This window comes from Rickettsiella endosymbiont of Miltochrista miniata, assembly GCF_964031245.1.
Classification (GTDB): domain Bacteria; phylum Pseudomonadota; class Gammaproteobacteria; order Diplorickettsiales; family Diplorickettsiaceae; genus Aquirickettsiella.
This window is the reverse complement of sequence record NZ_OZ035017.1, coordinates 519,045-749,730: the sequence shown is the minus strand read 5'-3', so window position 1 is coordinate 749,730 and position 230,686 is coordinate 519,045. Positions and strand designations below refer to the sequence as shown.

206 protein-coding genes, 5 tRNA genes, 4 other RNA genes and 1 pseudogene (2 of these 216 only partly in view) are annotated in these 230,686 nt (G+C 37.8%); 84 read left to right on the top strand and 132 right to left on the bottom strand.

Annotated elements, in window-relative coordinates:
* Positions 1-1,779: the 3' portion of an Rne/Rng family ribonuclease gene (locus AAHH40_RS03425; protein WP_342220719.1), read on the top strand. Its footprint begins 612 nt before the window's first position; only the last 1,779 of its 2,391 coding nucleotides appear in the window; its start codon lies beyond the left edge, outside the window; the stop codon is at positions 1,777-1,779.
* 92 nt (positions 1,780-1,871) lie between these two features.
* Here AAHH40_RS03425 and AAHH40_RS03420 read toward each other — a convergent pair whose 3' ends face one another.
* Positions 1,872-3,104, bottom strand: coding sequence for an ankyrin repeat domain-containing protein (locus AAHH40_RS03420; protein WP_342220718.1), 1,233 nt, complete (start codon positions 3,102-3,104; stop codon positions 1,872-1,874).
* A gap of 187 nt (positions 3,105-3,291) precedes the next feature.
* Between AAHH40_RS03420 and AAHH40_RS03415 the strand changes: the two genes are divergently transcribed.
* Both AAHH40_RS03415 and AAHH40_RS03410 read left to right on the top strand, forming a co-directional pair.
* The gene (locus AAHH40_RS03415) at positions 3,292-4,242 is read left to right on the top strand and encodes a hypothetical protein (protein ID WP_342220717.1); all 951 of its coding nucleotides are present in this window, start codon (positions 3,292-3,294) and stop codon (positions 4,240-4,242) included.
* A 104-nt stretch (positions 4,243-4,346) separates the two neighbouring features.
* Positions 4,347-5,165, top strand: a complete 819-nt coding sequence (locus AAHH40_RS03410; RefSeq protein WP_342220716.1) for a M15 family metallopeptidase — start codon at positions 4,347-4,349, stop codon at positions 5,163-5,165.
* A gap of 199 nt (positions 5,166-5,364) precedes the next feature.
* Here the strand turns inward: AAHH40_RS03410 and AAHH40_RS03405 are convergent, their stop codons facing one another.
* Positions 5,365-6,126 carry an HAD family acid phosphatase gene (locus tag AAHH40_RS03405; protein WP_342220715.1) on the bottom strand — a complete coding sequence of 254 codons (762 nt, stop codon included), beginning with the start codon at positions 6,124-6,126 and terminating at the stop codon, positions 5,365-5,367.
* A 298-nt stretch (positions 6,127-6,424) separates the two neighbouring features.
* Between AAHH40_RS03405 and AAHH40_RS03400 the strand changes: the two genes are divergently transcribed.
* Complete coding sequence (locus AAHH40_RS03400) at positions 6,425-8,815, top strand: hypothetical protein (RefSeq protein WP_342220714.1); 2,391 nt, start codon at positions 6,425-6,427, stop codon at positions 8,813-8,815.
* A 50-nt stretch (positions 8,816-8,865) separates the two neighbouring features.
* On the opposite strand, the gene AAHH40_RS03395 is transcribed toward AAHH40_RS03400, so the two are convergent.
* From AAHH40_RS03395 to AAHH40_RS03380, 4 genes are all read right to left on the bottom strand, one after another.
* A complete protein-coding gene (locus AAHH40_RS03395) occupies positions 8,866-12,855 on the bottom strand; it encodes a pentapeptide repeat-containing protein (protein WP_342220713.1) in 3,990 nt (1,329 codons plus the stop codon).
* 244 nt (positions 12,856-13,099) lie between these two features.
* Positions 13,100-13,175: transfer RNA gene (locus tag AAHH40_RS03390), tRNA-Ala, on the bottom strand.
* Between the two features lie 65 nt (positions 13,176-13,240).
* On the bottom strand, positions 13,241-14,611 hold the full coding sequence (gene gltX, locus AAHH40_RS03385) for a glutamate--tRNA ligase (protein ID WP_342220712.1): 1,371 nt from the start codon (positions 14,609-14,611) through the stop codon (positions 13,241-13,243).
* 24 nt (positions 14,612-14,635) lie between these two features.
* Positions 14,636-15,262 (bottom strand): L-threonylcarbamoyladenylate synthase, encoded by a 627-nt coding sequence (locus AAHH40_RS03380; RefSeq protein WP_342220711.1) that lies wholly within the window; start codon positions 15,260-15,262, stop codon positions 14,636-14,638.
* Between the two features lie 197 nt (positions 15,263-15,459).
* On the opposite strand from AAHH40_RS03380, the gene AAHH40_RS03375 reads away from it, so the two are divergent.
* Positions 15,460-15,999 carry a septation protein A gene (locus tag AAHH40_RS03375; protein WP_342220710.1) on the top strand — a complete coding sequence of 180 codons (540 nt, stop codon included), beginning with the start codon at positions 15,460-15,462 and terminating at the stop codon, positions 15,997-15,999.
* Entirely contained in the window at positions 15,996-16,262 is a 267-nt protein-coding gene (locus tag AAHH40_RS03370) for a BolA family protein (RefSeq protein ID WP_342220709.1), read from the top strand. Before AAHH40_RS03375 ends, AAHH40_RS03370 begins: the two co-directional genes overlap by 4 nt.
* Before the next feature lie 131 nt (positions 16,263-16,393).
* Here AAHH40_RS03370 and AAHH40_RS03365 read toward each other — a convergent pair whose 3' ends face one another.
* The 16 genes from AAHH40_RS03365 to AAHH40_RS03290 form a co-directional block, all read right to left on the bottom strand.
* A complete protein-coding gene (locus tag AAHH40_RS03365; protein ID WP_342220708.1) occupies positions 16,394-19,417 on the bottom strand; it encodes a type IV secretion protein IcmB in 3,024 nt (1,007 codons plus the stop codon).
* A 10-nt stretch (positions 19,418-19,427) separates the two neighbouring features.
* Positions 19,428-20,030: a type IVB secretion system protein IcmJDotN gene (gene icmJ, locus AAHH40_RS03360; protein WP_342220707.1), complete on the bottom strand. Its 603-nt coding sequence runs from the start codon at positions 20,028-20,030 to the stop codon at positions 19,428-19,430.
* A gap of 3 nt (positions 20,031-20,033) precedes the next feature.
* Positions 20,034-20,447: a type IV secretion protein IcmD gene (locus tag AAHH40_RS03355; RefSeq protein ID WP_342220706.1), complete on the bottom strand. Its 414-nt coding sequence runs from the start codon at positions 20,445-20,447 to the stop codon at positions 20,034-20,036.
* A gap of 263 nt (positions 20,448-20,710) precedes the next feature.
* Positions 20,711-21,145, bottom strand: coding sequence for a type IV secretion protein IcmD (locus AAHH40_RS03350; RefSeq protein ID WP_425287969.1), 435 nt, complete (start codon positions 21,143-21,145; stop codon positions 20,711-20,713).
* Between the two features lie 44 nt (positions 21,146-21,189).
* Positions 21,190-21,810, bottom strand: a complete 621-nt coding sequence (locus AAHH40_RS03345) for a hypothetical protein (RefSeq protein ID WP_342220705.1) — start codon at positions 21,808-21,810, stop codon at positions 21,190-21,192.
* Positions 21,811-21,815: 5 nt separating this feature from the next.
* The gene (locus tag AAHH40_RS03340) at positions 21,816-22,535 is read right to left on the bottom strand and encodes a hypothetical protein (protein WP_342220704.1); all 720 of its coding nucleotides are present in this window, start codon (positions 22,533-22,535) and stop codon (positions 21,816-21,818) included.
* Positions 22,536-22,572: 37 nt separating this feature from the next.
* The gene (locus AAHH40_RS03335; protein ID WP_342220703.1) at positions 22,573-24,933 is read right to left on the bottom strand and encodes a TrbI/VirB10 family protein; all 2,361 of its coding nucleotides are present in this window, start codon (positions 24,931-24,933) and stop codon (positions 22,573-22,575) included.
* An 8-nt stretch (positions 24,934-24,941) separates the two neighbouring features.
* Positions 24,942-25,892 (bottom strand): DotH/IcmK family type IV secretion protein, encoded by a 951-nt coding sequence (locus AAHH40_RS03330; RefSeq protein ID WP_342220702.1) that lies wholly within the window; start codon positions 25,890-25,892, stop codon positions 24,942-24,944.
* Positions 25,893-25,897: 5 nt separating this feature from the next.
* Positions 25,898-26,536, bottom strand: a complete 639-nt coding sequence (locus AAHH40_RS03325; protein ID WP_342220701.1) for a type IVB secretion system apparatus protein IcmL/DotI — start codon at positions 26,534-26,536, stop codon at positions 25,898-25,900.
* 28 nt (positions 26,537-26,564) lie between these two features.
* The gene (locus AAHH40_RS03320; RefSeq protein WP_342220700.1) at positions 26,565-26,792 is read right to left on the bottom strand and encodes a type IV secretion protein IcmL; all 228 of its coding nucleotides are present in this window, start codon (positions 26,790-26,792) and stop codon (positions 26,565-26,567) included.
* Between the two features lie 155 nt (positions 26,793-26,947).
* Positions 26,948-27,469 carry an OmpA family protein gene (locus tag AAHH40_RS03315; RefSeq protein ID WP_342220699.1) on the bottom strand — a complete coding sequence of 174 codons (522 nt, stop codon included), beginning with the start codon at positions 27,467-27,469 and terminating at the stop codon, positions 26,948-26,950.
* Between the two features lie 12 nt (positions 27,470-27,481).
* A complete protein-coding gene (locus AAHH40_RS03310) occupies positions 27,482-29,839 on the bottom strand; it encodes a TraM recognition domain-containing protein (protein WP_425287976.1) in 2,358 nt (785 codons plus the stop codon).
* A gap of 143 nt (positions 29,840-29,982) precedes the next feature.
* Positions 29,983-31,110 carry a type IVB secretion system coupling complex protein DotM/IcmP gene (icmP, locus tag AAHH40_RS03305; RefSeq protein WP_342220697.1) on the bottom strand — a complete coding sequence of 376 codons (1,128 nt, stop codon included), beginning with the start codon at positions 31,108-31,110 and terminating at the stop codon, positions 29,983-29,985.
* A gap of 63 nt (positions 31,111-31,173) precedes the next feature.
* Positions 31,174-31,743 carry a Dot/Icm secretion system protein IcmQ gene (gene icmQ, locus AAHH40_RS03300; protein ID WP_342220696.1) on the bottom strand — a complete coding sequence of 190 codons (570 nt, stop codon included), beginning with the start codon at positions 31,741-31,743 and terminating at the stop codon, positions 31,174-31,176.
* Positions 31,744-31,762: 19 nt separating this feature from the next.
* On the bottom strand, positions 31,763-31,981 hold the full coding sequence (locus AAHH40_RS03295) for a hypothetical protein (RefSeq protein WP_342220695.1): 219 nt from the start codon (positions 31,979-31,981) through the stop codon (positions 31,763-31,765).
* Between the two features lie 53 nt (positions 31,982-32,034).
* Positions 32,035-33,216 (bottom strand): class I SAM-dependent methyltransferase, encoded by a 1,182-nt coding sequence (locus AAHH40_RS03290; RefSeq protein ID WP_342220694.1) that lies wholly within the window; start codon positions 33,214-33,216, stop codon positions 32,035-32,037.
* A 24-nt stretch (positions 33,217-33,240) separates the two neighbouring features.
* Between AAHH40_RS03290 and AAHH40_RS03285 the strand changes: the two genes are divergently transcribed.
* Positions 33,241-33,996, top strand: coding sequence for a pteridine reductase (locus tag AAHH40_RS03285; protein WP_342220693.1), 756 nt, complete (start codon positions 33,241-33,243; stop codon positions 33,994-33,996).
* A 42-nt stretch (positions 33,997-34,038) separates the two neighbouring features.
* A complete protein-coding gene (locus AAHH40_RS03280) occupies positions 34,039-34,386 on the top strand; it encodes a hypothetical protein (protein WP_342220692.1) in 348 nt (115 codons plus the stop codon).
* 197 nt (positions 34,387-34,583) lie between these two features.
* On the opposite strand, the gene ssrS (AAHH40_RS07670) is transcribed toward AAHH40_RS03280, so the two are convergent.
* Positions 34,584-34,745: non-coding RNA, 6S RNA (ssrS, locus tag AAHH40_RS07670), on the bottom strand.
* Positions 34,746-34,864: 119 nt separating this feature from the next.
* On the opposite strand from ssrS (AAHH40_RS07670), the gene AAHH40_RS03275 reads away from it, so the two are divergent.
* The 6 genes from AAHH40_RS03275 (at position 34,865) to sufU (ending at position 40,757) form a co-directional block, all read left to right on the top strand.
* The gene (locus AAHH40_RS03275) at positions 34,865-35,329 is read left to right on the top strand and encodes an SUF system Fe-S cluster assembly regulator (protein WP_342220691.1); all 465 of its coding nucleotides are present in this window, start codon (positions 34,865-34,867) and stop codon (positions 35,327-35,329) included.
* Positions 35,326-36,768: a Fe-S cluster assembly protein SufB gene (sufB, locus tag AAHH40_RS03270; protein WP_342220690.1), complete on the top strand. Its 1,443-nt coding sequence runs from the start codon at positions 35,326-35,328 to the stop codon at positions 36,766-36,768. Before AAHH40_RS03275 ends, sufB begins: the two co-directional genes overlap by 4 nt.
* A gap of 198 nt (positions 36,769-36,966) precedes the next feature.
* Positions 36,967-37,722 carry a Fe-S cluster assembly ATPase SufC gene (gene sufC / locus AAHH40_RS03265; protein WP_342220689.1) on the top strand — a complete coding sequence of 252 codons (756 nt, stop codon included), beginning with the start codon at positions 36,967-36,969 and terminating at the stop codon, positions 37,720-37,722.
* A 3-nt stretch (positions 37,723-37,725) separates the two neighbouring features.
* Positions 37,726-39,060, top strand: a complete 1,335-nt coding sequence (sufD, locus tag AAHH40_RS03260) for a Fe-S cluster assembly protein SufD (protein ID WP_342220688.1) — start codon at positions 37,726-37,728, stop codon at positions 39,058-39,060.
* A complete protein-coding gene (locus AAHH40_RS03255) occupies positions 39,047-40,294 on the top strand; it encodes a cysteine desulfurase (protein WP_342220687.1) in 1,248 nt (415 codons plus the stop codon). The genes sufD and AAHH40_RS03255 overlap by 14 nt, the downstream gene beginning before the upstream one ends.
* A gap of 1 nt (position 40,295) precedes the next feature.
* On the top strand, positions 40,296-40,757 hold the full coding sequence (sufU, locus tag AAHH40_RS03250) for a Fe-S cluster assembly sulfur transfer protein SufU (protein ID WP_342220686.1): 462 nt from the start codon (positions 40,296-40,298) through the stop codon (positions 40,755-40,757).
* Between the two features lie 16 nt (positions 40,758-40,773).
* On the opposite strand, the gene AAHH40_RS03245 is transcribed toward sufU, so the two are convergent.
* On the bottom strand, positions 40,774-42,948 hold the full coding sequence (locus tag AAHH40_RS03245; protein WP_342220685.1) for a hypothetical protein: 2,175 nt from the start codon (positions 42,946-42,948) through the stop codon (positions 40,774-40,776).
* Positions 42,949-43,138: 190 nt separating this feature from the next.
* Between AAHH40_RS03245 and AAHH40_RS03240 the strand changes: the two genes are divergently transcribed.
* Both AAHH40_RS03240 and AAHH40_RS03235 read left to right on the top strand, forming a co-directional pair.
* Positions 43,139-43,474, top strand: coding sequence for an SUF system Fe-S cluster assembly protein (locus tag AAHH40_RS03240; protein ID WP_342220791.1), 336 nt, complete (start codon positions 43,139-43,141; stop codon positions 43,472-43,474).
* A 16-nt stretch (positions 43,475-43,490) separates the two neighbouring features.
* Positions 43,491-43,805, top strand: a complete 315-nt coding sequence (locus AAHH40_RS03235; protein ID WP_342220684.1) for a Rieske (2Fe-2S) protein — start codon at positions 43,491-43,493, stop codon at positions 43,803-43,805.
* A 251-nt stretch (positions 43,806-44,056) separates the two neighbouring features.
* On the opposite strand, the gene AAHH40_RS03230 is transcribed toward AAHH40_RS03235, so the two are convergent.
* The 4 genes from AAHH40_RS03230 to AAHH40_RS03215 form a co-directional block, all read right to left on the bottom strand.
* Positions 44,057-44,896 (bottom strand): DoxX family protein, encoded by an 840-nt coding sequence (locus AAHH40_RS03230; protein ID WP_342220683.1) that lies wholly within the window; start codon positions 44,894-44,896, stop codon positions 44,057-44,059.
* A gap of 181 nt (positions 44,897-45,077) precedes the next feature.
* A complete protein-coding gene (gene gshB, locus AAHH40_RS03225; RefSeq protein ID WP_342220682.1) occupies positions 45,078-46,022 on the bottom strand; it encodes a glutathione synthase in 945 nt (314 codons plus the stop codon).
* A gap of 3 nt (positions 46,023-46,025) precedes the next feature.
* Positions 46,026-47,336, bottom strand: coding sequence for a glutamate--cysteine ligase (gshA, locus tag AAHH40_RS03220; RefSeq protein ID WP_342220681.1), 1,311 nt, complete (start codon positions 47,334-47,336; stop codon positions 46,026-46,028).
* 151 nt (positions 47,337-47,487) lie between these two features.
* Complete coding sequence (locus tag AAHH40_RS03215) at positions 47,488-48,486, bottom strand: ankyrin repeat domain-containing protein (protein WP_342220680.1); 999 nt, start codon at positions 48,484-48,486, stop codon at positions 47,488-47,490.
* A gap of 239 nt (positions 48,487-48,725) precedes the next feature.
* Here AAHH40_RS03215 and AAHH40_RS03210 point away from each other — a divergent pair, with 239 nt between their 5' ends.
* Positions 48,726-50,690: an APC family permease gene (locus AAHH40_RS03210; protein ID WP_342220679.1), complete on the top strand. Its 1,965-nt coding sequence runs from the start codon at positions 48,726-48,728 to the stop codon at positions 50,688-50,690.
* Position 50,691: 1 nt separating this feature from the next.
* The gene (locus AAHH40_RS03205; protein WP_342220678.1) at positions 50,692-51,150 is read left to right on the top strand and encodes a DUF721 domain-containing protein; all 459 of its coding nucleotides are present in this window, start codon (positions 50,692-50,694) and stop codon (positions 51,148-51,150) included.
* Between the two features lie 151 nt (positions 51,151-51,301).
* Here the strand turns inward: AAHH40_RS03205 and AAHH40_RS03200 are convergent, their stop codons facing one another.
* The 6 genes from AAHH40_RS03200 to AAHH40_RS03175 form a co-directional block, all read right to left on the bottom strand.
* A complete protein-coding gene (locus AAHH40_RS03200) occupies positions 51,302-51,946 on the bottom strand; it encodes a hydrolase (RefSeq protein WP_342220677.1) in 645 nt (214 codons plus the stop codon).
* Between the two features lie 76 nt (positions 51,947-52,022).
* Positions 52,023-52,898, bottom strand: coding sequence for a GTPase Era (era, locus tag AAHH40_RS03195; protein WP_342220676.1), 876 nt, complete (start codon positions 52,896-52,898; stop codon positions 52,023-52,025).
* Positions 52,899-52,913: 15 nt separating this feature from the next.
* Positions 52,914-53,603, bottom strand: a complete 690-nt coding sequence (gene rnc / locus AAHH40_RS03190; RefSeq protein WP_342220675.1) for a ribonuclease III — start codon at positions 53,601-53,603, stop codon at positions 52,914-52,916.
* Positions 53,604-53,626: 23 nt separating this feature from the next.
* Positions 53,627-54,403, bottom strand: coding sequence for a signal peptidase I (gene lepB, locus AAHH40_RS03185; protein ID WP_342220790.1), 777 nt, complete (start codon positions 54,401-54,403; stop codon positions 53,627-53,629).
* 24 nt (positions 54,404-54,427) lie between these two features.
* On the bottom strand, positions 54,428-56,221 hold the full coding sequence (lepA, locus tag AAHH40_RS03180) for a translation elongation factor 4 (protein ID WP_342220674.1): 1,794 nt from the start codon (positions 56,219-56,221) through the stop codon (positions 54,428-54,430).
* Positions 56,222-56,401: 180 nt separating this feature from the next.
* The gene (locus AAHH40_RS03175; RefSeq protein WP_342220673.1) at positions 56,402-57,073 is read right to left on the bottom strand and encodes an alpha/beta hydrolase; all 672 of its coding nucleotides are present in this window, start codon (positions 57,071-57,073) and stop codon (positions 56,402-56,404) included.
* Between the two features lie 220 nt (positions 57,074-57,293).
* Here AAHH40_RS03175 and lptM point away from each other — a divergent pair, with 220 nt between their 5' ends.
* From lptM to dapF, 3 genes are all read left to right on the top strand, one after another.
* Entirely contained in the window at positions 57,294-57,395 is a 102-nt protein-coding gene (gene lptM / locus AAHH40_RS07665) for an LPS translocon maturation chaperone LptM (RefSeq protein ID WP_425287975.1), read from the top strand.
* Complete coding sequence (lysA, locus tag AAHH40_RS03170; RefSeq protein WP_342220672.1) at positions 57,395-58,645, top strand: diaminopimelate decarboxylase; 1,251 nt, start codon at positions 57,395-57,397, stop codon at positions 58,643-58,645. Before lptM ends, lysA begins: the two co-directional genes overlap by 1 nt.
* A gap of 215 nt (positions 58,646-58,860) precedes the next feature.
* Entirely contained in the window at positions 58,861-59,694 is an 834-nt protein-coding gene (gene dapF, locus AAHH40_RS03165; protein ID WP_342220671.1) for a diaminopimelate epimerase, read from the top strand.
* Between the two features lie 69 nt (positions 59,695-59,763).
* Here the strand turns inward: dapF and fumC are convergent, their stop codons facing one another.
* From fumC to rnpB, 11 genes are all read right to left on the bottom strand, one after another.
* Positions 59,764-61,161 carry a class II fumarate hydratase gene (gene fumC / locus AAHH40_RS03160; protein ID WP_342220670.1) on the bottom strand — a complete coding sequence of 466 codons (1,398 nt, stop codon included), beginning with the start codon at positions 61,159-61,161 and terminating at the stop codon, positions 59,764-59,766.
* Positions 61,162-61,200: 39 nt separating this feature from the next.
* On the bottom strand, positions 61,201-62,181 hold the full coding sequence (gene epmB / locus AAHH40_RS03155) for an EF-P beta-lysylation protein EpmB (protein ID WP_342220669.1): 981 nt from the start codon (positions 62,179-62,181) through the stop codon (positions 61,201-61,203).
* A gap of 23 nt (positions 62,182-62,204) precedes the next feature.
* Positions 62,205-64,037 carry an inverse autotransporter beta domain-containing protein gene (locus AAHH40_RS03150; RefSeq protein WP_342220668.1) on the bottom strand — a complete coding sequence of 611 codons (1,833 nt, stop codon included), beginning with the start codon at positions 64,035-64,037 and terminating at the stop codon, positions 62,205-62,207.
* Positions 64,038-64,077: 40 nt separating this feature from the next.
* Positions 64,078-65,856: a hypothetical protein gene (locus AAHH40_RS03145; RefSeq protein WP_342220667.1), complete on the bottom strand. Its 1,779-nt coding sequence runs from the start codon at positions 65,854-65,856 to the stop codon at positions 64,078-64,080.
* An 85-nt stretch (positions 65,857-65,941) separates the two neighbouring features.
* On the bottom strand, positions 65,942-67,729 hold the full coding sequence (locus tag AAHH40_RS03140; RefSeq protein WP_342220666.1) for an inverse autotransporter beta domain-containing protein: 1,788 nt from the start codon (positions 67,727-67,729) through the stop codon (positions 65,942-65,944).
* Between the two features lie 58 nt (positions 67,730-67,787).
* Positions 67,788-68,030: a hypothetical protein gene (locus AAHH40_RS03135; protein WP_342220665.1), complete on the bottom strand. Its 243-nt coding sequence runs from the start codon at positions 68,028-68,030 to the stop codon at positions 67,788-67,790.
* A 76-nt stretch (positions 68,031-68,106) separates the two neighbouring features.
* Positions 68,107-69,795, bottom strand: coding sequence for a peptidoglycan D,D-transpeptidase FtsI family protein (locus tag AAHH40_RS03130; protein ID WP_425287974.1), 1,689 nt, complete (start codon positions 69,793-69,795; stop codon positions 68,107-68,109).
* A gap of 97 nt (positions 69,796-69,892) precedes the next feature.
* Complete coding sequence (gene ftsL / locus AAHH40_RS03125) at positions 69,893-70,234, bottom strand: cell division protein FtsL (RefSeq protein WP_342220663.1); 342 nt, start codon at positions 70,232-70,234, stop codon at positions 69,893-69,895.
* Positions 70,231-71,166 carry a 16S rRNA (cytosine(1402)-N(4))-methyltransferase RsmH gene (gene rsmH, locus AAHH40_RS03120; protein WP_342220662.1) on the bottom strand — a complete coding sequence of 312 codons (936 nt, stop codon included), beginning with the start codon at positions 71,164-71,166 and terminating at the stop codon, positions 70,231-70,233. The genes ftsL and rsmH overlap by 4 nt, the downstream gene beginning before the upstream one ends.
* 10 nt (positions 71,167-71,176) lie before the next feature.
* Positions 71,177-71,632 (bottom strand): division/cell wall cluster transcriptional repressor MraZ, encoded by a 456-nt coding sequence (mraZ, locus tag AAHH40_RS03115; RefSeq protein ID WP_342220661.1) that lies wholly within the window; start codon positions 71,630-71,632, stop codon positions 71,177-71,179.
* Positions 71,633-71,815: 183 nt separating this feature from the next.
* Positions 71,816-72,176: RNase P RNA component class A (rnpB, locus tag AAHH40_RS03110), an RNA gene on the bottom strand.
* A 298-nt stretch (positions 72,177-72,474) separates the two neighbouring features.
* Here rnpB and AAHH40_RS03105 point away from each other — a divergent pair.
* The 3 genes from AAHH40_RS03105 to AAHH40_RS03095 all read left to right on the top strand — a co-directional run bounded on the left by AAHH40_RS03105 (position 72,475) and on the right by AAHH40_RS03095 (position 74,164).
* The gene (locus AAHH40_RS03105) at positions 72,475-73,599 is read left to right on the top strand and encodes an anhydro-N-acetylmuramic acid kinase (RefSeq protein WP_342220660.1); all 1,125 of its coding nucleotides are present in this window, start codon (positions 72,475-72,477) and stop codon (positions 73,597-73,599) included.
* A gap of 69 nt (positions 73,600-73,668) precedes the next feature.
* The gene (locus AAHH40_RS03100; protein ID WP_342220659.1) at positions 73,669-73,896 is read left to right on the top strand and encodes a TA system antitoxin ParD family protein; all 228 of its coding nucleotides are present in this window, start codon (positions 73,669-73,671) and stop codon (positions 73,894-73,896) included.
* Complete coding sequence (locus AAHH40_RS03095; RefSeq protein WP_342220658.1) at positions 73,889-74,164, top strand: type II toxin-antitoxin system RelE/ParE family toxin; 276 nt, start codon at positions 73,889-73,891, stop codon at positions 74,162-74,164. Before AAHH40_RS03100 ends, AAHH40_RS03095 begins: the two co-directional genes overlap by 8 nt.
* A gap of 12 nt (positions 74,165-74,176) precedes the next feature.
* Here the strand turns inward: AAHH40_RS03095 and erpA are convergent, their stop codons facing one another.
* The 6 genes from erpA to AAHH40_RS03065 all read right to left on the bottom strand — a co-directional run bounded on the left by erpA (position 74,177) and on the right by AAHH40_RS03065 (position 77,587).
* Positions 74,177-74,536: an iron-sulfur cluster insertion protein ErpA gene (erpA, locus tag AAHH40_RS03090; RefSeq protein ID WP_342220789.1), complete on the bottom strand. Its 360-nt coding sequence runs from the start codon at positions 74,534-74,536 to the stop codon at positions 74,177-74,179.
* Between the two features lie 148 nt (positions 74,537-74,684).
* Positions 74,685-75,110, bottom strand: coding sequence for a protein YgfX (locus tag AAHH40_RS03085; protein ID WP_342220657.1), 426 nt, complete (start codon positions 75,108-75,110; stop codon positions 74,685-74,687).
* The gene (locus AAHH40_RS03080) at positions 75,100-75,351 is read right to left on the bottom strand and encodes a succinate dehydrogenase assembly factor 2 (protein ID WP_342220656.1); all 252 of its coding nucleotides are present in this window, start codon (positions 75,349-75,351) and stop codon (positions 75,100-75,102) included. Before AAHH40_RS03080 ends, AAHH40_RS03085 begins: the two co-directional genes overlap by 11 nt.
* 29 nt (positions 75,352-75,380) lie before the next feature.
* A complete protein-coding gene (locus tag AAHH40_RS03075) occupies positions 75,381-75,926 on the bottom strand; it encodes a hypothetical protein (RefSeq protein WP_342220655.1) in 546 nt (181 codons plus the stop codon).
* Between the two features lie 41 nt (positions 75,927-75,967).
* Positions 75,968-76,372 (bottom strand): cytochrome c maturation protein CcmE, encoded by a 405-nt coding sequence (gene ccmE, locus AAHH40_RS03070; protein WP_342220654.1) that lies wholly within the window; start codon positions 76,370-76,372, stop codon positions 75,968-75,970.
* 150 nt (positions 76,373-76,522) lie between these two features.
* Positions 76,523-77,587 (bottom strand): GMP reductase, encoded by a 1,065-nt coding sequence (locus AAHH40_RS03065; RefSeq protein WP_342220653.1) that lies wholly within the window; start codon positions 77,585-77,587, stop codon positions 76,523-76,525.
* Between the two features lie 85 nt (positions 77,588-77,672).
* Between AAHH40_RS03065 and polA the strand changes: the two genes are divergently transcribed.
* From polA to AAHH40_RS03020, 9 genes are all read left to right on the top strand, one after another.
* A complete protein-coding gene (gene polA, locus AAHH40_RS03060; protein WP_342220652.1) occupies positions 77,673-80,372 on the top strand; it encodes a DNA polymerase I in 2,700 nt (899 codons plus the stop codon).
* A 322-nt stretch (positions 80,373-80,694) separates the two neighbouring features.
* The gene (gene hfq, locus AAHH40_RS03055) at positions 80,695-80,976 is read left to right on the top strand and encodes an RNA chaperone Hfq (RefSeq protein WP_342220651.1); all 282 of its coding nucleotides are present in this window, start codon (positions 80,695-80,697) and stop codon (positions 80,974-80,976) included.
* On the top strand, positions 80,969-82,153 hold the full coding sequence (gene hflX, locus AAHH40_RS03050; RefSeq protein ID WP_342220650.1) for a ribosome rescue GTPase HflX: 1,185 nt from the start codon (positions 80,969-80,971) through the stop codon (positions 82,151-82,153). The genes hfq and hflX overlap by 8 nt, the downstream gene beginning before the upstream one ends.
* A gap of 193 nt (positions 82,154-82,346) precedes the next feature.
* The gene (hflK, locus tag AAHH40_RS03045) at positions 82,347-83,534 is read left to right on the top strand and encodes an FtsH protease activity modulator HflK (protein ID WP_342220649.1); all 1,188 of its coding nucleotides are present in this window, start codon (positions 82,347-82,349) and stop codon (positions 83,532-83,534) included.
* Entirely contained in the window at positions 83,531-84,457 is a 927-nt protein-coding gene (locus tag AAHH40_RS03040; protein WP_342220648.1) for a protease modulator HflC, read from the top strand. Before hflK ends, AAHH40_RS03040 begins: the two co-directional genes overlap by 4 nt.
* A gap of 5 nt (positions 84,458-84,462) precedes the next feature.
* A complete protein-coding gene (locus AAHH40_RS03035; RefSeq protein WP_342220647.1) occupies positions 84,463-85,749 on the top strand; it encodes an adenylosuccinate synthase in 1,287 nt (428 codons plus the stop codon).
* Positions 85,750-85,819: 70 nt separating this feature from the next.
* On the top strand, positions 85,820-87,820 hold the full coding sequence (locus AAHH40_RS03030; RefSeq protein WP_342220646.1) for a hypothetical protein: 2,001 nt from the start codon (positions 85,820-85,822) through the stop codon (positions 87,818-87,820).
* Between the two features lie 55 nt (positions 87,821-87,875).
* A complete protein-coding gene (locus AAHH40_RS03025) occupies positions 87,876-88,670 on the top strand; it encodes a class I SAM-dependent methyltransferase (protein ID WP_342220645.1) in 795 nt (264 codons plus the stop codon).
* 12 nt (positions 88,671-88,682) lie between these two features.
* Positions 88,683-89,585 (top strand): class I SAM-dependent methyltransferase, encoded by a 903-nt coding sequence (locus tag AAHH40_RS03020; RefSeq protein ID WP_342220644.1) that lies wholly within the window; start codon positions 88,683-88,685, stop codon positions 89,583-89,585.
* 13 nt (positions 89,586-89,598) lie between these two features.
* On the opposite strand, the gene AAHH40_RS03015 is transcribed toward AAHH40_RS03020, so the two are convergent.
* The 12 genes from AAHH40_RS03015 to AAHH40_RS02960 all read right to left on the bottom strand — a co-directional run bounded on the left by AAHH40_RS03015 (position 89,599) and on the right by AAHH40_RS02960 (position 100,853).
* Positions 89,599-90,537, bottom strand: a complete 939-nt coding sequence (locus AAHH40_RS03015; protein ID WP_342220643.1) for a transketolase family protein — start codon at positions 90,535-90,537, stop codon at positions 89,599-89,601.
* Positions 90,534-91,313, bottom strand: a complete 780-nt coding sequence (locus tag AAHH40_RS03010) for a transketolase (RefSeq protein WP_342220642.1) — start codon at positions 91,311-91,313, stop codon at positions 90,534-90,536. The genes AAHH40_RS03015 and AAHH40_RS03010 overlap by 4 nt, the downstream gene beginning before the upstream one ends.
* Positions 91,314-91,328: 15 nt before the next feature.
* Positions 91,329-92,384, bottom strand: a complete 1,056-nt coding sequence (locus AAHH40_RS03005) for an NAD(P)-dependent oxidoreductase (RefSeq protein WP_342220641.1) — start codon at positions 92,382-92,384, stop codon at positions 91,329-91,331.
* A gap of 15 nt (positions 92,385-92,399) precedes the next feature.
* Positions 92,400-93,377, bottom strand: a complete 978-nt coding sequence (locus AAHH40_RS03000; RefSeq protein WP_342220640.1) for a glycosyltransferase family 2 protein — start codon at positions 93,375-93,377, stop codon at positions 92,400-92,402.
* Positions 93,378-93,446: 69 nt separating this feature from the next.
* Positions 93,447-93,857, bottom strand: a complete 411-nt coding sequence (locus AAHH40_RS02995; protein WP_342220639.1) for a GtrA family protein — start codon at positions 93,855-93,857, stop codon at positions 93,447-93,449.
* A gap of 16 nt (positions 93,858-93,873) precedes the next feature.
* Complete coding sequence (rfbG, locus tag AAHH40_RS02990) at positions 93,874-94,926, bottom strand: CDP-glucose 4,6-dehydratase (protein ID WP_342220638.1); 1,053 nt, start codon at positions 94,924-94,926, stop codon at positions 93,874-93,876.
* Positions 94,927-94,940: 14 nt separating this feature from the next.
* A complete protein-coding gene (rfbF, locus tag AAHH40_RS02985) occupies positions 94,941-95,747 on the bottom strand; it encodes a glucose-1-phosphate cytidylyltransferase (protein ID WP_342220637.1) in 807 nt (268 codons plus the stop codon).
* 53 nt (positions 95,748-95,800) lie between these two features.
* Positions 95,801-97,591 (bottom strand): glycosyltransferase family 87 protein, encoded by a 1,791-nt coding sequence (locus AAHH40_RS02980; RefSeq protein WP_342220636.1) that lies wholly within the window; start codon positions 97,589-97,591, stop codon positions 95,801-95,803.
* Positions 97,592-97,793: 202 nt separating this feature from the next.
* Positions 97,794-98,798, bottom strand: a complete 1,005-nt coding sequence (gene rfbB / locus AAHH40_RS02975) for a dTDP-glucose 4,6-dehydratase (protein ID WP_342220635.1) — start codon at positions 98,796-98,798, stop codon at positions 97,794-97,796.
* Positions 98,795-99,667, bottom strand: a complete 873-nt coding sequence (rfbD, locus tag AAHH40_RS02970; RefSeq protein ID WP_342220634.1) for a dTDP-4-dehydrorhamnose reductase — start codon at positions 99,665-99,667, stop codon at positions 98,795-98,797. The genes rfbB and rfbD overlap by 4 nt, the downstream gene beginning before the upstream one ends.
* Before the next feature lie 83 nt (positions 99,668-99,750).
* Entirely contained in the window at positions 99,751-99,930 is a 180-nt protein-coding gene (locus tag AAHH40_RS02965) for a hypothetical protein (protein WP_342220633.1), read from the bottom strand.
* A 41-nt stretch (positions 99,931-99,971) separates the two neighbouring features.
* A complete protein-coding gene (locus AAHH40_RS02960) occupies positions 99,972-100,853 on the bottom strand; it encodes a glycosyltransferase family 2 protein (protein WP_342220632.1) in 882 nt (293 codons plus the stop codon).
* A gap of 110 nt (positions 100,854-100,963) precedes the next feature.
* Here AAHH40_RS02960 and rfbA point away from each other — a divergent pair, with 110 nt between their 5' ends.
* Both rfbA and rfbC read left to right on the top strand, forming a co-directional pair.
* Positions 100,964-101,836: a glucose-1-phosphate thymidylyltransferase RfbA gene (gene rfbA / locus AAHH40_RS02955; protein ID WP_342220631.1), complete on the top strand. Its 873-nt coding sequence runs from the start codon at positions 100,964-100,966 to the stop codon at positions 101,834-101,836.
* A complete protein-coding gene (gene rfbC / locus AAHH40_RS02950; RefSeq protein WP_342220630.1) occupies positions 101,833-102,381 on the top strand; it encodes a dTDP-4-dehydrorhamnose 3,5-epimerase in 549 nt (182 codons plus the stop codon). Before rfbA ends, rfbC begins: the two co-directional genes overlap by 4 nt.
* Here the strand turns inward: rfbC and AAHH40_RS02945 are convergent.
* Positions 102,373-103,179: a glycosyltransferase gene (locus tag AAHH40_RS02945; RefSeq protein ID WP_342220629.1), complete on the bottom strand. Its 807-nt coding sequence runs from the start codon at positions 103,177-103,179 to the stop codon at positions 102,373-102,375. The two genes, rfbC and AAHH40_RS02945, sit on opposite strands and share 9 nt — an antisense overlap.
* Positions 103,180-103,198: 19 nt before the next feature.
* Positions 103,199-104,338: a glycosyltransferase gene (locus AAHH40_RS02940; RefSeq protein WP_342220628.1), complete on the bottom strand. Its 1,140-nt coding sequence runs from the start codon at positions 104,336-104,338 to the stop codon at positions 103,199-103,201.
* Between the two features lie 250 nt (positions 104,339-104,588).
* Between AAHH40_RS02940 and AAHH40_RS02935 the strand changes: the two genes are divergently transcribed.
* On the top strand, positions 104,589-106,076 hold the full coding sequence (locus AAHH40_RS02935; protein WP_342220627.1) for a mannose-1-phosphate guanylyltransferase/mannose-6-phosphate isomerase: 1,488 nt from the start codon (positions 104,589-104,591) through the stop codon (positions 106,074-106,076).
* Positions 106,077-106,127: 51 nt separating this feature from the next.
* Entirely contained in the window at positions 106,128-106,856 is a 729-nt protein-coding gene (locus tag AAHH40_RS02930) for a class I SAM-dependent methyltransferase (protein ID WP_342220626.1), read from the top strand.
* Here the strand turns inward: AAHH40_RS02930 and AAHH40_RS02925 are convergent.
* Positions 106,842-107,993, bottom strand: coding sequence for a glycosyltransferase family 1 protein (locus AAHH40_RS02925; protein ID WP_342220625.1), 1,152 nt, complete (start codon positions 107,991-107,993; stop codon positions 106,842-106,844). The two genes, AAHH40_RS02930 and AAHH40_RS02925, sit on opposite strands and share 15 nt — an antisense overlap.
* A 122-nt stretch (positions 107,994-108,115) precedes the next feature.
* Between AAHH40_RS02925 and AAHH40_RS02920 the strand changes: the two genes are divergently transcribed.
* The 4 genes from AAHH40_RS02920 (at position 108,116) to AAHH40_RS02905 (ending at position 113,966) form a co-directional block, all read left to right on the top strand.
* Positions 108,116-109,087: a GDP-mannose 4,6-dehydratase gene (locus tag AAHH40_RS02920; protein ID WP_342220624.1), complete on the top strand. Its 972-nt coding sequence runs from the start codon at positions 108,116-108,118 to the stop codon at positions 109,085-109,087.
* A 384-nt stretch (positions 109,088-109,471) separates the two neighbouring features.
* On the top strand, positions 109,472-111,886 hold the full coding sequence (locus AAHH40_RS02915) for a glycosyltransferase family 4 protein (protein ID WP_342220623.1): 2,415 nt from the start codon (positions 109,472-109,474) through the stop codon (positions 111,884-111,886).
* Entirely contained in the window at positions 111,883-113,121 is a 1,239-nt protein-coding gene (locus tag AAHH40_RS02910; protein WP_342220622.1) for a class I SAM-dependent methyltransferase, read from the top strand. The genes AAHH40_RS02915 and AAHH40_RS02910 overlap by 4 nt, the downstream gene beginning before the upstream one ends.
* A gap of 26 nt (positions 113,122-113,147) precedes the next feature.
* Positions 113,148-113,966 (top strand): FkbM family methyltransferase, encoded by an 819-nt coding sequence (locus tag AAHH40_RS02905; RefSeq protein ID WP_342220621.1) that lies wholly within the window; start codon positions 113,148-113,150, stop codon positions 113,964-113,966.
* 57 nt (positions 113,967-114,023) lie between these two features.
* On the opposite strand, the gene AAHH40_RS02900 is transcribed toward AAHH40_RS02905, so the two are convergent.
* The gene (locus AAHH40_RS02900) at positions 114,024-114,767 is read right to left on the bottom strand and encodes an ABC transporter ATP-binding protein (RefSeq protein ID WP_342220620.1); all 744 of its coding nucleotides are present in this window, start codon (positions 114,765-114,767) and stop codon (positions 114,024-114,026) included.
* Between the two features lie 13 nt (positions 114,768-114,780).
* The gene (locus AAHH40_RS02895; RefSeq protein ID WP_342220619.1) at positions 114,781-115,590 is read right to left on the bottom strand and encodes an ABC transporter permease; all 810 of its coding nucleotides are present in this window, start codon (positions 115,588-115,590) and stop codon (positions 114,781-114,783) included.
* 192 nt (positions 115,591-115,782) lie between these two features.
* Between AAHH40_RS02895 and AAHH40_RS02890 the strand changes: the two genes are divergently transcribed.
* Positions 115,783-116,673: a class I SAM-dependent methyltransferase gene (locus AAHH40_RS02890; protein WP_342220618.1), complete on the top strand. Its 891-nt coding sequence runs from the start codon at positions 115,783-115,785 to the stop codon at positions 116,671-116,673.
* Positions 116,674-116,684: 11 nt separating this feature from the next.
* On the opposite strand, the gene AAHH40_RS02885 is transcribed toward AAHH40_RS02890, so the two are convergent.
* Genes AAHH40_RS02885 through AAHH40_RS02875 form a run of 3 tightly spaced genes read right to left on the bottom strand, consistent with a single transcriptional unit; the run spans position 116,685 to position 119,958 of the window.
* Positions 116,685-118,355, bottom strand: coding sequence for a CTP synthase (locus AAHH40_RS02885; protein WP_342220617.1), 1,671 nt, complete (start codon positions 118,353-118,355; stop codon positions 116,685-116,687).
* Positions 118,356-119,138, bottom strand: a complete 783-nt coding sequence (locus AAHH40_RS02880) for a DNA-binding domain-containing protein (RefSeq protein WP_342220616.1) — start codon at positions 119,136-119,138, stop codon at positions 118,356-118,358.
* The gene (locus AAHH40_RS02875; protein WP_342220615.1) at positions 119,122-119,958 is read right to left on the bottom strand and encodes a DUF692 domain-containing protein; all 837 of its coding nucleotides are present in this window, start codon (positions 119,956-119,958) and stop codon (positions 119,122-119,124) included. The genes AAHH40_RS02880 and AAHH40_RS02875 overlap by 17 nt, the downstream gene beginning before the upstream one ends.
* 210 nt (positions 119,959-120,168) lie before the next feature.
* Between AAHH40_RS02875 and AAHH40_RS02870 the strand changes: the two genes are divergently transcribed.
* Positions 120,169-120,360 carry a hypothetical protein gene (locus AAHH40_RS02870; RefSeq protein WP_342220614.1) on the top strand — a complete coding sequence of 64 codons (192 nt, stop codon included), beginning with the start codon at positions 120,169-120,171 and terminating at the stop codon, positions 120,358-120,360.
* A gap of 150 nt (positions 120,361-120,510) precedes the next feature.
* Here AAHH40_RS02870 and AAHH40_RS02865 read toward each other — a convergent pair whose 3' ends face one another.
* From AAHH40_RS02865 to AAHH40_RS02785, 17 genes are all read right to left on the bottom strand, one after another.
* The gene (locus tag AAHH40_RS02865; protein ID WP_342220613.1) at positions 120,511-121,557 is read right to left on the bottom strand and encodes an MraY family glycosyltransferase; all 1,047 of its coding nucleotides are present in this window, start codon (positions 121,555-121,557) and stop codon (positions 120,511-120,513) included.
* 18 nt (positions 121,558-121,575) lie between these two features.
* Entirely contained in the window at positions 121,576-122,289 is a 714-nt protein-coding gene (locus AAHH40_RS02860; RefSeq protein WP_342220612.1) for a transaldolase, read from the bottom strand.
* A 64-nt stretch (positions 122,290-122,353) separates the two neighbouring features.
* On the bottom strand, positions 122,354-122,950 hold the full coding sequence (locus AAHH40_RS02855; protein WP_342220611.1) for an SIS domain-containing protein: 597 nt from the start codon (positions 122,948-122,950) through the stop codon (positions 122,354-122,356).
* 30 nt (positions 122,951-122,980) lie between these two features.
* Positions 122,981-123,724, bottom strand: a complete 744-nt coding sequence (locus AAHH40_RS02850) for a class I SAM-dependent methyltransferase (RefSeq protein WP_342220610.1) — start codon at positions 123,722-123,724, stop codon at positions 122,981-122,983.
* A 208-nt stretch (positions 123,725-123,932) separates the two neighbouring features.
* On the bottom strand, positions 123,933-124,625 hold the full coding sequence (locus tag AAHH40_RS02845) for a sugar phosphate nucleotidyltransferase (RefSeq protein ID WP_342220609.1): 693 nt from the start codon (positions 124,623-124,625) through the stop codon (positions 123,933-123,935).
* Position 124,626: 1 nt separating this feature from the next.
* Entirely contained in the window at positions 124,627-125,610 is a 984-nt protein-coding gene (locus AAHH40_RS02840) for a hypothetical protein (RefSeq protein WP_342220608.1), read from the bottom strand.
* On the bottom strand, positions 125,594-126,583 hold the full coding sequence (locus AAHH40_RS02835) for a Gfo/Idh/MocA family oxidoreductase (protein WP_342220607.1): 990 nt from the start codon (positions 126,581-126,583) through the stop codon (positions 125,594-125,596). Before AAHH40_RS02835 ends, AAHH40_RS02840 begins: the two co-directional genes overlap by 17 nt.
* Before the next feature lies 1 nt (position 126,584).
* Positions 126,585-127,448 carry an SDR family oxidoreductase gene (locus AAHH40_RS02830; RefSeq protein ID WP_342220606.1) on the bottom strand — a complete coding sequence of 288 codons (864 nt, stop codon included), beginning with the start codon at positions 127,446-127,448 and terminating at the stop codon, positions 126,585-126,587.
* A complete protein-coding gene (locus AAHH40_RS02825; RefSeq protein WP_342220605.1) occupies positions 127,432-128,754 on the bottom strand; it encodes a nucleotide sugar dehydrogenase in 1,323 nt (440 codons plus the stop codon). Before AAHH40_RS02825 ends, AAHH40_RS02830 begins: the two co-directional genes overlap by 17 nt.
* Complete coding sequence (locus AAHH40_RS02820; protein WP_342220604.1) at positions 128,751-129,710, bottom strand: NAD-dependent epimerase/dehydratase family protein; 960 nt, start codon at positions 129,708-129,710, stop codon at positions 128,751-128,753. Before AAHH40_RS02820 ends, AAHH40_RS02825 begins: the two co-directional genes overlap by 4 nt.
* 99 nt (positions 129,711-129,809) lie before the next feature.
* Positions 129,810-131,942, bottom strand: coding sequence for a DUF6311 domain-containing protein (locus AAHH40_RS02815; RefSeq protein ID WP_342220603.1), 2,133 nt, complete (start codon positions 131,940-131,942; stop codon positions 129,810-129,812).
* Positions 131,943-132,053: 111 nt separating this feature from the next.
* A complete protein-coding gene (locus tag AAHH40_RS02810) occupies positions 132,054-133,043 on the bottom strand; it encodes a glycosyltransferase family 2 protein (protein ID WP_342220602.1) in 990 nt (329 codons plus the stop codon).
* Between the two features lie 77 nt (positions 133,044-133,120).
* Complete coding sequence (locus tag AAHH40_RS02805; protein ID WP_342220601.1) at positions 133,121-135,280, bottom strand: DUF6311 domain-containing protein; 2,160 nt, start codon at positions 135,278-135,280, stop codon at positions 133,121-133,123.
* A 38-nt stretch (positions 135,281-135,318) separates the two neighbouring features.
* Entirely contained in the window at positions 135,319-137,067 is a 1,749-nt protein-coding gene (gene msbA / locus AAHH40_RS02800) for a lipid A export permease/ATP-binding protein MsbA (protein ID WP_342220600.1), read from the bottom strand.
* A 12-nt stretch (positions 137,068-137,079) separates the two neighbouring features.
* The gene (tldD, locus tag AAHH40_RS02795; RefSeq protein WP_425287973.1) at positions 137,080-138,525 is read right to left on the bottom strand and encodes a metalloprotease TldD; all 1,446 of its coding nucleotides are present in this window, start codon (positions 138,523-138,525) and stop codon (positions 137,080-137,082) included.
* A 62-nt stretch (positions 138,526-138,587) separates the two neighbouring features.
* Entirely contained in the window at positions 138,588-139,415 is an 828-nt protein-coding gene (locus AAHH40_RS02790; RefSeq protein ID WP_342220598.1) for a hypothetical protein, read from the bottom strand.
* A gap of 104 nt (positions 139,416-139,519) precedes the next feature.
* Complete coding sequence (locus tag AAHH40_RS02785; protein ID WP_342220597.1) at positions 139,520-142,543, bottom strand: YhdP family protein; 3,024 nt, start codon at positions 142,541-142,543, stop codon at positions 139,520-139,522.
* 78 nt (positions 142,544-142,621) lie between these two features.
* Here AAHH40_RS02785 and AAHH40_RS02780 point away from each other — a divergent pair, with 78 nt between their 5' ends.
* Positions 142,622-143,437 carry a glycosyltransferase family 2 protein gene (locus tag AAHH40_RS02780; RefSeq protein ID WP_342220596.1) on the top strand — a complete coding sequence of 272 codons (816 nt, stop codon included), beginning with the start codon at positions 142,622-142,624 and terminating at the stop codon, positions 143,435-143,437.
* Positions 143,438-143,443: 6 nt separating this feature from the next.
* Here the strand turns inward: AAHH40_RS02780 and AAHH40_RS02775 are convergent, their stop codons facing one another.
* From AAHH40_RS02775 to AAHH40_RS02735, 9 genes are all read right to left on the bottom strand, one after another.
* A complete protein-coding gene (locus AAHH40_RS02775; protein WP_342220595.1) occupies positions 143,444-144,676 on the bottom strand; it encodes an O-antigen ligase family protein in 1,233 nt (410 codons plus the stop codon).
* Entirely contained in the window at positions 144,666-145,481 is an 816-nt protein-coding gene (locus AAHH40_RS02770) for a glycosyltransferase family 2 protein (RefSeq protein WP_342220594.1), read from the bottom strand. Before AAHH40_RS02770 ends, AAHH40_RS02775 begins: the two co-directional genes overlap by 11 nt.
* A 133-nt stretch (positions 145,482-145,614) precedes the next feature.
* Complete coding sequence (locus tag AAHH40_RS02765) at positions 145,615-146,706, bottom strand: glycosyltransferase family 9 protein (protein WP_342220593.1); 1,092 nt, start codon at positions 146,704-146,706, stop codon at positions 145,615-145,617.
* Positions 146,707-146,851: 145 nt separating this feature from the next.
* Positions 146,852-147,058: a hypothetical protein gene (locus AAHH40_RS02760; RefSeq protein ID WP_342220592.1), complete on the bottom strand. Its 207-nt coding sequence runs from the start codon at positions 147,056-147,058 to the stop codon at positions 146,852-146,854.
* Position 147,059: 1 nt separating this feature from the next.
* Positions 147,060-147,308 carry a hypothetical protein gene (locus tag AAHH40_RS02755; RefSeq protein ID WP_342220591.1) on the bottom strand — a complete coding sequence of 83 codons (249 nt, stop codon included), beginning with the start codon at positions 147,306-147,308 and terminating at the stop codon, positions 147,060-147,062.
* A gap of 500 nt (positions 147,309-147,808) precedes the next feature.
* Positions 147,809-149,026, bottom strand: a complete 1,218-nt coding sequence (locus AAHH40_RS02750; RefSeq protein WP_342220590.1) for an N-acetylmuramoyl-L-alanine amidase — start codon at positions 149,024-149,026, stop codon at positions 147,809-147,811.
* A gap of 87 nt (positions 149,027-149,113) precedes the next feature.
* Positions 149,114-149,599: a rod shape-determining protein MreD gene (gene mreD / locus AAHH40_RS02745; protein ID WP_342220589.1), complete on the bottom strand. Its 486-nt coding sequence runs from the start codon at positions 149,597-149,599 to the stop codon at positions 149,114-149,116.
* Positions 149,600-149,608: 9 nt separating this feature from the next.
* Positions 149,609-150,406: a rod shape-determining protein MreC gene (mreC, locus tag AAHH40_RS02740; protein ID WP_342220588.1), complete on the bottom strand. Its 798-nt coding sequence runs from the start codon at positions 150,404-150,406 to the stop codon at positions 149,609-149,611.
* Between the two features lie 96 nt (positions 150,407-150,502).
* Complete coding sequence (locus AAHH40_RS02735; protein ID WP_342220587.1) at positions 150,503-151,543, bottom strand: rod shape-determining protein; 1,041 nt, start codon at positions 151,541-151,543, stop codon at positions 150,503-150,505.
* A 192-nt stretch (positions 151,544-151,735) separates the two neighbouring features.
* Between AAHH40_RS02735 and gatC the strand changes: the two genes are divergently transcribed.
* The 8 genes from gatC to AAHH40_RS02695 all read left to right on the top strand — a co-directional run bounded on the left by gatC (position 151,736) and on the right by AAHH40_RS02695 (position 160,175).
* Positions 151,736-152,023 carry an Asp-tRNA(Asn)/Glu-tRNA(Gln) amidotransferase subunit GatC gene (gatC, locus tag AAHH40_RS02730; RefSeq protein ID WP_342220586.1) on the top strand — a complete coding sequence of 96 codons (288 nt, stop codon included), beginning with the start codon at positions 151,736-151,738 and terminating at the stop codon, positions 152,021-152,023.
* A gap of 17 nt (positions 152,024-152,040) precedes the next feature.
* Entirely contained in the window at positions 152,041-153,498 is a 1,458-nt protein-coding gene (gene gatA, locus AAHH40_RS02725) for an Asp-tRNA(Asn)/Glu-tRNA(Gln) amidotransferase subunit GatA (protein ID WP_342220585.1), read from the top strand.
* Complete coding sequence (gene gatB / locus AAHH40_RS02720) at positions 153,495-154,991, top strand: Asp-tRNA(Asn)/Glu-tRNA(Gln) amidotransferase subunit GatB (protein WP_342220584.1); 1,497 nt, start codon at positions 153,495-153,497, stop codon at positions 154,989-154,991. The genes gatA and gatB overlap by 4 nt, the downstream gene beginning before the upstream one ends.
* 131 nt (positions 154,992-155,122) lie before the next feature.
* A complete protein-coding gene (gene miaB / locus AAHH40_RS02715; RefSeq protein WP_342220583.1) occupies positions 155,123-156,451 on the top strand; it encodes a tRNA (N6-isopentenyl adenosine(37)-C2)-methylthiotransferase MiaB in 1,329 nt (442 codons plus the stop codon).
* A complete protein-coding gene (locus tag AAHH40_RS02710) occupies positions 156,448-157,428 on the top strand; it encodes a PhoH family protein (RefSeq protein ID WP_342220582.1) in 981 nt (326 codons plus the stop codon). The genes miaB and AAHH40_RS02710 overlap by 4 nt, the downstream gene beginning before the upstream one ends.
* Entirely contained in the window at positions 157,394-157,867 is a 474-nt protein-coding gene (gene ybeY / locus AAHH40_RS02705) for an rRNA maturation RNase YbeY (RefSeq protein WP_342220581.1), read from the top strand. Before AAHH40_RS02710 ends, ybeY begins: the two co-directional genes overlap by 35 nt.
* Positions 157,848-158,705, top strand: a complete 858-nt coding sequence (locus AAHH40_RS02700) for an HlyC/CorC family transporter (protein WP_342220580.1) — start codon at positions 157,848-157,850, stop codon at positions 158,703-158,705. The genes ybeY and AAHH40_RS02700 overlap by 20 nt, the downstream gene beginning before the upstream one ends.
* A gap of 24 nt (positions 158,706-158,729) precedes the next feature.
* On the top strand, positions 158,730-160,175 hold the full coding sequence (locus AAHH40_RS02695; protein WP_342220579.1) for an NAD-dependent succinate-semialdehyde dehydrogenase: 1,446 nt from the start codon (positions 158,730-158,732) through the stop codon (positions 160,173-160,175).
* A gap of 7 nt (positions 160,176-160,182) precedes the next feature.
* On the opposite strand, the gene AAHH40_RS02690 is transcribed toward AAHH40_RS02695, so the two are convergent.
* Complete coding sequence (locus AAHH40_RS02690; RefSeq protein WP_342220578.1) at positions 160,183-161,103, bottom strand: hypothetical protein; 921 nt, start codon at positions 161,101-161,103, stop codon at positions 160,183-160,185.
* A 130-nt stretch (positions 161,104-161,233) separates the two neighbouring features.
* Positions 161,234-161,689 (bottom strand): dUTP diphosphatase, encoded by a 456-nt coding sequence (gene dut / locus AAHH40_RS02685; RefSeq protein WP_342220577.1) that lies wholly within the window; start codon positions 161,687-161,689, stop codon positions 161,234-161,236.
* 171 nt (positions 161,690-161,860) lie between these two features.
* On the opposite strand from dut, the gene AAHH40_RS02680 reads away from it, so the two are divergent.
* The 6 genes from AAHH40_RS02680 (at position 161,861) to AAHH40_RS02655 (ending at position 170,938) form a co-directional block, all read left to right on the top strand.
* On the top strand, positions 161,861-162,100 hold the full coding sequence (locus tag AAHH40_RS02680) for a glycine zipper 2TM domain-containing protein (RefSeq protein ID WP_342220576.1): 240 nt from the start codon (positions 161,861-161,863) through the stop codon (positions 162,098-162,100).
* A 167-nt stretch (positions 162,101-162,267) separates the two neighbouring features.
* A complete protein-coding gene (gene smc / locus AAHH40_RS02675) occupies positions 162,268-165,801 on the top strand; it encodes a chromosome segregation protein SMC (RefSeq protein ID WP_342220575.1) in 3,534 nt (1,177 codons plus the stop codon).
* Positions 165,802-165,917: 116 nt separating this feature from the next.
* Positions 165,918-166,568, top strand: coding sequence for a cell division protein ZipA C-terminal FtsZ-binding domain-containing protein (locus tag AAHH40_RS02670; RefSeq protein WP_342220574.1), 651 nt, complete (start codon positions 165,918-165,920; stop codon positions 166,566-166,568).
* Positions 166,561-168,597, top strand: coding sequence for an NAD-dependent DNA ligase LigA (ligA, locus tag AAHH40_RS02665; protein WP_342220573.1), 2,037 nt, complete (start codon positions 166,561-166,563; stop codon positions 168,595-168,597). Before AAHH40_RS02670 ends, ligA begins: the two co-directional genes overlap by 8 nt.
* A 254-nt stretch (positions 168,598-168,851) precedes the next feature.
* Positions 168,852-169,523 (top strand): response regulator transcription factor, encoded by a 672-nt coding sequence (locus tag AAHH40_RS02660; protein ID WP_342220572.1) that lies wholly within the window; start codon positions 168,852-168,854, stop codon positions 169,521-169,523.
* Complete coding sequence (locus AAHH40_RS02655) at positions 169,523-170,938, top strand: ATP-binding protein (RefSeq protein ID WP_342220571.1); 1,416 nt, start codon at positions 169,523-169,525, stop codon at positions 170,936-170,938. The genes AAHH40_RS02660 and AAHH40_RS02655 overlap by 1 nt, the downstream gene beginning before the upstream one ends.
* Before the next feature lie 20 nt (positions 170,939-170,958).
* On the opposite strand, the gene AAHH40_RS02650 is transcribed toward AAHH40_RS02655, so the two are convergent.
* Together AAHH40_RS02650 and AAHH40_RS02645 are read right to left on the bottom strand one after the other, a co-directional pair.
* Positions 170,959-172,533: a hypothetical protein gene (locus AAHH40_RS02650; RefSeq protein ID WP_342220570.1), complete on the bottom strand. Its 1,575-nt coding sequence runs from the start codon at positions 172,531-172,533 to the stop codon at positions 170,959-170,961.
* A gap of 109 nt (positions 172,534-172,642) precedes the next feature.
* Complete coding sequence (locus AAHH40_RS02645) at positions 172,643-174,304, bottom strand: AMP-binding protein (RefSeq protein WP_342220569.1); 1,662 nt, start codon at positions 174,302-174,304, stop codon at positions 172,643-172,645.
* Positions 174,305-174,560: 256 nt separating this feature from the next.
* Here AAHH40_RS02645 and minC point away from each other — a divergent pair, with 256 nt between their 5' ends.
* The gene (gene minC, locus AAHH40_RS02640; RefSeq protein WP_342220568.1) at positions 174,561-175,277 is read left to right on the top strand and encodes a septum site-determining protein MinC; all 717 of its coding nucleotides are present in this window, start codon (positions 174,561-174,563) and stop codon (positions 175,275-175,277) included.
* On the opposite strand, the gene AAHH40_RS02635 is transcribed toward minC, so the two are convergent.
* Both AAHH40_RS02635 and AAHH40_RS02630 read right to left on the bottom strand, forming a co-directional pair.
* Positions 175,274-176,494, bottom strand: a complete 1,221-nt coding sequence (locus tag AAHH40_RS02635; RefSeq protein ID WP_342220567.1) for a hybrid sensor histidine kinase/response regulator — start codon at positions 176,492-176,494, stop codon at positions 175,274-175,276. The two genes, minC and AAHH40_RS02635, sit on opposite strands and share 4 nt — an antisense overlap.
* Positions 176,495-176,540: 46 nt before the next feature.
* Positions 176,541-178,128, bottom strand: a pseudogene (locus AAHH40_RS02630) (peptide chain release factor 3).
* 165 nt (positions 178,129-178,293) lie between these two features.
* Between AAHH40_RS02630 and AAHH40_RS02625 the strand changes: the two are divergent.
* The 6 genes from AAHH40_RS02625 to recR all read left to right on the top strand — a co-directional run bounded on the left by AAHH40_RS02625 (position 178,294) and on the right by recR (position 181,271).
* Positions 178,294-178,383 (top strand) — tRNA-Ser (locus AAHH40_RS02625).
* Between the two features lie 10 nt (positions 178,384-178,393).
* Positions 178,394-178,490: signal recognition particle sRNA small type (gene ffs / locus AAHH40_RS02620), an RNA gene on the top strand.
* 43 nt (positions 178,491-178,533) lie between these two features.
* Entirely contained in the window at positions 178,534-179,658 is a 1,125-nt protein-coding gene (gene dnaX, locus AAHH40_RS02615; RefSeq protein WP_342220566.1) for a DNA polymerase III subunit gamma/tau, read from the top strand.
* Positions 179,659-179,707: 49 nt separating this feature from the next.
* Positions 179,708-180,112 carry a DNA polymerase III subunit gamma/tau C-terminal domain-containing protein gene (locus AAHH40_RS02610; RefSeq protein WP_342220788.1) on the top strand — a complete coding sequence of 135 codons (405 nt, stop codon included), beginning with the start codon at positions 179,708-179,710 and terminating at the stop codon, positions 180,110-180,112.
* Between the two features lie 189 nt (positions 180,113-180,301).
* A complete protein-coding gene (locus AAHH40_RS02605) occupies positions 180,302-180,637 on the top strand; it encodes a YbaB/EbfC family nucleoid-associated protein (protein ID WP_342220565.1) in 336 nt (111 codons plus the stop codon).
* A 34-nt stretch (positions 180,638-180,671) separates the two neighbouring features.
* Entirely contained in the window at positions 180,672-181,271 is a 600-nt protein-coding gene (gene recR, locus AAHH40_RS02600; RefSeq protein WP_342220564.1) for a recombination mediator RecR, read from the top strand.
* 14 nt (positions 181,272-181,285) lie between these two features.
* Here recR and AAHH40_RS02595 read toward each other — a convergent pair whose 3' ends face one another.
* The 7 genes from AAHH40_RS02595 to uvrB form a co-directional block, all read right to left on the bottom strand.
* Complete coding sequence (locus tag AAHH40_RS02595) at positions 181,286-182,125, bottom strand: hypothetical protein (protein WP_342220563.1); 840 nt, start codon at positions 182,123-182,125, stop codon at positions 181,286-181,288.
* Between the two features lie 152 nt (positions 182,126-182,277).
* On the bottom strand, positions 182,278-182,634 hold the full coding sequence (rplT, locus tag AAHH40_RS02590) for a 50S ribosomal protein L20 (RefSeq protein WP_342220562.1): 357 nt from the start codon (positions 182,632-182,634) through the stop codon (positions 182,278-182,280).
* Between the two features lie 35 nt (positions 182,635-182,669).
* Positions 182,670-182,864 carry a 50S ribosomal protein L35 gene (gene rpmI / locus AAHH40_RS02585; protein WP_342220561.1) on the bottom strand — a complete coding sequence of 65 codons (195 nt, stop codon included), beginning with the start codon at positions 182,862-182,864 and terminating at the stop codon, positions 182,670-182,672.
* Positions 182,865-182,907: 43 nt separating this feature from the next.
* Positions 182,908-183,474, bottom strand: a complete 567-nt coding sequence (gene infC, locus AAHH40_RS02580) for a translation initiation factor IF-3 (RefSeq protein WP_425287972.1) — start codon at positions 183,472-183,474, stop codon at positions 182,908-182,910.
* A 20-nt stretch (positions 183,475-183,494) separates the two neighbouring features.
* A complete protein-coding gene (gene thrS / locus AAHH40_RS02575; RefSeq protein WP_342220560.1) occupies positions 183,495-185,423 on the bottom strand; it encodes a threonine--tRNA ligase in 1,929 nt (642 codons plus the stop codon).
* A gap of 16 nt (positions 185,424-185,439) precedes the next feature.
* Positions 185,440-185,514 (bottom strand) — tRNA-Val (locus AAHH40_RS02570).
* Positions 185,515-185,630: 116 nt separating this feature from the next.
* Positions 185,631-187,640, bottom strand: coding sequence for an excinuclease ABC subunit UvrB (uvrB, locus tag AAHH40_RS02565; RefSeq protein WP_342220559.1), 2,010 nt, complete (start codon positions 187,638-187,640; stop codon positions 185,631-185,633).
* A 244-nt stretch (positions 187,641-187,884) separates the two neighbouring features.
* Between uvrB and AAHH40_RS02560 the strand changes: the two genes are divergently transcribed.
* The gene (locus AAHH40_RS02560) at positions 187,885-189,078 is read left to right on the top strand and encodes a pyridoxal phosphate-dependent aminotransferase (RefSeq protein WP_342220558.1); all 1,194 of its coding nucleotides are present in this window, start codon (positions 187,885-187,887) and stop codon (positions 189,076-189,078) included.
* Here AAHH40_RS02560 and AAHH40_RS02555 read toward each other — a convergent pair.
* Both AAHH40_RS02555 and rpmE read right to left on the bottom strand, forming a co-directional pair.
* Entirely contained in the window at positions 189,061-190,374 is a 1,314-nt protein-coding gene (locus AAHH40_RS02555; RefSeq protein WP_342220557.1) for an MFS transporter, read from the bottom strand. The genes AAHH40_RS02560 and AAHH40_RS02555 overlap by 18 nt on opposite strands.
* 97 nt (positions 190,375-190,471) lie before the next feature.
* Positions 190,472-190,723, bottom strand: coding sequence for a 50S ribosomal protein L31 (gene rpmE / locus AAHH40_RS02550; protein ID WP_342220786.1), 252 nt, complete (start codon positions 190,721-190,723; stop codon positions 190,472-190,474).
* Positions 190,724-190,952: 229 nt separating this feature from the next.
* On the opposite strand from rpmE, the gene AAHH40_RS02545 reads away from it, so the two are divergent.
* From AAHH40_RS02545 to AAHH40_RS02535, 3 genes are all read left to right on the top strand, one after another.
* Complete coding sequence (locus tag AAHH40_RS02545) at positions 190,953-191,549, top strand: acyloxyacyl hydrolase (protein WP_342220556.1); 597 nt, start codon at positions 190,953-190,955, stop codon at positions 191,547-191,549.
* A gap of 237 nt (positions 191,550-191,786) precedes the next feature.
* Complete coding sequence (gene parC / locus AAHH40_RS02540; RefSeq protein WP_342220555.1) at positions 191,787-194,048, top strand: DNA topoisomerase IV subunit A; 2,262 nt, start codon at positions 191,787-191,789, stop codon at positions 194,046-194,048.
* 20 nt (positions 194,049-194,068) lie between these two features.
* Complete coding sequence (locus tag AAHH40_RS02535; protein WP_342220554.1) at positions 194,069-194,992, top strand: DMT family transporter; 924 nt, start codon at positions 194,069-194,071, stop codon at positions 194,990-194,992.
* A 157-nt stretch (positions 194,993-195,149) separates the two neighbouring features.
* Here the strand turns inward: AAHH40_RS02535 and dsbD are convergent, their stop codons facing one another.
* Complete coding sequence (gene dsbD / locus AAHH40_RS02530; RefSeq protein WP_342220553.1) at positions 195,150-196,814, bottom strand: protein-disulfide reductase DsbD; 1,665 nt, start codon at positions 196,812-196,814, stop codon at positions 195,150-195,152.
* A gap of 252 nt (positions 196,815-197,066) precedes the next feature.
* Here dsbD and fis point away from each other — a divergent pair, with 252 nt between their 5' ends.
* The 6 genes from fis (at position 197,067) to AAHH40_RS02500 (ending at position 204,266) form a co-directional block, all read left to right on the top strand.
* The gene (fis, locus tag AAHH40_RS02525) at positions 197,067-197,354 is read left to right on the top strand and encodes a DNA-binding transcriptional regulator Fis (protein WP_084028721.1); all 288 of its coding nucleotides are present in this window, start codon (positions 197,067-197,069) and stop codon (positions 197,352-197,354) included.
* A 64-nt stretch (positions 197,355-197,418) separates the two neighbouring features.
* Positions 197,419-199,290 (top strand): DUF3413 domain-containing protein, encoded by a 1,872-nt coding sequence (locus AAHH40_RS02520; RefSeq protein ID WP_342220552.1) that lies wholly within the window; start codon positions 197,419-197,421, stop codon positions 199,288-199,290.
* Positions 199,291-199,498: 208 nt separating this feature from the next.
* Positions 199,499-199,575 (top strand) — tRNA-Met (locus tag AAHH40_RS02515).
* Positions 199,576-199,767: 192 nt separating this feature from the next.
* A complete protein-coding gene (locus AAHH40_RS02510) occupies positions 199,768-202,047 on the top strand; it encodes an HAD family hydrolase (RefSeq protein WP_342220551.1) in 2,280 nt (759 codons plus the stop codon).
* Complete coding sequence (gene galE / locus AAHH40_RS02505) at positions 202,044-203,036, top strand: UDP-glucose 4-epimerase GalE (RefSeq protein ID WP_342220550.1); 993 nt, start codon at positions 202,044-202,046, stop codon at positions 203,034-203,036. Before AAHH40_RS02510 ends, galE begins: the two co-directional genes overlap by 4 nt.
* Before the next feature lie 3 nt (positions 203,037-203,039).
* A complete protein-coding gene (locus AAHH40_RS02500) occupies positions 203,040-204,266 on the top strand; it encodes a hypothetical protein (protein ID WP_342220549.1) in 1,227 nt (408 codons plus the stop codon).
* On the opposite strand, the gene AAHH40_RS02495 is transcribed toward AAHH40_RS02500, so the two are convergent.
* The 3 genes from AAHH40_RS02495 to gmhB form a co-directional block, all read right to left on the bottom strand.
* Positions 204,211-205,332, bottom strand: a complete 1,122-nt coding sequence (locus AAHH40_RS02495; RefSeq protein WP_342220548.1) for a glycosyltransferase family 4 protein — start codon at positions 205,330-205,332, stop codon at positions 204,211-204,213. The two genes, AAHH40_RS02500 and AAHH40_RS02495, sit on opposite strands and share 56 nt — an antisense overlap.
* A gap of 115 nt (positions 205,333-205,447) precedes the next feature.
* Entirely contained in the window at positions 205,448-206,836 is a 1,389-nt protein-coding gene (gene radA, locus AAHH40_RS02490) for a DNA repair protein RadA (RefSeq protein ID WP_342220547.1), read from the bottom strand.
* A complete protein-coding gene (gene gmhB / locus AAHH40_RS02485) occupies positions 206,829-207,392 on the bottom strand; it encodes a D-glycero-beta-D-manno-heptose 1,7-bisphosphate 7-phosphatase (RefSeq protein ID WP_342220546.1) in 564 nt (187 codons plus the stop codon). Before gmhB ends, radA begins: the two co-directional genes overlap by 8 nt.
* 86 nt (positions 207,393-207,478) lie before the next feature.
* Between gmhB and AAHH40_RS02480 the strand changes: the two genes are divergently transcribed.
* Positions 207,479-207,928, top strand: a complete 450-nt coding sequence (locus AAHH40_RS02480; RefSeq protein WP_342220545.1) for a hypothetical protein — start codon at positions 207,479-207,481, stop codon at positions 207,926-207,928.
* On the opposite strand, the gene AAHH40_RS02475 is transcribed toward AAHH40_RS02480, so the two are convergent.
* Genes AAHH40_RS02475 through AAHH40_RS02455 form a run of 5 tightly spaced genes read right to left on the bottom strand, consistent with a single transcriptional unit; the run spans position 207,925 to position 213,991 of the window.
* Entirely contained in the window at positions 207,925-209,136 is a 1,212-nt protein-coding gene (locus AAHH40_RS02475; protein ID WP_342220544.1) for a UbiH/UbiF/VisC/COQ6 family ubiquinone biosynthesis hydroxylase, read from the bottom strand. The genes AAHH40_RS02480 and AAHH40_RS02475 overlap by 4 nt on opposite strands.
* Positions 209,133-210,833: an NAD-dependent malic enzyme gene (locus AAHH40_RS02470; protein WP_342220543.1), complete on the bottom strand. Its 1,701-nt coding sequence runs from the start codon at positions 210,831-210,833 to the stop codon at positions 209,133-209,135. The genes AAHH40_RS02475 and AAHH40_RS02470 overlap by 4 nt, the downstream gene beginning before the upstream one ends.
* A 1-nt stretch (position 210,834) precedes the next feature.
* Positions 210,835-212,091, bottom strand: a complete 1,257-nt coding sequence (locus AAHH40_RS02465; protein WP_342220542.1) for an FAD-dependent monooxygenase — start codon at positions 212,089-212,091, stop codon at positions 210,835-210,837.
* Positions 212,088-213,389 (bottom strand): aminopeptidase P N-terminal domain-containing protein, encoded by a 1,302-nt coding sequence (locus tag AAHH40_RS02460; RefSeq protein WP_342220541.1) that lies wholly within the window; start codon positions 213,387-213,389, stop codon positions 212,088-212,090. The genes AAHH40_RS02465 and AAHH40_RS02460 overlap by 4 nt, the downstream gene beginning before the upstream one ends.
* A gap of 23 nt (positions 213,390-213,412) precedes the next feature.
* Positions 213,413-213,991, bottom strand: a complete 579-nt coding sequence (locus tag AAHH40_RS02455) for a UPF0149 family protein (protein ID WP_342220540.1) — start codon at positions 213,989-213,991, stop codon at positions 213,413-213,415.
* 216 nt (positions 213,992-214,207) lie between these two features.
* Between AAHH40_RS02455 and ssrS (AAHH40_RS02450) the strand changes: the two genes are divergently transcribed.
* Positions 214,208-214,374, top strand: a non-coding RNA gene (gene ssrS, locus AAHH40_RS02450) — 6S RNA.
* A gap of 19 nt (positions 214,375-214,393) precedes the next feature.
* Positions 214,394-214,975: a 5-formyltetrahydrofolate cyclo-ligase gene (locus tag AAHH40_RS02445; RefSeq protein WP_342220539.1), complete on the top strand. Its 582-nt coding sequence runs from the start codon at positions 214,394-214,396 to the stop codon at positions 214,973-214,975.
* A gap of 9 nt (positions 214,976-214,984) precedes the next feature.
* Here AAHH40_RS02445 and dacB read toward each other — a convergent pair whose 3' ends face one another.
* The 8 genes from dacB to rpsF form a co-directional block, all read right to left on the bottom strand.
* Entirely contained in the window at positions 214,985-216,451 is a 1,467-nt protein-coding gene (dacB, locus tag AAHH40_RS02440; protein ID WP_342220538.1) for a D-alanyl-D-alanine carboxypeptidase/D-alanyl-D-alanine endopeptidase, read from the bottom strand.
* A 135-nt stretch (positions 216,452-216,586) separates the two neighbouring features.
* A complete protein-coding gene (locus AAHH40_RS02435) occupies positions 216,587-216,994 on the bottom strand; it encodes a hypothetical protein (RefSeq protein WP_342220537.1) in 408 nt (135 codons plus the stop codon).
* The gene (alr, locus tag AAHH40_RS02430) at positions 216,972-218,078 is read right to left on the bottom strand and encodes an alanine racemase (RefSeq protein ID WP_342220536.1); all 1,107 of its coding nucleotides are present in this window, start codon (positions 218,076-218,078) and stop codon (positions 216,972-216,974) included. The genes AAHH40_RS02435 and alr overlap by 23 nt, the downstream gene beginning before the upstream one ends.
* Positions 218,075-219,439 carry a replicative DNA helicase gene (dnaB, locus tag AAHH40_RS02425; RefSeq protein ID WP_342220535.1) on the bottom strand — a complete coding sequence of 455 codons (1,365 nt, stop codon included), beginning with the start codon at positions 219,437-219,439 and terminating at the stop codon, positions 218,075-218,077. Before dnaB ends, alr begins: the two co-directional genes overlap by 4 nt.
* A 193-nt stretch (positions 219,440-219,632) precedes the next feature.
* Entirely contained in the window at positions 219,633-220,085 is a 453-nt protein-coding gene (gene rplI, locus AAHH40_RS02420; RefSeq protein ID WP_342220534.1) for a 50S ribosomal protein L9, read from the bottom strand.
* A 25-nt stretch (positions 220,086-220,110) separates the two neighbouring features.
* Positions 220,111-221,025 (bottom strand): DUF2232 domain-containing protein, encoded by a 915-nt coding sequence (locus tag AAHH40_RS02415; protein ID WP_342220533.1) that lies wholly within the window; start codon positions 221,023-221,025, stop codon positions 220,111-220,113.
* A 22-nt stretch (positions 221,026-221,047) separates the two neighbouring features.
* The gene (gene rpsR / locus AAHH40_RS02410) at positions 221,048-221,284 is read right to left on the bottom strand and encodes a 30S ribosomal protein S18 (protein ID WP_342146957.1); all 237 of its coding nucleotides are present in this window, start codon (positions 221,282-221,284) and stop codon (positions 221,048-221,050) included.
* A 55-nt stretch (positions 221,285-221,339) separates the two neighbouring features.
* Entirely contained in the window at positions 221,340-221,726 is a 387-nt protein-coding gene (gene rpsF / locus AAHH40_RS02405; RefSeq protein ID WP_342220785.1) for a 30S ribosomal protein S6, read from the bottom strand.
* A 207-nt stretch (positions 221,727-221,933) separates the two neighbouring features.
* Between rpsF and AAHH40_RS02400 the strand changes: the two genes are divergently transcribed.
* The 3 genes from AAHH40_RS02400 to AAHH40_RS02390 all read left to right on the top strand — a co-directional run bounded on the left by AAHH40_RS02400 (position 221,934) and on the right by AAHH40_RS02390 (position 224,755).
* Complete coding sequence (locus AAHH40_RS02400) at positions 221,934-222,902, top strand: polyprenyl synthetase family protein (protein ID WP_342220532.1); 969 nt, start codon at positions 221,934-221,936, stop codon at positions 222,900-222,902.
* Between the two features lie 170 nt (positions 222,903-223,072).
* Positions 223,073-224,608: a hypothetical protein gene (locus AAHH40_RS02395; RefSeq protein WP_342220531.1), complete on the top strand. Its 1,536-nt coding sequence runs from the start codon at positions 223,073-223,075 to the stop codon at positions 224,606-224,608.
* A gap of 70 nt (positions 224,609-224,678) precedes the next feature.
* Positions 224,679-224,755, top strand: a tRNA-Pro gene (locus AAHH40_RS02390).
* A 53-nt stretch (positions 224,756-224,808) separates the two neighbouring features.
* On the opposite strand, the gene AAHH40_RS02385 is transcribed toward AAHH40_RS02390, so the two are convergent.
* From AAHH40_RS02385 to AAHH40_RS02375, 3 genes are read right to left on the bottom strand one after another with little or no spacing between them, the layout of a single operon-like run.
* Positions 224,809-224,967, bottom strand: a complete 159-nt coding sequence (locus tag AAHH40_RS02385) for an integrase (protein ID WP_342220530.1) — start codon at positions 224,965-224,967, stop codon at positions 224,809-224,811.
* Between the two features lie 34 nt (positions 224,968-225,001).
* Positions 225,002-226,522, bottom strand: a complete 1,521-nt coding sequence (locus tag AAHH40_RS02380; RefSeq protein ID WP_342220529.1) for a hypothetical protein — start codon at positions 226,520-226,522, stop codon at positions 225,002-225,004.
* A 17-nt stretch (positions 226,523-226,539) separates the two neighbouring features.
* Positions 226,540-228,630 (bottom strand): hypothetical protein, encoded by a 2,091-nt coding sequence (locus AAHH40_RS02375; protein ID WP_342220528.1) that lies wholly within the window; start codon positions 228,628-228,630, stop codon positions 226,540-226,542.
* A gap of 438 nt (positions 228,631-229,068) precedes the next feature.
* Here AAHH40_RS02375 and AAHH40_RS02370 point away from each other — a divergent pair, with 438 nt between their 5' ends.
* The 3 genes from AAHH40_RS02370 to AAHH40_RS02360 all read left to right on the top strand — a co-directional run.
* Positions 229,069-229,497 carry a hypothetical protein gene (locus AAHH40_RS02370; RefSeq protein ID WP_342220527.1) on the top strand — a complete coding sequence of 143 codons (429 nt, stop codon included), beginning with the start codon at positions 229,069-229,071 and terminating at the stop codon, positions 229,495-229,497.
* Positions 229,498-229,502: 5 nt separating this feature from the next.
* Entirely contained in the window at positions 229,503-229,985 is a 483-nt protein-coding gene (locus AAHH40_RS02365) for a hypothetical protein (RefSeq protein WP_342220526.1), read from the top strand.
* 307 nt (positions 229,986-230,292) lie between these two features.
* A protein-coding gene (locus AAHH40_RS02360; protein ID WP_342220525.1) for a S24 family peptidase crosses the window boundary here: on the top strand, positions 230,293-230,686 show its 5' portion. It continues 269 nt past the right edge of the window; 394 of the gene's 663 nt are visible here — the first part of the coding sequence; it begins with the start codon at positions 230,293-230,295; its stop codon lies beyond the right edge, outside the window.

The window sequence follows — 230,686 nt, the reverse complement described above, 5'->3', positions numbered from 1 at the left end:
CCGTTCCTCATTTTTCAAGAAGGCGATCTGATCAGACGTTCGATACGTGATTATTTAAGACGCGATATTGACGAAATAATTATTGATGATAAAACCATCTACGAAGAAATTAAACATTATATCGAGCAAATTCGACCTGATTTTGTCTCCCGAATTACGCTGTATCAAAATACTATCCCCTTATTTATGTATTTTGATATTGAAGAAGCGGTTGAATCTGCGTTTAAGCGCAAAATAGAACTTCCATCAGGGGCCACCATCGTTATCGATCGCACCGAAGCCCTAGTTTCCATTGATATTAACTCAGGCCGTTCTACCAAAAATGAAGATATTGAAGAAACCGCTGTTGCCACCAATCTAGAAGCCGCTAAAGAAATTGCCCATCAATTACGCGTACGTGATTTGGGCGGCTTAATTGTCATTGATTTTATCGATATGAATTCAGAAGACAATCAACGCAAAGTTGAAAATTGTTTACGTTTAGCCACTAAAAAAGATCGCGCACGTATACAAATTGGTCGAATTTCTGCGTTTGGATTATTAGAAATGTCGCGACAACGCCTGCGTCATTCCTTAGGAAAGGCCAATGAAACATTATGTTCACGATGTAATGGTGAAGGCACGATACGAACCATCGAATCATTAACCCTATCTCTATTGCGCGCAATAGAAAAAGAAGCGTTAAAGAAATCTACTCAACAAATACGTGTCGAGATACCCGTCGATATGGCTACTTATCTCATTAATGAAAAACGTAAAGCCATACAGCAAATTGAGCAACGTTATAAAACAAATTTATTATTAATACCTAATCCGTACTGGCAATCTCCACAATATAAAATTACCGGTCTAGGCAAAAACAATAATCTACAGGCCAGCGAAAAAGCCAGCTATCAAATGTTAGATAAATCTTGCCTAGAATCACCACTACCCTATAGCTCACCTACCGTTAAACCTATAGAAATTCCGGCTGTTAAACCGCTAGCTTTTGCGATTAACAAAAATAAAGCTAAAACCCAATTAGGTCTGCTAAGTCGATTGCTGGGTATGTTAAAAGATCTGGGTAAAACTAAAACCGAGCTCACTAAAAAACCGCTGAAAAAAGAGCTATCGACCACTCCTTTGCCGCATCATCCTAACGATGCTCCGCACAGACACCCCTCAGAACGTCGCTATGCGAAACCAAATCGTAATAACCGACTACGCAATCACCGCCGTGATGATAGACGTGATAAAGATGGAGAAAGCGGCGGCAGCGAAACGGGTGGTGGACAGCAGCACCACCATAATGGCGGTAAGCAATCACAGCATCGTTATAATAAACATCATCAGCAACGTTATGAATCACAACCACATCAACAACAAAACTCGCCACATAATAATAAACCTATCGCTGCCCCTGTTAGCGCAACTACAGAAAGAAAGCCATTGCCTAATAAAAGGAAACATATTGAAAGAACGGTAATAAAGCACGAAAATAAATTAAACCCTCAACCGCATCGAGAAGAAAATGCGACGCATCGATCTGCGCTAAATACCTCAGCAAAAAAAGTCGTTATTCCGCAAACTATGGAAAAACCTGCACCGAGGATAGAAAAAAAACCCATCGCTGACGCTGTAGCTAACCCAGCTAACGCAAACGCTAGCAACAATACTCCATCTACTAATGCGAACAATCCAACTTCACAGCGTCGCAATACGCGACGTTATGGTGGTGAACCCAAATTACGTCATCGTACCTATAGTCATTATGAACAGGATCAAAAAACCAAAAATTAATCCTTTTAATAGCATCAAGCTATTCATCTAGCCTACTTGCCCTCGATATCGACTATCGGGGGTCCTCTCGGCCACCAATAACATTAAGGAGATCAATTAGGTTTAGGTAGATGAGTTATTTCATTGGCTGCAGATGAGCTGTTAGATTTATAATATACTTTAAAAAAAACGGATGGGTTAGTGGCAATATGGCAGACTTGAATGTCTTTAGTCGGTAAGTATGGAATAAGATTTACAAAAATATTTTTACTTATACTTGTTTTCTCACTCATGCCTTTTAAGGCTCCCTCGACAGCTAAATTTCTAATCAATCCATTTTCTAAACCAGATTTTAAGCGTTTTTCATAATAAAGAAATTCTGCGCAATCATTTATTTTTAATTCTACTGCGGAGACTATATTTTCATTACGGCACATAGCAGCTAATTTTTCTGTATTTCTTTCCTTAATGAAATCAGCCAATGAATAATTGGTTTCAGGAATTTTGTCATTAAGTGTACTAGCTATTTTTTGACAATCATCCCAAAATTTTGCTAACTGTAAATTTTCCAACAAACTTGGCTTGGATAGCAATGGGTTTTCCAATAAGCTAGGTTCAATCAGCAGTTTACATACTTCTATTATTTTAATTCGATCTTTTTCTTGTATTATTTCTGTTGATACTAAATTTAGTTTTTTAAGTATCAGATCTAATGCAGTTTCACCCTCTTTATTTCTTGTTGTACAGGGTACATTTGCATCTAGCAGCTGGCGCATTACCTCAAATCTCTTTTTATCCACAAGGCAACTAACATCCCCCGCTTGCAGTGCACGATGTAAGGGGGTGTTATCATTGTTATCTTTGAAGTGGAGTGTAGCTCCTTTCTTTAAAAGGATAGTAATTATTTCTGATGAACTATATCGCGCAGCAAGATTCAGTAAACCATGCTTGTCTGTTATTTCATTAAAAGTGCGGATATCTTTTAAAAGCAAAATAACATTTTTAGGTCTGTTGTTTATAACTGCGATATCTAATGCAGTTTGATCAGCATCCACTAGCATGTTAGGTTTTGCGTCTTTGGCTAAAAGTTGCTTTAATATTTTAGGTTCTTGAAATAATACTGCATAGTAAAGGACTGTTTTATTTTCTATATCGACTGTATCAAGTTCTATTTCTTGGTTTAAAAGATTAAAAATGTCCGCAAAAGTATCATTTAACTCCCGAAATAACTCAGCTACGATAGGTTCCGATGATGCTTGATGATCCCAAAGTCCTTTTTCATAAGCAAATGCTTCATGTAATTTTTCTAATAATTGTTGCGTAGGAGACAGAGTTGGAGTCGGCATAAAATATTCTTATTATTAAATGAAATCATCATTAGTAAATAATAATCCAACATCCATGTCAAACCATAAACAGGAATATGGATGTATATAAACCCATCATAATTACTTAATAATTAGATCGTATAATTAATATAAATAGGTAAAAAAATTTATTTTTTGTTGAATTCTAATTATTAAGGAGATACGTATGGCTCTACTCAATTTCCATGCATGGTTACTTGCACCCGCGCAAAAAAATAAAACCCCCGAAGAATTAGCCCAGTTATTTATCGAATCAGGACCCGATCTAACTAACGATCAAGATAAAACACTCCTGCATTACACCGCAGATGAAGCGTTTAAACCCAACTACGAATTTCGCTTAGCACTCCTCAAATTACTGTTTGAACAAAAACTAGATACCAATGCCATTGATAGCTTTGGCAGAACAGCGTTGCATGATTTTGCAGAAACATGGGATACATCATGGTTTTTCCTATCGTTTGATCCCATCGCTGAACTATTTTTCAAACATGGCGCACAATTTAGTATTAAAGATAATGAAGGTAAAACGCCACTTGATTTAGCTCTACAACGTGAGAATGCAGATAATTTTTTAATCAAAAATATTCTTAAATTTATGTTGTTAGAACAGCCCAATCTTACTCAGCCTAGTTCTATTGATAGTCATGAAAGATTACCAGAATATTGGAATATCTATAAAAATAATATTGCTAAACTGCAAGAGCAGAAAATTCCTGGTACTGAATGTACCTTGTATGATATCTGCCGCTCAAACAATCCAACTCAATTAGCTAAGCAATATTACTTTCAGCATGAACAAATACGAAACTTTGATTTCGAAGAGATAAAAAATAAATTCTATGAATATAGTGATCGATTATTGGTTAATTTAAAATCTCTACAGTGGGAGATCATCAAAATAGCTAACTACGAAGCAGGATTGATCGATGTAGCTACTTCATTAAATTTAAACACGGATATTGCCGAAGGAATATTTAAATATTTATCACCTAAAGAATGTCAGAAAATGCACGTAGCCGTTAATCCATATGCTCTGTTTAGATACAAACCTGAATTAACTGAACCATCTAGCTCCCAAGAAAAAACTACTAAATCTAATTGTTGCATTTTATAATTAAGAAGCATTGATTTATTAGTCAATCTGTGAGCAAGAGAAACGACTAAAAACTTGCTCACAAATTTTAGTACGAACGGTATATGACAACAAAGGAATGAATTATGAAGTCAAAAAAAATATTAAAAATAGTATGTACACTGATTTTATCTAACGCACTCAGCTTTCCTAGTGTGGCCGGCATCAAGCCGATAAGCCCCGAACAATGTGAGAAAATGAAAACGCAGGGAGTGATCACCGATAAAAACCCCGTGCCCTGCGAACGTTTAAGAACGGTAAGTTTTCCACTCATCAATTTTGCAGGTGGCGAAGATAAAGGCCAAGTAGTGGTGCTCGACGTTGTGGCAGAACGTACACAAATCATTTTTAATACGCTCTACAAGCAAAAATTTCCGATTAACAAAGCATTATTGATGGAAACATATAACGGCGATGATAATGCTTCGATGAACGATAATAATACCTCTGCTTTCAATGGTCGACCGATAACGGGCGGATCGGATTGGTCTTTACATGCCTATGGCGTCGCTATTGATATTAATCCGCTACAAAACCCCTATATAAGCTTTGATGAGCAAGGACATGTTGGTATTTTACCTGCGCTGGCAGACAAACAGTCTATCAATCGTTTAAATTACCGACCTAAAAAAGATTTTCGAGCTGGTATGGCTGAGGAAGCCATTGACATCTTTGCTGAAAATGGTTTTATTAGTTGGGGTGGCTATTGGAATTATCCGATTGATTATCAACATTTCGAAGTAGGTAGCAGGAAATTTGTCCAGCAGCTCATCAACTTATCACCTTGCAAAGCACAGCGTGTCTTTAATCAATACGCCAAATCCTATGCGGATTGTATGGCGAAAAGTTCAGTCTGCCCTCATGCAGCTGCACGTGCTGCTTGTGTCGCAAAGATTATACAATAATACCTAAGCAAATAATGACAGCGCAGCAACTCGCAAAACTGCACTAAAAATTTTTTCACGATGATCTGGCTAAGTAAGTGACTGAACTCGATCTAAAAGATGTCGACCATTCCACCGGCGGTGGCGAGATAGCGCGTTATATAGGGCGACATGGGACAAACGGATTTACTTGCATTCTTTAAACAATAAAGATGACAATCTAACGAGATGGATTAGCTTGCCAACTTCCATATAAAGGATTCGGTAAAATAAAATAACTGTGACCAAAATTAGCGTATTGTTGTGTATCGTCCGGCAGTGCATAAGCTGTCGCTTGTTTAAAGCGCGGAAAATCTTGGATGTTATCGCCAAAATAAGCAATCACTTGATGCGGCGGTAATTTATTAGACCATACCATTTCATTCGCATCGTAACAACCATGTATGACTGCATTAAAGCGCGGATTTTTATCGGATGGATGTTGTGATTTTTTATTATTCGCTAAAATAACTTGATCAAACGAAACCTGTTGTTGTTTTAAATTCTGAATAGTGGCCTCGAGCGCAGTAATTCCAGATTGATCGATGTAGGAACCATCGCGATTAGAAATTAAACTCACATAACCGCCTAATTGATGAACCAACTGTGTAAACGCAACCACACCCGGTAATGCCTGCGATTTTTGCGGTATTGTCACAAAATGCGAAAAATCTGCCGGATTTGCAACTAAATTGCCACATTGATAGAAATACCAGGAGTTATCCAAGGTTGTTTCATCAATATCTAACACCACTCCCCAAGTTTTGGCTTTAGGATGATACTGTTGTACCCATTGTTTGATATAAGCAGATCCAATGTTATATACCTGCCGATAACTGGCTTTTTTTTTCCGCGGAATCGCGATACCATTTGATCGATTGCTGGATGGTATCATTTTTTTGTGTTGTGGGTGCACACACAATAACAAACCGATTATTAGCAAAAGCGGCGCTGCTCAAAAAAGACAATAGTACAGTGATAATCAAGAACATTTTTTTCATGGGTTTTTGCTCATCTTCAAATCGACAATATCTTATGCGATCTCTGCTAAAAAGACTTAACATACTTATAATTTATTTCTGCATAAAAATCCATGTCTAATTCGTACATTCGGTTAAATTGAAAAGTACAAATTTTTCACATAATATAATTGGAATGTTTCTATTGACGACGAACATTTAAGTATACCATTGGTATTTTTATATTTTTCAAATCACTTATAATAAAAAAGGACAGAAAATATGCCTAGAAGTAAAAAAAGAACAACCGCATTACCGCACGGAATGAACGCACTAGAGGCTGTACAAAATTCTGATAAAACCTCGCTTAAAACATGGAAAATTTATGCGGCACAATCTGCCTTTACTCTTTTGTATGAAATATCTGATATACATAACTTTGATCTTCGTGTTCTAAAAAACCTTTTTGAAAAATATAATGAATCCGCAGAAGGGATTGAAATAAATAAAGAAATTGAGGTTATTCATCAAAATACCATCTCTAATCCTGAATTCAAAAACTTGTTAGATAATGTTTCTGATCTTGATAATCAAGATATTCAAAAAATAGCAGCGATTCTAAAACTAGAATCGCTGTTATGTAATTTAAAACAAAAAAAATATGCTTTCGGATTAAATATTGCTCAAGAAATTTTCGTATTAATGAATGCTTTTCTTTCTTATTATCCTGAAAATGAACGCAATAGTTGGAATCTAGCCAGCCTGTTAAAATCATGCGAGAAAATACATGGATTGTATTTTCATGTTTTAAACCAAATAGTATCCATAGACAACGCCTTACCATTGTTTACGCATATGCAAACTATTTATTTATGCACCATGATGATGTGGATTAGTAACACCGAGTCTGAGTTAAAGTTTAAATTAATAAGGCATGCGTTTAGCGCTTTAAACGAATGTAAACTTTTACCTAATTTGATCCGCACTGTGTTTGAAAATGCTTTATCTGGCAAAACAGGTTTTATTGAAAGTGAGGATGAGGCAATTTTAATGTTGCCCAGCCCATTAAACATGATTGATATTTTATCTAATGACGATAACCCAAATCACCTATCAAATAAGCTAAAAGAAAAATTCTTACTATTACGGAATGTACCTTTACATCTATCCTTCACAATGGAATTTATCTATTTTTTAGATAAAATTTTAGATTTTGCAAGAGATCAAGCCACACCTCTAGAAAGAACCATCCTACTTGAAAATGCTAAGCCTTATCATTACATACTTAATTCCTTAAATGAAATTTATTGTGACAATGAAAAATGGCCATTACTTGTGGGCAATAATCCCTCTTTTATAATAATAATTTGTAGCAAACTAGTAGAGTTAATGAATAAATGGGCCTTAGCTATCCAAAAAAACCAAAATGACAACACGGTATCAATACGAACCTCTAAAAAGCTTATAAAAGAAAATGAGATAAAACAAATACAAGAAGAACAAAAGTTAGTCGCTAAATTAGCTGAATTACAAAAACAAAAAAATAAAAAAACTGCTAAAGAATTTTATGAAAAACAATTAAAACAAGCTGAAGAAGAACGAAGCTTAAAAGAAAAACAAACTGAGAGAGTAGAAATTCCGCTTTCTGCTTTAGATAAAGCACAAGTAGATATTTCTATTCTATTAAATCAGTCAGAAAATTATACACAAAAAAAAGAAACCGCTCTATTAAAGCTCTGTAGAATTTTTGCTAGTGAAAATAATTCATCCGAAATTATCTTATATGAAAATTTTTATGAAAAAATTAAATCACATGACGATAACTTAAAAAATGCTAAAACACTTTATGATATTTTAATGCTATACATTAGTGTATTCGATTATTCTTTAATCGAATTAAAAAATAATCTGGCTAGCTACAAAAAAAGCTATGGCCAATTGATAAATGATATGAAAGATAAATATGCTAGAAGAGATGAACTAGGGGGGATAATACGCTTTAGTCACCATGACCGCCAGCAGAATCAGACAATCAACGTATCATTACCGGATATTTTATCACATATCATCCACATTAAAGATAATTCTAGCCTTATATTAATAATCCTAAAGACTATCGAATATTTAAAAAGTAAAATAGAAGAAAATTGTCATTATCAAAAATGGGACGATACTGCAAATTTCAGAAAAGTAGAATATGATAAAATTTATCAGCAAGTAGCAATCAATCTAAACCAACTTGAAGAATGTAGAACTAACAAAAAAAACGCCTATCAATCGGGACTCTTGTTCAGCAATCCAAACAAAAAGCCTTCTACTAAACAAAAAGAAAAAGAAGCTTCTGAAAATTTAAATGCAACCATCATTGCTTTTCATGAGATAAAGGAGAAAATAGCTGAATTTTCAGGAATAGGCGCTCCAATTTTATTATCACGAGAAAATCAAGCTCGTAAATTAGAAATAGAAAAAGAGCATATTACCAGTAATAAAGTAAGAATACCTATACAACGCCACATGGGGGCATGCCGAGTCAGTCAAAGTGCCGACAATTTATTCACGTTACATCCGCATTTTTTTAGCCTGCAAGTTAAGGAAAAGAGTATTCTTGAAACTAACAATACCGATGATCACCTCGCTATAATGACAACGATGCTAAGAAGAATGAGCCTTTAACTTGCATAATTAAAGGGGCGCACATTAGCCCCCTCTTTCTTCTCATGTGTCTATCTTAAATTAAAACCCTGCGCTTTTATTTCTATTCTTTCCATACGAGGCTCTTTATAAATCTTAGCTTGTATTTTTTCGCTTTGTCTTTCTATTTTTTGATAGTTTGTTGTTGTTGTGGAAGAGTGTGCAGGTTGGTATTTTCCTCGATTAGCCAGCTTAACCAATACATGCACGGCAAATAAATTACTCGATACGTCGATGGGCGCTGACACTCGAGATATCGCTGGCTGTTTCGTATGAGATCCGCTGTATTGATGAGTGATAGGCTGTTTTATGGAACTTTCAGCGTTAAACGGCTGTTTATAATTTTTATCCATTAACATGGGAGCCATCCGAAGCGGAGCAGATAGCGTCGGTCTTTTGTGTGATGCAGAAAAAAATTGTCGGCTATTTTTCGATTGAGTATTACGAGCAAGCACTTGCTCAAAGCTTGGTTTTTTAGTCGTTTTTTCTGATATCTCGCCTCTTTTATGTATATGATGATCATATTTTATAGATTTGCTACTGGGAGGAGTCATGTGGATTGGTTTTTCGGTAAATGGTTGACGCTCGGCGTAGCTTGAAGCTAGTTTAGGTTGCAATATCGATATATCTTTCTTAGGTTTATTTTTATCTGTTTTAGGTGCATGTTTTACTTTCATTTGATCATACTTATCGTAAAAGTCATACGCCCTCTCCCGTACACTCTTCGCACTTGAATGTTTACCGGTGTTGCTGCCACTCAATTGGTAATCCTCACGCTTGCTAGATTCCGCCTCTGCCGGCAAATTAATGGAACGACGATATCGACTATAACAAATCCGGCTTGGCTGTCCCCATGGCCATACTCGCGGGCCAACAGCATAGGACATGGGAGGTAAATCTTTGTAGATAGCCGCATATAAGTCTTCTTTATGCTGGAGTAATGCATTGCTCCAAGTTTCCGTTGCATTAAAGATTTTTGCTCGCTCTGCTCGGAGAATTATCTTTTTGTTAATAAACTCCAGTGAGCAAGTGATCGCTTTAGAAGATTCTTGATAAAAGTTATGTAACACAACATTGCAAAGTCTATTTATTTCTAAAAGCGGACTGAATGCATTAGTCAATACCAGATCATCTCCATTACGAAAAAAAGAATGCTGATCGATAGTTCTGGGTATTAAAATAGCGGTATTTGCTTCTATCTTTTTAGTCATTACGAAATAAGTAGCCTCATCGGTCGCATTAAGTTGTAAAGGAAAAGGCTGCAAGTGCATGTTAAAACCACGACCGACTATTTTTGTAGGTGCCGTATTGGAAATAATCTGCAGATTTTTATAGGCACGATCAATCAATGCATCTTGCAAGCGAATAGAAATGACTGGGATATCTTGTTGATTAGACATTAACATCGTATGCTTAAGTATCAAATCGTTCCTTTCAGTCGATACTGCAACCTGTAGCGTTGTATTAAAGCCTTGTTTAATTTGCTGAGCTAAGTTTCGAAAATCTAAAATACTATGCGCCGCTTGATGACGCGCAGTCAGAACCACGTCGGGTAAAGGGAACTGCGTAATATTTAATTTATAAGTCCCTGAATTGATCATAATGTTTTTTTCATCACCATTAGCAAACAGATGACTTTTATAAACGAGATCGTTCTGCATGGCTTCCTGTTTCTTATACCCTATCGTGATCAGCTCACGCGTTGCATGGTTAGCGATGACCAAAGTTATATTAAGACGGTGTGCTGCATCAACATAGGTCTGGATAATATTTGCTACCGACTGATTACTTTTAGCATAACCAAGCCTATTTTTTTTATCATCAAGCATCAATTTCATACCATCTTTGAAATGAAGAACGGTCTTATTGGGCAAAATTGATGTTAAATTTCGAGTGAAATTTTCTATCGGTTTAGCAAAAATAGATGGGTTAATGAGATTGACAACTGTGTGGCGTATGACGTCCCTGTCCACTAAGGTGAGATTAAAGCAGCTGGTTTGGCAAGGCTTGAAAATTTCAAGATAACGCTCCGAAAGTTGTGAATATTGCGTCGTATTGAGAATGCCACGCAGCCAACTCATTTGCTGTTCGTTAAAACTGAAGCCTGGTTTTAAGTGATAGGAGAATATAAATTGTGTTGCTGAAGGCCATTTATAGATAGAAATACTTTGAATTATACCCAGCACTGCTCTTATTTCATTGGATAGAAAATCAAAGCTTATAGTATAGCGAGGGTGGGGAGCGATTTGATCTAAAGCTTGAAAAGAAATCGTATTTAAATTCAGAAGTGTCGTGTTAAATGAAAATTGTAGTCTATTCGCTTGGTCACTATCTATTACCGATCTAAGTGTGTTGAGTAATTCGATACTGGAAAAATCAGCGGCAGGAATAGAAACGCTATCCGCATGCACGGGATCATTGCTTAATTGCCGTGCATTCATCTCTAGGTTTTGCATCGGTTTTAACAGTAAAGGCGCTAGCTTCTCATAATGGATTAGGCTACGTACCTTAGCTTGATCAGTTGCTGGGCCAGAAATATTAAGCGTATCGACTAGCTGCAACCATAATGATTGCATGGGTGGGTCCTGCTCGCTAAGACTCCAAAGAAACTCCCTGCTACTCACAACAATTTGCTTTACATCGCAGGTATCACGGTATCTGAAAGCATAGTTCTCAATAGCTTCCCAGGAAATTTCGCAATTAAAAGGAGGACTCCTATGAGCCGGTAAGGGCAAGCATCGTTCGGCTAAATCTTCTCCGCGACTTTTTTGCGACTCAGAACTAATAATCGGATATTTTTCCTGATTAGCTCTTTTTAGATTCTCCCATTCAAAAAATCTAGAAACAATAAAAAAATTGTCGACCCCATTGAGGAGTACACCTTGTAAATGAGCGCCTTGTAAATTCATTCGGGTTATATTGGCGCCTTCCAGATCAACCTCCTCTAGATTAGCCCCTCTAAAGTTAGCGTCAGCCAAATTAGCGTACTTTAAGGAGGCGCCTTTTAAAATTGCTCTCGATAAATCAGCGTGTTGTAAATTGCTCGCATCTAAATTTGCTTTTGTTAAATTAGCACCGGCGAATATACTGCCTTGACAATCTGCGGTATTTAATTGGGCGCCCGATAAATTAGCGTTTTCAAGCTTTGCTCCTACTAAGTTACTGTTATTGAGTTTGGCATAGCGTAAATCGCTATCCATCAATACTGCTTCCTGTAACCTAGCATGGTTTAGCGTAGCATTGCGTAAGTTAACATGCATTAAATAAGCACCTTCTAAATTTGCAGCGCTAAGGTCACAATTGCTTAAGTCTGCTTGAGTCAAAATAGCCTCAAATAACTCAGCATGCTGAAGTACGCTCCACATGAAAGTTGTCTTAGAAAGATCGGCTTGTACTAAATACGCACCTGTGAGGTTTATATTCAGGAAAAAGCTATGGGTTAAATTAACGCGTGTAAAATCAGCTTCGCTGAAGTCTCCATAGTGAAAACTAGAATTTATTAAATTTGCTGCTTTGAATTTCGCTTTACTGCCTTGTGCGAAACCAAGCGAGGTGTTAAATAAGTCTGCGCCAGAAAAATCTGTTTGTACTAAACTAGTGCCATTTAAGTTAACATTTGATAAATTTGCGAATTTTAACCTAGCTCGAGTAAAATTTGAGCCAGAAAAATCTAAATGACTTAATTGTACGCCTGCTAAATCTGCTTCGGAAAAATCTAAATGGCTAAATACTGAAGGAAAATCATCGGACTTATTATTTTTCATCGAAATTTCAGTATCAATTTGTGCAAAATTGACCGTAGTAAGGTTCCATCCTTTAAAGTCTTTTAATTTCAAATCGACCAAAAATTTTTTAAACAATTGTGCTGCTATCTCAGGCTCTGGCTCGGGAAATGACAAGGTAGAGACTATTCCATTTGAGATTGCATGATAGGTTCGCGGAGGATTATCTTGTAAATAGTTTTGAAGTTCATCGATACTATTTAAATTTAATTGTATTGCTGTACGATTAAAATTTTTCATAAAATGCTCCTTGTTATTAATAATAAATCCTGTAACTTGATTTTAGTTTACAACTATTTTTCTATTTAGAATTTCTAATATAATCCTAGTTAGGATTAAAAGTATACTATATATTTTTAAAATTAAATTTATTTTATTTAAAAAATATATATAAAAAAATGAAATTTAAATAATCTTAGCATGAGGCGAAAGCCTGCACGGAAATTTTCGGGGAAGTATGAAAGATATAGAGGTATTGATTAATTGGTGGAGCTAAGCGGGATCGAACCGCTGACCTCTTACATGCCATGCAAGCGCTCTCCCAGCTGAGCTATAGCCCCGTGCCGAGCATTTTACCGCAGCACAAAATGCTGTCAACTACGGATTGCATGCTACCTAAACAAGTTCAATCTAGCACACGTTTCAACCTGGCTAAAACTTCTGCTTTTCCTAACACGCGTAATGTCGCATTAATCGGCGGTGATACATTCGAGCCGGTCATGACATAACGTAAAGGTTGAGCCACTTTACCCAATTTTAAAGAAAGTTCAGTAGCAGTTTCGATTAATGCATGATGTATCGATTCGTCCGTCCAAACACTTAGCATCTGCAATCGATCCTGCAAAACTCTTAATATACCCACTATGTCTTCTGAAATAGCTTGTTTATCCAAGCTAGGTGCTAAATAAAAGTAATTACTTTTCTCGGCCATCTCAGTTAATGTTTTGACTCGTTCACGCTGCAAAAGTACCACGTCAATTAAGTCTGGCCCTTTTTGTGTGTAAATATTTAACCGTTGGAATTCTTTAGCTAATAACTGAGCAATTTGTTTTGCGTCATCGCTTTTTAAATAATGTTGATTTAACCAAATGAGTTTATCGGGATTAATCGCTGCCGGTGCTTTATTTAAATGCGTCAAGTCAAAATAATCTATCATTTCTGAACGGGAGAAAATTTCTTGATCGCCATGCGACCAACCTAATTTAACCAAGTAATTTAAAACGGCGTCGGCTAAATAACCTTGATCCCGATATTCTAAAATATTGGCCGCACCGGTTCTTTTAGAAAGCTTTTTACCATCACTACCTAGGATCATTGGTAAATGCGCATATACCGGCAAATGTGCGCCTAATGCTAATAATATATTGATTTGCCTGGGTGTATTATTCAAATGATCATCGCCACGGATCACATGCGTAATATGCATATCATTATCATCGACGACTACGGTAAAGTTATAGGTCGGTGAACCATCGCTACGCGCAATAATGAGATCATCTAATTCACTATTTTGAAAAACAACTAGCCCGTGCACTTGATCGTCGACAACTACTTCCCCGCTTAAAGGATTACGAAAGCGCACCACATAACTTTGATTGGGCAATATCGATGTTCTATCCCGACAATAACCGTCATAGCGGGGTTTTTGATGTTCGGCAAGTTGCTTTTCGCGTAATTCAGCTAAACGTTCTTTAGAACAATAGCAACGATAAGCCTTACCTTCATTTAGCAATTGTTCTAAGATTTCTTGGTAACGGGCTAAACGTTGACTTTGAAAGATCGGACCCTCGTCATAATCCAAACCTAACCATTCTAAGCCTTGCAAAATAACATCCGTTGCTGCTGCGGTCGATCGTTCGGTGTCAGTATCTTCTATACGCAAAATAAATTGGCCTTGCTGTTTTTTTGCGTATAACCAAGCATACAGCGCTGTTCTGACACCGCCGATATGCAAGTAACCGGTAGGACTGGGTGCGAAACGAGTACGAACTTTCATAAATAACCTTTATTTTTTATATACTCAAATAGATTGAAAAGGTTTAACGTCCCCTTTCCCGCAACGAATAATTTCTGGTGTATTGGTGGATAAATCAACGACTGTCGTCGGCTCTAAGCCGCAAAAACCTCCATCTATAACTAAATCTATACGCTTCCCTAAAATATCGCAGATGGCTTCAGGTTCTAGCAAAGGTAAATCCGAATCGGGCAAAATCAACGTAGTACTCACTAAGGGTTGATCGATCATCTCCAATAGCGCATGCACAATTTTATTATCAGGAATTCTGATACCGATGGTTTTACGTTTAGCATTGACTAAATAACGTGGGACATGTGAAGTGACGGGTAATAAAAAGGTGTAAGGACCCGGCGTATTAGCTTTTATAAGACGAAAAATAGGATTTTCTAATTGGGCAAACAGCGCCATTTCCGAAATATCGCGACATAGCAAAGTCAAGCAATGTTGGTCTTTTAACTGTCGTATCTGTCTAATCCGTTGTATGCCTTTTTTATTACCCAATTGACAACCTAAGGCATAAGCCGAGTCCGTCGGATAAACAATAACCCCTTCTTTCATCAACATATTCGCCGCTTGCCGTATTAAATGCAGCTGCGGATTTTCCGGATGGATCTTGAGAAACTGGCTCACATTACTAACCCTATTTCTAAACAACTCATACTGTTATATATACTCTTCGTACTTGAATTTTTGTCTGTGTTGCCGCTCAACTCGCAATCCTCATGTATGTATAATACACTCCGGTTGCTCATTTTCGCGGCGCCTTGACAAAAACCCAATTACTGTGAGTATACTAAGGGGTATCGAGTCTTTACTACTTTCATTCAATGCGCTTACTCGTCGATTTTCTGCCTATAGTTGTCTTTTTTATTGCTTATAAGCTTTTTGGCATCTATGTAGCAACCGCGGCTGCTATTATTATCAGTTTACTACAAGTAATCATCTACTGGATTAAACACCGTACGGTACCTAGTATACAACTTATTAGCTTAGTCCTCATCCTCTTCTTTGGGGGTGGCACGCTGTTATTGCATAATGAATTATTTATAAAATGGAAACCCACCGCCCTTTACTGGTTGCTCGCTTGCGGCGCATTGGTGACTCAATATTTTGGCAAAAAACCTTTAATTCAGCATCTGTTAGAAACTAATATTGTCCTACCCGCACACCTGTGGTCATCTTTAAATAGAAATTGGATCATCTTTTTCACCTTAATGGGTGGAATTAATTTATGGGTCGCTTATACTTTTGATACCAATACTTGGGTAAATTTTAAGTTATTTGGACTGTTGGGAATTACATTTATATTTATACTCGTGCAAGCTATTTATTTAGCGCGCTATATTCGATCCGATGAAAAAACATGAAAAATAATTTTGCACTCGATACCGCCGCTACGATTCAGAAAAAACTCTATCAGTCACTCGCGCCGACATTTTTAGAAGTCATTGATGAGGGTGATCAACATATAGGTCATGCAGAAGAAGGCGCGGGTCATTTTGCCGTACGGGTCTCCTCGCCCTTATTTAAAAATAAACCTTTGGTTGAATCCCATCGGCTTATTTATGCTGCGCTTGGAGATACGATGGGTAATGAAATTCATGCCTTAAGAATAGAAATCATTCCATAGATATTATTAACGCCCATTTATGTCATTGCGAGCACCGTAGGTGCGTGGCAATCCATGGATGGCCACGCTCATTCCATTCGCTCGCCATGACGATGGTTATTAAGCTTCTAACTTATAACATCGATCCGTATTTAACTAACCGTCTGTGACGATAACTCTGGATCCTTGCGATAATTAACTAAAATTTCCTCAGCAATTTGTTCAATGATTCCTAAGCTAGAATCTTCTGTAATGACGCCATGCTCTTCTTTTATGCCGGCTAACCGTCTTTCTACCAGTTTTTTAATACTACCGTTTGGAAATAGGCGCGCTAATACGCGTCGCGCTTCTACCGGTCCTAGTTGATGATACAGTCGGTTACGTAAACTCACATCTTCTACGGTGGTACTAAACGCCCATAATTCGATAGGGCCTAAGGTTAAGGTCAACAATTGCGTATTCATACCTGTTTTCGTAGCAAATTGCGCAAGAAAGGTCGCACCGCCTTCACGTGGACCGTGCACACGCGTGCGCAATGCAACTTTAGCGGTGGGTGATAAACCGAAGGTTTCTACGGATTTTTCCACTGCTTGCGCAGGACCTGCATCCATAATATAAATCGAGGTAGCGAACTCAACCATCACTTCATCAAAATCATCTAAGGATTGAGAGAGTAACGCAATTTGAACATTCCACTTTCGACCTTCACGCATATCCACGATCACTTGATCGCGAACTGCTTTTGCTTTTGAGGTACGATGAAATTCATCAAATACAATACGTTTAGGATCTTCACGCAACTCGGCAATACGTTGTTTGTGATAATCACGATATTGGCTAGCAATATCACTTAAGTTTTCTTCACTCAAATAATAGTGTCGCGCAAGTACATAACGTGCCAACATATACATGACAGCGGTTTGTCTATCAGAAGCATCGCCACCGCTTTTTGCGACTTCATCTAAATCTAATGAGACTATTCTAGCTTCGCCCAAATCAAAACGCGTCACGCGCGATAGAATCGGATATTCGCGTATGGCGCCAGAAATCATACGTGCAAATGCATTAATTAAACTTTCGCCGGTCGGCGCGGTAATCTTTCCATACAGATCTTCAATGATAGGTGTACGACAAATGGCAGCTGCATCAGCGAGCAAAGGCATGGCATAGCGTTGTGCCAACATCGCTTCATGTGGAAATCCAGAAATAAATAAGGCGTCGGTGACTTCCCACCAAGTGGTACGCTGATCAGGAATAAAACCCATTTCCTCTAAAATTCCATCAACCAAAGGTTCAATACCCGCTGTGTAAGGATAAGGCATGCCTTCATCGGATAGATTTTTATAAAGCTCGTCGATGACCAAACCGGCCATATCGGAAATACCATCGTAAGGTTTCACCGCACCTAACGGCGTGGTTAATAATGTTAAAAAATTAACTAAAAAACTACGTTCTTGTGGTGTCGGGTAACGACAACCCAATTGCGTATCAAATGGATTAATCGAATAATCCGCTGTCATGCGCAAACGGTGATACGCCACCCAATGCCGATTCGCTATCGGTAACGCCTCTCGCAATAAAGAAATTAAACCACTGCTTGAAGGTCCAATATCAATAATCGCAATACGGGGTAAACGTTGTAAACCACCTGCTAAACACAGCGCTAAATTTAACGTATTGGATAATACCGATTTTCCTGAACCTGGACGTGCGTAAATCAGATCGATCCAGGTGGTCTGTTCGCTAGAACCCGGTTGAAATGGCCACGGTTTACCATCAGGACTACGAAATAATTGGGCACCGGTTTTCCAGGGCGATGCCGGTCGCGTAATCGGTAACATATAAACGACCTGCGAAAAAGGCAGTATCGTCGGTGTCGCAACACTTTCTGCTGAAATACCTAACAGCGTTGAAGCGAGACCGCCAAATGGATCGCCGGAAACTTCAGAGACATCACAAGAACCCCAGCCTTCGATGGCTTTCGCCAACTCTGCTGCGCGTGTGCGTAATAAACCTATTTGCCCCTCGGGCGCCCAAGTACATGCCGCTACACGCAATCTCACCACGGCATCATCAGTATTAATAGAGACGTATTGTAATAAATTATTCGCATCACTTAGTAAGCGATTTTGTGCCGATGAGAAACTCAAGATAGAAGCCAATACCGATCGTAATTTAATAGAACGTAAACCATCACTTTCTATAAAAAATGAGATGCGCCATGGAATTCTTGCGGATAAAGTACGTTGTAGTAAGGAGTTAAAGGTTTTTATTTCTTTCGGCAACAGATCAATAAAAACACAAGAATAAATTTTATCGCCAAAGCGCACGGTTCTTAAATCTAAATTCTCGGCATCACGTGGTAGCACTTGGCGCGCCAGTGAAGGCCATAACACATCGGAGATGGTATTGCGCGAGCGATCATATTCTTTCAACGAAATTTTATCGCCGGGCAATGCCGCGCGCCAATTTTTATCGGTAAAAGCAGGATCAGCCACCGAACGTATCGCATGCAAAGCATCATGTACTTCTAATAAATTGGCAGCAATATTTAAATCCGCCAAATCATGGCGTATCGAACGAATAAATGCATCGTGTGTATCGCGTAAATCAGGAATAGCCGCAATGACATTTTGTGTCAATGTAGAAGGAGGAATTTTTTTTTCGCGAATAAATTTTAGTTTATCTTTGGTTGAACGCTGATATTGTTCGGTGGTTAAGCTCGCAGGACGCGTCCAACAAACAAAATAAACACTTTCAGAGGCACAATGTTTCGCCAGAAAATTAGTTCGCTCTGCAAATAAATCACTTAAATCTAAATTTAAACGTTGACTGGTTTGTTTGCCTGGCTCTAAAATTTCTTTTAATAGTTCGGGAACCGCCTGTCTATCATATTGAAATACCACTTGCAGCGCATGACCTGAACGTGAAAGTGCGGTTTGCAAGGTCTGCGTTAATCCTTCGTGCAATCGCTGAAATTCAGTCGTTCCTATGAGTTGCGTCACGCCTACAATCTGGATGACTGAAATAAGTGAGCCATCATGGGCAACAAGTACGCTAGGACTATCGGCGGTTTCTAAATCGCAATAGGATTCCACCGTCTGCTTAAGTGAGGTACTCAACCAGGCCAGGAAGGAATCTATTCCATCTAAAAATGAATCTAGAAATTTAGCCATTGCCATTTTTTTATTGTAATTGTAAAAGTGTTGTTATCGAACGTGACCAATCTGTACTTTGATACCTAAATCCTGCGCGTGAAGGTAATAAACGTATAGCGCTAAAAATTTTTTTATCTAGCAAACCTTTACTTTCAGATTCTATGATAAGCTGACCGAAAATTGAGGGTTCCTGCATTTGCGAACCCCACTCATCTTCAAGAACCTGAGTACGTAACTTTAAATTTCGATACGTATTTTGTGCAGTCTCTTTATATTTGGTTTCATTATTCATCGCTGTAAACAATAAGTGACAAAAACCATTCAAATGATTTTGTGATACTTCAGGCAAATAAATTAAATTGCCTCCGCCATAGGTTTCGACTGATTCTAAAAAAAAGCATTGTGTACATAAACTACATGCTGTCACTAAATTAGATAGCTTATTGTTATGGTAATTTTGATCCAAGTTAATAACTTCTTGATGTTTTTTTGATTCTAAGCCACAAAATTGACAGGTAAATTTGTCTCGTTGCCAAATTTTTTGACTAAATTCCTCAAAGCGCCGATCCAACTTACGTTGCATAAACAGGCGCCAGCCATGAGGATTTACATTTAACTTAATAGGATACATCGTTTAAAGACCCGGCAATCCAGTTGTACCATGAATTCCAGCTGCGCCACTGGTCCCGCCAAAAATCGTGTAACCGGCAATAATAAATATATGCGGTAAAAAAATTAACGCTGATCCAACAAATAATAGAGCGATAGGCGTTCCTATCGGAATTTGCGTAGGGTTATCTTTATGTGCTTTAAACTTCAGCATCGAGGCCATCGCAAAACCGATCCCTGCCATATACGCGCCGGCAGTAATCAGTTTTGCTAAACCCTCAAAGGATTCGGTAATCTTTAAGGCCATCTGACCCAATGTCAACACCTCTTCGGCTTTACTCATCGCTGCATAAGCTAAAGTACTAATCATCACTGTTAGTAATGACATTAAGCGCTGGGCACTTAATGTTTTAACCAAAACCTTTTTTTTATTTTTCATGCATTTTTTAATCCTTAGATCGTTCCTCTATTCAGGAGAATAGCATAAAAAAATCACCCGTCATGGCGAACGAATATCTAGATTGCCGCGCGCTACGCGCTCGCAATGACGATTAATATTTTACGCGCTCGCAATGACGAGGATGAACCTTTAGCATGACCCATTTCGAAGCAATAAATCAATAAACTCCTACTAGATAAAAAATAAGTTAAGGGTGTTTATGTATAAACACCCTAACTCACACACAGGCTTCTAAGAAGGTTTTATCCACCACCTACTCCTGGAAGACCTGTCGTACCAGTGACACCACCTGCTCCAGTCGTTGAACCAAAAATCGTGTAACCGGCAATTTTGAATATATTCGGTAAGAATATCAATGCGGCACCAATGAACAGTAACGCTATGGGTGTTCCTATCGGGATTTGCGTAGGATTATCTTTATGCGCTTTAAATTTCAGCATCGAAGCCATACAAAAACCAATACCTGCCATATAAGCACCGGCAGTAATCAACTTAGCAAGTTGATTAAAAGAGCCAGTAATTGTGCTAGCCACATTACCCAAAGTAGGATCGTTTGATGTAGGATCCGCTGCTAGGGCAGCACTCGTATAAAAATAGGCACTCATCCATAGGGGTAATTGACCTAAACTAGATACAATGCGATGTATCAGCCTAGTATTCAGCAATTTATTTTTCATTTATTCACTCCAACCATTTAAGTTTCTACTATGCATTTTCTGACTCACATACCAAAACTGGCTTTCAATATTTCTTTTGTACCTTCGATATTAATCGCTAAAAGACCGGCGACTATATGCGTAACGGCTTTACCCATGCTACTCCTCCCGTTGGGATTTGATACATGGGTGAGGCTTACCCAGCCTTTTATGAACGAGATAGTACCTATTAATTGGACAAAGAGCAAAACTGCATGTGAGGCTAATAGCGTCGAAAGATTATGTACCTGGCCATAACCCATCGGATCGGTCACGTCGGTCGTTGCAAACGTCGATAACATCATGCTTTTAAAGGCAGTCGGCGCATATAGCAGGGCCGTACCCGCAAAAAACACCATCATTGTGGCTTTAAAGTTGGTTTGTACCGACATCATGGTTCGCAAATCGCCATATACCTTTAATTGATAGACCCCTCGAAAAATAAAGGCGATACCCATCAAATAAGCTAAGGCGGTAATCAGACGGTAAATATTAGGAAATTGATCCGTCATCGTTAGCAACATATGTTCAACAGAAGCATATTTGGCACTATCACCACATCCGCTGAGCAACAAACAAGACAGCAGGAAAAGAATATTCCTCCATTGTTTCTTCAGTAAAATTTTATTGCTGTCAAATAAACGCATATTAATTATCTATCATCTGGGTTGTAACCAATAATGGCCCCTGAACTTAAAGTAATCGTTCCCTGATTAGGATCTATCGCTGTTATATCACCATAACCTGCTAATTTATCTCCCATTCCTAAAGTCAGTGTCGAACCATCCTGTAAGGTTAGCCACACACGACCTGGAATGATCGCACGCACATAATATATTGGTTTAGGTGCTGACTTTTTCCTTTCGCTTAGTTTAGTTGCTTTTTTTTGCTGTTTTTGCAAAAAAGCTTCTTGTTGCGACCGTAACAGTTGAGTTTGGTCATTCATATCGGCCAGTCGCGAATTAAGATCAGTTAAAGTCGATTTAATATCGCTGAGATCCGAATCAAAAGCTTGCAAATGGGATTGTAATTCGCGTTGTTCTTGCTCTAGATGATTAAAACGATTATCCAGCGCCATATTAGCTTGCACGGCGGCTGGGATTACCGGTATAGCGGGTTTTTGTGCATTCGCGACAACGGGTGGTTTAGGTGTAGCATGCATTTTATGGATTAATGTACCTACTAATTTATAAATACCCAAACTTGCAAAAATAATGAATACAATTAAAAAAATATGATGACGTTGCGTCTTTTCTAGAATAGCAGACGCGGGATCGGGGCTATTCGCTGCGCCAGAAAAGTGCGATGCTGATTCTGTTGTTGAATCCTGAAGCTTGTATTCTTCATCAGAATTATAGTTTTTATTATCCATTATCCCCTCACTGTATAAAATATTTTAAGTATAAAAATTAACTCGTCGGTAATGCCGCTAAATCGGAAAGAAATAATATCCCCATCGGTGTGCCTGAAAAAACTTTTACTGTCGGCGGCGTATTGAATATGTTTCTCAATACGGATGAATATTGCAGACCGACTTGACCTAAACCGACAAAAATTCTATCGCGCGGGGATAAATTATTTTTTGCAGGTTGATCCGGTGTTGGCGAAGGGAATAGCGAAAAATTATAATTTGGCGCCGAATTGATAAAAGATTGTCCATATCCTTGTATGAAAGCGGAAGCAAATAAAGTCCCGTAACGTAACCAATAATGATTATTGGTATCGCTAGATAAAGCAGTACGTGCGGTATTCTCATCAATAGCAACGGTATTAATTGCCACACTTTCGGATAATTTTGGCAGTGTTAAGGTATTGAATGAAAGTAAAACCTTTTGACCTTGATTGCTTAAGGTACCCATTAACCGCGCACCTTTAAATTTGCCTTGTACAATCTCAGCAAGTACTGGGCCAGGCTCATCACTATTTACCGCGGTTAATAATACCGCGTATATAATCGTTCCCGCTTTTACGGCAGGGGCTCTGGCGCCTGCTGGAGATCCAGACAATGCGCCACCTAAACCAGCCCCGACACGATTTAACTCCGGATTTCCTGCGACATATTGCTGATTGGGCGAAACCCAAGCCGCAAACAATTGACTGGCTTGTGTACTCATCGAGCCCTGCATTTGTTGCTGTAACTGATCGGCCTTTTGAGCAGAAATCTGTTGCGCTTGTCTATCTAAAATGGCCTGTAACTCTGGATTAGGTTTGTTCGCAGCATCTGGAATTAAACTAACCGCTGCATTGGTCGTTGACACATTATTATCGTTCGTCGATAAAGCAGCACTCGTATTTCTGTGTGGCGGCGTAATACTGCCGATAGGATCCCCTTGCGCATCGCGAACCATTCCATCCGCACCTAATCTTCCTAGTGCCTTACCCTGTGCATCTCTAACGATACCATCGCTACCTACGGTTCCAACTAAGTGGCCTAGTTTGTCATACACGGGTGTGCCGGGCGCGGTTGCACCGAGTTCCCCAATAATCTCATCATGTAATCCCCGTACCAGACCATCACTATCTAACTTACCGATCACTTTTCCTTGTGCATTGCGTACTTCACCATCGCTATCCAGTGTTCCTAATAATTTACCTTGGTGGTCATAAACGGGTGTGCCTGGAATAGCATGTCTTTTTTCATGTGTTCCCTTTAAATAAGCATGACCGATAATTTTTCCGGCTGAATTACGCACCACACCATTGGCATCGACTTCACCGATAACATTTCCTGCGGCATCTCTCAACTTCCCATCGGCACCGATCGTGCCCAACAAGTGACCTTCGGAATCATAAACCGGGGCGCCGGTCATATTGACACCGGTTTTTCCGATAACATCGCCCTCAGCATTACGAACTGTGCCATCCGCATCGACTTCACCAATAACATGACCGCTGGTATCTCTTAGCTTGCCATCGGCATCTACCGTACCGATCAGATGACCGTTTTTATCATAGGCCGGGATAACAATGCTAGCCTTGGGAACCACCACTTTTCCAATGACTGCCCCTTTTAGATTACGTACGATGCCGTCAGGACCCACGATACCAATAACGCGACCTTTTGCATCCCGCACTTTTCCGTCTCGACCTACCGTACCTATTAAACGACCCGCCACATCATAGACTGCATCACCCATCGCAGGAACTGCAGCACTACCGATAACGGTTCCATCTTCTGATCGGACTAAACCATCAGGTCCTACTTGGCCAATAATTTGTCCATTACTATCTCTTACTTTGCCATCAACGCCCAGATGGCCAATCACTTTTCCTTGCGTATCATAGATTAAGGTTCCGGACTTCAATTGGCTGGGCTGTAGCGAGGATATAGGCGCCAGTGTCGACTGTACGCCGGCACACGCCATATATTTTGCACACGCATCACAAGGTGTACAGCCGTTATTCATCGCTTGACAAGGCGAACTTCCATTAACACCCTGTCCCTTTAGATTAAACTGATTGGTATCCAATAAGGTCGGAATAGAACTGGTACCGGTTTTTTCAGCTATAGAAGCTTGTTCCAGATTTTGTTGTGCTTGCAAACGTTGATAGTCGGCAGACGGCGATTGTTCTAAACCACCAGGGACAGATTGGATATTAGTTGGAGATCCTTTTAATTGGATTGACGACTCTTCGACGGGTGCTTTTTTAGAAAGATGGATGAAACCATATAGAAAACCAAATAAAAGTATGCAGCCGGTTACTATAATAATGCTACGCGTACGAATATTTTTAAATAAACGAGTAATATTTTGTAATTGAAGTTTCATAAAATTATTTAAAACCCTTCAACTTTTAATTGGATAGACTGTCCGTCTTCAAAACCCAAAATTAGGGGTGTTTTAGGCATTTCATATGCCTTCATACCATCTGGACTCGACATGGTTGCAATCCAAGCGGGTGAAATTAAGGTTAAACGTGTACGTAAATAAAGATGATCGCCCACTAACCAAGCTTGAGCGAGGCCACCTGAAATTTTTAATACGGTATTTCCCGCTGGCGGAACACCTTCTAAAATATTTAATAAGGCGGGATCGGCACTTTGCGGTAAATTTCTACCTAAGAGGGCTTTTGCATTGGGCCCATTACCTGGGATACGTAAATCAATTCGATAATCTACCGCTTTTTGACCGGAAATCAGTGTCACCATCACCGGCGTTTCTAAACCGCGTAGTTGTATAGCAAGATTTCCAACGTTATATAATGAGGTCGCTTGTATCATCAACAGATTACTTTTTTTATCCCATTGAATATTAAAAGCTTGTGGATTACCGATATCATAATTGTCGACTGGCCAGGGTTGACCGGTCGAATCAAGAAATGCCAATGTCGTCACATAACCTTCGGCTAAGCGAATAACCGTTGGTGTTGCGCCGGGTTCTAATTTCACATATTGCGATGAAATAGTGGGACGGGGTGGTGTACCCGGTGTAGTGGCAGCGGCTGCTTGGGTCTGGTTGAATAGTTCTCTTAAACGTTTTATTTGCTCAGCTGACATCGGTAGCATGGTTTGCGCCATCGATCCAAAAGCGGCTTTATTCAATGATTGAATGGAAACTGAATCTTTACTATCGGCAGTGGTCTCAGCTGAATTGCTAGAGGCAGTAGAGTCCTGTTTGCTTGAGTTTTCTGCAGCCATCGACACGGCCGAAATATTGACTAATACGATTAACACTAAAAAATTAAAAATAGTGCGTAACATTGTTTTTTGGACAGTTAAAAAATACATACCTGTTAACCGGTTATACCCCCGCCTCCTGATACAATAAATTGTGCAATACCGATACCACGTGGCGATGTTAAGGTCGAAACCCGAACAATCAACATCGTGACTGTCACTGCTTGTTGAGAAAACTGACTGGCACTTTGAAAAGTAATCAGCATCGGAATTTGCACTTTCCAGGTATAACGATCCGCTAATAGGCCTTGCTCCAATATAACTGGAACACCTGTCGCTACCGCAGAAACAATTAATTTTTTGCTGATCACCGCTTGCAAATTATTCGAGCTTTTAATCGCCGAAAAAAACATTTGTTTTCCTTCTGGCGTAAAATAATCGGCGGCTTGTTGTAGCGCTTGTCGATAATTAACAAAGTTATAACTATAAGCTGCTGTCGCCGCGGTATTAGACCATTCCAATACTGCAGCATTACTTAAATTCGGTTGTGGAAAAGGCACCAAAGGAACGATACGACCATCATTACTGCTGGCAAAATAACGTGGCGCAGGTGGGTGTGCAACGATATAAAATAGGGCGCCAGCCAAAATTAACATAACGAAAAAACTAAACATTAAAGCGGCGACAACTTTTCTATAATTATCCCGATAAAATTCGTTACGTAATTTAACGACTTGTAAGGCATCTTCTTTCATGGTCATCTCAATTTTTAAATTATTTTTATTAATTACGTATGGTGCTAGGGAAATCTGATGAAACTAAACGTGTTAACTTTCCGCTTTGAGAACTTGCATAAAAATCAGGTGTAGGTATAAAAATAGCTAAGTAAATATCGAGCGCGCTTAGCAGAAAAATAATAAATAAAGTAAGCAAGAGCGCAGTACAAACTCGGTTGTAATTATCCCGATAAAACCCTTTACGCGATTTAAGCAACTCAATTCGGTTCCCCACAGTGACCCTCTTTTTGTCAAATTTGGCCTTATTTCAACGAACTATAACCCAATATCTGGCGAAAAAGCTAGTTTTAAATACACTATTTAATTTCCCCAAAAAAAGGATTTTTATGATTGTTTATCGATTCATTTCCTAAATTTTATTGAGCCTCCTCACTCACTATCTTCCGGGAGTAAATGCCGAGTTCTTATCTCAGTTGATAAGATTTGTGGTTGATCTCCGTCAAATCTCACCCCTCGTTCCTCGCTTTGATCCTGTCTATCCCAAGCTCTAGCGACGATAATTCGTGTATTTAAGCCATGGTCTAATAGATAGTCTTCGATAACTAAGGCCTGTTGCTTTGCTAAATCTGAAGTTTCCTGTTGTAAATCGGGTGTGGGGGTGAACGTCATTATATCAATACCGAAATTTTTCCGCTGATTGAGCAAAGTCACAAGCAGGCTCAATGTAGGATAAGAGCTGACTTTTAATCTAGCAGTCCCATTAACAAAGAAATGTGAATTAGGAAGAATTAATCGCAATTCGTCCCCCACTTCCAATCTACGCACACCACCCTTGCTAATTGCAGTTAACAAATTCGCCTGTTGCTCGGCTGGGCTAAGCGGTTTTTTGGGTGTGCTCGCACAGGCGGTAAGCAATAAAAAAATAAATAATACAAAAATTCGGTTTTTCATAAATTAACCTGTCTAGGCATCTGATTTTTTCTCATTGGTTTCTCGTTCTTTTTTAATAGCTGTCAGCAGTTTATTCACCTCTTTAGCCATTTCTGTGCCTGGCAAAATATGATTCAGCGCAGGGGGGTAATGAGTTGCTAACGCCATATCCTGAACAATTTCAGTGGCAATACTATTGGCGTGTTTTTCAAATTTACCAGACACTTTTTCTATCACGGCAACTTGTTTTTGCGTTGCAACACGTTTTAAAAATGCCGCGTTAAATTGCTCTGGATTATCTACCATCATCAGACTCGTTAATTGCGGTGTCGCGGTTAAGGGAGTGAATACGTTCAACTCATTTACGGGTAATGATACCTCTTCTTCTATGATACTTTCTTCTCTACTGCTCTCTGTAATAGGTTCATCTAATGCTAATAAGGCGGGCATGGCAGCAGCGATAGGATTGAGATCAGAATGCTCAGATAAGGTTTGCGCCAATGTAGTAATAATGGCCGATTCATCGAGTTTATTGAGTGAAAACTGTTCTTTCTCAGTCACTAGTCGAAAATTTTGCAGGCGTGATTGCAGATCTAACAAATAACGATTAGTCGGTAAACCCACTTTCAAAAATTGATTAAGTCGCATGCGTGCCACCGGTCGTGGATTTGCATAAAATAATCGCGCACGAATAATCTTGGATTTAAATAAAATGTGCGCTTCACCTTCACGTTGTTCTTTTAAATCGAGTAAATCGATACGTGCTCGTTTCTCCGAAGAAGCACTGCGTGTATCCGCATAATTATTCATCACACTTTCAGCACGCGTTTGAAAAGCATCTACTTTAGTGACCCAAGCTTCACCTGCACTTTTTGAAAAGAAATCCCAGGTTTCTAGCGGATCTTCCAATTTCATACAAAGTTTAATATTACAGTTTGCTCCTATCGATGCCGCTTCTTCTTTGGAAGCTTTTTGAAAGGCGGGTAAATCTTGTCCGGCAAAAACAATGGAAAACCCTAAAGACCGTGCTTGCGCGGGAACCACTGCAAATCCGGGAACAGCGTAATAACCATATTCATCCAATACGCATAAATAAGGGGTTAAAGAATTGGTGGGTTTACGTTCAATAATATCGCGGTAATCTCCTTCTACTTCCTCACCTAAACCCGCGGCTAACATGGCCTTTAAGGAAGCAATAATCACTTTACCTAGATTGGATAATTCGTCAGGTGATTTTTCAAACGCGGGCAATAACACCAAAAGTATACGACGATTTAAAACCACGTCCTTTAAATCAACTTCTGCCAAATTGGTTCGTAAAATATGACCATAGGTATCCGCTAAGGAACCAAATACACGGGTTAACTGCATGGTAATAAACCCATGCTGTTCTAATACTTGTGAGACTTGTTTACCTTTTTTTGATTTGTCATAACCCGGCAAGTTAATAAGGTAATTGGTAATCGGTTCTAGTACAACTTCAGGCACATCCATTAAGCTCAAAGGTTCTTGGCCATCGCGTGGAAATATTTTATCAATAACAATATTTTCTACGCGTGTTAACTCAAAATAATTACGCACAACGTTAACGTCTAATAAAATTCCACCTTGATCACGGATATAAACCAAGAGTTTCATTAACGCTTCAACGAAGACTATCGCTCTCCCTTTCCACATATCACCATCGGGTGTATTACTACTACTATCCATCAAACTGACCACGAGCTGCGATAACATACTCGAAGAACCATTCGCAAAGGGATTCATGGTATTCGACAAGCGTTTTTCTTGTGGTCCGACAATATCACGCGCACCGGTCATAAAATTGACGACCAAAATATCATCTTCACGTCCCATCGAACGCGCCATAGAAAAAACTTTAGCAAATAAACTGTTATCCCCTTTTCCGTCTACATAAATAAAGCCACTGCCCTGCACCAATGCATTAAACGCCAACGATATTAACGCTTCGGTTTTACCACTGCCGGTAGAGCCGAAGATTAAACAGTGCGTTCGCATATCATCGTTGCTAAACCATAATTCTTCACCACTCGATATTTCGTTACCAAACAAACAAATACCACGTGCTTTTTGTGGTTTATTACTTCCGGCTTTTAAATCGTTATGATCTAATTTATGCGAACGTTGTGGCATCCGAAACGGTAAACTGGTTTTACGTGTATATGCATAAAAAAATGACAGGACTCCGAGTAGAAAAATAATATCGGCAATGGTAGGAATAATAAATGCGCCTGCAGCAAAACCGACTAATAAAATAGTCACTGCAGAAGGATTTTTGAAGAAGTCGACAAAACGCTGCGATAGCGTACGCGTATCTCGTAATAACTTACGCGGATCTTGTTCGTGTTTTTGTTCTAAACCACGTGCTATAGCTACCATACCGTAATCAACTCTCAGCTTTATTAATAACCCGTCATGGCGAGCTCACGAAGTGAGCGTGGCCATCCATTCACAGTTTACGTATCTTCTAGATTGCCGCGCGCTACGCGCTCGCAATGACGATAATATACTTCTCACCCTTCTTCCGCATCAGGAATATAAAGTATGTCTTTAATCGCGGCTTCTAAACCATTAACCGCTTCATCTACCATAGGAACCATGAGTCTTCTGCCCATTGCCCTCTCAACATTCCAGTGAGCAAAGGGACCGCTTACTTCTGCAAAAGAGGTTTGACGACCCACCGAATTTAACATAAACCACAATAATCTATCCGTCGGTTTAAGCCATAAAAAATCCGCCGTCGCTAAAACCCCTTCTTTTCTTGCTAAGACTAACATCGAGGCCATTACCGTTAAAACATAGGCATGACTCTGCATCACGCGTTGGACTAATTTATTATTTTTATGTTTTTCTAATAAGGCATCAACCCCTGAAAAATCCAGTCGTCCCTTTGTCGTCGATTCGGCAATTTGTAATAATAATTTCAATGCGCCATCGCGATCGCGGTTGGCTCTTGCAGCAAACACGGCAAATAAAGCCTTAGTCGCTGGCTTTAAATAATGGATACCTTGCCAATACTCCCCACATTGCATGACGAAAACGTGATGTGCCGCCTCTCTTTTTATAGTCACCGTTCTTTGATTATGAATTTTTGCAGTCATCGTCATGGAAGGAATGATTTTTTCTTCCTGTAATAATTGATATTTTTTAGCAAATTGCATCGGTGATAGCGCCATCGCCCAAGGCCCTTTATCAATATCTTCCTTGACTAAATCAAGCTTAATGACCGGCGAAATTTGTGGCCAATTTTTCCGTTCTGCCTCTGCGAGCGTGCCCATGTTATAAAACTTTTTAAATTGTAAATTAATATGGCTAAAATAAATAATTAACGCTAATACGACGAGGATCACCATAATCGGATAACGTAAATAACTACCGATTTCATGGCTAATATCTAATAATTGTGGAAAGACTACTTGTGCGGGAATTAAATGATGGATACTCGCTGGAAGCTGCGCCATGGAAGGCAAGACGAATGAAATTAAACGCGATTCCCAGAATTTAATCTGTAGGGCAAAGGCAACGATTTGTGTGTGAAAAAAGGCCCAAAGCAACCATCCTAAAAGAAAGATACATAAAATGATCCACAATGGAGCAAGTGAATTATCTCCGGATTGCTGTTGTTGTGCTGGAGCGGCCATAATTGTTATTTATTTTTTATACTCTTCGCACTTGAGTTGCTGGAGTATGTTTTTTTATTCGAATCAAGTTTCTTTTACTAAAAAATTTCTAACTAATTTATATTGTCCCGTCGCATGTACTAAGCGAACGATATTCTTCAGCTGTATCGCCGCTTCTGATAAGCTAATTAACTTACGCCCCTCGCGATCGGTACGGCCGCCTAGGTCCTCGTCGGCCAGAATCGCATCGCTAGGCACATTTACTATAACGTACGCATGATTTAAATTTCTATCGTTTAAACGAATCGCTGCACGGACATCCGTTTCATTGTAATAAATCGGTCGTCCCATGGTATAATTAACTAATGAAACGACAACTTCTTGCCATTTATTCATATTGCTGCCTTGGGATTGATAAAGCGCAATATACACCTCTGTGTTTTCAAAACTATTAGCGGCTAGCAAATCATTCGCGATTTGCCCATGATGTTGGTCTAAACCGACTTTAGTGACAAAGTCATCGCGTATCTCTTCTAGTTTTTTCTTAATCCCTTTTAAAAATAAATTGTTTTGCCATGGACCCGCTGCTATTCCTTCATCTAATATTTTCTTTATTTCTAAAGCGACTTGAATTTCTTGCTCAGTCTGAAGCATAAATTAAGTCTCAAGAAAATTAACCACAGTGAAAAGTTTGAGTAGACCCGCAAACAGTCACTGTTTGGATTTCATTCCGCATAGAGTTTATACAATCAGTTGCAATAGCTAAATTGGGATTTTGTATTTTCTCAGAAACGTTAATAATCCGACGATTTAAATAGCGTAAGTTTTCTAAAGTCGTTTCTATTACTTCAGTAAAATCGTTATCAACATTTTTACGGTTAGAAAAAATCATAGTCAACTTGATCCTTATTATGTGTTACCAATTTTTAATTCAATAAACCCAGCCTACAAACGAGTCCGTTTATCGTATAACTTAAATCCATTTAATGGGGAAAACTCACAGTTTCGGGTCAAGCCCATCACTTTTATAAGCTCTCCCATTTCACTCGGTGACGTTAATAAATGCACCTGTCGATTGACATCCATCGAGGATATCTCATCATAACATTTTTCTATTAGAGGTAACAAATCATTGTTAAGTAAGAAAGCGGCTTGTGAGGTGTAGCCAGACACCTTTAGGCCTGATTGCAGCGCCGCTCGTGCCAGGCCGCTAAAATCCACCGAAGCCGTAATATCCTGTAGACCTACTAAACTTAAGGGGTCAGCATGAGCACGATGCTGGTAGTAGCACAACAGCGTACCATTCATTCTATCGGGATGATAATATTCTTGCGCGGGGAAACCATAATCAATAATTAACACTAACCCTTGCTCTAAGGCTTGATTCAGCTTGCTTACCCAATCAGTAAGCCCCGTAGATACTTCAGACTGATAGTCCTTTGCTCCTGGAAAATAGGCCGTTTGCAACTGGCTTAATTGACTTATGAGCAAGCTATCAATAGGAGTCAGATGATACTTAAAATGATCCTTTTCAACACCGACACGCACCTCCTGTATACTATCTTTAGTCCAAAGGAACTGATGCACGGGCAAGGCATCCACTACTTCATTAGCTAGAATTACGCCTTTAATAGGCATAGCTGGCCAATCCTCTAACCATTGTATTAAAGGAAATAAATGAGGCATGTGCTGCTGCAATCGTTGTTGTTGACGTTGTCTGAGTGTGGGACTGATTTCAAAAATTTTATAGGTCCTAGGCAAACTCTGCTCTTTTTCCAAAAACAACAATAAATCGATGGCCAATTGACCCGTACCCGCTCCTATTTCCAAAATATCAGACTGACCTAAGCTTGCGAAAACTTGCTGACACTGTCGGCCGATGCAACGAGCAAATAGAGGGGAAATCTCAGGTGCGGTAGTAAAATCACCGGCTTTACCAAATTTATCCAAAGCGGCGGTATAATATCCCAGCTCTGGCTCGTATAATGCCAACTGCATAAATCGTGCAAAGCTGATAGAGGCCGATGCCTGATGACGTATTTCTTCGCGAATCAATTGACACAATTGCTCACTCTGGGCTTGCAGCGGTGTAGTCGGAACAGGTAAGCCTAGCGGTATTTTTATCATTGTTACATTATTTAAGGTAAAACAATGTCAGATTCTAAAGCAAACAGTAAGGTAGTGCTAATAACCGGGGCTGGAAAACGCGTCGGAGCCGCAATTGCCCGACATTGTCATCAGCAAGGCATGCGTTTGGCGATACACTATCGAGAATCCGCCCAGCAAGCTTCTGACCTATGTGCGCGCTTTAACCAACAACGACAAGATTCAGCTATTGCGCTGGGTGCCGATTTACGCGATACCGTCAAGCTAGAGGGTCTCATCGAACAAGTCATCCGCCAATGGGGCCAACTTGATGTCTTAATCAATAATGCGTCTAGCTTTTATCCCGTACCTTTCGCCAAGCTAACGCCTAGCGTATGGGAAGATGTCATGGCGAGCAATTTAAAGGCGCCATTCTTTTTATCACAAAGCGCAGCCCCGTATCTCAAACAGCAAAAAGGGTGCATTATCAATCTCGTCGATATTCAAGCCCAACGCCCGCTAAAAAATTATTCAGTCTATTGTGTTGCCAAAGCCGGATTAGTGATGCTCACCAAGAGTTTAGCCAAAGAATTAGGGCCCGACATTCGCGTCAATGCCATTGCGCCGGGTATTGTATTGTGGCCAGAGGATGAAACTGAATTTAATCAAGCTTTACGTGAAAAAATCGTCGCGCGCAACGCTTTGAAACGTGCCGGAACACCACAAGACGTTGCTAATACCGCCGTTTTCTTGATTAACCATGCAGATTTTATCACTGGTCAAATTATTGCAGTCGATGGCGGTCGCTCGCTTGGTTATTAATCGAATAACTAGAAATTTGTGAATGTCTTTGTTGAATGTATTATGGGAAAGCAACATGTATTTAACAGACTTTTCTTTCACCATACCTTGGCTCATTTCTACTCTCTCACCTGTTATCATAATATAATATTAGCAATATTAAGGTATAATAAAACAAAAACAAAAATACAGGATGTTGTGTTGTTAAGGCTCGAAAGATCAATTGATTTAAAGGCTCTAAAGGAAGATTTTAGAAAAATAGGAATTAATTTTATTACAGCAGGTGTTGTAGGTGTATTTATTAACCATTATGTAGGCATAGATTTTTGGACCATGTCCTTAACTTCTGCAGCATTAACAACCACAGGTATAATATCTTTATATTTAGGATTGAGGAAAAATAAACAATGAAAATTTTTTTATCCTTCTTGCCAATTATTATAGCCGCTTTAGCTATAGGAATTGGTGCACTATTAATTATTAACGATGAAATTAGGCAATCAAAATCCGTTAAATAGCCGAGTGATCATTTGGTACATGAGCAACGAAAAAAGCGATTCAACGCAGAAATTAAGCAAAAGACGAAGGTTTTAAGAAACAAAATAGAAAAAAGTCCCGTCAGTGTCTTAATCTACTTGAAAGCGACAATGCTACGATGGCGATTTGTGATGCACTTTAGGCTTCCTACTTAAAGTAGGCATGCACACCATGCATCAAGACTATCTCCAACCTTTTAGGATCAAACTTCAAGCGCAATCCAACGGAACTTTCATAGTCAAGTGTAGCCTTTAATCCCGATAATGCAAATTAAGCCTGAAGCTTGTTTTTGGCAGAGAATAGGACTAAAATGGTCCCATTTCAGATGGATATAATAAAAAATTAATTTTATATGTTAAGGCTCAGCAAACTAACCGATTATGCCGTGGTCATCATGGCGTATTTATCACAGCACCCTGGACTTGCCATTAATGCTAAACACATTGCCGAGCATACTGGCATCTCTTTGCCAACCACTAGCAAATTGCTGAAACGCTTAAGTCATGAAGGTCTTTTGCAGGCTAATCGGGGCATCAAAGGCGGCTACCAACTCGCCTATCCGGCGGCGGATATTTCACTGGGAACCGTGATTCAAACGCTAGAAGGCCCAATAGCCCTTACCGAATGTAGCCATAATATACGAACCTGTGGCTTAGAAAAACAGTGTACGATTCGAGATAACTGGCGTAGGATTAGTGCCTTTATTCAATCAACCTTCATGCAGATTAGCTTGGCGGATCTCATACAACCACTTAAGTTAAGTCAGTTAGAAACGATAGAAAACCCTCTTCATGTACTGCCTGAGAACAACCCATGACCCAAATGGCTTTAAACAAATTATTACAACAAGATTATCAACATGGCTTCGTCAGTGACATCGCATCGGATACTTTGCCCTGCGGCCTGAATGAGGACGTTATTCGTCATATTTCAGCAAAAAAAAATGAACCCGAATTTTTATTAGCTTGGCGTCTAAAAGCCTATCGCCATTGGTTAACGTTAACCGAACCGCACTGGGCCGATTATATGCACTATCCTGCTATCGACTACCAAGCAATTAGCTATTATTCAGCACCCAAAATAAAAAAACAGCTAAATAGTTTAGATGAAGTCGATCCGGAGTTATTACGTACTTATGATAAATTAGGTATTTCGCTTAGAGAACAAGAGCGCTTATCCAATGTTGCGGTAGATGCGGTGTTTGACAGTATTTCTGTCGCTACTACGTTTAAAGAAAAATTGCATACGATGGGTATTTTATTCTGCTCTTTTTCTGAAGCAGTACAAGAATATCCAGAACTGATCAAGAAATACTTGGGGTCGGTCGTCCCCTATACCGACAATTTTTATGCCTGCTTAAATGCCGCGGTGTTTACCGATGGATCTTTTTGCTATATCCCACCAGGTACACGCTGTCCGATGGAGTTATCCACCTATTTCCGGATTAATGCAGCAAATACCGGTCAGTTTGAACGCACCTTAATCATCGCTGATGAAGGAAGTTATGTCAGTTATTTAGAAGGATGTACCGCGCCACAACGAGACGAAAATCAATTACATGCCGCTGTGGTTGAGTTGATAGCCTTAGATCATGCACAGATTAAATATTCGACGGTGCAAAACTGGTATCCTGGCGATAAAGACGGCAAAGGTGGAATTTATAATTTTGTGACTAAGCGCGGTCACTGTCGTGGTGTGCAATCAAAAATCTCTTGGACACAAGTCGAAACTGGTTCAGCCATTACTTGGAAATATCCGAGTGTTATTTTGCAAGGTGATGCTTCTGTCGGTGAGTTTTACTCTGTGGCTTTGACCAACCATAAACAACAAGCCGATACCGGAACTAAGATGATACATATCGGTAAAAATACTAAAAGCACGATTTTATCGAAAGGCATTAGTGCCGGCCACGGTCAAAACAGTTATCGTGGTTTAGTCAAAATAGCAGAAACCGCTGACAATGCGCGTAATTATACACAATGCGATTCACTCTTGATTGGCGGTGACTGCAAAGCACACACCTTCCCTAGCATTGAAGTTAAAAATCAAAGCGCACAAATAGAACACGAAGCCTCTGCTTCGAAAATTAGTGAAGATCAACTTTTTTATTGTTTACAGCGCGGCCTAGATAGCGAAGAAGCACTATCATTGATCGTGAATGGTTTTTGTAAAGCGGTATTTAAAGAATTACCCATGGAATTTGCTGTCGAAGCACAGAAATTACTGGGTCTTAGCTTAGAAGGTAGTATCGGATAATTAATTACTCATTTTATGCACAGTAAAAAATATAGGAAATCCGTCATAGCGAGGCCGAAACGCAGTTGCGGCCGTGGCTATCCAGAGATTGCCACGCACCTACGGTGCTCGCAATGACGGTTAATTTTGTGCTCGCAATGACAACTAATATTTTATTTGCAGTGTGCTGAATATATTCATTTAAAAACGAAGAAAAATATGTTAACTATTAAAAATTTACACGCAGAAGTCGATAACAAAAAAATATTACGCGGGATTAACCTAGACATAAAACCCGGCGAAATACATGCAATCATGGGACCTAATGGTTCAGGTAAAAGTACCTTAGCGAATATTTTAGCCGGCCGTGATAACTACACAATCACGCAGGGCGAAGTCGACTATTTAGGCGAAGATTTAACTACGCTGTCACCTGAGCTACGCGCACGTGCCGGATTATTTTTAGCGTTTCAATATCCCGTCGAAATTCCAGGCGTCAGTAATGTTTACTTATTGAAAGCTTCTTTAAATGCTATCCGTAAAGCGCGCGGTGAAACTGAACTTGATGCCATGGATTTTTTAAAACTGATTAAAGAAAAACTAAAATTTGTCGAAATGGATCAAGACTTTCTATATCGATCGGTCAACACAGGTTTTTCTGGCGGCGAGAAAAAACGCAATGAAATATTGCAAATGGCACTATTAGAACCAAAATTAGCCATTTTAGATGAAACTGACTCTGGTTTAGATATTGACGCCTTAAAAATAATTGCGCAAGGTGTCAATCATCTGCGTTCGCCACAACGCGCTATGGTACTTATTACGCACTATCAACGTTTACTCGATTACATTAAACCTGATCATGTACATATACTCGCGGCTGGAAAAATTATTCGTTCAGGTGATTTTTCTTTAGCACAAACCTTAGAAAAAGAAGGTTATACCACTATTTTACAAGAAGCATCGTTGGTGTAAAACATGTTAAATAATAAAAAAAACCATGATGTTAACGCGATAGACCATTATGTTCGCGAATACCAACGCGTTGAAAAAGAGTTAGTCGGTCACGGACAAAAATATTTAAGCCAAATGCGACTGGATGCGTTAGAGCAATTTTCCACACTCGGCTTTCCTAGTCAAAAACACTCGGATTGGAAATACACTTCTTTAACAACCTTACGTCAAACTCCTTATTTTTTAGGTGCGAATATACCACGCAATGCTGTTACAGCAACGATGTTGGATCCATCTCGCGCTGATTATCGATTAGTATTTGTGAATGGTTTTTTTGCCGCACATCTATCATCAATTGCGGTGTTAACGGATAACAGCAAGATAACGAATTTAAGCACGATGCTGGAACAACATCCCGAACAATTAAAAGCGACTTGGAAACCTAACGAAGTAGTAGAAAAAAATAGTTTCACGCATCTAAACACTGCCTTTTTTCAGGATGGCGCCTATATTTATTTAGCTGCTAACACACGTTTAAACTCACCCATAGAAATTTTGTTTATTAATACCGATGCAACACCTCATCGTTTTATTCCGCTACGTAATATCATTATTGCTGCAGAGAATAGCCAAGCGATTATCATCGAAAAATATATCGATATGACGCCAGAAAATAACGCTAATTATTTTCTGAATACCGTAACGGAATGTCGTTTAGCTGCAGACAGTCATATTCAACATTACAAAACCATCACCGAGAGCAAACAAGCACAGCATGTTGACCATCTTTGTGTGACACAACAAAAAAATAGCCAATTTTCTGCCTATTCATTGGCTTTAGGCGGCATTTTAATTCGTAGCGATGTCACGGTTAAATTATTAGCGCCGCATGCACATTGTCAATTAAAAGGTTTGTATTGTACTTCAGACCGACAGCAAATCGACCAGGTTACGCAGATCGATCATGTTAGTCCGCAGACCAGCAGTGAAGAATTTTACAAAGGGATTATTGATGGTCGGGCACGTGCTACATTTAATGGTAAACTAATAGTTCGCGAAGGAGCTATCCTATCTAAAGCCAAACAACTGAATAAAAATCTATTATTGTCAGCCCATGCTGAAGTTAATAGTAAACCACAGCTTGAAATATTTACCGATGATATTCAATGTACGCACGGTGCGAGTATTGGCCAACTCGATAAAGATGCCTTATTTTATTTACGTGCGCGCGGATTAACAGCAACAGAAGCCACTGATTTACTCGTTAAAGCCTTTATCCAAGACATCATCGAACAAATGCCGTTGTTTAACGATGTTACTTTACCTAGCTTAATTAAAAACACGTATGAAAACGTTTGACGTAAAAAAAATAAGAGCTGATTTTCCTATTTTACAACAAAAAATAAGAGATAAGCCTTTAGTTTATCTCGATAATGCCGCGAGCACTCAAAAGCCCAATGCGGTTATCGAACGTCTACAGCATTTTTATACTCATGAAAATAGCAACGTGCATCGCGGTATCCACACTTTAAGTGAATTAGCCACTGAAGAATTTGAAAAAAGCCGCGAAAAAATTCAACAGTTTATTCATGCAAAATCTTTTGCAGAGATTATTTTTGTCCGTGGCACAACGGAAGCCATTAATTTAGTCGCACAAACCTATGGTTTAAGCCAGATCAAAGCAGACGATGAAATTATTATTTCGCATATGGAACATCATGCTAACATCGTGCCTTGGCAAATACTCTGCGCACAAACCGGTGCCAAACTCAAAGTTATTCCGATTAATGACGCCGGTGAGTTGATCCTAGAAGAATACCAACGTTTACTCAATCCAAAAACTAAGCTTGTCGCTATTTGTCATATTTCAAATACTTTAGGAAGCATTAATCCGATTAAACAAATCATCGATAGTGCACATGCGAATAGTCCAGAAACCAAAGTGTTAATCGATGGCGCACAGGCGGTAGCGCATCAAAAAGTTGATGTGCAAGCGTTAGACTGCGATTTTTATACTTTTTCCGGTCACAAATTATTTGCGCCGACGGGTATTGGAGTTTTATATGGTAAGCAGGGATTATTAGCGGCCATGCCACCTTATCAAGGTGGCGGTAGTATGATCACCGAAGTGACATTAGAAAAAAGTTATTACCGGGAACCGCCGTATAAATTTGAAGCCGGCACACCGCATATTGCCGGTGCTATTGGCCTGGGGACGGCCATAGACTATCTTAATCAATTAGATTTTAACGCCATGCAAAAGCATGAACAGCAGTTACTCGATTATGCAACGGCGAGCTTACAAACAATACCGGAGTTGCATTTGATAGGTACCGCTAAACAAAAAACAGCTATTTTGAATTTTACGGTCAGCGACTCACGTGGTATGCGTATCCATGGGCATGATATCAGTGACGTTTTGAATACTGAGGTCGGTGTTGCCGTGCGCGCCGGTCAACATTGCACCATGCCGCTCATGCAACGCTTTAATGTCGATTCTACGGTGCGCGCCTCGTTAGCGTTCTATAATAATAAAGAAGATATTGATGCCTTAATCAGCGGCTTACACACTTTAAAACAATTGTTCAAATAAAATGATGTCAGATTTACGTGAATTATACCAAGAAATGATCCTAGATCACGGGCGTAACCCGCGTCATCATCATGCGCTGCCGCTTTCGAATCGGCAAGCCCATGGTTACAATCAATTCTGCGGCGATCGCTTAACGGTCTTTCTTAAAATAGAACAAGATAAGATTACCTCTATCAGTTTCCAAGGTTCAGGTTGTGCCATTTCTATAGCATCTGCTTCATTGATGTCAGAAATATTAACCGGTAAAACACTTAGCGAAGCCGAAACACTATTTGAAACCTTTCACCAATTGTTAACCAGTGAAGCCATTGCAACCCCCGAACAGTTACACGATCTCGAAAAATTAACCGTTTTTTCCGGCGTTAAAGCTTATCCAGCGCGCGTCAAATGTGCCACGTTGGCATGGCATACCTTACTCGCTGCCTTAAAACAGAACAGTGAATTGGTTTCTACCGAAAAATAAACGTTCCTCTTCTATACTAACAAGCAACTGGACTACCATTTAACATACAGACATTAGTACCCGTCAACGTTATGGGCCCACCCCCCACAAAGCTTATTAAAGAAGAAGGATCACCGGAAACATCGATGTCTATTCCGTTTAAAGTAATTGTGCCAGTGCCGCCAGTAGCTAACCCAATAGCTTGGTCTGCATTATCAGTGGCTACTATCACGTTTACATTATTACCCGTTACTGGAGCATTTTCCGCATCTATTCCAATAAGTGCCCCAGTCCCCTGTATATTAACTAAACTTGATTCAATTAAATTAACCGTACCTCCAGTGACTTCGAGTCCATAAGAACCATTACCACCTGTGACATTAATGGCGCTATTAGTGATATTGAGGTTTCCGGTTCCTTCATTAATAAGTCCAATCGTATCGTCTGCACCCACCACATTAATAGAACTAGCATCAAAGATGACATCACCGCTGGCACCTGCTGTATTTCCAAATCCTGCAACCATATCTTGACCACTTGCATTCACATTAATTGAACTACCTCCACTAAAATTGACATCCGAACTACCTTCATGAACATAACCCAATGAGCCGGGGGAATTCGAATTCAGATTAATTGAACTACCTCCACCAAAGTTGACAGCACCACTCCCTTGATCAAAGTAACCAACCGAGTCCGAACCACTCACATTCACATTAATCGAGCTTGCATTAGTAAAATTAATAGGGCCACTACTGCTTGAAATAAAACCAAACGAGTTAGCCCCGCCATTAACATCGATCATACTCGCATTCGTAGTCAAGCTCGTAGAACCTGAAGCATTCACTCCAACAGAAGAAGCGAAAACCGTACTGTCGTTTAAATCAGCTTGCGTATTGCCTGACAAAGCTAAACCTGTAGCAAAAGGCGTTGCCGTACTTCCAATCTGACTGCCATTAATCAAAACATTGCCTCCTGAAGCACTGATGCCTGCTCCTGTTGCCGTACTTGCTGTCGGTTCAAGAGTAATATCTGTTAGCGTATTATTACCTGCTAGAATAAATCCTCCGCGAAAGGTAGAAGGCGGAGTTCCTGGAGTGGGGGCGATGCTTTGACCTGTTCTGATTGTGACAGGATTTGTTCCTCCAACAACATCTAAAGCTGAATAAACTCCTCCACCAAAAAACATCCTCGTGTTCGGAAGTAAAGTTTCTAAGGTTTGCGTACCTTGGTTGGTGAGATCCGTTGGACCACAAGGATTCTCAAAAGTACAATTGGCAAGTGTTAAATTCATTCCACCATTATTAGGTGTACCTGTTGGACTAAAAAAAGCGTCATCATCTCTACTAGCAGGTACTATCTGACCCATTAGTTGGGTATTCTTTTGACTAGGTATCGCCGAACCATGTCCTAATTCAGCTAAATAGCGTTCGACTGGATCGGTGATTCGTTCTTCTATGCTGGGATCACTACGATGTACATGCGTACCACCCAATTCGACACCTAAGCCTAAGGCACCCACGCTGCGACGTAAGTTATCGTAAGTATAACTAGCAAAAACTTTAATATTTTGATCAACCCAATATTCTAAGCCAACCCCTCCTCCTAAAACATTATTTGTTTGTGCAGGGCTAAAAAAATAACTGCCAACATAAGCTTTTAAAGGCGTTCTAGGAAAGAGTTGATAACCCAACTTCACATCGACACCATCACCTGCATGTTGCGTTACATCAAATAGGTTAAATAATTCAGAATGTCCATTAAACTCATCAAACGTTAAAAAACTTGAAACGGTTTTATTGCGATCACCTCCGACGAGATACCCATTTAAGTGCGCGTCCCAGCGAGAACCTAAGGCTTCTATCCCTGGATTAACAACCCATAAACGCGCATTATTATCAATTCGACTATATCCCCCAAATAGATAACCACCCAATATCGCCGAGTTATTTTTAACCCATCGATACCCTACTCCCAAATCGGCATAGCCTTGTGAATCACTTCCATAAGCTAATGCAGGATCGATATAAAAATTATGACTAGCATCTCCTTTTAAAGGCAGCATTAAATCAGCCTGGCCTACAAGATAGTCAGTACTGCCGTAACCATCTGCCGAAAAACGAGCAGGCAACGAAGCAGAGGCTTCTGCTATCGAGCTTAAACATAAGCTAGCAGTAAAAATTACTAATAAATATTTGACTATCCTTTTCATTTATTTTTCCCTTTCCCAAAATGGGAAATAATGAGCTCTTAAACAAAATAAGGTATAATTTATTATTATTCACTTTAGCATTTAAAAAGATATTTAGTAGTAAATACTAATAAAATTGCCCCATACTTGCTATTATGAACAAAATTAATTTACTCTCTATTCTACTAAGCAAAATAAATAATTCATGATAATGTTCGCCTATCCCCTTACTGAAGAATCTATTCAACAACTAACGAATGCTATTATTGAAGCACTCAAAGGCATCTATGACCCAGAAATTCCGGTTAATATTTATGATTTAGGTCTTATTTATCAAATTTCTATTAATCCGCAAGGCATGGTAAAGATTGAAATGACCTTAACATCGCCAGGTTGTCCGGTAGCACAAACGTTTCCCGGCACGGTGGAGAGCGTGATCAATAATGTCGCGGGTGTCTGCGAAACGCAGGTAGAATTAGTATGGGATCCGCCTTGGACCAGCGAAAACATGTCTGAAGCGGCTAAATTACATTTAGGGATGTTGTAAATTCCGGAGAGAGAAAGTGGCAAATTGGGTTGATGTCATCGATGCTGCAAGTTTTCCGGTGGGTAGCTATCAAGTATTTGATTGGAATGGCTTATCCTTATTGGTTTTCAATCTTAATGGCGAATTTTATGCCATGAGAAATCTCTGCACGCATGAAGATCAATCACTGGAAGGCGGCGAGATAGAAGGAGAAGAAATTATTTGTCCTTGGCATGGCGCTGGTTTTTGTATTAAAACGGGCTCTGCAACCCGTGCGCCCGCTTTCACAGGCGTTAAAACCTTTCCCGCTCGTTTAATAGACGGCAAAGTCCAAGTCGCTATTGATGAATAAACTTTAATTTAAAATGTTAAGTTTTTTAACTCTGGCTCTGGTGTAGAATTATCTATTTCTGCCCTTCCATTAAAAAGATCCGGATCATTTGTAAAAATGACTCGTACATTTAACTAGGATGATCTGTCTAAGCAAACCGTTTAATTTTTGAACCGATGCTGCTGGGCCAATCCTATAAACGTGTTCAAAAGCTTTTACACATATTTTTACACAGGTTTACCACAGAAACTGTGTATAGTGTGTATCTAAGATCATATTTTCCCATCGGATTCCATCACACCCATTAATCGTTTTAACCAAACAGGTAAATTAAAATTTTTATCTAAAACTCCATCGATAGAAAATTCATCCGCCCCTAATACGATATAACTCAAAATAAATACACTCCACATCACTGGATATTCCCAACCACCGCCGGGTAATGCCCAAATAAAACCTTTTAAAAAGTGATGGCCGATAATCGTGGCAACAATTAAATACACCGCGGTGCCGATCGCTCCCACTCGCGTTAACAACCCTAAGCCTAAAGAAATAACACCGGCTAATTCGCATAAACCTGAAAATCGCACAAAAAAAGTCGGATCCACTACATTTAAGTGCATGAAAGCGGTGACATCCGCTTGAAAGGGAACGCGTCCAGCAAATAGTTTTTCTGTACAATGGGCAATCAAATCAAAGCCTATGTAAAGCCGGATAAAACTCAGATGCCACTCATAAGCAGACATTTCAAACATTTCTTGAGGTTTACGCTGCAAAATAATCGGTCTTTTTTTAACATCATGATAGGCAATATAAAGAAATAAAATCACTAAACACAATAAACTAATAATCGCAGGGATCATCGGCACAAAACATTTATGTAGACCTAGAATGCGTAATACCGATAAAACACTAAATGTTGCAAGTAAAAAAGGGATGCAAATATAACGATACATCAGACACAGCGCGATAATGCCCAATAAACTTAATAGGACAATAAAAAAAGTAGGATTAGCAGGAATACTATGATACGAGAAAGCGAGAATAATTAAGCTTAGAAACATTCCTAGGAGTGCGATGGCAACCAACGATGAGTATGCTTGCTTGAACATAAAAACTCCAAAAAAGACTATAATCTAATTCACATATCCTTCATGGCGAGCGAAACGTTAGTGAGCGTGGCCATCCATGATTGCCACGCACCTACGGTGCTCGCAATGACGAAAAATATTTTAGGTGCTCGCAATGACGAAAAATATTTTACGTGCTCGCAATGACCGAATAGATATTGCACTATGTCTTAGGAAAAATTGCATCGATGAATTGCGCACCGATATTAAGCTGACATTGTGCATCGATTTCACGCACACCGGTAGGACTGGTAATATTAATTTCGGTCAAATAATCGCCAATGACATCTAAACCAACAAATAACAAACCTTTTTCTCTTAAAATTGGCGCAACTTGTTGGCAAATCCAAACATCGCGTTCGCTTAATTTAACGGCTTTACCTATCCCGCCTACGGCCAAATTAGCACGCGTTTCACCGGGTGCTGCGAACCGTGCCAACGCATAAGGAATAGGTTCGCCATTGATCATAAGAATACGTTTATCTCCTGCGCGCACTTCGGGAATATAGCGCTGTACCATCATATAAGATTGATTGTTGGCGGTTAAAGTTTCTAAAATGACGTTGGTATTCGAATCATCGGCACGCAATCGAAACACGGATTGACCGCCCATACCATCCAGTGGTTTAGCAATGATATCTTGGTGTTGCAACAAAAATTCTTGCGCAGCATGGATACTGGATGTCACTAAACTGGGAGGACAACACTGTGGGAAATTTAAGGTAAACAATTTCTCGTTAAAATCACGCAAACTTTGTGGATGATTGGCGATTAATACGCCTTGTTGTCCAGCTTTGTCCAACAATTGGGTCGCATAAATGTACTGCATATCAATCGGTGGATCCTTACGCATCAATATCACCGATAAACTATCTAACGCTAGCATGCTTTCTTTGCCAAACTCAAACCAATGTTTTACATCATTTTTTACTTGCAAACTGCGCATGCGTGCATAAGGTTTTTCGTTGACCAAAAAAAGATCCTGAATTTCCATATAAAAAATCGGCCAATGACGTTGCTGAGCTGCGAGCAATAGAGCCAATGTAGTGTCTTTTTTAGGATTAATCCCAGCTATGGGATCCATAATCACGCCAAGTGGCTTAAGCATGGTTTACTCCGCTTTCTTTAAAACTTCGGCTTGTTCGCGTGCCGCGGCTAATAAAGCCAATCGTGCTATCACACCATACACATAAAACCGATTCGCGCATTTTCCCTTTTGTTGTCCGGTATTGTCTGGAATATTACACGCTTGCACAAAAGGTAAAGGTTCAAATTGCATACCCGGTGTATTCAGATTATCGCTAACACCGCGACCGGTGTGCACACGATAAAAACCTCCGACTACATATTGTCCGAGCATATACACCACAGGTTCAGCAACGGCATTATTCCACGTTTCGAAGGTGTAAACGCCTTCTTGAATGATCACTTTATCGATCGGTCGACTCCCTTTGGAAACCATCATATCACTGCGTTTTTTGCGATTAAGTTGTTGAATTTCTTCGGGTTCGTGAATGGATAGCACACCCATTCCGTAAGTACCTGCATCGGCTTTAATAACCACATAGGGTTTTTCTTTAATATGATATTGCTGATATTTTTTTTGTGTTTCTTGTAATATTTGTTGGCTTTTTTCTAGCATGCAGGCTTCACCTTCACGCTGCATAAAATCGACACCGGTACAACTTGAAAAATAGGGGGTAATCAACCAAGGATCTAAATTCAATAATTGAGAAAATTCTTTAGTCACCTGCTCATAGTGACGAAAGTGATTCGACTTTAAACGACTATGCCAGCCCAAGTTTACATTAGGTAAAATAGCTTGCTTTATTCCTTGCAACACATCGGGAATACCCGTCGCTAGATCGTTATTTAATAAGATAAAACAAGGCAAAAAATCATTGACTTTAATATGATCGCCAAGCCGATGTATGGGTTCTAACTTTATCGATCCGCCTGACTCTAAAGTAATCTCTTTGGTCGCTTTGAGGTCTTCTAATAAGGATCCGATTCTAACTTCAAAACCGGCTTTACCCAAAATGTCTTGCAGCGTAAAAAGATTCTCAAAATAAAAATTATTTCGAGTATGATTTTCAGGAATTAACAAAATACGCAAACAGCCTGGCGCTAAACGTTCTAAGGTTTCTTGTGCCGCTTGTACTGCCAGCGGAATAAAATCTTCACTCAGATTGTTAAATCCCGCTGGAAATAAATTCGTATCCACCGGTGCTAACTTAAATCCAGCATTGCGTAAATCGACTGAGGAATAAAAAGGGGCGGGTGTTTTACGCCATTGTTCACGTAACCAAGTTTCAATGGTGGTTTGTGCAACAAGTAAACGTTGTTCTAGCTGGTGAAGTGGATCTAAGCAATGTGAAGCTAAACATGGGATCTCATATCGATTTTCTGATGATTTTTCCATCCAGCTACCCCTAATAAAGAAAAAGGACTTTTTTAGCGTATCTTAACTAATGTACTAAAAAAGTCCTATCAGTATTTTGAACTATACTCTTCGCAATTGAATTTTTGTCTGTGAATATACTTTCTTGCAATCAAGTATAGGAAAATAAATTTTATTTGCCTAAATGTGCTACCGCTGGTTTAATTTCAGCCTGTTCTTCTGTGCTGGCTGTGGTATTGGCAGCTTGAATCCTAGTCGCTGGAGAGAAAAAATTTCTTAGCCTCTGAACTCCGCCTCCTATCCACCCCGTTGATTGCTCTACAACGGGCTGATTAACCGGTTTATTATCAGTTAGTAAATTCTCAAGCCCTTTACAGGCATCGTCTAATTGACCGAGCAAAGCAGTTAGAGCTTCGTGTTGCTCTTTGGTGATCTTAGTCTTGACACTAACATCTGCTTCCTTGTTTATATGATGCGCAGTTTCACCCTCATTATTTTGTATCCCTATATCAGCGCCATGATCAAAAAATTGTTTTAACATATCCGGATTGTTTAATCGACCAGCCAGATGCAAACCAGTATTACCTTCTTTGTCTTGTCTATTAATATCGACACCTTCAGCCGTCAATAATTTTTGTAGCGTAGAAATATAATTCGTCTGCGCAACAACATGTAAAGGTGTTTCACCTTCATTATTGATGCTATTAATTAATGCGCCTTTCTCTAAAAGTATGTCGATAATCCCTTCATGACCCATTCTAGCTGCAATATGCATAGATGTTTCACCGACAATATTTTTACAATTAACGTCCGCGCCTTCATCCAAAAGTTTTTTTACACTCTCGAGATCGCCCTCACTAGCTGCTTCATGTAATTGTATGGCTTTATTTAATGCACCGAATTTCTCTGGAAGTTTTTCAACAGACAGTAATTGGTTTATCTGTATGGTAAAGATTTTATTAGGCGCCTCTGGAGTAAAAGCAATGATTGCCCCAGTTTCAATCCCATATTGGGATAAAAATTCTTTGTAACCCTCTGCAAATTCTATAAATTCATCCACTGATAATTGACTGGGAAATTCAATTCGGTAAGATCTCTCAAAATTACCCACTAAGCTACATTCTTGCCAAAATGCTTTTTTTAATAATTCATTTATTTCCATATTATTCATAGTTATATCCTTTTTTAAAAAAATTATTTTATTTTACGACAAGCTAAACAACATGCCGCTAGAGCATTATACATATAAATACAAGAATGGATTGGGCGGAAATGATCTAATTATTTTATAAAATTCAAAAAAAATCTGAGTATCACTATAAAAATAAAAGAAAAAATAAACGCGGCCACAAAACATGACTTCAAAAACCATGCTTAACCGGCTATAGTAGCTTTTTATTCAGACTCTGCATGAGCATGACTTTTTTTCAACGTCTTGGTCGTTTTTTGCTCGGTAAACCCCGCAATCCCTTAAATCCTAACGCGCAACGCAATATTGCATTGGTGGCTTTTTTAGCCTGGGTCGGTCTGGGTGCAGACGGTCTATCGTCTTCTTGTTACGGTCCTGAAGAAGCGTTTATTGCTTTAGGCCCGCACTATAGTTCTTTAGGTCTGTATATTTCCATCGCCACGATACTGACTGTGTTTATTATTGCGCTGGCTTATAATCAGGTCATTACTCTATTTCCTAGTGGTGGTGGTGGTTATAAAGTAGCTACCCAATTATTGGGCCCACATGCAGGATTGGTTTCCGGTGCAGCACTCATCGTTGATTATGTGTTAACGATTACTATTTCTGTGGCGAGTGGTATCGATGCCTTGTTTAGTTTACTTCCACATTATTTTTTGAGTTATAAACTGCTGACCGCCGCTTGCGTCATCATTCTATTAATCACACTCAATTTACGCGGCATGAAAGAATCGATTAAAGTGTTAATGCCAATTTTTTTAGGTTTTGTCGTTACTCACTTTTTTTTAATCATTTACGGTGTCATGGCACATAAAAGCACATTACCTAATGTGTTTTCCGACACCTTAAGTAACACCTTAGAAATGTCCAAGCAAACCGGTTGGTTATTTATTATTGCTTTATTACTACGTGCTTACTCATTAGGAAGCGGAACTTATACCGGGATCGAAGCCGTTTCCAACAATGTGAATCGACTCATGGAACCACGCGTGCAAACCGGGAAATGGACCATGTTTTATATGGCGCTTTCCTTAAGTTTTACTGCGGGTGGAATCATTTTACTGTATTTGTTATGGCACGCACACCCTGTGTATGGTCAAACCTTAAATGCCGTCGTGTTTCATAAAATTTTAGGCGATTCTGCCATAGCGAAAGTGATGTTAACCGTGACCTTATTGCTGGAAGCAGGTCTATTATTGGTCGGTGCGAATACCGGTTTTTTGGCGGGTCCCAGTGTATTAGCCAATATGTCGATCGATAGTTGGTTACCGAATCGTTTCCGCCATCTTTCGAGTCGTTTAGTCACACAAAACGGCGTGATAGTGTTTGGTATTGCCGCCCTACTCATACTTTGGCTAAGTGGTGGTCGGGTTTCTTGGTTAGTCATTCTTTATAGTATGAATGTGTTCTTAACCTTTTCGCTATCTATTTTGGGTCTGTGTGTGTATTGGGTCAAACAACGTAGCAATGCTTCGCCGCATTGGTTAGGCCGGTTAATTTTTTCGGCGTTTGCATTTCTAGTCACGTTTAGCATTTTGATTATTACACTGATATCTAAATTTACCTTTGGTGGCTGGGTAACGGTGGTCATTACCAGTTTTGTTATTTTTATTTGTCTGTTAGTTAAAAAACATTACACCATGGTATTTAATAAATTACATGACATCGACTTACTGATGACCAGCACACCCTTAAAAACACCGACGGTAGTCACGCCTTTACAGCCCAAAGAAGCCACTGCTGTCATTATGGTTGGGAGACATCGTGGTATTGGTTTGCACAATCTGTTATGGATACTGCGCATGTTCCCGAATCATTTTAAGAATTTTGTGTTTGTTAACGTAGGCATTGTCGACGTAGAAAGTTTTAGCGCCAAAAAAGAATTGACCGCGATGCAGAAAAGCACCAATGAAATGTTGGATTATTTTGTCACTTATTGCCAAGAACAAGGTTTAGCCGCAAAAGGCTTTACGGCATATGGTACGGATCCGACGGAAAAATTAACCAATTTATCCAAAAAGGTCATTAAAGAATTTCCGCATTCGATTTTTTTCGCTAGTAAACTCATTTTTAGTAAGGATAATTGGATCACTCGCTTATTACATAATGAAACCGCGGTTATGTTACAAAGACGTTTACACTTACTAGGTGTACAACTGGTTATTTTACCGATGAAAATAGATTAATATGCCAAAAAAACCAGCTCCAGAAAAAACTCCAGCGAATATCTTGCAACACGATCCGGAAAGCGTGTTAGCGTTTATCCAAAACAAAGTGCAGCAACTAACAAAACTAAACCAGATCTGGCAATCTGAAATAGCTAGTGATCTAACAGAACATACGCGAGTGGCTCATTTCCGTGACGGATATTTAATTGTCGAGTGTGACAGTGCGGTCTGGGCCACACGTTTACGTTATACCTTGCCCGATATTACCCAAAAATTACTTAAACATGCTGATTTGCGCGATTTAACGCATATTGAATGGAATATACAACCTCAGTTTCACACACCTAATACACAATTGAACGCGGTTCCTCCAGCATTATCATCAACTAGTGCGCAATTATTAAAGAATGCTGCAGAGACTATACAAGTAAAACCCTTACAAGAAGCATTGTTGCGCATCGCGCAACATGAAAAATAATGAGCCCGTCATGACGAGGCCGAAACGTCAGTGAGGCCATGGCCATCCATGGATTGCCACGCACCTACGGTGCTCGCAATGACGATTAATATTTTACGTGCTCGCAATGACGAAAATGCTTTTATGATATTTTTTTCATTGTGCTGAGAATTTATTTTGCTTTCTTGCTAATAATAAGATTTCCATACGGCACTAAACGCTCTTCATATAAATCAGCTAAGGCTTTACCTTCTGGCTGACGCCAATCGCGTTGTAATTCTGCCGATAAAGCAAACCAACTGGTTAATATAGCCCCGGCGTGAACCATACGCGTTAATGCGGCATCACGTACCGAGGAATTAAACGTTCCAGAAGCGTCCACTACGACATAAACATCATATCCTTCACTCAACGCAGCGATGGTTGGAAATGCGACGCACACATCAGTGACTATTCCCGCTATAATAAGTTTTTTTCGACCAGTTGCCTTGACTGCATCAACAAAATCTTTATTATCCCACGCATTAATTTCACCGGGCCTGGCAATATACGCTGATTTAGGAAATTTTTCTTTCAAGTAGGGAAAAATTGGACCATTAGGGCCTTGTTCTTGACTGGTGGTTAATACCACTGGCAACTTATACAACAAAGCAACGTCAGCTAAAGCTAAAACGTTATTCTTGAATTCATCAAAATTATAATCCCTGACTAACTGAAATAAACCGGTTTGGTGATCAACCAACAATAACGCCGCATTATCCTTAGATAGACGATTATCCCCGGCTTGTTTTTTTGCACAGACATTTGCATCATGCATTTTTTACATCCTCCCTGATTAAAATAAAAGATATCTAATTCTAAACACTAATTAGACGAACACTATATAAAGCGATCTATAAACTCCCCTCTTCTTCAGACCAACCTGCTTTTACTTTGACCCAAAGTTCTAGATAAACTTTTTTACCAAAACAAGTCTCCATATCCAGCCGCGCTTCGGTGCCGACTTTTTTAAGCAATTCTCCATTTTTACCGATAATAATGGCTTTCTGACTCGATCGTTCTGTCCAAATAATCGCGGAGATTTTAATGATTTTTTTTTGTTCGACAAATTGTTCGATGCTAACCGTTAACCAATAGGGCAGCTCTTCGTATAAACTACGCATCAATTTTTCACGAATAAATTCCGCTGCTAAAAACCGCTGACTGCGATCCGTGTACTGATCGGGCGGATAAGTAAATTCAGCGATAGGCAACGCTGTCGCGATCACTTTTTCTAATTCATCAATATTTTTGCCTTTTTGTGCTGAAACAGGAACGACCGCTAAAAAAGGCATTTTTTCATAACAGGATTGCAAAAAAGGCAGTAGTCGACTCTTATCTTTTATTTTATCTATCTTGTTAACTATTAATAGTACCGGGTGTTCTTGCTGCTTTAAACGTTCTAAAATAGCGTCATCTTCAGCGGTCCAACGATTGGCTTCGATAACAAAGCCCACGATATTGACATCGATTAAGGCATTAATCGCCGATCGAACCATCGCTCGGCTTAAACGACGTTGTGTATTGGGATGTATCCCCGGCGTATCGATGTAAATGGATTGCGTATCCCCTTCGGTTTTAATCCCTAAAATTTGATGTCGAGTGGTTTGTGGTTTAGATGAAGTAATGGTTAATTTTTCACCCAAGATTTTATTCAATAAAGTAGACTTACCGACATTTGGTCGTCCAATAATGGCTACGGTACCGCAATGAGTAGCTAAATTTTCCATACTTTTTATCTTTTATTAGGTTTTATAAATTGATTCTAATTCTGCTAAAATCTTTTCCGCCGCTTTTTGTTCAGCACGTCGCCGACTGCTACCGATACCTACTGCTTTATTAGGTAAGCCATGTAACTGACACTCTACTTTAAAGGATTGCTGATGAGCAGGTCCTTCCAAAGCCAAAATGGTGTAAACAGGTAAAGGTAACTTTTTTGCTTGCAAATATTCTTGTAAACGAGTTTTGGGATCTTTAAGATCGGGAAGGGTTTCGACATTTTCCAAACGATTTTCATACCAACGCAGGATGCAGTTCTCACAAGCCTGAAAACCACCATCGAGATAGATGGCACCGACAACGGCTTCCATACCATCAGCTAAAATAGATTTACGTTGCGCACCACCCGTTTTTAATTCACCCGCACCTAGGCGTAAATATTTTCCTAATTCAAATTCTTGTGCGAGATCAGTCAAGGTTTCGCCACGCACCAGATTAGCACGCAATCGACTTAATTCACCTTCGCGTGCTTTAATATTTTGACGAAATAAAGCAGCTGCTATGACAAAATTAAGTACGGCATCGCCCAAATACTCTAATCGTTCATTATTTTTATTGCCACGAAAACTACGATGGCTGAGTGCATCTTCCAATAATTCGGGATTTTTAAATCGGTAATTTAATTTTTCACATAAAGTTTCTATTTCTGCTCTCACTATTACCTCTTAAGAAGAATGCACTAATGGATATGCATACCCAATCGTTCCCAACGAACTCGATGCCGCTCATTATCCCAACTAAAAAATACCCACATAGCCTTACCGATGAGATCTTTTTCAGGCACAAAACCCCAATAACGACTATCCAAACTATTATCTCGATTATCGCCCATAACAAAATAATTTCCTGGCGGTACATACACTGAAAAATCTGTGGCTAATTGATCAGGCCGCAAATAAATATCATGTTGAATACCTAATAAATTTTCACGTTTCAGTAATACCGGCCATTTTTCATTCGCACCATCTTGATCGGTTTGTTCACCGAGTAAAGTTTGTGGAGCAAGCTGACCATTGATGGTTAATACTTTATCTTTATAGGTAATTACGTCGCCCGGTAAGCCAATCACGCGTTTAATAAAATAAGTTGACGTATCTTTGGGCCATAAAAACACCACGATATCACCACGTTTAGGTTCAGCGATGGAAATAACTTTTTTATGCAATACCGGTAAGCGTATGCCATAACTAAACTTATTTGCAACAATAAAATCACCTATCAATAGATCGGGTTTTTCCGAACCCGAAGGAATACGGAAAGGTTCGGCCAAGAAAGAGCGTAATAATAAAACCAAAAGTAAAATAGGGAAAAAAGAACGTGCATATTCAATTAACACCGAAGGATGAGCAATGTTTTTTCGTTTTCGTATCGGCGCAAAAATAAGTACATCCACCAAAGCAATGGCGCCCGAAATGACTACCGCCGTCGTCAAAAAAAATTCAAAATTAAAGCTCATCATAGTCACTCTATATAATTAGGATTATTTCTTTTCTAGTTGCAAGACCGCTAAAAAGGCCTGTTGTGGTATCTCCACGCGACCCACTTGCTTCATGCGTTTTTTACCCGCTTTTTGTTTTTCTAATAATTTTTTCTTACGCGACACATCGCCACCATAACATTTAGCAATAACATTTTTACGTAAGGCTTTAACGGTTTCCCTTGCAATAATATGGCCACCTATCGCCGCCTGTAAGGCAACTTCAAACATCTGACGAGGAATGAGTTCTCTAAGTTTAGCCACCAATTGACGGCCTCGATATTGTGATTGGCTGCGGTGTACCACTAAGGCAAGCGCATCGACTTTATCACCATTAATTAGAATATCCAACTTGACTAAATCTGCTTCTTGAAAACGGATAAACTGATAATCCAGCGAGGCGTAACCTCGACTCAAAGATTTTAAGCGATCAAAAAAATCTAAAACCACTTCACTCATCGGTAATTCATAAGCGATAGACACCTGTTTACCGGTATAAAGTAATTTGGTCTGCACGCCACGACGCTCATTACACAGCGTAATCACAGCACCTAAATAAGTTTGTGGCACCAATATATTCGCCAAAACGATGGGTTCACGCATCACACTCAGAAAATTAGCCACCGGTAAATCTGCTGGGTTATCAACATGCAGCGTTTCTCCGCGTGTCGTTACTATCTCATAAACGACGGTGGGCGCGGTAGTAATTAAATCGAGATCATATTCCCGTTCTAAGCGCTCTTGGACTATCTCCATATGCAGCAAACCTAGAAAACCACAACGAAAACCAAAACCTAAGGCCTCTGAAGTTTCAGGCTCATAAAACAGTGATGAATCATTTAAACTGAGCTTTTCTAAAGCCTCGCGGAAATCAGTAAATTCTTCGGTATTGACCGGAAATAAACCAGCAAATACCTGTGGATGAACGCGTTTAAAACCGGGTAAAGGTGCACTGGCTGGCTTAGAGGTATGGGTTAAGGTGTCTCCTACCGGCGCGCCATGAATATCTTTAACACCGGCAATAACAAAACCGACTTCACCAGCACCCAATGTTTCCATTTCTTGGCGTTTAGGGGTAAAAATCCCACATTGATCAACGATGTAACTTCGGCCTGTGGACATCACTTGGATCTTATCACCCACTTTAAGCCTGCCATTTTTGATGCGCACTAAAGAAACGATACCTAAGTAAGTATCAAACCAAGAGTCGATAATCAAAGCCTGTAAGGGCTGCTCTAAATCACCTTGCGGCGGTGGAATAACCTGTATGAGTCTTTCTAGCAGTTCTAAAATACCAAGGCCTTGTTTTGCACTCACTCTCACCGCATCTTGAGCGGGTATGCCGATGATTTCTTCAATTTCTTGAATGACATTTTCTGGATCGGCTTGAGGTAAATCAATTTTATTCAATACCGGTAAAACTTCTAAGCCTTGTTCGACAGCGGTATAACAAACTGCTACGGTTTGTGCTTCAACACCCTGAGCCGCATCCACCACCAACAATGCGCCTTCACAAGCCGCTAAAGAACGCGATACTTCATAAGAAAAATCCACATGCCCGGGCGTATCAATAAAATTCAGCTGATAACGCTGTCCATCGCGAGCAGTGTAATGCAGCGTAACGCTTTGGGCTTTGATAGTAATCCCACGTTCGCGTTCTAGATCCATAGAATCGAGTACCTGCTCGGACATCTCCCTTTCCGTCAAGCCTCCACAAACTTGAATTAGCCTGTCGGCCAAGGTCGACTTTCCATGATCAATATGAGCAATAATAGAGAAATTACGAATATTCTTCATGTTGGTATTTTATCGCCTACGATTAAATGTCACTTTTACAGGATAAGGCGAAGAGTATACTCGCAGCAATTGGATTTTTGTCAAGGCGCCGTGAGAATGAGCAACCGGAGTGTATGCAAGATACATGAGGATTGCGAGTTGAGCGGCAACACAGACAAAAATTCAACTGCGAAGAGTAGTTTATTTTTGTAAACGTTGTTGTAACCATTGCGTTATATCCATGATTTCTTGTGGACAAACACTATGGCCTATTGGATAACGATTGAACTGTACTGGATAAGCTAATTTTTTCAAACAGTTATAAGAAAATTCGCCTAACGCCGGTGCAACCACGTTATCTTCATCACCATGCGCCATAAAAATAGGCGTGGTTTTGTTCGCGTCACTGGCTTCTTTTTCTAAAAAATGGTGTAACGGTAAATAGGTTGATAAAGCCAAAACACCTGCCAAAGCATGCGGATAGCGTAAGGCGGTATATAAGGCCATCGCCCCACCTTGAGAAAAACCGGCTAAAACAATGCGATTAGCTGGAATACCTCTTGCCACTTCTTTTTGCACCAATTCAAATATGCTTTGTGCCGCAGCGCGGATACCGGTCTCATCCTCAGTTGAGCCAAATGTGAGCCCGTGTATATCATACCAGGCTGGCATTTTTACTCCGCCATTCAAAGTAATCGGTCGCACTGGCGCATGCGGAAATACAAAACGAAATCCTGTCCCTAATGCCACCGCTCTTGCCATATTGGCTGAATCATGACCACTAGCGCCGAGTCCATGTAAACAAATAATACTGGCTGAAGGAGATTTGATCGGATTAAACTCTAAAAAATCTAATGGCTTCGGGTTTTCCATTGTGAACCTCATAAAAATTAAGACAGTTTTTTGCTAGAATTCTTTCAGAAGAAATCATTTATATTTTCAGTATATACCGCTCCCTACTATTTTTAAATTTTCCTACGTTCGCAATTTCAATCGCGAATACTATATACTAGGAGTTTCATCGTTGCGCAATTATTGTTAACCTTTCAATTACTTATGCAAAAAAAACCGCTGGGTTACCCTCTATTTAAGCATTGTATTTTTCTTAACCGGATGTGGACAAATGGGTCCTTTATATTTGCCTGATCAAAAACCACCGGTTTATGTACCTCATCAGTTCGCTAAATCCTCATAATGTCTTTTCATTATTCGAATCGAGAATTACACGTAGAAGAGCTCCCTGTAGCAGGCATCATAGCCGAATTTGGTTCGCCTTGTTATATCTATTCCCAGGCGATACTACACCGCCAATGGTGGGCATTTAAGCAACTATTACAAAATTCGCAGCAAATTTGTTATGCCGTTAAGGCTAATTCAAATCTTGCCATTTTAGCTCGCTTAGCAGAATGGGGAGCAGGGTTTGACATAGTTTCAGGCGGAGAACTAGGACGTATCCTGCAAGCAGGCGGAGACGCTAAAAAAACGGTATTTTCTGGCGTAGGTAAAACCAATGAGGAAATAAAAACCGCTTTACAAGCGAATATTGGCTGCTTCAATGTAGAATCTGAAGAAGAATTACTTCGTATCGAAGCCATTGCTAAGAATTTGCACAAATCTGCGGTTATCGCTTTACGTATCAATCCTAATATCGATGCCAAAACTCATCCCTATATAACGACGGGTCTAAAAGAAACCAAGTTTGGAATGAGTGAAAAAGATGCTTTACAACTCTATCGTCGCGCCGCAAAATTTAAGCATATCAAAATTCAGGGTATTAGCTGTCATTTAGGTTCTCAACTCACCACACTTGATCCTTTCTTACTAGCCATCGATCACCTGTTAAATCTTGCCGAACAATTAGAAAAAGAAAGCATCGTATTAAAAACTATTAATTTAGGCGGAGGATTAGGAGTTTCCTATCAACAAGAAAAAGTTCCCACTCCGCAAGAATACTGTCAACAAATTTTATCCGCGTTGAAAAAGAGAAACTCTAAACTGCAATTAATAATTGAACCAGGCCGTGTTATCACTGCCCAGTCAGGCATACTCGTGACACAAATTGAATATCTTAAAGCAAATACTGATAAAAATTTTGCTATTGTCGATGCAGGTATGAATGATCTCATCCGCCCTGCTCTCTATCATGCGGAACAAAACATATTACCCATAATCCAACGTTGCGAACTGCCCGAAAAAAATTATGATGTGGTCGGACCTATTTGTGAAAGCAGTGATTTTCTAGGTAAAAACCGCCAACTGGCACTACAAGCCGGTGATTATTTAGCGATCATGGATAGCGGAGCCTATGGTTTTTCTATGAGTTCCAACTATAATTCTAGACCTAGAGCCGCAGAAATTATGGTCGATAAAGATCGCGTCCATTTAATTCGCTCACGTGAAACCTTAGATCAATTATGGGCCAATGAAAAAATAATCTCAAACTAACGCTATTCTCAGCACAGGATAAAAAACGTCATGACCAAACTTAAGTCATTGCAAAAAACAACTAATTTTTTTCGACCGGTAGTCGAGCACTTTTTGTCATTGCGAGCACCGTAGGTGCGCGGCAATCCATGGATGGCCACGGCCTCACTAACGTCTCGGCCTCGCCATGACGAGCCCATTAATTTTTGTCCTGTGCTGAGAATGCTATTAATTCAATGAAAACTGAATTCACTAAGATGCACCTACTAGGTAATGATTTTGTTGTTATCGATGCCATACAACAAAATTTTAAACCTAATGGTAAATTAATACGTCAGTGGGCCAATCGGCATCGTGGTATTGGCTTTGATCAATTATTGCTAATAGAAAAACCCCGTCCTAAATCCGCGCATTTCTATTATCGCATCTTTAATGCCGACGGCAATGAAGTGGCACAATGTGGCAATGGTGCATTATGTGTGGCAAAATTTTTATTAGATAAAAAACTGAGTAAAGAAAATCCCATCCATCTGATGACCATGAATAATCTCTTGGAATTAAACATTGAAGAAAATGGAAAAGTAACAGCGAATTTGGGTCTACCCATCTTTGATCCGGAAAAAATTCCATTTATTAATTTGTCTTCACCGCCCATTTATCCTATAGATACCCCTTTTGGCCGTTTTGATTGCTGCGTTTTGTCCTTAGGAAATCCGCACTGTGTGATACAAGTCAATTGTTTAGATCAAGCGCCGGTAGAAGACTTGGGCACCTATCTTAATCAACATCCCTTCCCTTACTTTCCACAAGGAAGTAACGTCGAATTTATGAAAATTCGCGATCCGAAACAAATCGATCTGCGTATTTATGAACGTGGTGTTGGGGAAACCCAAGCCTGCGGCAGTGGTGCTTGCGCTGCTGTTATTGCCGGACGTTTATTGAATCGACTCGCCAAAAAAGTCAATGTCAACTTACCTGGCGGGCTCCTCACGGTACGTTGGGAAGGCGAGGAGTCACCGGTATTTTTACGTGGCACACCTGTTAAAGTATATGATGGCGTACTGGATTAATTTTTAAAAAGAACATCCGTCATTGCGAGCGCCAAAGGCGCGCGGCAATCCAGACGAACGTTAATTTTTCTAATTATTCGGTCCCAACATTTTTTTAGGATCGACGGCTTTATCAAACTCCTCTGCACTTAAATAACCCAATGATAAACACGCGGCACGTAAACTGGTTTCTTCATGTAAAGCTTTATGAGCAATTTTAGCTGCTTTATCATAACCAATAAGTGGATTCAATGCAGTCACTAACATTAACGAATTTTCTAGAAAATGTTTAATTTTTGCTTGATTGGCTTTTAAACCTTTAACGCAAAATTCAGCAAATGACTGGCATGCCGTGCTTAATAGATCCACCGATTGTAAAAAGTTATAAATCATCAAGGGCTTAAACACATTTAATTCGAAATTGCCTTGACTACCTGCCATGCTTATCGCCGTATCGTTCGCCATCACTTGTACACACACCATGGTCATCGCTTCACATTGTGTGGGATTGACTTTACCCGGCATAATTGAAGAACCTGGTTCATTTTCAGGCAAAATCAATTCACCTAAACCTGAACGCGGACCTGAACCTAACCAACGAATATCATTCGCCATTTTCATTAAAGCACATGCTAAGGTTTTTAACCCGCCACTAGCAAAGACTAAGGCATCATGTGCCGCTAAAGCGGAAAATTTATTTTTTGCAGAAACAAAAGGCAGTTTAGTTTCTTCAGCGATTATTTTTGCGGTTAATTCCGCAAATTTAGGATGCGTATTCAAACCTGTTCCCACGGCAGTACCACCTATTGCCAGCTGGTAAAGTCCAGGTAAGGTTTGTTCGATGTTTGCTAAAGCCGATTCTAATTGATCGACATACGCCGAAAACTCTTGACCTAAACTTAAGGGAACGGCATCTTGTAAATGAGTACGACCGATTTTAATGATATCTTTAAACTCATGAACTTTTTCGGTTAAAACACCATACAATGTTTGCACCGCTGGCAGCAATTGTTTAACTATCGCCAATACCGCAGCAATATACATCGCCGTTGGAAAAGTATCATTAGATGATTGTGATTTATTGACATGATCATTGGGATGAATGGGATTTTTACTGCCACGTTCACCACCGGCCAATTCTATGCCACGATTGGCAATCACTTCATTAACATTCATGTTAGTTTGTGTACCGCTACCGGTTTGCCAGACGCGTAAAGGAAACTCAGCATCGAGCTGTCCGGATTTTATTTCGTCAGCCACTTGAATAATTAAATCGGCTTTATCTTTGGCTAATAAACCCAATTCTTGATTGGCTTTGGCAATGGCTTTTTTTAAAATAGCAAACGCATGGATCACCGCCAGGGGCATCTGTTCGTGACCTATGTCAAAATGATGCAAACTGCGTTGTGTTTGCGAACCCCAATAGTGATCGGCTGGGACTTCAATCGGCCCCATGCTATCGGTTTCAATACGCGTTTTTTTTGACATATAACACCTATGCTCTTCTTCAAAAGATTAATACTACCGCTAAAATACCGGTAATTTGGATAAAGCGCCACTCTGTTCATACACACATTTCGGTACCAAATAACCGGGTAATCGCTCGCGCAATGCAGTCATCAGTTGTTTAGCCTTTTCTTCAGCTACAGCGAAATGTGCCGCACCTTGCACTTTATCTAATAGATGCAAATAATACGGCAAAATCCCACAAGCAAATAAACGTTGGCTCAAATTAACTAAGGCCTCAACATTATCATTGACGCCTTTTAATAACACCGTTTGATTTAATACGCTAATTTTTCGTTGACGGAGATTTTCTATTGCGCGTTTCACTGTATCGTCTAATTCATTAGCATGATTACTATGCGTAACCAAGATAGTCTGTAGTCGTGTAGCACTAAGCCAATTTAAAAAATCAGTAGTGATGCGTTCCGGCAATACAATTGGCAGGCGTGAATGGATGCGCAAAATGTTAACATGTGCAATATTGGCAAGATCATCGGCACATTTTCCCAAATACTGATCATTCGCTAATAAGGGATCGCCGCCACTTAAAATAACTTCACTGATTGAAGTATCTGCTTGGATATACGCTAAAATATTCTGCCAGGCTTTTCCCCCGGGAATATTTTCTGCATAAGGAAAATGGCGTCGAAAGCAATAACGACAATTGATAGCGCACGCACCGGTAATCGTTAGCAGTACTCTGCCATGATATTTATGTAATAAACCTGGCAATGGATTAGCGGTATGTTCTTGTAAAGGATCCTGACTAAAACCAACACTGACTATTTCCTCTGCCGCTAAAGGAAGCACTTGTTGTAACAGTGGGTCATCTGGACAACCTTTTTGCATGCGCGCCAAAAAGCCTGTCGGAACGCGCAATGGAAATAATTTCGCCACTCGTTGTGCTGCGGGTAAAAAACTAACATCCAACGCTAATTGATCTAATAATTCGACAGGATCAGTAATGACTTCTTTTAATAAAGTTTGCCAATTTTTTTGCATAAATTTTTATTAATTATTATTAATTATGGGCAACTCACTGTCACTCCATTCAGCGTACACACTACACCGTTTAGCGTAATATTTGAACCTTCCGTAAGCTGTGAAGTAGTATTGCCAGATACTGATAAACTACCTTCATTCATTTGTATCTGACTTGAACCAGTTGTCTGCAAACCCACTGCGTTTGGTAATACAGGTGGCGGTGTATGTATGTCCATCACGCTAATATCGCTGCGATTAATAAGCACTGTGGACGTGTCACCCGTCAAAACACCGAATACTTCTGTGCTCACATCTCCAACGACCGTCAACTGACTGTCATCAACCTCTGCAGTAGAACCTCCAGATAGCACCAAACCACTGACCAAAGGATCTATAGCGTTAACGATAGTAATATTACTCGATTGTACTAGAAGTGAGGAAGCATTGGATAAGGTAAACCCTGTCTCTGCAATGACAGTGGAATCACTGAGCGTCACACCCGCATTATCCAGATCAAGCCCAGCCTCATAAGGATTGATCATAGAAACACCAATTTGAGAATTATTAATTACTATATTTTGACCTTCAGTAAAAATAGCCTCCTCTACTATCCCACCTGAATGGCCTAGAATAACGCTATCTAATTGGTTATTGCCAGGCAAAATAAATCCACCAATAAATGTAGAACGCGCTGCACCCGACGCGACGGTTGTATAATCTGCCGTCCTGGAATGAAGACTTTGACCATTATTGAGTGTGAGAGCGAGGGCTCCACCATCATTGGCTTCATAACTACCGCCATTAAAATACATAACGGTATCAGGTAATATGGTGTTTAATGTGTCTACCCCCGTTTGACTAAAATCCGTCGGTCCACAGGGATTTTCGAACGTACAATCCGCTAATGTTAAACCTGTTCCACCATTATTAGGCGTACCGGTTTGACTGAAAAAAGCAATATCGTTGCTTACTAACTGCGTAGTACTGCCGCTTCCCATTCCATATAATAGCGTCTTGCTTGGAATACCTGAACCATGACCTAGGTTCGCTAAGTAGCGATCGACTGGATCGGTTAAGCGCTCGGATAAACTTGGATCTGCCCAGTGTTTTCTGACACCACCAAAACTTATGCCTAAACCGCCCACCACATTACTGTGCTGATAATTATCGTAACTATAATTTGCAAACACACGAATATTATCATCAAACCAATATTCTAATCCTGCTGCACCACCCAATATATTATTGGTATTTGGAATGGCAAAAAAATACGTACCCACATAGCCTTTTAATGGTACTTGGCGAAACAACTGATAGCCCACTCTGGCATCAACACCATTACCAATTTGTTGGATCTCATTGGCAATATTAAACACCGTATTGATGACTTCGGTATGACCGGTAAAAAAAGGTTCACTAACGATATTTAGGTCGACATTTCCTAATTCATTACTACGCCCTGCTACCGGAATATACGCATTAATCCGCGCATCCCAACGACTTCCTAAAGCTTCTACGCCTGGATTCATTATCCAAAAACCACTGCTATTTTCTACACGATTGTGTCCGGCAAATAAATACGCGCCTAATATTGCGGCATCATTCTTAATCCAACGATAACCTAAACCGAGATCGCCGTACCATTGTTGATCACTGCCATAGGCACCTTGCGGATCCACATAGAGATTATGTTGACTATCCCCATCCAAAGAAACCATCAGATCCGCTTGCCCTACTGTGTAGACACCTGTATACGCATTCGCTGAAAATCGCGGCGGTAACGGCTCGCGCGCTTCTACGCTCGATATAAAAAATAGTAAAGAAAAAAATAAAAGAAAAAGTATGTACTTAAATAACTGCATATCCTGATGCATTCGTCTATTCCTTTAGTTTTTAACACAATGATACCTATTATCAGTTCAACATAGTATTCACATCAATAAGCGTAATATTTGAGCCCGATACGAGTGATGACGTATTATCTCCCGATACAGTCAAATTTCCTCCTATCATTTCTATCTGCGAATTAGCTAAGGTTCTTAAACCTATCGAATTTACAGGAGGAGAAGTAATAACAGTTACTCCGCTATTTTGAATATTGGCTATACTATTTAGCGAAGCATTGATTCCTACTATACTTGTGCTTCCAGCTGTTCCAGAAGCATTGATTTGACTATTATTAATCTGAGCATTGGTAGCGATTATAGCTAAACCTATCGTATCGGTACCTATTGCATTTATTGTACTCGATTCAATGGATAGAGAAGAGTTTGCACTCCCTACACCTAAAGAAATACCAAAAATTTCTGAATTTTCGATAGTTAGAGAACCCGCATTGACAGTTACACCTTGGTTATAAGGTGTAAGAAGATCACCAATTTGACTGTTACTAATCACTAAATTGCTAGCTCCAGTACTACTAACACCTACGGTCGATACCCCTACATTGTTTAAAATAATTCCATTTAGTTGGTTATTTCCATTTAAAATAAACGCTCCATTAAACGTAGAACGCGCAGAACCAGTAGCCGGCGCACTATAATCCGCAGTTCTGGAGAATACGCTTTGACCATTATTCAGCGTCAGCGCATTTCCGGCATTACTGGCTGGATAAGTTCCACCATTAAAATAAAAATCGGTATTTGGCAATAAGGTATTTAATGTGTTAACACCGGTTTGACTAAAATCCGTTGGCCCACACGGATTTTCGAATGTACAATTCGCTAAGGTTAATCCGACTCCACCTGCGTTCGGTGTTCCGGTTTGGCTAAAGAATGCAATATCGTTGCTTATGAGTTGCGAACTACTCCCGCGACCCATCCCGTATAAAAGAGTTTTGCTCGGTATTCCCGAACCATGACCTAAATTCGCTAAGTAACGATCGACTGGATCGGTTAAGCGTTCGGATAAACTCGGATCCGCCCAATGTTTTCTGACACCACCAAAACTAATCCCTAAACCGCCGACTACATTGCTATGCTGATAATTATCGTAACTATAATTGGCAAACACACGAATATTATCATCAAACCAATATTCCAAACCTGCCGCACCACCCACTATATTATTGGTATTTGGAATGGCAAAAAAATACGTGCCTATATAGCCTTTTAATGGCACTTGGCGAAACAATTGATAACCCACTCTGGCATCCGCACCATTTCCGATTTGTTGGATGGCATTTTCATTAATAAACGCACTATTTATTGATGCAGTGTGTCCGGTAAAAACAGGCGTATTAATTATATTAAATTCTTCTATGCCCACTTCATTACTACGACCTGCTACCGGTATATACGCATTAATCCGCGCATCCCAACGACTACCCAATGCCTCTATACCTGGATTCATTATCCAAAAACCACTGCTATTTTCTACACGTGTGTGCCCTGCAAATAGATACCAACCTAATATCGCTGCATCATTCTTAATCCAGCGATAACCTAAGCCGAGATCGCCATACCATTGTTGATCACTACCATAGGCACCTTGTGGATCCACATAGAGATTATGTTGACTATCCCCATCCAAAGAAACCATCAGATCCGCTTGCCCTACTGTGTAGACACCTGTATACGCATTCGCTGAAAATCGCGGCGGTAACGGTTCTCGCGCTTGAATATTGGATATGAAAAAAATAAAAGAAATAAATATTAAAAGAGAAATCCTTAAACTTAATTTTTCCTTTTGCATCACTCCCTCTAAATAAACGATTAAGCATGTAACATCTTATTTAATCTTTTTATTTAATTGAACCAATATCATCTAGTTATAAATATTATGGACACACTACCATTGACCCATTCACTACGCAGGCCGTACCGGCCAAGATACTTACTGGATTGGAACTTGAAATCTGAGCATTAGTACCCGCCACGCTTAATACCCCACCATTCACCATAATATTCGTACTAAAGTTTTGTAATGCAGCTGCATCACCGGACCCTCCTGTATTCACAACCGTAACCGTTGTATTATTTGCAGTGATTACGCTATTTCCTCCAGTTCCCAGTCCCACTAAAGTAGCGGTACCAGAACCATTCACCTGAATCTGCGTATCGCTCACCGAAACATTTGATCCGAAAGTCAAAATCCCATCACCGTCGCTATTTCCACTGTCAACATTTATCTGGCTATTCTGAATAGTTGTATTGGTATTTTGAGTACTAATTGCTTGGCTACTAGCAAAAATATCCGTATTACTAATGACTGTATTTTGGCCCGCATCCACTATAGCATTAGCGAAAGGATTGCCCATGGCACCAATCTGGCTACCTGTAATAAGGTTATTATTGGAACTACCGTGCGTAAAGACTCCTATACTTCCTCCCGGCAGCACAATAATATTCTCCAAGGTATTGTTACTTGAAAGACCGATTTGAGCAGTAATGGTAGAACGAGCTGAACCCGTAGCCAATTGACTATAATCCGCTGTACGCGATTGCAGGCTTTGACCAGCACTAAGACCCACACCGCCGCTGGTATAACTACCACCATTAAAATAAAAATTCGTATTAGGCAATAACGTGTTGAAGGTGTTAGCCGCTGTGTTGCTAAAGTCTGTTGGACCACAGGGATTTTCGAACGTACAATCCGCTAACGTTAAACCTGTTCCACCATTATTAGGCGTACCGGTTTGACTAAAGAAAGCGATATCAGTACTGATCAGCTGCGAACTACTACCGCGGCCCATTCCATATAATAGCGTTTTGCTAGGTATTCCCGAACCATGACCTAAATTAGCTAAGTAACGATCCACCGGATCCATTAAGCGCTCGGATAAACTCGGATCCGCCCAGTGTTTTCTGACACCGCCAAAACTAATTCCTAAACCGCCGACTACATTACTATGCTGATAATTATCGTAACTATAATTGGCAAACACACGAATATTATCATCAAACCAATATTCCAAACCTGCCGCACCACCCAATATATTATTGGTATTTGGAATGGCAAAAAAATACGTGCCTATATAGCCTTTTAATGGCACTTGGCGAAACAACTGATAACCCACTCTGGCATCAACACCATTACCAATTTGTTGGATCTCATTCTCTACATTAAATTGACTATTGATCACTTCCGTATGACCAGTAAAAAAGGGTTCGCTAACACTATTAAAGTCAACATTCCCCACCTCATTACTACGTCCTGCTATTGGTATATACGCATTAATCCGCGCATCCCAACGACTACCTAATGCCTCTATGCCTGGACTCACTATCCAAAAACCACTACTATTTTCTACACGTGTATGTCCAGCAAATAAATATGCACCTAATATTGCGGCATCATTTTTGATCCAGCGATAACCTAAGCCGAGATCGCCGTACCATTGTTGATCGCTGCCGTATGCACCTTGCGGATCCACATAGAGATTATGTTGACTATCCCCATCCAAAGAAACCATCAAATCTGCCTGACCTACCGTATACACTCCCGTATAGGCATCCGCAGAAAACCGCGGCGGTAACGGTTCTCGCGCTAAAATGCTCGGGCTAAAAAAAATAACCGCTATAAGTACAAGACGGATTATGAACTTAAACTGCATATCCTGATGCATCGTTTATTCCTTTAAATCTTAAGTAATCATTCTAGCTCAAATAGTATTTTTATACAGCTTAACAAGCGACTGCACCGCCATTGAACGTACAACTAACCAAATTAAGTGAAATATTTGAACCTTCCGTAAGCTGTGAAGTATCATCCCCTGCTACCGATAGACTACCGAGATTCATTTGCATTTGGGCTGATCCCGTTGCCTCCAAACCTATAGCTTCTGAACTCGGAAGATTCTGCACGGTTATATTGCTGATAAATATAAGACAAATTATCGGCTTATAATAGTCGCCCTTCTTGTGCATAGTATTTCCTTATATCTATACCCAACACTGCTGTTTGATAAATTACAAAATTTATTTTATTAATTTTTAAAAACCCCTAGTCTTGCATACCTTGTGAAGGTAGCATGACTTTAGGCAGCGGTTGATTAAGACTCGCTAAATCATCGGGTGGAATATTTAATAAGTGTAAAGCATTATTCATCACATGGGAAAAAATAGGTCCTGCGGTATAACCGCCATAATACAAGCGACCTTTTGGATCATGCAAAATCACGACCACTACTAGACGCGGGCGACTCGCAGGAGCAATACCAATAAAAATACTATTATGGTGATGCTTTTCATAACCATGCATGCCCACTATGCGTGTAGTACCCGTTTTACCCGTCACTCGATAACCTGGAACGCGCGCTAAAGGTGCTGTTCCACCTTTAGTTAGCACTGACTCCAACATATCCAAAATTTCTCTACAGACAGTCTCATCCATCACGCGCTGACCGACTGGGGCTTTCTCGGGTACTTTAAGAAAAGTAACCGGTACTTTAATCCCCCCATGTGCTAACACCGCATACGCTTGCGCCAATTGTACAGCCGTGACTGAAAGTCCATAACCAAAGGATAAAGTCGCAAGTACAAAAGGATTCCAAACTTTAAAGTTTGGTAAACTGCCGGTTCGCTCACCTGGGAAACCACTTTGTGTAATTTGACCAAAACCAACTTGATTTAAAGTATTCCATAAATTTTCCGAAGGTAGGGAAAGAATAAGTTTCGACATGCCCATGTTGCTAGAAATCTGTAATATCTTGGTTAAGTCTAATACCCCATTATTATGTTCATCCATAATTCGCTTTCCGGCAACAATCATCCAACCGGGCGATGTATCGATTTCACTGTTGGGAGTAAATTGCTCACTCGCTAACACACTCGCCATACTAAAACTTTTGATAGTGGATCCAGGTTCAAATAAATCAGTTAATGCACGATTACGTGTACGCCCATCCTGCGCTGTTAATCGGTCATTAGGATTATAAGAAGGCCAATTCGCCATCGCTAAAACTTCGCCGGTGTTAACATCGAGCACTACCACTGATCCTGAATCAGCTTGATATCGCTCAATGCCAGTTTTCAGTTCTCTAAAAGCAACATATTGAATACGTTTGTCGATGCTTAATTGTAAGTCATGTCCGGGTCTGGGTTGGCGTATCGATCGTATATCCGCTACAACATGTCCTAATCGATCTTTAATCACCTTCTTTAAACCGGGTTGGCCTTCTAGCCAATTATTATAAGCCAGCTCTAAGCCTTCTTGCCCTTTATCATCTACATTGGTTAAACCCACCACATGCGCCATCACCGGTCCTTCTGGATAATAACGGTGATACTCATTTTGTAAAAATACGCCGGGTATTTTCAGATCTTTAATTTGTTTCGCTAAACTTGGATTTAAACCACGTTTTAAATAAACAAACTCTTTAAATTGACCATGTGACGCCATGTCATGAATAGTTTTCGGAGAAATTTGTAAAAAATGATTTAACAAAGAGAGTTGTTGCGGATTAGGCTTAAAATAAGCAGGATCCATCCAAACAGCATCTACCGGTGTACTGATAGCTAAGGGCTCGCCATGGCGATCCAAAATCATACCGCGATGTGCGGGAATATTTAAAGTACGCACGGTTCTTGCATTACCTTGATTACGCAAGAACTGACGGTTAATTACCGTTAAATTGATGAGTCTACCAATTAAAGCTAAGGCGATGATCAATAGTATCAAAACCACTATCATTAAACGCCATTGATTTGTCGAAGCGATGGGAATATGTTTGTTTTTTTTGAATAAAATCAATCAGTAACACCGTTTAGAAAAAGATCGAAGTGCATTTCTAAGCTGACTTTGTTAATAACACCGTGTTTTTCATTTCAGGAATTCGCATTCCTAATTCTTGTTGCGCTAAGGTTTGTATTCTCACGGGTGCCACCCAGGTATTTTCTTCGAGTAGGAGTTGGCTCCATTCTGTTTTTAAATTATCGTAATCTTGCTGGCTAACTTGTAATTGACTATATAAATTACGTTGTACGGTTTTTATATAGATAACTGAAAGCGCTGAAGACAATACCGCCAATGTTAGTAAAGTGAGTCCTAACATCTTTAAGGAAACGACCCAGCTTTGGCCTCGCTCCCATGTCAAAGAACTTTGCGTTAAAGCACGTGCTGCCATATTCATGAAATTTTCTCCGCAATTCGTAACACAGCGCTACGCGATCGTGGATTGGCTTGAATCGCATACGCATCCGGTTTAATCCCCCGACCTAAATTTTTTAATTTAGGTCTCCATTCAGCTGGCATGAAGGGTAGCTTTTTTAATTCCACTGCTTCATGCGACTGTTGACGAATAAAACGTTTTACGATCCGATCTTCTAACGAATGAAAGCTAATGACTAGCAAACGCCCACCTATCTTCAATACTTCTATACTTTGTTCTAAGCAGACCTTTAAATCTTCCAACTCATTATTAATTCGAATACGTATTGCCTGAAAGCTTTGCGTAGCGGGATGCCTATGTCTCTCCCAACGAGGGTGAGCACACTTCACCACATTCGCTAAGTGCACCGTCGTTACAATAGGTCTTAATTGTCGTTCTTCTGCTATTGCATGAGCAATACGTTTTGCATAACGTTCTTCGCCATAGTCCTTTAATACTTGTGCAATTTCCTTCTCTTGTGCACAAGCTAGCCATTCCGCTGCGCTGATTCCGGTTTTTGGATCCATACGCATATCTAATGGCCCATCTCGTAAAAAACTAAATCCTCTATTCGCTTGATCTAATTGGGGTGAAGAAACCCCTAAATCTAATAACAGTCCCGACACCTGCCCCATGCTTCCTTCGGCTTCTGCTATTTCCTTAATACGCTTAAATGAACCCTGATAAACCTTAAAACGCTTATCGTGACCCCATTGCTGTTGTGCATAAGCAACGGCTGCAGGATCTTTATCAATAGCAATTAATCTTCCCTTTTCTCCTAAATTGCTTAAAATCTGTCCGGCATGTCCACCTCGTCCAAATGTAGCATCAATATAAATCCCATCGGCGGCTATATCTAAATATTCAATTACCTCTGCCAGTAAAACTGGTTGATGCTGTTCTTGTTTTTGCATCGTCAAATGCCTACAACGCTAAATTCTGTAACTCATCAGGTAACTCTTCCGGCTTAACTGTCTCTGAAATCCATTGCGTACGATAATCGTCCCATTCACTGGCGCCCCACAACTCAATTTTCCGACCTTGACCTACGACCATAATTTCTTTTTCTAAATGCGCATAATTTCTTAACAATGACGGCAATAAAATTCGGCCATTGGTATCTAAATCCAAGTCCGTTGCATGACCTATCAGTAAGCGCTGAATACGCCGCACTGCTGGATTAAAGCTTGGTAAAGCTTGCAATTTTTCTTCGATGACTTCCCATTCCTGTAAGGGATAAAGCAATAAACAAGGAGACTCGGTATCGATGGTGAGTACTAATTGAGGTTCTTTATCTGTAGGTAGCAACTGTCGATAGCGAACCGGTAACTTGATCCGGCCCTTCGCATCGAGCACTACCAAATTTATACCCCGAAACATAATTTATCCCATTTTTGCCCACATTTACCCACTTTTTGCCACTTAATTACACTATAGGAATTAGAATTGCTTCTTGTCAAGCATTAGCTGGGCGCGTTTGGATAAATGTGTTTTATAAGCACAAAAAGAGTAGATGTACTATAAAAATTGGAGAATTAATTACCTGAATGGTAATATTTTAGATAAGAGAGTCAGCCGATAAGCCGGGTTCTGTCATGGACAGTCATTCATCTAGGATATACGTCACCATATACCTCAAGCGACCTACCCGAACCTAGCGTGGGCCACGCCTAATAGGTTCCTATTTGGTCTTGCTCCAAGTGGGGTTTGCCCTGCCATCACTGTTACCAATGATGCGGTGTGCTTTTACCACACCTTTTCACCCTTACCTAACTATAATTTCACCAAAGAAACTACGGTTTTGGCGGTATATTTTCTGTGGCACTTTCCGTAGGCTTACGCCTCCCAGGCATTACCTGGCACTTTGCCCGATGGAGCCCGGACTTTCCTCTGTAAAAAATACAGCGACTGTCTAGCCAACTCTACTTGGGCGCTAGCGTACTATTTTTTCACAGTGCATTGCAATACAATTAAACAAGTTTCGCGAATAAAGATCATCAAAAAAAAAACTTAACCCTTTTCTACCCGCTTGTCATTGCAAGCGCGTAAAATATTAATTGTCATTGCGAGCACCGTAGGTGCGTGGCAATCCATAGATGGCCACGCTCATTACATTCGCTCGCCATGACGGTGATTTTTTTAGTTTTTACTTAATTTAACTCAATTTGCGAAACGACTGTAGAAAGTTTTATTGGGATAATGCAGGTTTAAAAAGAGGTCTAATGAAAAAATTGTATATCGGTTTAATGTCAGGTACCAGCATGGATGCAGTGGATGCTGCTTTAGTTGATTTTTCTAATGATCAACCGAAGTTACTTGCTACGTACAAATCCCCTCTACCCAATACTTTGCGCACCGAGCTAACCAAGCTTTACAACACAGACTCGATCAACATAGTAAAATTTGCTGAACTCGATCAAAAAATTGGATTAATTTCAGCGGAAGCAGTAAAAAAATTATTAGCAGAAAGTCCATATTCGGCTAAGGATATTTTGGCCATAGGTAGCCATGGGCAAACCGTTTTTCATTATCCACATCTTACTTCCCACCCTTTTACGATTCAGATTGGTGATCCTAATATTATTGCCGAAAAAACCGGTATTACCACCATTGCCGATTTTCGCCGCCGCGATATTGCTGCTGGAGGTCAAGGGGCGCCGCTCACACCCGCTTTTCACAACACTGTTTTTCGTAATAAAGAAGAAGATACTATCGTGTTAAATCTCGGTGGGATTGCCAATATCACTTACTTAGCTGCAGATTTAAAAGCGCTAGTTTTAGGTTTTGATACCGGGCCGGCTAATTGTCTACTCGATCAATGGATACACCATCATCTTAAGCGCTGGTTTGATGAAGATGGCGCTTGGGCGGCGAGTACTACTTTTGACGAAGCCTTGTTAGAGCAATTTTTATCTGATCCTTATTTTCAATTAAAACCTCCCAAAAGTACTGGACCCGAATACTTCAATTTTAAATGGGTCGAGACACAACTCGCGACACTAAACCGGCAGTTGGAACCTGCTAGTGTGCAAGCAACACTTTGCGAACTCATTGCGGCCAGTGTTGCCAAAGCCATACTCGATTTTAAAAGTATGCAGGGTGTCATTTTGCTGTGTGGAGGAGGAAGTAAAAATACTTATTTAAGAAAACGCATACAGCAACATTGTTATGCACATCAGGTATTATTAACCGATGATCGCGGGATATCCAGTGAATGGTTAGAAGCAATGGCCTTCGCCTGGATTGCAAAACAAACCTTGGAAGGAAAATGTAGTAATCTTCCTGAAGTCACAGGGGCTAAAAACCCAACGATACTCGGCGGAATATACCTAGCCCTATCCGATTAAATTTTAATTATTTATTCAGCATAAAATATGCTACAATTGTAGAAATATGAAACTTTTGTAGGTATTCTAATGGGTGTTCCAATAAGGATTGACGAATCTATATATAAAGCCGCTAAAAAGGTAGCGCGTGCTGAGTGCCGTTCTATTCCTAATCAAATCGAGTTTTGGGCAAAAATAGGAAAATGTGCCCTAGAAAATCCAGATTTGCCAACCGAGTTCATCAAAGAAGTATTAATCTCAAAACACACCGATCGATCACTAGCAGAACCTTTTAATTTTGAAAATAACGATGACTAACATTGTTATTACACAAATGCCTGCTTTTAAAAATACCTATAAAAAGCTGCATTTGAGGGAGAAATTACAGGTCAATGACGCGATAAAAGCTATCATTCAAAACCCAAGAATAGGCCAAGAAAAGAAAGGTGATTTATCGGGTATATTTGTTTACAAATTTAAAATGGATCGACGTGAAATATTATTAGCTTATGAGTGGAATTTCAAGCATAGAATTTTGCTAGCTATGGGCATCCATGAAAATTTTTATCGTGATTTAAAAAAATGAGAAAATGAAGTTTTAAGCGGCAAAAGAAGAACCGCAACCGCAGGTAGTTTTGGCATTCGGATTTCGAATAATAAACTGTTCACCGGTTAAATCAGATTTATAATCAATTTCCGCACCTACTAGGTAAACTAAACTCATCGGATCCACCAGTAGTTGAACTTTAATGTTATTGTTATTTTGATCTTTTCCACTTTCTTTAACGATCACCGTATCGTCTTCATTGATAGTCTCATCGAAACTAAATCCATACTGAAAACCAGAACAACCACCACCGGTAATAAATACACGCAATTTTAGCTGAAAATTCTCTTCCTCTGTCATCAACTCCCATATTTTGTGAGCTGCCTTTTCAGTAATAACAATCGGCTGCATCTCTGTTAAAGGCAGCTCTGAAGAAACTAAATTTTGTTGTGATGCTATTTCTGACATAATGACCTATTTTTGGGGATTCGAGTAAAAATTATACATCATTTTGAGTGCTAGGCCTACCAGGCTATAGCCCTTCGCAGACGAAATCGAATTACGCAATACCGTGTAATTGCCTACGTAACTGCCTAAAGTCCTTGGGATTTAAACTATCCGGCAATAAAACTAAAGAAATTTTGCTTTTTTTCTTACCTAGGGAAACAAAGTTTAATAGCACAAAATAACGAGTACAAATACTATCATCAGCCAAATTTAATAGGCTCACTTCGCCTAGATTATTTCTTAATTGCCAGCAACCCGAGCTTTGCTGCCAAAATTCAATGACAGAATGAGGATTATTCAATAAGACATGTTGGCAAAAAAGTGTAACGAAACTCATTAAACACGCTAAGCTTAACAATAATTTAGTCCACCATGGCCAGGGCAAAAAGCACAAACAAGCAATAGCACCACCATGCACTACTAAGAGTAAAATAGCTAAATAATAAGAAGATTTTAAACGATAAAAATTAACAGCCACAACTTATCATCCGTTCTATCAAAGTCCGCATTGCTTCATTTTCAATCGGCTGACGCTTAATCATATGGCAGTAAAGATCTTGGTCCGAATAAGTTAATAATTGCTCAAATAACACTTGATCGTCAGCTTTTAAATTTAGATAATTTTTATCTAAAAAAGCCAGCAAAATGAGATCCAATTCGAGCATTCCACGACGACATTGCCATCGTAAACGTTGTAGTTTTTCTTGCAAATTCTTCATAGCTAAGAAGTTATCATCTCAGTCAAAAATCAATTCACTAGAATATCACGAACTTGCCGCTGGCTACTATCACCCATGATGGCATAGCCTGCTGCATGAGGAAGTTTATCCTGATATATTTGCGAAAATTGGCCAAGATAGTCGGGATTAAAGAAAATACTTTTCACCCCCAAACTCGATAAAGTCACATAATTGGCACGTATTCCTAAAGGGGTTTTCTTTAAGAAAAGCAATTCCAATTCTGAATAAAGAGGGTCTGAGTCTTGTATGGTATTTTTATTAGTTTTTTCAACTAAAGCAAAAACATCCCGGGTTTCAAGGACATCATCGCGATGATCTTCAGCCGATTTCGTTGGATGAACGACTAAAAATCCTGAGTTTTCTGGTAAAAAAGTTGCATAATCTTTGTTACTTTTAATGCTGAGATCCAATACCAAAGCACGCGTTATTGCTCGAGATCCGATAAAAAACACCTCTTCACTCGGAAAAAAACGAGTCAATAAGATATAAGCCAGACTCGCTATAGCAATCAATAAAACAGCTATCAATACTTTTAAGCCAGTTATTTTGGTCATTCGCTTCCTGCCTTATCTAAAAGGAAAAATAAGTTAATGAATTATTTAACTTTAACCGATTTATATCGCTCATCATGTTTTGCCAAGACCTGTTTGGCTTGCATAATCCCTGCTTGATCCAAACTCCCTTCAACCACCACAGACTGCCCCTCACGGAATAAATCCGGTAGTACACCTTGATATTCAACCAGAACATTATGTGACGCATCGCTCACTACAAAAGAAACCAACAATTGTTGTTGATTTTGTTTCACTGTGCCTTTTTTAACTTGACCACCTAAACGAAAAAGCCGTCCCGGCGTTAAGTGTCGTTCAGCAAGCTGTGTCGGTGTATAAAACAAATTGATGTTTTGTTTTAATGCATAGAGAGATAAAGCTATCACTAAGCCGGCCACTAATAACATGAGCAAAACGAAATTTAAACGTTTTTTTTGGAGCGCATTCATTGCATTTTTCTATCCCTAATCATACAGGGTTCGCAAACCGTCATGGCGAGCGAATGGAATGAGCGTGGCCATCCACCGTTTCCTATTCCTAGATTGCCGCGCACCTACGGTGCTCGCAATGACGAGTAAACTTTCCCCAGAAAAGACTCACTAGTTATCATTAACCAATTCGTTGACTTGTAACGCTGCAAAAACTTCATTTAACTGTTGAGTAACACGTAAAAAAGTCGTCCGTTTAGAAAGTTCCTTTAAACGCTGTGCGCCGACATAAGTACAGGCAGAACGCAAGCCCCCTAAAATATCAAGTACCGTATTTTCTACCTTGCCTCGGTAAGGAACGTTCACAGAACGACCTTCACTGGCACGATAAGCATTCATCTTGCCATGATGCTTATGCATCGCCTCACTCGAGCTCATTCCATAAAATCGCATAAAGTATTGGCCATTTTCCTCTACTTTTTCGCCAGCGCATTCTTCATGGCCAGCCAACATGCCGCCTAGCATAACAAAGTCTGCGCCTGCGGCAAAAGCTTTGGCAACATCCCCAGGTGAAACGCAACCACCATCGGCACACAAATGACCGCCTAACCCATGTACCGCATCAGCACATTCTATGATAGCGGACAATTGCGGGTAACCAACCCCGGTTTTCAAACGTGTGGTACAAACAGAACCTGGACCAATGCCTACTTTAACGATATCTGCTCCTGCTAACACCAACTCTTCGGCCATTTCAGCCGTGACGACATTACCTGCAATTAATGTCTTCTTAGGATACTTTTTTCGCAAGGCACGGATACTGTCAACGAAACGTTGCGTATAACCATTGGCAACATCAATACAAATGAAAGGGCTAGGTGCACTTTTAACAATTTTTGCCAGCATCTCAGCATCTTCGGTTTTAATCCCGGTGGTTGGAAAACAGTATGCGGTAAGTTTGGGATGTTGTTTATAAAATTTCTTCCAGTCGCTTAAACTGGCAAATTTATCAATCGCGGTGAGTAACTTATGTTTTGATAAGCTTTTCGCCATTGCAAAAGTACCGGTATGATCCATATTCGAAGCAATAACAGGTATTCCTTTCCATGAGAGTCGTGAATGTTTAAACGTATATTCGCGGGTTAAATCAACATCCGCACGCGTTTGCAAGGTGCTACGCTTCGGGCGAATTAATACGTCCTTAAAATCTAATCTTATTTCTTGCTCGATACGCATAATGACCTCACGACTTTAATGATTGTTCGTTGTAACGACACACAAACCTTACTCGCTTTAAAAGCGCCTATGTTATCATATCAACATGAAAAAACCCTTAGTCTTAGTCGATGGTACTTCTTATCTTTACCGTGCCTTTCATGCGCTTCCCCCTTTAAGTAATTCGAGAGGAGAACCTACCGGCGCGGTTTATGGGGTGATTAATATGCTACGCAAATTAATCAAGGATACCCATCCAGAATATATGGTCGTCGTTTTCGATGCCAAGGGAAAAACCTTCCGCGAAGAATTGTATACCGAATATAAAGCCCACCGCCCTACTATGCCAGATGATTTACAACTGCAAGTAGAACCGCTATATGCCATCGTGCGTAGTTTAGGTTTACCACTTATCATTCATCCAGGCGTTGAAGCCGACGATGTCATAGGCACATTGGCTTCTAAAGCAGTACAGCAACATTTACCGGTTTTAATTTCCACCGGTGATAAAGATTTTGCACAATTAGTCTGCGAACAGATTACGCTAGTTAATACCATGACGAATACACAATTAGACCGTCAAGGTGTTATTGACAAATTTGGCGTTACTCCAGAACAAATAACCGATTATTTAAGTTTGATTGGTGATACGGTAGATAATGTACCTGGAATCCCCAAGGTAGGACCAAAAACTGCCGCAAAATGGCTTAATCAATATGGAAATCTCGAATCACTCATAAAAAATGTGGATGAAATTAAAGGGAAAGTCGGAGAAAACCTTAAGGCACACCTCGATAAACTCCCCTTATCTCGTCAATTAGTCACGATTAAAAAAGATGTCGACTTCGAATTTGATTTGGAAAAATTTCGGCCTAAGGCGCCTGATACAACCGCTTTAATGGAATGGTATAAGCAATTAGAATTCAAAGGATGGATCAGAGAGTTAGAAAAAAATCTCAATCCAGACAGCGAAGTCAGTGATAAAAATCTCCTCATACCAACGCCTTATTCGTTAATTCTCGACGAAAAAGCTTTTCAAACTCTCTTGAAACAATTAATTAAAGCAAAAACCTGGGCATTCGATACCGAAACTACGAGTCTAGATGTCATGCAAGCAGAGCTGGTAGGTCTGTCTTTTGCAATAAATGGTGAAAAACCGGTTTATATTCCTTTAGCGCATGATTACACAGGGGCACCCAAACAATTAAATAGAAATTGGGTGCTGCAGCAATTAAAACCACTATTTGAAGATCCTAAGCAGTTAAAAGTAGGTCATAACTTAAAATATGATATGGGTGTTCTGGCAAATTATGGCATCGAATTGCAAGGACTCAGTTTTGATACCATGCTGGAGTCTTATTTACTTGATAGCGCAAGTAATTCACATAGTCTTGATAGTGCTGCAATAAAACATCTCGATCATAAAACCATACGTTTTGAAGAAATTGCGGGTAAAGGCGCTAAACAAAAAACTTTCAATCAAATTGATATCCAAGCCGCCGGTCCCTATGCCGCTGAAGATGCCGCTATTGCTTTACGCTTACATGAAATACTTAAACCGAAATTAAATGCATTGCCGGGTTTATCTAAAGTTTTCACACACATTGAAATGCCATTAGTCCCGGTGTTATCCCATATCGAACGGCATGGTGTATTAGTTGATGCGCAATTATTGAAAAAACAAAGTCGTTCTATTGCGAAGCGCTTATTAAAACTCGAAGAAGAAGCTTATCAATTAGCCGGTAAAACCTTTAACTTAGGATCACCCAAACAACTGCAAACGATATTATTTATTGAGCAAGGTTTACCTATCTTAGAAAAAACGCCTAAAGGTCAAGCATCGACCTCTGAAAGTGTTTTGCAAGCGCTCGCCATAAAATTTCCCTTGGCAAAAGTCATTTTAAAACATCGTAGTTTAAGTAAATTAAAATCAACTTATACGGATAAACTTCCGCTGCAAATTAATCCAAAAACCGGTCGTATCCATACTTCTTATCATCAAGCGGCAGTCGTTACAGGGAGACTTTCCTCATCGGATCCTAATCTACAAAATATTCCTGCTCGGACTAAAGAAGGCCGAAAAATCCGCCAAGCATTTATTGCTCCGCCGGGTTATAAAATTATTGCAGCAGACTACTCTCAAATTGAATTACGACTTGTTGCCCATGTTTCACAAGATCAAGGTTTACTGACTGCATTTGCACGAGGCCTTGATATCCATCAAGCCACAGCGGCAGAAGTTTTAAATATACCCTTAGAACAAGTCACACATGAACAACGCCGTAGTGCTAAAGCAGTCAATTTTGGTCTTATTTATGGAATGTCCGCGTTTGGCCTAGCGAGACAATTAGGCATCTCACGTGAAGAAGCTAAAAATTATATCGATCGCTACTTTACTCGTTATCCAGGAGTAAAAGAGTATATGGAACGCACGCGCCAGCAAGCTCATGAACATGCTTATGTCACGACCTTATTTGGACGACGTTTGAATTTGGCCTATATTAATTCTAATGACCCACTACAACGGCGAGCCAGCGAACGCGCTGCAATCAATGCGCCTTTACAAGGAAGCGCAGCAGATATCATAAAAAAGGCGATGATCACTATCGATGATGCTTTAACCCAACAAGGTCTAAAGGCGCATATGATTATGCAAGTTCACGACGAACTGGTATTTGAAGTCGCCGATGCGGATGTAAATTCAGCCAAGCAACTGATTGAAGACTTAATGGTCAACACCACGCAATTGTCTGTCCCACTTCTGGTCGATATTCAGATAGGCGCGAATTGGGACAAAGCGCTTTAACTGAAGCTGATTTCGTACCTATACTCAAAGCAATTGGATTTTTGGCAAGGCGCCGTGATAATGAAGCAACCGGAGTGTATTGTCATACATGAGGATTGCGAATTGAGCGGCAACACAGCCAAAAATTCAAGTGCGAAGGGTATAAATTTACCAAATATTACCTGCCACCTCCCAGAGACGAGACAAACTCTTAACGTTCAGGGCTATGCCCTATGCATTTCCCATGCTAAACTTACTGCGCTTGGTTATAAGCTAAATAAATTTAAGGCCAAGGCTTTTTGAGATTATATTTATATTTAAAATTTGCATGGAGAAGCTAATTATGTCTAAAGGGCAACTACAAGATCCTTTTCTAAACGCATTGCGTAAAGATAAAGTTCCTGTTTCAATCTATCTTGTTAACGGGATTAAACTTCAGGGTTTAGTAGAATCATTTGATCAGTTCGTAGTGTTATTAAAAAACTCAGTTAGCCAGATGGTCTACAAACATGCTATTTCAACAGTCGTTCCAGCAAAGAATGTTAAATTAGCAAGTATTGATGAATGCAATGATCAGCAAAATACTAATACGCCAATCGAGGAACTAGAAACCAGTAATGCTTGAACGTCCCCAAAGCGGAGAGCTAGCACTATTAGTCCATATTTATTTTAAAAAATATGAACCGGAAGAAATAGTAAAAGAATTTCAGGAGCTAGCTCTAGCAGCGGGCGCCCAAGCGATGGCTCTCATCACTGGGCGACAACGTAAAGCTCAAGTAAAATATTTCATTGGCTTGGGTAAACTTGAAGAAATTTACACTGCTTCAATTGCGCATCAAGCACAATTAATTCTATTTAATCACGAACTAAGTCCCGCTCAGGAACGTAATTTAGAACAAAAATTACATTGTCGGGTATTAGGCCGTACTGGATTAATTCTAGATATTTTTGCCCAACGTGCCCGTACCTTTGAAGGAAAATTACAGGTTAGACTTGCTCAACTAGAACATCTTTCCACGCGGCTCATCCGTGGTTGGACGCACTTGGAAAGACAACGCGGTGGTATTGGCTTACGAGGCCCCGGTGAAACGCAATTAGAAACCGATAAGCGTTTGATTCGACAACAAATAAAAATTATAAAAAAACGTTTAGAAAAAGTTCGCGCGCAACGTGCGCAAAGCCAGCGTGCAAGAAGAAAGTCTCAGTTACCGCATATTTCCTTAGTCGGGTACACCAATACTGGAAAATCAACGCTATTTAATCGTTTAACTAAAGCCATGGTTTTTGTGGCTAATCAACCTTTTGCAACGTTAGATCCCAGTATACGTCGACTGCCTCTTAACAACGGACAAATAGCTATTTTGGCCGATACAGTGGGTTTTATACGCCATTTACCTCATCATTTAGTCGTGGCTTTTCGAGCAACTTTAGAAGAAACCCAACAAGCCAATCTATTATTGCATGTAGTGGATGCGACTAATACCGAGAAGAACGAATGTAAGCTAGCGGTAAATAATGTTTTAAAACAAATACACACCGATCATATTACTCAATTGCTCGTTGTGAATAAAATTGATTTACTAGAAAATACACCGCCTCGCTTAGAACGAAATGCAGCAGGCTTACCTGTTAAGGTGTGGATATCTGCTCAATCGGGAATAGGTATCGATTTATTACACCTAGCTATCATCGAATGTCTTGCTTATCAAGCAAACAGCGAAAAATCTTATCTGCTAAACCATCACGCACAAGCAAGCCTATTTGATCCAGCATCTGTTCATAACGACGCATGGATGAATTAATAGTTGCGAGAATGGCTCAGCATGCCTAAAATGCTCCTCATAGTGCGATTGCCGCGCGCTACGCGCTCGCAACGATGGGTAAATATCACTGGAATGTGAGGTATTTAACCACTTTGCACTAAAAAAAGGTAAACTGTATTGTAAAGACAATAGATTTGAAAAAATCTTAGAAAGCTAATAATTGGAGTACTCTATGCCCTGGAACGAACCGGGTGATCCCAGTAAAAACAAAGATCCGTGGACAGGACGACCGAAACAGAATCCTCCTGATCTCGAAGCTTTTCTGCGTGATTTAGTTAAAAAAATCGTCGCTTTATTTAAGCTAAGAATTTTGAATAAGAAATCGGCGTTTGCTCGTCCTTTCTTACCCACAAAACTTAATGCGAAGTCCATTAGTCTGATTTCGATCTTCTGCTTACTTGCGTGGCTTGCGCTCGGCTTTTTTAAAGTCAATATGGATGAATCAGCCGTTATTACTCGCTTTGGGGCCTATAGCACAACACTAGGTTCTGGTTATCATTGGATTCTTAAACCTTTCCAACACTATACAATAATAAATTCCGGCAAAGTGACCACACTTTCCACTCACGTTAAATTATTGACGCAAGATGAAAACAAAATTGCTGTAGACGTCGATATTGATTACTCTATCGTTAACCCACACAACTATCTTTTTGCAACCGTTGATCCTTTGCTCCACTTGGAAGAAACCCTACACAGTGTAATCAATCGGGTACTCAGTCAGTTTACTTTAAACCAACTGCAAACCATTTCACATCTTTCACTCGCAGAACGTTTACAAAAACAACTGAATACATTAACGATAAAACAACAAACCGGATTAGCCATCAAAAATATTGAGCTGGCATCTATCCAAATTCCAAAGCAATTGCAAGCCTCTTTTATCGATGCCGCGAATGCTAAAAGTGATAAAGAACAACTAGAAAAACTAGCCAATGTTTATGCGATTCAAGTAGAACCACGAGCTCAAGCGCTGGCACAACGCTTTATAGCGGATGCCAAGGCTTACCAACAAGAAATAGTATTAAAAGCCAAAACTGATATCATTCGCTTTTTGGCTTTACTCCCTGCTTACGAAGCTTCTCCTGCATTGACACGAAAACGGCTTTACTTAAGCGCCTTGCAAACGATGATGGCACACAGCAATAAACTGATTGTCGCTAATAATGCGAATACTAATTTTTCCTTAGCATTAGATCAGATCCAAACGACATCTCCTGTAAACACAGAGACAGCAGAAAAAACCCCTACTTCGGCTAGCAACGATAAAAAGCCAAGTATTGAGATTGAGAACGAATCAAGTAATAAAACAAATGATACTATCCCCAGTAGTTACAATATTTCCGGAGGATATGAATGATCATTCTAAGAAAAAAAATTCATTTACTCTTAGGTTTTTTAGTCTGTTTATTATTTATTCTTTATCAAAGCGCTACTATTGTGCCCGAAGGTCATAGCGGTTTATTACTGTCTGCAGAAAAATTAACCAACAATGCGCAGGGGAAAGATTTAGTTCTGAAACCTGGCTTACATTTTAAAATCCCTTTTTTGATGCGTCCGATATTGCTGGATAATCGCTTGCAAACACTGTTCTTTAGTGAAACCAGTGATGCAACAAATTTACAAGGTAAACCCATCAACATCGATTATTATGCAAGTTGGCGCATCAGTGATCCCGTGCGTTACTACGAACAAACAAAAAATAATTTGCAGGAAATTAAATTATTAATCAGTCAGCAGATAAACACTTTATTTAATGATAAAGATCCGCATCTATCCTTTAGTCAACTCATCCAACACGGATCATCTGCGCAAATAGATTCTGTTTTGTCTACGGTTAATAAGCAACTTCAAACCGCCGGTATTAAACTTATCGCTATTGGCTTTAAGCAATTACATCTCTCTGCCGATGCTAATGCACGATTATTGAATAGTATGAGTAGTGAACAAGAAAATATTGCCATTGCTCAACGCGCCGAAGGCAAAGCCAATGCCGAATTGATTCGTGCCAACGCCGATAATTCAGTCAGCTTGATTTTGGCTAAGGCAAAAGAAGAAGCCGCAAGAATTCGTGCACAAGGCGATGCCGACGCCGCAAAAATATATAATCAAGCCTACAATAAGAATCCAGAATTTGCTGCTTTTTATCTCAATTTAGAAGCCTATCAACAAGGATTTAACCAGTCCTCAATGAATAATTTTTTGTTATTAAATACAAAAGATCAACCCTTAAAACTAGAAAAAATTAACTCGCACCAAAGCCAGCTTAAATTAACCCGCTAAATCTTATGACAAAAACCATCATCATTATTGGATGCCAATGGGGCGACGAAGGCAAAGGGAAAATTGTTGACTTGCTTACGCAACACGTTAAAGCCGTGGTACGTTTTCAGGGAGGACATAATGCCGGGCATACTTTAGTTATCCAAGGTAAGAAAACTATTTTACGCTTAATCCCTTCTGGAATTTTACATGCCGGCGTAGAATGTTTAATTGGTAATGGCGTGGTAATCTCGCCAGAAGCCCTGATTAAAGAAATGGAAGAGTTAGAACTGCAAGGCATCCCTGCACGACTACGCTTAAAGCTCAGTGCAACCTGCCCTATTATCTTACCCACACATATCGCACTCGACGAAGCACGCGAAAAGAGCGGAAAAAATGCTATCGGCACAACCAAGCGCGGTATTGGGCCTGCCTATGAAGATAAGGTAGCGCGACGCGGTTTACGACTGTGTGATTTTTTTAATCCACAACAGTTCGCTGAAAAATTAAAAACTCTCTTTCATTATCATAATTTTATACTTGAACATTATTATCGAGCACCCACCATCGATTACGAGCAAGCCTGTGCTCATTTATTAACATTAGGCAAACAATTAGTTCCCTTAATTACCGATATCCCTGCACTTTTAGCAGCATATTATCAAGAGAAAAAACCTCTATTATTTGAAGGTGCGCAAGGTACTTTTTTAGATATCGATCAAGGCACTTATCCCTATGTCACTTCATCTAATACCATAGCCGGCTCTGCAGCCACCGGTAGTGGTCTCGGCATCCGTTGTTTTGATTATGTCTTAGGTGTCAGCAAAGCGTATAGTACACGGGTCGGTAACGGCGTTTTCCCAACAGAATTAATCGACCAAGACGGTGATAATCTCAGAGACCGCGGTAACGAATACGGAAGCGTCACCAAGCGTCCACGTCGTTGCGGATGGTTAGATACGGTTTTATTGCGCCGTGCAATCCAATTGAATAGCGTATCAGGTCTTTGTCTAACTAAACTTGACGTGTTAGATACGCTGCCAACTATTAAAATTTGCACCGCTTATCGATTAGGATCACAGGTGTTAACCGATTTACCTTTAAATCCAGAGGATCTCAGCCAATGTATTCCGATGTACGAAGAACTCCCTGGATGGCAAACACCGACTACGCCGATTAAAGAATTGGCTAAATTACCCAAAAATGCACAAGCTTATTTACGCCGTATTGAAGAATTAGTTAGCGTACCGATAGTGATTATTTCTACCGGGGCTGATAGAGATGAAACGATAGTTTTGGAGAAGATTGTTTAAGTTGTAATCTTAATCAACTTTATTAAGAATATTTAATAATAAAGTTAGTGCTAAAACTCTAGGAATCACCATGGAAGGCAAACTAAACGTTCTTATCTGCTATGGCTTAGTTGGCCTCATCATTGCTTTATGGCCAATTTTGGTAAAAGAAAGAATTAACTTAGCAAACTTCCAATACGAAACCTCTATTCAATCCTCTGGGTGGATATGGAGATTAACATGCTTCTTAATTGCTTTTCTTGGTGCATTTTTTATCGCTGGCGAAACTATTCCTAGCTTAGTTTTAAGTTTCCTGCTAATAGTTTCAATGTTAGCTTTAAGCAGTGAAAAATTTGATATAGCTATCCTATTTTCCACCTTTCTAGCCTTATGTGTGTCAACAACCTTACTATGGTGGCATAGACATGGACATACGTTAAACATTAGTGGCTTTTCGACGGCTGCTATTTGTTTTTTTACATTTCTTTTTACTCAGCTATATAAAATTAACCCTAATCCATCTATAAAAATAATTCGTATCTTTACGTGGCTAATCGTTTATATGCTATGTGCGGCCCTGCTAAGCTTTTCCACGGGAATCTTTTCCAATGAAGAATTAATTAAAACGCTCTGGCATCATTGGAGTGCTTATATAGGTCCCGCAGAATTGCTATTATCTGGGGCAGTTATATTTCATGATTTCCCAGCCCAATATGGTCTTGGCCCTACTTTTCTCATTGCTAGTGCGTGTGGTCAGGATTGTTGGCAAGGGATGTATTATATAACTAGCCTTACCACATGGTTATTTTCATTATGTATTGCAAGCTTAGCATTTGCCTTAACACCTAATCGCTGGCCTGAGCGTCTTATTACGCTATCCCTTTGCTTAGCAACCTGTTTTTTTTGGACTGCTTTTCCACCCCTGGCTGGTTCCCCATTGGAAACACCCTCGGTCAGTGGCCTTCGTTTTCTTCCCGTTATTTTTCTAGTTACTTATTTGTTTTTTGTCACTCCTATTGAGCATTCAAAAATAAAAAGCATCATTGCCCATAGTTTTTGGGTGTTTGGAATACTTTGGTCACCCGAATCAGCATTTTATGTTACGTGTGTGTGGTGGCCTTATTATATTTTTGTCCGACGCGCACAAGGAAATATCACTACTCGTTTTAAAGGCCTACTCCAAGCTACAATTCGATTACTTTTAATCGCTGTAAGTTTGATAGTTATTTTTAATATTACCTTTCGCATTATTTATGGCCAAGGACCCACACTCTATGCTTTCCTTGCTTATGCACTTAACCCTCCTGGCGTTTTACCCATCAACCCACTCGGAGGAATAGTATATTTTCTTCTGGTAACAAGTATTGGCATAATCAGCCTATTTCATTTATGGCACAAATCGGGTGATACGCTTGAATTTCGATCAGGATTTTTAATAATACTATCGTGTTACAGTGTTTTTTCTTATTTTCTAGGTCGAAGTCACGATAATACTTTTCTAAATATTTCACCTTTTATTCTATTAGTTTTACTTTATACAGTCTCTATCACCCAAAAAAAATACTTACATAGAATCAGTGTTATTTGTCTGATGGCATTCCTAGGCTGGCTTCCAACTTTTGGTTGGGAAGCATGGCATGACAATATCAGCAAAGGTAGATTACTTTCCTTTAACCCGAACTTACTTCGTGACTATTTAGTATTTTCCTATCCCAAAAATCTTACCGTAACATCCAATCTTGTTAAAAATTCTCATTCTAATTTTACAAAAACACCTTGGGAAGCGATTACTTTTCTTCAGCGATATGAAGAACCTATGACGGTACTTAATTCTACTTTTAGTTTGATAAGTTCCCCCGCTTGGAATGCCATTCATGGTCCAGCCAATTATGTATTCCTTCCTTCTAAACAAAGACGACAGTTTCTAAAGGCAACTGCAAAAACACTGCATCGTTCGGGATGGCTCATTATTGAGAAGAATTCTCCCGTTGAGATGTTTTTAGAAGATTATGATTTTGTGTATAACCGTACAAATTATTTTGATTTTGGAAACTATTATGCGATTCGTTTTAGTCCAAAAAATAATTTATAAAACTAATTAGTAAAAATTATTTAATTAATATTTAAAGGATGAAATTGCAAATTTTATGGCTTTTATTTCTATCTCCGAACATAAAGAACAATTAAAACCAATTCCAGTAACCTCTCCTGCTGATAACCCTTTTCTCTTCTATGTCCGTTGTTTATTTGATTTACAACTCAAAACTATTACCGATTTTCTGCGACCTAAACTAGCTGCTATCTCTAATACGGTTCTTGATATTGGCGCAGGAAATTCTCCTTGGAAAAGTTTTTTAGGCAAAGGTGTTAGCTATGTCGGTTTAGACACTGAATCTGCTAAGGATTTTAATATGAAAAATAATAAAGAAATTATTTATTATTCTGGGGGAATTTTTCCATTTCCTGAGAATAAATTCAGTCATGCACTATGTATCGAAGTTTTAGAACATATTTTTGATACAGAAAATTTTTTAAGCGAAATATTTAGATGCTTAGAGCCTAATGGTCAACTTATATTAACAGTACCTTGGTCAGCTCGTAGACATCATCTACCTTATGATTACTTTCGTTTTACGCCAGAAGCTCTCGAGCAACTTTTTACAAAAAAAGGCTTTACTGATATTAGTATAGAAACCAGAGGGAATGATTTTGCAGTACTTTTTAACAAAACCCTATGTTTAATTCAGAGTATGTTTTTACCAAAAAAGAAAATACTAACGTTTTTAACACTTCCTATTGGATTAATACTTCTACCTAATTTATTATTATTTTTTATTCTGGCCCATCTGTCGATGAAATTAAAAATTAAATCTCAATTTGATCCCTTAGGATTTTCGTTAACCGCTACGAAACCTATAAATGTTTTAAGCTCACCCAATTGATAAGAGATTTTTATGTCATCTGATCGTTCTTGTCCGGTTTGTAAAAGTTCCAGCAAAGACGCTGCGCTTTTCCAGAAAGAAAATATTCATGAAAATCGAATTTCTGGATTCAGTTATGCATCTCGTAAAGAGCCAGAATTTATGTGTCATCGTTTGCTGCGCTGCAAAATATGTGATCTTGTCTATGTCAATAATCCACCTGAAGAGCATCATCTGGCTAATGCCTATCATGTTTCTGAATATGATAGCTCAGAAGAAGCCGATGACGCTGCATTCGCTTATATCAAAACTATCCAGCCCATCCTAGAAAATTTAACCGTTAAAAAGAAAGCCCTTGAAATTGGTTCTGGAACAGGCGTATTTCTTGAATTATTAAAAAATAACGGTTTCGAAGAATTAATTGGCATAGAACCCTCTGCAGCAGCTATTGAAGCTGCACCTATGCATCGCCATGCTTGGTTGCGAAAAGAAATTTTTAAAGAAGAAAATTTTGATCCTGCTTCATTTGATCTCATCTGTTGCTTTATGACGCTGGAACATGTATACGACCCGCTGATAATCGCCCAAGCAGCACAGCGGTTATTAAAACCAAATGGAGCTTTTGTTACAGTAACTCACGATTATAAAAGTTTAATAAACCGCATTCTCGGTAAAAAGTCCCCGATAATCGATATTGAACATATGCAATTATTTTCAAAAAAAAGTATCTGTGAGCTTTTTCAGCGTTCTGATTATACTAATATTTATTCAAAACCATTTATCAATCTGTATTCTTTTAGTTATTGGTTACGTCTCGCACCCTTGCCAACCGCGATAAAAAAGCAATTAAAATGGCTAAGTGGTTTAATTGGCGTTGATAAAATTAAAATTGGATTCAATGTGGGTAATCGAATAACAGCAGGATATAAACTATAAAAAATAAGCGCTGTTAAACTTCTAGTTTTGCAATAATAGATAAATCACTCAAAATGGATTCTAATAAATTTTCTGCATTTAATCCAAAAGAACTGCGCAGATAGGTTTGATCGCCCACTACATGCATGACTTTTTCATCTAAAGCATAAGCATAAATATAGGGACAATCTGGACCCAAACTTGCAGCTAAACTGGTAACCAGACTATTCATTCCACCATACTGCATATGCTCTTCAATAAGAAAAATATGCCTACTATGTCGAAGCAAATCCAAACAATTGTTGGTTGGAAAGGGTTTTAGTAAGGGTATAGAAAACACACCTATATTCAAATTATAATTCTCTTTTAGAAGAAGTTTTGTTTTTATAGCTTCAGATAGCACCGTTCCGTGACAAATAATATTAATATCCGAAAATAGCTCACTTTTGAAACTCGCTTCAATATCAAAATAATCAGAGTGAATGAGTGGTTCGCCGCCTTTAGATAATCTAAGATAACTTGGACCAGAATTTTTTTTTATATAGCCCATACAAGCTTCTAATTCAAAATTATCGGCGGGGCTTAATACCTTCATTTTAGGCATAGGCAACATGACGGCCAGATCTTCTACACCCAAATGCGTATAGCCATTGAGCCCATAGGCCAAACCTGCGCCAACAATGACAACAATCACATTCGCATTATGATAACAAACATCATTTCTAATTTGCTCGAGACAACGAATAGTCCCAAAATTGACAATACTATAAACAAAAACTCTTTTAGCCATTAAGGATAAGCCAACCGCGATTCCTATCATGTTTTGTTCAGCTATACCGACATTAATAAACCTGCTAGGAAACGCTTGCGCAAAAGGTTCCAGTACTGAGAAACCAAGATCGGCTGTTAATAGATAAATACTTTCATCTTCTTTTGCCCATGCACATAAAAGCTGAATAAACCGATTTCTCATAGTAACAGTTCTTTTTGCGCTTGATTATATTGTGCTTCATCGGGCGATCGATAATGCCAAAGCAGATTATTTTCCATGAAACTAACACCTTTGCCCTTAATGGTATGGGCAATGATCACTTTAGGTAAACTCGATTGATAAGCAAAAGCTCGGTCCAAATCAACATAATCATGCCCATCAACCTCTAAAACTTCCCAGTTAAACGATCGCCATTTGTTAGCAAAAGGTTCTAAATTTAATACTTCGTTAATCAGACCAAAGCTTTGAATTTTATTATAATCAATGATAACGGTTAAATTATTCAAGTAATGGTGAGGAGCAAATAAAGCAGCCTCCCAAATAGAGCCTTCGTCACATTCTCCATCACTTAAGATGATATATACCTTTTTTTTACTCGCTAAAGCAATTCCACAGCCCACCGATAGCCCATGACCTAATGCGCCTGTTGACAATTCAATACCTGGAACATTAGCGGTAATGTGTCCTGCAAGTCGCCCCCCATTTTTGCAAAAATCTGCTAATTCTTGAATGGGAAAAAAATCATAATTTGCCAAGGTTGAATAGAGTGCCGCTGCTGCGTGACCTTTACTCATAATAAGAAAATCTCGATCGAGCTTTTCCGGAAATTTTTGATCAACGTCTAAAATTTTTGCATATAAAATATTCAAAATATCGACTACAGAAAAACAACTCGCAATATGAGAAGCTCGTGCAGTATAAATCATATCTAAAATATTTTTTCTAATAGATTTTGATCGTTGAATAAGTTCATCCATAACAAAATTTATAAATTATATTACTAATTCATCTAAATGCGATTGATTTCGAAACCAATCCATCGTCATATTTAATGCATTGTTAAAATTTATATGCGGTTCTAAATTTAAATGCTTTCTAGCCAAACTAATATTTGGAATGTAATTATCATCAGCAATGCTAGATTTTGTATGGTTAACTATTTTTACCTCAACCTGTGGTTCCATACAATTAGCTATCATATTAGCAATTTCGCATATTGAATATCTTTCATTAGAGCCAACGTTATATGCAGTTAAATTTTTACCCTGAAAAAGGATAGTCCACAACCAAATACATAAATCAGAAATATATAAGTAAGAACGAAAAGCATGCCCATCACCTTTTATTAGAATTGGTTCATTATTTAATCGATTCTGAATAAAATTACCAATAGCAAAATGTAAGTCTAAAGGGAGGTACGGTCCAAAAAATGCAAAGCAACGTGCAATTTTAATATCAAAATGATGTTCTTTAGCATACAAATTACTCATATATTCAGCAATAAATTTTCCTATCGAATAGGAAGGCATTAGCCCAGTTGCATCAAATTGTGACAAATTACTTTCATTGATTACATCAACCCCTAGTTGTCTTCCATACATTGCGCCAGAACTTACAAAAAGAAATTTTTTAACACCACAATTTTTTGCAAACTCTAAAGTATATTTAGTACCTTGAACAATAGTTTCCAACATAGCCCACGAAGAAATTCTGGCATAATTACTATCCGTAGCAGCATGGATAATATGGGAAAAATTCCCTTGAGGATATTTAAAATCTAATATATTTCCTTCGCAAAATTTCAATGCTTTATCGTTTATTAGATGTGGACATTTTTTAAAAAAATTAGCTATGTCTCGCGTCAAAACTACCGCTTCAGCATTCAATTTTAATTTTTTATTTGCCCAGATAAAACTTTCTAAAAGCCAACTACCTAAAAACCCCGTTCCGCCAGTTATAAAAATACGCTGATCTTTTAGTTCATTCCATATCGATAAAGTTCGCGAAAGTATATAGTCTAAATCGTTGCCTAAAATATTATCATACATAATAAAGACTTATAATTAAGTGATGGCTTTTTCATCTAGAACATTTTTATTCTTTTGACCTATATCAAAATTAACTCGCTCTTTCTCAACAACTAAAGGGCGTTTCATTATTTTAGTATGTATCGATCCTATATATTCTCCTAATAGTCCAATAAAAAATAATTGCACAGAGAAAAAAAAGAATAAACCACATAAAATAGGAGCTATCCCCATACTAAATGATCGCCAAAACAATAATTTTGCCAGTAAGAAAAATATTGCTAAACAGAAACTTAAAATTGATAGAAAAAATCCGCCAATGGTTGCTAAACGAATAGGCAATTTTGAATAATTAGTAATACCCAGCATTGCAGTATCATATAAAGTATAAAAATTATTTTTTGTTTTACCATGTTTTCTAGTGGGCTGCGTATAAGAAATTTCCTTACGTTCAAAACCAATATCAGATATAAAACCTCTGAAATAAGGATAAGGATCATCGATTTTTTTTAATATATTCAGAAAATCTCGATCATATAAACCAAAGCCTGTAAAATTTCTAACTAAATCAACTTCTGCGATCGCTGTAACAAATTTGTAATACAAACTACGAATTGCAAACATAATCCGTGATTCTTCGCTTTTTTCTTTTATCCCAATAACTATTTTATAACCTGATTCCCAAGCTAAAATAAAATCATAGATCATTTGCGGCGGATCTTGTAGATCGGCTGCAATTAAGATCGAGGCATCGCCATTGGTCTGCAAGAGTCCATAGTAAGGGGATCGTATATGCCCAAAGTTACGTGCATTGATTATTATTTTTACATTACTATCCTTAAAAGCCATTTGCCTTAATATGTTTACAGTTTTATCTTTAGAATCATTATCAATAAATATGCATTCGTATTGATAATGGGAAAGTTTTTTAAAAATATCTTTTATTTTACTATATAATTCAATGATATTATCTTCTTCGTTATAGCAAGGTATTACAATAGAAATTAATTTCATTATTAATATCGCTGATAGTTTAAAGAAATATTTTTAATTGGATAATCCATTTTTTCTCCATGTAATTTTCTATAAAAAAACCAAGTATTTATTAATTAGATAAGATAGAATTGCCATAAATCCACTTGCAATTAAACCGCTTAGATAGAAATTAACGTTCCATAAGCTAAATAGCTTAATTAATATAATAAATAATAAATAAGTAAAAATATTGAATATAATAAATTTTTTAATTAGTTTTATATCCATTTTTTTGAAAACCAATTTACCCATTGTGAAAAAATTAAATACAAAACCAAGCAATCTTGAAAATAAACTCGCATAGAGATAATGAAAGCCTATAAAAATAAAAAAAGCATAAACTCCATAGCCAAATAGTGTATTAATTCCACCGACAAATAAAAAAGCTATAAATTGTTTTCTTGCTTCAAAATTTTCCTTAAGAAAACCAAAAATTATATTAGGTTTAGCTAATGACATAATATATGGTTAAAAATTAGGCTAATGTTTTCTGAAATTCTTCTATTTGTTTTAACGTGATATTTTGCATATTTTCTTCCTTAAAATAACTTTGATACCACTCAACCGTCTTTGCTAGCGCTGTTTCTATATTCCATTGGCTTTTCCAACCTAGAAACTGTTTTGCCTTAGTAGAGTTTAAACGGAGCAAATTAGTTTCACGTTTAAGTTCACTGGAATTTTCAATCCACTGTATTCCGCTTCCCCAATATTTGATAAGTGTATCAGTAAGCCAGCTAACGGTTTTATCTTGATCCTCGCTAGGCCCAAAATTCCAAGCCTGAGTATAAGCTGCCGGGGCTTCATATAAGTGTTTAGCAAGCATAAGATAAGCACTCAATGGCTCTAATACATGTTGCCATGGCCGTAAAGCATTAGGGTAACGTAAAGAAATATTTTGGTGTTTTATACAGGCATTGACCACATCCGGGACCAAACGATTCTGCCCCCAATCTCCACCCCCTATAACATTGCCTGCTCTCGCTGTAGCAATATTAATTCCTCTTTCTTTAAAATAAGAGTATGAATAGGCTTGTGTAATCAATTCCACACACGCCTTACTGCTACTATAAGGATCATAACCACCCAAAGTATCCTCTTCATGATAGCCACGATTTAATTCCTGATTTTGATAACACTTATCACTTGTAACATTGACTATCGCTTTCACTGAGTCTGTGAAACGCGCAGCTTCAAGAAGATTAGTAGTTCCGATTATATTGGTTGAATAGGTTATTAGTGGCTCCTGATATGAAAAATTAACCAGGGGTTGAGCAGCCATATGAATAATTATTTCAGGTTGATATTTTTGTAATGTCCTTTGAAGTAATTCAAAATTCCTTATATCCCCAATTATGCTCTTCATTTTTTCGCCAATCTGAGTAATATCGAAAAGATTTGGCTGGCTAGGAGGTTCTAGAGAAAAACCAACACAATTAACTCCTAAGGATTGCAGCCATAAACAAAGCCAACTTCCTTTAAAACCCGTATGTCCTGTGACTAATACATTTTTTCCGAGCCAAAATTTCATCAATGAATCTACCATTAAAGGGAAATAATATTCTCTGTCACTTGCGAGGTATTTCCCCAAATTTTCCAAGGTGCATTACCTTGTGACCAAAAAGTTTCTAAAGTATTTTTATCCCGTAACGTATCCATAGGATGCCAAAATCCTTTATGAAAAAAAGCCGATAATTCACCCTGTTGAGCTAAAGATTCTAAAGGGTTGTGTTCCCACACAGTATCATCGTTTTCAATATATTGAAGTACTTTGGGAGATAACACAAAAAAACCGCCATTAATCCAGGCACCTTCTTCTCTATGTTTTTCCTTAAAAGCAGTTACTTTATTACCCATAATATCCAAAGCTCCAAACCTACCTAAGGCTTGTACAGCTGTTAAGGTCGCTAAAGTTTTTTGTTGCTTGTGATATTGAATAAGTTCTTTAATATCAACATTGCCCACACCATCACCATAAGTAAAGCAAAAATCCTCGTTATCAAGATACCGAATTGCTTTTTTGAGACGACCACCTGTCATAGTATGTTCTCCAGTCTCAACTAAGGTTACTCGCCATGGCTCCGAATTATTTTGATGAACTATGGTGCAATTCTTCTTCATGTCAAACGTAACATCCGATGTATGCAAATAATAATTCGAAAAGTATTCTTTAATAAGGTATCCTTTGTATCCTAAACATATAATAAAATCATAGATCTCAAAAGCTGAAAAGATTTTCATGATATGCCAGATTATAGGCTTACCGCCGATTTCAATCATAGGTTTAGGACGCAAACTGGTTTCTTCACTAATACGCGTACCTGCTCCTCCTGCTAAAATAACGGCTTTCATCAATCTTCCTTTGTTAAGAATAACTTTATTACTTAATATCGTAACTTAAGTATTTAAATATTTTCAAATCTTAATTTAAACGTAAAATCAGTATTTTGTGGAACTCCATCAACAATAGCCCCTCTTATATAGGTAGGCTTTGCCGAAGCCAACCAAGTAATAGCATTGCCATTATAACTTTTTGGTGATGTTAATCGCAAAAAATAAAGTTCACCCTTTTTCAATGTAATCGGTTTAAATTTAAATGATTCCCAGCCATTATCTTGTAAAAGCCTCTCAGGCCGTTTAAAAGTGATTAATTGTTTACGATCTCTATTCAAAATTTCTAACTGAATATAATTATTATTTTGTCTTGAAAGCGCTGATAAAAATAAATCTACCTGTTTTAGTTTGCCATTTTCAGCAATAAATTTCTGTTCAAAAATCCTACTTGCTGTTAACTCTCCAAAATTTTTTTCTTTATCCGTACTTAAAATATATAAATCTTTATTATTAAAATTTATTATAAACATAAAAATTGCGGGAATGAGAAAAATCAAGATTCCTATGTAATACCTTTGTCGAATATTGTTATATAAAAAGAATGAATCAAGTATATATTTTTTATCAATAAATTTATATTTAAGAATAAATTGTAAAACTAAATAACCCCAAAACAAGGATAAATAGACATTAGAACTAAATCCTTTAAAAAGATTAAATAGAATACTAATATTTAAAAAATGTTTAAGAGGAAAATTAAATAATTTACCTTGAAACATAGCTAGGTCAACATTATCTTGAAAAGATAAAACGGTAAAACCTATAAAAAACACCATCGCGCACAAATCAAAAATCAAAAATTTTGAAATTTTATCTTTACTACTCAATACTGTGGTTAATACCATGGCGGGTGTAATAAATATTAACCATTGGGGATGCCATAACATAAAAAGAAAAGGAAATATACTTGAAAAAAGAAAAATAAATCCGGCTATTTTTTTATAATTATAGGAATTATCTAAGTAGTAAGCAATTCCAACCAATATTGAAAATATGGCAAATATATAATATATTTTCTGACCGCCATAGATTAATCCTGCAGAAAACACACGAGCGATTACAGAAAAGCCCAATACGCCTGAAATATACGCTGAGGAATGAATATATAAGGCCTGAATTATAAACGTTGGTATTAAAAAAATTAAGCCGCATAAAATTAATTTTATAATTTTTTTTTCAAAGAATAGAAGTAAAGGAATAAAAACAAAAAAAGGGAAATATTTAAATGTAATTGCTAATCCAAATAAAAATGAGGCCAAATAATTTTGTTTTTTTAAAAAAATTAAAAATCCAAATAATGTTAAAAATACGTAAAAGATATCATATTGTGAAAAAATGAATTGTGAAAATATCGCTATTGGTGAAGTTAACCAAAGCCAAGTGGCATAGACGCCCCATTTTTCATTTTTTTGATATACTTGTGTTACCTGATAAAAAAGCAGCCCCGTCGCGAGATAGACTAATGAGGTTAAGAGTTTAAGCCAATACACTAAATAAGGAGAGAAATAAAATGGAGATTTTATTAAGCCAAAAAGTTTGAATGGGTACAGCCAGACCGCAAAAATCGCAAATACAGTAGGCGGATAATTTGCCGAGGCGAAATCACCATGACCTTGTATCTTTTTGCAATTGTCATAAAATTCTAAGGGATTACCGAAAAGATAATTTAAAGAATTCCATCCGGTAACATAGATGTCTGATTGAAAAAAAGCGACATAACAAAATAGAAGAAGTAATCCGCCAACGAAATAGTCTGATTTGCCCAATTGACAAGCGGGAAATAATCTCTCAGTGACTTTCATTTAACCAAAGTCCATTTTAATATTTTTGCTAATTTAAGTCCATTTCTAAAAATTTTATAATCAGCATGCTACACTTTTTATATAGTGTTTACAATCAGAATCTCATGCACAATTATCCTATAAATGAGATAGACAAACTTAATATAAGCCAACTAACCTATTTGAGAGCTATATAAAATAATATCAGTCTAATATTTTTTATTTATTTTACAAACTCAGATAATGTTTTGATGATTCCTGAAGAAAATGTCTCTGTAGGTTGCCAATTTAATTCTCCTTTTATCTTATGGGTATTAATGGCATAACGCCAATCATGCCCTGCCCGGTCTTTTACAAAGGTAATTAAGTCAGCGTATTTATAGGAAATAGGTCTAATTTTGTTTAATGTATCACAGATAACTTGAATGACTTCTAGATTAGTTAATTCAGTATTGCCACCAATATTATAGCTTTCCCCCAATTTTCCGTTTCGAATCACTCTGTCGATACCTCTACAATGATCCTCAACATAAAGCCAATCACGAATGTTAGAGCCATCACCATAAACAGGTATTGGTTTTTGTCGTAAGCAACAATCAATAATGGTAGGAATAAATTTTTCATTATGTTGCAAAGGACCATAATTATTTGAGCAATTGGTTATGCTAACAGGAAGCCCATAAGTATTATAATAGGCGCGTACCAGATAGTCAGAAGATGCTTTGCTAGCTGAGTAAGGAGAATTAGGTCGGTAGGGCATTAGTTCAGTAAAAGCTGGCTCATCCTTCCGTAAACTGCCATACACTTCATCAGTGGATATATGATGAAATCGACAATCTTGTTCGTTTAAACCAAGTTCATGTAACCAATATTTTCGACACGAATCTAATAAAGCGAAAGTACCCGATATATTAGTTTGGATAAATTTTTCAGGTGAGTTAATCGAACGATCCACATGTGTTTCAGCGGCAAAATGTACAACCGTATCCACCTTAAAATCATTCAATAGACCCAACACTAATTGACTATCAAGTATATCTCCTTGCACAAAATGATGATTATCAGGATAGGGTAAATTTTTTAAATGATTCAAAGACCCTGCATAAGTGAGTTTATCGAGATTAATAATAAATATTTCAGGATAGAGGGTTTGATAATAGTGCACAAAATGACTTGCTATAAATCCTGCACCGCCAGTGATTAAAATGTTTCTGGGTGTATATGTCATAATAAAATATTCACTACCTTCTTTAAACCCGCAGACCACGTATTTGGTTTAATACCGAACACTTGAACAATCTTGTCGCAAGCCAATTCAGAATTAGGGGGCCTATATGCAATACTAGGATATTCTAATGCTGAAATGGGTATTACTTTTTTTAACTTTAACTCATGGTGTTCCGCTTCTTCTATTATTTTTTTTGCAAATTCATACCAGCTCAGCGATGGTGTTCCTGTATAATGATATGTACCCCATGCAAACTGACCTTTATGTAGACACTCTATTATTTTTAATAAAGTCTGTGCAATATCTCCGGCATAAGTAGGAGCTCCTTTTTGGTCAGCAATAACTCTTAATTCGGTTCGTTCATTTGCTAAGCAAATAATAGTTTTCACAAAATTATTTCCGTAACTTCCAAAAACCCAACTGACGCGTAAAATGATGTGTTTATACCAAATATTTCTTAACAAACTTTCACCACTTAATTTACTTTGCCCATAAACAGATAAGGGATTAGTTTTATCCTCTTCCACGTAAGGAATTTTTTTTTGACCATCAAAAATAAAGTCCGTAGAAATATGCAATAAAGGTATATTATATTCTTGGCCGATTGTTGCTAAATGTTCGACGCCTAATGCATTAACAGCAAAGGCAAGTTCGCTTTCTTTTTCAGCCTTATCTACAGCAGTATAGGCCGCAGCATTAATAATAAAATTTGGCTTAATTGTAGATATCGTTTGTTTTAACTGTCCAAAGTCTGTGATATTCAGTTGCTTATGGGTAAAAGGACATAATTCTAAGTTATACTTTACTGCTAAATCGACAATTTCATGCCCTACTTGACCTTGCGCACCAGTTAATATGACTTTAACCATGAAGAAACCTTAAATTTTCTTTATGCTAAACACTATTTATAAAAAGAGCTTTTTTTTGACAAAATTCCATCTTTAAGTCAATTCTATGTTGCCAACAAACTCTCTATAGATTCAGGTACAAAAGGTATTTTTTGCATTTCATTTTCCTTTTCTGCACTATTATCGAACAACAGAATTTTAGCAGATTTATACTCGGTACAAATGCGTATAAGCTCTAATACTTTATCTTTCTTAGGATTATACAGTTCGACATTAATTAACACAGTGGCATCAGACTTATATTCCTAGTCCTTAAAGATAGTAGTTAAGTACAATCGTTGATATTGTTTATCATTAAAAATCCATCCTTAATGCCTCGACTAGCGGCTATTAAACTTTGCATCGGTGTAGGTGAAAAAATTATTTTTCTTAACTTAAATAAATTTCCAGCTAAAATAAACAATTTACATGAAAGTGAAATATTTTTTTCCTGAAATAGAAATAAGCTATTACGTAGTGAGTAATAATATCGAAGTGATTGTTCATATTGAAAATTGAATTTACTTATTTTTTTGATTTCACCGATTCTATGCGACATATGAACATCAGATAACATGAATATTTGATAATTTTTGAATAAAGCACGTAAACACCATTCCGTATCAACTAAATCGATAAAATATTCTTTTTTGGGATAGCCAATATGTTTTAAAGTGGGTACCGAAATTAACATTCCTGAGCTGATTAACACATGTTTTAAATTTGGCGCTTTTAATAAGCTTCTTATCTTATCCTTTAATGTTCTAGTTTTTGATTCTCCAAGTTCAGGATCCTTCCAGGTTGGACCAATAGCGCACAAACGTGGATGTAATTTTTTTAATCGATAAAAGCCTGAAATCATGTCATTAATAAAATCTGGTGGCAATTGACTATCCTGATCCAGAAATATCACAAAATCAAAATTTTTCTCTTCGGCCATTTGACATGCGGCATGATGTGCACCGCCTACGCCGACATTTTTGGGACTTTTAAATAAAAAAACGTTCTTATTATTATCAAACTCAAAGGATAGAGAACCTTCGCTATTATCGAATAATAAAACCTTGCCTTTTTCATATTGGGAACAGATATCGATTAGGTCCAATACTTTTTTCTTATCAGGATGATAAAGAACGATATTAACTAATACAGCAGGTTTAGACATCATGTACATAAGCTATTTTAATAAATTGCAATATACCTTACACTAGGAAAAAATTAAAGCGATAGAAATGAAATTGCTCTTTTTTAAACAGCACTTAACAAGGAAAGTTATCAGTGAAAGGTATCATATTATCTGGTGGTTCAGGTACTCGCTTACATCCTATAACTAAAGGAATTAGTAAACAGTTACTCCCGATTTATGACAAACCTATGATTTATTATCCCCTCAGCGCTTTAATGTTGGCCGGTATTCAGGAAATATTAGTCATCACCAGCGTTCAAGCCTTGTCCCAATATCAGAGTTTGCTAGGTAACGGCGAACAATGGGGGATCAATCTCAGTTATTTAACCCAAGAAAATCCTGATGGTTTAGCGCAAGCTTTCATTATAGGTGAAAATTTTATTGGCAAAGATTCGGTCGCACTAATTCTAGGTGATAATCTATTTTATGGTGAGAAATTTTCCGAAAGCTTAACATCTGCAGCTGGACAACAACATGGCGCGAAGATTTTCTGTTATTTTGTCAATGATCCTGAGCGCTATGGTGTTGCCGTGTTTGATAACGATCAATGTTTAATTGACATAGAAGAAAAACCAACGTTGCCTAAATCAAATTGGGCGGTCACAGGTCTTTATTTTTATGATAATCAAGTGATTGATATTGCCAAAAATATTAAGCCTTCTAAACGTGGTGAATTGGAGATTACTGATGTGAATCGCCAATATTTAAGTCAAGGACAACTTTCACATCAACTAATCAGCCGTGGCAGTACTTGGTTAGATACCGGAACACACGATGCTTTATTAGAAGCTTCTCATTTTGTACAAGTCGTTGAAAAGAGGCAAGGCTTAAAAATAGCGTGTTTAGAAGAAATTGCTTGGCGAAAAGGGTTTATAACCGGTGAAGCTTTAGAAATTGCTGCTCGTAAATTACTCAATAGCAATTATGGTAACTATTTACTCGCTATACTGAAAAGAGCATTATGAAAATTATACCAACACCTATCCAAGATTTAATGGTAATCGATCCGATGTCTCATCAAGATGAACGAGGTTTTTTTTTAGAAGCTTTTCAGGCAGAACGCTATCAACGATTGCTAAAAAAAAATATTTATTTTGTTCAAGATAATTTATCTCGTTCCAGTAAAAATGTATTGCGAGGGCTGCATTATCAGATCAACCAGGCCCAAGATAAATTAGTCACTGTCATCCGCGGTAGTGTATTTGATGTGGCAGTGGATATCAGGACCGGTTCTGCTACTTTCGGGCACTGGTTTGGCATTATTTTGAACGATGAAAACCATTATCAACTTTTTATACCAAAAGGGTTTGCGCACGGTTTTTGCGTACTAAGTGAGATCGTTGATTTTCATTATAAATGCAGTGATTATTACAATCCTGAAGCTGAGCGAGGCATACTTTGGTCCGATCCAAACTTGGCTATTGATTGGCCACTGTCAGCGCCTATAATCTCACCTAAAGATAAAAATTATGCTTGCCTAAAAAATATTTTACCTGGTTTATTATTTTAACAACCATTTCCACGAATAATATAAAGCAGACTTACTCGCAATCCTTGCCATACGTTTATCTCGATAGGGAGCACGTCGCCAAACATGCTTGATTCTAACTGTCGGTGAATAAGCAATTTCAGAAATTTTTGCCAAGCGTCGACCTAAATCGGAGTCATCATAATACATAAAAAATTTTTCATCAAACCCACCTAAACGTTTAAGCAAATTCAAGCGGCAAAACATAAAACAACCGGTAGGATTACTTAATTTAAATATTACTTCATTATAATTTTTATCTTGCATCTCAAATTTTCTTAATTGATTCAAAAAAATTTTCTTAAAAATATCAGGAGCAAACCGACGCAAAAAACTAATCCAAAGGCTAGGATTATGCCGACAAAGATGTACTCTGTTTTCATCCATATCATATACATCAGGAACTAACATGCCGACTTGCTGATGCTGCTGCATAAATTCAAATGCATTTTTCAGCGTATCGGGCATTAAATACACATCATTATTCAGAATTAGATGATATTCCGCATTACTTGTTAATATAACTTGGTTGTGCCCATAACCATAACCGCCGTTTTTGGGAGAAATTAGATAAGTAATTGGTAAATTTGTAAAATTATTTTTAATTTTGAATTCTAAATCATTTTTTTTATTTAATTCTAAAGCACCATTATCTATAATGCTAATTTTATGAGAAATATCTTTGGGAATCGCATTGAGCAAACTTAAAAGGCATTCTTTTATTTGTAAGAAATCTTCTCCGTATATAACTATACTAATTGAAAGTTTAATTGGACACATAAATTTCTCTTGGATTATGTTAATTAAAATGATGAATTTCTTGATACAGATTTTTTATCTGCGCTACCATTTTTTGCGTAGTGAAATTTTCTTTAGCATAATGATAAGCCGATCGACCTAAAGATTGTAGCAATAAAGGTTCCTGATAAAGCTTATAGATTGCATTTGCCAGTGCTATAGAGCAGCGTGGAGGAACAACAAAGCCAGTCACAGCATCTAGATTCAAATTACTCGCAGCTTGAGTCACATCACAACAAATGACTGGTTTTGCACAAGCCATCGCTTCTAATTGAGCTATTCCAAATGCTTCACTTTCATTAATCGATGGCAAACAAAATAAATCACAAGCATGATAATAAGCTGGTAAATCTTGCTTAGCTATTTGTCCCAGAAAAAAGACTCGTTGTTCTAATTGTAAAATTTTGACTTGTTGCTTCAATTTTTGTGTTAATGCCCCCTCTCCTCCTAATAACAAAATAATATTCTTAGGCAATTGTTGCATTGCTTCAATTAAATAACAAAATCCCTTGTAATAGACATGTCTACCTAAAGCAAATACCAGAAAACGCTGAGAATATTGGTGTTTAATCTGATCGATTTTTTCCTGGCATTTATTGATCAAAAAATAATCAAAATCCACGCCGTAAGGGATAGTATGAATAATATTACGTTCCCTGGCGGCTTTAATCTGTTTAGAATGTTCAGCTAAATAAGGGGTCGATACAATTAGCGCGCTGGCCTGCTTCAATAAGCGATTAACAAAGGGTTGATAGAGCCGTAATAATTTCTTTTGTCTTATCACATCACTATGCCAGCTAATAATTCGTTTCACTGAATCAGGTAGAATTTCTGAAGCGAGGTGCGCCATAGGATTGGGCAAATGCAAATGGACGATAGAAAACTGATAATGCTGATAAAGTTTTTTTATATGGTAAGGCATGCTGGGACAAAAAGGAGTCCTAGCAAACATCCCTGCTAAAGCTATGCTACATTCAATGTAACCTGATTGTTCAATTATTTCATTTCTAAAAGAATTATTAGCAACCAAATTGAACAAATTAAAATCAAGACTCAATCCGGTAAGTAGCATATCAACAACAGTTTCGATTCCCCCTACTTGCTCATTCGAGAATTTTCCTAAATGTAAAATGTTTTCCATAAGTCCTTTGCGACCTTCCAGTCATTCGAATACAGTTGATATATTGATATACTAAAAAAGCTATGTTTCAATGGTCTTTAAATTATTTGGGTATGTATTTAGATAAATTAGGATTAAATCTTTACTCAAGCCCAAAGTTGGTATTCAATAACATACCTAGAGTTCCAAGCTTTAACAATAACAATAGCTCCAAAGGATAAAAAACAAAGACTTACTTTTAAAAATCTACTAAGTTCAAGGATGAAATAAGATGCTTGTCCCTGTTGTTTTGTCAGGTGGGAATGGGTCTCGCTTATGGCCTGTTTCTCGTGAAGCACACCCTAAACCCTTTATCCGGCTCAATAATGATCCTTATTCATTAATTCAGAAAACTTACCAACGTGCTGTCAACCTACCTAATGTTGAAAAAATTATCACCGTAACTAACTTTGAATATTATTATCAAAGTAAAAAAGAGCTTAGTGATTTGGGTTTGGCAGCTAACTCAAAAGAATTTAATTTTATTTTGGAGCCTTGTTCTCGAAACACAGCAGCGGCCATCGTCTTTAGCGCATTATTTATAAAAGAAATGATTGACCCAGAAGCAATATTATTGGTATTACCTGCCGATCATATCATTTTGAACCAAGACAAGTTTAACTCAAGCATAGCAAAAGCATATCAACTAGCAAAAAAAAATTTATTGACTACCTTTGGAATTATTCCTCACAAACCCGAAACAGCATATGGATATATTCAATATTTTGAATCTAAGGAGTTAAATTCTGCTTTTAAAGTTGTAAATTTCTTCGAAAAACCTAAATGTGAAGAAGCAAAATCATTCATAGAACAAGGCAATTATCTTTGGAACTCTGGTATTTTTTGTTTTAGTGTTAAAGCTTTTTTACAAGCAATAAAACAATATGCGCCAGAACTTTATCTTAAAGCATCAAATTGTTGGAAATTAAGCATTAAACAGAATAATAACTTTCAAGATAAAATAAAATTAGAGAAAGAAAGTTTTTCTGTATTAGAAAATATTTCAATTGATTATGCATTAATGGAAAAAGCACAAAATATTGCGGTTCTACCAGCAGATTTCGGTTGGTCAGATGTTGGTTCTTGGGATGCATTAAATACATTATTAGAACCATCAGAACATGGTAACCGTATAGTAGGAAATGCATTTTTAAAAGAAACTCATAATACGACTATTTATAGTCAAAATTCTCCTGGAAGACTAATTGCCGTACTAGGAGTAAAAAATTTAACCATTGTCGATACTATTGATGCCTTGCTAATCTGTGAGCAAGATCAGGTGCAGAAAGTCAAGCAAGTAGTAGAAGAATTAAAGTTAAATGGACAAGAGTCTTATCGCTATCATCAAACTGTTTATCGTCCCTGGGGGCATTACACCATTTTAGATCAAGGCCTAAATTATAAATTGAAACGATTGATAGTGCATGCTGGTGCTAGTTTATCCTTACAAATGCATCAATACCGCAGTGAATATTGGGTTGTCGTTGCTGGCACGGCCACTGTAGAAAATGATCAAAAAAAAATTATACTAAAGGAGCAAGAATCAACCTTTATAGCTCTGGGACATAAACATTGTTTAAGTAATTTTGATGACCAAGACTTAATTTTGATTGAGCTACAAATAGGTAGTTATTTAGGTGAAGACGATATTATCCGATTTAGAGATAATTATGATCGGGAGCATCATACAATTAGCAAAGAAGAAAATCTTTGTCATTGATTTTAAATATATAAATTTTTTAAAACGGCTTAATAGGAAAATTAATTAATTATGCAAGAAAAAAATATAGATACATTTAAATCGGATGTTATTGCCAATGGCGGATATCAATATTCAAATACTAAAAGATTATCTAGTATATTATCTAGCACGAGAACAAGCAAAGTTATTCATCAGGCGTTAGGCGACATAAAGGGAAAAAAAATTATTGATATTGGCTGTGGAGATGGCATATTTACTGAGGAACTTCTTGCATTAGATCCTGAATTTGTGACAGGGGTTGATCCAAATGATGCTGCCATTGCGGTTGCTAAAAAAAATATGGCGCATATAAAAAATATCGAATTTCAGGTGATGGATGTTTATCAAATTCCACTCATTAAAAAATATGATATAGCCATTGTACGAGGAGTTTTGCACCATTTATACCAAGTAGAAAAAGCTATCGAAATAATATGCAATATCGCAAATGAAATTATTGTGGCAGAACCAAATGGATATAATCCTGTGCTGAAAATATTAGAAAAAGTTTCTCCGTATCACATCGCTCATGAAGAAAAATCTTATTCGCCTAGGAAAATAGATAAATGGTTCAGAAATAATGGAGGACTTATAATTGAATCGATGTATGTTGGGTTTGTACCTTTGTTTTGTCCAGATTTTTTAGCAAAAATATTGAATTTTTTTGAACCTTATTTCGAGAAAACACCTTTACTACGTAATTTTTCTTGTGGTCAATATGTACAAAAAATTCAGATTAAAAATTTAACTAATTCCTAAAGAATTTAGTGTTTGACGATAAACCGCCAGAGTATCCTCTATACAAGATTTCCAAGAAAACTTAGCTGCCTGAAGAGGACCTAGCTGTTTTAACCTGTCACGTAAAGTTAAATCATTTATTAATTGATTTAATTTATCTGCTATCAAATCTATTTCAAATGGGTTAACCGGCATAGCTGCATCTCCCACTACTTCTGGCATTGCGGATTCACTACTGGCAAGTGTAGGTATACCACTGGCCATCGCCTCTAATAAAGGCAATCCAAAGCCTTCGTATATGGATATATAGATAAATCCATATGCACCAGAGTATAAATAAGGCAAATCAGCTTCCGGCACATAACCTAAACAGTACAATTGTTCTTTTTTAATGAGCGAGCGAGTTAGCTTTTCAAAACAGCGTGTGTTCCACCCTTTGATTCCTACCAAAACCAAAGGATATTTTTTGCGCTGCTTTTCAGGTAGTCGGCTGAAAGCTTGGATTAAATGTTCTAAATTTTTTCGCGGCTCCAAAGTTCCAACACTAAGTAAATAAGATTTTTCATGTAAGTTATAAGCTAAAATAGTTTTTTTTATTTCATGAAACTGACGTGGTCTAAATACATTAGAAACCCCATGGTAAATACGTGTTATTTTATTAGGTGATAATGAAAAAAGGTTAATAAGCTCATTACGAACAAAATCAGATCCAGTAATGATATGATCGGCATTATTTATACTTATAGGTAAATTATATCTTAAATACTTTACTCTTTCTTTAGGATGATATTCGGGATAATGAATATGTGATAAATCATGTATGGTGCAAATTTTAGGACCCAAATAAGGGCTTAATATATAGCAAGGTTCATGATAAATATATTTATCATGAACTAAAAAACGAGTTTTTTTTATAAATTGTGTACTTCGATACCGACTTAACAGAGAATAGGTGCCGGGAAAAAATTTAATAATTTTTTTTAAATTTGTTTGAAAAATAATTTTTTTTATTATCTGATTAGACTCTTTTAAACTAGGAATACAAATAAGTTGATTAATAATCTTATGCTTTTGCAAGCCTTGTAGCAAATTACGAGTGTACCACCCAATTCCAGTTAAGGTAGATTGTAAAGTTTGTGTATTTAAAATAATATTCATATTGTTTAACTTTCTATTCTGATATTAAGAGCAGGCTTAAGTATAGTTATATAGACTATTTAATAATAGTAGAATTTTTTATAGGACTTTGTTAACATTCGTTATCACTCAAAGGATTGAAAATGACCAAGAAAGCACTAATTACTGGAATAACTGGCCAAGATGGTGCCTATCTCGCACAATTTTTGTTGGAAAAAAATTATAAAGTTTATGGATTAGTTGCACGAAGAACGAGTGACAGTCTATGGCGTTTACGTGAATTAAATATTGAATCTACGATACAATTTATTAATGGCGATATGATAGATTCGGCATCTTTAATACGCGCTATGGAAATATCAGAAGCTGATGAGGTCTATAACCTTGCTGCGCAAAGCTTTGTCGGCACTTCTTGGGAACAACCAAGTTTAACCGGCCAAGTAACTGCATTAGGTGTGACTAATCTTTTAGAGGCGATACGATTAACTCATCCTAACGCTAAATTTTATCAAGCTTCAAGTAGTGAAATATTTGGTCTTATTCAAGCAAAACAACAAAATGAAAAAACTCCTTTTTACCCACGAAGTCCTTATGCCGTAGCCAAAGTATATGGTCATTGGATTACAGTTAATTATCGCGAAAGCTTTGGTTTGCACGCTTCAAATGGAATATTATTTAATCATGAATCTCCATTAAGGGGTATTGAGTTTGTTAGTCGTAAAATTAGTTATACCGTCGCAGAGATTCACCTGGGGAAAAAAAAGGAACTTTACTTAGGTAATGTCGATGCCAAACGAGATTGGGGGTATGCTGGCGATTACATTGAAGCAATGTGGTTAATGCTACAACAAAGTAATCCAGACGATTATGTTATTGCAACTGGATATAGCACTACTGTCAAAGATTTTTGTCGGTTAGCTTTTAATCATGTAGGCTTAGATTATCAGAATTATCTTATAATTGACCCTAAATTATTTAGGCCCGCCGAAGTAGATATATTGTTGGGCGATCCCACCAAAGCTAATAAAAATCTTAATTGGAAAGCAAAAACACAATTAGCTACTTTGATTGGCATGATGGTTGATAGCGATATAGCTCGTATAAAAGCTAAATAAATTATGCTGTAGCGATATTTTTCTTAATATTCCTTCTTTCTCGTGGGTTAACAATGGAATTTATAATGTTAAAAAGTTTTTTGCTGATAAATATCTAGAACTAATTTTTTTATCTATAAAGATATTAGTTTATAGGTTGTAAATTTAAATTTGTTAATATCATTAAGATTAAAAATTCTTTAGTTATAAAAAAATAATAGTTGATAAATTATAAAAAAATTTCATTAAGACAAACTTAACCATTGTAAATTAATTATATCATCTAGATGTTTTATAAATTATAGATCTGAAAAAATGAAAATTTCAAATTCTCCGAACAAAAAACGTATATTTTGGCTCGGGATGCACAAATTGTTAGTCTACACGGAACTTGAAAGGCTCCGAATGCTAGGGTATGAGGTATTTAATCCTCCTTACTTAAGTTCTGTTATTGACCAATCTGCAGTTATTGATTGGAAACCTCAAATCGATTCTACACTTCCAAAAGAAGTCATTAGTATTCTTTCCAAAACTAATTTTTTCTATGATTCCATTTCATCTGAAATCGGAGAAATTCTGAATCAATACTTTGAAGTAGCTATTATCACAATTGATCCGAATTGGTTAAAAAATTTTCTATTAGTTTATCATGGTAAAGTAATTTATAGGGTCTACGGCCAACCTTACGCTCTATCTAATTATTTGGCCGATAATCGTATACTTGATCTCATTACAGAACGCGAAAATTTTTGGTTTTGTCCTCATAATGAAGAAGTATTGCGTATTGAAGATTCTTGGATAAAATATTTAAATACACGGATAATTCCTTATTGTATATCTGATGATGTTATGAAATTGAAAGATTTATGGCGATTTCAAGATATCAATGCACCGGAATATAGTATGGGTTTAATGTGCCCGCGTATTTTAGATATTCCATACTATAATTATTATTATAGGCTTATAAAAAGCTATTTTTCAGATAATCAATTTAAAATTTTTGGAGTGCAAATCTTACCTGTTTCCGACCCACAAGTTGTTGGAACACTAGAACGAAAGGATTTTCTAGCGCATTTAATTAAGTTAAAAGGATTCATTTATCACTATCCAGAACCTGCCACTTGCTATTTACCTCCAATAGAATTTATGACCTTAGGTGGGCCTGTTGTCTTTTTGGAAGGCTGCTTGTTGTCTCGATATTTTAAAAATTTATCTGCACCTGGCGAGGCACGGGATTTAGCGGCGCTTGTTAAACTTGCAAAAAAATTAAAAAAGGGGGATTATTCATTAAGTAATGAGATTATTCATAGTCAAAAAGACGTGAGAACACTCTATCATCCTGATTATGTGTGGCCTATTTTTGATAAAACTATGACTGAAATTTTGACTAATCAAAAAGTCGTTCCCGCGATAAAATTACTTTACAACATAAATACTATAAAGAAAAAAAACTTAAATGAGAAACATTCGATTAAAAAATCTATCTTAATTCCTTTTCATCGGCTCGGTGCTAACATTGAGATAGGTCCAGAACTAAGCTATTATTCAGTTGAAGGTATAGTACGTGTCGCAAATTTAATGGTTAGAGTCTTAACTCAGCGTTGTACTGTTATCGTTACTTGCCATCGTCGTGATTTTGGGAAAATTTTTGGTTTTTTTTCAGAGAATATTAACGATCTAACAAAGTTAAAAATATTCATACTGGAAGATACGCAAGAAAATATTTTACTTAAAAAAATAAATAACAAAGCAAAATTATTTTCATTAAAAATTATTTTGTTTAATAAAGTAATTAATAAAATAATTTTTTTTCTTAAAAACCCTTTAATTCAGAATATTATTTTATACTTTAACTTTTCTATTCACTTGATTCATAAAATTAATAATACTTCATATACGAAAATTATTAACCAAGATAAGTCTATTTCATCTGTTATAATTCCCCACTATTATTTATTCCCTGAAACCTGTGCGATAAAAAAACCTATACTTTTATATCTTCCGGATTATCTACCTCATTTTTATAAAGGCTCCTTGGAAATGGGCGACCATTGGTCATGGTGTTATATTGGAAAAAAATTAGCAAAAAAGGCCACAGTAATTTTTACTAATTCTGAGTTCACACGAAATTATCTGCCTTATTCTGCGTTAAGGGCGCAAAAAGAAAAAATTATCTATTTCCCATTAGCTTATCTCTTCCAACCTCCCCCCAAAAAAGCGAATTCATTTACCAAGAAATTAATCAAAAAACTTCCTGATATGTTTGTTTTTTATCCTACGAGAGATAGACCATCTAAACGATTAGATGATTTTTCAGAAATTGTAAATATTTTAAATGGTCGATTAAGAGCAAAGGGTATGAAGAGAAGAATATACGGTGTCCTTACTACAAAATTTACACCCAAAAGACAAGATAATAAATATATTATTAGCTTACCGACTTTACCGGATACTGTTTTAACACAAGTTTATCAATTAGCCAGCGCTTTGGTCTTTACATCAGAAAATGAAGGTAATTTCCCAACACAAATTAATGAAGCGCTTTTTCTAAACACACCCGTTATTGCTACCAATATTCCACAAATTACTAATGAACTTGGCGATACCTTTACTTCTTTGCAGCTGATTGAAGTAGGTGATTGTGAAAAATTTGCTGATGCAATTTTATATACAATTAATAATAAAGAAAAAGTTTTATCTGCTCAGCAAGCAGCACGTAAATATGCTATGAAACATTTTAGTTATGAACAATTTTCTACAAATTTTATAGCACTTTTTTATAAAAATTTTCTTACATTAACTAAGGAGAATACACATTGAGTGGCTATAAACAAATTGAACACTGTAGAGTTTCAAAAAATAAAGACCTAATTAGCGTTTTACATTTAGGCGAACATGCCTTAACAGGAGTTTTTCCTCAGACTAAAACAGATAACATTACGACTGCCCCTTTAGAATTAGTATGGTGTCCAACAAGTGGTCTTTTACAGTTAAATCATTCTTGTGACTTCACAGAAATGTATGGTGATAATTATGGGTATCGTTCTGGACTTAACCAGTCAATGGTTGAACATCTAACTCAAAAAATACATTATTTAGAGCAATTAGTAGGATTACAAACTGGAAATACTGTCTTAGATATTGGTAGTAATGATTGTACTTTGCTTAAAGCCTATTCAAATCATAATATACGGCGCATAGGTATTGATCCAACAGGAATAAAATTTTCTTCTTATTATCCCAAAGAAATTAAATTAATCCCAGATTATTTCAGTGCAGCTAACTATTTTTCGACTACAGACAAGCCTGCAAAAATTGTGACCTCTATCGCGATGTTCTATGACTTGGAAAATCCAATTCATTTCGCGCAAGAAATTAGAACAATTTTAGCAGAAGATGGAATTTGGCACTTTGAACAGAGCTATATGCCAGCGATGATTCGGTTAAACACTTACGATACTATTTGTCATGAACATTTAGAATATTATTCGTTAAATGTCATAAAAAAAATTTTAGATGCTTCAGGATTAAAGTTTCTTACAGTAAGTTTAAATAATATTAATGGCGGCAGCTTTGCCATTACAGCAACAAAAAATAATAACCATTCGATCAAACCTGATACTGCCTTAATCAATTGGCTTTTAGAGCAAGAAGACAATATGGGATTCTCGACGATTAAGCCCTATCAAAAGTTTAAAGATCATGTTTTTGAGCATAGAGATAAGTTGAAAAAATTAATCCATATACTTATTGCCGATGGAAAACGAATACTTGGTTACGGTGCATCCACAAAAGGAAATGTATTGTTACAAATGTGTGGTTTTACTTCTGCAGAAATTCCTGCTATCGCTGAAGTAAATATAGAAAAATTTGGCCGCTTAACGCCAGGAACGCATATCCCTATCATTTCTGACATTGAGGCGCGAAAGATGAAACCCGATTATTTTTTAGTTTTACCATGGCACTTCAAAGAGAGTATCTTGCGAAGAGAAAAAGAATATTTAGCTCACGGAGGAAAATTTATTTTTCCATTTCCTACAATTGAAGTTATATAAAATTAATATTTACTTTAGGGTTTAGCATGCAGCGAAAAATTTTTATTAATTCAAAAGAATATATTATCGAAGGAGATACCATTTATTTAGGCGGTGTAAATGAACATTTTGAACAGATCACTATTGATTTTTTTAAAATTTTTTGCCGAAATCATTTTCACGTATTGGACTTGGGTGCGAACATTGGTCTAACTACAATAGCTTTGGCTAATATTTGTAAAGAAGGTAAAATTGTAGCCATTGAACCTATCCCAAATGCATTTAATTTACTGAAAAAAAATATACTTCATTCTGGTGCAACTAACGTTAAAGAATATAATTTTGCCGTAGGAAACAAAGAAGGTACTTCTATAATGCAAGGATTACATTCATTTTTAGCCGGTTCTTTTATATCAGATTCATATCCATTATCAACCCAGGAATTCACTGTTAAAGTTCCTGTCAGAACGCTAGATAACGTATTTTATTCATTTAAAATGGATCGATTAGACTTTATAAAGATTGATGTTGAAGGGTATGAACTGTTTGTGCTCGAAGGAGCTAAAAAGATTTTAAACCAGTTTAACCCAACCGTATATCTTGAGATGAACCATTGGTGCCTTAATGTGATGCAACGAATTACATTACCTGAGTTTCGCGAACGCTTACTAAGTATTTTTCCTTATATTTTTGCCATTGAAGATTACTCTTTCTTAGATTTTAGTTGTCCCAAAAATTTTCATATTATTGCTCATGAGCATCTTATTAAATTTAAATACTTAAATCTCGTTGCTGGATTTAATAAAGATGAGTTATTACAAAATTTACAAAATTTCTCGAGATTAAAACAGTCGCAAATAGCTTAAAAATATATTTGATATTATTTACCCAATCTTCATCTTTTATGCATTAAGCTAAAATATTTAACCTAATTTACCATATTCCTTAAATCCTTCTTCGATAGGACCAAAGTATTTAAGTTTTCCTTTTTCCAAGAGCGCCACTTTATTGCAGAGTCTTTGGATAGTCTCATTAGAATGTGATGCTAACACCATGATGCTGGATTGTTCAATAAATTCATTCAACCGTCCTTCTGCTTTCTTTTTGAAGTTAGCGTCTCCAGCTTCGATCATTTCATCCATTAATAAAATATCTGGTTTTATACAAGTAGCAACAGCAAAAGCTAGTCGTAATTGCATTCCAGTAGAATAAGTACGAATGGGTACTGATAAATACTCGCCTAATTCAGTAAAATCTGCAATTTCCTGCATCTTGGCTTGAATCTCTTTTTGACTAAGACCTAACAAAATTCCGCGCACTAAAATATTTTCATAGCCTGTAGATTCAGGGTTAATTCCTAACATGACATTCAAAAGAGGAGATACTCTACCTTGAATGTGTATGCTTCCTTGATTTGGTTCATAAATTTTAGCCAATACACGTAATAAAGTACTTTTTCCTGCGCCATTATGACCAATAAGTCCAACTCGATCACCATGTTCTAAAGTAAATGTAATATTATCTAAAGCCTTAACGATAACCGTATGAGCTGTTTCCTTACGTAAAGCACCACCTGTCAGGCGCAAAAACCGTTTTCTAATAGAACGCGCATTTAAATGATAAATAGGAAAATCAATAGATAACGAATTGAGTTGTATTAATGCCATTTCAAAATACTCATTATAACCAATACGCAATTCTAGCGCGGTAACGGCTAAATATTATAAATGCAAAAAAAATCCCTAGCATAGTCAAACCAAATGTCGTCATTAACGTATAATTTGAAGGTAATTTGCCTAATAAAGGATTTCTAAATAATTCCATGAATTGTGCAAATGGATTATAGTCAATAATAAAATGATACCGTTCTGGTAAAATACTAGGTGACCACATGATGGGTGTTAAGAAAAAAACCACTTGAATTAAGCTGGCTACCAATATAGGTATATCACGAAACCGTGTACCCCAAAGAGCGAGTATCGTGCTATAAGTAATTGCATTGATCCAGAGTATCAATAAACTCACAAATATAAATAGTGTATTCACATTAATTTTAAGATGAAAAAATAATATGAGGGGAACCAACACCAAAATATTATGAAAAAATATAATAAAATTTCGTGCGACAGACTGCATCATAAATACCGAATAAGGTTGTTTCATCTGTTTGATAAATTGATCTGCATTAACAAACGTCATGGTCGCATCATTAACAATCAAAGAAATTAAATTCCAACCCAGAATACCAGTTGCAAGAAAAGGATAATAAACCGCTAAATCCATCTTGAATAAATGGCCATAAAGTACCCCCATACTATAGATAGTAATCGCCATACTGATAGTGATCCAAAAAGGACCTAGGGTTGATCGACGATAACGTAGCTTAACCTCATGCCAAGCAAGTAGCAGCCAAATTCGCCAAGATTTCAAGCCTTCTGTAATATCATCCCAAGCAAGATCATATTTTTCATACAATGCGGATTTAGCCATAATTCTGCTATTATGTTTTTTAAATTCATAAAACTTAAGCCATGAATATACTCAGCTCAACATATCTCGTCAACATGCATGGTAGAGATCATAAAAACAGTTTCATTTAAAGGTTTTATTTTAGGAAAAAAAATTTTCCTGTAAAATTGCAAATACCCGTTGAGAGCTTATTTATCTAAAAGGAAATATACAATGGAGCTACTACCTTTTCAATTGCCCCCACTGACGCAAAATGGCCCATATCCAATATGGACCGGCCATGATTTTCAGGTCGGCGATGAACGAACCAAAGTACTGCATTACAGCACTAATAATGCTGGTTGGAATGATGATCTCACCTTGTATCACGAAAATGCCGCCGGAGATAATCATTTTATTGATCAAGCGTCCCGAAATTATACGCTCTATCAATTAAAAAAAAACTTGGTGTCGTTAACTAAGCCTAGCATATTAGAAATTGGTTGTTCATCTGGCTATATGTTACAAAAGCTAAATCAATTATTTCCTCATGCTACGCTCATTGGTGCAGATGTAGTTTATAAGCCCCTTTTAGAATTATCTAAGCGACTTACTATTCCATTGCTGCGCTTTGACATATTGCAATGTCCTTTGCCTGATAACTGCATAGACGCTATTATCATGTTAAATGTTTTAGAACATATCGAAGATGATCTTACTACGTTAAAACAAATTTACCGTATTTTGAAGCCTAACGGCGTTCTTATTCTTGAAGTACCCGCAGGCCCCCATTTATATGATGCACATGATAGAATCTGCATGCATTTTCGCCGATATAAGCTCTCTAAACTCTGCCAATTAATTACTAAACAAGGGTTTACACTGGCTAATCGTTCTCATTTAGGCACTTTTATTTATCCCGCTTTTTTCTTAGCAAAGCTATGGAATAAACGTCTTCTTAGCAAGCCAGATATCGAACAGCGTCAATTAATGGAAAGGAAAATTCGTCGAACCAGCCAAAATAAATTGTTGTCTGCTCTTATGGAAATGGAATTAATGTTAGGAAAATGGATAGCATACCCCTTTGGAATTAGGTGTATGGTGTCTTGTATTAAACCCAGTTAATTAATATTAATTTATAAAAAACTAGTAGGCGAATGGGTTGAGCTTTCTGCTAAATGTTTATGCTGCAATTTTGCTGCCTCGACAAATCCGACAAATAAAGGATGACCATCGCGCGGATTGGATGTAAATTCCGGATGGAATTGGCAGCCTATAAACCATGGATGGTTTTCTAATTCGATCATTTCTACCAATGTCCCATCTTCGGAACGGCCTGAAACAATTAAACCAGCCTTTTCTAATGAAGGTAATAATTGATTATTCACTTCATAACGATGTCGGTGGCGCTCAAGAATACTATCACGACCGTATAACTCTCTGACTTTGGTTCCTTGCTTTAGACAGCAAATTTGGCCACCTAAACGCATCGTTCCTCCGAGGTCTGAATCTTTGTCACGCTTCTCAAGTTGACCATCGGCAGTCGTCCATTCTGTCACCAAAGCCACCACTGGATAAGGTGTATCGGCATCAAATTCGGTACTATGCGCATTGTTTAATCCGGCCACATGACGAGCAAACTCGATCAATGCTGTTTGCATACCTAAACAAATCCCTAAATAAGGAATCTTATTTTCACGCGCATATTGTGCCGCTAGAATCTTGCCGGCTATTCCTCGTTTTCCAAAACCACCCGGAACCAAAATAGCATCTAAAGGCTCAAGTAATTTAACGCCCTGTTGTTCTAAGGCTTCAGCGTCGATATACACCACATTCACATGCGTATGCGTTTTAATCCCTGCATGTATTAAAGCTTCGCTCAAGGATTTATAGGAATCAGCCAGACCCATATATTTTCCAACCATACCAATTTTGACTTCGGCGGTAGGATTTTCTTTAGCCGCAACCACTTCTGCCCATGCTTTTAAATCGGCGGGCGGATAATCTTTCAAACCAAAGCGCTGCAACACCCTTTCATCCACACTTTGCTGGTGCAGCAGTAAAGGTATCCGATAAATATTATTCACATCCGGCAAGGAAATGACACCGGATAGTTCAACATTAGTAAATAAAGCAATTTTTTCGCGAGCATGTTCCGGAATTTCTTCTTTGGAACGACATATAAGCATATCGGCTTGTATACCAATCGAGCGTAATTCTTTGGTGGAATGTTGTGTAGGCTTGGTTTTAATTTCACCAGCAGTACTAATATAAGGAACTAAGGTTAAATGAATAAATAAGGTAAATTGGCTGCCCAGTTCGATACGTAATTGACGAATAGCTTCTAAGAACGGTAACGATTCAATATCTCCGACCGTTCCACCAATTTCGACTAAAGCAATATCCGCTCCATGCGCCCCTTTTAAAATAGCTTGTTTGATTTCATCAGTGACGTGTGGAATAACTTGGACGGTGCCACCTAAGTAATCACCACGGCGTTCTTTACGTAATACGCGGGCGTAAATCTGTCCCGCGGTAAAATTGTTGTCCTTAGTCATTTTGGCGCGTACAAAACGTTCATAATGACCTAGATCCAAGTCGGTTTCTGCCCCATCTTCAGTGACAAACACTTCGCCATGCTGATAAGGACTCATAGTGCCTGGATCAAGATTTAAATAGGGATCCAACTTTAGCAAGCTAACTTTTAGTCCCCTAGACTCTAAAATGGCCCCTAAGGAAGCCGCAGCAATACCTTTTCCTAAGGAAGAAACTACGCCACCGGTAATGAATATATATCGTGTCGCCATTTAAGAGAGTTGAACCTCCGAAAATAAATGATTATTGAGCCAATGCGCTAATAAATTGCCTACAAAGTTAGCTGCCTGGGACTCACTCATAAAGCCTTTATCATAAACTGCTTCACAAACATCTGCAAAGCAAGAGCCTCGTTGAAGTAGAGTTAAGACTAATGCTTCTGCCTCGGGTAAAGCTACCGCGTAGGACTGTAATCCTTTACGCCAAACTACGCAATGGCTGTTAGTCATTTGCACATTCGGTACAGATTTTTCTTGAACCAAAGCTTTCCATATCGCATAACTATTGTAATTAAAGTTGAAATATTGCACTGAAGGATGAAATACAAAACATAAGGACGGCCAGTTTTGCTCAGCAACATGGGCTAATGCAGCAAAGTTCAAGCAAGGAGCATCGGCTGCTTCTAAACTAGTGATCAAGGCTTTCATCAATTGTGCTATTTCACTCAAATGTGCCTGTTCAGAATAAACTTCATCCTCGCGTAAAAATTGCGCTAATGGCTCGCTGAACTTTGCTATCGAATAAAACTGTGACGGGTATGCATCGATAAAGGCTTCTGCCAGTTCAGTAAAGGCTTCATCACCTACTAGCTTAGCTAACAAGCCATATTCTTGTTCTAAAGCATCTATCAAGCGCCAAGCATACGCATTGCCATAGACTGCCAGGCGTTCGTGTATCGTACCTTTTACTGGCAATACTAAGCGGTTTAAGATCCGCTCATCTTCTTCAATTAAATGGGTTTGCAAGTCGTGTTGCAAATTAACTAATGCAGACATTTTCTTTCCAACTATTTTCTGCGATCTTTTTGGCCTGTTGTAACTCGGCGAATAAAACTGGAAACTCCGGTATATCATCGTCACGTTCAATCATGGTAGCAACCCTGCCAAATCTCTTTACTGCTTGCTCATAAAGAGACCAAACACCATCGATAATCGGCGCGTCATGTGTATCAATAATATAATCCCCACAATTTTTATGTCCGGCCAAATGGAACTGTCGTACTCGATGAACAGGGATCGCATTTAAATAGTCTAACGGATCGAAATGATGATTTACAGAGCTGACATAGATATTATTAATATCAAGTAAGATAAAACAGTCTGCCTGTTCGGCTATAGCGGTTAAAAATTCCCATTCGGTTATATTAGAATCGCAATATTCTATGTAACTTGAAACATTTTCTAATAAAATCTGTCGGCCTAAAAAATCTTGTACTTGTTTCACGCGATCAACCACATGTTTCAACGCTTCTTCGGTATAAGGGAGTGGCAATAAGTCGTGCACATTTAATCCATCAACCCCTGTCCAACATAAATGATCGGAGATCCAAGCCGGTTGTATTTTATCGGCCAATATTTTTACCTTTTTTAAATATTCTGTATTAAGCGGATCACAACTTCCTATCGACAAAGAAACCCCGTGCATCGCTAAGGGATAGTTTTCGCGTATACGATTAAGATAATGCAGTGGTTTTCCGCCAGGTACTAAATAGTCTTCAGTAATCGCTTCAAACCAATCTACTTCAGGACGATGTTCTAAAATGTAAGAATAATGTTGGGTACGTAAACCAAGACCAAAACCTAAAAAAGCATCCATTAAGGTATTAACCTATAAAAAATCTTTTAATAAAAAAAAGCCGCGTATTGTTACGCGGCTTTTATTGTACACAGTCACATAGCTGATGAACAGCCATTATGTCATAGACTAACTAATTATTATCCATTCAATTGACTGGTTGCATTTTCAGCAGTTCTGCAACGGCGATGGTGGCGGTGATGTCTACGATGTTTTGGAGGACATACTTGCTTGCATCGGCTCATACATTTACATGTATTACATGGCGCTGCGCATGGCGCTGCACAAGGTGTTTCACAGATTGGTGTATTTTCTGGTATGTTTCGCGCACCTGTTGCACAACCAGACAAGAATATAGCAGCTGCAGCGGCAGCAATAACTAAACCTGACTTTTTCATGATCATGATCATCTATCCCCTGTAATAAAAATGGATAAGAAAAATTTTTCTGTCACTAATCCACTGCTTATAGCATTACACTATAGAACAGCTAGTGACACTTAGTTTTTATACATAATTGTAAAAGAATGCAAGTATTTTTTAAGTTTCAATCAATAAGCGCACAAAAAATAAACTATTTTGAATTTTTTATTAACGATTTGCGACAATAATTGACAGCGGAAAAATAAATAATAAACAGCATTAAAAAACTAATAAACATCATGCTTTCACTAAATTGATAATAAAAAGCGCATAAACCGACTAAACCTAATACAAAATTTGCGCAGCCGAAAAGTAAATTAATTTGTAAAGGAGAAAAATTTAACGCTAATAATAGATGATGCCCATGTTGTCTATCAGAAAAAACAACGGATTGTCCTTTTATTAAGCGATAAAGCATCACTGCAGTCGCATCAAATAATGGCACCGACATTATCCAACACATTGTCACTGGTGTTATCGGTCGAAATGTGCTTTGCGATAGTTCAATTAAAAACCACACTAAACCAAAACCTAATAACATACTCCCCGCATCACCCATAAATATTTGCGCATGTGCACGCCCTGGAAAAGGAAAGTTAAAGCAAAGAAAACCTATAACACTAGCTGCCAATAATAGTAGCAACATAGTAGCTGAAAAATGCTGCGTAATTATCGCGCAACCCATCAATAGGATTAATTCGACTAATACTAAAGTTCCCGCTAAACCATCCACACCATCTATCATATTGATAGCATTAATAATTCCCAGTCCGGCAACCAATGTCACTATTAAACTAGTATAATAGCCTAAATGAATATCCTTAAAAAAAATCAAATTACCTAGATGTACAATATAATTTTTTCCCCAAAAAATCATTAATAAAACTGCAACAATTTGCGCAAAAAAACGACTTTTCGTTGATAATTCTTTAAAATCATCTAAGAAACCGACAAAGACTAATAAAGCGGAAGCAGCAATAAAACTACGATAATTTTGTAGTGAAATTGGTAGAGTTAATAGCCCGACCAATAAACCCATTAACATCGCTAAACCGCCAATTAAGGGAATATTTCCTTGATGTTGTTTGCGAATATCCGGTGTGTCAATTAAACCGAGACGTAATGCTAATGGGCGTAATAAAAGAATACAGAACACAGTAATGCAGAAAGCTAGCCCTGCAGAAAGCAAATCAAACATTTTTTTAATCTCATTTTTTTATAATACAAATTCAGCCTCTATGGCATCATTTCTAAACATTTTCACCGTTGCTAACGAAACTTCGGTCAAATCTCTTCCAATCCAATCTAATTTTTTTAAAATATCATTGGTCAAGGTTATAATATGACAGTGTATATTATCAGCCTGAATAATATTAAGCACTTCTCTGGGACTCGCCCAAATTAGCTCTTGATTCGGCCTATCTTTTAAAAGCTCGACAGCCTTAGCCATCAATGGCACTGGATCAATACCGCTATCTGCAATCCGACCAGCAAATACAGAAATATACGCCGGTGTATTGGTTCCTAATACCTGGCTTACTTTTACTACTTGCTCTAGCGTCGTCAATGCTGTTACGTTTTGTTTGACACCTTGCTGAGCAAGATCTTCAATCAATGCGAAAGTAAATTTACCATAACTATCCGTAATTGGGATTTTAACATAAACATTTTCTGCCCATGCATTGATAGCCAATGCTTGGCGTTTCATTTCAATTAGCTCATCAGAAAAAACTTCAAACGAAATCGGTCGGTCGGGAATAGCTTGTAAAATCTCTAAAGCAAACTTTCGGTAATCAGTAATGCCAGATTTTTTCATTAAGGTAGGATTGGTTGTAAAACCTTTTATCAAAGGATTTTTATATAAATCCAACATGGTGACTATCTCTGCTCCGTCAGCAAATAATTTAACAACTAAATCTTCAAGTTTCATCCAATCTACTCCTTAATTGAAGAGAAAAAGACAGGCAATATTTTCCGCGTTAGCAATAACGCAATTATGCCATCACAGATTCCCATTTTGTGGTCATGGTTTTTAATTTAGGGTGTGCAACCATTAAGTGCCATATCACGGCTTGGAACGCTTCAGCATGGGGAGTAATATGATCGACATTAACGGTAGGAATTAATACATAAGCATCTGCGAGTTTTGCTGTGTAACCGCCATCCCTACCCAAAATACCCACTATTTTTGCACCTTGTTCTTTTCCATAATCTAAAGCCGCAACAAGATTAGGACTAATATTTTTTTCTATATCTCCTCCACCCACTGACAAAACAAATAACATGTCCTTGGCAGACAAATGACTCGCTGCCAACCAGTTTGAAAAAACCGATTTCCAACCATCATCGTTGGCACGTGCTGTTAATTCAGCGATGTTGTCGGTTGGAGTGTAAGATTCTATTCCTACAATTTTTCTAAAATCATTCACTGCATGCGAAGCATTAGCCGCACTTCCACCTACTCCTAAAAAAAATAAGCGTCCTTTTCTTTGTTGTATTTCTAGTAATAAATTTACTATTTTTTCAATACATACTAAATCTAGTCTATCAATAATTTGTTTAGTTTCGATTAGAAATTTTTCTGAAAACATAAAAAATCCATTTTAATTGAATAAAAAACGCTAGCTTTCAAGCTCAAAATGCTGTTTGGGTCGAAAATTTAACCCTATAGAAATATTACACCAGGTATAAGGTAAGAATTTTAATGGAAAAAATTCACGCGACTCTAATGTAAAATAAGGTAGAATTTCATCTAAAATTTCTTTAGGTACATTGACATGTTCGCGTTCAATAAACCATTTATAGGATTGTTGATAGCGTTTTTCAAAAATCCTTTGCACAGAAATCTTTCTTCCAATAGAATAGCCAAATCCACCCTCGCATGGAATAACAACAGAAAAAACTCCATGTTGTTTATGGCATATTCGATATATTTCTTTAATTGCTTTAGGCAAATTCGGGAGATGTTCTAATACATGCGATGCAATGATTCGATCAAATTCATGATCTTGTGCAGGAATCTTTTTTTGACAGTCACCTACCCAAACTTGAACATCAGGATGATTAGAACGTATACCTTTTGCCATATTCTCTCTCAATTCAAGGGCAACATAGTTTTGTCGCTGAATGTTTGAAAGTTTTTCATGAAAAATATGCTCGCCTAAGCCTGCACCAATCTCTAAAGTTTTAGTAAATGTTACAGGTCTATTTTTAATGATATAGTTATTATTAAAACGCTCAAGAAAAGTAAATTTTTTTGGAAAAATTGTGTATAAATATTTTACAAAATCATCACGAATCCACTTTTGTTCTTCGGTCAACTCTGGGAACTGTTTAGGCCATTTATCCACTGAGCTTTTGTTCATGAGTATTATCCGTTGATTAAGAATTCATCAAAATCTAGTTTAATTAATATTTTAAAATTAATTTTTATCTTGGTTTAAAAATAAGGCTTATACAAAAATTTCATCAAATAAACGTTAAAAATCTAAATAAAAAAATTCTTGTGCTTCTCTTCACTTAATTCTGGGAAGTTTTTTAGACATTTAAAACCTTTGGACATAAAACTGTTTTCTATTTAATAAAATTTTTAAATTCATTTAAACCGTCAATTGAGCCAATTTCATAAAAACGTTGAAAAACCTCGTAGCTTGCCAATTGGTTATCTATTAATAATTTTTTATAAAGATCACCTAAATCATAAAATGGGTTTAAAGAATTAAAAATATTTTTTTTAAATAAAGACAAGCCGAAATCGATATAATTCATATTAATCGTTTTATTTTTTTTATCGTACTTAATAATATGTTTTCCACCGTATTCGATATTACTAATATCGCCAGTGTTATTATTTTTAAAAACAGTCATTAGCGCCGGTTTACTTTGCCTTTCAAAGGCTTTCTGAATGACTTTAAAATCAACCATTAAATAACTATCACCATATAAAACAAAAAAACTTTCAGGTACTAAGGATGAAGCTTTATATAGTGCGCCCGCTGTGCCTAACAATTGTTCCCCATCCTCCGAGTATGTTACCGATAAACCAAACTGCTTACCATTTTTGACATATGCTCGAATTAAATTTCCTAAATAACCGATACATAAAATCACTTTTTTAAATCCTTGGCTTTTTAGTAAGCGTAATTGATGAGCAATAAAGGGTTCTTCATGCACTAATATTAAAGATTTAGGAGTAGTTTGTGATAGTACACCTAAACGAGTAGCCAATCCTCCTGCTAAAATAACGATAGGAAATAATGTAATCATTTCAAGATTGCGCGATTAATTTTGTACCTTCAAAATCAAAACGAAATCGGACTTCCTGCAACCCAGTTTCACGCATAGCTCGACGTAAGAGAACTTTATCATCTGCAAAAAACATCAAAAAACCTCCCCCACCTGCACCAATTAATTTTCCACCTAAAGCGCCGTTATTGAGCGCCAATTCATACCATTGAGTAATTTTTTCATTACTCATATTTTTGGATCGAGTCTGTTTATGTATCCAATGCTTATTCATCAAGTTAGAAAAATTAATTAAATTACATGATTCTAAAGCCACTTTACTTTCAAAAGCTATTTCTTTTATAAAATGTAAATGCTCGGTCATTTCTCGATCATTATTTTTACTTTTTTCATCCTGCTCTTTTAGTATAGTTGAGGCTGAACGTGAATATCCGGTAAAAAATAACAATAAATTATCCTCAAGTTGATAAAGTGTATCAGAGGCTATCTTTAGTGGGAAAGCATTAACTTTACCCTCTGATAAAAACTCGAAGCAGGTTAATCCACCATAAGCCGCTATGTATTGATCTTGTTTTCCGATAGGTTCTCCCAAACGTTCTAATTCAACATGACAGGCTTGCTCGGCTAAATCCTGAGGATGAATTAAATTTTTTTTAAAAGCATGAAGATTTTTCAAAAGTGCGGTAGTAAAACTACCCGAGGATCCTAATCCTGTTCCTGCAGGTATATCCGCCATACTGGAAATTTCAAGATGAGTCGCTTCTATACCAATAAATTTTAAGGATTCGCGAATAATGGGATGTTGTATATCATCAGTATTGGTAACTTTTTCTAAATTGGAATACTTTATAATTAATTCTTCCACAAAAGTTTGATGTAAAGTGATATAAACATATTTATCAATTGCTGCTGCAATTAAAAAACCTCCATGTTCTTGATAATAAGAAGGTAAATCTGTTCCTCCACCACCAAGAGAAATTCTTAAGGGGCTACGTGTGATAAGCATAACCCGACCCTTGTGCAACTTTTTCTACAATCGTTAAAGCAGCATGAGCATCTTGTAATCCAAGATTAGTTGAACGTCGATTTTTGATATCATCTAAAAGAGCAGAAAATTCTAACTGCCACGAATCATCACCCATAGGATATTCCCACATACTTGTTTCAGGAGGACCCATATGTGGCAACATTTTATAATAACTTAAACGTTCTATCCCATAACTTCCGCCTAATCCTTGAATATCTAGTTTCCCTTTTTTTCCATAAATCTCAAAGGAAAACAAATTTTTCCATTCTGTACAACTGGCGTGTAAAAAAGCAGTTTGCTTAGTTGCAGTTTTTAATAAAATAAATCCATTATCATCCACAGGTCTGTCCCAATAATAAGTGTGAGCAAATCCACTTATTTCAGTAAAATCGCCTAAAAACCAACGCGAAAGATCAACTAAGTGTATTCCCTTATCTAATAATTCTCCACCCCCTGATAACTCAGGAATCGAACGCCATTCTTTATCATAACCTATTCGACCTCCATGACCATAACGAGCTCTAATAAACATTAATTCGCCTAACTCACCTCTTTGATATATTTCGTAGGCTTTTAATAAAGCTTTATGATAGCGATGATTAAATCCAACCTTTACAATGACATTTGATTTTTTCATTTTTTTAATAACGGGTTCTAATTCTTTACTAAATCGGGCACCAGGTTTTTCAATTAAAACATTTTTTCCAGCTTCAATAGCCGCTAAACTAATCTCAGTAAGCACCTCGTGTGTCGTGGCAACAATAACAATATCTATTTCTGGTTTAATCATAACTTCCTGCCAACTCAATAGAACTTGGCAACCAGGGTTTTTATTGGCCAAAGCTTGAGCTTTTTGAATTTTTATATCAACACAATACAGTAAATTTCCACCTTTTAGATATTGGGCACGCTTATTACCGATCAATCCACAGCCAATAATTGCAACATTCATGTTATATATTCCTCATAATTTTAAGTTTTTCAAGTTTAATTCTACGTAAAGTATAAATATCCGTCATAGCAATTTCTGGATAATATTCATGTAAATTTTTCCAAGGATCCCAAACGGCACTAATTAATTTTCCCGTAATACCATCAGCAGCATCGGAGGCCAGATAAACTGATAAGTCTGCCGCTAATTCTAGCGACGAGCCGCCTGTTTTAGCTTGTTTAAGTGAAATTTGATAAAACTTGTCACCTACTTTTTCTGGTCCAGCACGCAACACCTCATCTAAAAAATCTGTATTCAATGCGCCTGGGGAAATAGCCATCACATCAATATTAAATTTTTGTAACTCATTTGCCAAAGTCTCAGAAAAGCGAATAACACCTGCTTTGGAAGCAGCGTAGGCAGTAAAATTCGGCATTGGCTTAGTTGCTCCACCACCTGAAATAATAATAATTTTTCCCTTTTTTTGTCTTTTAAACAAAGGAATTACCGCTTTACATTGTAAGACGGTACCCTTTAAATTAATATCTATCACTTCACTCCATGCTTGCCAATCAAGTGTTTCAAGCGGTCCTTTAGGTCCATAAATGGCAGCATTCGCAACTAAAATATCTACTCCACCCAACTCTTTTTCGGCTATTCTTATTAAATAATCTATTTGTTCTGGTGATGAGATATCAGTAGGGATAGCTATTACTTTGCTACCCAAAGAAATAGTCTGTAACTCAGCTTGTTTTTTTAATAGTTCGATATTATTTCTGGCACAAATGACCACACTAGCGCCAGCAACTACATAAGCTCTAGCGATAGCTGCTCCCAACCCCTTACTGGCGCCACTGATAATCGCCTTTTTATTTAATAATTTCATTAGTATGTTGTATTTTATTACATCCGCCTACTTTAAAATACTTAATAGCTTCTTCACCCTCTAATTGTTGACTTAAAAAACCATTCATGTCGAATAAATAGGGCATTGGTAGTTGTGAGCCCAATTGATCTATTCTAATATTCAGAAACTCTGGGCATTCAGTTCCTATAACAACTATATCGGCTTCATAAAGAGCGGAATCAATATCTTTTTGTAGATAAATGATCCGTTCTAAATCAGAAGTTAAATGCTTTATAACAGGGTCATAAGCATTAACAATCGCACCTTGTGTATTAAACCATAAGCTAAGATTAATGGTAAAAGAATGCCTTATAGAGTCCGTTCCTGGTTTGTAAGCTAATCCCAAAATAGCCACTTTTTTACCTTTAAGACTTTTAATATTTTCAGTTATTTTTGTTTGTATCCAAGAAATATGTCTTTGATTGCTTTGCAAAACTTCTTGAAAGAAATTAAAATTTATTTTGCAAGCATCACTTAGTTGAATTAAATAATGAATATCTCGAGTTAAGGTCCCGCCTGAAAATGCACTCCCTGGTGTTAAATAAGCATTAGGTCCTATTCGGATATCTGTCATTAAGCCTTGCGTTATTGAATGTGCGTCTGCACCATAATATTCACATAATGTAGCTAATTCGTTAATAAAAACAATCGAAGTTGCTAAAAAAGCATTGATAGCATGTTTAGTCATTTCCGCTGATTCTACTGACATCCAAAGTATTTTATCAACAATGGGAAGTAATAAATTTTCAATAATTTTTTTATTAGATTCCAACTGAATACCCATAATTAAACGATCAGGTTTTAAAAACAAATCTATTGCTTTACCTAAACGTAAATTTTCTGGCGAGTAAACAAAATCGACCTGTTTGTCATTGTAATCATGAAAAAAAAAGGTTTTTATTTTTTGAGTAGTGCCAACTGGTATTTGTGAAGAAATAATAATTAATGAATTTTGTTTAAAATAAGGAAAAAGAGTACTTATTTTATTTATAATTTCATTCACAGTACCCTGACCCAAATCATTCAGAGGGGTGTCATAGGTTATCCAAATAATATCTAAATCTTTTAACTTCTGAGGTATGTTAGTAAATTCTAGGATATTATTACTTGTTCCATCAATAATAAGTTTGTTCAATCCGGGTTCATAAATTGGAGGAAATCCTTGATTCAAGTTAGCGACTACTTGAGGATCCTCATCATATGCAATTATAGTATGCCCAAACTTTGTTAAGCAAGCCGCCGTAACACAACCCAGATGCCCTAAACCCACTACAGCCACTTTCATGCATTTGCCTCTACTAGCCAGGTATTTCTTCTTAAATAATTTAAGGTTTTGATAATACTTTGTTGAATACTAAACTTAGGTTGCCACCCTAATTCACGAATCTTTTTACAGTCTAAGTAAATAAAAGGGTTATCGCCTATCCATCCCTTTTTACCACCTAAATAATTTAATTCAGGCATCACACCTAATTCCTTAGAAATCCAGGCAATAGAATCTTTAACTTGGCAGTATTCGTCTGTACCTAAATTAAATATATTAATTTTTTTATCAGTTTTTTTTAACGTTAAAAAAATAGCGTCAATACAATCTTGTATATACAAATAAGACTTAGCTTGAGTACCATCTCCTAAAATCTCTAACTGATTAGAATCATTTTCTAATTTTTTATAAAAATCAATGACATGCCCATGTGTATATCGTTCACCCAAAATTGATACAAAACGAAAAATATAAGCTTGTATGTTAAAAGCTTCACTGTAAGCTTGAATTAAACCTTCTGCAGCCACTTTAGAAGCTCCATACAGGGAGGTTTGTATGGGAAATGGTGCATTTTCTGGAGTAGGAAAGATATCAGCTTCTCCATAAACCGATCCCGTGGATGGAAAAATTATTTTTTTAATTCCATTAACTCGCATTGCATCTAAAATATTAAAGGTCACAATTGTGTTTTGTTCTAAATCTTTTTTGGTATGCTTAATTCCATCTTTAACGTCGGCATTAGCAGAAAAATGAAACACGGCATCGCATTGCTTTGGAAAAGTTTCTAGCAAAGCATTTCTATCAAGACAATCAGCAAAAATAAATTTAAAAGAAGAGAATTGTTTGGCTACTTGTAAAAACTCCATATGTCCTGTAGATAAATCATCTATACCCACTACCTGATGCCCTTGTATCAGTAGTCGGTCTACTAAATGACTTCCTATAAATCCCGCACAGCCTGTTACAACATAGTTCATGTAAACTCCTTTTTGAGATAAAAGAAAGTCTTAAAAAAAATTAACACCATACAAGTAAAAAAGTTAATAAAAATAAGTTAATAAGTTCAGTAAATTTTTTCATAAATCCATTTTATACTCATCAAAAGATATCCATGAGAAAAAAAGTCCCAACCTACGAGCATCAGAACTTAAAGAAACTTCATTTGGAGCAATAGGTTTTTTTAAAATAAATTCAAGATTTAAAATCTTGACATCTTTAATGAGGTTTTTAGAAATTATTATTTTCTTTATATTAGATAAGTTATCTAACTTATAATATAAATGTCCAATCAAATTATGATTTGCTAGAATGTCAACAGTTAGTGTTGGGTGCTTTAAACATAGAAAAGGTAAAGCCTCTATAGTTAATATTAAGTTTGAATAAGTTTTTTTAGGTAAATTTATAAAAAAATTTGCATTATTTCCATCAGTCCATATTCCTTGATCTTCGGGGAAACTCCAACCAGTATTTAAAATTAAATAATTTTTAAAATTATTATTTATATCTTGTCTAAAAAAAATTTTTGTGCCATATTCATATTGTTTGTAGTCTAACCAGTCTACTCTGTCCGCCCGAGTTGAGACACCATGAGCATTGGGTAATAATATATAGAAACCATCCGTTTTAACTACTTTGTAAAAAGTATTCATTTTTATGCTACTAACTATTTTTCGCATAGGTGAATCATTAATAATATATATAGCATCTTTGTCTAACCTACCGCTTAAAAAAGTATTAAGTAAATTGTCTTTGGATTTTTTAAGCTGTTTGTAATCGATTCTTGCAAAATATCCTATGTTAATATTTAATTTATTAAACGCTGCATAATGAATAAGAGAAAGTAAGTTATAATTAAATTCTGGAAATACATAAATTATTTTTTTATATTTTTTAGCAACGTCTATCCAAATCTTTGATTTTAATGGCGAAATGTAAGGAGCGGAATAGGATAAAGTTGTTTTGAAATTTTTATATATAGCAGATGAGTCTGCAATTTGAAATACCAGCGAAATAAAAATTAATATTCTTGATATTGAATTTTTATAACCTTTAACAATTAAGTAGAAAATTCCTAAATATATTAAATAATAAAAAGGAAGCGCCATACGTGCTGAAACTCTAAATATACTAAATATTCTAGGAAGTTGATATTCAAATAGCTCATGTTTTCCAAATGCGATATGTGTGGATAATGAATACATAAATAGTAGAAAAGTAATACATAATAGAGAAATAATACGTTTGGAACAAAAAATAATTTTAAAATTTTTTGGATGAATTAATTTAGCTAATGCAAACAGACTTAAAATAATCATGCCTAAACCTAAATACACAAATCCTTCATAAAATTCTCCTGTTATTTTTGGCTGATTCCTCAATATATGAGACCAACTAGTAAAACCTAGTCCGTCCGTTGGATCAATTAAAGATAATAAATTTATACGATAAATACCTAATCCGGGACCTTCAAAACCACTATGTAATATTAAATAACCGGCTTGCGATATAGTTAAAAAAAGTACTAAAACAGTCACAATAATGTATTTTAAAAATTTTAAAAAATCTTGCTCTTTAAATAGCCAGCGATTTAATATGTCTGCCCCCCATAAAACTACTAATATAATTAAAAAGTATGGATGTACTAGGCTGCTAATCATTAATAGCATTGGCCATGCGTATTTTTTAAATTTAGAGGAAAAGTAAAATAATATTGCAGCCAATATTAACCAATGGCCAAGAAATGGTATAGAAGCATGTAAGCGCCAAATCAATGGGGGAGAGAAAACAAAAAAAATACATCCAAAAAAAATTATCAAAGAGTCATTAGTAATTTTTTCTAATAATTTCCATGAAAATATCCCTTGCAAAATAAAACATAATAAAATCCATAAGCCTTCATATTGAAATGAAGTTGGTAGTAGTGATGATATTATTTTAAATGGAAGCGCGAATATAAAAAGTGGTTCTGCATAGATTAGTGCCCCTCCCATGCCCATACCATATGGGAAATTAGCTCCTAAAGGGTTTTGGAATATGGGCGTATTTCTATAAAATTGCCATGCGTATAAAGCATCTGCTGTATCTACATTTAAAAATAACCAATTAAGGTTATTGGGCCATAAAATTTTTCCTCCGGTAACAATTATAAATGCAGTAGTGCCTACTAAAATTGGTATAAATAATTGATAGTTGCTTTTACTTTTATTCAAGAAAGATGACCTTGTTAAAAATATTTATATTTAGTAATTATTTTGTTAATTTTAGAAATACTTAAAATTTACTTTACAAAGCTATAATTTACTTATAGAAGATTATAAAAATCATGATTCAACTTTCTCAACTATATATGATACATTAGCCTTGTTTTTTTCAAAAATAGTGTCGATGATATACATTGGCCTACATTTAACTTCGTCGTAGATACGGCCAATATATTCTCCCATTAAACCTAAAAATAATAATTGAATCCCTGAAAAAAATGTAATTGCTAAAATAGTTGTCGATAATCCAGGCGTTAAGTTCACGCCAATTATTTTTTGCAATAGAAAAAAACCTCCTAAACAAAATCCAAAAAAAGCAATAAAAAAACCTATTATAGACATTATCTGTAATGGGCGAGTACTAAAACTTATAAGGCCATTTATAGCAAGTTTAAAGGCTCCTAAATATCGATTATAATTACTTTTACCGAATAATCTTGGATTTCTATCAAACTCTATATAGGTTTGACTAAAACCTACAAAAGCAACTAACCCTCTTAGAAATCCATGTTTTTCATGTAACTGTCGTAATTGTTCAATCACGCGACGCGAAATTATTCTAAAATCCCCGGTATTACGTGGAATATGTACCTCACTTAATTTAGCAATTAATATATAGCCAAGATAGGCTATAGTTTTTTTTAGCAAGGATTCCCCTTTCCTGGATCGGCGAGTTGCATAAACAACTTCATACCCTTCATTAAGTTTATGATACAAATCTTTAATTAATTCAGGTGGATCTTGCAGGTCTACATCTATGACCACACATGCTTCTCCTTTACAATTTAGAATACCTGCTATGGTTGCCGCTGGCTGGCCAAATTTACGCGAAAATAAAATCAATTTAATTGCAGAATTATATTTCATTTGTTCTTTAATAATTATTTCAGATTTATCTGAGGAAGGATCAAGGCAAAATATTATTTCATAATTTATTATTAAACCGTCTAAAACTTTTTGTAGACGATCTAAAAAGGGAATAATATTTTTTTCTTCCTCATATATCGGGACCACAACTGACAATTTTGTAACTACATCAAATTTTTCCATACTTAAACACCTTAATAATTACGTTTATGTTTTATTAGATATAAAATATAACCGCGCAGTAAACATGTTCATAACTATTAATTTATTTTTTTAGTTAAATTTAAAGATAAAATAAAAAGTCCTAATTTGCGATTATCTGAGCTTAATTTAAGCTGTTTCGGTGAAACAGCATTTTTAAACTTAAATTCAATGCTTAATAAATTATTATCAGTTATGAGAGACTTTGGAATTTCAATTTGTTTATTACTTGGGGAATCATCTATATTATAAGTTACATGTTCAAGATTTTTATGATTAACCACAATATCTACTTCTAAAGTAGGATGCTCAACATTTATATAAGGAGATCCTTCAATCTTCAAAATTAAATCAGAATCTGTTTTTTTATCTAATTGCAGTACCATCAAACTATTACCATCTGTCCAAGTTCCGTTCTCTTCCGGAGCGCTCCACCCTTTTACTAGAATTACATTATTTTTAGAGTTTTCGTCCATTTTTCGAAAGAAAATATGCGTACCTAATATGTAAGCCTGATAATTTTCTAATTTGTATTGCTCAGTTTTAGTAAAATTTTCAGTCCAATTCGGTAACACTAGAAAATAACCATCAGTTTTACATATTTTATAAGGAAGATTCATTTTTTCATTTACTATAAATCGTAGTATATTTTTATCTTTTACAATATAAAATGCATCTTTATCAAGTTCGCCAAGAATTAGTTTATTCATCAATGAAATTTTTTTTTTATTAAAAATTTCAGTGTCTTGTCTAGCAAAATATCCTGCATTAATACTTAATTTGTTAAATGCTGCATAACCTGCAAGTGCCTTCCAATCCCACTGATCGGGATCGGGTTCTGGCAAGGTATAAAAAATTTTCTTATATTTATTGGCTGCTTGTAACCAAATTGAAGATTTTAACGGAAAATTATAAGTATGGATTTTATTACAAGAATGTCTAAATTTAGTAAGCGCTCTTGATAAATCAGTAATTTGTATAGCTAAGCAAATTAAAATTAATATAATGCTTGTTGGGTTTCTGTAACATTTAACAATTAAATAAAAAATTCCTAAATAAATTAAATAGTAAATTGGTAATGCCATTCGCCCTGTAGCTCTAAATATGCCAAAAATTTCTGGTAATTCATATTGAAATAACTCATGTTGACCGAATACAATTCTATTGGATAAAGCAAATATCATTAATAAAAAAGATACGCCGAGAATCGGAGCAATTTTTTTCATATTAGAAACTATGATTTTTATTTGTTGTTGTTTTTTTAGATTTAAAAATCCTGCTAATCCAAATATACTTAGAATAATTATCCCCAACCCTAAATAACTATACCCTTCGTAATCTCCAGCTGTATGCGAGTGGGGGACTAAAATATGAGATCCTTCCTTAATAAAAGGATCAATAAATGATACTAAATTCATTCGGTAGAGCCCTAAACCCGGTGCTACATAGCCGCCGTGCAGCATAAAGTAACCCGCTTGCCACATCACTAGTAATAATATTAAGGCCGTCAACAAAATATGTTTTATAATTTCTTGGTAAGTTAGTTCAATTAAGATAATTCTTTTGAATAAATCTGCTACCCATAATGCCATCAACATAAATAAAATATAAGCATGTACTAAACTACTTATACAAAGTAAGACACACCATGCATAGCTGCGAAAACGTGGAGATAGATAAAACCACATAGCGGCCAAAATCAGCCATTGGCCAAAAAATGCGCCTGCATTACAACGAGCAAGAAAAGCTGGGGATAAAACAAAAAAGATACTTCCTAAGGATTTTAGCCATTGATTAGCAGTTATTTTTTCTAGTAATTTCCCTGAGAAAATCGCTTGTAAGATAAAACACAGCAATACCCAAATTCCCCCATATTGAAATGGAGTGGGTAGTAAATTAGAAAATAGTTTAAATGGAAAGGCAAAAATTAACAGTGGTTCTCCATAGATAACTGACCCACCTAGCCCCATTCCATAGGGATAATTGGTCCCTAAAGGATTTTGAAATACTGGAGTATATCTAAAAAATTCCCAAGCAAATAAGGCCTCTAACTGATCCCCTCTAAGCCAATCAATATTACTCGGCCAAAGAATTTTTCCTCCAGTGACCAAAATAAACGCTGCAATACCCAAAAAAATTGGTATCAAAAATTGAGAATATCTTTTTAGTATATACCACAAAAAATCCATATAAATAATCATCATCCATAATAATTTCATTATCCTTCAAATAAATTTATTATTTTTGAAAGCTTTAACTAATCCCTAAACTGCATGCTATAAAGTTTGGCATAATAACCATTTTTTGCGAGTAACTCTTGGTGTGTCCCTCTTTCTACGATACGACCGGCATCTAAAACCAAAATTTGCTTAGCTCTTTCTACCGTGGAAAGTCGATGTGCAATGACCAACGTAGTACGATTATGCATCAGTTCTTCTAACGCTGCTTGTATATGGCGCTCAGCTTCGGTGTCTAATGCAGAGGTTGCTTCGTCTAAGATTAAAAATGGAGAATTTTTAAGTAGTGCACGTGCAATTGCAATCCTTTGCCGTTGACCGCCTGATAGTAACACACCATTTTCGCCAATTAAAGTATTAAGTCCTTGCGGTAATTGTTCGATAAATTCCATGGCATGCGCTGCTTTTGCAGCACGTATTATCATAGATTCACTTACTTCGCTTAATTGTCCATAAGCAATATTATGTGCAATAGTATCATTAAATAAAGTAACGTGCTGGGATACTAAAGCAAATTGGCTACGTAAATCTTTTAGCTTTAATTCCCGGATATCGACACCGTCGACTAAAATTTTTCCTAAATAATTATCGTAAAAACGTGGTAATAGATTCACTAAAGTAGATTTCCCACTGCCTGAGCGCCCTACTAAAGCGATGGTTTCACCAGAATTTATTTTAAAACTAATAGCTTGTAATACAGGTTGCTCAGGTAAATAGGCAAAACTAACATCTCGGTATTCTAAACAGCCTTTAAGAACGTTAAGCGTATGTGTACCTTCATCTAACTCATTTTTTTCATCTAATAAATTAAAAATGCTGCTCGCTGCAGCAATACCACGCTGTATGATGCTATTAACCGCCGCTAAATTACGCATAGGCTTTAACAATAGTAACATCGAAGTCACCATCGCAGCGAACTCGCCTGCATTAATATGCGTAAAATGCGAAATTGCCAGATAAATAGTGAACACCGCAATTCCACCGGCAATAAGCTGGATAGCTGAACTTGCTAAAGAGTTAGTAACCACGACTTTTAATTCGCGAAATCTATTCCTTTCTAGCAGTGTTTGAAATTTTTTAGTTTCGTATTCTTCACCACCAAAGGTGCGAATTACTTTGTAACCATCGATAACTTCTTCTGCCACTTGTGTCAGTTCACTCATAGAATCTTGAACGGCATTATTCAAATTCCGCATACGCCGACTGGAATAGCGAGCAATCCAAATCATGGTCGGTACCGTAATAAAAAATAATAGGCTCAATTGCCAACTTTCCATTAACATCACTGCAATTAATCCAAGCACAAAAAAACTTTCTTGCACCAAAGTAATTAAAGCATTGGTACTTGCATTAGCGACTTGATCGACATTGTAAATAATGGTAGAAAGTAATTGACCCGAGGTTGTATTGTCATAAAATTTAGCGGGTAAACGTAATAATTTAATCAGTATGTCTTGTCGTATATTCATCACCACACTTCTTGCCACGCGCGCTAAGCAATAACTGGATGAAAAATTAGCTACGCCGCGTATTAAAAAAGCAAAGATTAAAATAAAAGGCAGATAATGGATAAAATGTTCGTCTTTAGCGACAAAACCTTTATTAAGCAAGGGTTTTAAAAACCAAATAAGCCCAGCATCGGTGCTGGCTAATAAAATAGTTCCAATGATACCTAATAAAAACCAACCCAAATAACGCCGCAGATAATGTAGCAAACGTCGATAACTGGAAAACCCATTGTGGTTTTGCGATATATATTGTTGTGTCATAGCTTTTCTTGATTAAATAGCAGTACCACCGACTGTTAAAGCATCTATTTTTAATGTCGGTTGTCCGACACCTACGGGAACACTCTGGCCTTCTTTACCACAACTACCAATGCCGCTATCTAATTTGAGGTCATTGCCGATCATAGAAACTTGCGTTAGCACATCAGGACCATTGCCAATTAAAGTCGCTCCTTTAACCGGTCGTGTCACTTGACCGTTTTCAATCAAGTATGCTTCACAGGCGGAAAATACAAATTTTCCTGACGTAATATCCACTTGTCCACCGGAGAAATTCACTGCATAAATCCCTTTTTTAACCGTTGCAATAATTTCTTCTGGAACGTACGGACCTGGCAACATATAGGTATTAGTCATACGCGGCATCGGCAAATGTGCAAACGATTCGCGGCGACCATTGCCTGTCGATTGCGTACCCATCAAGCGCGCATTTAATTTATCCATCATATAGGCCTTTAAAATGCCTTTCTCAATTAAAACGGTACGCTGTGTAGGCGTACCTTCGTCATCAATCGTCAGCGATCCACGCCGATAAGGAATCGTTCCATCATCAACTACCGTACAACCTGCTGAGGCAACACGTTCTCCAATTCGGCCGGAAAATGCAGAGCTGCCTTTACGGTTGAAATCTCCTTCTAAACCATGACCCACCGCCTCATGCAATAAAACACCCGGCCAACCGGGACCTAACACGACTGGCATACTACCCGCAGGCGCTTTTACGGCATCTAAATTCAGAAGTGCTAAACGAACTGCTTCTTTTGCTAAGTCAGTTGCCACCTGATCTTTAATAAAATAACTATAATCGGTTCTGCCACCACCACCGGCAAAACCTTGTTCGCGCAAACCTTTGTCTTCGGCTATGACGCTAATATTTAAACGCACTAGCGGGCGAATATCAGCTGCCATGCGGCCATCACTATTAATCACTAAGACCACTTCTTGTGCACCGACTAAACTAACATTGACGTGTTTAATACGTGGATCGCTAGCACGTGCCACTTCGTCTATTTCGCGGAGTAAACTTAATTTCTGCAGTTCTGTCCAGGTAGAAATAGGATTAATCGGTTCATATAAAGGCTTTAAAAGCGGATTTTTCTGCCAGGCATGGATTTGACCATGCTGTCCTGTTCTAGCAATACTCGCTGCCATCGTGGCGGCTGATTCTAAAGCGGGTAATAAAATATCATCTGAATAGGCAAAACCAGTCTTTTCGCCACTGATGGCGCGCACGCCAACCCCCCGTTCGATATTAAAACTACCGTTTTTGACGATACTATCTTCTAATACCCAACTCTCTAATTGCGTGGCTTGAAAATAAAGATCCGCCATATCAACTTTAGGCGTTAATAAACGACCTAAAATCACTTGCAACTGATTTTCCGTCAATCCAGCGGGGTCCAACAGTGTTTCACGGGCCAAAGTAAGATTATTCTTTATCATGTTCGTCATCCTAACTTAGCTGAAGTCAGGATGCAATTTTAGGCTTGGCGCAAGCAAATTTAATAGTTACTAATGCCTCTAACATAAGATTTATGAGTATTGAATTCACCTTCATTTGAATGACCATTTCGATAAGTAAAAAGGCCGCCATTTTGTATGTACGAAATTAACTCCTGACGCTCCTTTTCCCTCTCTAGTTCTAGTTTAGCTTTAATATTGTTTTTATCATTAATTGTTAGACTATTGTTTAAGAATGTCCGGCTAATCGATCCTATATCAATGGTTTTATTCCGTTCAAGAAACTCATACATTTTCGATAATAACGCCTGTCTAAAAATAAAAGGGCTTTCTTTAACACACTGCTCTAATCGATCATAACCAATAACATCTGTGACAAAAATCTCTGGCATGCTAAAAAAACCGAAAGTTTCAAATAAATAACTCAAATTTTCATCGGCAATAACCGGTTCTTTTACTACAGCTGTAAATTTATGCAGTAATTCTGGAAAATACCAATTTAACCCTTCATGATCATATTCGGTTCTATTAAAAAACTGCTTTAGTTCATTATGTTGTAATACGTTTAAAAGAGTATCTGGAGATATTTCTAACCAAATTGACAAAAACCAAACGGCATCAGAAAAACTACGATTAACGTTAATACATTTTTTTAAAATAAATTCAAGATAGAATTCAAATTCTTTTTTTCTTTGATTTTTAGGAGTATTTTTTACTATAAAAATTTCATTCAATTTCTTCAGTAATTTATTAACCAATCCTTCACCCGATTTGCAATCTAAACTATAAAACCAATTACATGTCTTGGCTATAGTCTTATCTTTGTAGTAATACTTATTAGAAAAATCTTTAGCCGAAAGGTCAAACATAACCATCCTTTTTTTTATATGAAATTAGATTAATCTGGAAAGTACGGCAATTTATCGTAATAAATTGTTTAGGTAAACTATTTTGTGTATTTCAATCTCAATTTTTAAGCAGAGGTTTTGACCACGTCGGGTTTACTCCAAGATCCAGTAATATGATAGGATGTTTGTGCAATTTTTTGCACCGTAGAGCCTAATACTGCATTCGCCAACCAAGCGACAACTCCAGCAACAGGACCACCCGCCAAACCGACTATTACCGGTAAACTGGATGTAAAATGCGGCACCACTTTAATAACCAAGTCATAATCCTTGTTCAACATACCAATTCGACCAGCAATGCTTATCGAAGCAACGGGTCCTTCAATAGTGACATCGCGCGTAATGGCATTACCATTTCTTAGCGTAAAATTGCCCTGTAAATTGGTAAAATCAAAACCTTTGGTTTTTAAATCACTAAAATCTAACTGCAAGCGTTTGGTTAAACTTTGTATGCTTAAAAAAGTAAGTAATCGACCGAAATTTAACTTGGCTTCGTTACTGGATCCAATATCAACTATCTGACCGTTAGTCGCATTAAAAGAAAAATGACCCCTGAGTTTAGTAAAACTGAACTGATAGGGAGCTCCTTGCCAATTCAAATTAAATCGCATATGCGCTTGTTCTGCGACGATACTCGCCGGCAAACCCCAATTTCGTAAAAAGTTGCTTAAATTAGCACTGTCCAATTGTCCGATTAATTCTGTGGAGTTACGTTCTTGAGTATGCCACGCTCCGCTTGCTATAAGATGATAATTTGCATCCCCCGCATTTAATTCTCTCACTAACACGCCACCCAATATGGGATTTAATTTTAATTGTACCGCTCCAAAATTAATTTCCTTATAACGCACTTCTCTCGCGCTTAAATTAATCTTCGGTAATTGCTTAAAATTCCAAGTATTGGTTTCATTAGACTCAATCGATGAGTCTAAATTGATCATGTCAAAATTAGCAAGGATCGGTTGTAAATTACTATTGGGTATCAACACTGTTCCTTTGGCGGTTTGATTATCAATGCTAAAACGCCAACCATTTTGTTCGGGTTTTAAATTGGTCAGAATATCATCATAATGAATGATAATTTGCAGATTCGGTGCGGAATGAATAGTTAATTCTATGGGCTTTTTCCATAAAATTCCCGTCAATTTTTGTGCTGATACGCCGTCCTGATTAAAAGTGAAGGGTCCCGTTAATTGATCTAATTGAATATCATGCGCGGGGATTTTTAATTTAGCATTTTCTATTTGCGCTCGCCCCAATAAATTTAATTTTTGTTTTCCCGATTCGAGAGGAATTGCTATTTGCATACTAAGCTGTAAAGGACCAGCCAGTATTAAGTTTTTCAATTGACCTAATGTTCTTCTCGCAAGTGGTGTAGCCACTAAAAAAGCTTGGCCTTTCTCTAAACGCGTATTCATCTCACCGCTATCAATATGCAATATGCCCTGCACATTTTTCTTAATGATGGGTATATTTGCTTTAATATTCTTTAAATTTATATTCAGCAATTCTGCAGTATCGATTAAAACGTGCATTTGCCGACCCGAAAAAATAAGTTCTCCATTGATTTTTTTCAAACTAGGCCAAGCACGCTGGTAGTTTAAATTAGCATCGGTTATTTGGGCATCAACTAAAAAAGTTCCGTTATGTTGATCGAAAGGAAATTGATTAGTTGGTCCTTGTAACACTAAACTCCCTAAACCTGAGCCTTTATTAATAGCCGTACTCAGCCAATGCTTAAGTTCTGGACCTAATAGTGTTTGCGGCAAATAATAAGCAATATGCGTCGAATTATGTATTTTTATATGCGCCAATAAACTAATCTGCGACTGACTAGCAAGTTTAGAAATTAGCAAGGAAAATTGTGAGTTAACCGCTACATCCTGATTAGTTGCTTCAAATTGTGGGGCTTGTATGATCCATTCCCCATCTTTTTGCTGCCAATTCAATTGACTGGTTAAACTATCCAAATGTATCGGCGCTTTAAATAACTTATTAAAATCTATCCTGCAATCATTAGCGTGCGCAATAATATTTCCCATCGTGGGTGTCATATGCAGATAGGTATCTAACCCTTGGATACCTGGAATTTTTTGCCAAGCTTGCACACCAAAATCATGAAAGATAGCATCGATACTCCAACTATCTTGCTGAGTAGTTTGCCATAGTATATGCGTGGAAAAAGGTAAAAATGTAATGGCGGGTTGTTTATTAATTTTTATTGATGCTGCCTGTAAGCTACTAATCAAACCTTGAAATTGGGTAAAATGATCAAATTGCCAATCGGCCCATATTTTAAAATTGGTTCGCGCGTTTTGCAATTGCAATGTGGGTTTCCATTGATTAAACCATCGATCGAGGAAAACATTTTCGCCATGTAAATAAATGGGTCCGCTCAGATGATTTTGTGAAGATGATAAGGGAGATCCTTTCAAATCAACTTTAAAACTAAATTCGGAAAGTTTTTCTTGTACAAAACGTAAACGACCACTTAATTGATGTCGATCGCCACTATTTTTTAATAGCAAAATTATTCGCATCGGTGGCCATACCGGACCCGATTTCGGATAAAATGTTAAACCTACATTGTCTAAACTTAGTTGCGGTTCAGCTAAAAACCAAGCGATTAATTCATTCGTGGCGTTCGAATTGGGTAAGGAAGATTGGTCGAATAATGTGCTAATTCCAGTGAAAACCAATTGATTATCTTTAGTTTGGTGTGCCACTAACTCAATACCATTTACACTTATTGCAGCTAATTTAATACTTCCGCTGAGTAAACTATGAAAGATATCGATAGCTATATTTAGCTGTTTAACGCTTAATAAAGGATAGGTTCGCGTGTCATCCCAAATAATGACATCAGAACCATGAAAAATAGGCGTTAAACCCTGCCATGCCACAGAAAATTGCTTAATTTGTACCGGTTTGTGCAAAACTCTAGCGGCTAAATTAGAAACTCCTTGTACTTGTTTGTTCAGATAAGGGGTTAAAATTCGTCCTGTAACGACTACCAAGGCAAAAAAAACAATACTACTCGTTAAAAATACGATGAGTAAGCGTGATAGTGAATACAGGAGTTGTTTCATATATACTCATTATACTTTAAAACACTTTAAAATTTTTGTTTTTTTAGCACGAATGATAATCCGCTGATCAAGGTCATCATGTCATTAAAATCGCCAAGTATTTCTGTCATCGTGACTACCTACAATCGTCCCGACGCCTTACATTTAGTTTTGTTGGCCCTGGCACAACAAACGCAATTACCAAATCAAGTCATCGTGGCTGACGATGGTTCTACCGATGAAACGCGGCTATTAATTGGCCAATTACAAAACCAACTTAATTATCCACTGCAACATATTTGGCAAAAAGATGAAGGCTTTCAAGCCGCTAAAATCCGCAACAAAGCTTCTCTGTGCGCCAATAGTAATTATCTTATTTTTTTAGATGGCGATTGTGTGCCTTTTCCAGATTTTATTGAAACCCACCGCTTATTAGCTGAACCAAATTGGTTTGTTTCTGGTCACCGACTATTACTAGAAAAGCAATTTACGCAAAAAATTCTGCAGGAACTTTTGCCTATTTATAAGGACTCAGCGCTAGAATGGCTATTACATTATTTTCATCGCCAATCCAATCGTCTATTTCCTTTATTACGTATCCGATCAAATAAATTACGCAAATTACACGCTAAACATTGGCAGGGAGCAAAAAGTTGTAATTTAGGTCTGTGGAAAGAAGATTTTTTGAGCGTCAATGGTTTTGACGAAAGCTTTATAGGATGGGGCTATGAAGACTCAGACTTAGTGATACGTTTAATTCGCGCGGGCATTTACCGTAAATCTGGAAAATTCGCCACACCTGTTATTCACTTATGGCATCAGCAAAATGATCGCGAAAAAGAACAAATCAATCTTAATTTACTCAAACAAATAATTGAAAATCAACAAATTCGTGCAAAAATTGGTTTAAACTAAGCTAAATTAATTTGATTTCAAAATATCTTTATCCTTGGATTTATAAGTTAAGCCTGCAAACAATAAAGCGGTAAAAATAACATAAAAACAACCTTGCGTGACATCCATCAGCCATGAATTAAACAATGAACCTACTGCTATAGATACCAGCACCGCTTGGGCAAAATATTGACGCAAGCCTTGCAAGCGAAAGCTTGTCCAGGCATGAACAATAAACATGCCTAATAAAATAACAACACCTAATAGGCCAAATTGAACCGCAATATTTAGATATTCATTATGCGGATTTTTGGTAGCAAATTGCTTATCTTGTGTAAGCGCTAAATAATCCTGCGCAAAACTTCCGGTGCCAGTTCCCATCCAAGGATGTTCTTTTAATAGTTTCAAGCTATTATGATAAAACTCTAAACGTAAGCCTACCGAAGTAGCAAAACTTCCGTGTTCATATTGTGTAATTTCGCTGTGCGCTAAATTGAGGCGTTCCTTAAAATTAGCGGGTAAAAATAATAGACTGCCACATAAAAAAATTGAAATTAATAGCCCCGCTAATAAACCTTTCCAAGTATATAGTTGACTAGCTAATAACAACAGTAAACTAAATAACACCACGTAACCCGAGCGACTTAGATTTATAAATAATACGTTATAAGTCGTTACTAAAAATAATAAAACAAACAACCATCGCCAAGCATTTTTGATTGAGAATGCAAACACCGCAAAGCAATAACTGCTAAATGCAAATAAAAACCCGGTAAAAATATGATCTTTAAAAACGCCAGAGTCTGAAGTAAAACGATGCAGTAAATCACTATGGCCAAAAAATTTAATGAAAGAAAGTAGCAGCGTTATACTCGCCGCTACTAAAAATGCAAAAAAAGCAGCAACAGCGGTTTTTTCGTTTCGAAACGTACTAAATAAAAAAAATCCTAGCAAAAATTTACTGTATTTTGTTATTGTATGTAAACCTACCGGTCGTGGCACCGTGGTATAAGTAAGCCCTATCAGAAATAATGCAAAAAATACTATAAACATCAAGGCCATCGGGTTATAACGCAAAATTAGATATTTTTCATACCAATTCCCCGCTAATAAACAGCATAGCACCGTTGCTGAGAAAAAAATCATCAATGCAGCCGTTGATATTGGCAGTACAAATGCGGTCGCCACGGCAAAAATTTGACTGAGCCGTTGAAAATAATCTCTTAGTGGACGAGATGGAGTCAATGCATCAACAGACATGGTTTTTCCCTGGATAAATATATATTAATTTTACATAACGATAAAAAACACCTACTGCATTAGAGATTGCTAATATGAACCCTTCACGACCATCTAAAAAACCTAGATGTAAAAAATAACCACGAATAAAACTCCATATTGCATGTAAAATTGCTTTCAACGGACCCGAATTTTTATGTTTTTGATAAGCCAATTGTGCCCAATAATTGGTATAATTCTCCAATTTAATGAGTACTTGACTAATATTTTTCATCGTATCATGAAAAATCACTGCTTTTAAATTACCCAAATGCGCGTATCCATTCAAATGCTCATGAATAATCGCTGGTGTAAATCGGATATGAGGTAATCGAAGAAATAGTCTAACGACTCTATCTCTACCCCAATCACCAAAACGAATTTTTTTTCCGCAAAAAAAAGAAACTCGTTTAATGGCATAAGCATCGAGTCGATTCTCAGCTTTCGAAATAATGCGTTTTATTTCCGCAATTAATCTATCACTTAAATACTCATCTGCATCGATAGATAACACCCATTTTCCTTGCGCTTTGTTTAAAGCTCGATTCTTTTGTATACCAAATCCCGGCCAGTCAGTTGAAAAAATATTCTGCGTATATTGCCGACAAATTTCTAAGGTATTATCTTGGCTTCCTGAGTCCAGAACGATAATCTCATCCGCCCATTTTACGGACTCCAAACAACGTTGGATATCCATTGCCGCATCTTTTACTATTACAATTACGCTTAACGCTAGCATATAATTTTTTAAAAACTCAGAAAACTGCAGAATATACCATATACCCATTAGATAGGTAGCGCTAGGAGGTTAATCTCTGGAAACGTTTAAAAAAATTACCGTCATGGCGAGCGAATGTAATGAGCGTAGCCATCCAGGGATTGCCACGCACCTACGGTGCTCACAATGACGAGCAATGTGGTTAAATAGAAGGTATATCCGGTTGATTAATTAATAGTCTGACTTTATTAATCACTTGTTCGGCGGTTAAATTTTCCAAACATTGGCTACGACTTCGAATATGTTGATCACAGCCTTCCTGGAAACAAGGAACACAAATTCCAGAACCTTGCATCAAGTAAACATTATTTCTGTGCTGAGAACCGACCCGAACAAATGGATTGCTTAATGTCCAGGCTTTTGGCCAAGGACCCCATTTTACTGGATTACTGGGACCAAATAAGGCCATGGTTGGAATACCTAACGCAGCTGCCATATGCGTTACCACGGTGTCCGGACCAATATAAATTTTAGCCTTACTCAATAAGAAACCGACTTGGTTCAGGCTTAAATAGCCCACCATGTTAATAGCACCTTCGGGCAGCCTATCCAGCAGTTCTTCCGCCATTTTTTCTTCTGACTCCTGTTTATCTCCGGTTAAAACAATCGTATAACCAATTTGTAATAACCAATTTGCTACGCCTACCCAACCTTCTTTAATCCATTCTTTATAGGAAAATTTAGGACGCAGATGTAAAATAGCTAATTTTTTATTCGTATCAACCAGTTGCATTACTTTCTGAGAATCTTTTTCCTGCCAAGCAATAACAATTTCTGAACAAAGATTTAACTGTAAAATTTCTGCCAAACGTAAATTCATTAATACCGTATGCGTAGAAATACCATCATATTCCACGGCTTCAGAGAGTAATAGACGCTTCCACCAGCGACTTTTATCTGCACCTAACATCCCGATGCGATACTTAGCGGCACAATAAGCATATAGCGTGGTTTTATCTCCAGGTAATGTAGATACCGCTACATCATAAACACGAAAAATTTTTTTTATTAGCTGGCAATGCTGTAAAAAATCAGGATGTTCTTCAATGGTAAGAATATTTTGTATATCGGGATTTGCATGAAGTATAGACTCGGTACCTTTAAAGACTAATAGATCAATCTTAGCTTCTGGCCAATGACGTTTAAAGGTTCGAATTAATGGAGTAATGAGTAAAACATCGCCAATGCGACGAGTACAAATGATTAAAAGCCTTCCTGGCGGTGATTTGACCATATCCTTTATAAATTTTTAGCAGATGACTTCCTTGTCATTGCGAGCGCGTAGCGCGCGGCAATCCATATTCACTCGCTATGACGATGATTTTTCATGGGCTTTCCAATCAAATCATACGATGTTCAATATCTAGTTAAGATAATTTTTAATTATTTTTTGAAATATCCACTTTAACATCGCCAAAGCATTGTATATTATAAAATTCATCTTTTAAATCTTTAAACCACTTTACTCTTGAATCAATACCAATAATTTCACGAATAATTTGAAACATCTCAGCATAATGGTTATTACAGCCAAAATCATGCTCAAACTCTGTACCGTCAGATAGAATAATCTTTACTTTACTCATATTAAGCCTTTTTAGGATATGACTTTGCAATCCTCTGTGAGGACCGACCCGTCGCTAAAGTGATATGTATCGGCAGTATGGTACTTAGATTGTCCAACAGCCATTTATTTAAGCAGGCATCTTCGCCACTTAAACAGACATTAATAGGCCTTTCAATATGAGCCGCTATTTTTGGTGCAATACGTTTTTTAAATGCCGCATTTCCCGAATAGCTTAACAAACTACGCTTATTACTAGCTTTACTAAACATATATCCCCCTTGGAACCATTTTCTTTAGATTGCTGCTTAATATTTTGATTGTTGATGATAGTGATTTTTGGAATTAGGCAATCCAGATACTTCGATACTGAGTAGGCTTTTGAGCTCTTAAATGTTTGACTTGAGTGAAGCTTTTATTTGTTAGATTTGGGTAGCATCAATTTTTTTGAAATTTTTGATGCATAAGTCGTAAAAACCATCCTCACTAAATATAGTGTTAATTTTTTTTCAAACAACTATATATAGTGTTGTGAATTTTACTTACATTATTTTATACAATCACGTATAACAATTTTAGCAAAAGATTGCATTATCCACAAGTTTTCAAGCGCTTTTTCACAGCTTATACAACAAGTTACGCACTGGTGAGTAACTTATTACACGCAAGAAAAGTTAACAATATGGATGTTTGTAAAAAAAAATAGATAATGAAAAAGAAACAATGTTGACCAAATAAAAGTATGATCAACATTGTCATAAAGATAAGCTTGTTAACTAATTACACAACAATTATAAGGAGTCATGTGATTATTTGTTTCTGATCCTGTACTATTTTCCTTCCTACTAAAGAAGTTACTTTTTTTTTCAGCGGCTGAACTAAAACAGCGAGGATAATTCGATTGTACGGTTGGATAATATTTTTTAATTAACGCTTCTAAGATGCTAATCGTTCTTACGCTAGGTTCTCCAGAATAATTTTCAGGCTCAAAATGCATTTGAAAAGCTCTGATGACATCTTTAGTTTGTGTATCAAATTGGCCCGTTGTTTCTATTTTGTATCCATAATGCCGTAGGTTATCTTGTATCCATTTATAATCAGTTCCTTGCTCAATCTGAATTTCCTTCTCAATCTTCGATACCTGCTGCTCATCCGGCCAGGCACCTATGCCTCGATCGGCTAATTTTTTCCATAAACGCGTACCAGGATCAGTCTTTCTACCCGGTGCAATATCAGCATGGCCGGTTATAAATTGAGGAGGGATTTGGTAATAAACTTTTCCAGTTTTTTCATCTTGTATTATTAGTTCAGGTCCAATTTTTTCTTTAATAAGATATACGATGCTATTAATTTGGTGATCGGTATATTCATCCCAGGTAAGCTTGCCTTGCTTTTCTAATTGATAAAGGTCTCCTACATGTTGAAAAGGATCGTTTTTTTCATGCCATTCTTTAGTTAATTTCTTGTATTTAGCTATTAGTTCTGGCGATATCTTTTCTTTATAGACTTCACGGTCCGCTGGTGGCACTAAACTACGCGTCATATCAGATAAAAAGGCAGTTAATAATTTTTCTTCAATTAAAAGCTGGTATAAATTTTTATCCTGTTCTTTTAAAGTTTCAGTAATAAAATCTTTAAGTTGATTTAGGACTTGATAGGTAAATAATACTTTTCCTGTGTCTTGCACTAAACCATAGCCATAGTTAACTATTTCGATCCCGATCGAGGTATCGTTTAAGCCATTTCTACCTGCAAGATTACTTGCACCTGCATGATAAGCACGATCTTTTATGTCTACAAATTTATAATAATCAAATGGCCCATTTTCATCTTTAAAGGGTTGCTTTGGAATTAAAAAATGCGCTCCAACACCACCGCGAGTTAATGTTTCTACCGAGTCTTTTTCTTCTAAAACGGTATAATGCAATATAATAAATCGTTCACGTCTATCAAAATTCTGCTTATCCGCAGGTATAAATTTTTCTTTCATAAATATCCCCATTTTTTTAATTTATTAAAATAATATTTTACCAAATATTTTTTATATTATAAATAAATTAAATTTAATTCGAAAAAACTAATGACGCATATCTAAAGGACTTATTCTGAGCATATTGCCCATCAGTGGCCAGACTAAAGCACTGACTAATAAGGACACCCAAGCCCAGCGAAAATCAACCGAAAATCCCAGCCAAGCTTGTATCCAAATAAGTAGCACTTGGTAGATCGTTAATATAACCAAAATAAATAAAATTTGTTGCGGCAATGGGAACATCCGAAATTGCAAATGAAAACGTTGCGCTAAATAAGCAACCACGCACAAAGCTAAACTATGTTCTCCCAAATAGCTGCCATATAATACATCGATAAATAATCCAAGTATCCAAGCTAAGGTAAAATGAATATGCTCAGGCAACACCATGATCCAATAAATTAACACTAAGGGTAACCATAAAGGAAAAAATAATGCTAAAGTAGGAGGTAAAGGAATAATATTAAGTATGATCGCCACAAAAAAACTAATCCCAACCAGAAATAAGGTAGAAAAATAAAGAGGTTTCATTCTGCTATCCTATTTTTTAACCGCGTGAAAATGTGTTTTGGAATTAGAATTAACTTCAGGCGTTGGCGAATTGACCGGCGAAATTAATAATACTGGCCGATTTCTATTTAATTGGGCACTTGGATCAACTTGTATGCTCGCAAATTGTGTAGCAAGATTCGTATTAACGACGCTGACAACACCGACCGGATAACCTGCAGGATAACGTCCGCCTAAACCTGACGTCACTAATAAATCATTGACTTTAATATCCACTGTGCCAGGTATGTCTTTCAATAAAAGTTTTGCAAGGCGTCCTCGTCCCACTAAAATTCCACGCGCATCACTACGCACATCTTGAACGGGAATCGCACTACGAAAATCAGTGAGTAAAAGCACCCGGCTACTTAAAAAATCAACACTGATGACTTGACCCATCACACCATTTGCATCCAGTACGGGTTGCCCTACTTTAACACCGTCCGATTGCCCTTTGTCGACTATCACTTCATTCAATAAAGGATCGGCATTAACCAGTAGCAATCGTGCCAAACGGAAATGTTGCTTTTTTAGATGCTCCGTCGCGGCCAATAATTGATTTAATTGTCTATTTTCACTTTCTAAGGCGGAAAAGTTTTGTAATTTGGTGAGTAATAATACTTGCTGCGTGCGCAAAACCGCATTTTCAGATTGTATTTTTTGTCGTGTGACAAAATTACTATTTATATTGTGAAATAACTGTATTGGGGCATCAACCATATATTGTAAAGGCGCTACCACATTATTTAATACACGTCGTAGCGACGGTAAATAATGATGGTAATCCAATAGAATAAGTAATAGAGATAAAATAACGAAAAAAACTAGCCTTAACCCTAATGAGGTTTTTCCACGGTTAAATAATAGTTTAATAGCGCTTACCTGCTAATCTTTGACTAAGAAATCTCCACCCATTTCATCGATAATCTCGAGTGCGCGACCACCACCCCGAGCGACGCAGGTTAATGGATCTTCTGCGACGACGACAGGCATACCGGTTTCTTCGGTAATTAACCGATCTAAATTTCTTAGTAATGCACCACCGCCGGTTAAAACCATGCCTCTTTCCGAAATATCTGCGGCTAATTCAGGTGGCGTTTGTTCTAAGCCGGTGCGAATAGCTCCAATAATATTGGACAAAGGTTCTTGTAAAGCTTCTAAAATTTCGTTGCTATTCAAAACAAAGGCTCTGGGAACACCTTCTGAAATATTACGACCACGTACTTCAATTTCACGCACTTCAGACAAAGCAAAAGCCGTGCCAATTTCATGCTTAATCCGTTCTGCAGTAGGTTCGCCAATTAAGCTTCCGTAACTACGTCGAACATAATTAACGATAGCCTCATCAAATCGGTCACCACCAATACGCACTGATTGAGAGTAAACCACACCACCTAAAGAAATGACGGCAACTTCAGTGGTTCCACCACCAATATCCACCACTAATGATCCTCGCGCTTCGTCAACAGGCATGCCGGCACCAATAGCCGCCGCCATAGGTTCTTCAATTAGATAAACTTCTCTAGCACCGGCGCCTAAAGCCGATTCACGAATAGCTCGACGCTCTACCTGTGTGGATCCACAGGGCACGCAAACCAGAATTCGAGGAGCTGGACGTAAAAAACGATTTTGATGTACTTTACTAATAAAATGCTGCAACATTTTCTCAGTCACATAAAAATCAGCGATTACACCATCTTTTAAGGGACGTATCGCACTAATATTACCCGGGGTACGTCCAAGCATGCGCTTAGCTTCCCAGCCTACGGCGAGTACACGACGTTGATTGCCCTCTTCTAAACGAATAGCGACTACGGACGGTTCATTGAGAACAATTCCTTCGCCACGAACATAAATTAATGAATTTGCCGTGCCTAAATCTATGGAAATGTCTTTAGAAAATAAACCGCGGAATTTGCTTAGCATAAAGTTGACCACCTACGTCTGAACGTTTACCTACACAATATAGTGTGTGCCTACGCACTTTAGCAAATCTAGAAGATTTTATGCAAGCAACCTATTAAGATTAGGAGATACACTCAAAGATTCGCAAATCTAAGCGCAATAGGTATACTATCGAGCTTTTTACAGTACTTTAGATTTGGAGTTTTGCTCACGATGGTGATTACGCTTGAAGACGTTAATAAAATTGCTGATTTAGCTAGAATACAAATCAATCCTGAAGAAGCCACTCAGCATCTAAAAAGCCTACAAGGCATTTTTAAGCTAGCCACTCAGATGGATGCGGTAGATACCCACTCAGTACAACCCGTCGCTCACCCTTTTGGCATCATACAACGCCTACGTGATGATAAAATCACTGAGATTGTTCATAGGAAAGATTTTCAGCAACTCACTGAGCATACTGAAGCAGGCCTTTACTGTGTCCCCCTTGTTTTAGAATAACGTTGAGATTAACAAATATGCATAACTATACGCTCACTGAGCTATCTATTGCGCTACGAGCAAAAAAAGTATCGAGTACAGAATTAACGCGACATTTTTTAGCGCGCATCGATAAATTTGATAAAACCTTAAATAGTTTCATCACAGTCACGACCACACTAGCGTTAGAACAAGCCAAGCAGGCCGATTTACAACACCAAAATGGCAGCGCTGGACCCTTGACCGGTATTCCTTTTGCACATAAAGATATTTTTTGCACAGCTGGCATTAAAACCAGTTGTGCTTCTAAAATGTTAGATAATTTTATTGCTCCCTATGACGCCACACTGGTCAGTCGTCTTAATCAGGCGGGGACGGTGCTATTGGGTAAAACTAACATGGATGAATTTGCCATGGGCTCATCCAATGAAAACAGTTTTTATGGCTCAGTAAAAAACCCTTGGGATATCGCACGTGTACCGGGCGGATCTTCCGGTGGTTCTAGTGCTGCTGTGGCCGCCCGATTAACGCCTGCTGCAACAGGTACAGACACCGGGGGTTCCATAAGACAGCCCGCAGCATTATGCAATCTTACCGGGCTTAAACCCACTTATGGTCGTGTTTCGCGCTATGGGCTGATTGCTTTTGCCTCCAGCTTAGATCAAGCCGGTCCAATGACACAAACTGCTGAAGATGCTGCGCTCTTAATGAATGTCATGGCAGGTTTTGATGAGAAAGATTCTACGAGTATCGATCAACCCGTTCCCAACTATCTGTTAACACTGAATGATTCACTCAAGGGTCTAAAAATTGGATTACCTAAAGAATATTTTTCCGAAGATCTTGACCCTAAAGTAGCAGCAACTATCCAAGCGGCGATTAAGCTTTATGAAAAATTAGGCGCAAAAGTGAGTAGCGTCAGTTTACCCAACTGTCATTTAGTTATTCCGCTTTATTATATTATTGCATCAGCCGAATGTTCTTCGAATCTTGCTCGCTATGATGGCGTGCGTTATGGTTATCGTTGTAATAATCCTACTGATTTAAAAGATTTATACGAAAGAACTCGCGGCGAAGGATTTGGTAATGAAGTAAAACGTCGACTATTGATGGGCACGTATGTTTTATCCGCCGGTTCTTATGATGCGTATTACGCTAAAGCACAAAAAATTCGCGCCCTATTAATCGAAGAATTTACAGAGGCATTTAAACAGGTTGATATTTTACTAGGACCGACGACGCCGACTACCGCATTCAAGCTAGGTGAAAAAATCAATGACCCGGTAAGCATGTATTTATCGGATATTTACACTATCGCTATTAATTTAGCAGGTCTACCCGCTATTTCAATTCCAGCGGGATTTGTTGATGGACTTCCCTTAGGGATGCAACTGATTGGTCGTCCTTTTACTGAAGCAAAATTACTGAATGCCGCACATCGTTATCAACAAGCTACCGATTGGCATAAAAAAATACCGGAGAATTTCAATCTATGACCTCGGCTGTACACCAAAAATCGTCACAAAATAGCAAGCTCGAGTCATCCGAAAAACCTGCTAACGCCTGGGAATCTGTTATCGGACTTGAAGTGCATGTTCAATTATCAACACTATCAAAGCTTTTTTCAGGTGCAGCTACCGCCTATGGCGCCGAGCCCAACACACAAGCGTGTGCGATAGACTTGGCTTTACCTGGCGTATTACCGGTTTTAAATGCAAAAGCCGTCAATATGGCAATCAAATTTGGTTTAAGTATCGAAGCAGATATCCCCCATTATTCAATCTTCGCACGCAAAAATTATTTTTATCCCGATCTACCTAAAGGCTATCAAATTAGTCAACATGAACATCCTATCGTTGGGCGCGGGCACTTAACCATTAGCTTAGAAAATGGAGAACAAAAAAATATTAATATTACGCGCGCCCATTTAGAAGAAGATGCTGGGAAATCCTTGCATGAAGGATTCGAAAATATGAGTGGCATCGATCTGAATCGTGCCGGAACTCCATTGTTAGAAATTGTTTCAGAACCCGATTTAAGATCGCCCAAAGAAGCGGTCATCTATCTTAAAACCTTGCATACACTGGTTCGTTATTTGGATATCTCAGATGGTAATTTGCAAGAAGGTTCATTTCGCTGTGATGCCAATGTCTCTGTACGTAGAGTCAATGAAACACAATTAGGAAAACGCGTTGAAATTAAAAATTTAAACTCGTTTCGTTTTATAGAAAAAGCCATTCAATATGAAATTGAGCGCCAAATTGCAGTTTTAGAAGACGGTGGCAGCATCACTCAAGAAACCCGTTTATATGATACCGATAAACAAGAAACTCGCCCCATGCGTAGTAAAGAGGACGCTAAGGATTATCGCTATTTCACTGACCCCGATTTATGTCCTGTCCTCATCGATGCCGATTTTGTTGAAAACATTTATCAAAGCTTACCTGAGTTACCAGAAAAAAAATTGGCTCGCTTTCAAACAGAATATAAGCTGAGTGCTTACGATGCGAGTTTATTAACCACAGCACGCGAATTGGCTGACTATTTTGAAGATGTCGTCAAAGCCAAGGTTCCAGCTAAATTAGCAGTTAACTGGATTATGGGCGAACTTGCTGCTGCGCTAAATAAATCCAATTTAACCATTTTTGAATCTCCTATCAGCGCCCAACGACTCGCCGGCTTACTGCAACGAATTGCTGATAATACTATTTCTAGCAACATCGCTAAGGATGTATTTGAAGCATTATGGATAAGCCAAAAAACCAGTGATGAAATTATTCAAGAAAAAAATTTACAACAAGTCACCGATCAAACTGCCATCTTGAAACTTATTGATGAGATTTTGGTAAAACACCCTGAACAATTAGCGGATTATAAAGCAGGAAAAGATAAATTATTTGGGTTTTTTGTCGGCCAAGTCATGAAAGCTTCGGGTGGAAAAATAAATCCACAGCAATTAAATACTTTATTAAAAGAAAAACTCAAATGAGCCCGTCATGGCGAGCGAATGCAATGAGCGTGGCCATCTAGTGGATTGCCGCGCGCTACGCGCTCGCAATGACGAAAAATTCTTTACTACAGGCTAAAACAAAAAATTAGCTGTTTTTTTAAATGAAATTTATGTTACAAAAACTCTATATCGAAACGCATGGTTGCCAAATGAATGAGTATGATTCGGCAAGCATGTATAATCTTCTCTCTCACTCACATCGGTTAGTCTTGACTCAAGATCCCAACGAAGCGGATGTTATTGTTTTAAATACCTGTTCAATTCGGGAAAGAGCACAAGAAAAGGTTTTTTCCGAGCTCGGACAATGGCGTAAAATTAAAGCCTTGCGATCACACCTGATCATCGCTGTGGGTGGCTGCGTTGCGAGTCAAGAAGGTGCTGGAATTATCCAGCGTGTCCCTTATGTAGATATCGTATTTGGTCCTCAGACTTTGCATCGACTTCCTGATATGATCAACCAAGTCTTAGAAAAAAAACAACCTGTAGTTGACATCTCTTTTCCAGAAATCGAAAAATTTGATCATTTACCGGCCCCACGAGCCGAAGGTCCACGCGCGTTTGTATCCATCATGGAAGGATGCAACAAATATTGCAGTTTTTGTGTGGTTCCTTACACCCGAGGTGAGGAAATTAGCCGCCCTTTAGATGATGTGCTCGCAGAAGTTGTGCAATTGGCTGAACTAGGTGTCCGTGAGATTACCTTATTAGGACAAAATGTTAACGATTATCAAGGTCCTCGCCATGAAGGTGGCACAGCCGACTTAGCAGACTTAATCCGCTATATCGCTGCGATAGACGATATTTTACGCATCCGATTTACTACTTCCCACCCCTTGGCATTTTCAGAGCGTTTGATTCAAGCATACGCCGATGTGCCAAAATTGGCCGATCATTTACATTTACCGGTGCAAAGTGGCTCAGATCGCGTGTTGGCAGCGATGAAGCGTGGTTACACGGTGCTAGAATTTAAGTCTAAAATTCGTAAATTGCGTAAAGTCCGACCAGACATTGCCATTTCTTCAGATTTTATTATTGGTTTTCCTGGCGAAACGGATGCTGACTTCCAAGCCACACTTAATTTAGTAGAATCCATAGGTTTTGATAATTCGTTTAGTTTTATTTATAGTCGTCGCCCGGGCACACCAGCAGCCGAGCTTTCTGACGATGTAACGCTTGTTGTAAAAAAACAACGTTTACAGATCCTACAAAATCTCCTAGTATTTCAAGGACAGGCCCTAAGTAAAAACATGTGTGGTAATGTTCACCGGATCTTGGTTGAGGGTCCTTCAAAGAAAAATCAAGATGAACTACAAGGCCGTACAGAAAATAACCGTGTGGTTAACTTCAGAGGCCAAGCGCGTTTAATAGGGCAATTAGTTCCTGTTACTATTACTGAGGCATTAAGAAACTCTTTACGAGGAGAATTAATAGTAAATTGAATACTCAAGCTTATACTTTCCAACTTATTCCCGAAGATAATCATCGTTTAGCGAATCTTTGTGGTCCTTTTGATCAGCATTTACGTCAAATCGAACAAAAGCTCAACGTTAGCATTTATAACCGAGGTCATGACTTTCAAATTAATGGTCCTAACCCTGCTGTCGAAGTCGCTGCCAAGGTATTACACCACCTTTATGCAGAAACTGGCACAAAAAAAACCACTTTGACTGCTAATACCATTCATTTAGTGTTACAAACCGCGCAAACTGATCCCAACATGACATTAGAGCCGCCTCAAACTCCAGGTATAATGATCCAAACCAAACGCGGACCCATCAAACCCTATAGTCCTAATCAAGCGATATATATCGATAGAATTTTAAATCACGATATTAATTTTGGTTTAGGCCCAGCTGGAACGGGTAAAACTTATTTGGCCGTCGCTTGCGCTGTATCCGCACTAGAAAAGGAACAAATTAGTCGTGTCGTACTCGTTAGACCCGCGGTTGAAGCGGGTGAAAAATTAGGTTTTTTACCCGGTGATTTTTCACAAAAACTCGACCCGTATTTTCGACCACTTTATGATGCACTGAATGATATGCTCGGTTTTGAGTTAGTTATGCAACTCGTCGAACAACACATTATTGAAGTCGTTCCTTTAGCTTATATGCGCGGACGTACATTAAATGATGCCTTTATTATTTTGGATGAAGCACAAAATACCACGAAAGAACAAATGAAAATGTTTTTAACGCGTATTGGTTTTAATTCCAAAGTCGTTGTGAGTGGTGATACCACACAAACCGATTTACCACGAGGTCTAGAATCAGGTCTGTGCCATTGTTTAAATATTTTAAAAAATATAAAAGGTATTAGCTTTACCGAATTTCAAATGCAAGATATTGTTAGGCATACTTTGGTACAAGCAATATTACAAGCCTATGCGCAAAACGAAAACCAAAGAAAAGCGCATTAAAATTACTATACAATCCCTTGCTAGTAACACTTTTATTCCTAGCCGTTATTTCCTACAGCGATGGGTAAACAAGGCTTTGGTTAAGCACGTTGGAAGTAACGAAGTAAACATACGACTCGTTAGCAAAAAAGAAAGTGCTAAGCTTAATAGCACTTATCGACATAAAAATGGTCCTACTAATATTTTATCCTTTCCTTTTGAGCCGCCACCTGAGGTTTCCTCACCACTTTTAGGCGATTTAGTCATATGTGCCGCACTCGTTAATCAACAAGCGAAACAACAAACCAAAACCCGTCTAGCCCATTGGGCACATCTGGTTATTCATGGCTGTTTACACTTGGTAGGTTATGATCATATTCATGATAAAGATGCCATCAAAATGGAAACACTAGAAATTCAATTATTAAAGGACTTAGGTTATGAAAACCCCTACATCTGACAATAAAATTAAGCTCAAAAAAAATCGTCAACCCTGGTTAACGCGTGTTCATCAAGCTTTCAAACAAGGACCAAAAAATAGAAAACAACTCATTGAGTTATTGCATTATGCGCAACAACGCAATTTACTCAATGCACAAGCGCTCAAAATGCTCGAAGGCGTATTACAAATCTCTGATATACATGTCAGGGATATTATGGTGCCTCATGCCAAAATTACGGTTCTTTCTGAAAAAGCACAGTTGGCTGAATTGCTACCGTTGGTAATCGAATCGGGTCATTCGCGTTTCCCCGTCATTAATGATGAACGACGGGTTATTGGTTTATTACTGGCTAAAGATTTACTCAGATATAATCCTTTAGCCCACCAAGACAGCTTTGATATCCACGATATCCTTCGACCGGTAGTGTTTATCCCAGAAAGTAAACGACTAGACAGTTTACTCGAAGAATTTCAGCACAAACATTATCACATGGCTATTGTCGTAGACGAATACGGTTCGGTATCAGGTCTGGTGACTATTGAAGATGTTTTAGAAGAAATTGTTGGTGAAATTGAAGATGAATATGATGCCAATGACGAAGTTTTTATACAGGAACAAAACCCCAATCAATTTATTGTCAAAGCCATGATGCCCATCGAGGATTTTAATGACTTTTTTCATTCTCATTTGGCAACCGATCAATTTGATACCATAGGTGGCGTGATCGCGAATCGTTTTGGTTATTTACCCAAACGCGGCGCCAGTACGACTATTCATCCTTTTCGATTTAAAGTTTTACGTGCCGATAATCGTCTTATTCGTTTATTACAAGTCAATATTGAAAAAACTGCTTAGCCGAAATATTTGTGGGGTCTCAAGATGCAATTAAATAATGCTTCATTGTTTCAGCAAAATTGTTATATCGATGGAAAATGGATCGCTGCAAAAAAAAAGATTAATGTTAACAATCCTGCTAGCGAAGAAACCATTGGAACGGTTCCTGATTTGGAAACAACCCACATACTCCATGCTATCAATGCAGCAGAAGCAGCCTGGCCGATGTGGCGATCAAAAACCGCCGCAGAACGTGGCGAATTACTAACCCGTTGGTACACGCTAATTTTAGATAACATCAATGACTTAGCCTTATTACTCACATTAGAACAAGGTAAACCACTCAAAGAAGCCATGGAAGAAATTCGTTATGGCGCTTCTTTTATTCAATGGTTTGCCGAAGAAGGTAAACGCGTATACGGTGACATCATTCCAGCCCCCTTAGTAAAACAGCATTTGTTTGTCAGCAAACAATCGGTGGGTGTAGTAGGCGCGATCACTCCCTGGAATTTTCCCAATGCCATGATCACACGTAAATGTGCACCGGCTTTAGCCGCCGGCTGCACCATTATACTTAAACCTTCGGTATTAACGCCTTTTTCTGCCTTGGCATTAGCTGTACTCGCGGAAAAAGCCGGAATACCCGCCGGTGTCTTTAATATAGTCACCGGTGATTCTGAATTGATCGGCAATATTTTTACTGACAGTCCTTTAATTCGCAAACTTTCTTTCACTGGTTCTACCGCAGTGGGTAGATTATTAATGCAGAAAGCGGCCAATTCAATAAAAAAAATATCCTTAGAGTTAGGCGGTAATGCACCGTTTATTGTTTTCGATGATGCCGATATCGATAAAGCCATCCTGGGAGCTATTGCATCTAAATTCCGCAATAGCGGACAAACCTGTATTTGTACCAATCGCTTTTATATTCATGAAAAAATCTATGCAACTTTTACAAAAAAATTAGCTCACGCCATCCAACAATTAAAAGTGGGTAATGGTTTAGAAGATAATGTTCAGATAGGTCCCTTGATCAATCAGTCCGCCATTAAGAAAGTGGAAAAACATATCGCCGATGCGCTGGAACAAGGCGCTGAGCTGGTGTGTGGAGGAAAAATACATGCTTTAGGTGGAAGTTTTTTCCAACCGACTCTATTAAAAAATTGCTCAGCTACTATGTTAATCGCAAAAGAAGAAACCTTTGGACCTGTCGCAGCACTATTTAAGTTTTCTGAAGAAAAAGAAGCCATTCATTTAGCAAATGACACTGAGTTTGGACTGGCCGCCTATTTCTATGCACAAAATGTGAATCGGATTATCCATGTCGCTCAGCAACTCGACTATGGGATTGTCGGCATCAACACCGGACGCGCTTCGAATGAAGTCGCGCCTTTCGGTGGTTTCAAACAATCCGGCATAGGTCGCGAAGGCTCAAAATATGGTATCGAAGACTATTTAGAAATTAAATATATCTGTTTAAACACGGATTAAATAAAAATTATCGTGTTCTAGACATATTATGACTAGCTACTATATCGGGTAGTCTTTTAGTATGTTCTGGTTTTACAATAATTTTTTCTTTAAATATTCCTCGATCTACCAATTTTGTATCTATATTAGGGCCAATAGGTCTTAACAATTTTTTAACAGACTCTTTTTGATAGGGTTTAAAATAGTTTAACAGATCGATATAAGATTCCTTGGATAACTGACCATTCTGTCGGTGAAAACCATCTATCCGATCCCTTATCATAGGGAAATTCAAGAATTTAATCGCATCATTTGGTGGAAAAAGTTCAATAATATTTTTAAATTCTTCTATGTTCAAAGAGGCGATGATGGCTTGATAACCATATTCCTGAACATTTCTTTTAAAAAAATTTAACCTTAATTCAGGACATTTCTGTATCAAAGATAATCTTAACTGTGCTAGCGATAATTTTCCGTTAGTAACCTTGGCCTGTGATTGCTTACTACTTGGTCTAGACTTTGTATGGTGTATACATGCAGCATTAATAACACCTTTAGTTTCTTTTTGTATTAAAGGTGAAATGAGTTTCTCTTCATTTTTTTTAGCAAGAAAAATTCCACCAAAATTTTTTTTTGCGAATGGTAATAAATTATTAAAAGCGGGATCCTGAGATAAACAAACGCTCAGTTCTTTTATTTCTGATTCAGATAACGAAGACAGTTTAATATCAAAATGTTTTACTAAAAGTTTAAAAGCATTAAAACGATCGAGCTTGGGAAACAAAAATAGAATCGCTTTTAATTGATTAGGAAGCAGTTGACACTTTTCTAATTTTTTTTCATCAATTAATTCAGGAAGTTTTCCAATGAGACCAGACGAATGCAATTTCAATTCTTTTAAATTATTCAATAAACCGGGTGTAATTTTATTATTTGTTATAGCTGTCATAATTTTATTATTATTTAAAAAGGTTGCGCATAGTCTATCAGAAAAATTTTACTGTTCTGCATACAAAATTATTCCAGAAAAAAAACTCATATTATATCTATTAAATTATCAATTCTAATGATAAATGTTCTTATTGCACGCCAGAATGTCCAAAACCCCCTGCACCGCGTTCGGTTTCTACAAATTCCGGAACCAGTTCAAATTGCGTTCGAACCACAGGTACAAATACCAGCTGCGCAATTCTATCTCCGGGTTGGATAGCAAATTCACTATGGCCGCGATTCCAACATGAAATAAATAGCTCACCCTGATAATCAGAATCGATTAGACCAATGAGATTTCCAAGTACAATGCCATGCTTATGGCCCAGACCAGAGCGTGGCAAAATCACAGCCGCTAAATTTGGCTGCGCAATATGAATGGCCAAACCGGTTGAAATTAACTCGGTCTGATTGGGTAATAATTGTATGGCTTGCTTGCTACAAGCGCGTAAATCAAGTCCCGCCGATCCATCGGTCGCATAGCTCGGCAACGGAAACTCTTCTCCTAATCGGGAGTCCAAAATTTTTAGCTGGATGTTTTGCATTATGATGATGCCCTATTGGAAATGGATTTACATTATAACGCAGTCTAATTGTATATTTTTTAAACGATTTTAGCGTTCATAACTGGTATAAACCCCCCCTGCTGCCTATACTTTTAGTAAGAACGACAGATAAATAGTCCAAAAATTATTTCATTTTCCATGGGGTATAATATGAAAAAATTTAATTCATTCGTCCTAATAGGCGTTTTATTAGTAGGCCTAACCGCCTGTGACTCGATGACACCCGACCAAAGACGCGTCGCTGGTGGCTTAGGTGGCGCTGCGGTGGGCGGTCTTTTAGGTAACACGATTGGTGGTGGTTCAGGTAGAACCATAGCTACGATAGCCGGCGCCGGATTAGGTGCTGTCGCAGGAAGCAGCCTTGCAGGTAGCTCAGGCAACCGCTACTAGAATAAGTTCGCATTCGGATAGCCTAGATATACGCTCTCGATAAAAGAGCGTGTATTTAGGCTTTTTTATTTACTCCATTCATACAACATAAACTCGCACCTTGACGTTATGGGTATATTCCCGATAAATGCTATACTTTTGCCTATCAAACCGATATTAATACACCTATGCGTCTAGAAAGTATCAAATTAGCTGGATTCAAGTCCTTTGTTGACCCCACCACGGTGGCTTTTCCGAGTAATCTTACCGCTATTGTAGGACCGAACGGTTGTGGAAAATCGAATATTATCGATGCCATACGCTGGGTTATGGGCGAAAGTTCTGCGAAACAATTACGTGGCCAATCACTGGATGATGTGATATTCAATGGCTGCCATACCCGTAAACCGCTGGGAAAAGCGGCTATTGAGCTGAATTTTGATAACTCCGATGCCAGCCTAGGAGGTCAATATAGTAGCTACACGCAAATTTCGATACGGCGTGAAATCACACGAGAAGGCCAATCGATCTACTCTCTTAATGGAACGCGCTGTCGAAGACGAGATATACGCGATATTTTCTTAGGTACAGGCCTGGGTCCGCGCAGTTATGCCATTATCGAACAAGGTATGATTTCTCGCATAGTAGAAGCTAAACCCGAAGAGCTTCGTGCCTATATTGAAGAAGCAGCCGGTATCTCAAAATATAAAGAACGACGTCGTGAAACTGAATTACGCTTAGAACATACACAGGAAAATTTAAATCGTTTAAACGACTTAAGAGAAGAACTCAGTAAGCAGCTTAAGCATTTACAGCGTCAAGCTAATGCAGCAGAACGCTATAAAACGCTTAAGCAAGAAGAACGTCTGCTAAAAGCTCAACTACAGACTTTACGTTATCAAACATTTCAGGAACAACTACACTCCCAGTTAGAAGAAATACAATCTGTTGAAGAACAACTACACACATCTCAACTTGAACAACAGCATTTATCGGCGCAGGTAGTAGCCGATCGTGCCGAGCAAAGCCAAGCAAGGTTAAATTTTGATAACATTCAGGCAGACTATTATGAACTAGGCAACAACATAACACGTTTGGAAGAAAATTTACGCACGCAAACAACACAACTTCAGCAAAATCAACTCGAACTAGCCGATTTAACAAAAAAGAAATCGGTTCTTGAACAACAATGCCAAGCTAGCGAAGTGAATCAGGTTCGGATTAAGCAAACGCTTACTGAACTCCAGCAAAAACAAACTGAGCTTCAAGTGAGCACTGAACAAAGTCAGGCTTTGTTAAAAGAAGCTGAAAAAAATTATGCCGAATGGCAAACAAAATGGGAAAAAAACCAAACTTCTTTTGCTGAATTAAAACAACAACAGCATAGTGCAGCAACACAACACCATTATCATCAACAACAATCACAAACATTTAACCTACGTATCGAACGTTTACAGCGGGATCATGATGAACAAGCTAAAATTTTAATTCCTCAGGATGAACAACCTGAAGATTTAAGCGAAGTTTTAGCACGGGTTGAAGAAAAACAAACACTATGTAAAACGCAACGTGAACAAATAACCCAACAAATTGTTGCACAACGTTCACGTTTACAACAACTCACTAAAGAATTAGATCAATTAAAAAGTCGCCTGCAAATCACTCAAGGCGAATATGCTTCGCTAATGGCCTTGCAACAAGAAGCTTTAGGTAAACGCGAACATACACTGTTGCAATGGTTTAAAAAACATAATTTAACCGAACAACCTCGATTGGCTCAACTATTGCAAGTTGAAACCGGCTGGGAGCGTGCTGTAGAAGTTGCTTTAAATCAACACATCCAAGCCGTATGTTTTACTGACCGTGATTCATTAGACGATTTTTTAAATAACCCACCACCGAATACCGTCAGCTTAATGACAAAATCGATGCCGTGTGAACATTTTGCAACGACCTTTCAGAATCAGTTAGCGCTTGCGCCTATTAGTAGTAAATTTACCGCCCCCTGGCCACTTGAGCACTTATTAGCAGGAATTTATGTGGCAGAGAACATGGCTGAAGCCATGGAACATACCAAGCAATTGAAAAGTTATGAATCTATCATCACCCGCGAAGGAATTTGCTTAGGTAATCATTGGATACACCTAACCGCCGGACATGATCATAAAGCAGGCTTGTTGCAACGAGAACGTGAAATCGCTCAGCTACAAAAAGCCCAACTAGACATTCAAGAACAGCTTGATAATAAGCAAAGTGATTATCAGTGCGCGCAAAAGCAATTAAAAGAACTGGAAGATACGCAAGCGCTACAACAAAAGGACTATGCTGAATTAATCGCTCAACAAGCAGATTTAAGTGCGCGACAAAAAGTACAACAAGCGCGAATATCGCAAGCTAAACACCGTCTGCAAGTGATACAACAAGAACTGCAAGAAACCAGACAACACTATAAAATAACACTAGAAAAATTACAGCAAACCTGCGAAGAGCAAAAAATAGCGGCTACGCAATTGCAGCAAATGGAGAAACAGCGACTCACCTACTTGCAAGATAAGGAAATACTACAAAATCAACGCAATGAATCTATGCGTATCACTAAAGCTAATGAAGCAGAACTTCATCAACATGAGTTGCGCTTACAAGCAACCCATCATCAGCTAACTACCGAGCTTGCCACTTTATCCAACGTAAAACAGCAACAGTTGCAATTAGAACAACGTCTGAGTCAGTTATATAAAATGCTCGACGTTGCTGAAAACCCAATAAGTTCACTCCAGGAACAACTCAATCTACAACGCAGTAAGAAAGATAAACTTGGCCTACAACTTAAAGACAGCCAAACACAATTAGAAACCATCGATAAAAGAATTAAACACACCGAAGACCAATTACAAACACTGGAAACCAATCTTAATTTAGATCGAGATGGCTTAGAGCAACAACGTTTACACTCACAAGAATTACGTATACGAGCTAAAACCTTAGAAGAGCAATTACAAGAACAAGGTTATGCACTGGAAACACTTTTATCAGAAATTCCCTCTGCACAGATGGATATTGCTGAATGTGAAACACAATTGACACAATTAACTCAACGTATCGAACAAATAGGCGCGGTAAATCTCGCTGCTTTAGAAGAGCAACAAACCGTTTCAGAGCGTGAAAAATACTTAGCAGATCAATATAAAGATTTAACCGCTGCCTTAGAAATGTTACAGACAGCCATTCAGAAAATGGATAAAGAAACGCGCCACCGTTTTAAAGAAACCTTCGATAAGGTCAATCAGAATTTTACTCATTTATTTCCTAGGCTATTTTCAGGCGGTGTCGCTTCATTACAACTCCAAGATCCCGATTTACTGAGTAGTGGTATCTGCATCATGGCGCAACCACCCGGAAAACGAAATAGCACCATACACCTGCTTTCAGGAGGAGAAAAGGCCTTGACCGCAACGGCCTTAGTTTTTTCTTTTTTCCAATTAAATCCCGCGCCTTTTTGCATGTTAGATGAAGTTGACGCACCCTTAGATGATACCAATGTTCTGAGATTTTGTAAGTTAGTGAAAGAAATGTCGAATGAAGTACAATTTATTTTTATTAGTCACAACAAAGTAGCCATTGAAATGGCACATCACTTAGCAGGAGTGACTATGCATGAGCCCGGCGTATCGCGGATGGTCGCAGTTGACCTAGAAAAAGCCATAGCCATTGCTACTGCTTAAGCCTACAATGAGTCAGGTACTTTAGATGATACGATGGGAAGCCATATGGAAACTTTAATAGCTCGAGCGTTTTCTTTCTTCCAAAAATATTATTTCCTACGAGAGGTATCAATGTAATGGACATTGACTACTTACTCATTATTTTACCCAGTATTATTTTTCTCGGAGTTTTTGGTTTAATACTCATTATTTGGCATGGACATTTTCGTAGTAAAAAAGAAAAAATTCATTTAAATGCCGAGGATGCAGTAACAGAGTCTCCGTCTAAAGCTGAATTAAGCACATCACGACTCGAACCTACATTAACTAAATCAAACCTTAAAGAAGAAATCACAAACAGCACAAACTCCACCACTCAACATGACATTGATAATTATATTATCTTACAATTAATGGCTCCCCAACAAAGACCTTATCGAGGATATGAACTCATTCAAACGCTGACTAGTGCGGGCTTTCATTATGGCAAGATGAATATTTTCCATTTTTATGCTGATTCTTTAAGCAAGAAAGAACTTTTGTTTAGTCTCGCATCAGCTATCGAACCCGGAACGTTTGATTTAGATAATACTGGAGAAATAGTTTGCCCCGGATTATGCCTATTTATGTCGATTCATAAAGTCAAATCTGCACTGACCGCATTTGACTTAATGTGGGAGACCGCACAAATTCTTGCCCAAGATCTGGGTGGAATACTCTGCGATAGACAATTACAACCGATTGATGATCTAACTTGTTATCACTCCCAACTTCATGCTTATGCCTAAATCACCTGATAGTATTATAAAAAAAATCGCCGAACTTAAAAAAAAAATTAACGAACACAACTATCGTTATCATATTCTGGATGAGCCCTTAATTAGCGATGCGGCTTACGATAAGCTTTTTCGTGATTTAGAAGATCTCGAAAAACAACACCCCGAGCTTATTAGCAATGATTCACCCACTCAACGGGTCGGCAGCACTCCTTTAACATCCTTCCAACAAGTCCAGCATGCTATCCCCATGCTTTCTTTAGAAAATGCCTTTTCTGAAAAAGAAGTATTCGCTTTTAATAAGCGTATACAAGAACGTCTACATACCGAAAAAGAGTTAGAATATGCGTGTGAGCCCAAGTTAGATGGTATCGCCGTGAGCTTAATCTACCATAAGGGAGAATTAATTCGTGCCGCAACTCGGGGCGATGGCAATGCCGGAGAAGATATTACTTTAAATATCCGTACAATTTTGAGTATTCCTTTACAGCTTCGAGGCTCAGATTATCCCACTCGCTTAGAAGTACGTGGAGAAGTGTATATTCCCAAAAAAGCTTTTCAACAACTTAACGATCGGCTAAAAGCAGCCGGTGAAAAAACCTTTGTTAACCCACGTAACGCAGCGGCAGGAAGTTTACGTCAATTAAATCCAAAAATTACTGCTCAACGTTCTTTAGCTTTTTTTACACATAGTGTCGGACAAATTGAAGATGGCAAATTGGCTCCTACACACACCGCAATTTTAAACCAATTTAAAGAGTGGGGTTTACCGCGTTGTCCACAAACCCAGACTGCCAAAAATATTTCAGCCTGCTTAGCGTATTATCATAAAATAGAAAAGCAACGCCCTACACTTCCCTACGAAATTGATGGCGTGGTCTACAAAGTAAACGCTATCGCTTTACAACAGCAACTAGGCTTTGTTTCGCGTGCACCACGCTGGGCACTCGCTCATAAATTCCCGGCTCAGGAAGAATTTACGCAAGTGCTGGCCATTGAATTTCAAGTGGGTCGTACGGGAGCCTTAACCCCGGTTGCACGATTACAACCCGTTTTCGTGGGTGGCGCTACGATTAGCAATGCCACTTTACATAATATGGACGAAGTTAAACGCAAAGACATACGCGTAGGCGATACGGTTATCATCCGTAGAGCGGGAGATGTTATTCCGGAAGTCGTCAGCGTTGTTAAAGAAAAAAGACCCACCCATACGCACGCTTTAAAACTACCTAAACATTGTCCTATCTGTGGTTCAGATATCGTTAAAATAGCAACAGAATCTGCCGCACGTTGCAGTGGTGCGCTCTATTGCCCGGCACAACGTAAAGAAGCTATTAAACATTTTGCCTCGCGTAAAGCCATGAATATTGAAGGTTTGGGTAATAAATTAGTTGATCAATTAGTCGATACCGGTTTAATTAAAGATGTGTCTGACTTATATCATTTAACGCCCGAACAATTAGCCGATCTGGAGCATCTGGGTGAAAAATCTGCTCTGAAGCTATGCGCGGCCATCCGCGCTAGTAAAAAAACCAGCTTAACCCGTTTTTTATATGGTTTGGGAATACGGGATGTGGGTATAACGACGGCTCAAAACCTTACTCAACATTTTCAAGAGCTGAAATCCATCCTGCAGGCCGATGAAGCCTCCCTACAGACCATTCCCGATATAGGTCCTGTAGTCGCGGCGCATATCAAAAAATTCTTTAGCGAACCTCATAACCGTGAAGTAATCAAACACCTATTGGCCACTGGAATTACTTGGCCAAAACCTAGCGTTATTAACTCACAGCACAGCTCCCTTTTAACCGGAAAAAGCTTCGTTTTAACCGGTAGCTTATCTGAATTAAGTCGCGAACAAGCTATCAATTTACTACAAGAGCTCGGGGCAAAAGTCAGTTCTAGCATAAGCAAAAAAACCGATTATGTGATTGTCGGCAAAGACCCTGGTTCTAAGCTCACCCTTGCCCAGGAATTAGGTCTAACCATTCTGTCGGAAAATAAATTTTTAGAGCTGTTAAAGAAGGCAAATTTATCGTAAAATTACCATTTTGGTAATAAAAAAATAGCAGTTACCCATTGCACAACAAGGTGCTAACAGGCATCTTGCTGTGCAATCGTCTCGTAGTGAATTTACCGTTCGCTATGAATTGAAAGATATGCATCTTTAAGTGCGAGCTTAATAGACTCATAGCAATTGGATTTTTTGGAAGTGGGCCGCGTAGTGAAATATGCGGCAACACAGATAAAAGTTCAAATGCGAAGAGTATAAAAATAACAATAATGAGGCAAACTATGCGCATTCTATTAGTTGAAGATGATGGAGCATTAGGTGATGGGATTCACAAAGGGCTGAAACAATATGGCTACACGGTTGATTGGCTCACCGATGGCCGAACTGCCTTAAGCTCTATCAAGACAGAAACATTTGATGTCATCCTACTCGATTTAAATTTACCAGGTCTACCTGGATTAACTGTCCTACGCGAAATGCGTGCAGCGGGCATCACCATGCCTGTACTGATATTAACAGCGCGTCATGCCATCGAAGATAGAATAAAGGGCTTAGATAGTGGCGCTGATGATTATTTAACTAAGCCTTTTGACTTAGATGAACTATCTGCCAGAATTCGGGCGTTACAGCGACGTTTTTCCAGCAACCGCGCCTCCCCCCTACTAACCTATCGCGATATCGAATTAGATCCCAGCTCATTTACCGTCACACTCAAAGGGTTGGCGATTAGTTTGTCTCGTCGTGAATTTAGTTTACTGCAAAAATTGTTAGAAAATGCCGGCCATGTTGTCTCGCGTGACTCGCTTAATCAATGCCTCTATGGCTGGGGCGACGAAATTGACAGTAATACATTAGAAGTACACGTTCATAATTTACGAAAGAAATTAGTAGACACCAACTTTATTCGAACCATACGTGGTGTGGGGTATATGGCGGAGAAGGAAAATAATTAATGTTTACTATTTTTTCGATTAGACGCTTTTTACTGTTTAATCTATTAAGTACGGTTATCGCAACTATCATCATCACCGCTTTTGGTAATTATTACATAGACACTCAAGCTATTAATGTGGGTCTGGATAATTTATTGGTGGAAACGGGCTCGCTGCTTAAAACCATCACTAATAACCCGCGCTTCTTAACGCCCGCAACGCTTAGAGTCATTCAATCACAGCTCAATACGGGAAATCTTTCAAAAAAAAATCTCTCTTTAGCCAAGCTCCCAAATTTAACGGATATCACTCAAAAACAATTACGTTATAAATTTCAATTGTGGGATGGCGATGGTAAGTTGTTATTAAGCTCAGAAAAAACGCCGACAACACCCCTCATTAGTAAACCAGGACTCAGCGATAAAATTATCGATGGCCAAGAATGGCGTACTTTTACCATTTACGATAGTAACCGCGGTGTCATTTTGGTCTTAGCAGAGCAGTACGCGGCGCGTCATACCATGATCCATGACATGCTTGTCAGCGATACTTATCTTACACTATTTATTTACCCTTTATCCGGAATGTTTATTTGGTTAATCATAGGTAGCGGATTAAAAAGTATTCGTTTTTTTGCTAAAGAAATGGCTGAAAGAGCGGCTGATCACTTAGATCCCGTAGATTTAAATGAAGTTCCTGTAGAAATAAGTCCCTTGGTGGACGAACTGAATAAACTTTTTTTACGTTTACAACAGGCATTCGAACGCGAACAGCGTTTTGCCGCTGATGCCGCTCACGAATTACATACGCCTCTCGCTGCTTTAAAAACACAAGCACAAGTAGCACTAAAAACTACGGATCCACAAGAATGCTATATGCATTTAAAGCAAGTCATTGCGAGCGTTGATCGTTGTTCACATGTCATCCAACAATTACTGACATTGTGTCGCTTAAGCCCAGAAACCATCATGCCGGAACACTTTACACAAGTGAACTTGTCACGCATAGCGGCTGAAGTTATCGCGCAATTAGCGCCACAAGCTATTCTTAAACAGATTGAAATTGAATTAATTGCAAAAGAATCTGATTATAAACTGCTAGGTAATACCACGGGTTTACACGTATTAATCCGCAACCTAGTCGATAATGCCATTCGTTATACTCCTAAAGGAGGGATTATTAAGGTCCTTATCTTTAAGGCATCGGACTCCATCATCTTACAAGTAATAGACAACGGACCGGGTATTCCCGATAAATTACGTGCGCGTGTCTTTGAACGTTTTTTCCGTGTCTTAGGAACGAATGCACAAGGCAGTGGTTTAGGACTGGCTATCGTAGAACAAATTGCAAAACTACATAAAGGATCGGTAGCCCTAGATACACCCGAAGAAGGTACTGGACTCCAAGTTGAAGTCCGTTTTCCCAAAAAAATGTAACTTCTAAAAACTTCACACCGTCATGGCGAGCGAATGTAATGAGCGTGGCCATCCATAGATTGCCGCGCGCCTTCGGCGCTTGCAATGACGAACTGCTCCTTTGGCCTATTAAATGAGGCTTGCCAAAATGGCGTAGTGGTAGGCAACTGAGTGGATCGGGTATGATGATCTAAATTATTTTCCTCTTCATCTGAAATACCACTATCTGATTGATTATCTGTATTTGTTATAAACTCATCTCTATTTAAATCTTGTTCTTGTTCTAATTGAACCACATTCGGGCTCTCAGAAATATCCGATGCATCATCCCACTCCTCATCCCATTCTTCATCCGATTCAGCAGAATCATACAAGCGTATTTGATTATATTCTTCAATTGCTTCAGGTTGAAGAAATGACATTTCATGGGAGATTAATTCACTTAAGCTAATCATATCTTCGGATAAATTTTTAAGGATAACGTTTTCAGAAAAATTTTTAAGCCGCTGCAAAATTTCTATACATTGATGTATGTTAATATTTCCTGCCACGCCACTGATATCTCGAATAAAGGAAACATCGTAAAGAACATTTTCTAAGGAATTTAGGATTTCATAATAATTAGCAGTAGTTGCTTTAACAACATAATATTTTTCCCAATTTGCCCTATATGCTTCATAATAAAATTTCATTTTTTCAATTTTTTCTTTGATTAAATTATTGGGTAAATAAATATTTTCGTTCGCCAAAAATTTCTTATTTAAAATATAAAATCTTTGTATAATTTTTAAAGAAATATTTTTTATACTCTGGGTTATTTCCAGGTTTTTGTTACCAGTATTTTTCTTTAAAAAATCAAATATTTCTTGGTATTTTTCTCTAAATGATAATAAATCCTTTTTGTAAACAAAATCCTTTAAAGCAGGTAAAACGCAAAATAAGTAATTTTTTTCCTCCGAATTCTCTAAAGAGCTTATTCTAGAAGTTAAGCAATGTAATAAATTATCCATATCTAAACAATGGAATTGATGTGATGGATTATTTTTATAGGCCTCCCATTCCTCCGACAAATTTGTTTTATTAATGGGAATATACGATGGCGATACAATTTTTTCACCATGAAGAAATTTAATTACAATTATATCCAATGCATTATTAAATTCTTCATCGTCCATTTTATCTCTACCTTCTTGCACTCTTCTCACGGCAAATAACATTTTTTTTGCATCTGAAAAATTCTTAAGATTTAATTTAGGCTTGATAAACCAAGAAATAAAAACATGAAATAAACGAATAATTAACCAAGCGGATTTGGGTGTTAATTCAGATTCTACATAATCTGGAAACACTTTATTAATAAAATCACTAGGTCTTCTGTATTTTTGAACAGTCAGTTTCATTAAATAAGTGAAAGCATTTTCTTGAATTTGGCTTGTGAATACGTTTTTTTTATCAAAATTTATAAAATAATATTCAAGATATTTTTTTTCAATTTTACCAAAAAATTTTTCTACTGCAGACTGAAGGAATTGTTTATAGTAAAGACTTTTGATGGAAATTTCATTTAATTCTCTTTCATATTCTTTTAAAAAATCATCGTATCTATAAGAAAACATAAATACCTCTTTTATTATTATTTTTAATGGGTATTATTTTAATTAATCAATAGGCTACTTTTATTAAATAAAATTGTCAATTAAATTTAAAATAATAATTAAAAATTATTTAATGTAAATTTTTTTTTAATATTTTTCCCAAAGCAGATTTTGGCAGATGATTCAAAAATTTAATTTCATGAGGTAACTTATAGCTAGTCAGCGCCGCTCGGCAATAATTTAATAGCTCTTCTGCTGTTAAACTTTCATCTTTTCTCACAACAAAAGCTTTAATTGCTTCACCCGTTTTATCCGATGGAACGCCTATCACCGCGACCTCTTTTACTTTAGGGTTTTGTTGAATAACTTGTTCAATTTCTTCTGGATAGACATTAAAACCCGAAACTAAAATCAATTCTTTTTTACGTCCTATGATATAAACGAAACCCTGATGATCGATACGTGCCAAATCTCCAGTTAATAACCAACCGTCTGTTGTTAATGCATATTCAACATCCGCCGCTTGCATCCAATAGTCTTGCATGACTTGAGGACCTTTCACGCATAATTCACCTATTTCACCCAACCCCACTTCATTTTTTTTAGCATCGCAAAGACGAATATTCGTGGAAGGAAGTGGTAAGCCGACATGATCGCCGGCTACCACTAAATCCCAAGGCGGAGCACAGACCACAGGAGACGCTTCGGTTAAACCATAACCTTCGAATAATAATTTTCCAGTAATCTGCTTCCAGCAAACTTTAACCGTAGATTGCAAAGGAGCCCCTCCTCCTAAAGCGATCTTTAAATTCCTGAAATCTAATTTTGTAAACGCTTTATGTCTGAGTAGCGCCTTAAATAAAGTGTTGACGCCTAACAATGTACTAAAGGGTGTCTTTGCAAGCGTTTGAATGAGTCGTTTTATATTGCGCGCATCGGGAATTAAACAATTCGTACCCCCTAAACGCACACACATGAGTCCATTAACCATCAAAGAAAAAATATGATACAACGGTAAAGCGGTGATAAATATTTCTTGACCTTCATGCAGTATAGGCCTAACCCAAGCCGTTAATTGTTCTATATTGGCTAACATATTACGATGGGTTAGCATTGCGCCTTTAGGAGCTCCCGTCGTACCGCCGGTATACTGTAAAAAAGCAAGGTCTTCTCTTTTGATTACCACCGAGGATAGTGTCAAGTTCTGACCGATTTTTATGGCCATTAGAAAATCAATCGGAACAATCGCTGAATTTTTTTGTTTTCGGTTTTTGATACTCCACCACGCGGAAACATTGATTAACCAAGACCGCGGCCAAGTAAGCATATCGCCTAAATGAGTAGTAATGACATATTTAACATGTGTGTTTTTTAGCACATGGATTATATTAGGTAAAAAATTATTTAGTACGATTAACACCTCCGCTTGTGAATGATCGATTTGTTGTGTGAATTCTGGTTCGGTATAAAATGGATTGACATTGGTGACGACCAAACCTGCTTGCAACACTGCAAAAATCGATATCATATATTGTGGACAATTAGGGAGCATCAGTGCCACTTTAGTTCCTTTACTCAACTTCAATTGCTGTTGCAAATAAGCGGCTAAGCAACAACTTAATTCAGCCCATCGCCCATAGCTAATCGTTTGCTGAAAAAAACTTAATGCCGGCAGCGAATGAAATTTTTCGCACGCATCTGCAAATAAACGATCGAGTGACTGATAAATATCAGGATTAATCTCAGCAGGAACTTGTTGCTGGTAACGATTCAGCCAAATTTTTTCCATCATTCACCACCTAGAAAATTAAAGGCGAGTCTTCCCTAAGTTTTAGTATAGACCGCTCCTAGTTGAAGAGGTGAAATGATCAAATAATTTACTCGTCATTGCGAGCACCGTAGGTGCGCGACAATCTAGGCATTCGCTCGCCACGACGTTAGTCCTCTATCATTGTGGACGTGAGAGCTTTGTTCGCATCTTGATGTGCAATATGTATATAATGCCTACTTCATTTCGACATTCTATAAAGTGACTAGGTGGACTATTTATGCACAGTTTGATGGGAACATCACAAGAAGCCTTTAAATTAAAGGCAAGTCTATTCACACTAACAACTTTTCACTTATTAAACCCTGACGCGCAATTGGTTCATCAACAATTAAAACCCTTAGTTGAGCAAACTCCACGCTTTTTCCAACAGCTACCTATCATTTTGGATTTATTTTCCTTACCAACTCCATGCGGACCCATCGATTTTCCGGCTATTATCAGCTGCCTACGTGGCTATGGTTTAATTCCTGTCGGAATACGCGGAGGTACGGCTGAGCAACAAACCTTTGCCATACAATCAGGTCTTGCTATCCTGGCCAATATAAAAACTGAAACTACCGACACCACGCCCAAGACAAACGCTCCTACTCCTAGTATTAACTCTAAGGTGATTACACAACCTGTGCGATCTGGACAACAAATCTATGCTAAAAATAGTGATTTGATTGTAATTGCTTCTGTTAGCCCGGGAGCAGAGCTGTTAGCTGATGGTAACATCCATATTTACGGTCGATTAAAAGGTCGAGCCCTTGCCGGCGTCTCTGGAAATCAACAGGCACGTATTTTTTGCCAAAACTTAGAAGCTGAGCTGGTCGCAATTGCCGGTCATTATTGGTTAAGTGAAGATTTACACGATTTACAGCAAACATTGAACAAAGGCAGCGTGCAGATCTCTCTAGAGCAAGAACGTTTACAAATAAAACAACTCGCTTAAGTTACTTCGAACCTACAAGCCACTTTAGGGATCCATTTTTCTAATAAATAATTCATTTCTTCTATCTTAATAGGTTTAACCAATACTTCATCGATACCGGCTTGAAGAAATTGTTGTTGATCCGCTGGCTGACCGTAAGCCGTTAAGGCAATAATGGGAATACGTTCGCTACCTGTTTCTTGCTGGCGAATGATTTGTGTAATAGCCATACCATCGCTATCCGGCAAAGCAATGTCGATCAGAATAAGATCGTATTGTTTTTGCATATAATACTTTAAAGCCACTTCAGCATTACTAGCCATATCATAAAGTATTCCTTGCCTTTCCAAAAAAGAACTATAAATACGCTGAAGAATTTCATTATCCTCTACCACCAAGAGTCGTATTGCCATACCATTAGAAATAGTCAAACTATTTTTCTTTGATAGGTATGCATCATCGAGTGGTTCTTTAAGTTCTTTTAAAGGAATTCGACAACTATAATGACTTCCTTTTCCTAGCGTACTTTCGACTTCTAAAGTCGCTTTTAATACATGCAAATAACTTAATATAATAGACAAACCTAAATTAAAAGTCTTATAGCGACGACGAGGGTTAACTTGATTAAAACAAGCTTTTAATGCTAATAACTCAGCTTCATCCATGCCTTTTCCCGTATCTTTAATACTGAATATAATTTCGGTTTGCAAAGAAGCAAATTCTTTTATAGGACTAACCACTGATATAACAACCATACCCTGCTCAGTATTAATTAAGGCATGGCTGCTTAAATGAAATAAGATATGATAAATTAGATTGGGATCGCCTACCCAAAAAAGAGGAATGTCTTCTGGATAATCCAAAATTAACTGTAAACGCCGCATCCCTGCCTGATAAGATAATTGATTGATGACTTTTTCTAATAAAAGTTTTAAATTAAACGTGCAGAATTGTAACTCAATATGTTGCGCTTCTAACTCAGAAAGATTGAGTAAACGGTTCACCAACGGTAAAATAGCTTCGCTTGCTTCGAGGATATCCGTTACATAGCGCTGTTGTTTAGGAAGCAAACAATCCATACTCAATAATTGCGCCATTCCGATAATATTAGCTAAGGTAGTACGCAATTCATAACTCAGATTAGAAATAAAATCCGATTTTGCATGGTTAGCATTCACTGCACGTCTAGCATTTTTGACGACAGTGGCTAGTAGATGCTGATAAGCTTCTTCTTTCATTTTTTTTCCTTCTTGACGTACAGACTTCAAACTGCTATTAAAAAGCTTAGATCTCCTTCAATTGTGAAAAACAAATATCTGGCCAACGTTCCATAGTCAGTTTTAAATTCACCTGACTCGGCGCTAAATAAATCAGATTTTCTTTAGCATCATGGGCTAAGTTTAGAGTAACCCTATGTTGGAATTCTTTTAATTGCTTATTATCATCCGCACTTACCCACCGCGCCGCCGCAATATTAACCGCTTCATACGCGCATTCTACTCTATATTCATGCTTCAATCGGTACGCCACCACATCAAATTGCAAAAACACCCACTGCTCCTAAAATTAATTCACTCGTGTTCAAAGGTCTAAAAATTTGTATCGCGCCTTCTTCAGATAATTGCATTAATCCTTTCAACAAGGCCTTAGATTTCAATGGATCTTTTAAACGGACTCGTTGAAATAATTCTGGCGAAAACGAGGGTATCCCAGAAAATTTTAACGTTTCTCCCATGCTAAAACTATCACCTATCTGTATCGTACCATGGTTGTGTAATCCAATAATATCGCCAGACCATGCTTCTTCTGCTTTGACTCTATCACCTGCCATAAACGTCAGTGCGTTATGCACAGTGATTTCACGCTGTGTTCTGACATGAAATATTTTCATACCCGGTGTGTATTTTCCAGAACATAATCGCAAGAAAGCAACGCGATCGCGATGCGCTGGATCCATATTTGCCTGAATTTTAAATATAAATCCGCTGAAATTTGCTTCTTGCGGATACACAATTCGAACATCAGTTTGTCTAGGCTGTGGACACGGTGCATATTTCACAAAAGCCGCTAACAATTCTTGCACGCCAAAATTATTAATCGCTGAGCCAAAAAAAACCGGGGTTAACTTTCCTGCAAGATAAGCTTGTTCATTAAAATCAGCACTCGCGCCCTTAATCAATGCCAATTCATCTTGTAATTCATCAAATAAAACACCTACGCGTTCTTTTACCTTAGGGTGATTAAGACCCGTAAAACATTCGCTTTCTTTACGTTTTAAATTACTTGAAGATGCATAAAAATAAACCTTGTCCTCTAGCGTATGATAAATTCCCTTAAATTGTTTTCCCATTCCTATGGGCCAAGTGATCGGTGCACAAGCAATCCCTAAGGTCGATTCAATATCGTCTAATAACTCAATCGGCGTGCGCGCTTCTCTATCCATTTTATTAATAAAAGTCAAAATGGGAATCTGGCGTAAACGACAAATCTCTAATAACTTTTTTGTCCGTGGCTCTACGCCTTTAGCCGCATCAATTACCATTAAAGCAGAGTCGACAGCCGTTAACGTACGATAGGTATCTTCGGAGAAATCAGCATGCCCAGGCGTGTCTAATAAATTAAAAATACATTCTTGATAAGGAAATTGCATGACAGAAGTCGTGACCGAGATACCACGTTCCTTTTCTAAAGCCATCCAATCGGAAGTAGCATGGTGTGCGGCTTTACGCGCTTTAACCGTTCCAGCAAGTTGTATGACACCTCCCCACAGCAAAAGCTTTTCTGTCAATGTAGTCTTACCCGCATCCGGATGAGAAATAATTGCAAAGGTTCTTCTAGATAAAATTTCTGCTGGAAATGCTAGGTCTGACATATGAATTTAATATTAAAAAATAACTATTATTTTAAAAGGGATGTTATTGTATACGAAATTGCGTCGCCGTTTTCATCTAATTCGTCTGTCTGATAATGACTCTATCGAATTCCTCATCTGATAATTGCCAAATTAAGTATTCTAGTTTAACCTGGCAGCTTTCTGGGAGAGGTGTCCGAGCGGCTTAAGGAGCACGCCTGGAAAGTGTGTGTAGGTTCATCCCTACCGCGGGTTCGAATCCCGCTCTCTCCGCCAATGGTGGTTATATCGGTCCCTTCGCAACGCAAAGCAGCGAACCCCGTCAGATCCGGAAGGAAGCAGCGGTAGTTGTCCATGTGTGTGCCGAGGTGTGGCTGCTATAACCGCCTCCATTAAAGATCTGACGATCGGGTCAAGGTGGTTCTTATGAGTTATCAAGTCCTTGCGCGAAAATATCGGCCTCAGTCATTCGATCAGTTAATTGGTCAAGAATCTACTTGTCGCATTCTAAAAAATGCACTGAATACACAACGAATCCACCATGCTTATCTTTTTACCGGCACGCGTGGGGTTGGCAAAACAACCTTAGCACGTTTACTCGCTAAATGTTTAAATTGCCAAACCAAGATCACGCCTGAACCTTGCAATCAATGTGCAGCCTGCTTAGCGATTAATACCAATCGTTTTACCGATCTCATTGAAGTGGATGCCGCTTCACGCACCAAAGTAGAGGATACACGTGATCTACTGGCTGATGTTCACTATGCGCCCAGCCAAGGCCGCTATAAAATTTATCTTATTGACGAAGTGCATATGCTTTCCTCGCATAGTTTTAATGCCTTGTTAAAAACTCTCGAAGAACCTCCGCCACATGTCATTTTTTTGTTAGCGACCACCGATCCACAGCGTCTACCCGCCACGATACTTTCACGCTGTCTACAGTTTCATTTAAAAATTATTTCTGCTACGCAAATCAGTGATCATCTCGCTAATGTGCTAAAAAATGAAAATATTCCTTATGAACCCGCAGCACTATCGCCACTTGCACAAGCGGCACGAGGTAGTTTACGTGATGCATTAAGTTTATTGGATCAAGCGATAGCGTATACCAATCAAAATCTCACAAAAAAGGATATCAATACATTACTCGGTCATGTCGCCAACACTGAAGTAAGCAGTCTACTAGAAGCATTGATTTTGGAAGATACCACGCAGCTTTGGTCCCTCGTCGAAAAATTAAACGAGCTTGCCGTTGATTTTTCATGGGTTATTGATGAACTCCTCACTTTTTTACATGATATGGCGCTGAGCCAACGGTTTAAGACTGAAACTAAGTACACCCAAGCCGTCACTGACCTCGCCCAAAAATTTTCGCCGGAAGACATCCAGCTTTATTATCAAATTGCTTTATTAAGCCGGCGCGATTTAGCGTTGGCGCCCACGCCACGACTAGGCTTTGAGATGCTGTTACTTAGATTGTTAGCGTTCAAACCTGTTACGGAAGAGACCGATCCCTACCACGTAGCAAAAAAAAACCGCTCCCCCGCCTAAGCTAACAGCAAAAAAACAAACCGCTGCGCAGCAAGTAGACCACAAAGTAATAACGCCGGCTACGCACAAGGACTTACACTGGCCTACAGTCATCAAACAGTTAAACTTAACCGGTCTAACCTATGCCCTCGCCCAGCAGTGTGCCTTACAGGCTTATCAAGACAACCACATTTCTTTATGTTTAGATCCTAGACAAGCCGCACTTCGCAGTGTTAAACAAGAAGCTAAGTTAGCGCAGGCGCTTTCTGACTATTTCGAGAGACCGACCACATTGGAGATCAGCCTCGGCGATGCCGATTTATCGACACCCGCACGTTTGCAGCAACAGCACCAATCGCAGCGTTTAGAACAAACAACAAAAGCTCTACAAAACGATCCGGCCATTCAAGCGATTATGCAAACATTTGATGCTAAACTACAGACCGAGTCTATTCAGCTTCTGGACGAAGATTAAAAAGGTTGGATAAACCACCCTATATACTCACTATTGCACTTCAAGATGCGAACCAGTATCTTGAGAATCGTCGTCATGGCGAGCGAATGTAATGAGCGTGGCCATCCAGTTCACGGTGCTTCCTGGATTGCCGCGCGCTACGCGCTCGCAATGACAAGTAAATTATGATCTTACTAAGAGGAAAATAAGATGAATATGAAAGTTGACCTAGACACACTTTTAAAACAAGCTCAAGACATGCAGTCTAAAATGCAATCCGCTCAAGCCGAATTAGCACAAATAGTGGTTACTGGAGAAGCAGGTGGCGGCATGGTTAAAGTTGAAATGGATGGCCGGCACACGGTGAAATCGATTTGGCTAGATCCCGCTTCGTTAAAAGAACCAAAAGAATTTGTAGAAGAATTACTGGTAGGTGCATTTAATGCCGCACTAAAAGAAATTGAACAAGCCTCACGTCAAAAATTAAATGACTTAACCAGTCTGATGCAGACCAAGTTTAGTAGTGACTTAGCAACTACTGAATAACTTAATATATTTTTATTATTATGTAGATGTAAAAATGGCTACTCCTTTGATAACACGATTAATCTCCCAATTTTGTTACTTGCCGGGAATAGGGCCTAAATCTGCAGCACGTATAGTCTATGGCACTATACTAGCAGAAGGAAAACGTGAAGATAGCTTAGCTCTTGCAAAGCTTATAGAACTAGCGATTCAAGAAGTGAAAAATTGCGAACAGTGTCGAGATTTAAGCGAAACATCTATTTGTGCGCTATGTTCAAACCCAAATCGAGACAGTAGTTTACTTTGCGTGGTTGAAACGCCGGTTGATGTACTCGCTATCGAGCAAACAGCCAGCTATCGTGGCTATTACTTCGTTCTAATGGGACGATTGTCACCGCTCGATGGCATAGGCCCTGAGGAGCTCGGTATTAAGCACTTTGTTCATCGTATTAACACCCAGCCACCGCAAGAAATTATATTAGCAACTAATCCCACCGTAGAAGGCGAAGCAACCGCACACTATCTCACTGAACTGATTAAACAAAAAGGCATTAAAATCAGTCGCATCGCGCACGGTGTTCCACTAGGTAGCGAGCTAGAGTTTATTGATAATCATACTCTAGCTCGATCTTTACATGCCCGCGTCGTAGTTTAAACTTAAACTAAATTTTAACGCCTGCATTGATAGCTACCCTGCGCATTAGGATCAGTAGATGTCGATTCAGGTAATTGCGGTTGCCCTTGAAAAAAAGTAGCACTTACCATATTGGCATTGGTAGCAGTTGATGATGAACGCGATTGCGCAGCCATTTCATCTGCTTGTAAATAGCGCTGATAAACTTCGCTTACAGGTAAGTCATGACTAAGACGAAGACGCCCTGGTGCTATTAATAAGAATTCTCCTCCTATAATCTCCTTTATTTTTTCACAACAAAAAATTTCCTTATAAGCAGGATTTTTAATAAAACTTTTTTCATTAATCCCTAAAGCAAAAGCTACAAATGCAGAGGGCATAGCACCTATAATACATTTAGGATCTACCTTGGAAATAATAGCGTAATCTGGCCCTTCATTGATCTCTTCTGTATAACCTGCAACAAAATTTTCGTTTAATAAATTTTCTTCACATAAAGGAATACTTTGTATATTTTTTTTACTCGTATCGATCAAATAAATATACCCATACGTCCCAGCAGCAAGCTGTTCTTGTTCTAGGCCAGTGAATTCATCATTATTACAACAATAGGTATTAGATGCGCAGATAAAATCTGGATAGCGTTTAATGTAAGGTAAATTTGCTAAAACACTTTGCTCATCCCGCTGCGTAAAACCATATGTAAACACATTATTTAAACATTCTATTAAGTTCTGTTGTTTATCAAAAGCTTCGCCGCGCCATAAAAAACCATTTTTGGGGCCATAGGAAATTATAATATTATTTTGATTTAGGTTTGAAAATTCAAAGGAAGTTTCAGGAAGTTCTTGATCGGAAAAATTGTTATCCATCATAATTATTATCCTTATTTAAATATAAAACACTTAAATATGCTAACAGAATAAAAAATAATTGAAAAGATTAAAATAATTATCGTCATGCGAGCGAATGTCTAGATTGCCGCGCACCTACGGTGCTCGCAATGACGTAATATGATAGGAATAAATTAAGCTAAAGCTTGTTTAGCTTTTTCAACCAGCTGCGCAAAAGCTGCCTTATCGGTAATGGCTAAATCCGCTAAAATCTTACGATCGACTCCGATTTCTGCTTTGCTAAGACCAGCAATAAAGCGACTATAAATCATACCATGTTCACGCACAGCGGCATTAATACGTACTATCCACAGTGCACGAAAATCACGTTTTTTTTGCTTTCTATCACGATAAGCATATTGACCAGCTTTTGTTACCGCTTGCTTCGCCGCTCTAATGACGCGGCTGCGTGCACCCTTATATCCCTTAGCTGCTTTTAGGATTTTTTTATGTCGGGCTCTTGCAGTTACCCCACGTTTCACTCTTGGCATTGTCTTTAACCTCTTTAATTATCTTTCGTTGTTTTCTAAGAACCTTGTAACATACGTTCGACAGCACGTACGTCACTGGGATTAACTAAATTTGTATGACGCAACTTACGCTTGCGCTTACTATCTTTTTTAGTAAGGATATGGTTATGGTGGGATTGCGCACATTTATAACCTTTAGCTGTAGGCTTAAATCGCTTTGCAGCTCCTCGGTGACTTTTTAACTTTGGCATAGAGTGTACTCCGCTATTACTTATTTACTTATATGTTTTTTAACTACTTAGTTTTTTTTGGGCTGACTACTAACACCATCTGCCGGCCTTCCATCTTAGGTTTATCATCGATCGCGGCATAAACAGCCAGATCCTTTTCTAAACGTTCAATAAGCTTAGCGCCTAAATGCAAATGGGCGATTTCGCGACCCCGAAATCGTACCGTGATTTTAGCTTTATCGCCTGCTTGCAGGAAACGTATCAGGTTGCGTAGCTTGACCTGATAATCCCCTTCTTCGGTTACGGGTCGAAACTTAATTTCTTTCAATTGAATACGCTTTTGCTTTTTTTTCTGCGCTGTTTTTTGCTTACTCAATTCAAAGAGATACTTACCATAATTCATGATCCGACAAACGGGAGGGACCGCTGTCGGTGCAATTTCTACTAAATCAAGATCGGCGTCTTCCGCTTTTCTTAGCGCATCATTTAAAGAAACCACGCCTAACTGCTCACGATCAGGGCCAATTAATCTTACTTGTGGAACGCGAATTTCGCCGTTAACCCTAACCTTTTTTGCATTACCGGTTCCCGACCTAGGTTGAAAACTTCCTCCTGGTCTATGCTGCTGAATAACTTTTTCTGTACTAATAACTATTTCTCCGTATCGATTCGACTTGGCGGCACAATAGCCTGCCGAATCATCTGATAAAACGCATGGACCGACATACTACCCAAATCATCCCCTGTTTGTCTACGTACAGTGACTTGTTTTGTGTCTACTTCCTTTGCCCCTATCACGAGCTGAAAGGGAAGCTTCTGCAAGCTATGTTCGCGAATCTTAAAGCTGATCTTCTCATTTCTCAAGTCCAATTTGACTCTTAACCCTAAACCTTCTAATTCCTGAGCTATTTCATTGGCATAATCACGCTGTTTATCCGTAATCGTCATGATAACCACCTGGATAGGGGCTAACCAGAGAGGAAAATGCCCCGCATAGTGTTCAATCAATATTCCTATAAAGCGTTCTATAGAGCCTAAAATGGCTCTGTGCAGCATAACAGGTGTTTTACGTTCACCCTGCTCGGTCACATATTCCGCACCTAGACGCTCTGGCAAAGAAAAATCGACTTGAACGGTACCACATTGCCAAACACGGTTTAGACAGTCTTTTAGAGAAAATTCGATTTTTGGACCATAAAAAGCCCCTTCACCAGGTGAATAAGTCCAGTTTAAACCTTCCCTCGCATCTAAGGCTTGTGCCAAGGCTTTTTCTGCTTTATCCCAGCTTTCATTGGAACCGACACGCGCTTCTGGGCGTGTCGCTAATTTAAGAATAACTTCATCAAAGCCAAAGTCGGTATAGACTCCATACAGCAAATCAATAAAAGCCGCAACTTCCGCTTGAATCTGATCTTCAGTACAAAATATATGTGCATCGTCTTGGACAAATCCACGTACCCGCATTAAACCATGTAAGGCACCTGAGGGTTCATTACGATGACAAGAACCAAATTCCGCGAAGCGTAATGGAAGATCGCGATAACTTTTTATACCTTGATTAAAAATTTGGATATGGCCCGGGCAGTTCATCGGCTTAATAGCAAATTCGGTATTTTCCGTAGCTGTGGTAAACATTTCTTTAAAAAAGATATCCCAATGACCCGATTTTTCCCAAAGCTGACGCGCTAGTAATTGCGGCGTACGTATTTCTTGATAACCTGCTCTTTGCAAACGTGAACGAATGTATTGCTCAATAATTTGATAAATGGTCCAGCCATGAGGATGCCAGAACACCATGCCTGGTGCTTCTTCTTGGATATGAAATAAGTCTAATTGCTTTGCTAATTTGCGATGATCCCGTTTTTCGGCTTCTTCTAGGCGGTATAAATAATCTTTTAAATCACTCTCTGTTAACCAAGCAGTACCATAAATACGTTGCAACATTTCATTTTTAGCATCGCCACGCCAATAAGCGCCGGCAACATGCGTTAATTTAAAAACTTTAAGCTTACCGGTACTCGGTACATGAGGCCCACGACAAAGATCAATAAAATCCCCTTCGCGATACAGCGACAATACTTCTTCCTTAGGAATAGCGGTAATAATCTCTGCCTTGTATTCTTCTCCCAAATCCCGAAAAAATTTAATGGCTTCTTCTCTCAGCATCGTAGAACGTTGTATCGGGATATCCTGTTTCACTAGTTCCTGCATACGCTTTTCTATTTTTAATAAATCATCTGGCGTAAACGCGTGTGATAACCCAAAGTCATAATAAAATCCATTTTCGATAACGGGTCCAATGGTGACTTGCGCCGTTGGAAATAACTGCTTGACGGCATGTGCAAGCAAATGGGCAGTCGAATGGCGAATGATGCTTAAAGCTTCTGGATCACGCGCTGTCAGTATCCGCACATGACTATCTTGATTAATGGGATAGGTTAAATCGACGAGCTGACCATCCACTTCAGCAGCGATAGCCGCTTTTGCTAAGCCAGGGCCGATTTGCTCTGCTACTTGATAAGCAGTAGTGGCGCTAGCAAAGGTACGCTGTGTTGCATCCGGTAAAGTAATGACAGGCATAGTTCTATAAATATGTTGGTAGGCACGAGTGGGATCGAACCACCGACCACCACCATGTCAAGGTGGTGCTCTACCACTGAGCTACGTGCCTACAGGTTACGAAATCTGAGGTTGCTATAATTGCAAACCCCATTACTAACATTAAACGATCGAAACAAAAATTAATGGAGGAAGAAAATAACATTCTTGATTTACAGACGCAACTGCCTAATCAATTCCCATTATTTTTTCTTTAAGATTTTTTAATTTATCACGCGTTTCTGCAGCCTCTTCAAATTGCAAATTTTTCGCGTAATTAAACATTTCGCGTTCCAATTGCTTGATTTTTTTAGCCAGCTCTTCTGGAGATAAAGCCGCATAATAAGCCTGCTCTTCAGCCACTTTAAGCAAATACTGTTTATTCGTGGAAACATCGGATCGCGCTCCTTCAAGGATATCATGCACTGCTTTTGCAATCCCTTTGGGAGTAATGTGATGTTTTTTATTAAAAGCGAGCTGCTTATTACGACGTCTCTCGGTTTCAGCTATCGCTTTTTGCATAGAGCCGGTTATTCTATCCGCATACAGAATAGCTCTACCATGAATATGGCGTGCTGCACGACCTATGGTTTGGATTAAAGAACGCTCGGAACGTAAAAATCCTTCCTTATCAGCATCCAGAATCGCAACGAGTGCAACCTCCGGCATATCAAGTCCTTCGCGCAGTAAATTAATTCCTACTAGTACATCAAATTTACCTAAGCGCAAATCACGAATAATTTCGACTCGCTCCACGGTATCAATATCAGAATGTAGATAACGCACCTTTACGCCATGTTCGGCAAGGTATTCGGTTAAGTCTTCAGATAAGCGCTTAGTGAGTGTAGTGACTAAGACACGTTCGTTTTTTGCCACACAGAGATTAATCTCAGAAAGTAAATCATCCACTTGCGTGCCGACAGGTCTTACTTCAATCAAAGGATCGACTAAACCTGTTGGCCTAATGACTTGCTCCACCACCGCACCCGAATGTTCAAGTTCATAAATGCTCGGCGTTGCGGAAACATAAATAGTTTGAAAGACTAAATCAGAAAACTCTTGAAACTGTAAGGGCCTATTATCCAAAGCAGAAGGTAAACGAAAACCATATTCGACTAGCGTTTCTTTCCGTGAACGATCACCCTTATACATGGCCCCTAGTTGAGGAACCGTCACGTGTGATTCATCAATCACTAGCAAAGCGTCTTTTGGTAAATAATCCAGTAAAGTAGGTGGCGGCTGACCTGCATCGCGACCGGATAAATAACGGGAATAATTTTCTATGCCATTACAATACCCTAACTCTAAAAGCATCTCGATATCAAATCGGGTACGCTGTTCTAAACGTTGAAATTCTATTAACTTATTAGCTGCCTGTAGCTGTGCCAAACGTTCTTTTAATTCAATTTTAATTGATTCTACTGCATTTAAAATTTTATCGCGTGGAGTCACATAATGAGTTTTTGGATAAATAGTCAGGCGCGGTACACGTCTAAGCAATTCGCCAGTTAGCGGATCAAAATAGCTAAGGTGTTCTATCGTATCATCCAGTAATTCAATACGTACGGCTTCTTCGGCGGACTCTGCAGGATAGACATCAATCACATCACCACGCACGCGGTAAGTGGCACGACGAAAGTCGGTATCATTACGTCTATATTGTAGTTCAGCCAAACGCCTTAAGATAAAACGCTGATCGATTTGATCACCTCGGCGCACATGTAGCATCATATCGATATACGTATTCGGATCCCCTAAACCATAAATAGCCGATACCGTTGCAACAATAATGACATCACGTCTTTCTAACAAAGACTTAGTGGCTGATAAACGCATTTGCTCGATATGTTCATTAACCGCTGCATCTTTTTCAATATAAGTATCGGTCGTAGGTACATAAGCTTCTGGTTGATAATAATCATAATAGGAAACAAAATATTCCACGGCATTTTGAGGAAAAAAACTCCGCATCTCACCATACAGCTGTGCTGCTAAGGTTTTATTAGGCGCCAAAATCAGAAGCGGTCGCTGAATTTTTTGTATCACATGCGCAATACTAAACGTCTTACCCGAACCCGTTACGCCTAACAAAGTCTGGTGTGCTAAGCCTGCTTCCAAACCTTTAAGCATTTCTTTGATCGCTACTGGCTGATCGCCTGCGGGTTTAAAATTTGAAGTTAATACAAAAGTTTTAGGCATGAAATAATGAATTAAACATTGTGTAAAAAATAATTCTTGGAGCTGACTTGCTTTATTATTAAGCTCTCGCCGATAATATATACTCACAGCAATTGGGTTTTTGGCAAGGCGCCGCGAAGATGAGCAACCGGAGTGTATATGCTATACATGAGGATTGCGAACCGAGCGGCAACAAAGCCAAAAATTCAAGTGCGAAGAGTATAAAGACCCACTAACACCAGTTTAACGTAAGTAGACCTATTCTATGAAAATAAATCTCTCGCACCGGGTTTCTCAAATTAAACCATCACCTACTTTAAGCCTGTCTGCAGCCGCCAATCGACTTAAAGCCAGCGGCAAGCCTATTATTAATCTGACTGTAGGCGAACCTGATTTTGATACTCCAGAATTTATTAAACAAGCCGCTCGTCTCGCTTTAGATGAAGGGTTTACCAAATACACTGCAGTCGATGGCATGTTACGTTTAAAACAAGCCGTCGTTGATAAATTTAAGCGGGAAAACAAACTGGATTATCCATTAGATCAGGTGATTGTTTCTAGTGGTGCGAAACAATCCATTTATAATCTGATGCAATCATTATTAAATCCAGGTGATGAAGTTATTATCCCCGCACCCTATTGGGTTTCCTATCCAGATATGGCTTTATTAGCAGAAGCAAAGCCGGTTTTTATCTCAAGCTCTATTGAATCCTGTTTAAAGATTACACCCCAGCAATTAGAAGCAGCAATTACTGAAAAAACTCGACTTTTTATTATTAATAGTCCTTCCAACCCCACTGGCATGGTCTATACGCATGCCGAACTCAATGAGCTGGCTAAAGTTTTATTACGTCATCCATCCCTATTTATACTGACTGATGACATTTATGAACATATCTATTGGGGAAATGAACCTTTCAAAAACATTCTCAATGTATGTCCCGAATTATATGATAGAAGCTTGGTGTTAAATGGCTGTTCCAAAGCTTATGCCATGACCGGCTGGCGCATTGGTTATGCGGCTGGACCTAAAGAAGTCATACGCGCCATGTCCAACATACAATCCCAAAGCACATCTAATCCTAATTCTATTGCTCAATTTGCCGCTGCTGCTGCCTTAACCGGCAAGCAAGACTCTGTAAAGCACATGAATGAGATTTACCATCAACGCCATACGTTTTTTTCAGAGGGGCTTAATAATATCCCTGGTGTACATTGCTTATCCGCACAGGGCGCCTTTTATAGTTTTCCTTCCTTTCATGCCTTTATTGGAGCAAAGAAAAAGTTCGATTCAGATTATGAACTGGCCGACTACCTACTCAATAATGCCAACGTCGCTACCGTTCCTGGTTCCGCTTTTGGTGCACCTGGTTATCTACGCCTTTCCTATGCGCTGGATGATGCCAGCCTAGAAAAAGCGTTAACACAATTAAAAGCGGCGTTAGCTGGTTTGGCTTAAAGGCCTATTTGCAGCGCCATCAATAGGGACATCAGCAACAACACCGCGGGTTTCTTTAACAAAGACGGCTAGTACTGCGGCGATAACAAATGCAACAGGAATAATAGTCAACGCATGTTGAAAGCTTTCTACTGAAAACGCCATTAAATTTCCTCTAACATGCGTACCCGTTACCACATCTAGGGCTTTACCGATCAAAGGTTCAGATAAAGCACCGCCTAACATAACCAATAAGTTAGTCACTGCAATTGCGGTCCCTGCTAAACCCTGAACGTTAAGTTCTCTGGCTATAGGAAAAACAATTATTTGCGCCGAGCTACAAAGCCCAAAGCTAAATAATATAATCGCCAGGTAATGACTAGAAAAAAACGGGAAATAAATGAGTAAAGTAAATAAAAAAGCCCCTAATAAAGCACCGATAATAATCGGATGACGTCGATTGCCTATTTTGTCAGAAATCCATCCGACCAAAGGACTGCCTATAGCCCAACCCAAAAATATAAATGATATATTAACGGCCGCCGTTGAATTAGAGAGGCCATAAGTTCGAATTAAGTATGGAATTCCCCATACTTCGGCAAAAGCAGACAAAGATAAATATAAAAGACTGCCTATGACTCCTACCAACCACATTTGTGGATTCCTACACAACTTAAACACGGCTTGAAAAAACTCTCCATAACTAAGAGTCAATGTTCCGCCGCCTTCCTGTGTCGTTTTTACACTCTTAGCTTCAGGTATGACATACCATAAACAAACTGTTAAGAGTAAACCTATCACTGCTGAAATATAAAGTGTGACAGTAGAGCCTAAGGTAAAGACCAATTTTGATAAAACAATATCTCCGGTCATTGCGCCTATCATTCCCAGGGAGGTTGCCATACCGGCGATAAAAGCAAAGCGTGAAGGAGGAAACCATATCGCAGCAAGCTTAAGCATACCTACGAAAGCAAATGCAGAACCAAATCCTACCAAAAAACGACCCACTTGCGCGGTGGAAAGATAATGGTGAGCAAATAGATAGGTACCTACGGCACAAATTAAACACGCAAAAGCCAATAACTTTCTAGGTCCAAACCTATCCATCATCATACCTACGGGTAACTGCATAGGTGTGTAGGCGTAATAATAGAAAGCCACTAGATTTCCAAATGCTAGCCCACTGATATTGAACATTTTTAGTAAATCTTCCGTCATCACACTAGGCAAGATTCGCAAAAAATATTCATAACAGTAAAAAAGAGCCCCTAAGCCACATACTAACCAGGGAAAAAGGTCAATACGTTTTTTCGGCATAAATCATACCCCCAGAGTAATTGAAATGAGTAGTAGACTCGCGAATTTAAAAACTAAAGGTTAATTTTTAACAAGCCAACTAATGAAATGGATTACACTAAGCAGCTTCTGCTGGGTCAGACTTATCCGCATCGACTTTGATAGTACGTTTACCGTATTTTTGTTTAAACTTGTCAACACGTCCACTGGTATCAACAATTTTTTGCTTACCCGTGTAAAAAGGGTGGCATTTTGAACATACTTCTATAGTGAGAGCTGGCTCACCTAAAGTAGAACGGGTTTGGAAACTGTTGCCACAACTGCAAGTAACAGTAACTACGTTATAGGCTGGATGGATATCTTGCTGCATAATAATTTTTATATCCCTTGAATAGAATGAGCCCGGCATTATAACAGAACAAATTATAAAACGAAATTTTTGGCTGAGAACCTGCTATAAAAAACTCTATTTTTATTAGCAAAAATGTAAGTTATTTAAGTACAAATATTGACATTTTGAAGGATTGTTGTTCCCTATAAAAGTATATAAGCTAAAGGAAAATCTGTATCCAACACACAATGTAACAAGGAGTGCTTAATTGAAACTTTTACATGGTTTTATTATAAAAAATAGTCTCTTTTTTTTTCTCTATGCCAGTTTCATACTCATTAGTTTGGCTTCAGAAAGCAGCTATGCCACCACCCACGGATTACAAATTTCCTATGGAGCAGGGGATCCTGACCATTTAAAAGGGTATCGAGTCGCAGTTCAACAATTTTGGCCCTGGATAGGTTTCTCTAAATCCCCCGTGAATTTAACTGGCTATTGGGACCTCAGTTACGCCAATTGGCATACCTATCCGCCGCTCGCAAATCAGCCTCGCTCTATCAGCATTTTGGCAGTTTCTCCGCTCATACGCCTACAAAGCCGCGAAAATTGGCTGCTAGCCGCACAGCCGTATCTCGAATTGGGCGTCGGTGCCAGCTGGCTCTCTAATAATCATCTGGGCCATCGAAATTTAGGCGGACAATTTGCATTTCAAGATTTAATGGGTTTGGGTTTACGATGGCGAAAAAGTGCAACCGCGGCATGGTCATTGAGCTATCACTACTTACATTACTCGAACGCCAGTTTATTCCCCCCGAATCAAGGCATCGATGTGAAGCATTTATTTACGCTGGGCTATGAGTTTTAGAGTTCAAGCGAAATTACTTATAAAGGTTTTTTTAAAACTATATTGTAAAATATCATGATCATCATATACTGCACACAAGCTGTTCTTAACATGCCTACCCGATACCGCCCTCAAAAGGCGTCACTGAACTAGGGATCTTTTTTCTAAGAGGCTATACTCACAGCAATGGGATTTTTGGCACTTGCGAATTGAGCGGCAACACAGACAAAAATTCAAGTGCGAAGAGTATATAAAGTAATGGCTAAAAGTAAATCATCATCCGAACATTCACCCATCGAACATCAAGCACTGCGTCTTTTCACAGAAAAGGCCTATCTTGACTATTCCATGTATGTCATTCTTGACCGAGCCTTACCACACATTGGTGATGGCTTAAAACCTGTACAGCGGCGGATCATCTATGCGATGTCTGAATTAGGTTTAACAGCACTCGCAAAATATAAAAAATCAGCACGTACCGTCGGTGACGTTTTAGGTAAATTTCATCCCCACGGTGATGGCCCCTGCTATGAAGCCATGGTGTTAATGGCGCAAGATTTTTCTTACCGTTACCCTCTCGTTGATGGACAGGGGAACTGGGGCTCTCAAGATGATCCTAAATCTTTTGCCGCGATGCGCTATACCGAATCGCGCTTAACCCGCTACGCCCAAGCTCTGCTCAACGAACTGTCGGATGGAACGGTTGATTGGGTAGCTAATTTTGACGCAACACTGGAAGAACCTAAACTATTACCCGCGCGTTTGCCTAATATCTTATTAAATGGCGGATCGGGGATTGCAGTCGGTATGGCGACGGATATCCCCTCACACAACCTTAACGAAGTAGTCAGCGCTTGTATTCGTTTATTAGACGAACCGGACACCACATTAGCTGAGCTTTGCGAATTGGTTATTGGACCCGACTTCCCTACCGCGGCAGAAATAATTACTCCGCGTGCTGAGATTTGTAACATTTACCAACAAGGTCAAGGTGTCATTCGTGCACGTGCTGTTTATACCGAAGAAAAAAACCAAATTGTTATTACCGATCTCCCTTATCAAGTATCCGGCGCAAAAATTATCGAACAGATTGCTGAACAGATTCGCGATAAGAAATTACCACTGGTAGAAGACTTACGCGATGAATCAGATCATGAAAATCCAACCAGACTGGTGATTATACCCCGTTCCAATCGGGTTGATAGTGCATCTTTGATGACCCATTTATTTGCAACCACAGATTTAGAACGCAGCTATCGTATTAATCTCAATATGATAGGACTCGATGGACGGCCTAAGGTTAAAAATCTGCTGGTCATATTACAAGAATGGCTAGAATATCGCCTAGTCACCGTAAGAAAACGTCTAGAGTTTCATTTAAATAAAATTTTGCATCGCCTGCATCTTTTAGAGGGTTTTTTAATTGTCTATCTGCATATCGATGAAGTCATAAAAATGATACGGCAATACGATGACCCCAAAATCCGTTTGATGAAACGTTTTAAATTAAGTGATACGCAAGCCGATGCTATTTTAGAAATACGTTTACGACAATTAGCAAAGCTAGAAGAAATTAAATTACAAACTGAACAAGAAAATTTAATCGCAGAGCGTGACAAAATTCAGAAAATTTTGTCTTCTAAAGCGCAATTGAAACGCCTTATTCGAACAGAATTGCAAGAAGATGCAAAGCTCTATGGTGACCGTCGCAAATCACCACTAGTTGAACGTAGCGCCGCTCAAGCCATGCAAAAAACTGAAATAATTCCCTCCGAGCCCATGACTGTTATTTTATCAAGCCGAGGTTGGATACGTGCAGCAAAAGGTCATGATTTTGATGTCAGTGGTTTAACATTTAAAGCGGGTGACTCCCTAAAAGCGACGCTACATGGCCGTAGTAATCAATTGATCGCTTTCATTGACTCAACAGGACGTAGTTATTCAACATCGATACATACACTTCCTTCCGCACGAAGTTCTGGAGAGCCTTTAACAAGTCGATTTAATCCTCCCGCGGGTGCTAATTTTGAAGGCATGGTAACTGGAGATCCTGAACAGTCTGTGTTAGTCAGCGCTGATGCCGGTTATGGCTTTATTACACAACTATCTGAACTGTACTCTAAGAATCGTAATGGAAAAACCTTATTAAAATTATCTGCTCATGCTCATGTTCTACCTTTGTTAATGGTTAATCAGATTGACTCTAACTATATTGCGCTGGCCACCAATACTGGATACTTATTAATTATTGCTGCAGAAGAATTACCGATATTAGCACGCGGAAAAGGTAATAAAATGATGCAAATTCCTCCTAAAAAACTCGAACAACGCGAAGAGTTTATAAGTAAAATAGCCATTTTGCCTGCAAAAAATAGTAAATTGACGTTAATTTCTGGAAAAAAACAATTTATTTTGAAAGGTTCAGATTTGACAAACTATATAGGAAAAAGAGGGCAACGGGGCCATAAATTACCACGTGGTTTACAAAAATTAGATGCCCTATTCGTCGACTTAACTTGATTTAATGGTTAATTTTAATAATGAATAAAAATATAAATTATTTGTGGTTTTTTTTACTTGCCGCTTTTTGGAGCGGTTCATTTGTTGCTATTAAGGCAGTAGTATTAAACGTTCCACCTTTCTTTGGGGCGATGTTACGTGTGGGTTTAGCGTTAATATGCTTAAGTCTTATTTTTTGTTTCTTAAAAAAAAGTGTGTCTGTTCCATTTAATCTGCGCTGGCGCATTTGGATCATGGGACTTTTTTCTCAAGGCCTTCCTTTCTTCTTCTTATTTTACGGTGAACAACATATTTCGCCCGGTTTAGCGGGTATTTTAAATGGAACAGTACCGATTTGGACATTAATATTTAGTTTGCTTTCTCCGCAAACCAGAAATTTTTCATTCCTAAAATGTATAGGTTTATTCACGGGTTTATTAGGTATTTGTATTATTTTTTGGCCCTTACTGAATTTTAACACTGCACATTCCGCCTTATTAGGCACGGCTTCTGTATTACTCATGGCTATCAGTTATTCAATCGGTAATTTACTCAATCAACGTATGTTATCCGGTCAAACTAAATTAGATTTTTATGCCAATATCTATCATCAACATTGGGCCAGTCTTATCTTTCTAATGATGGCATCATTACTATTCGAACACTGGCCGAGTAGTAGTTTACTATTGCATACGCCGATTATTTGGGTGGCAAGTATTTACATGGGTTTATTTTCCACTGCAATAGCATGGATCATTTATTATCATTTAATTCGCGAATGGGATGCAGTACGCGCGAGCGCGGTGATGTATGTAGTTCCTATCATGGCTATACTTTGGGATTTTGTTTTTTTTCACAATCGGCCGCAATGGACAGAAGGCTTAGGTGTAATTGCCATCTTATTCGGTGTGGTATTAATACAATGGCCTAAAAAAAGCTTACTCAAACTCTTACGCAAAACATAACAACTTATTTCGCAACTTACTAATAGTTTACTGTCATTGTGCGCACATAAACTATTGATCGTCCTTGCGAGCACCGAAAATCATTGTCATTGCGAGCGCGGAGCGCGTGGCAATCCATTCGCTCACAATGACGGTGATTTTCATTTGTTTTCTTTCACTAAAGATTATTCCGCCATTTTATAGCTAAAACACTTTGTAGGTGACTAGCAAAGGTCTGACTTTCTTCTTGACCCACTATTCTAAAGTCCGTCAATTCTTGTCCATTTGGCGCAAAAAATAAAAAGGTCGGCGGGGCAATCACATGAAATTGACGTTCTAAAGCTTTATCTTGGTCATCATTCGCGGTGACATCCGCTTTTAACAAAATGAAATGCGACATTAAGGATTTAACTTGTGGCGCAGTGAAAACTATCCGTTCCATTTCCTTGCAAGATAAACACCAATTAGCATAAAAATCGACTAACACCGGTTTATTCTGTTGTTTTGCCTGTATCAAAACTTGTCTTAAATCAGAAATACCCTTAATTGTCTGAAAATTACTGGCTTCAGAGCCTACGACTTGGTTGGGATGCAGCATGCGAAAGGGTCGAGAATTGCTGGGGATGATTCGTGCTAGCAACCACACAGCCATAGCCAACATCAGTACCCCTAAGACAATTTTAATGCCATTCATCCAAGGGCCAGATTTAGGTAGCCATTTACCTGCCGAAGTTCCAATAATTAATAAAGGTATACCTGAGCCCAAACCCAAAACAAATAAAGCGAGTCCACCCAGTATGGCATTCCCGGTGTTACCAATATAGGTTAATACACCCACTAAAGGCGCTGTTATACACGGAGAAATAACTAATGTGGACAAGCAGCCCATTAACGCCACACCGATATAATTGCCGCCTTGTTGGCGATTCGTGATATGAATAAGCTTTTCATGCCAACTCACAGGCAGACGTAACTCATAGAAACCAAACAAAGAAAAAGCAAGTGCGACAAATAATGCACAAACAATGATAATGACCCATGGACTCTGTAAAAATGCCTGTAAATAACTGCCTGCTAAACCAGCAAAGACCCCGGCTACGGCATAAGTAAATGCCATAGCCAAAACGTAAGTTATCGACAAACTAAAGGCTTTAGCCGTCGTCAATTGTTTTTGACCTAAAATGATAGCGGATAACACGGGAATCAACGGCAAAACACAAGGAGTTAGCGATAATAATAAACCAAATCCAAAGAAACTAATCAGTGTCCAAAAAATATTATGACCCGCTAATAAAGTTAAGATTTTACTTTGTTCGCTAGCAGTTTTTATAGTTCCCTGACCCTGATTTTTCCCCAAAGAATTCTGGCTTATGTCTGAGGAATTTTGGTCAGTTTCGCTGACTGACATTCCAGCATGGGTTAAACTTAAATGTTTAACTATAGGCGGATAACAAAACCCCGCGACGGCACAACCTTGATAACGGATCACCATATCCAGATTTTGATCCGGAAGAGGATTGGCGAATTTTAATAACGTGACCACATGTCCTTGATAGACTTCGTATTTCCCAATAAATTGATTATGTTTAATGATACCCTTAGGAAAAACCACTGAATTTATGCGGATAGGCGTACTTTCGAAATGTATTCTATCGCGGTAAAGATAATAACCGGGCTTGATAGTCCAACGTGCCGTTAGCGTTTTATTATTTAAACGCTGCACCGAGACTTGAAAAACCTGATCCACGGGTAAAGCTTGCTGGACAGCATAAGCCGGTAATACGCCTGCACCCAAGCTCAATCCAAAGAGTAAAACTTTTAAAAACTTAATTAAATTAAACAAAATAGTTGTTCCTTTAAGATATAGATCTAAGTATCGAGCCACTACTATTAAATAGACCTTTACCCGCTATTTTTCTAGCAAATCTCACAGAAAAAACAATGTTTCGCAAAATTTTTTAAGAAAAATTAGGGCTGGGCCTAACTCAGAGGCTAAGAAAATCAAAAAATCCGCCAAAAGACGCTTGTCGCAACCTCCTAGCTACTATATCATGGAAGCTCCTCTGACCTAGTCAAGTCTCAAGGGATAATGTATATGCAAAATGCACTCGATCAACTTCCTGTTCTACCTATGGTTGCTAGCGCTGGCGCACCTCAGCAGCCGCTAAAAACCTATGTCGAGCAGGCTTTAGAAAATTACTTTTCGCAATTAGATGGGAACTCACCTTCTAATCTTTACGGTCTCGTTCTAGCCGAGGTTGAATCCCCTATGCTAGAAGTGGTATTACGCCAAACTCGCGGAAACCAAACCAAAGCAGCGAAAATGCTAGGTATCAGTCGCGGTACTCTACGCAAAAAACTAAAACAATGCGATCTTTGCTAGATCAAAAGACCAGTAAATAAACCTCTCGTGCAACCTATAAAAAAAAATAACAACAATAAAAAAAATGTCTTTAATAACGAAAAAAAATTATTTTAATTGGATATTTTGGTTTTTCACCGGAAATGCCTTATTATTTTGGGGAATTGGCTTGCACTATCTCGCCATTATTATCCCCTTTCATTTATCTGTTTCGTCCCTAGCAAATCAGTTGTTGGCATGTTTGTTTTTATTCACTGCATTTTTTGGTCAACTCGGTTTGTTTGCTTGTATTGCTGCGATTATCCCCATCATCCTTGTCATAGTTTGTCCTAGAAAAAAACTCATACTTTCTGTTTCCGTCATGATAGGTTTCCTATTCGCTTATTTACTTAGCGTTGATACATTTGTATTCGGCCAATACCACTTTCATTTAAATGGCGTTATTTGGAAATTACTGACAGGAGGTCAAGCCGACGAAGTCTTTGATCTTTCCTGGCTAGAATGGCTATCGATAGGAATATTATCTAGTTTTTTATTGATTTTAGAAATAGGTTTAGCCATATTCATATGGAAAAAATTACGCCATAAAACTTATGTCTCACTCTATCCGGTTGCAACGCTAGGTTGTCTCCTATTTTCCTACTATATGCTAGCTATATTAATCAAAAGCTCAACTGCGCTAGCACTTAATCAGCAAGCTTACACTATACCGCTGTACTATGAAGTCTTAGCCAAGTTATTACCGGGTAAGCAGGCACTCACTGAACTCGAGAGTCTTTATCGTTCCGATTTTGTAGAAATCAATCATGCTAATCAAAAACTTGACTATCCTCTACATCCATTAGTTTATAAGCCCCTTAAAAAGCCGATGAATATCGTTTTTATTCTGATCGATAGCTGGCGTTTTGATATGTTGAGTGCTGTCAATACGCCGAATATTTATCGTTTTGCACAACAAAGTTGGCAATTTCAACAACATTTCAGTGGGGGGAATGGAACTCAACCCGGTCTATTTTCTTTATTTTATAGTTTACCTGCTACCTATTGGGCAGCCACTATTAATCAACATAAAAGCCCATTATTTATGGATAAACTGCTCGCTGAAAATTACCATATGGGTATTTTCACCAGCGCCTCGCTACTCGCTCCCCCTTTTAATCTGAATATATTTTTGGGAATAAAAAATTTAAAAACTTCAACGATAGGGTACACCCCTTACGATAGAGATAAACAAATTACTAAAGAATTTAAGCAATTTATCACGCAGACACCATCGCCTTTTTTTAGCTTTGTATTTTATGATGCCGCGCATAGCTTCTGCATTGGTGATAGTCCAATACATATTTTTCAACCCAGCGTATCGGCCTGTGATCGCTTAATCTATACTAGCCATACCGATCCAAACCCTACATTTAACCGTTACAAAAATGCCTTATATTACATCGACCAGCTAGTGGGACAAGATCTGGCTTTACTTAAAAAACGACATTTATTGGATAATACGTTAGTCCTTATTACTGCGGACCATGGTAATGAGTTCAATGATAACCATCAAGGTTATTGGGGACATGCCAGTAATTTCACTCGCTACCAAACCCAAATCCCTTTGATTATTCATTGGCCAGGCCAAAAACCGATGCAGGTTAAGCATATGACTAGCCATTATGACGTAGTACCGACTTTACTCAACCGAATCTTTGGCTTGCAAAACCCTATAACGGACTACAGCATAGGCCAGTCTTTGTTTAATAAAAAACCCCCTACATTTTTATTAATACATAGTTATACCAATTTAGGCGTGGTGAATGATAAAAAAATCATCGCCATTTTCCCCTCAGGTTATTACCAAATCCAAAACCTCCAAGCTAAGCTGTTACCCAATGAGTCCTTACCGATGAAAAATATCTTAGCCGCCTTAGCGTTAACTCAACGGTATTACTTTAAAGATAAAAATTAAGTTTATTGCTTGACAGATTCAGTGCCGCTTTAGCACAATAGGCCACCTTTGGCTATGTAGCTCAGTTGGGTGAGCAAGAAAAGAAAAAGCAACGCTTTTTCTTTGTGAACGCCCGAAGCAGGATGCGCAGGGCCGGCTTTCAAGCGGAGCAGGAATGCGTAGCGCAGAAAGGAGCACAGACAGAGTAAATCGAAGTTAAAGAAGTTTAGGCTATGTAGCTCAGTTGGTTAGAGCACAGCATTCATAATGCTGGGGTCGGTGGTTCGAGCCCACCCATAGCCACCAAGAACTAATCCAGTAAAGTAGGAATATATTATGACATTATTAACGGAAAGCCTCTGTTTAGTCGGCTAAAGGCCATATTTATTTACTCAAAAATTGATCAGCCCTTTTCCCCAAGCTCTATTATAAAAAGAATTACTCAGCTTGCCAATGAAAAATTATTTAGTCATAACAAAAATAATCGCATACAAATCTATGTTGAGCTTACTTCTAGCCAACAGTAAACGTCGATTATCTAGAAAAGCAGAATTCATAAAATTAAACGCTGTCATCCTCAAAGATAAAATACCCATACTTTATAAAGTATTAAAAAAAACTTATTTTTTAGCAAAAAAAATACAGTTTGCTTCACAGAATAAAACCTTTAACTATAAAATCAAAATTACTTCACTTAATGACGTTTTATACTATTGCGACCCCTACGATATAATTTCATTTGATTTCTTTGATACGCTTGTCCATCGGATTATTTCGCCGCCCGATGCTGTCAAAATTAAAACGGCGGAGTATGCCTGCCTTAAGCTTAAGCAATTAGGCTGTTACCTCAATGTAGAACATTTCAACAAAATAAGGAACAGCACAGAAAAAAAACTACGTGACCATAGCTTTGACCAGCACGGCAAGGATAGAGAAACCGATATATTTTCTATCATAGAACAGACTTTATCTCAAATATTACAAAAAAAATTGATCGATTTAACGCGAGAAATTATCACTTACGAAATAAAAAATGAAATAAATCATCTCTATCTCTCTAAAGAAATAGAGGTAACGATGAGCAAATTAAAAAAGAAAGGGAAAAAAATTATAGTCTGCTCAGATATGTATTTATGCAAAGAGCATCTTGAAGAAATTGCAAAGCATTTTGGCATCGCATCCTATGTTGATAGATTTTATGTTTCTTCCACAAAAAAAATAACTAAAGGCTCAGGTCGTTTATATCAGTTTGTTTTAGAAGATTTAGCAATTGACTCTAAAAAGATACTACATGTGGGGGATAATCTATTTTCAGACGTTATTTCTGCAGAAAAACTCGGCATAAAATCACTCTATTACCATAACAAAGAAGTTTTGAAACAATATAAGCAACTAAGCGCTTGGCATAATCCGAAAAAATACCATCAAAAAAGTGCAAAAAATTCCTTAATAAAACATTATATTGCAAAGAAAAATTATCCATTTGATGATTATCGAGAAATCAGTCATTTCATTGCGCCCGTACTTTCTGTATTTGCCTATCAATCCCTGCTAGATATGCATTCTTTAGGTATAAAGAAAATATTTTTCTTAGCAAGAGAAGGCCTATTGCTTCAAAAAATATTTACTGAAATTTTAAATAAGGTATTACTTTTTCAAGACTTAAAAAAAAACCTTACATTTAAAGTCATTTATATCAGTAGACTCACCAGTGCTTGTGCAATCTACAATAACAAAAACCTTAATGTTTTGATTGAAAACTGTATTTATGCAACAGGCTATCTCTCTATTTTAAATTTTATATATACCTTTGGCTTATCATTAAAAGATTTCTCAAATGAAAGTATCGAAATTATCGAACCCTATTTAAATAACATCGATAAAAAAACATTTATTCATTTATTTAACACCACAATTTTTGGAATAGAAATCGATCGCTTATTAAAAAATAATATAGATTATTTGAAGCGCTATCTTTCAGAACAAGGGGTATTATCTGAAGGGAGAGTAGGTATAGTCGATCTAGGTTGGGGTGGAACGATTCAAAAGAATATTGGTTATTTGTTACAAGACTATCCCGCGACAAAATTATTTGGTTTTTACTTTGGAACAAATAGCTTAATCACTAACAAAAATAATCCTAGCCGCAAACGCTCAACTTTTTTCCCAGGTTACATCATATCCTATCAAAACGATTATCAAAATAGAAAATTAAATGGCGTCATCCCTTTTTTAGAAAGTGTATGTGGTTGTGATAAGATTGGCACAACGCTTGCTTATAAAGAAAATAAAGCAGGCTTGGTTGTCCCAATATTCGAAAACAGAAAAAACTTCCAAGAAAAAAATCACTTTAATTGTCTTTTTCAAGAGCACCTTTTAAACCACTTAGTCAATGATGCCAAAGCATTTAGCCGCTTATTTAATATCGCTTGTTTGCCATTAGGCACACTTAAGGATTACACTACTAAAAGATTTTTGAAATTTATTTATAACCCTAAAATGATAGATCTTAAGAAATTACATAATTATCAGTTCAATTATAACTGGTCATCCAGATCAGCAAAACCGCTGATAAATCTTATAAGATTCTCTGATGTTTTTCGACCTATCACTTTACTAAGAAAAATACAAACGTCTCCTTGGCGTTATGGCAGCATGGCCGTTGCACCTATCCCATTTTTATTAACTTTTTATAATCTTGGGCACTATTTTCTACATTATTTTTATTCACGCATCAAACATAAAATGATGGGTCGTTTGCTTAAAAAAAGAATATGAATAAAAATATTTTAATTACGGGCGGCTGTGGTTACATAGGTAGCCACATTACGCTGCTCCTTAAAAATCACGGATTTAAAATTGTTGTTGTAGATAACCTATCGACTGGGCAGCATAACAATATGTTAGAAGACGTTGTTTACGAAATAGGTGATATCGGAGATAGTAATTTCTTAGAAGATGTATTTAATCGGCATCCAATAGACATTATCATGCATCTTGCAGCAAAAACCTCAGTTGAAGAATCTATCCATCAATCAGAATTTTATTATGAAGAAAACCTTTTAAAATCGATTAATTTAATGAAAGTTTGTGGTCGATATACCGTTAAACATTTTATTTTTTCGTCGACAGCAGCCGTATATGGGCAAAATTCTTATCAAACTGTCTGTGAAAAACAGCTTACAAATCCAAATAACCCTTATGGTAAATCTAAATATATTACAGAATTAGCGTTAAGTCATTTAGCAACCGAATATGCTATGCAGCTCACTATATTGCGATATTTTAATGTTGCTGGGCATGATCAATCTTTAAGAGTCGGTAATTTCAACCGGTCATCCGGTGCTCTCATTCCACTTATTTGCCGTAATATAACAATAGATAAATTACCAATTACCATCTATGGTAATGATTTCGATACGCCGGACGGAACTTGTGTAAGAGACTACATTCATGTAATGGATATTGCCAATGCACACGTAATGGCAATTAATCAATTCAACCAACTCACGGTAAACAAAAATTTAACACTTAATGTTGGTTATGGGAAAGGGTTATCTGTCCTCGAAGTGGTTCAGCTTGTCAATTCACTATCAGATAATACATTAAACTATATTATAGGGGATCGAAGAAGCGATGATATTTCTTATTCTGTAGCGGATAATAAACGTATACAGTCTTTAGGTTGGAAATCTTTATTCAAAGACCCTTATAAGGAAATAATTACTTCTGAGCTCGCTTGGAATAAAAAACTTTCTACGGATTAAAACATGCAAAAAATTGAAATAAATAATCAACTTTTTGCCGAAGCCCAACTTTATGGTAAGGAATGGAGCCTATTATTTCATGAATTTTCGTATTGGCTAATCCATAGTTGCCAACAATCGAATATAAAAAAATTATACTTTTTTACTAGAGAAGGTACTTTTTTTATTGAGTTGGTAAAAGCTTTACAAGAAAAATTTAATATTTACGACACAGAATGTCACCTGCTTTCGGTCAGTCGACTTGCAACTTTCTTGCCATCAGTAGAAATAAACGATCAGAATGCGTTTCAAAGATTATGGAATATTTATCCAAATCAATCACCTGAAGCATTCTTTAGATCATTGGACATCGAAGATGAACGTTTGCAAGCATTATATAACCAAGAATACGGGAGTTATGACAAAGAGATCCTTGGTATAGCAAAAAACCCTATTTTTAATCAATTTTTAAAAAACGATACTGTAGACCAAATAATTAAAAAAGCTATTGTATCTAAAAAGGAACTGTTAACAGAATATCTAAAACAAAATAATTTTTTAGATGATACCCCTGTAGGAATCGTTGATATTGGCTGGCGTGGAAGTATACAAGATAATATTAGTCTAATTTTCCCAGAAAAAAAAATCTATGGTTTTTATTTAGGTTTGCATCGTCAAAAGAAATTTATTTCAAAAAATTACTTTAAAAAAGCATTTTTATTTGATGGCGACGATGCAGCAGTCAATCGACTATTTACATGTTTAATGCGATTTGTTTTGCCATTAGAATTTCTATGTACTCCAATACAAGGCTCAGTGAAAAGATATATTATCGATCAAAATAACAAGGTTATACCCGAAACACATAAAACTGAAATTATGGCCGACAGTATCGTACCTATTTTTCAACAGTCAGTACTAGACGCTATTACTTCATATCAATTAAAAAATAAATTTAGACTTAAAGAGTGCAGGAAAATTGCCAAGCAAATCGTATGGAATCCAAAAGGATTTCAAATTTATTTTTACTCAAAAAGTAAATTTAATGAAACTTTCGGACTAGGAATCTCTGCTAGGCGTTATGATATTGGCCCAGTAAAATCTATAGAGGCTTGGATAAAAGCACTAAAAAAATCTGCTTGGATTAGTGGCCACCTATATAATAAGCTACCTAAACCATTGTTTCGAACTTTACCTATTCTTTATTTACTCTATTGTCTATTAACCTTTGATAGTTATTTATTACACTAGATAGAGAATAGTATTCTTTAACTTTTTTATATCCAGCTAAACCAAGCGCTCTTAATTCATTCTTGCTTTTCATTAACATGCAAACCATTGCATCATACAAACTTTGAACATCTTTAACTTTCACTACTATTCCGTTATCACGATTGACCAACTCCCTACAACCATGCGTATCGGTAGTAATAATAGGCCTGCCCATCGCCATGCTTTCGAGTAATACTCGAGGCATTCCTTCGGAATAACTCGGCAAAACAACCACATCACTAGCTTTAATGTAAGTTCTGACATCGTCAACATAGGAAAAATATTGAATTCCCACTTTTTGAAAATCATCTAAATTTATGGTATGTAAACTAGAGGGATTATAATGATCAAAAGGTGCAATAACCGTACAATTAAACTCAATTTGATTGCTTTTTAGCTGTTTACAGGCATTCATCAGCTCAATAATACCTTTATCTCTAATGAGTCGACCAATGAATAAAAAAGATATAGGTTTTTTATGTTCATCAATAGGAGAAAATTTAAAAAATTCTAAATCTACCCCTTCTCCAGGAAAAACCATGGCGTATTTTTTCTGACAAAGCCTTTTTTCAATAAAGTAATTTCTGTCGTCATTATTTAAAAAAATAAAAAAATCTGGATGTTTAATGATTAATTTTCGACTATGGGTCAATGTATAAATTATTTTCTCAATCAGAAATTTATATTTGTTGATGAGACTGCTACCCATGCCGGTAATAAAATAAACATTGGGTATTTTCCAGTTACCAAACATAGAAAAAAAACTGGATTTCAACGAGTAAGAATAAATGACCTCTGGATTTATTTTTTTTATAATTTTTTTTAATTGAATTAAAGTAACTAAATCTTTGACGACATTAATGGAACGGCAAAAATTAATATTCAAGAAAAAAACATTTTTATGTTGGTATTCTAGCTTATAATTTTCAATGTCTAGAGGGCAAACGATATAAATTTGATAATGATTATTAGCTAGGTATTTTATAATATCCCAGCGAAATTTGATCATGCTATGTAGGCTATTTCCCAACATTAAAATTTTCACAAGTAAACTCCGATCTGAACGTACATTATTTTTCTGAATGAGCCGCGTTGCGTTTTAAACTGGAATTATATACTACATATAAATCAATTGTTCTAAACCTACCTCTATTTTCAACTTATTTTACACTTTCTACAAGAGCGATCTGCCGCGCTATATCCAAGGTTTCACTTAACTGCGCAACGGGAAAAACCGTCATACCTTGAATAGTTTGTTTACTCATATTAGCCTTGGGAATAATCGCCGATTTAAAGCCGTGTTTAGCGGCATCACGTAAACGTTCTTGGCCATTCGGGACAGGACGGATTTCTCCGGATAAGCCAACCTCGCCAAATACCAAACAATCTTCTGGAAAAGGTTTATTGCGTAAACTCGATAATACCGCTAGTAAAACCGGTAAATCTGCACTGGTTTCTAATAAACGCACACCACCCACGACATTAATAAAGACATCTTGATCATACGTCATAATACCCGCATGTCGATGCAATACCGCCAATAACATCGCTAAACGATTACTTTCTAAACCTACGGTTACGCGGCGCGGATTACCTAAGTGACTGTTATCAACTAAAGCTTGAACTTCGACCAGTAATGGTCGACTGCCCTGCCACGTGGCAGTGACTAAACTCCCTGAAACCGTTAATCCGGATCGAGACAATAACATCGCCGAAGGATTGCTGACTTCGCGCAGACCTTTCTCAGTCATGACAAACACGCCTAATTCATTCACCGCACCAAAACGATTTTTTACCGATCGTATCAAACGATGTCGGCTATCCGCTTCACCTTCAAAATATAAAACCGTATCCACCATATGCTCTAAAACACGAGGTCCTGCTAGTGCGCCATCCTTAGTCACATGCCCTACCAAAAATATAGCAATGCCGGTTTGTTTGGCCAAACGCGTTAATTGCATGGCGCTTTCTCTGACTTGGCCGACTGCACCTGGTGCAGATTGCAGTAAATCGGTATGCATGGTTTGTATCGAATCAATCACCAAAACTTGCGGTTTCTCTTGTAAAGCATGCGTTAAAATGCTTTCGACTCGGGTTTCAGTCAGCAGACGAATTTTCTTGTATGGCAATTCTAGACGTTGGGCTCGTAAGGCTACTTGTTGTAGTGATTCTTCCCCGGTGATGTAAAGCACCGAATGATGCTCACTGAGCTGACAAAGACTTTGTAATAATAAGGTCGATTTTCCTATACCTGGGTCGCCACCCATCAGTATCACCGAACCGGGGACTATCCCTCCGCCGAGTACTCTATCCAACTCTTTGATCCGCGAAGAAAAGCGTTCCACTTCACTAAACTGTATGCTATTTAAATCGGTTATTTTCGCATCGGCTGCCGCATAACCATTTACACGTGGCAGCGAACGTGCTGAAAGAGAAGCATTATCTTCTAATAAACTATTCCAAGCTTGGCATTCGCCACATTGACCGGACCATTGTAAAAACTGTCCGCCACAGGACTGACAGCTATAGACGCGTTTCGGTTTAGACATGCTGTTTTTCCAGTAATAATTTTTGCACGGCGGTTAATAAATCGGGAAAAACCGGGATTTCATCGGCTAATTCACGGTTATTTAACAGGGTTTGTTCACCATTGCCAGTTAAAACTAAAATAGGCTCGCAACCAACTTTAAGTGCTGCTTTAATATCCCGCAGTGAATCACCGATGGCTATTACGCCCCGCAAATCGAGTTGATAATAATCGGCAATTTGTTCAAATAAACCGATGCCTGGCTTACGACAACTACACTGGTCTTCAGGCAGATGGGGGCAGTAAAACACCTTATCCACCTTGCCTCCCAGTGCTTTTACGCTATCGAACAATTTTTGGTGGATAACAGCTAACTCTGCCTCAGTATAAAACCCGCGACCCACACCCGATTGATTAGTCGCGACAGCTATGGTGTAGCCTGCCTGGGTCAGCAAGGCAATAGCCTCTAAACTACCCGGAATAGGTAACCATTCCTCAGGGGTCTTGATGTACTCCTTGGACTCAAAATTAATCACGCCATCCCGGTCCAGGATGATAAATGGGGTGTTTTTAGCCATTTTCTTGCTTCCTTTAAGTCTCTCTTAATACTAGGGATCTATACTTTGCAGATATTCATTGGCATTTTATTAATCAGAAAAAACTTATGCAAACGGTTCCAGTCGAACAAAAATTAGTCATTATTCTAGAAATTGCTTTTTTACTTAAGGAGAAAATTAACCAAATAATTGACCCCATATCTAAAAGATCTCACATTAATTCTGATCTTTTAAAAGAGTTACAAGACTTACGCATCAACGAATTTATAAACTCAAGCAGAAAAGCTCTCAGCGAATTTAACGCTTCTACTTGTGAAAACTCTCCCTTAAGTATTCGTGTGAAAAGGATTATTGAAGAATTCACTGAGATTAAAGTTTTGATTAATCCTCGTGTTTCTACTCCAAAAAGAACCTTTTTTTCTAACGCTGCTGCAGAAGTCGATCTACAAAGATTACGAAAAAATTTAACCGCCATCAACGAAGTTTTTAACATGCTTCCTGAGAAAACGCCCCATCAAGCAATTGAACAATATAGTAGACCTGCGCCCGGCGCTTAAATACTAGGATTCCCCATCGCATATCGAGCGATAACATTTTTCAAACAATCGACATTATTGATCATGCCTAATCCGAATTGCCGCGTTTTCTGAACAATCGGATTGCTGGTAGCAAATAAATGTTTAATTCCATCAACACCACCCATCATTACGCGATTATGAAAACGACGCTCTCGCTCATAACGACGTAAAGTATGGTATGCACCTAGCGATCGGTGCTTCTGTTTAGCTTCTATGATCACTTTCGCTAAACAATGCGCATCGGCCAAGCCTAAATTAGCACCCTGTCCAGCTAGGGGATGAATGCTATGCGCTGCATCTCCAATTAAGGCAATACCCGATTTTATATACTGCTCCGCTTCTTGGGTCTTTAATGGATAACTTAAACGTGAGCTGGTTGACAGCACTTGCCCTAAACGCTGCTCGAAAGCATGCGTTAACTCCTCACAAAAAAGTTCATCATCTAGCGTTGCTAAACGCTGACTTTCTTCGGGTGTATTCGACCAAACGATGGAACAATGACGTGGATCCTTTAAGGGTAAAAAAGCCAAGGGGCCATTAGGCAAAAAAATCTGTCTTGCAGTCTGTTTATGCGCCAATTCAGTCCGCACCGTCGCAACGATTGCGCGCTGTGCATAATCAGTGGATTTAATCTGCAAATCAGCCAATTCTCTAACGTTAGAATCCTGCCCATCAGCGCCAACTACTAAGCGTGTACTTATTTCTGCTCCAGATGCTAATCTTATTAACAGTTGGCTTTTTTCTATCTGCAACTCTATTACTGTCTCTGGAGCAAACCAAGTCAATTCAGTATCGGTTTGTGCTTGCGCGTATAATGCCTGCTGCAAATCGGCGTTCTTTACGATATGACCTAAACAAGCTTCGCCGACATCAGCGCTATCAAAAAAAAGACGTGCGGCTTGTTCGAATTCCCATACCTGCATACTACGGAATGGAGCATGTTGTTTATTATCAAGTCGCTGCCAAACGTTTAATTGCTCGAGTAACTGTTGCGAACCTAAGGTAAGAGCAATCACACGAAGATCGGATGTAACGCTTGAGGCTTTTTTGTTATGAAAAGCGTCCTTATTAATTATAGCGACGCTTAATCCTTGATCCTTTAAATGACAAGCCAGTGTCAAGCCGACGATACCCGCGCCAACAATAACGATGTCATAATCAGTGCGAGGTTGTTCGTCTAAAGTCATAATGACCGTGAATAGTGGTAGTTAACATATTCTGGATACCAAAATTGACGATCGATTTCTTGAGCTAAATCGACCGACTCTTTAACTTTTGCTAATCCTTCATGACGTGCTTGTGTCGCCACTGCCAACGCAATACAGCGACTAATAGCTTGTACGTCTTCAAAATTCGGTAATAAGGCATTTTTTGCATCGGATTTGCTAGCAAAACTACTTAAAGCTTTGCAAGCTTCCCAAAGCATAGCTTCACTCAAGCGTGTCGCTTGAGCTATCAAGACGCCCAAACCTATACCCGGATAAATGAGCGCATTGTTACATTGCGCAATCGGTATCTTTTCACCTTTAAAATCAACGTGACCAAAAGGACTCCCGGTAGCAATCAGTGCACGCCCTGCCGTCCAATTCAATAAATCATCCGGTGTTGCTTCTGACTTTTCAGTAGGATTGGATAAAGGAAAAATGATAGGGTATTCAACCGATGCTGCCATGGTTTTAACTATTGCTTCAGTGAAAATTCCGCCTTGACCAGAACAACCAATTAATACCGTGGGTTTAAACTTTTGTACCACATCATACAATTGTAATGTAGCGACTGATTCACCCATTAAACGTTGCGCATAGGGCTTTTGAAAAGCCGTCAGATTCGACATCGCCTCATGTAACAAACCATGTCTACCCACCAAATAAAATCGAGATAACGCTTCCTCTTTAGATAAGCCTTCCCGCATCATCCCTGCGCAGAGTTGATCGGCAATCCCTGTGCCTGCCGTTCCAGCGCCAACAATAACCACACGCTGTTCGGTTAATGGAATTTTGGTGCGATGTATCGCTGACAAGAGTGCAACCAAAGTCACAGCACCGGTTCCTTGCATATCATCATTAAACGTACACATTTGATCATGATAGCGCTCTAAATTACGCCGTGCATTTTCACGTCCAAAGTCTTCCCAATGCAAATAAGCTCGAGGTAATTTTCTTTGTATACCTGAGACAACCGTTTCTATCATGTCATCATATTTTTGACCCGCTAAACGCGGATGACGCCAGCCTAAATACATCGGATCATTTAACAATTGTTCATTGTTAGTTCCAACATCGATTTGAATAGGTAATAAACGATTAGGATTAACACCCGCACACAATACATACACCATCAATTTAGCAATACAGATATCCATTCCACCGATACCTTGATCGCCAATACCTAATACGCCTTCACCATCGGTCATGACAATAATATCTACTTCGGGATTTAAACGATTCTCAAGGATTTCATCGATATGTTCTCTATCTGGATAAGCGATGTATAAACCGCGTGGTTGCTGAAATTCCTGACTAAATTGCTCGACCGCTTTTCCAACCGTGGGTGTATACAGAATAGGTAACATTTCAGTTAAATGCTGACTGACTAATTTATAAAACAACACCTCATTGCTATGATGCAAACTACGTAGAAAAAGATGTTTTTCTAAATTATTTTCTTTTTTTAAAAATTGTTGATAAACACGCAGTTCTTGTTGCTGCAAACTTTCGATACTGTAGGGTAATTTGCCGAGTAATCGTAATTGCAGTCTTTCCGATTCAGTAAATGCGGTGCCTTTATTTAATTTAGCGGTAGCCAATAAATCTGAACCCAAGGCATTAGTTTCCAGATAAAGAACCTTAGCATTTTTATCGGTGATAGATCTAAATTTTGACATACTAATATTCTTCTTCTTGTAAAGCTAAACCGCGAATCAAACGTGGAAGTCGGCCATGAATTCCCATCAAGCGGCGTGATAAATTTCTTTTGCAGGGCGAGAGTAAGTCCATTGCTAATAGACCATTATTGTAAATGAAAGTCAACGGCCCACGCGTTTGCAAACGTGTCAATTGCTCGGTAAAACCGATGATTTGTCGCTGTGCTGCCAAACGTGACTTGAGATATGAGAGCGCCAAACTTGCATCAGCCAAATCTATATCATGCTCCAAAGCATTCCCAATCACATCCACGCATTCTGCCATATCTTGTAAACCTAAATTAAGACCCTGAGCAGCGATAGGAAGTAAAGTATGCGCGGCATTTCCTAGTAGCATTAAACCTGCTTGCGCTTGGATTTCGGAAATGCAGCTTTTTACTGGATAGGTTTGTGGCTTAGTCATGTGTAATAACTTGCCAAACCGATAAGAGAATTGTTGTTGTAAATTCTCCAAAAACTCTGGCTCGGTTAAATTTTGTAGTGTTTCAATAGTTTGCTGTTCGGAAGTCCAAACTAAGCCTATTTTATTAGATGGTAAAGGTAAGCAAGCAATAATTCCTTGCGGAGTAAAGCGCTGATAGGCAATATGTTGATGATGTCGGCTAATATCTATGCATGTTGTCAAAGCAACTTCGAAACTTGGCCGGATTTTCAAACCAATATTCAGCAAGCGACGAACGGTTGAATCCGTACCATCTGCAGCAATAATTAAACGTGGGTAAATAATTTTTTTTTCATCTTGAAGATGATTAAACACAACCTGCCAGATACCTTCATGTTGATTAATTGATTCACAACTTGCTGGGTTGTAAAGATCGAAAGTTCCTTGCACAGTTTTGCTGGCGGCGGCCTGAAGCAAAGCCTTGCTTAATTCATGTCCCAAACGCGCCGCAGGAATAACCGCACCTAATTGTGGAACACCCATTTCTTTAGCATTAATTCTCGACTGAGCAAAACATGCTGATTTCGAAATATGTACGCAGTGAATAGGATTTGCGTAAGCTTCTAAGGCAGACCATACATTTAATGTCTGTAAAATACGCAAGCTAGCCAGATTCAAAGCAATAGGTTTACTATCTGGAGGTAAAGAAGCATCGAGAGATTTAAAAGGGGATTGTTCAATCAAAGCGATACGCAACGGTAAATGCGATAAAGCTAATGCCAGACTCGTTCCTACAACTCCGGCACCGACGATGAGAATATCATAATCGTGTTTCATGAGGAGGTTCGCATGATGTTTTCAATATCTGTCAAATCCTTGGGTGTTTGTGATGTCAATACTTCACAAGCCTCCTGTGTCACTCGCACATCATCTTCTATTCGGATACCAATATTCCACCATTTTTTGTCGATATCTGGTGCGGGACTGATGTAAATACCAGGTTCTACCGTGAAAACCATATCCGGCTCTAAGCTACGCCATTTTTTTTCTACTCGATAACATCCTACATCATGAACATCTAAACCTAACCAATGGCTACAACCATGCATATAAAATTTTTGATAGCTCTTTTGCTGTATCAGATTGTTAAGCTTTCCCTTTAATAAACCCAAATCCACTAAACCTTGTGTTATAAACTCCACACAAGTTTTCTGTAATTGATTCCACGCCACTCCTGGTTTTATCAACGCTAGGATAGCTTGTTGTGCTTTTAATACGATATGATAAATGGCCTTTTGTTCTGGATTAAAACGACCATTAACAGGAAAAGTGCGAGTAATATCTGAAGCGTAGTTTTGATACTCACACCCCGCATCAATTAACACTAAATCTCCGGATTTTAACTGAGCGCGATTATCCGTGTAATGTAAAATGCAACTATTCGCTCCACTCGCAACAATATTGGGATAAGCCACGGCTTGACTCCCTTGTTCATAAAATGCATACATTAATTCAGCTTCTAACTGATATTCATATAAATCAGGCCGACAAGCCCGCATTGCACGCAGATGAGCTTCGCCGGAAATATGCGCCGCCTTACGCAAGCAATCCAATTCGGTTGGACTTTTTCTAAGTCGCATTTCGTGGACACTATCGACTAGTTTTTTAGCATATTCGGTCGGTGGTTTTTTTAAACGCGCCAATAACTTATTAATTCGCGTTAACATAGCGTTGTTAAGTTTCTCATCGCCAAGATGATAACAGACACGTGTATCAGCGATATATTCGGACAACTTGGCTTCAAGTTGATCGATAGGATAAGCTTCATGCGCACCGTATTCTTTCCTAGCCCTTGTTTGGCCTATACGCTCACCATTCCAAATAGCCGCTGCAGGATCCTCAGCACGATTAAATAATATGAACTTACCATCTTTGCTATCAGGTATGAGTAAAGCAATCGTCTCGGGTTCAGGAAACGCAGTTAAATAGTAGAAATCACTATTTTGACGATAGGGATAAAACACATCGCCATTACGCAGACAATCTGGCGCGGCCATTAAGATAATTAATTCATCACTCTTAATGTGGGATAATAATTGCTGGCGCCGATGCTGCAACTCCGAAAGCTTAAACATAGATAAGTATCAGTAGGTGGCTTCTAATGAAGATACATAGAGCCTGTACTTCCTTCTACCGAATAACAAATCAACTCTTCGTAAATCAAGGGAATAGCATGTGTAATAAACTCGATCGCTTCATCATAAGCCAATTTATCGAGCTCCGTTACTTCTAAGTGATTAATTTCAAGCTTAGCAATCTCAGAGATACAGTATAAGGCTTCGTGTATCACATCAGGTGTTTCATCCTCAATAGAGCTTCCACCTAAGCCTAACCCATATAAAAACCCTTCACACCACAAACTTAAAGCTTCAGCACGTTCTTCTAACTCATGCTGTTCATCAGGCAATAATAATTGAAAAGTTTGTAAGCCGCTCAGCTGGCGGCAAGCCGCATCATACAAACCAACAACGGCACCCTGCGACCCCAACATAAAGGGCGGCCTGGTCCCAAGGCGCTTCAATAAAATATCGATTAAAAAACCACCATTAAGTTTTGGACCTACACAAACAAAACCACATAACATTCCATGTATTTCCGCTGGAGAAGTAGCCACTTCAGCTTGGGTCAAAAGATGGTAAAAATCGTCGAAAGCCGGAGATTTAGCCTGAGTTTGCATGGGCGTACTCTTTTAAAGAAAGTAAGTCTTAGGTATTTTACCATTCTAAGCTGGGTTAATACAGCTAAGCAAACCTTAATAAAAAAATAGTGTAATAAAAAATCACCGTCATGGCGAGCGAATGTAATGAGCGTGGCCATCTGGATTGACACGCACCCACGGTGCTCGCAATGATGGTTAATATTTTACGCGCCTATAAAATAGATTATACTAGTCGGGTATCTGACTCAGTCGATAGTTTTTCGATCGATACTTTCATAAAGTCAGGGATAGTTGCTTTATTTACGGTGTGCAAGCTTGCAACTTAGCAAGAAGCCTAAAGTAAGTAGACTTAATCCCACCTGCATCCCAGGATCAGGAAACGTAGCTGAGTCAGATATTTTTAATCTAGTATTATAAACTATGGATACTCGCCTGTTATCTCGCAAGAAATTACAACAACAACGAGCTAAAATTACTTTAGACGAACAAAAAAAAGTTTCAACTCTCATTACCGAACAGTTAAGTCATCATCCACTATTTTTACAAAGCCAAACGATTGCCAGCTATATAGCCATTCAAAAAGAAATTGATCCATCAGCACTCATACAAATAGCCTGGCAAAATAAGCAAACTTGCTATTTACCGATTTTACAAAGACAACAATTAGTATTCTGTGAGTATCAAGCGCATACCTTATTAAAAAAAAATCATTTTAATATTCCAGAACCTCCTCTCTCTGCAAATGCCTGCATTGCAGCGGAAAATATTGATTTAGTTTTAGTTCCTCTGGTAGGTTTTACTGAAAAAGGACAGCGCTTAGGGATGGGCGCCGGTTTCTACGATCGCAGTTTTGCTTTTTTATTAAATTATCCTAGATCCACACGCCCTTTTTTACTCGGCCTTGCCTATGAATGGCAAAAATTAGCATCCTTCACTGAAAAAAGTTGGGATGTTCCTTTAAATGCAGTGATAACAGAGAAACAAATTTACTATAGTGGTTGACCTTCTCCGCTAATGGTACATCTGGAATTGATGATCTAGATGTTGAATAAATTGTTTGTGTAAGTTTCCATTGTTATTTTTTTCCGGTGGTGGCGCATTAAATAACACTGCAAACGCTCCTAAATCACCATTTTTCATACTGAAATAACCGGCCATGGTATACACAGATTTCGGTACAGTAAGATAACCTGTTTTAAAACTTGACCATTGCATCCAAGGATGCTGAGCAGTAAACATTTCACGCCAAATTTTTTGCTGGCCTGGCATCACTAAACTTCCATAATAGATAGGAAAATCGCGTTTATTTTTATACATTCCTTCTAGTAAAATAATAAGATCGCTGGCTGATAATTGATTAAATGGTGTTAATCCGCTAGCATTTTTAAACACAGGCAAACCATCTCGGTTCTTAGTGATAAAATTTGTCGTTGCCAACATTGGTTTATAATTTTGAAAAAGTAATTGAGTCGCATCACTTAACTCCACTGATGCAACTGATTTCGTTTGACTGTCTCGCCACAAATCTAGCATCAACATCTCTGCAATATAATTGTTAGAGTAAAATAACATATCTTGCACAGAATGAATCAGTGGATCACTGGATATCTGCGTTAACAAACTGTCTGTTGGTAATAAAGGACTGGCTTCAACACGCGTTTTACCATTTAAACTGATATCCGCTGCTTGCAAAAAAGCGCTTAACAAATTTGCCGTTGTTAAATTGGGATCGCCTACTGAACGATAAATAGTAAGCGGCTTATTTTGCACGCCTAATTGTCCCGAAATAATTAAAATTTCTTGTTTATTCTGAGTAACACGGTTAAGTTGAATGGTATTATTTTTTCCAGAAATGGTTTGTACAGATCCTTTCAGTATGAGGTTATTTAAAGAATAAGGTAAAATTTTTATTATTGCGGCATCACCTACTTTTGACGGTGAAATATAAATAGCTATGTTTCCAAAATCGGTTCCTGAAGAAGAAGGTAAGCCATCGTAGGCTACTTTTGAATGAGTTTTTGCTAGCATCCGATCCGGATCGCTGAAAATGATCTTTCCAAAATAAGACGTATTAACGATTACGTTTCCAGTAATTTTCTTTAAACCTACTTGTTGTAGATTATTAACTAAGCTCCACATTTTTTCATTGGTAAACTCAGGGTCACCCAAACCATAAAGAACTAAATCTCCGTATAATACGCCTGCTGTAAAGTGCCCTCTTGCATAAACTTGCGTAAAAAAAGTATGTCTAGCACCCCAGTCCGTTAATGCACTGGCGGCAATAAAAAGTTTCGTCACCGACCCAGGAATTAAACGTAATTGCTCATTTTTAGCATAAAGAACCTTAGGGTGAGTCAAATCAACCCATAGTTCTGAAGTTTGAATTGCATTATTATTTTCATTAGCAAGTATTGGCGCACTAACTAGATAAAAAATAATAAATAAAAATTTTTGCAAAAAATGTTTTTTCTTTTTCATATTTTCATGGAGTACATAAAATTTATCGTCATGGCGAGCGAATGTAATGAGCGTGGCCATCCATCAGTTTCGTATTTCCTAGATTGCCACGCACCTACGGTGCTCACAATGACAAGATCGTAAATACTTAAAAAGCTAATGGCTGATAACTTGCCATACCCCTTGGTTATTTCGGCATGCTGTGTAATTAAAAGAAGGATGTTCAAAAAAACCACGAATTAACTGTATTTCATAATCTCTACAGCCTTGTCCTTCGGGATTGACGAAAATTTCTTTACTGGTAAAGACAAAGCGCGCACCAGTATCACTAGTCCAACTAATAAATTGTTTGGGCTGTGCCGTTGCCACTAAATTTTGCAGCTTACTATGGTCGGCATTTCCCATAAAATGTGCAATAGAAGGATCAATAAAAATGTCCTTAGTATTATCTAGCTGCGGTTCTAGATGTGTTTGTGGTGCTTGTATTTGATGGCTAGCACACGCCGTTAAATTTAAAATAAATATCCAAATGAATAAACATCTAATCATTTTTTTTTGCATCATTTATTTCCTCAATGCGCGTACGGACTAACTGTCCTCGATTAATGCCACATAATAATTCAAAACGAAAAGATGAGGTACTTTCTGCCACTTGTTCTAACGGAAGACCTGTTCCCCATAACACAACGGGGTCACCTATCTTGGCATCCCGTTGATTCGACAAATTGACTGTCAGCATATCCATGGAAACTTGTCCTATCAATTCACTGAGTTTGTTATTCACCAAAATAGGCGTACCACTTTCAGCTCGATGTGGATAACCATCTCCATATCCTATTGCCACAATTCCAACACGTAATGGCCTAGGCGCTATCCATGTGCCTCCATATCCCACTCTATCACCTGATTCTAATTGATGAATAGAAATAATTTCAGATTTTAAAGTCATTACCGGTTTTAGTGAATGCTGCGCACCAGAAGAATCTGCAAAAGGTGAAACGCCGTATAGCATTAAACCTGGACGCACCCAATCAGCATGAACTCCAGGAAAAGATAAAATTGCAGCCGAATTAGCTAAGCTGGTGGGGAATTTATACCCTTTAATGGTTTGTTCAAATTGTTTTATTTGACTCTTAGTCGTTGTATCTTCCGATTTATCCGCGCTAGCAAAATGTGTCATCACACACACGATATTCAGCCAAGGACAAAGCGCCAATTTTTGCAAAACTGTTGCAAAATCATGTGGCGAAAAACCTAAACGATTCATTCCGGTATTTATTTTCAACCATACATTAATGGTATTTGGTAAGGGATGTTCAGTTAATAAATTTAATTGGTTACGATCGTGAATGACCGTATCGAGTTCATAATCAGTTAATAAGGGAATTTCATCCTTGGAAAACAAACCTTCCATTAACACTACACGCTGTTTTAGTCCCGCTTGACGTAAATACAATGCTTCTTCTGAACAGGAAACACCGAAACCCTCGACATCGGTTAATGCCTTCGCTATGGAAATTAAACCGTGTCCATAGGCATTTGCCTTAACCATAGCCAATATTTGGGATTGTGGAGCAATATCACGTACCCGTTTAACATTATGACGTAGCGCAGCTAAATCAAGCTCTACAGTAAACGGTCTGCTCATGCATAATTCTCAGCATGATAACGTTGCGCTGCAAAATTTTCGAAACGCGTATATTTCCCTAAGAAAGTCAGTCTTACTTTACCAGTAGGCCCATTACGTTGTTTGGCAATAATAATTTCTGCGCTACCTTTATCCGGACTGCCTTCATTGTAAACTTCGTCACGATAAATAAAAATAATCAAATCCGCATCTTGTTCTATCGCACCTGAATCCCGCAAATCAGACATCACCGGTCTTTTATCGGCGCGTTGTTCCAAACTACGGTTTAATTGCGACAATGCGATAATCGGAACATCTAGTTCTTTCGCCAAGGCCTTTAATCCACGTGAAATTTCAGATATTTCTGTCGTACGATTTTCCTTAATACCGGGAACTTGCATCAGTTGTATATAATCAATAACAATTAAACCTAACGTGCCTTGCTCTTTTGCAACTCGGCGTGCACGCGCACGTACTTCTCCGGGACTTAGCGCGGGTGTATCGTCAATAAACATTTTTGCTTCAGATAACATGCTGACTGCTGAAGTCACTCGAGGCCAATCTTCGTCACTTAATTTTCCAGTACGAATTTTATGCTGATCAATGCGTCCTAACGACGACATCATACGCATTGCTAGTGCTTGACCTGGCATTTCCATACTAAAAATCAGCACTGGTTTATCGCCTTGTATTGCAGCATGTTCTGCAATATTCATGGCAAATGTTGTTTTCCCCATAGAAGGACGACCTGCAACGATCACGAGATCAGCCGGTTGCAAACCAGACGTCATTTCATCTAGATCTTTGTAAGCAGTCGAAAGTCCGGTAATGACTTGATCGGAATGAAATAAGATATCAATTCTATCGACAGCTTTTGCCAAAAAGTCGCTAATTCTAAGGGGTCCACTACCACGTGCACCTTGATCAGAAATTTGAAATACCTTTCGCTCAGCCTCATCCACGAGCTCAGTAATCGACCGGCCTTCAGGCATGAAAGCATTTTCAGTGATTTCAGATGCAATACTAATTAATTGGCGCAAAACCGAACGTTCTCGTACGATATCCGCGTAAGCAACGATATTGGCGGCACTCGGTGTATTACGTACCAATTCAAATAAATAAAGATCACCGCCGATCTCTATTAATTCATTCGAACTTTTTAAAGCATCGGTGAGTGTGACAACATCAAAAGGCTTAGCATGATTGGCAAAACTGACAATAGTACGAAATAGAATGCGGTGTGATAAGAGATAAAAATCCTTTTCTTTTAATTTATCCGCAACCCTATCCCATGCTTGATTATCCAGCATTAAGCCACCTAAAACCGATTGCTCGGCTTCCAGTGAGTGCGGAGGTAATTTAAGATGATCGGTTTTTTGCATAGCAAGAATCGCCTATTCCTATCAATAATAGGATACCCTTCAAAATACAACATCCTTGTTATACTCTTTGCATTGGAATTTTTTTCTATGTTGCCGCTCAACATCCTCATGTATCATAAATACATTCCGGTTGCTTCATTCTCGCGGCCTTGCCAAAAATCCAATTGCTGTGAGTATATACTGGTCAGCTGATTTATTCTTCTGCAACAATATTTACTTTCAGCATAGCGATAACATCGCTGTGTAATTGCACTGAAATTTCATGTTCGCCTAATTGACGTAAAGGACCATTAGGTAAGCGAATTTCACTCTTTTCAAGTGCGACGCCTGCGGCATCTGCTGCTCGAACTAATTCAGACACACCAATAGATCCATATAAACGACCTTCTTCGGCTGACTTGACCGGTATGGTTAATGCTAAAGCATTGATCGCCGCTGCGCGTGTTTCTGCGACTTGTAATTTTTCTTGTGCAATTTTTTCTAACTCTGCACGCTTGATTTCGAATTCAGCGATAGTTTCCTTATTAGCGGGTACCGCCTTGGCGTGCGGGATTAAATAGTTGCGCGCATAACCATTGCGCACCGTAACCTGCTGCCCCAAATCCCCTAAAGAATGTATTTTTTCTAATAAAATCACTTGTGCCATAAAAAAATAAACCTCAAAATTCAATTCACTTGTTAACTCTATTTAATCGGTAGCGTAAATTTAGCACGCTATCAATTATTGCGAATATTATCAGCGCAGCAGCTACATAAGGGAAAAAAACTGCCAATAATACATAAAATAAAAAAATCCATTTATTAGCCACGTTTCTTAAATCTGCCAGCGCATGAATAACACTTAAACCCGCCAATGCAAAAATGAGTCCCACCACAGGTAAAGCATCCTGCGCCATCACCATGTCTAAGAAACTCAATACGCCTAGGACTAAAAGAATCAGTACTTCCCATAGGCTAAGCCGAACACTTTTTAACTCAGGGCGAAGTTGGCCGGGATTGTATAGCATTGACTGGAACCCTCGTGCAAGTATTAAATTAATAAGTACCGACAAGGAAATAAACGCCACTTGAAAACCCGTAGCAAACTTGGCAAAAAAATCTAAATGCGCTGCATTAACCGCTACATCAAATTGATTTTTAACCAATAAAGCATAATGGTCGAACTGATTTATCCATACCTCTGTGATATTGGGCATCCACAAATGTACCAACAGCACCGCCAATAAACCTAGCAACAGACTTGTTGTTAATACCGCTTTCCAACTCTGTGTTTGGCGCAACACTAAGGCTAACACATAAGTAAATAAGCTGCCGCCAATAATTCCATACAAAATAATTAAACGATTACCTAAACTAGCGACAACTACCGCCGGTAAAATAATCCACAATAATACGATAGCCCCTTCTTTAGCGCCTTTACGTAAAGTAACCAAAGCAACGATGACATTACTGACCCAACCAAATAAAGGAAGAATAGTAAATAGTAATCCTACTATAACCGCCTGGCGGCGGCCACGCATGACATAGCTTGCAAAGCGATGCAATATGCCCATCGCACTTGAATTTTTGTCTGTATTACCGCTCAATTCACAATCCTCTCAAAACACATTAGCCCATGTTTTGATGTTTATCACAATAAGGAAGTAAACCTAAAAAACGTGCCCGCTTAATCGCTTGCGTTATCAAGCGCTGAACGGAGGCCGAGGTTCCTGTCGTGCGACTGGGAACTATTTTAGCTGTCTCCGTAAGATGATTTTTTAAAAGAGGGATATCTTTATAATCGACCTCTGTACCTTCGGCAGAAATTCGGCAATGCTTGCGGCGTCTATTTTGGTAATTGTTCATAATCTACTCATCTAATAATTAAAAAAAGCTTAGGCAGCATACAAGGTAGTATCAGTTAAACCGATCTTCCTTCAACTTCGGTCTCTCTGGAATACTCTCGTCTATTTTCGTGGCCATGCATTTCTTTAGCTTTTGCCATAGGAGACATTTCAGTAATTGCCCGATCGACTTGAATAGTAAGCTGACGTAACACGGCATCATTAAAGCGAAAATTATCGCTGAGTTCAGCCATCGCTTCTTTTCCGCACTCAATATTCATTAGAATATAATGCGCTTTGAGAAGCTTATTAATAGGATAGGAAAGCTGTCTACGACCCCAATCTTCAAGACGGTGAATCTGTCCACCGCTATTTTTAACGATGGCCGTATAACGCTGAACCATGGCAGAAGCCTGATCACTTTGATCAGGATGAATTAACAGCACGATTTCATAATGACGCATTTCAATTTCAGATTGACTCATAGTATCTCTCGGTTAAAAGCCCCCCAAACTACTGGTAGAGCGAGTATACTTAAAGGACTATCCTAAAAGCGGGGCCATTATACAGTCGGACCCCTCAAGATGCAATAAATCCCCGTTGCTTGACAGGCCTTTCTATGCCGCCTAGCATTCGGCTTTAAATTAATCATATCATCCCTAATCAATCCTATGGATTTAGCGCCCATAACAGCCTTAGTTAAGAACGATCTCAACCAGGTCGATGCACTCATCGATCATTGCCTTTATTCTGAAATCCCCTTGATACCAGAGTTGGCGAAGCACCTTATTGATAGCGGGGGTAAGCGTTTACGCCCATTGATTGCTCTACTCAGTGCGAAAGCCTTCGGCTATACAGGCGAGGGACATATCCAGCTAGCCGCTAGTTTAGAGCTCATTCATACCGCTACCTTATTACATGATGATGTTATTGATGGGTCTGAGCTACGACGTGGCAAAAAAACTGCCAACAGCTTATGGGGTAATTCGGCCAGCGTTCTAGTTGGCGATTTTCTTTATTCGCGTGCCTTTCAATTGATTAGTCAAATCGACAATTCACGTGTCCTCCGATCGCTGGCTGACGCCACCAACACACTATCCCAAGCTGAAATTTTACAAATGCTCAGCTGTCATAATGCCAATGTTGATGAAGAATATTGCTTAAAAATTATCCAAGGAAAAACGGGGGTACTTTTTTCTATCGCCGCAGAACAACCTGCAATTCTAACTGCATGTCCCGAAGCTGAAATTTCAGGCATGGCTAATTATGGTGCGCATCTAGGTATCGCCTTTCAACTGATTGATGACGCACTCGATTATTCTGGAACCAGTCTAGAACTCGGCAAAAACTTAGGCGATGATTTAGCTGAAGGTAAACCGACACTCCCCTTAATCTATGCTTTACAACATGCCAACGCTGAGCAAGCAGAGCTTATACGAGCAGCATTGACGCAGGGCAGTCAACAACATTTAACGTCTATTATAGACATCATGCAAGCGACACTAGCCATCGAGTATACGCGTAATCTTGCTCAACATCATATTCAACAAGCCTTGATGCACTTAGCTGTCATTCCTGATTCAGTCTACCGTCAAGCACTAGCCCAATTAGCAAACTTTGCTAGCGAACGTACTTATTAGCTAGTTAAATAATAATTAGCTTTTTCCATCAAACTTAAATTTAAGTTTTATTTAACATTTATATCGGCATTTTTTTATTTTCATATTTATTAAATCAGATCTATTAAGGTTTATTTAATAAATGTTTATTAATATCCATTTGTAGAAAAAAATTAAAAAAAGTAGTATCTATGCCAAAAATATCAAAAAAAACCCATAAAGACTTATATAATTTTAGTTTATTAAATAAATTAGAAAATCATGGCGGTTTTTCACATGACGTTTTTTTGACAGAAAAAATTAAAAATGGGCATAGAAAAAGTATCTGGTATATCAAATATCTAGGATCAAATAGAAACGAAGCGATAATCGAAACGCTTGCCCAAGAATTTTATCGCTTGATATATCCTCAGCAACCAAAAACTCGCAGAGCAATATCAAAAACAAAAACTGGAATGCTCGAATATCATGTACTCTCTAAAAAAATTTCTGATTTTAATGAACAATTTTTTTTATTCCCAAAAAACCATCAATTGGTACTCGATCGTGGCATTACAGGATTGCCCACTGTACAAGCCTTAGCCTTATGCACAAATGAAGTCGATCTTAAAGCCGGTAATGTAGGTGTAGATGCGTATGGACACGTTATTAAAATTGATGGGGGTTTAAGTTTTATTAAATTAAATCCTAGGTTTAAGTATCTCCATGAAGGGAAAAATCTCGACATTACCCAAGCCGACCTGGAAGCACTGCCTAATTTAGTCAACTATGAAGCTTGTAATTGGTTGCAGCAAATTCAATGGAGCTTGAAAAAAAAGCGTGCCATAAAAAAAGAACCCACAGAATTAGACAAAAAGATCAATCAAAGTCCCGATTTTAAAAATGAATTATATCAAACTATATTGCGTATTATTTCATTGCCTGATGAACTTATTCAATTTTTTACACAAAGTTATATCGCTAATGGCGATGATGTTAAGAGGTTTTCAGGATTTATTATTGCTAGAAAGCTACAATTAGCATTGGCAGCTGAACAAATACCCGCTTTTAATAAATATCGCCAGAGCAATCGAGCTCGAGAAGAAATAGTCAATTTTTTAAAGTATTTAAGAAATTTTAAAACCATGCGTAAATCTTTCTTACTCAGTGAATTTGAAGATCAATATAAAATGAATATCGAAGCGATCATACTTCGAAATATGACTCAAGAGTTTACTCTAAAAAACTTTACTATAGAACTTGATGGTTATGACAGGGATTTAAGTAAAGCTATTCATGATGAAATTAATTTTAAAATATTAATAAATGAAAATTTTAAATTAGATCTTGATCGCATAAAGCTTCATTCTGAAATCGAAGTATTAAAAAAAGATATAAGTAAATATTTAACTTTACCCGCCACCTTAAAAGACAGAGAGGAATTGAGTAACATATTAAAAAATGTTGTAGATAAGCTTAAAAAGGATTTCGTAATGGAAAAGGAACAGGAACATTCCGTTATTTCGAATTTAATCAAATCCATTAAGCAAGTGGTATCCGTTAATGATAACTCAAAAAAAATAAAAAAACCCATACCTACTCCACGAAAAAATGCTCAACCACTTCCTTCGATGGGATTCTTTAATCAATCCCATCAAAAAGTATCAGAAGCTTATCATCAACACGACATGGATCATTCACCCAATAATTCAGCCTTGCACAAAAAAGATATACTAACAATATATTAACCTCTGTCGCTAGCTGAATGAAACTAAAGCTGATAGAATTCTTCGCAGTTTTTGACCTGTTCGTCAAATACGGGGTGTAGCTCAGCTTGGTAGAGCACTAACTTCGGGAGTTAGGGGCCGGAGGTTCGAATCCTCTCATCCCGACCACGACTAACATCTGAAAATACTGTTGTTTCTTACCACATGTAACAAACTGATCGTCATGCCACACAATCCGAATGTAGGGAATTTGTAACGTAAACTCTCTCTGCTGCCTTTTTTAAATGGTGACTGCTCAAGTGCGCATAACGCAATACCATATCAAAAGAAGACCAACCTCCTAATTGCTGCAACTCATACAACGAAGTTCCATTTTGCACATGCCATGAAGCCCATGTATTATGTGAATGCTATTTACGGCCTAGGTGAAAAACTTGCGGTAGCTTTTTCACTTTCTTCTTGTTCCTGTGCTTGATTTTCAGAGATAGGCAGAAACTGTTTTACTAACTTGGTTAATTTTTTAATTTCTTCACCATTAGCATCAACAATCTCTTTATTATCCTTAACTTGTTGTTTTAGGACATTAAATTGCTCTATATTAGATTTTTGTAACTCTCCAAGCTCATTAAGTTTTTGTTTCATGAATTCACTATGTCGTATCCGCTCTTCTGTCATTTCTCGTAATAGCTGCCCGATTCTTAATTCTAATTCAGGTGAATAGCCGAACCATTCTTTTAAGGATTCTTGTCCTCGTTGGATTTTCTCCATGGCAGATTCTGAGGATCGTTTAAATTGTTGAAATAAATCCGTCAACAACATTTGTAAGCCCACCGAACCATTGATCTTATCTGGATGAAACAGACGAACGCCATTTCGATAAAGTTTTAATAAACTGGATTGCAGAGATTTTGACCATTCGATAACTTCTCGATAATTAACTTTTCCTTGGATAGCTTCCTTTACGATTCGTTGATAACCTTCTACCTGGGGATCTATATGTGAACTTAAACTGTTTAGACTCTCTTCCAAAACTATTTTTATTTTATTTGTTTGTTCTTCTTCGGATAATTCTTCTTGTAAAAGAGCATCAATAACTTGACGTCTACGATTAACCCAAAGATTAATTGATTTCATGGAACAACTTAGATCACTTTCGGAGGAGAGGTTTATGGCTCTTTCTGTTTTTATTGTAGGTCCTACATAAACCAATGCATTGTCACCGGCTTCAGATTGTGTTGATGTATGCTGCTCACTGAAAGTACTTTGACCATCTTTTAAATAAGCCCTTAGCATTTTTTCAATCTCCTGATATTCTTTTTTTAATTTCCTTCTTATTAAATACAGATCATATTCCGGGGGTAATTTTTTTAAGTGTTTTTCCATTAAGCCTAAAAAAGAACGACGTTTTTTCTTCTCATGATTTGTTAATACCGAGCTAAAGTTTTTTTGCATCCACTCTAAATTACCGGAATATTTTTCTAAACGTTGCTCCAAGATTAGATTGTCCCGGCTTAATGCAGTAACTAACACGCTCATTAGTTTTTGTTCTGGTTCATTGCATACTAGAGTTTGGTCAACAATTAGATATTGTTTCCGTATAGCTTTAAATGAAAGACACCGCTGGTAATAAGCCCAAATCGTAATCTTACTTCCGATGGAGGTAAATAAACGTAATAACCATCTCTGCCAAAAAGGTTTTTCCCAGTAATGAGTGATCTCAATCTGTAATTGGTTAGGAGTAAGCCTAAAGAGTCGTATACTTTTTAGGTTATTATCATCACGTTGCCACAAGGGGGTCTTTTCGGTTAGTGGGGGATGGATCTCTATAAAAGCTCCCCATCTTAGTCCCCACCACCAGGACATCCATTTAAAGGGTTTATGAGAAAGTCGCTGGCCAATGTCTTGCAATAACATAGTCAGCATTACTTCTTTCATGAACTCTCCATGGTACGCTAGCGTCTAAATAAACTTGGCCCAGCCCTATTGGTTTCTTCCTGCACCGGATTAACCTGTTTACCTACGAGTGGGTTTATTACTTTACTTAATTCTTTAATTTGAGCTCCTTGAATATTAACTTGTTCTCGTAAAAAATTATTTTCTCTTATTTGTTCGTTTAACTGAGCTTGTAAAATATTATTATTTTCTATTTGAATATTTAATTGTTTCCCTTGGCCTCTTCTTTCTTCCTGATTTGTCTCTCTTTGTGCTTGGATCTCTTCGAGTTGAGGAGAGACACTGATAGCTTTAGCCAGCGTGAGTTCTCGATGATGGAGAATATCTTTGCAACGATCGATTTCGTAATGTAATTCTTCTCCTAAGCTTATCAAACCATCGTTGAATTCAGAGCGATGTAAATAACCTCGATTGGCTTTTTTTGCATCTTCTATCATTTTTCTACTATAGTTCATCAACTCCACCATAGACTCATAGGCAATATTTCCTTCTGCATTGAGTCTTTTGCTGGTAACTGCTTCAATGGAATCCACTAAACTATGTAAACTTTGGATGTATTGTTGGTATCTTTCGCCTAAAAATGCATGCACGCCGGTAATTACCTGTATATAAACTGGATGCGTCATTCGAGTTTTTAATTTATCTAAATAGTTATCAAGATGCTTTTTTATATTGTTAAACGTGACATATAAATCAAAAAAGTGATGTAACTTAGAGATTCCCGGTGCTAAAATACTTAAATTTTGCTGAATATGTTCTATCACCGCTTCTTTCCAGGGTGGGCATTCGTTTCCATCAAATAAGCGTTTTAATAAAAATATTCTTTGATCCTTAGGTGTCTCAAATATATTAGCTCCCGCCTGTAACAATAATTGAATACTTCCCCCACTCTTTATCCTAAAAGCCTTTTCTAATAAATAATAGCCAATGGTTTTACCCGTAGCTTTAAAAGGCCGGCTTAAATCAAGCGAAACCAGAGACGAAGCTTCTTGCAAATACTCGGGATGATTTTTATAGACTTCAGGTAAGATACTGCAAGCCCTTTGCAACCAAATTTCCTTATTTTCTTCTTTATCTTCTGCAGTAATCGTACCTAAACCCAGTTGATAGCTTAAGACGACTTGTAGATACTCTACATGATTGAATTGGATGGCTTCTTCAGCTAAAGACACCAATTTATCTTCGCTTAATTGTTCCGATTTAAACTGTTCTTCTCTATCTCCTGCTAACCGTTGTCTGATCGCTTCGTGAACTCCTTCTAATCCAATAAACTGTTCAGCTACTGGCTCTGTAAATCTAATTTCATTGATTCGATAATTCTTAGAAACTAATGAAATCAAACTGTTATAACTCATTCTTTGAAGCGGAATATCTCCTAAATCCAGCGTCACTAGGCTGGGATGCTTGGCTAATTCAGGGATTAACCAATGGAAGTCATAATCATGCTGCCAATCTATTTTTAAACCTAAGAACTCTAATTCTGAAGCCCTTGCTAGTGTTTCAATCAATATTTTTTGTTCAAAGTCTATCCCCGTTAAACTCAATTTTTTTAAGATAGTTTCTGTTTTTTCCAATTTTCTTAACAAATTATTTGAAAAATTAAAGCTCAATGGCGGATCTTTATTCTCGTAAGAAAAATAAGCGCCATTTAAGTGAATCTCATCCCAGGTTGAAGGAAGCGTTAATAAACTAAATAATGTTCTTTCAAAATGATTTTTTTGACTACTAAAATCAGTGATTTGAGTTGTAATGGGTAGCCCCAAATTAAAGTTATTCGTAGGAGCAAGCATCCTGACCAAATGAGCATCAACATGCTTATCACGATGATCATTCCCAACCACATGTTCATGCTCTGTAATTGCACCGGCGATGACATCTTCAAAGATATAATGTGGAATAAGATAAACGTTGTTTAAATGAAATTGATAGTAAGGAATTTCTGGATTACGTTCACCATACATATATTCTTGAAGTCGATTAAGCTGTCCTAAATGTAAAACTGAATTATCTAACTCAAAAAAACCATCGTGTATAAATCGATTGAAGGCGAGATCAAATGCATGGGTATTATTATTAGTTTCTTGGGGCATAAAGACTCCTTTTATTGTAGTGTTTCCTATTATTTTCGTAGCTTTTAAAGTCTAAGCTATATTTTTTAAGTTGACTAGATCAAAAGGATTATCTTTTTTAAAGATTATAAAAATTAATTTATTTTTTTATAAAATTTTCAAAAAAATAGATGTACCAGAATTGTACCAGGCCGAAATAGAATGTACCAAAATCACCGTGGTTTTCAATTGCTTATCATTAGCGCAAAGTATCACAAGTGTTTGATTATTAATTGTTTTTTAAACTATACATCAGCTTCGGGAGTTAGGGGCCGGGGGTCCTCTCATCTCGACCAACCTATCTCACAAAAAAGACTTAAAAATTAGTAACTCAGCGTTGTCCACTACAAATAAACTGTTAATCATGTTTTAAAAAATGTATCATAATGAACGAGCATAAACCTACTCAAGGATTAAAAAATGGATACTAAGAATTTACTCGTTCAATTGAATCCAAAAAGAGAGCATTTACGTTCATTGAATGAGTTGCTTAATGATTCGATTCAATTAAAAAATGGAAGATTAGGGTTTGTTAACGATTCAGAGCGAAAATTAAGTACAGCTTTAACGCAAGCATCTCAAAACCCCGACGAAATAAGTCAGTTAGGAGAAAAACTTGATCATAATTATCGTATGTACGTTAAGTACGAGGCTGACATTCTGAAATATCAACAAGACATCGAGGTCACTAAAAAGGAAATCAAAGATTTAGAGCAGCTTCTGAGTACATTTCCTGATAAAAAAGCTTACTGTGATTTTTATAAGCAAAAAAGAGATGACTTTGATAAAGAGGATAATCAAACTTCTAGCCGCTATTCGAATGTCAGTAGTTTCCCCTCAATGAGATAGTGGCCATGCCAGAAATAAGTTTAAAAAATAAATTATTATATGGATTATCTTTAGGATTAGCTATAAGTACTATAGTTATAGGACTTGTGGCAATTTGTTGTTTGGCGATAGGCTTAGTCGTTTTGTTCCCAACACCCTCTTCTGCCCTTGCTTATTTATTAATAGTAGGCATGACGGGAGCTCCTATCCTCTCCCTATTACTAGGAAGTTATATACTTGAAAATTGGATACCTAAACTTAACACCTATTTAAGAAAAACATTTTTAGGCATGAACCGGGCAAGTCCAATCAGTACATCAACAGTCTTAGACATGAATCAGGAGTATTCTCAGAGTACACCGCCAAAGTTAAATAACCAAGAAGGAGAAAATAATTCTTCAAAACCGCTTGATAGGCAAACTGAACATTTCCCCCCTCTCTTTAGTAAAGCCAGTACTAATAGGACGGAAATTAAAGGCGAGTACCTATTACCTATCTTAACTATGTAGCAATTTCCGCAAATATAACTTTTGTAGCTATGACATCCATATAAATCTTTCTTTGAAAAAAAATTAATTCCATTATTTATGAACAAATATAATTTGATACTAATGGTTGAGAAAGTATCAACTATTATCGATTTAATTTATTTTTATTTTTTATAAAAAAATACTGACAAAAAAATTGAATAGTTATTCAATATACGGTAGCTTGTAATAAATAATACACAGTCTAAGTTATGGATCAGCATGTGCTTTAAGATATAGTATCAAATATGAAAAAAATATCGCAAATAAATAATAGTGAAGCGCAACAATGAATGCTAATAAAATACATCTTACCTTAAGAACCCTAATGCAGATGAAGTCAGCGCGTGATGGTGTCAACTTCACGCTGTACCGGCTAGCAAAATCATTAAATATGCCACATTCTGTCTTGTTAAGATTAATTCATATAGAACCCACTAAACGTGTTAACAATCCTAGAATTGATACCTTATATAAAATTGTCGAGTTTTTTAAATTAGATGGTTTCAATATCACGGTTAATGATTTATTGATGGGACTTAGCAACGAATTAGAAATAACTATTCAGGATCAACAACCATTTTTTTTTAATAAAGAGACCGAATTACCGCTTTATTCTTTTAATGCAACCACGCAGGATAAAATTGGCCAAATACAGATTAAGTTAAATACTACAGCTAAAG

What these genes read in the sequence shown, in the direction of transcription:
- AAHH40_RS02735 (WP_342220587.1), bottom strand. Translation starts at nt 151,543, where the DNA reads ATGCTAAGCAAATTCCGCGGTTTATTTTCTAAAGACATTTCCATAGAT.
- lepA (WP_342220674.1), bottom strand. Translation starts at nt 56,221, where the DNA reads ATGAAGAATATTCGTAATTTCTCTATTATTGCTCATATTGATCATGGA.
- smc (WP_342220575.1), top strand. Translation starts at nt 162,268, where the DNA reads ATGCGTCTAGAAAGTATCAAATTAGCTGGATTCAAGTCCTTTGTTGAC.
- AAHH40_RS03335 (WP_342220703.1), bottom strand. Translation starts at nt 24,933, where the DNA reads ATGAAACTTCAATTACAAAATATTACTCGTTTATTTAAAAATATTCGT.
- erpA (WP_342220789.1), bottom strand. Translation starts at nt 74,536, where the DNA reads ATGCAGCCGATTGTTATTACTGAAAAGGCAGCTCACAAAATATGGGAG.
- AAHH40_RS02830 (WP_342220606.1), bottom strand. Translation starts at nt 127,448, where the DNA reads ATGAAATTATTAAATAAAAAGGCGATTATCAGTGGCGCCAGTAAGGGG.
- ligA (WP_342220573.1), top strand. Translation starts at nt 166,561, where the DNA reads ATGCCTAAATCACCTGATAGTATTATAAAAAAAATCGCCGAACTTAAA.
- AAHH40_RS02865 (WP_342220613.1), bottom strand. Translation starts at nt 121,557, where the DNA reads ATGTTTGATTTGCTTTCTGCAGGGCTAGCTTTCTGCATTACTGTGTTC.
- AAHH40_RS02960 (WP_342220632.1), bottom strand. Translation starts at nt 100,853, where the DNA reads ATGATGTCTAAACCTGCTGTATTAGTTAATATCGTTCTTTATCATCCT.
- AAHH40_RS02980 (WP_342220636.1), bottom strand. Translation starts at nt 97,591, where the DNA reads ATGAAAGTCACTGAGAGATTATTTCCCGCTTGTCAATTGGGCAAATCA.
- ftsL (WP_342220663.1), bottom strand. Translation starts at nt 70,234, where the DNA reads ATGAATATGGCAGCACGTGCTTTAACGCAAAGTTCTTTGACATGGGAG.
- AAHH40_RS02555 (WP_342220557.1), bottom strand. Translation starts at nt 190,374, where the DNA reads ATGCCGAAAAAACGTATTGACCTTTTTCCCTGGTTAGTATGTGGCTTA.
- AAHH40_RS02480 (WP_342220545.1), top strand. Translation starts at nt 207,479, where the DNA reads ATGCAAACGGTTCCAGTCGAACAAAAATTAGTCATTATTCTAGAAATT.
- AAHH40_RS03295 (WP_342220695.1), bottom strand. Translation starts at nt 31,981, where the DNA reads ATGATTTTTTCTAACCGTAAAAATGTTGATAACGATTTTACTGAAGTA.
- AAHH40_RS03415 (WP_342220717.1), top strand. Translation starts at nt 3,292, where the DNA reads ATGGCTCTACTCAATTTCCATGCATGGTTACTTGCACCCGCGCAAAAA.
- AAHH40_RS03325 (WP_342220701.1), bottom strand. Translation starts at nt 26,536, where the DNA reads ATGAAAGAAGATGCCTTACAAGTCGTTAAATTACGTAACGAATTTTAT.
- AAHH40_RS02695 (WP_342220579.1), top strand. Translation starts at nt 158,730, where the DNA reads ATGCAATTAAATAATGCTTCATTGTTTCAGCAAAATTGTTATATCGAT.
- gmhB (WP_342220546.1), bottom strand. Translation starts at nt 207,392, where the DNA reads ATGGCTAAAAACACCCCATTTATCATCCTGGACCGGGATGGCGTGATT.
- AAHH40_RS02375 (WP_342220528.1), bottom strand. Translation starts at nt 228,630, where the DNA reads ATGCCCCAAGAAACTAATAATAATACCCATGCATTTGATCTCGCCTTC.
- sufC (WP_342220689.1), top strand. Translation starts at nt 36,967, where the DNA reads ATGTTAACTATTAAAAATTTACACGCAGAAGTCGATAACAAAAAAATA.
- AAHH40_RS02400 (WP_342220532.1), top strand. Translation starts at nt 221,934, where the DNA reads ATGGATTTAGCGCCCATAACAGCCTTAGTTAAGAACGATCTCAACCAG.
- AAHH40_RS03355 (WP_342220706.1), bottom strand. Translation starts at nt 20,447, where the DNA reads ATGAAAAATAAAAAAAAGGTTTTGGTTAAAACATTAAGTGCCCAGCGC.
- rpsF (WP_342220785.1), bottom strand. Translation starts at nt 221,726, where the DNA reads ATGCGTCATTATGAAATCGTGCTGTTAATTCATCCTGATCAAAGTGAT.
- AAHH40_RS03035 (WP_342220647.1), top strand. Translation starts at nt 84,463, where the DNA reads ATGACAAAAACCATCATCATTATTGGATGCCAATGGGGCGACGAAGGC.
- minC (WP_342220568.1), top strand. Translation starts at nt 174,561, where the DNA reads ATGCACAGTTTGATGGGAACATCACAAGAAGCCTTTAAATTAAAGGCA.
- AAHH40_RS02655 (WP_342220571.1), top strand. Translation starts at nt 169,523, where the DNA reads ATGTTTACTATTTTTTCGATTAGACGCTTTTTACTGTTTAATCTATTA.
- AAHH40_RS02875 (WP_342220615.1), bottom strand. Translation starts at nt 119,958, where the DNA reads ATGGATGCTTTTTTAGGTTTTGGTCTTGGTTTACGTACCCAACATTAT.
- AAHH40_RS03095 (WP_342220658.1), top strand. Translation starts at nt 73,889, where the DNA reads ATGACTAACATTGTTATTACACAAATGCCTGCTTTTAAAAATACCTAT.
- uvrB (WP_342220559.1), bottom strand. Translation starts at nt 187,640, where the DNA reads ATGCCTAAAACTTTTGTATTAACTTCAAATTTTAAACCCGCAGGCGAT.
- dnaB (WP_342220535.1), bottom strand. Translation starts at nt 219,439, where the DNA reads ATGCAAAAAACCGATCATCTTAAATTACCTCCGCACTCACTGGAAGCC.
- AAHH40_RS02535 (WP_342220554.1), top strand. Translation starts at nt 194,069, where the DNA reads ATGAATAAAAATATAAATTATTTGTGGTTTTTTTTACTTGCCGCTTTT.
- rpsR (WP_342146957.1), bottom strand. Translation starts at nt 221,284, where the DNA reads ATGAACAATTACCAAAATAGACGCCGCAAGCATTGCCGAATTTCTGCC.
- lysA (WP_342220672.1), top strand. Translation starts at nt 57,395, where the DNA reads ATGTCTTTTCATTATTCGAATCGAGAATTACACGTAGAAGAGCTCCCT.
- AAHH40_RS03075 (WP_342220655.1), bottom strand. Translation starts at nt 75,926, where the DNA reads ATGACCAAAATAACTGGCTTAAAAGTATTGATAGCTGTTTTATTGATT.
- AAHH40_RS02780 (WP_342220596.1), top strand. Translation starts at nt 142,622, where the DNA reads ATGTCATTAAAATCGCCAAGTATTTCTGTCATCGTGACTACCTACAAT.
- AAHH40_RS03240 (WP_342220791.1), top strand. Translation starts at nt 43,139, where the DNA reads ATGTTCGCCTATCCCCTTACTGAAGAATCTATTCAACAACTAACGAAT.
- sufU (WP_342220686.1), top strand. Translation starts at nt 40,296, where the DNA reads ATGATGTCAGATTTACGTGAATTATACCAAGAAATGATCCTAGATCAC.
- AAHH40_RS03315 (WP_342220699.1), bottom strand. Translation starts at nt 27,469, where the DNA reads ATGAAAAACCGAATTTTTGTATTATTTATTTTTTTATTGCTTACCGCC.
- recR (WP_342220564.1), top strand. Translation starts at nt 180,672, where the DNA reads ATGGCTACTCCTTTGATAACACGATTAATCTCCCAATTTTGTTACTTG.
- rplI (WP_342220534.1), bottom strand. Translation starts at nt 220,085, where the DNA reads ATGGCACAAGTGATTTTATTAGAAAAAATACATTCTTTAGGGGATTTG.
- AAHH40_RS02500 (WP_342220549.1), top strand. Translation starts at nt 203,040, where the DNA reads ATGCAAAAAATTGAAATAAATAATCAACTTTTTGCCGAAGCCCAACTT.
- polA (WP_342220652.1), top strand. Translation starts at nt 77,673, where the DNA reads ATGAAAAAACCCTTAGTCTTAGTCGATGGTACTTCTTATCTTTACCGT.
- gshA (WP_342220681.1), bottom strand. Translation starts at nt 47,336, where the DNA reads ATGGAAAAATCATCAGAAAATCGATATGAGATCCCATGTTTAGCTTCA.
- AAHH40_RS02605 (WP_342220565.1), top strand. Translation starts at nt 180,302, where the DNA reads ATGAATATGAAAGTTGACCTAGACACACTTTTAAAACAAGCTCAAGAC.
- AAHH40_RS02760 (WP_342220592.1), bottom strand. Translation starts at nt 147,058, where the DNA reads ATGAGTAAAGTAAAGATTATTCTATCTGACGGTACAGAGTTTGAGCAT.
- AAHH40_RS02635 (WP_342220567.1), bottom strand. Translation starts at nt 176,494, where the DNA reads ATGAAAGAAGAAGCTTATCAGCATCTACTAGCCACTGTCGTCAAAAAT.
- AAHH40_RS03040 (WP_342220648.1), top strand. Translation starts at nt 83,531, where the DNA reads ATGATCATTCTAAGAAAAAAAATTCATTTACTCTTAGGTTTTTTAGTC.
- AAHH40_RS02995 (WP_342220639.1), bottom strand. Translation starts at nt 93,857, where the DNA reads ATGTCATTAGCTAAACCTAATATAATTTTTGGTTTTCTTAAGGAAAAT.
- AAHH40_RS03340 (WP_342220704.1), bottom strand. Translation starts at nt 22,535, where the DNA reads ATGGATAATAAAAACTATAATTCTGATGAAGAATACAAGCTTCAGGAT.
- hflX (WP_342220650.1), top strand. Translation starts at nt 80,969, where the DNA reads ATGCTTGAACGTCCCCAAAGCGGAGAGCTAGCACTATTAGTCCATATT.
- AAHH40_RS03420 (WP_342220718.1), bottom strand. Translation starts at nt 3,104, where the DNA reads ATGCCGACTCCAACTCTGTCTCCTACGCAACAATTATTAGAAAAATTA.
- AAHH40_RS03255 (WP_342220687.1), top strand. Translation starts at nt 39,047, where the DNA reads ATGAAAACGTTTGACGTAAAAAAAATAAGAGCTGATTTTCCTATTTTA.
- dnaX (WP_342220566.1), top strand. Translation starts at nt 178,534, where the DNA reads ATGAGTTATCAAGTCCTTGCGCGAAAATATCGGCCTCAGTCATTCGAT.
- AAHH40_RS03025 (WP_342220645.1), top strand. Translation starts at nt 87,876, where the DNA reads ATGGCTTTTATTTCTATCTCCGAACATAAAGAACAATTAAAACCAATT.
- era (WP_342220676.1), bottom strand. Translation starts at nt 52,898, where the DNA reads ATGGAAAATTTAGCTACTCATTGCGGTACCGTAGCCATTATTGGACGA.
- galE (WP_342220550.1), top strand. Translation starts at nt 202,044, where the DNA reads ATGAATAAAAATATTTTAATTACGGGCGGCTGTGGTTACATAGGTAGC.
- AAHH40_RS03100 (WP_342220659.1), top strand. Translation starts at nt 73,669, where the DNA reads ATGGGTGTTCCAATAAGGATTGACGAATCTATATATAAAGCCGCTAAA.
- AAHH40_RS02940 (WP_342220628.1), bottom strand. Translation starts at nt 104,338, where the DNA reads ATGGAAAACATTTTACATTTAGGAAAATTCTCGAATGAGCAAGTAGGG.
- AAHH40_RS02850 (WP_342220610.1), bottom strand. Translation starts at nt 123,724, where the DNA reads ATGAACAAAAGCTCAGTGGATAAATGGCCTAAACAGTTCCCAGAGTTG.
- AAHH40_RS03020 (WP_342220644.1), top strand. Translation starts at nt 88,683, where the DNA reads ATGTCATCTGATCGTTCTTGTCCGGTTTGTAAAAGTTCCAGCAAAGAC.
- AAHH40_RS03015 (WP_342220643.1), bottom strand. Translation starts at nt 90,537, where the DNA reads ATGAGAAATCGGTTTATTCAGCTTTTATGTGCATGGGCAAAAGAAGAT.
- AAHH40_RS02445 (WP_342220539.1), top strand. Translation starts at nt 214,394, where the DNA reads ATGGATACTCGCCTGTTATCTCGCAAGAAATTACAACAACAACGAGCT.
- AAHH40_RS02790 (WP_342220598.1), bottom strand. Translation starts at nt 139,415, where the DNA reads ATGTTTGACCTTTCGGCTAAAGATTTTTCTAATAAGTATTACTACAAA.
- AAHH40_RS02510 (WP_342220551.1), top strand. Translation starts at nt 199,768, where the DNA reads ATGTTGAGCTTACTTCTAGCCAACAGTAAACGTCGATTATCTAGAAAA.
- fumC (WP_342220670.1), bottom strand. Translation starts at nt 61,161, where the DNA reads ATGTCAAAAAAAACGCGTATTGAAACCGATAGCATGGGGCCGATTGAA.
- sufB (WP_342220690.1), top strand. Translation starts at nt 35,326, where the DNA reads ATGACCCAAATGGCTTTAAACAAATTATTACAACAAGATTATCAACAT.
- AAHH40_RS02855 (WP_342220611.1), bottom strand. Translation starts at nt 122,950, where the DNA reads ATGTTTTCAGAAAAATTTCTAATCGAAACTAAACAAATTATTGATAGA.
- AAHH40_RS03230 (WP_342220683.1), bottom strand. Translation starts at nt 44,896, where the DNA reads ATGTTCAAGCAAGCATACTCATCGTTGGTTGCCATCGCACTCCTAGGA.
- AAHH40_RS02835 (WP_342220607.1), bottom strand. Translation starts at nt 126,583, where the DNA reads ATGAATGTTGCAATTATTGGCTGTGGATTGATCGGTAATAAGCGTGCC.
- AAHH40_RS02435 (WP_342220537.1), bottom strand. Translation starts at nt 216,994, where the DNA reads ATGATGCAAAAAAAAATGATTAGATGTTTATTCATTTGGATATTTATT.
- lepB (WP_342220790.1), bottom strand. Translation starts at nt 54,403, where the DNA reads ATGAGCTTTAATTTTGAATTTTTTTTGACGACGGCGGTAGTCATTTCG.
- AAHH40_RS03275 (WP_342220691.1), top strand. Translation starts at nt 34,865, where the DNA reads ATGTTAAGGCTCAGCAAACTAACCGATTATGCCGTGGTCATCATGGCG.
- alr (WP_342220536.1), bottom strand. Translation starts at nt 218,078, where the DNA reads ATGAGCAGACCGTTTACTGTAGAGCTTGATTTAGCTGCGCTACGTCAT.
- AAHH40_RS02920 (WP_342220624.1), top strand. Translation starts at nt 108,116, where the DNA reads ATGACCAAGAAAGCACTAATTACTGGAATAACTGGCCAAGATGGTGCC.
- AAHH40_RS02890 (WP_342220618.1), top strand. Translation starts at nt 115,783, where the DNA reads ATGGAGCTACTACCTTTTCAATTGCCCCCACTGACGCAAAATGGCCCA.
- rfbD (WP_342220634.1), bottom strand. Translation starts at nt 99,667, where the DNA reads ATGGTTAAAGTCATATTAACTGGTGCGCAAGGTCAAGTAGGGCATGAA.
- AAHH40_RS03065 (WP_342220653.1), bottom strand. Translation starts at nt 77,587, where the DNA reads ATGCGTATCGAGCAAGAAATAAGATTAGATTTTAAGGACGTATTAATT.
- AAHH40_RS03030 (WP_342220646.1), top strand. Translation starts at nt 85,820, where the DNA reads ATGGAAGGCAAACTAAACGTTCTTATCTGCTATGGCTTAGTTGGCCTC.
- AAHH40_RS03200 (WP_342220677.1), bottom strand. Translation starts at nt 51,946, where the DNA reads ATGCATGATGCAAATGTCTGTGCAAAAAAACAAGCCGGGGATAATCGT.
- AAHH40_RS03145 (WP_342220667.1), bottom strand. Translation starts at nt 65,856, where the DNA reads ATGCAAAAGGAAAAATTAAGTTTAAGGATTTCTCTTTTAATATTTATT.
- AAHH40_RS03285 (WP_342220693.1), top strand. Translation starts at nt 33,241, where the DNA reads ATGTCAGATTCTAAAGCAAACAGTAAGGTAGTGCTAATAACCGGGGCT.
- AAHH40_RS02670 (WP_342220574.1), top strand. Translation starts at nt 165,918, where the DNA reads ATGGACATTGACTACTTACTCATTATTTTACCCAGTATTATTTTTCTC.
- AAHH40_RS03205 (WP_342220678.1), top strand. Translation starts at nt 50,692, where the DNA reads ATGCCAAAAAAACCAGCTCCAGAAAAAACTCCAGCGAATATCTTGCAA.
- rfbC (WP_342220630.1), top strand. Translation starts at nt 101,833, where the DNA reads ATGAAAATTATACCAACACCTATCCAAGATTTAATGGTAATCGATCCG.
- AAHH40_RS02900 (WP_342220620.1), bottom strand. Translation starts at nt 114,767, where the DNA reads ATGGCATTAATACAACTCAATTCGTTATCTATTGATTTTCCTATTTAT.
- dut (WP_342220577.1), bottom strand. Translation starts at nt 161,689, where the DNA reads ATGCAAAACATCCAGCTAAAAATTTTGGACTCCCGATTAGGAGAAGAG.
- AAHH40_RS02840 (WP_342220608.1), bottom strand. Translation starts at nt 125,610, where the DNA reads ATGCTTATCACACGTAGCCCCTTAAGAATTTCTCTTGGTGGTGGAGGA.
- AAHH40_RS02945 (WP_342220629.1), bottom strand. Translation starts at nt 103,179, where the DNA reads ATGTGTCCAATTAAACTTTCAATTAGTATAGTTATATACGGAGAAGAT.
- gatB (WP_342220584.1), top strand. Translation starts at nt 153,495, where the DNA reads ATGACCTCGGCTGTACACCAAAAATCGTCACAAAATAGCAAGCTCGAG.
- epmB (WP_342220669.1), bottom strand. Translation starts at nt 62,181, where the DNA reads ATGCAAAAAAATTGGCAAACTTTATTAAAAGAAGTCATTACTGATCCT.
- gatA (WP_342220585.1), top strand. Translation starts at nt 152,041, where the DNA reads ATGCATAACTATACGCTCACTGAGCTATCTATTGCGCTACGAGCAAAA.
- AAHH40_RS02755 (WP_342220591.1), bottom strand. Translation starts at nt 147,308, where the DNA reads ATGTTTAGTAAAGCTAGTAATAAGCGTAGTTTGTTAAGCTATTCGGGA.
- AAHH40_RS02380 (WP_342220529.1), bottom strand. Translation starts at nt 226,522, where the DNA reads ATGAAAGAAGTAATGCTGACTATGTTATTGCAAGACATTGGCCAGCGA.
- AAHH40_RS02475 (WP_342220544.1), bottom strand. Translation starts at nt 209,136, where the DNA reads ATGACTTTAGACGAACAACCTCGCACTGATTATGACATCGTTATTGTT.
- AAHH40_RS03345 (WP_342220705.1), bottom strand. Translation starts at nt 21,810, where the DNA reads ATGCGTTTATTTGACAGCAATAAAATTTTACTGAAGAAACAATGGAGG.
- AAHH40_RS03210 (WP_342220679.1), top strand. Translation starts at nt 48,726, where the DNA reads ATGAGCATGACTTTTTTTCAACGTCTTGGTCGTTTTTTGCTCGGTAAA.
- rfbG (WP_342220638.1), bottom strand. Translation starts at nt 94,926, where the DNA reads ATGAAATTTTGGCTCGGAAAAAATGTATTAGTCACAGGACATACGGGT.
- AAHH40_RS02935 (WP_342220627.1), top strand. Translation starts at nt 104,589, where the DNA reads ATGCTTGTCCCTGTTGTTTTGTCAGGTGGGAATGGGTCTCGCTTATGG.
- AAHH40_RS03175 (WP_342220673.1), bottom strand. Translation starts at nt 57,073, where the DNA reads ATGGAAAACCCGAAGCCATTAGATTTTTTAGAGTTTAATCCGATCAAA.
- miaB (WP_342220583.1), top strand. Translation starts at nt 155,123, where the DNA reads ATGTTACAAAAACTCTATATCGAAACGCATGGTTGCCAAATGAATGAG.
- AAHH40_RS02765 (WP_342220593.1), bottom strand. Translation starts at nt 146,706, where the DNA reads ATGGTCAAATCACCGCCAGGAAGGCTTTTAATCATTTGTACTCGTCGC.
- AAHH40_RS02370 (WP_342220527.1), top strand. Translation starts at nt 229,069, where the DNA reads ATGGATACTAAGAATTTACTCGTTCAATTGAATCCAAAAAGAGAGCAT.
- AAHH40_RS03130 (WP_425287974.1), bottom strand. Translation starts at nt 69,795, where the DNA reads ATGATAGTGGTTTTGATACTATTGATCATCGCCTTAGCTTTAATTGGT.
- AAHH40_RS02645 (WP_342220569.1), bottom strand. Translation starts at nt 174,304, where the DNA reads ATGATGGAAAAAATTTGGCTGAATCGTTACCAGCAACAAGTTCCTGCT.
- rplT (WP_342220562.1), bottom strand. Translation starts at nt 182,634, where the DNA reads ATGCCAAGAGTGAAACGTGGGGTAACTGCAAGAGCCCGACATAAAAAA.
- thrS (WP_342220560.1), bottom strand. Translation starts at nt 185,423, where the DNA reads ATGCCTGTCATTACTTTACCGGATGCAACACAGCGTACCTTTGCTAGC.
- AAHH40_RS02660 (WP_342220572.1), top strand. Translation starts at nt 168,852, where the DNA reads ATGCGCATTCTATTAGTTGAAGATGATGGAGCATTAGGTGATGGGATT.
- AAHH40_RS02700 (WP_342220580.1), top strand. Translation starts at nt 157,848, where the DNA reads ATGAAAACCCCTACATCTGACAATAAAATTAAGCTCAAAAAAAATCGT.
- AAHH40_RS02395 (WP_342220531.1), top strand. Translation starts at nt 223,073, where the DNA reads ATGCCAAAAATATCAAAAAAAACCCATAAAGACTTATATAATTTTAGT.
- fis (WP_084028721.1), top strand. Translation starts at nt 197,067, where the DNA reads ATGCAAAATGCACTCGATCAACTTCCTGTTCTACCTATGGTTGCTAGC.
- AAHH40_RS02770 (WP_342220594.1), bottom strand. Translation starts at nt 145,481, where the DNA reads ATGGGTATATGGTATATTCTGCAGTTTTCTGAGTTTTTAAAAAATTAT.
- AAHH40_RS02930 (WP_342220626.1), top strand. Translation starts at nt 106,128, where the DNA reads ATGCAAGAAAAAAATATAGATACATTTAAATCGGATGTTATTGCCAAT.
- AAHH40_RS02845 (WP_342220609.1), bottom strand. Translation starts at nt 124,625, where the DNA reads ATGATTACATTATTTCCTATCGTTATTTTAGCAGGAGGATTGGCTACT.
- AAHH40_RS02915 (WP_342220623.1), top strand. Translation starts at nt 109,472, where the DNA reads ATGCTAGGGTATGAGGTATTTAATCCTCCTTACTTAAGTTCTGTTATT.
- AAHH40_RS02905 (WP_342220621.1), top strand. Translation starts at nt 113,148, where the DNA reads ATGCAGCGAAAAATTTTTATTAATTCAAAAGAATATATTATCGAAGGA.
- AAHH40_RS02460 (WP_342220541.1), bottom strand. Translation starts at nt 213,389, where the DNA reads ATGTTTAAGCTTTCGGAGTTGCAGCATCGGCGCCAGCAATTATTATCC.
- AAHH40_RS03000 (WP_342220640.1), bottom strand. Translation starts at nt 93,377, where the DNA reads ATGAAATTAATTTCTATTGTAATACCTTGCTATAACGAAGAAGATAAT.
- AAHH40_RS03135 (WP_342220665.1), bottom strand. Translation starts at nt 68,030, where the DNA reads ATGCACAAGAAGGGCGACTATTATAAGCCGATAATTTGTCTTATATTT.
- AAHH40_RS03400 (WP_342220714.1), top strand. Translation starts at nt 6,425, where the DNA reads ATGCCTAGAAGTAAAAAAAGAACAACCGCATTACCGCACGGAATGAAC.
- rfbB (WP_342220635.1), bottom strand. Translation starts at nt 98,798, where the DNA reads ATGACATATACACCCAGAAACATTTTAATCACTGGCGGTGCAGGATTT.
- mraZ (WP_342220661.1), bottom strand. Translation starts at nt 71,632, where the DNA reads ATGTTTCGGGGTATAAATTTGGTAGTGCTCGATGCGAAGGGCCGGATC.
- gltX (WP_342220712.1), bottom strand. Translation starts at nt 14,611, where the DNA reads ATGAAAGTTCGTACTCGTTTCGCACCCAGTCCTACCGGTTACTTGCAT.
- AAHH40_RS03280 (WP_342220692.1), top strand. Translation starts at nt 34,039, where the DNA reads ATGGGAAAGCAACATGTATTTAACAGACTTTTCTTTCACCATACCTTG.
- AAHH40_RS03105 (WP_342220660.1), top strand. Translation starts at nt 72,475, where the DNA reads ATGAAAAAATTGTATATCGGTTTAATGTCAGGTACCAGCATGGATGCA.
- AAHH40_RS03010 (WP_342220642.1), bottom strand. Translation starts at nt 91,313, where the DNA reads ATGGATGAACTTATTCAACGATCAAAATCTATTAGAAAAAATATTTTA.
- parC (WP_342220555.1), top strand. Translation starts at nt 191,787, where the DNA reads ATGGCTAAAAGTAAATCATCATCCGAACATTCACCCATCGAACATCAA.
- AAHH40_RS02880 (WP_342220616.1), bottom strand. Translation starts at nt 119,138, where the DNA reads ATGTCTGCATTAGTTAATTTGCAACACGACTTGCAAACCCATTTAATT.
- AAHH40_RS02775 (WP_342220595.1), bottom strand. Translation starts at nt 144,676, where the DNA reads ATGTCTGTTGATGCATTGACTCCATCTCGTCCACTAAGAGATTATTTT.
- AAHH40_RS02680 (WP_342220576.1), top strand. Translation starts at nt 161,861, where the DNA reads ATGAAAAAATTTAATTCATTCGTCCTAATAGGCGTTTTATTAGTAGGC.
- AAHH40_RS02690 (WP_342220578.1), bottom strand. Translation starts at nt 161,103, where the DNA reads ATGACAGCTATAACAAATAATAAAATTACACCCGGTTTATTGAATAAT.
- AAHH40_RS03005 (WP_342220641.1), bottom strand. Translation starts at nt 92,384, where the DNA reads ATGTATGATAATATTTTAGGCAACGATTTAGACTATATACTTTCGCGA.
- AAHH40_RS02860 (WP_342220612.1), bottom strand. Translation starts at nt 122,289, where the DNA reads ATGAAACTTGAAGATTTAGTTGTTAAATTATTTGCTGACGGAGCAGAG.
- icmP (WP_342220697.1), bottom strand. Translation starts at nt 31,110, where the DNA reads ATGGCCGCTCCAGCACAACAACAGCAATCCGGAGATAATTCACTTGCT.
- AAHH40_RS03375 (WP_342220710.1), top strand. Translation starts at nt 15,460, where the DNA reads ATGCGCTTACTCGTCGATTTTCTGCCTATAGTTGTCTTTTTTATTGCT.
- hfq (WP_342220651.1), top strand. Translation starts at nt 80,695, where the DNA reads ATGTCTAAAGGGCAACTACAAGATCCTTTTCTAAACGCATTGCGTAAA.
- AAHH40_RS02785 (WP_342220597.1), bottom strand. Translation starts at nt 142,543, where the DNA reads ATGAAACAACTCCTGTATTCACTATCACGCTTACTCATCGTATTTTTA.
- ccmE (WP_342220654.1), bottom strand. Translation starts at nt 76,372, where the DNA reads ATGAATGCGCTCCAAAAAAAACGTTTAAATTTCGTTTTGCTCATGTTA.
- AAHH40_RS03140 (WP_342220666.1), bottom strand. Translation starts at nt 67,729, where the DNA reads ATGCATCAGGATATGCAGTTTAAGTTCATAATCCGTCTTGTACTTATA.
- mreD (WP_342220589.1), bottom strand. Translation starts at nt 149,599, where the DNA reads ATGAAACCTCTTTATTTTTCTACCTTATTTCTGGTTGGGATTAGTTTT.
- AAHH40_RS03080 (WP_342220656.1), bottom strand. Translation starts at nt 75,351, where the DNA reads ATGAAGAATTTGCAAGAAAAACTACAACGTTTACGATGGCAATGTCGT.
- AAHH40_RS02455 (WP_342220540.1), bottom strand. Translation starts at nt 213,991, where the DNA reads ATGCAAACTCAGGCTAAATCTCCGGCTTTCGACGATTTTTACCATCTT.
- AAHH40_RS03350 (WP_425287969.1), bottom strand. Translation starts at nt 21,145, where the DNA reads ATGAAAAATAAATTGCTGAATACTAGGCTGATACATCGCATTGTATCT.
- icmJ (WP_342220707.1), bottom strand. Translation starts at nt 20,030, where the DNA reads ATGTATCCTATTAAGTTAAATGTAAATCCTCATGGCTGGCGCCTGTTT.
- ybeY (WP_342220581.1), top strand. Translation starts at nt 157,394, where the DNA reads ATGCGCAAAACGAAAACCAAAGAAAAGCGCATTAAAATTACTATACAA.
- AAHH40_RS02470 (WP_342220543.1), bottom strand. Translation starts at nt 210,833, where the DNA reads ATGTCAAAATTTAGATCTATCACCGATAAAAATGCTAAGGTTCTTTAT.
- rfbF (WP_342220637.1), bottom strand. Translation starts at nt 95,747, where the DNA reads ATGAAAGCCGTTATTTTAGCAGGAGGAGCAGGTACGCGTATTAGTGAA.
- AAHH40_RS03330 (WP_342220702.1), bottom strand. Translation starts at nt 25,892, where the DNA reads ATGTATTTTTTAACTGTCCAAAAAACAATGTTACGCACTATTTTTAAT.
- AAHH40_RS02820 (WP_342220604.1), bottom strand. Translation starts at nt 129,710, where the DNA reads ATGAACTATGTTGTAACAGGCTGTGCGGGATTTATAGGAAGTCATTTA.
- AAHH40_RS02595 (WP_342220563.1), bottom strand. Translation starts at nt 182,125, where the DNA reads ATGATGGATAACAATTTTTCCGATCAAGAACTTCCTGAAACTTCCTTT.
- msbA (WP_342220600.1), bottom strand. Translation starts at nt 137,067, where the DNA reads ATGACACAACAATATATATCGCAAAACCACAATGGGTTTTCCAGTTAT.
- AAHH40_RS02365 (WP_342220526.1), top strand. Translation starts at nt 229,503, where the DNA reads ATGCCAGAAATAAGTTTAAAAAATAAATTATTATATGGATTATCTTTA.
- rpmE (WP_342220786.1), bottom strand. Translation starts at nt 190,723, where the DNA reads ATGCAGCAAGATATCCATCCAGCCTATAACGTAGTTACTGTTACTTGC.
- AAHH40_RS03150 (WP_342220668.1), bottom strand. Translation starts at nt 64,037, where the DNA reads ATGCATCAGGATATGCAGTTATTTAAGTACATACTTTTTCTTTTATTT.
- rsmH (WP_342220662.1), bottom strand. Translation starts at nt 71,166, where the DNA reads ATGCAAAAACAAGAACAGCATCAACCAGTTTTACTGGCAGAGGTAATT.
- hflK (WP_342220649.1), top strand. Translation starts at nt 82,347, where the DNA reads ATGCCCTGGAACGAACCGGGTGATCCCAGTAAAAACAAAGATCCGTGG.
- gshB (WP_342220682.1), bottom strand. Translation starts at nt 46,022, where the DNA reads ATGCTTAAGCCACTTGGCGTGATTATGGATCCCATAGCTGGGATTAAT.
- AAHH40_RS02750 (WP_342220590.1), bottom strand. Translation starts at nt 149,026, where the DNA reads ATGAAAGAAAAATTTATACCTGCGGATAAGCAGAATTTTGATAGACGT.
- AAHH40_RS02885 (WP_342220617.1), bottom strand. Translation starts at nt 118,355, where the DNA reads ATGGCGACACGATATATATTCATTACCGGTGGCGTAGTTTCTTCCTTA.
- AAHH40_RS03410 (WP_342220716.1), top strand. Translation starts at nt 4,347, where the DNA reads ATGAAGTCAAAAAAAATATTAAAAATAGTATGTACACTGATTTTATCT.
- AAHH40_RS03215 (WP_342220680.1), bottom strand. Translation starts at nt 48,486, where the DNA reads ATGAATAATATGGAAATAAATGAATTATTAAAAAAAGCATTTTGGCAA.
- AAHH40_RS02520 (WP_342220552.1), top strand. Translation starts at nt 197,419, where the DNA reads ATGTCTTTAATAACGAAAAAAAATTATTTTAATTGGATATTTTGGTTT.
- AAHH40_RS02465 (WP_342220542.1), bottom strand. Translation starts at nt 212,091, where the DNA reads ATGAAACACGATTATGATATTCTCATCGTCGGTGCCGGAGTTGTAGGA.
- AAHH40_RS02825 (WP_342220605.1), bottom strand. Translation starts at nt 128,754, where the DNA reads ATGAAAGTGGCTGTAGTGGGTTTAGGGCATCTGGGTTGTGTTACGGCG.
- rpmI (WP_342220561.1), bottom strand. Translation starts at nt 182,864, where the DNA reads ATGCCAAAGTTAAAAAGTCACCGAGGAGCTGCAAAGCGATTTAAGCCT.
- AAHH40_RS03245 (WP_342220685.1), bottom strand. Translation starts at nt 42,948, where the DNA reads ATGAAAAGGATAGTCAAATATTTATTAGTAATTTTTACTGCTAGCTTA.
- icmQ (WP_342220696.1), bottom strand. Translation starts at nt 31,743, where the DNA reads ATGCTTCAGACTGAGCAAGAAATTCAAGTCGCTTTAGAAATAAAGAAA.
- AAHH40_RS03290 (WP_342220694.1), bottom strand. Translation starts at nt 33,216, where the DNA reads ATGATAAAAATACCGCTAGGCTTACCTGTTCCGACTACACCGCTGCAA.
- AAHH40_RS03365 (WP_342220708.1), bottom strand. Translation starts at nt 19,417, where the DNA reads ATGGCTAAATTTCTAGATTCATTTTTAGATGGAATAGATTCCTTCCTG.
- dacB (WP_342220538.1), bottom strand. Translation starts at nt 216,451, where the DNA reads ATGAAAAAGAAAAAACATTTTTTGCAAAAATTTTTATTTATTATTTTT.
- sufD (WP_342220688.1), top strand. Translation starts at nt 37,726, where the DNA reads ATGTTAAATAATAAAAAAAACCATGATGTTAACGCGATAGACCATTAT.
- dapF (WP_342220671.1), top strand. Translation starts at nt 58,861, where the DNA reads ATGAAAACTGAATTCACTAAGATGCACCTACTAGGTAATGATTTTGTT.
- AAHH40_RS02925 (WP_342220625.1), bottom strand. Translation starts at nt 107,993, where the DNA reads ATGAATATTATTTTAAATACACAAACTTTACAATCTACCTTAACTGGA.
- AAHH40_RS02810 (WP_342220602.1), bottom strand. Translation starts at nt 133,043, where the DNA reads ATGGAAAAATTTGATGTAGTTACAAAATTGTCAGTTGTGGTCCCGATA.
- radA (WP_342220547.1), bottom strand. Translation starts at nt 206,836, where the DNA reads ATGTCTAAACCGAAACGCGTCTATAGCTGTCAGTCCTGTGGCGGACAG.
- AAHH40_RS02895 (WP_342220619.1), bottom strand. Translation starts at nt 115,590, where the DNA reads ATGGCTAAATCCGCATTGTATGAAAAATATGATCTTGCTTGGGATGAT.
- AAHH40_RS02805 (WP_342220601.1), bottom strand. Translation starts at nt 135,280, where the DNA reads ATGAAATTATTATGGATGATGATTATTTATATGGATTTTTTGTGGTAT.
- AAHH40_RS03395 (WP_342220713.1), bottom strand. Translation starts at nt 12,855, where the DNA reads ATGAAAAATTTTAATCGTACAGCAATACAATTAAATTTAAATAGTATC.
- AAHH40_RS02650 (WP_342220570.1), bottom strand. Translation starts at nt 172,533, where the DNA reads ATGTTTTCTTATAGATACGATGATTTTTTAAAAGAATATGAAAGAGAA.
- AAHH40_RS03370 (WP_342220709.1), top strand. Translation starts at nt 15,996, where the DNA reads ATGAAAAATAATTTTGCACTCGATACCGCCGCTACGATTCAGAAAAAA.
- gatC (WP_342220586.1), top strand. Translation starts at nt 151,736, where the DNA reads ATGGTGATTACGCTTGAAGACGTTAATAAAATTGCTGATTTAGCTAGA.
- AAHH40_RS02560 (WP_342220558.1), top strand. Translation starts at nt 187,885, where the DNA reads ATGAAAATAAATCTCTCGCACCGGGTTTCTCAAATTAAACCATCACCT.